At 43.2% G+C, this 230,686-nt stretch carries 146 protein-coding genes, 1 tRNA gene and 1 pseudogene (1 of these 148 running past the window's edge); 71 read left to right on the top strand and 77 right to left on the bottom strand.

All coding sequences use genetic code 11. From position 1 onward, the window contains the following. Positions 1-424 precede the first annotated feature (424 nt). The 5 genes from ACYQ0C_RS21160 to ACYQ0C_RS21180 form a co-directional block, all read right to left on the bottom strand. On the bottom strand, positions 425-1,228 hold the full coding sequence (locus ACYQ0C_RS21160; protein ID WP_016274809.1) for a gluconate 5-dehydrogenase: 804 nt from the start codon (positions 1,226-1,228) through the stop codon (positions 425-427). A gap of 36 nt (positions 1,229-1,264) precedes the next feature. Beyond that, entirely contained in the window at positions 1,265-2,107 is an 843-nt protein-coding gene (gene kduI, locus ACYQ0C_RS21165) for a 5-dehydro-4-deoxy-D-glucuronate isomerase (protein WP_016274810.1), read from the bottom strand. Between the two features lie 170 nt (positions 2,108-2,277). Next, complete coding sequence (gene dacB / locus ACYQ0C_RS21170) at positions 2,278-3,678, bottom strand: D-alanyl-D-alanine carboxypeptidase/D-alanyl-D-alanine endopeptidase (RefSeq protein WP_016274811.1); 1,401 nt, start codon at positions 3,676-3,678, stop codon at positions 2,278-2,280. After that, entirely contained in the window at positions 3,678-5,018 is a 1,341-nt protein-coding gene (gene lpdA / locus ACYQ0C_RS21175; RefSeq protein ID WP_016274812.1) for a dihydrolipoyl dehydrogenase, read from the bottom strand. Before lpdA ends, dacB begins: the two co-directional genes overlap by 1 nt. 23 nt (positions 5,019-5,041) lie before the next feature. Further along, positions 5,042-5,449 (bottom strand): PH domain-containing protein, encoded by a 408-nt coding sequence (locus ACYQ0C_RS21180; RefSeq protein WP_016274813.1) that lies wholly within the window; start codon positions 5,447-5,449, stop codon positions 5,042-5,044. A gap of 848 nt (positions 5,450-6,297) precedes the next feature. On the opposite strand from ACYQ0C_RS21180, the gene ACYQ0C_RS21185 reads away from it, so the two are divergent. Next, complete coding sequence (locus ACYQ0C_RS21185; RefSeq protein ID WP_016274814.1) at positions 6,298-6,849, top strand: RNA polymerase sigma-70 factor; 552 nt, start codon at positions 6,298-6,300, stop codon at positions 6,847-6,849. Between the two features lie 155 nt (positions 6,850-7,004). Here the strand turns inward: ACYQ0C_RS21185 and ACYQ0C_RS21190 are convergent, their stop codons facing one another. From ACYQ0C_RS21190 to ACYQ0C_RS21220, 7 genes are all read right to left on the bottom strand, one after another. Beyond that, entirely contained in the window at positions 7,005-11,027 is a 4,023-nt protein-coding gene (locus tag ACYQ0C_RS21190) for a glycoside hydrolase family 2 TIM barrel-domain containing protein (RefSeq protein ID WP_016274815.1), read from the bottom strand. 176 nt (positions 11,028-11,203) lie between these two features. Then, positions 11,204-12,745: a Gfo/Idh/MocA family protein gene (locus ACYQ0C_RS21195; protein WP_016274816.1), complete on the bottom strand. Its 1,542-nt coding sequence runs from the start codon at positions 12,743-12,745 to the stop codon at positions 11,204-11,206. A 28-nt stretch (positions 12,746-12,773) separates the two neighbouring features. Beyond that, positions 12,774-15,110: a beta-galactosidase gene (locus tag ACYQ0C_RS21200; protein WP_089503688.1), complete on the bottom strand. Its 2,337-nt coding sequence runs from the start codon at positions 15,108-15,110 to the stop codon at positions 12,774-12,776. Positions 15,111-15,131: 21 nt separating this feature from the next. After that, positions 15,132-17,585 (bottom strand): glycoside hydrolase family 2 protein, encoded by a 2,454-nt coding sequence (locus ACYQ0C_RS21205; RefSeq protein ID WP_016274818.1) that lies wholly within the window; start codon positions 17,583-17,585, stop codon positions 15,132-15,134. A 91-nt stretch (positions 17,586-17,676) separates the two neighbouring features. Then, positions 17,677-19,686 (bottom strand): RagB/SusD family nutrient uptake outer membrane protein, encoded by a 2,010-nt coding sequence (locus ACYQ0C_RS21210; RefSeq protein WP_016274819.1) that lies wholly within the window; start codon positions 19,684-19,686, stop codon positions 17,677-17,679. A gap of 10 nt (positions 19,687-19,696) precedes the next feature. After that, positions 19,697-23,260, bottom strand: a complete 3,564-nt coding sequence (locus tag ACYQ0C_RS21215; RefSeq protein WP_025077086.1) for a TonB-dependent receptor — start codon at positions 23,258-23,260, stop codon at positions 19,697-19,699. A gap of 164 nt (positions 23,261-23,424) precedes the next feature. After that, positions 23,425-24,369 (bottom strand): FecR family protein, encoded by a 945-nt coding sequence (locus ACYQ0C_RS21220; protein WP_016274821.1) that lies wholly within the window; start codon positions 24,367-24,369, stop codon positions 23,425-23,427. Positions 24,370-24,529: 160 nt separating this feature from the next. Between ACYQ0C_RS21220 and nadB the strand changes: the two genes are divergently transcribed. Both nadB and ACYQ0C_RS21230 read left to right on the top strand, forming a co-directional pair. Beyond that, positions 24,530-26,113, top strand: a complete 1,584-nt coding sequence (nadB, locus tag ACYQ0C_RS21225; protein ID WP_016274822.1) for an L-aspartate oxidase — start codon at positions 24,530-24,532, stop codon at positions 26,111-26,113. A 227-nt stretch (positions 26,114-26,340) separates the two neighbouring features. Then, positions 26,341-28,068 carry an ATP-binding protein gene (locus tag ACYQ0C_RS21230; RefSeq protein ID WP_016274823.1) on the top strand — a complete coding sequence of 576 codons (1,728 nt, stop codon included), beginning with the start codon at positions 26,341-26,343 and terminating at the stop codon, positions 28,066-28,068. A gap of 71 nt (positions 28,069-28,139) precedes the next feature. Here ACYQ0C_RS21230 and pelA read toward each other — a convergent pair whose 3' ends face one another. The 9 genes from pelA to ACYQ0C_RS21275 all read right to left on the bottom strand — a co-directional run bounded on the left by pelA (position 28,140) and on the right by ACYQ0C_RS21275 (position 48,988). Continuing rightward, the gene (pelA, locus tag ACYQ0C_RS21235; RefSeq protein ID WP_016274824.1) at positions 28,140-30,281 is read right to left on the bottom strand and encodes a pectate lyase; all 2,142 of its coding nucleotides are present in this window, start codon (positions 30,279-30,281) and stop codon (positions 28,140-28,142) included. A 240-nt stretch (positions 30,282-30,521) separates the two neighbouring features. Continuing rightward, complete coding sequence (locus ACYQ0C_RS21240; RefSeq protein WP_016274825.1) at positions 30,522-32,765, bottom strand: S9 family peptidase; 2,244 nt, start codon at positions 32,763-32,765, stop codon at positions 30,522-30,524. Between the two features lie 32 nt (positions 32,766-32,797). Beyond that, positions 32,798-35,203, bottom strand: coding sequence for a glycoside hydrolase family 127 protein (locus ACYQ0C_RS21245; protein WP_016274826.1), 2,406 nt, complete (start codon positions 35,201-35,203; stop codon positions 32,798-32,800). Between the two features lie 70 nt (positions 35,204-35,273). Further along, positions 35,274-37,676 (bottom strand): family 43 glycosylhydrolase, encoded by a 2,403-nt coding sequence (locus ACYQ0C_RS21250; protein WP_016274827.1) that lies wholly within the window; start codon positions 37,674-37,676, stop codon positions 35,274-35,276. A 36-nt stretch (positions 37,677-37,712) separates the two neighbouring features. Further along, positions 37,713-40,436, bottom strand: coding sequence for a retaining alpha-galactosidase (locus ACYQ0C_RS21255; RefSeq protein WP_016274828.1), 2,724 nt, complete (start codon positions 40,434-40,436; stop codon positions 37,713-37,715). Positions 40,437-40,746: 310 nt separating this feature from the next. After that, a complete protein-coding gene (locus ACYQ0C_RS21260; RefSeq protein WP_016274829.1) occupies positions 40,747-41,757 on the bottom strand; it encodes a DUF4859 domain-containing protein in 1,011 nt (336 codons plus the stop codon). A 31-nt stretch (positions 41,758-41,788) separates the two neighbouring features. Continuing rightward, positions 41,789-43,468, bottom strand: coding sequence for a RagB/SusD family nutrient uptake outer membrane protein (locus tag ACYQ0C_RS21265; RefSeq protein WP_016274830.1), 1,680 nt, complete (start codon positions 43,466-43,468; stop codon positions 41,789-41,791). Between the two features lie 20 nt (positions 43,469-43,488). Then, positions 43,489-46,518, bottom strand: coding sequence for a SusC/RagA family TonB-linked outer membrane protein (locus ACYQ0C_RS21270; protein WP_257464401.1), 3,030 nt, complete (start codon positions 46,516-46,518; stop codon positions 43,489-43,491). A 34-nt stretch (positions 46,519-46,552) separates the two neighbouring features. Then, positions 46,553-48,988 carry a glycoside hydrolase family 127 protein gene (locus tag ACYQ0C_RS21275; protein ID WP_459976885.1) on the bottom strand — a complete coding sequence of 812 codons (2,436 nt, stop codon included), beginning with the start codon at positions 48,986-48,988 and terminating at the stop codon, positions 46,553-46,555. A 378-nt stretch (positions 48,989-49,366) separates the two neighbouring features. Here ACYQ0C_RS21275 and ACYQ0C_RS21280 point away from each other — a divergent pair, with 378 nt between their 5' ends. Next, positions 49,367-49,978: a master DNA invertase Mpi family serine-type recombinase gene (locus ACYQ0C_RS21280; RefSeq protein WP_016274834.1), complete on the top strand. Its 612-nt coding sequence runs from the start codon at positions 49,367-49,369 to the stop codon at positions 49,976-49,978. A gap of 527 nt (positions 49,979-50,505) precedes the next feature. On the opposite strand, the gene ACYQ0C_RS21285 is transcribed toward ACYQ0C_RS21280, so the two are convergent. Beyond that, positions 50,506-52,254: an AAA family ATPase gene (locus ACYQ0C_RS21285; protein WP_016274833.1), complete on the bottom strand. Its 1,749-nt coding sequence runs from the start codon at positions 52,252-52,254 to the stop codon at positions 50,506-50,508. Between the two features lie 297 nt (positions 52,255-52,551). On the opposite strand from ACYQ0C_RS21285, the gene ACYQ0C_RS21290 reads away from it, so the two are divergent. From ACYQ0C_RS21290 to ACYQ0C_RS21310, 5 genes are all read left to right on the top strand, one after another. Next, a complete protein-coding gene (locus tag ACYQ0C_RS21290; protein ID WP_135952585.1) occupies positions 52,552-55,731 on the top strand; it encodes a SusC/RagA family TonB-linked outer membrane protein in 3,180 nt (1,059 codons plus the stop codon). A gap of 21 nt (positions 55,732-55,752) precedes the next feature. Further along, positions 55,753-57,432 (top strand): RagB/SusD family nutrient uptake outer membrane protein, encoded by a 1,680-nt coding sequence (locus ACYQ0C_RS21295; protein ID WP_016274837.1) that lies wholly within the window; start codon positions 55,753-55,755, stop codon positions 57,430-57,432. Positions 57,433-57,664: 232 nt separating this feature from the next. Further along, positions 57,665-58,894 (top strand): glycoside hydrolase family 27 protein, encoded by a 1,230-nt coding sequence (locus ACYQ0C_RS21300; protein ID WP_050582530.1) that lies wholly within the window; start codon positions 57,665-57,667, stop codon positions 58,892-58,894. Then, positions 58,894-60,261 (top strand): DUF6055 domain-containing protein, encoded by a 1,368-nt coding sequence (locus ACYQ0C_RS21305; protein WP_016274839.1) that lies wholly within the window; start codon positions 58,894-58,896, stop codon positions 60,259-60,261. The genes ACYQ0C_RS21300 and ACYQ0C_RS21305 overlap by 1 nt, the downstream gene beginning before the upstream one ends. A gap of 185 nt (positions 60,262-60,446) precedes the next feature. Continuing rightward, complete coding sequence (locus ACYQ0C_RS21310) at positions 60,447-64,454, top strand: hybrid sensor histidine kinase/response regulator transcription factor (RefSeq protein ID WP_016274840.1); 4,008 nt, start codon at positions 60,447-60,449, stop codon at positions 64,452-64,454. Between the two features lie 450 nt (positions 64,455-64,904). Here ACYQ0C_RS21310 and ACYQ0C_RS21315 read toward each other — a convergent pair whose 3' ends face one another. The 10 genes from ACYQ0C_RS21315 to ACYQ0C_RS21360 all read right to left on the bottom strand — a co-directional run bounded on the left by ACYQ0C_RS21315 (position 64,905) and on the right by ACYQ0C_RS21360 (position 77,461). Next, the gene (locus ACYQ0C_RS21315) at positions 64,905-65,585 is read right to left on the bottom strand and encodes a hypothetical protein (protein WP_016274841.1); all 681 of its coding nucleotides are present in this window, start codon (positions 65,583-65,585) and stop codon (positions 64,905-64,907) included. A gap of 4 nt (positions 65,586-65,589) precedes the next feature. Then, positions 65,590-65,937: a hypothetical protein gene (locus tag ACYQ0C_RS21320; RefSeq protein WP_016274842.1), complete on the bottom strand. Its 348-nt coding sequence runs from the start codon at positions 65,935-65,937 to the stop codon at positions 65,590-65,592. 293 nt (positions 65,938-66,230) lie between these two features. After that, positions 66,231-66,626 carry a barstar family protein gene (locus ACYQ0C_RS21325; RefSeq protein ID WP_016274843.1) on the bottom strand — a complete coding sequence of 132 codons (396 nt, stop codon included), beginning with the start codon at positions 66,624-66,626 and terminating at the stop codon, positions 66,231-66,233. A gap of 15 nt (positions 66,627-66,641) precedes the next feature. Next, positions 66,642-67,871, bottom strand: a complete 1,230-nt coding sequence (locus tag ACYQ0C_RS21330) for an RHS repeat-associated core domain-containing protein (RefSeq protein ID WP_128812101.1) — start codon at positions 67,869-67,871, stop codon at positions 66,642-66,644. A gap of 163 nt (positions 67,872-68,034) precedes the next feature. Beyond that, the gene (locus ACYQ0C_RS21335) at positions 68,035-68,718 is read right to left on the bottom strand and encodes a hypothetical protein (RefSeq protein ID WP_128812103.1); all 684 of its coding nucleotides are present in this window, start codon (positions 68,716-68,718) and stop codon (positions 68,035-68,037) included. Between the two features lie 116 nt (positions 68,719-68,834). After that, on the bottom strand, positions 68,835-69,539 hold the full coding sequence (locus tag ACYQ0C_RS21340; RefSeq protein WP_016274846.1) for a DUF4304 domain-containing protein: 705 nt from the start codon (positions 69,537-69,539) through the stop codon (positions 68,835-68,837). A gap of 70 nt (positions 69,540-69,609) precedes the next feature. Further along, positions 69,610-70,410, bottom strand: a complete 801-nt coding sequence (locus tag ACYQ0C_RS21345) for a WapI family immunity protein (protein ID WP_159106283.1) — start codon at positions 70,408-70,410, stop codon at positions 69,610-69,612. A gap of 196 nt (positions 70,411-70,606) precedes the next feature. Beyond that, complete coding sequence (locus ACYQ0C_RS21350; protein ID WP_016274848.1) at positions 70,607-76,603, bottom strand: FG-GAP-like repeat-containing protein; 5,997 nt, start codon at positions 76,601-76,603, stop codon at positions 70,607-70,609. Between the two features lie 108 nt (positions 76,604-76,711). Further along, positions 76,712-76,813, bottom strand: a complete 102-nt coding sequence (locus ACYQ0C_RS21355; RefSeq protein ID WP_016274849.1) for a smalltalk protein — start codon at positions 76,811-76,813, stop codon at positions 76,712-76,714. A gap of 300 nt (positions 76,814-77,113) precedes the next feature. Then, positions 77,114-77,461: a hypothetical protein gene (locus ACYQ0C_RS21360; RefSeq protein WP_016274851.1), complete on the bottom strand. Its 348-nt coding sequence runs from the start codon at positions 77,459-77,461 to the stop codon at positions 77,114-77,116. Positions 77,462-77,805: 344 nt separating this feature from the next. On the opposite strand from ACYQ0C_RS21360, the gene ACYQ0C_RS21365 reads away from it, so the two are divergent. Further along, positions 77,806-78,516 carry a LexA family transcriptional regulator gene (locus ACYQ0C_RS21365; protein ID WP_016274852.1) on the top strand — a complete coding sequence of 237 codons (711 nt, stop codon included), beginning with the start codon at positions 77,806-77,808 and terminating at the stop codon, positions 78,514-78,516. Between the two features lie 77 nt (positions 78,517-78,593). Here the strand turns inward: ACYQ0C_RS21365 and rbr are convergent, their stop codons facing one another. Further along, positions 78,594-79,172 (bottom strand): rubrerythrin, encoded by a 579-nt coding sequence (gene rbr, locus ACYQ0C_RS21370; RefSeq protein ID WP_005844074.1) that lies wholly within the window; start codon positions 79,170-79,172, stop codon positions 78,594-78,596. Positions 79,173-79,563: 391 nt separating this feature from the next. Between rbr and ACYQ0C_RS21375 the strand changes: the two genes are divergently transcribed. Further along, positions 79,564-81,246, top strand: a complete 1,683-nt coding sequence (locus ACYQ0C_RS21375; RefSeq protein ID WP_016274853.1) for a SulP family inorganic anion transporter — start codon at positions 79,564-79,566, stop codon at positions 81,244-81,246. Between the two features lie 93 nt (positions 81,247-81,339). On the opposite strand, the gene ACYQ0C_RS21380 is transcribed toward ACYQ0C_RS21375, so the two are convergent. The 10 genes and pseudogenes from ACYQ0C_RS21380 to ACYQ0C_RS21425 form a co-directional block, all read right to left on the bottom strand. Next, positions 81,340-84,150 carry an NPCBM/NEW2 domain-containing protein gene (locus ACYQ0C_RS21380; protein ID WP_025077157.1) on the bottom strand — a complete coding sequence of 937 codons (2,811 nt, stop codon included), beginning with the start codon at positions 84,148-84,150 and terminating at the stop codon, positions 81,340-81,342. Positions 84,151-84,250: 100 nt separating this feature from the next. Beyond that, positions 84,251-86,092, bottom strand: coding sequence for a right-handed parallel beta-helix repeat-containing protein (locus tag ACYQ0C_RS21385; protein ID WP_016274855.1), 1,842 nt, complete (start codon positions 86,090-86,092; stop codon positions 84,251-84,253). A 120-nt stretch (positions 86,093-86,212) separates the two neighbouring features. Beyond that, on the bottom strand, positions 86,213-86,623 hold the full coding sequence (locus tag ACYQ0C_RS21390; RefSeq protein ID WP_025019823.1) for a hypothetical protein: 411 nt from the start codon (positions 86,621-86,623) through the stop codon (positions 86,213-86,215). 133 nt (positions 86,624-86,756) lie between these two features. Continuing rightward, positions 86,757-87,719, bottom strand: coding sequence for a hypothetical protein (locus tag ACYQ0C_RS21395; protein WP_175271066.1), 963 nt, complete (start codon positions 87,717-87,719; stop codon positions 86,757-86,759). 286 nt (positions 87,720-88,005) lie between these two features. Beyond that, a pseudogene (locus ACYQ0C_RS21400) lies at positions 88,006-88,180 on the bottom strand (TolC family protein); the annotation flags it as partial. A 12-nt stretch (positions 88,181-88,192) separates the two neighbouring features. After that, positions 88,193-90,361 (bottom strand): peptidase domain-containing ABC transporter, encoded by a 2,169-nt coding sequence (locus ACYQ0C_RS21405; protein ID WP_016274861.1) that lies wholly within the window; start codon positions 90,359-90,361, stop codon positions 88,193-88,195. Between the two features lie 13 nt (positions 90,362-90,374). Further along, the gene (locus ACYQ0C_RS21410; protein ID WP_016274862.1) at positions 90,375-91,541 is read right to left on the bottom strand and encodes an HlyD family secretion protein; all 1,167 of its coding nucleotides are present in this window, start codon (positions 91,539-91,541) and stop codon (positions 90,375-90,377) included. Between the two features lie 204 nt (positions 91,542-91,745). Continuing rightward, positions 91,746-93,155, bottom strand: coding sequence for a S41 family peptidase (locus ACYQ0C_RS21415; RefSeq protein ID WP_016274863.1), 1,410 nt, complete (start codon positions 93,153-93,155; stop codon positions 91,746-91,748). A 107-nt stretch (positions 93,156-93,262) separates the two neighbouring features. Then, positions 93,263-94,780 carry a MutS-related protein gene (locus tag ACYQ0C_RS21420; RefSeq protein ID WP_025017671.1) on the bottom strand — a complete coding sequence of 506 codons (1,518 nt, stop codon included), beginning with the start codon at positions 94,778-94,780 and terminating at the stop codon, positions 93,263-93,265. A gap of 1,048 nt (positions 94,781-95,828) precedes the next feature. Beyond that, the gene (locus tag ACYQ0C_RS21425; RefSeq protein WP_016274869.1) at positions 95,829-95,954 is read right to left on the bottom strand and encodes a hypothetical protein; all 126 of its coding nucleotides are present in this window, start codon (positions 95,952-95,954) and stop codon (positions 95,829-95,831) included. A 681-nt stretch (positions 95,955-96,635) separates the two neighbouring features. Between ACYQ0C_RS21425 and ACYQ0C_RS21430 the strand changes: the two genes are divergently transcribed. Then, the gene (locus ACYQ0C_RS21430; protein WP_016274873.1) at positions 96,636-97,508 is read left to right on the top strand and encodes a hypothetical protein; all 873 of its coding nucleotides are present in this window, start codon (positions 96,636-96,638) and stop codon (positions 97,506-97,508) included. Between the two features lie 690 nt (positions 97,509-98,198). On the opposite strand, the gene ACYQ0C_RS21435 is transcribed toward ACYQ0C_RS21430, so the two are convergent. The 5 genes from ACYQ0C_RS21435 to ACYQ0C_RS21455 all read right to left on the bottom strand — a co-directional run bounded on the left by ACYQ0C_RS21435 (position 98,199) and on the right by ACYQ0C_RS21455 (position 99,823). Continuing rightward, on the bottom strand, positions 98,199-98,474 hold the full coding sequence (locus tag ACYQ0C_RS21435; RefSeq protein WP_128812077.1) for a hypothetical protein: 276 nt from the start codon (positions 98,472-98,474) through the stop codon (positions 98,199-98,201). A 263-nt stretch (positions 98,475-98,737) separates the two neighbouring features. Continuing rightward, positions 98,738-98,908: a hypothetical protein gene (locus ACYQ0C_RS21440; RefSeq protein ID WP_016274877.1), complete on the bottom strand. Its 171-nt coding sequence runs from the start codon at positions 98,906-98,908 to the stop codon at positions 98,738-98,740. A gap of 18 nt (positions 98,909-98,926) precedes the next feature. Further along, positions 98,927-99,106, bottom strand: a complete 180-nt coding sequence (locus ACYQ0C_RS21445) for a hypothetical protein (protein ID WP_016274878.1) — start codon at positions 99,104-99,106, stop codon at positions 98,927-98,929. 46 nt (positions 99,107-99,152) lie between these two features. Further along, the gene (locus ACYQ0C_RS21450; protein ID WP_016274879.1) at positions 99,153-99,299 is read right to left on the bottom strand and encodes a hypothetical protein; all 147 of its coding nucleotides are present in this window, start codon (positions 99,297-99,299) and stop codon (positions 99,153-99,155) included. A 389-nt stretch (positions 99,300-99,688) separates the two neighbouring features. After that, positions 99,689-99,823, bottom strand: a complete 135-nt coding sequence (locus ACYQ0C_RS21455; protein WP_016274881.1) for a hypothetical protein — start codon at positions 99,821-99,823, stop codon at positions 99,689-99,691. A 125-nt stretch (positions 99,824-99,948) separates the two neighbouring features. On the opposite strand from ACYQ0C_RS21455, the gene ACYQ0C_RS21460 reads away from it, so the two are divergent. Next, the gene (locus ACYQ0C_RS21460; protein ID WP_016274882.1) at positions 99,949-101,256 is read left to right on the top strand and encodes a sensor histidine kinase; all 1,308 of its coding nucleotides are present in this window, start codon (positions 99,949-99,951) and stop codon (positions 101,254-101,256) included. After that, entirely contained in the window at positions 101,249-101,947 is a 699-nt protein-coding gene (locus ACYQ0C_RS21465; protein ID WP_016274883.1) for a response regulator transcription factor, read from the top strand. Before ACYQ0C_RS21460 ends, ACYQ0C_RS21465 begins: the two co-directional genes overlap by 8 nt. 71 nt (positions 101,948-102,018) lie before the next feature. Here ACYQ0C_RS21465 and ACYQ0C_RS21470 read toward each other — a convergent pair whose 3' ends face one another. Together ACYQ0C_RS21470 and ACYQ0C_RS21475 are read right to left on the bottom strand one after the other, a co-directional pair. Beyond that, positions 102,019-102,795 (bottom strand): radical SAM protein, encoded by a 777-nt coding sequence (locus ACYQ0C_RS21470; protein ID WP_016274884.1) that lies wholly within the window; start codon positions 102,793-102,795, stop codon positions 102,019-102,021. Between the two features lie 45 nt (positions 102,796-102,840). Continuing rightward, positions 102,841-104,913, bottom strand: a complete 2,073-nt coding sequence (locus ACYQ0C_RS21475; RefSeq protein ID WP_016274885.1) for a helix-hairpin-helix domain-containing protein — start codon at positions 104,911-104,913, stop codon at positions 102,841-102,843. A gap of 162 nt (positions 104,914-105,075) precedes the next feature. On the opposite strand from ACYQ0C_RS21475, the gene ACYQ0C_RS21480 reads away from it, so the two are divergent. Then, positions 105,076-105,582, top strand: coding sequence for a DUF4294 domain-containing protein (locus ACYQ0C_RS21480; protein ID WP_016274886.1), 507 nt, complete (start codon positions 105,076-105,078; stop codon positions 105,580-105,582). Between the two features lie 27 nt (positions 105,583-105,609). Here the strand turns inward: ACYQ0C_RS21480 and ACYQ0C_RS21485 are convergent, their stop codons facing one another. Continuing rightward, the gene (locus ACYQ0C_RS21485) at positions 105,610-106,149 is read right to left on the bottom strand and encodes an RNA methyltransferase (RefSeq protein WP_016274887.1); all 540 of its coding nucleotides are present in this window, start codon (positions 106,147-106,149) and stop codon (positions 105,610-105,612) included. Between the two features lie 457 nt (positions 106,150-106,606). On the opposite strand from ACYQ0C_RS21485, the gene nadA reads away from it, so the two are divergent. Then, positions 106,607-107,599: a quinolinate synthase NadA gene (nadA, locus tag ACYQ0C_RS21490; RefSeq protein WP_016274888.1), complete on the top strand. Its 993-nt coding sequence runs from the start codon at positions 106,607-106,609 to the stop codon at positions 107,597-107,599. 447 nt (positions 107,600-108,046) lie between these two features. Here nadA and ACYQ0C_RS21495 read toward each other — a convergent pair whose 3' ends face one another. The 3 genes from ACYQ0C_RS21495 to ACYQ0C_RS21505 all read right to left on the bottom strand — a co-directional run bounded on the left by ACYQ0C_RS21495 (position 108,047) and on the right by ACYQ0C_RS21505 (position 117,351). After that, positions 108,047-109,744, bottom strand: a complete 1,698-nt coding sequence (locus tag ACYQ0C_RS21495; protein WP_016274890.1) for a RagB/SusD family nutrient uptake outer membrane protein — start codon at positions 109,742-109,744, stop codon at positions 108,047-108,049. Between the two features lie 11 nt (positions 109,745-109,755). Further along, entirely contained in the window at positions 109,756-112,881 is a 3,126-nt protein-coding gene (locus tag ACYQ0C_RS21500) for a SusC/RagA family TonB-linked outer membrane protein (RefSeq protein WP_016274891.1), read from the bottom strand. A gap of 168 nt (positions 112,882-113,049) precedes the next feature. Next, the gene (locus ACYQ0C_RS21505) at positions 113,050-117,351 is read right to left on the bottom strand and encodes a hybrid sensor histidine kinase/response regulator transcription factor (protein WP_016274892.1); all 4,302 of its coding nucleotides are present in this window, start codon (positions 117,349-117,351) and stop codon (positions 113,050-113,052) included. 323 nt (positions 117,352-117,674) lie between these two features. On the opposite strand from ACYQ0C_RS21505, the gene ACYQ0C_RS21510 reads away from it, so the two are divergent. From ACYQ0C_RS21510 to ACYQ0C_RS21535, 6 genes are read left to right on the top strand one after another with little or no spacing between them, the layout of a single operon-like run. Continuing rightward, entirely contained in the window at positions 117,675-119,024 is a 1,350-nt protein-coding gene (locus tag ACYQ0C_RS21510) for a DUF6055 domain-containing protein (RefSeq protein ID WP_016274893.1), read from the top strand. Positions 119,025-119,046: 22 nt separating this feature from the next. Then, positions 119,047-121,236 (top strand): alpha-galactosidase, encoded by a 2,190-nt coding sequence (locus ACYQ0C_RS21515; protein WP_016274894.1) that lies wholly within the window; start codon positions 119,047-119,049, stop codon positions 121,234-121,236. Positions 121,237-121,253: 17 nt separating this feature from the next. Continuing rightward, complete coding sequence (locus ACYQ0C_RS21520) at positions 121,254-123,281, top strand: MGH1-like glycoside hydrolase domain-containing protein (RefSeq protein WP_016274895.1); 2,028 nt, start codon at positions 121,254-121,256, stop codon at positions 123,279-123,281. Between the two features lie 39 nt (positions 123,282-123,320). After that, entirely contained in the window at positions 123,321-125,312 is a 1,992-nt protein-coding gene (locus tag ACYQ0C_RS21525) for a retaining alpha-galactosidase (RefSeq protein WP_016274896.1), read from the top strand. 14 nt (positions 125,313-125,326) lie between these two features. Continuing rightward, a complete protein-coding gene (locus ACYQ0C_RS21530; protein WP_016274897.1) occupies positions 125,327-127,318 on the top strand; it encodes a glucosidase family protein in 1,992 nt (663 codons plus the stop codon). 7 nt (positions 127,319-127,325) lie between these two features. Then, entirely contained in the window at positions 127,326-129,323 is a 1,998-nt protein-coding gene (locus ACYQ0C_RS21535; protein ID WP_016274898.1) for a retaining alpha-galactosidase, read from the top strand. Between the two features lie 262 nt (positions 129,324-129,585). Here ACYQ0C_RS21535 and ACYQ0C_RS21540 read toward each other — a convergent pair whose 3' ends face one another. Next, positions 129,586-130,167, bottom strand: a complete 582-nt coding sequence (locus ACYQ0C_RS21540; protein WP_016274900.1) for a non-canonical purine NTP diphosphatase — start codon at positions 130,165-130,167, stop codon at positions 129,586-129,588. A 1,347-nt stretch (positions 130,168-131,514) separates the two neighbouring features. Between ACYQ0C_RS21540 and ACYQ0C_RS21545 the strand changes: the two genes are divergently transcribed. Next, complete coding sequence (locus tag ACYQ0C_RS21545; RefSeq protein ID WP_025017678.1) at positions 131,515-134,613, top strand: SusC/RagA family TonB-linked outer membrane protein; 3,099 nt, start codon at positions 131,515-131,517, stop codon at positions 134,611-134,613. A 34-nt stretch (positions 134,614-134,647) separates the two neighbouring features. Next, entirely contained in the window at positions 134,648-136,258 is a 1,611-nt protein-coding gene (locus ACYQ0C_RS21550; RefSeq protein ID WP_025077077.1) for a RagB/SusD family nutrient uptake outer membrane protein, read from the top strand. A 228-nt stretch (positions 136,259-136,486) separates the two neighbouring features. On the opposite strand, the gene ACYQ0C_RS21555 is transcribed toward ACYQ0C_RS21550, so the two are convergent. The 5 genes from ACYQ0C_RS21555 to ACYQ0C_RS21575 form a co-directional block, all read right to left on the bottom strand. Beyond that, the gene (locus ACYQ0C_RS21555; protein ID WP_032941407.1) at positions 136,487-137,362 is read right to left on the bottom strand and encodes an Rpn family recombination-promoting nuclease/putative transposase; all 876 of its coding nucleotides are present in this window, start codon (positions 137,360-137,362) and stop codon (positions 136,487-136,489) included. A gap of 149 nt (positions 137,363-137,511) precedes the next feature. After that, positions 137,512-138,921: an ABC transporter permease gene (locus tag ACYQ0C_RS21560; protein ID WP_016274905.1), complete on the bottom strand. Its 1,410-nt coding sequence runs from the start codon at positions 138,919-138,921 to the stop codon at positions 137,512-137,514. Beyond that, positions 138,908-140,521, bottom strand: a complete 1,614-nt coding sequence (locus tag ACYQ0C_RS21565; RefSeq protein ID WP_016274906.1) for an ABC transporter permease — start codon at positions 140,519-140,521, stop codon at positions 138,908-138,910. The genes ACYQ0C_RS21560 and ACYQ0C_RS21565 overlap by 14 nt, the downstream gene beginning before the upstream one ends. Beyond that, positions 140,518-141,231: an ABC transporter ATP-binding protein gene (locus ACYQ0C_RS21570; RefSeq protein ID WP_016274907.1), complete on the bottom strand. Its 714-nt coding sequence runs from the start codon at positions 141,229-141,231 to the stop codon at positions 140,518-140,520. Before ACYQ0C_RS21570 ends, ACYQ0C_RS21565 begins: the two co-directional genes overlap by 4 nt. Positions 141,232-141,374: 143 nt before the next feature. Next, entirely contained in the window at positions 141,375-143,684 is a 2,310-nt protein-coding gene (locus ACYQ0C_RS21575) for a TonB-dependent receptor family protein (RefSeq protein ID WP_016274908.1), read from the bottom strand. Between the two features lie 263 nt (positions 143,685-143,947). Here ACYQ0C_RS21575 and ACYQ0C_RS21580 point away from each other — a divergent pair, with 263 nt between their 5' ends. Then, entirely contained in the window at positions 143,948-145,186 is a 1,239-nt protein-coding gene (locus tag ACYQ0C_RS21580) for a two-component system sensor histidine kinase NtrB (RefSeq protein WP_016274909.1), read from the top strand. Beyond that, a complete protein-coding gene (locus ACYQ0C_RS21585; RefSeq protein WP_016274910.1) occupies positions 145,183-146,535 on the top strand; it encodes a sigma-54-dependent transcriptional regulator in 1,353 nt (450 codons plus the stop codon). The genes ACYQ0C_RS21580 and ACYQ0C_RS21585 overlap by 4 nt, the downstream gene beginning before the upstream one ends. 111 nt (positions 146,536-146,646) lie before the next feature. On the opposite strand, the gene ACYQ0C_RS21590 is transcribed toward ACYQ0C_RS21585, so the two are convergent. Next, on the bottom strand, positions 146,647-148,368 hold the full coding sequence (locus tag ACYQ0C_RS21590; protein ID WP_016274911.1) for an ATP-binding protein: 1,722 nt from the start codon (positions 148,366-148,368) through the stop codon (positions 146,647-146,649). Positions 148,369-148,621: 253 nt separating this feature from the next. Here ACYQ0C_RS21590 and ACYQ0C_RS21595 point away from each other — a divergent pair, with 253 nt between their 5' ends. Next, positions 148,622-149,506, top strand: coding sequence for a hypothetical protein (locus ACYQ0C_RS21595; protein ID WP_016274912.1), 885 nt, complete (start codon positions 148,622-148,624; stop codon positions 149,504-149,506). 15 nt (positions 149,507-149,521) lie between these two features. Here the strand turns inward: ACYQ0C_RS21595 and ACYQ0C_RS21600 are convergent, their stop codons facing one another. The 3 genes from ACYQ0C_RS21600 to ACYQ0C_RS21610 all read right to left on the bottom strand — a co-directional run bounded on the left by ACYQ0C_RS21600 (position 149,522) and on the right by ACYQ0C_RS21610 (position 156,912). After that, the gene (locus ACYQ0C_RS21600) at positions 149,522-150,418 is read right to left on the bottom strand and encodes a YitT family protein (protein ID WP_016274913.1); all 897 of its coding nucleotides are present in this window, start codon (positions 150,416-150,418) and stop codon (positions 149,522-149,524) included. A gap of 6 nt (positions 150,419-150,424) precedes the next feature. Then, complete coding sequence (leuS, locus tag ACYQ0C_RS21605) at positions 150,425-153,259, bottom strand: leucine--tRNA ligase (RefSeq protein WP_016274914.1); 2,835 nt, start codon at positions 153,257-153,259, stop codon at positions 150,425-150,427. A 428-nt stretch (positions 153,260-153,687) separates the two neighbouring features. Beyond that, positions 153,688-156,912, bottom strand: a complete 3,225-nt coding sequence (locus ACYQ0C_RS21610) for a S41 family peptidase (protein ID WP_016274915.1) — start codon at positions 156,910-156,912, stop codon at positions 153,688-153,690. Positions 156,913-157,088: 176 nt separating this feature from the next. Here ACYQ0C_RS21610 and ACYQ0C_RS21615 point away from each other — a divergent pair, with 176 nt between their 5' ends. From ACYQ0C_RS21615 to ACYQ0C_RS21635, 5 genes are all read left to right on the top strand, one after another. Further along, positions 157,089-157,676, top strand: a complete 588-nt coding sequence (locus ACYQ0C_RS21615) for an RNA polymerase sigma-70 factor (RefSeq protein WP_016274916.1) — start codon at positions 157,089-157,091, stop codon at positions 157,674-157,676. Positions 157,677-157,764: 88 nt separating this feature from the next. Beyond that, positions 157,765-158,775: a FecR family protein gene (locus ACYQ0C_RS21620; RefSeq protein WP_016274917.1), complete on the top strand. Its 1,011-nt coding sequence runs from the start codon at positions 157,765-157,767 to the stop codon at positions 158,773-158,775. A gap of 52 nt (positions 158,776-158,827) precedes the next feature. Beyond that, a complete protein-coding gene (locus ACYQ0C_RS21625; RefSeq protein WP_016274918.1) occupies positions 158,828-162,343 on the top strand; it encodes a TonB-dependent receptor in 3,516 nt (1,171 codons plus the stop codon). 25 nt (positions 162,344-162,368) lie between these two features. Beyond that, positions 162,369-164,288, top strand: a complete 1,920-nt coding sequence (locus tag ACYQ0C_RS21630) for a RagB/SusD family nutrient uptake outer membrane protein (RefSeq protein ID WP_008666480.1) — start codon at positions 162,369-162,371, stop codon at positions 164,286-164,288. Positions 164,289-164,411: 123 nt separating this feature from the next. Beyond that, entirely contained in the window at positions 164,412-165,938 is a 1,527-nt protein-coding gene (locus tag ACYQ0C_RS21635) for an arylsulfatase (protein ID WP_016274919.1), read from the top strand. A 96-nt stretch (positions 165,939-166,034) separates the two neighbouring features. On the opposite strand, the gene xyl3A is transcribed toward ACYQ0C_RS21635, so the two are convergent. The 3 genes from xyl3A to ACYQ0C_RS21650 form a co-directional block, all read right to left on the bottom strand. Continuing rightward, positions 166,035-168,629 carry a xylan 1,4-beta-xylosidase gene (gene xyl3A, locus ACYQ0C_RS21640; protein WP_016274920.1) on the bottom strand — a complete coding sequence of 865 codons (2,595 nt, stop codon included), beginning with the start codon at positions 168,627-168,629 and terminating at the stop codon, positions 166,035-166,037. 184 nt (positions 168,630-168,813) lie between these two features. Beyond that, the gene (locus tag ACYQ0C_RS21645; protein WP_016274921.1) at positions 168,814-170,307 is read right to left on the bottom strand and encodes a butyryl-CoA:acetate CoA transferase; all 1,494 of its coding nucleotides are present in this window, start codon (positions 170,305-170,307) and stop codon (positions 168,814-168,816) included. Between the two features lie 37 nt (positions 170,308-170,344). Then, the gene (locus tag ACYQ0C_RS21650; protein WP_016274922.1) at positions 170,345-170,695 is read right to left on the bottom strand and encodes a hypothetical protein; all 351 of its coding nucleotides are present in this window, start codon (positions 170,693-170,695) and stop codon (positions 170,345-170,347) included. A gap of 339 nt (positions 170,696-171,034) precedes the next feature. Here ACYQ0C_RS21650 and miaB point away from each other — a divergent pair, with 339 nt between their 5' ends. From miaB to ACYQ0C_RS21705, 11 genes are all read left to right on the top strand, one after another. Then, positions 171,035-172,405, top strand: coding sequence for a tRNA (N6-isopentenyl adenosine(37)-C2)-methylthiotransferase MiaB (gene miaB, locus ACYQ0C_RS21655; protein ID WP_016274923.1), 1,371 nt, complete (start codon positions 171,035-171,037; stop codon positions 172,403-172,405). Continuing rightward, entirely contained in the window at positions 172,405-172,806 is a 402-nt protein-coding gene (gene bamJ, locus ACYQ0C_RS21660; RefSeq protein WP_016274924.1) for a BamJ family beta-barrel-assembly machinery protein, read from the top strand. Before miaB ends, bamJ begins: the two co-directional genes overlap by 1 nt. 93 nt (positions 172,807-172,899) lie before the next feature. Continuing rightward, positions 172,900-173,796 carry a class I SAM-dependent methyltransferase gene (locus tag ACYQ0C_RS21665; RefSeq protein ID WP_025017691.1) on the top strand — a complete coding sequence of 299 codons (897 nt, stop codon included), beginning with the start codon at positions 172,900-172,902 and terminating at the stop codon, positions 173,794-173,796. A 2-nt stretch (positions 173,797-173,798) separates the two neighbouring features. Next, complete coding sequence (locus ACYQ0C_RS21670) at positions 173,799-174,668, top strand: cell division protein FtsX (RefSeq protein ID WP_016274926.1); 870 nt, start codon at positions 173,799-173,801, stop codon at positions 174,666-174,668. 12 nt (positions 174,669-174,680) lie between these two features. After that, on the top strand, positions 174,681-174,926 hold the full coding sequence (locus ACYQ0C_RS21675) for a DUF3098 domain-containing protein (RefSeq protein ID WP_016274927.1): 246 nt from the start codon (positions 174,681-174,683) through the stop codon (positions 174,924-174,926). A 43-nt stretch (positions 174,927-174,969) separates the two neighbouring features. Further along, positions 174,970-175,770 carry an undecaprenyl-diphosphate phosphatase gene (locus tag ACYQ0C_RS21680; RefSeq protein ID WP_016274928.1) on the top strand — a complete coding sequence of 267 codons (801 nt, stop codon included), beginning with the start codon at positions 174,970-174,972 and terminating at the stop codon, positions 175,768-175,770. Between the two features lie 4 nt (positions 175,771-175,774). Next, positions 175,775-176,482 (top strand): tRNA pseudouridine(55) synthase TruB, encoded by a 708-nt coding sequence (truB, locus tag ACYQ0C_RS21685; RefSeq protein WP_016274929.1) that lies wholly within the window; start codon positions 175,775-175,777, stop codon positions 176,480-176,482. Between the two features lie 11 nt (positions 176,483-176,493). Continuing rightward, positions 176,494-177,549, top strand: coding sequence for a tRNA preQ1(34) S-adenosylmethionine ribosyltransferase-isomerase QueA (gene queA, locus ACYQ0C_RS21690; protein WP_016274930.1), 1,056 nt, complete (start codon positions 176,494-176,496; stop codon positions 177,547-177,549). Between the two features lie 20 nt (positions 177,550-177,569). Next, complete coding sequence (gene folK / locus ACYQ0C_RS21695) at positions 177,570-178,016, top strand: 2-amino-4-hydroxy-6-hydroxymethyldihydropteridine diphosphokinase (protein ID WP_016274931.1); 447 nt, start codon at positions 177,570-177,572, stop codon at positions 178,014-178,016. Positions 178,017-178,107: 91 nt separating this feature from the next. Further along, positions 178,108-179,412, top strand: a complete 1,305-nt coding sequence (locus tag ACYQ0C_RS21700; protein WP_016274932.1) for an ATP-binding protein — start codon at positions 178,108-178,110, stop codon at positions 179,410-179,412. A 414-nt stretch (positions 179,413-179,826) separates the two neighbouring features. Then, complete coding sequence (locus ACYQ0C_RS21705) at positions 179,827-180,630, top strand: KilA-N domain-containing protein (protein ID WP_016274933.1); 804 nt, start codon at positions 179,827-179,829, stop codon at positions 180,628-180,630. A 412-nt stretch (positions 180,631-181,042) separates the two neighbouring features. Here the strand turns inward: ACYQ0C_RS21705 and ACYQ0C_RS21710 are convergent, their stop codons facing one another. The 5 genes from ACYQ0C_RS21710 to ACYQ0C_RS21730 all read right to left on the bottom strand — a co-directional run bounded on the left by ACYQ0C_RS21710 (position 181,043) and on the right by ACYQ0C_RS21730 (position 188,599). Beyond that, entirely contained in the window at positions 181,043-181,819 is a 777-nt protein-coding gene (locus ACYQ0C_RS21710; protein WP_016274935.1) for a class I SAM-dependent methyltransferase, read from the bottom strand. Positions 181,820-182,081: 262 nt separating this feature from the next. After that, entirely contained in the window at positions 182,082-183,782 is a 1,701-nt protein-coding gene (locus tag ACYQ0C_RS21715; protein WP_016274936.1) for a tetratricopeptide repeat protein, read from the bottom strand. A gap of 608 nt (positions 183,783-184,390) precedes the next feature. After that, positions 184,391-185,950: an ATP-binding protein gene (locus tag ACYQ0C_RS21720; protein WP_016274938.1), complete on the bottom strand. Its 1,560-nt coding sequence runs from the start codon at positions 185,948-185,950 to the stop codon at positions 184,391-184,393. 111 nt (positions 185,951-186,061) lie between these two features. Further along, the gene (locus tag ACYQ0C_RS21725) at positions 186,062-187,204 is read right to left on the bottom strand and encodes an acyltransferase (RefSeq protein WP_016274939.1); all 1,143 of its coding nucleotides are present in this window, start codon (positions 187,202-187,204) and stop codon (positions 186,062-186,064) included. A 24-nt stretch (positions 187,205-187,228) separates the two neighbouring features. Beyond that, positions 187,229-188,599 carry an MFS transporter gene (locus ACYQ0C_RS21730; RefSeq protein WP_016274940.1) on the bottom strand — a complete coding sequence of 457 codons (1,371 nt, stop codon included), beginning with the start codon at positions 188,597-188,599 and terminating at the stop codon, positions 187,229-187,231. A gap of 278 nt (positions 188,600-188,877) precedes the next feature. On the opposite strand from ACYQ0C_RS21730, the gene metK reads away from it, so the two are divergent. From metK to ACYQ0C_RS21780, 10 genes are all read left to right on the top strand, one after another. Continuing rightward, positions 188,878-190,170 carry a methionine adenosyltransferase gene (gene metK, locus ACYQ0C_RS21735; RefSeq protein WP_016274941.1) on the top strand — a complete coding sequence of 431 codons (1,293 nt, stop codon included), beginning with the start codon at positions 188,878-188,880 and terminating at the stop codon, positions 190,168-190,170. A 115-nt stretch (positions 190,171-190,285) separates the two neighbouring features. Continuing rightward, a complete protein-coding gene (locus tag ACYQ0C_RS21740; RefSeq protein ID WP_016274942.1) occupies positions 190,286-190,873 on the top strand; it encodes an LOG family protein in 588 nt (195 codons plus the stop codon). Next, positions 190,870-191,682 carry a DUF4271 domain-containing protein gene (locus tag ACYQ0C_RS21745; RefSeq protein ID WP_016274943.1) on the top strand — a complete coding sequence of 271 codons (813 nt, stop codon included), beginning with the start codon at positions 190,870-190,872 and terminating at the stop codon, positions 191,680-191,682. The genes ACYQ0C_RS21740 and ACYQ0C_RS21745 overlap by 4 nt, the downstream gene beginning before the upstream one ends. Before the next feature lie 4 nt (positions 191,683-191,686). After that, positions 191,687-192,436: a uroporphyrinogen-III synthase gene (locus tag ACYQ0C_RS21750; RefSeq protein WP_016274944.1), complete on the top strand. Its 750-nt coding sequence runs from the start codon at positions 191,687-191,689 to the stop codon at positions 192,434-192,436. 105 nt (positions 192,437-192,541) lie between these two features. Next, entirely contained in the window at positions 192,542-192,934 is a 393-nt protein-coding gene (gene rnpA, locus ACYQ0C_RS21755; protein WP_016274945.1) for a ribonuclease P protein component, read from the top strand. Then, positions 192,931-193,152 (top strand): membrane protein insertion efficiency factor YidD, encoded by a 222-nt coding sequence (yidD, locus tag ACYQ0C_RS21760; RefSeq protein WP_016274946.1) that lies wholly within the window; start codon positions 192,931-192,933, stop codon positions 193,150-193,152. The genes rnpA and yidD overlap by 4 nt, the downstream gene beginning before the upstream one ends. Positions 193,153-193,166: 14 nt before the next feature. Then, positions 193,167-193,796 carry a TatD family hydrolase gene (locus tag ACYQ0C_RS21765; protein ID WP_016274947.1) on the top strand — a complete coding sequence of 210 codons (630 nt, stop codon included), beginning with the start codon at positions 193,167-193,169 and terminating at the stop codon, positions 193,794-193,796. A 79-nt stretch (positions 193,797-193,875) separates the two neighbouring features. Beyond that, positions 193,876-195,168: a tyrosine--tRNA ligase gene (tyrS, locus tag ACYQ0C_RS21770; RefSeq protein ID WP_016274948.1), complete on the top strand. Its 1,293-nt coding sequence runs from the start codon at positions 193,876-193,878 to the stop codon at positions 195,166-195,168. 158 nt (positions 195,169-195,326) lie between these two features. After that, a complete protein-coding gene (locus ACYQ0C_RS21775) occupies positions 195,327-196,277 on the top strand; it encodes a hypothetical protein (protein WP_016274949.1) in 951 nt (316 codons plus the stop codon). After that, positions 196,270-197,499 carry an acyloxyacyl hydrolase gene (locus tag ACYQ0C_RS21780; RefSeq protein WP_016274950.1) on the top strand — a complete coding sequence of 410 codons (1,230 nt, stop codon included), beginning with the start codon at positions 196,270-196,272 and terminating at the stop codon, positions 197,497-197,499. The genes ACYQ0C_RS21775 and ACYQ0C_RS21780 overlap by 8 nt, the downstream gene beginning before the upstream one ends. 109 nt (positions 197,500-197,608) lie before the next feature. On the opposite strand, the gene ACYQ0C_RS21785 is transcribed toward ACYQ0C_RS21780, so the two are convergent. From ACYQ0C_RS21785 to ACYQ0C_RS21800, 4 genes are all read right to left on the bottom strand, one after another. Further along, entirely contained in the window at positions 197,609-200,317 is a 2,709-nt protein-coding gene (locus ACYQ0C_RS21785) for a peptidase associated domain and porin domain-containing protein (protein WP_167330592.1), read from the bottom strand. Positions 200,318-200,422: 105 nt separating this feature from the next. Further along, positions 200,423-202,111 (bottom strand): BT3442 family protein, encoded by a 1,689-nt coding sequence (locus ACYQ0C_RS21790; RefSeq protein WP_016274952.1) that lies wholly within the window; start codon positions 202,109-202,111, stop codon positions 200,423-200,425. 164 nt (positions 202,112-202,275) lie between these two features. Beyond that, on the bottom strand, positions 202,276-202,869 hold the full coding sequence (locus ACYQ0C_RS21795) for a hypothetical protein (RefSeq protein ID WP_016274953.1): 594 nt from the start codon (positions 202,867-202,869) through the stop codon (positions 202,276-202,278). 278 nt (positions 202,870-203,147) lie between these two features. Further along, positions 203,148-206,402, bottom strand: coding sequence for a S41 family peptidase (locus ACYQ0C_RS21800; protein WP_016274954.1), 3,255 nt, complete (start codon positions 206,400-206,402; stop codon positions 203,148-203,150). A 134-nt stretch (positions 206,403-206,536) separates the two neighbouring features. On the opposite strand from ACYQ0C_RS21800, the gene ACYQ0C_RS21805 reads away from it, so the two are divergent. From ACYQ0C_RS21805 to ACYQ0C_RS21840, 8 genes are all read left to right on the top strand, one after another. Then, positions 206,537-206,607: transfer RNA gene (locus ACYQ0C_RS21805), tRNA-Gln, on the top strand. A 174-nt stretch (positions 206,608-206,781) separates the two neighbouring features. Beyond that, positions 206,782-206,934: a hypothetical protein gene (locus ACYQ0C_RS21810; protein WP_159106271.1), complete on the top strand. Its 153-nt coding sequence runs from the start codon at positions 206,782-206,784 to the stop codon at positions 206,932-206,934. A 274-nt stretch (positions 206,935-207,208) separates the two neighbouring features. Next, positions 207,209-207,796, top strand: coding sequence for a DUF3575 domain-containing protein (locus tag ACYQ0C_RS21815; protein WP_016274955.1), 588 nt, complete (start codon positions 207,209-207,211; stop codon positions 207,794-207,796). Between the two features lie 12 nt (positions 207,797-207,808). Beyond that, positions 207,809-209,227: a DUF3868 domain-containing protein gene (locus tag ACYQ0C_RS21820; RefSeq protein WP_016274956.1), complete on the top strand. Its 1,419-nt coding sequence runs from the start codon at positions 207,809-207,811 to the stop codon at positions 209,225-209,227. Between the two features lie 23 nt (positions 209,228-209,250). Further along, entirely contained in the window at positions 209,251-210,867 is a 1,617-nt protein-coding gene (locus ACYQ0C_RS21825) for an Mfa1 family fimbria major subunit (RefSeq protein WP_016274957.1), read from the top strand. Between the two features lie 28 nt (positions 210,868-210,895). Then, positions 210,896-211,912 carry a FimB/Mfa2 family fimbrial subunit gene (locus tag ACYQ0C_RS21830; RefSeq protein WP_016274958.1) on the top strand — a complete coding sequence of 339 codons (1,017 nt, stop codon included), beginning with the start codon at positions 210,896-210,898 and terminating at the stop codon, positions 211,910-211,912. Continuing rightward, positions 211,909-213,171, top strand: coding sequence for a hypothetical protein (locus tag ACYQ0C_RS21835; protein WP_016274959.1), 1,263 nt, complete (start codon positions 211,909-211,911; stop codon positions 213,169-213,171). Before ACYQ0C_RS21830 ends, ACYQ0C_RS21835 begins: the two co-directional genes overlap by 4 nt. 32 nt (positions 213,172-213,203) lie before the next feature. Next, positions 213,204-216,569 (top strand): DUF4906 domain-containing protein, encoded by a 3,366-nt coding sequence (locus ACYQ0C_RS21840; protein ID WP_025017703.1) that lies wholly within the window; start codon positions 213,204-213,206, stop codon positions 216,567-216,569. Positions 216,570-217,429: 860 nt separating this feature from the next. On the opposite strand, the gene ACYQ0C_RS21845 is transcribed toward ACYQ0C_RS21840, so the two are convergent. Then, on the bottom strand, positions 217,430-217,936 hold the full coding sequence (locus ACYQ0C_RS21845; protein WP_016274962.1) for a flavin reductase family protein: 507 nt from the start codon (positions 217,934-217,936) through the stop codon (positions 217,430-217,432). Positions 217,937-218,082: 146 nt separating this feature from the next. Between ACYQ0C_RS21845 and mutS the strand changes: the two genes are divergently transcribed. From mutS to ACYQ0C_RS21895, 10 genes are all read left to right on the top strand, one after another. Continuing rightward, positions 218,083-220,668, top strand: coding sequence for a DNA mismatch repair protein MutS (mutS, locus tag ACYQ0C_RS21850; protein ID WP_032941331.1), 2,586 nt, complete (start codon positions 218,083-218,085; stop codon positions 220,666-220,668). A 49-nt stretch (positions 220,669-220,717) separates the two neighbouring features. After that, a complete protein-coding gene (locus ACYQ0C_RS21855; RefSeq protein ID WP_016274964.1) occupies positions 220,718-222,709 on the top strand; it encodes a beta-N-acetylhexosaminidase in 1,992 nt (663 codons plus the stop codon). A 253-nt stretch (positions 222,710-222,962) separates the two neighbouring features. Beyond that, complete coding sequence (locus ACYQ0C_RS21860; RefSeq protein WP_016274965.1) at positions 222,963-223,550, top strand: outer membrane beta-barrel protein; 588 nt, start codon at positions 222,963-222,965, stop codon at positions 223,548-223,550. 42 nt (positions 223,551-223,592) lie between these two features. After that, complete coding sequence (locus ACYQ0C_RS21865; RefSeq protein ID WP_016274966.1) at positions 223,593-225,260, top strand: tetratricopeptide repeat protein; 1,668 nt, start codon at positions 223,593-223,595, stop codon at positions 225,258-225,260. Between the two features lie 134 nt (positions 225,261-225,394). Next, complete coding sequence (locus ACYQ0C_RS21870; RefSeq protein ID WP_016274967.1) at positions 225,395-226,072, top strand: porin family protein; 678 nt, start codon at positions 225,395-225,397, stop codon at positions 226,070-226,072. Between the two features lie 400 nt (positions 226,073-226,472). After that, entirely contained in the window at positions 226,473-228,131 is a 1,659-nt protein-coding gene (locus tag ACYQ0C_RS21875; protein ID WP_016274968.1) for a hypothetical protein, read from the top strand. A gap of 112 nt (positions 228,132-228,243) precedes the next feature. Next, a complete protein-coding gene (locus ACYQ0C_RS21880) occupies positions 228,244-228,615 on the top strand; it encodes a DUF3244 domain-containing protein (RefSeq protein ID WP_016274969.1) in 372 nt (123 codons plus the stop codon). 29 nt (positions 228,616-228,644) lie between these two features. Further along, complete coding sequence (locus ACYQ0C_RS21885) at positions 228,645-229,673, top strand: DUF4848 domain-containing protein (RefSeq protein ID WP_016274970.1); 1,029 nt, start codon at positions 228,645-228,647, stop codon at positions 229,671-229,673. An 11-nt stretch (positions 229,674-229,684) separates the two neighbouring features. Further along, positions 229,685-230,281 carry a porin family protein gene (locus tag ACYQ0C_RS21890; protein ID WP_016274971.1) on the top strand — a complete coding sequence of 199 codons (597 nt, stop codon included), beginning with the start codon at positions 229,685-229,687 and terminating at the stop codon, positions 230,279-230,281. Between the two features lie 202 nt (positions 230,282-230,483). After that, positions 230,484-230,686, top strand: the start of a protein-coding gene (locus tag ACYQ0C_RS21895; protein WP_016274972.1) for a porin family protein. 433 nt of this gene lie beyond the right edge of the window; 203 of the gene's 636 nt are visible here — the first part of the coding sequence; its start codon is at positions 230,484-230,486; the stop codon falls past the right edge of the window.

The raw sequence follows: 230,686 nt of genomic DNA on the forward strand, positions 1-230,686 counted from the left end.
GATTTTTCCACGAAACCCGAAGGGCCTGACCTTGCACGGCTGATAAGAACACGGACTACCTTTGCCTGTGGTTATGGAAACTCCGCCTCTATATGATGGTATCCTTATTTCGTATTTTTCTTATTGAAGTATAGTCGCTTCCGCGACGCAGAAAAGTCAATATAAAAGAGAATTACGCTCCGAAATGAGGCGTAATCCAAAAATAAATGCTAACTTTGCATCAAAGTAAAAGAGTTATTTGAAAGCGTGAGAAATATAGCGTAACCAAACACACTACCAATTTCTTATCCATTGCCCATCCTCACGCGAATTCTCAAGAATAACCTTGTAGTCAAAATATTAGCCCAAGACTACATCAAATATACAAAGAATCTGCAAGTGACGGCAAAGACACGAGCAGATTCTTCTTATTTATATCCACTAATTATTTAGGCTGTTTACCAATGTAAGCCAAGATACCACCATCTACATAAAGGATATGGCCATTGACTGCATTAGAAGCTTCGGATGCCAGGAATACGGCAGGGCCGGTCAATTCCTGCGGATCCAACCAACGGCCGGCCGGAGTCTTGGCGCAGATGAATGTATCAAACGGATGACGGCTTCCATCGGGCTGGATTTCGCGCAACGGAGCTGTCTGCGGAGTAGCGATATAACCCGGGCCGATACCATTACACTGGATGTTGTATTCTCCGTATTCAGAACAGATGTTGCGAGTCAACATCTTCAAGCCACCTTTAGCGGCAGCGTATGCCGAAACGGTTTCGCGTCCCAACTCGGACATCATAGAGCAGATATTGATGATTTTACCGTGTCCTTTTTCCATCATTGCAGGCAAGACTGCTTTAGAAACAATAAACGGAGCATTCAGGTCAATATCAATCACACGACGGAAATCGGCAGCTTCCATTTCGTGCATCGGAACACGACGAATAATACCGGCATTGTTTACCAGGATATCGATGGTACCTACTTCTTTTGCAATAGTGGCAACCAAAGCCTGTACGGCAGGTTCGTCAGTCACATCGCATACATATCCGTGTGCCTTGATTCCTTTTTCAGCGTAAGAAGCCAGACCTTTGTCCACCAATTCCTGATTGATGTCGTTGAAACAGATGGTTGCGCCCTGTTCTGCAAAAGCAGATGCAATAGCAAAACCGATACCATAAGAAGCGCCTGTTACAAGAGCTACTTTACCTTCCAAAGAAAAATTCAAATACTGATTCATGATAGTTCTATTATTAAATTAATGAAGTTATATGATTTATTTCAAGTCTGTGATTAATGAGAAGTCCTGATCACCGTAGTCCAGATTCTCTCCGCCCATACCCCAGATAAAGGTATAATTGTGTGTCGCCGCCGCACTATGGATAGACCATTCGGGAGACAAGACTGCCTGATCGCCTTTCATCCATATATGACGGGTTTCATCCACTTCTCCCATAAAGTGACAAACGGCATGATCATCAGGCACTTCGAAATAGAAGTAAGCTTCCATACGGCGGCTGTGCACGTGCGCCGGCATGGTGTTCCACACACTTCCCGGTTTCAGTTCGGTCATTCCCATCTGCAACTGACAGGTAGGCAATACCTGACTTACCAGCATCTTGTTGATGCAGCGATGGTTGGAACCTTCCAGTGAACCCATTTCAGCAACGATGGCATCTGCCTGGGTCACTTTTTTATCGGGATAGTTACGATGAGCGGTAACTGAGTTAAAATAGAATTTGGCAGGGTTTGCGGCATCTTTACTTTCAAAAGTCACTTCCCGGTCTCCCGAACCCAGATAAAGCGCTTCTTTATAATCCAGTTGGAACACGGCATCTCCGGCTTTCACCACACCGGGACCGCCCACATTGAAAATCCCCATTTCACGGCGCGTAAGGAAATAAGGCGCTTTCAGCGGATCAATGGCCTCCAGTTTCAAGACCTCCCCTACGGGTCTGGCTCCTCCTACAATCATGCGGTCGTACATGGAATAAACCATGTTCACCTCATTGTCCGAAAATACTTTTTCTATTAAGAAATCCCGTCGTATCCTTTGGGTGTCATAGCTTTTGGCGTCTTCGGGATGCGCGGCATAACGGATTTCATAATTTGTCTTCATAAGCTGCTATTTTATGTTTTTATAGTATTCCTAGTCATTTCGACTTTGGCAAAGTTACGAAACAATCCGGTTACGATGCTGCAAAAATCGTTCAGAATAGGTATAAATTTTGTCCTATTAGATGCAAAATCTGCTATATAATACGTTTTACACCCTATAAAAACTCAAAATCAACGAGATAAAATATCACAAAACTTATCTTGGAATGCACGCGCCCGACTTAATTTCAGTACGTTCTGATTGATGATCACAAAGGCCAGCTGATGTCCGTCGGCAGCTTTTACATAGCCTGCCAGCGAGCTGACTCCGGTTACAGAACCTGTTTTTGCATGCACATTTCCCCGAGCCTTGGTCTGCTTCATCCGGTTTTGTAAAGTACCGTCCACTCCGGCTATGGGCAGGGACTCATAGAAAGGAAGAAAAATTTCCCGATGATAATAGGCATACTTCAAATACTCCAATAACAAACGTGGAGAGATATAATTATAAACGGAAACGCCGCTGCCGTCCGCTATCTTGTAGTTCTCGGGATTCAGTCCTAAAGCTGTTTTCATAAAAGCATGAATGGCATCGGTTCCATCTTCTCCCGTCACCCGTTTATGCATCGAACGTCTGGCAGCCAAATGATAAAACATCGCTTCGGCGCACAGGTTATCACTTTTTTTCAACGCTCTTTCCAATACTTCCTTCAGGGGTCTTCGGACGGTATAAAGCGTAACTATGCTGTCGGCCGTTACAGGACAATCGGCATACGTGCAGGTTCGCACTTCAATTCCTTTGCTGCGCAAACGGCTGACAAAGGTATGAAAGAAGAAATCTTTGGAAGTATATACATTCAAATGCTCGGTATAGGGATACGAAACATTTCCGGAAACGGTAATGATATTGCCATTGCTGAGCCAGTTACGGGTGATTTTCAGCTTTCCGGCTTGCGGATTACGGCTCACCCCTTGATTATGAACTTGATAATAATCGGAAGCCGGCGTACAAACGACTTGGGGCAACGAGTCCTTCTGAGCAGGAGATACCGATACATCCACGCAGCCCCTATTCAGCATGAGGGGGGAAAGATAGGGCTGGAAGGAATAAGGAGTATCGTCCCAACACCAGCCGGAACCCCAATAAACCGAGTCTGTCATGGAAACATCCGCCGCAAGGGTGTCTGTCACATAACGGATGCCCTGACTTGCCAACGCATCTACCAGACGGTCCAGATCCTCGTCCATAAATTCCGGATCAAAACCACCTATCAGATACAGGCTGCCTTTCAACGTGTCATTTTCTATCTTTCCACGATAACGGAGACCGGTATCCATGGTATAATCCGCTCCCAGCTGCGCCAAAGCGGTAACCGAAGTGATTATCTTCTCAACAGAAGCAGGCCGGTATAGTTTCTCGTCCTGATAACGGTAAACGGATTCCCCGGTAGTCAGATCGAATACGGCAATACCCACCTCGGATGTTTTCAGAACTTCTTCATGCAGTAAAGCGTCCAGCCGCTGAGACAGCGGCTGGGCCTTTATGAAGTGAATAGATAAAATCAGTAAAAAGAAAAATAAAACTCGTTTCATTATAATTCCCTGAATATTTCACCCACAGTAGGATGAGGGAATACATATCGTTTCCAATCCTCTATGGTTTTACCATCCTCAATAGCCATACCTGCCAGTACAATCAGCTCGGAAGCAGGGTTACCCAGCATGTGCGCTCCCAATACAGTGCCGTCTTCGGCCGTCAGCACTTTGCAGACACCGTTCACTCCTTCGTTCTCGGCGACAAAACGCCCGGAGTAAGCCATCGGCAACTTAACGGCACGATAAGAAATACCTGCGGCCTGCAAGGCTTCCTCGCTCATACCCACCCCGGCAATCTCGGGATTTGTATAGACCACACCCGGTATGGCACGATAACTCATCGTATCTTCCTTACCTATTATATGATGGACAGCCACTTCCGCCTCACGCACGGCGGTATGTGCCAACAAAGAAACTCCGTTCAAATCACCGCATACATAGACACCGGGGACAGAAGATTGTAAATGTTCATCGACTTTGATGCATCTGCGTTCCGTCCATTCCAGATTCAGGTTTTCCAGCCCGAAGCCTTTGGTCACCGGACGACGGCCCACACTCATCAACAATCTGTCGGCTGTAACTGTTCCTGTTCCATCCGCATTTTCGTATGACACAGTAATGCCGGTCTCCCCTTTGGACACCCCTACCACCTTGGTACTGAGCAGGAACTTAATTCCTTTCTTGGCATATTCAGCCCGAAGCATGGCCGACAACTCTTTATCCATGCCACCCAGGATCTCATCCAACATTTCGACCACCGTCACCTGTACTCCCAAACTGGTGAAGAAAGAAGCAAATTCCATACCGATCACCCCACCACCGACAATAGTCAATGAAGCAGGTACTTCTTTATTATCCAGTGCATCACGGTGCGTCCAGTAATCCACATTTTCCACTCCCGGAATAGGAGGAATAAATGTTTCACTGCCGGTACACAGCAGCAAATTCTCACATTCGTAGGTTTCCTCACCGCATTGGATGGTATTCTTATCTACAATCGTGGCTTCTCCCGTTACTATATGTACCTGATGCGCAGTCAGTTTTGCCTTGATGCCCAACACCAGTTTACGAACCACCTTTGATTTACGCGCCACAATCTTTCCTAAATCAAAAAAAGCTTCAGGCACATTCACGGCATACTTTGAAGCATGTTTTGCATAATCATATACTTTAGCTGAATAAAGCAAGGTCTTGGTAGGAATACATCCTTCATTCAGGCAGACACCTCCCAGACTTCTTTTTTCGAACAATACAACACTCAGTCCTGCCTTTCCGGCAGCTTCGGCAGCAGTATACCCTGCAGGGCCTCCACCGATAATTGCAATTTGATATTTCATGGTATTTATTTGATTTAATAAGGTTATTCTTCTATTCTATGTTCCAGCCGTTTCACCAACGCATGGATAAACTCTTCCGGCTTTACAGGAACCAATGACAATAAATTTTTCTTCTCATAATGTATCAATACATATTTCGAAGGCATAATTCCACCGAATCCGGGACTCCGTTTCAGCTCCACATCCGTAATGTCAGTCAAAGGAATGGTCTTCCCTTTATAGAAACGGCCATAATACACCACCAACTTTCCATCCGCAGTCAGCGTATAAGTGGAATGGATAATACGTTCAATGGTAATGATCAGCCCCAATGCCACTATTAATCCTATCATTGCCTTCATACACCAAAAAGCAAATACCATGACGGCTGTCAGCAGTATCAGAAACAGATAAGTACCTCCCGCTATCTTCACATGAAAAATCCGATTCATCATCTTGTTTTAATTTGTCCGAAAGATAATAAATTTATCGTATATCACCCTCATTACAGTGAGGAATGAGGGAATTTTATTTAAAAATGCAGAAAGTTACACTTTTCATTCCATACTCTCATTACCTATTTCGTTTATTCTTCACTAAAAGCACGGTGCCTCCCGGACAAAGTTTCTCCACCTCCTGCAGCCGATTGCCGACTGTCCCGTTGATCATAAACAGAAAGATCGTCTTGCCTTTGAAAGAAATAGATACCGGGATAGGAAAAGACAAAACGATATTTCATACTTTCGCAAGTGACAGTGGCGTATGGAATAATCACTAGAAAGTTGGACGTGAAAATGCCCTCATGCCCTCACTTTTGTTGTAACTGGCTTATAATAAACTACTTATTAGTGGTGGTAGCATATTCTTCAGTGAAGGCATTGCCCTCACTAATAGATGCTTAAAAATAAATTATTCCAACTTTACCACATAATACAAAATTGCTTATCCACCTTGGTGGTTAAGTCTAACCACAAGGGTGGTTAAAGTTAGCTACCTAGGTGAATAGACTTAACCACATCCGTGGTTAACGGATATTGAACTTTCAAAAAACTTATTATGGTATTTAAGGATAAACCGGGTAACCTTGACGAAAAAATAAAGGTAACATACAGCACCGGCATGGATAGGAGAATTGTACACCCAATTCAAAGAAACGATATAATACCGTGAATTATAAGACATCAGCAACAATACATTTCCCCCTTTCACTTGTACAGTTCACGCAAATGTCTTATTTTTGTTTTTTATAACGACCGGTGTATGAAGGCCAGCCCTTTGTCCGCGACAAAAAAGAGAAATGATGGACCTATGCCAATTCAGCAGATTTTTAAATGAATACCAACAAGGATTCATTCGTTTTGCCTATACGTATGTGCACGACCGGATGGCAGCGGAAGATATTGTCATAGAGGCCTTCACCTACTATTGGGACCATAAGGACAAAATAACGGACGCCTCCAATATTCCGGCTTATGTATTGACCACCGTCAAACACAAGTGCATCGACTACCTGCGCCACGAACAAGTGTGCCGGGATGCTTCCGACGAACTCTATCAGCTGTATTCATGGGAAATCTCGACCCGGATAGCCACACTCGAGAACTTCGAGCCTTCGGAAGTCTTCACGTCCGACATACAAAGGCTGGTAGATGAAGCGCTGGAGAAACTGCCTGAACAGACACGCCGCGCCTTCACGATGAGCCGTTACGAAAACAAGTCGCATCAGGAAATCGCCACCACGCTGGGAATAACAGTCAAAGGTGTGGAGTTCCATATTTCGAAAGCCACCAGGCTGTTCCGCGAAGTGCTGAAAGACTATCTGCCTTCCTTCCTCCTTTACACCCTTTTCTGATTTGCCCGCAGCCGGGAAACGCCATGAACCGACAAGGCGGATTGTCCGCCTCATCCGTTTTTCCAAACGGCTGAAACACGACAATCCGCCTTGTTTATAAAATGGCTCATACCGCGCTGATGCCGGAATCCGGCTTCGCACGGTATGGAACCGGCTTATTCGGCCAGGATGGAAAGCTCAGCTCCCGAAGCGAAATCCTGTCCCGACTGTTCACTCAACGCTGTGAAACGGATATACCGTCCTTTCACAGGCCGGTTGAAAGTCACCTTCTTTGCGTCCCTGTTGTTGGCGAACGAGCCTTTCTGCACAGGTTCTCCCCAGTTTTTACCGTCCATGCTCACGTGGATGGTATAATCCTTGACATTGCCGTTGCCGCCATCCTGACGGGGCAAGTAAGTAAACCCGGTTATATTTTTCACATCTCCGGCATCCAGATCCACCCAATGGGGATGTTTGGCTACCGTGACGGAATACATGCTGTGCCAGATGGTATTGGGATCATTGTCCACCAAATTCTTCGCGCTGCCGTCATACACTTCTTCGCTGCTGGCATAAACCACCTCGGTCTGAATGGTCTCTATTTTGGGGAAAGTGACTGTAGACTTGATTGCCGGATTGTTCTTGAACCAAGCCGTTATCACTCCGCCGCCACGCAGATCGATGGGTTCAGTGTAGGGAATGGCCGCTTTGCTCTTTCCTATGGTGTAGAGTATGACCGCATTCTTGTCAATGGAAGAAAGCTCCACCATACCCGCACGTGTACGGGTTACAGACAAAGGAATATCACCGGCGGGAGCCACCTGTGCGGCAGCCGTCAGATCCTGCGCTGCGGGACGGATGATGAAACCGGTATGGTTCTGTCCGGCGAACACGCGGTCGGGAGTCAGCGGACCGCCCTGGCCACAACTGTTACCGCCCAAGCCTGTCACGGCAAGGTCAAGGTGCAGATAGGTATCGCCTGCCTCAGGCAATTGATAGGGATGACCCGCCAGAATCAGATCGTGTGCGGAGTACTGCAATGCCGAAACAGACAAACGGCTGGTAGCGATGAACTGGGCTCCTTTGCCCGCCTTGTCGGTCAACGCACACCAGCGCACGTCTTCGTGATTGCCCATATCCTGGGGTTTCGGGAAATTCGCGAACTGGGCGGCAACGGTCGATTCATACAGTTCAATGAACTGTCCCGCCTTGCGGTCGGCGTAGTTCTCGACCGGACCACGCCCGTAGTAGGTGAAGCTTCCATAACGTTGGGGCATTTTCATGACATAGCCCAGACGCGGCAGTACCAAACTGGGACGATTGGAGGTTATGCTTGCCTGCAGTTCGATGGAACCATCGCGGTAAACCGTCCATACCTGGTTGGTGGTGAACTTGAAGTCATCCTCTCCAAACTTCCGGTCTGTCAGTTCCTGAATACTGTTCTTACCACTGGAAGTGCCACCCAATATTTTCGCCGCATTCGGAGCCTGTGACTCTACGGTATAGAACAACACCACAGAACCGTCCTTCCGCTCTATCAGTTTGGAGACAGTGGCCCGGTGCTTCAAGTTATGCAATCCTGCTTCAAACCAAGTCTGGTAGAACCAGTTGTCATTGTTGGTGAATGCGCGGAAAGCGTCGAGACGCGGACCGTTTCCGTCGGCGATAATTGTTTCACCGCCATAGTTCAGGCTGTAAATGGTACCTTCCTCATTATCAAACCGGACTGTAAAGTTCCCGCCCTTGAGCGTCGAGAAACGCGGATCCGCTTGTTTTTCCACTGTTATCTCACCGGCTGCCGCTGCTGCTTCGTTCATCGGTTTGAATCCGGTCGCCGCCTTCACAGGCAGCTGTTCTTCTGCCATGACATAGTTCTTTTGCGCCCACGGCTGATCTTCCTTCAGCAGGAATTGAACCTTCACAAAGTATTCGGCATCGGTTTTCAGTTTGGCATAAGTATAGGGGACAGTCACCTGCATACGGGTACGGGGGGCTATCTTTCCCGGATTCAGCAGACCGCTCTCCACTTCTTTCCCGTTCTCGTACAGGGCCCATTTCATGGCGAAGCCGGACAAATCCTTGAAATAATATTTATTGAAGATTTCATAGACTCCCTTTTCCGCGTCTATTGTCTTCACACCGATGTGCTGATACACCTTTTTCACTTCATAATATTGCGGTTTCGGCTCCAAATCGCCGAATACAATGCCGTTCATCACGAATTGCCCGTCATTGGGCGTATCACCGAAATCACCTCCGTAGGCAAAATAGCGTACACCGTCTTGGGTATAGTTGTACATCGACTGGTCCACCCAGTCCCAGATAGCACCCCCGCAGAAAAAGTTGGTCGACTCCATCGCTTCCCAATAATCAATCAAGTTGCCGCAGGCATTACCCATAGAATGGGCATATTCCGAGATATGGAACGGGTACTTGATGTCGTATGTACCTTTCACCGCCCCACGTACCCATGAAATGGAAGGATACTGGTTGGAGCCCATGTCCACAATGTCGTTATTGCGTTCATACTGTACCGGGCGCGAAGTATCCACCTTCTTCAGCGCGTCATACGCCTCCACAAAGTTCTTGCCGGGACCCGCCTCATTACCCAGCGACCAGATAACGATGGAAGGATTATTGATGTTGGCATGTACCATTTCCAGCACACGCGCCACATGGGCGTCCCGCCATTCCACCGGATGAGACAAAGATGCTTGTCCATAGTAATATTCATGAGATTCGATATTGGCCTCATCTTCCAGATAGATGCCGTATTTATTGCACAGGTAGTACCAATACGGATCATCAGGGTAGTGTGAATTGCGCACGTGGTTGATGTTGGCACGTTTCATCAGCATGATTTCATCTTCCATCATCTTACGGGTGATGGCGTGACCTACTCCCGGGTTGCTTTCGTGACGGTTCACACCTTTCAGTTTCACGGTCTTGCCGTTCACGTAGTAATAACGTCCGGCCAGTCCGAACTCGTCCTCCGATGCGGGCGTGTCCTTGATTTCCACTTCACGGAAACCCACGATGGTGGAAACCGTCTCGACAACGCGTCCTTTTTTGTCTTTCAACTCGCCCACCAAGGTATAGCGGTAAGGCAGTTCGGCCGACCATTTATCCGGGTTCTTCACCTTCATCACCACTTCCGTTCCTTGCTCTTCACCGGCTTCGACCACGGCTATCGGAGCAGAAGCTGTAACTCCCGCCACCGGCGTGTTCTCATCCGAATACAGTTGGTTGGCATACAGTGAATAAACCATGGAATAACCTTTGGCGGCTTTCTTTCCAAGGTTGCGGATATCCGCATGGATTCTCAGCTCTCCGTCGGTATAAGTTTCATCCAGATCGGGAGTTGCCACCAGATCGCGTACATGCAGCCGGGGTACGGCTGTCAGGGCTACGGTGCGGTAGATGCCCGGCAGACGGAACATATCCTGCGCTTCCAGGAAAGAACCGTCCGAGCTGCGATAAACTTCGGCAGCCACAGTGTTGGTCCCTTTCACCAGGTAGCCGGTTATATTGAAACTGGCGGTGTTACGCGAGTTTTTCGAGAAACCTACGTACCGGCCATTGATCCAGAGATAGAAGAATGAGTCCACGCCATCAAAATGGATGAATACTTCTTTTCCGTCCCAGTCTTCGGGAACGGTGAATTCACGGCGGTAAGAACCTACCTCGTTACGCGCCTTGAAAGTAGTCCAGTCAGCCGGGGGAGTACGCATGACCCCTCCGCGCCAGTCGTCCACCGCTACTTTGTGCTGGAAAATCACAGGTTGGTTTACATAGATGGGGGTTCCATACTTTTGTGTCCCGTCTTTCTGGATCCCATAGATATTCCAACTGGACGGAACCGGAATGTTGTCCCATCCCGATACGTCAAACTCCGTTTTATAGAAATCCTCAGGTCGTTCCTCCGGATTTGGAACCCAGTTGAATTTCCAGTCTCCGTTCAGGGACTGCCAGTACGCACTGTTTTCAGGCAATACCTTCCGGGCACTTACCTTATCTTGGAAAGAGAAAAAATAAGCGTGAGGTTGTTCCTTGTTCAACGCCAGGTTTCCGGGTGACTCCCATTCATTTCCTTCCGGAGTTTGTACCGAGGCATAGTAAAAGCCTTTCAAAGGTTCAGTCTTTGCATGGCTCTGCATGGTAAAGCAGCATAATAATAAGCCGACTGCTAATTTTCGCATAATAGTTTATTGTTCTTAAGGTTAGAAATATTGTTCAAAAATACGATATTTATTCGGATTGCGGAGTGGTATGAAATGTTTTTTATAGTTTTCGCAGTCAATTGCTCCGTTCGTTACCTATATGAAAGGGCGGACCCGCAGGCCCGCCCTTATCTTCCATTCTTAATGCAATCACCTTATTCGGCCGCCCATTCTTTGGCTCCCCGTTCCTTCAGCGCGGCGGTGAAAGCCTTGGCTTTCTCCATGGCGGCGGCTTCATCGGCAGGAGCGGCATACGCATGGCTGTAGCCTCTTACCTTATTCCATTCGCCCCGGGTGAAATCGGGAAAGGCTACGGCTGCGCAACCATTGTCCATAGAAAGCTCGCCCAGTTCGGCCAGGCAGCACCATTCAGCCAAATCGTACACATCCATATCGAGCGGCAATCCGTTTTGCAGACAATAAACCAAGCGGCTGTCCATTATGAAATCCATACCGCCATGTCCGCCCACTTCCTTGGCCATCTCACCATATTTCGTCAGGATAGGATGCCGGTATTTCTCCACCAAAGCAGCCATCTCGGCATCGGGAAGGAAACCGTGCGAATTGAGATCGTCTATTTTAGGCTGCACGCCCGAAGCCACCAACTGATCGGCATCCAGCGCATAGCCTTCTACCGGATATTTGTTGGCAAATCCCTTGGTACCTGTGAGCTGGTATAAGCGGTTGTAAGGCTGTGGAGTCATTACATTGTGCTGTATCTCAATCACTTTTCCATTGGCAGTGCGGATCATGGTCGTGGTATGGTCACCGTTGCGGAAACTATTGCACGCTGAATCGGTGGCAGCCTCGGCCAACGCCTTGCCTACAACAGACTTGGTGTCCATAGCCGTCAGTGTTTCCATACGGTCTCCGCGGTGGATATCCAGCGCCTGCGCCACAGGACCGAGTCCGTGAGTGGCATACACATCGCCGCGATGGCGCATATTGTACTCCAGACGCCAGCCCAGCTTATCCTCTTCCCCGTTCTTCCAGTAATGTTTCCAGAAAGGGGCAAGGTTATGGATATAAGCGCCTTGCGCACGTATCACTTCGCCGAACACACCTTGTTGAGCCATGTTCAGGGTATTCATCTCGAACCAGTCGTAACAGCAGTTTTCAAGAATCATACAGTGCTTGCGGTTCTTCTCGCTCAAGTCAACCAGCTCCCAGCACTCTTTCAAGTTCATGGCAGAGGGCACTTCGATGGCCACATTCTTGTTGTTCTCCAGCGCGCACTTGGCTATCGGGAAATGATGCAGCCAGTCGGCGGCTATATAAACCAGATCAATATCTTCACGCTTGCACAGCTCTTCATATCCTTTCTCTCCCGAGTAAACAGCCGCTTTGGGCATAGACGCATTTTTCAGATATTGCTGGCATCTTTCGGCACGCTCCGGCTCATAGTCGCACAGCGCCACAATCTGCGTACCGGGAATGTAAGTGAAGCGTTCCACGGCACCCGGGCCGCGCATTCCCAGCCCTACGAATCCCACGCGCACCACTTCCATCTTGGGTAGTGCCAGACCGATGACGCTCTCCTGTCCGGCTGGACGCCCGGGGTTCTTTACCACGACTGTTCCTTTTTCCCATTGCCACTGTGTACCTTTTTCTGTAGTTTGCACACTGCCTGTCCCAGAGCACGAGCACAGCAAGACTGCCGCACACGCGCCTGCCAGCAAGGATTTCATTTTCTTCATCTTGTATAAATCAATATTTTATGATACATTATTTTACAAACGGACGGTCCTTGACATAGACCTTATACGATTTAATGGCTCCCGGAGCATTCTCTTCCGCACGCGGCAAATAGCGGAAACCACTGACGGTATATTCCCCCTTCAGATCTATCACCAGCGAATGCGGATAACCGGCTCCACGAGCCGTGCTCCAGTAAGTGGACTCCTGCAGGTCATACACCTTGTCGGCGGTAAAGTTACCCCAGCTTGTGCTTTCACTGTCCGCATAGTCAATCCGCCAGTTCTGTCGGGAAAGAGTTTTGCCGTTCTCGTCCAGCAGATAAAGTTCGGCGATGGAAGCCGTTTCTTTTCCGTCCTGCGCACTCAATGCTTCCAGACAGAAATAGCTGCCTTTTACCGGACGGCTGAATTTCACTTCCTGCCAGCCGTTGCCTGCCGCCAGTTCTCCGGCGGCAACCGGTCTCTCACCTTTCAGGCTCAAATTTTCTCCCTCCTTGCGATGCGTGAGCGGTTCTTCCGAACGGAGCATATCCAGTATAGGCTGCTTTAGGCCTTTGATTTCCGCTTTGTCCGGTCCCAGAAGGTCGAGTACCACAATCTCGTTCTTTCCTTTCTTCAACCAGCATCCCGGCATGTAGAGTGTCTGCTGGGGACCGATTTCCCAGAAACGTCCGATGGCTTTTCCGTTCACCCAGACCATGCCCTTTCCCCAAGTCTGCATATCGAGGAATACATCTCCCGTTTCTTTCAGTTCAAACGAAGCGCGGTAATAGGCAGGACCTTCCTCCTTGTCACCTTTCCGGAAATCCTTCCGTGCGGCAAACGCGGCATCAGTGGGGAAACTGTACACCTGCCAGCCTTTCAGTTCCCGGCTGCTCTCTTCGGTCAGCAGTTCCACTTTATCGGTGATACCTTTCCGGTCGTGAATGGCATAGTCGAAGTTGACACGTCCCATGGCCTCTACCAGGATATCCAGTTGCGTACCTGCTTTCAGTGCCGGCAATGTCAGGCTGTTTTCACTGCGACGACGGTCCAGACGTCCCAGCAACTTGCCGTCAGCATATACTTGTGCCCAGTCGTGCACCTCGTCCATCAGCAGCACGGTACCTTCTTTGATTTCAGGTAAGGTAGTGCGGTATAAAATGGTTCCCCATCCCTGGTCGAAGTCCTCCATAGGCTTCACCTCTTCCGTTTCTTTGGGTTCCGGCAGATTCTCGAACAAACGGGCCGTCTCTTCAAAACGGATGGCAGGTATCTCTATCAGCGGACAGGCTTGCGGAACATCGGGTATCACTTGTGCCGAATCGGCATATTGCATCAGCATTTCGCGCAACTTGTAATATTTCGGAGTGGCCCATCCGGCCTCGCTGATAGGAGCATCGTAGTCATACGAACTGCACATGGCGGAATACGAAGGACAGTTGGCACCTCCCCAATGACCGAAGGTAGTACCTCCATGAGCCATATAAAGAGAGAAGGAAATGTTGCGGTCCAGCATGTCTTTCAAACCGGACACCATGGTTCCGGCATCACGTGTCTCGTGTTTGCGTCCCCAGTGGTCGAACCATCCGCTCCAAAATTCGCTGCACATCAGAGGGGAATCCGGGCGCGCTTCTTTCAAAGCCTTGAACTGTGCGTCGATATTGGCTCCCGTTCCGAAGTTGATAGTCCAGAGCAAGTCGTCCAGCCCGTTCAGCTGAAAGGTGGAACTCCAGTCGCACTGGAACAGGGGTACGTCCGTGAAGCCTGCGCCACGCACAATGTCACGGATATTGGCTATATATTCTTTATTTACGGCATAACCTCCATATTCGTTTTCCACCTGCACCATGATGATGTTTCCACCACGCGGTGCCTGCAAGTCCGCCAGTTGCTTTCCTATCTCGTTCATGAAAAGCTTGGTGCGTTCCAGAAAATAGGGGTCGTTGGTGCGCAGCTGGATGTCTTTCTTCTTCAGCAGCCACCAAGGCAGCCCTCCCATTTCCCACTCCGAACAGACATAAGGGCCGGGGCGCAGCATGATGTACATACCGTTCTTCTGTGCCAGGCGACAGAATTCGGCGATGTCGTTCTGTCCTTTGAAATCGAATTCACCGGGGCGTTGTTCGTGAATGTTCCAGAAGGCATAGATGCAGATGGTGTTCATGCCCAATGCCTTGCACATTTGTATGCGGTGTTCCCAATACTCGGCGGGAATGCGGGTATAATGCATTTCCGCCGCTTTGATGACGAAAGGTTTGCCATCCAGCAGGAAGGTTTGCTTTCCTACCTCAAAGGTTTGCGGCTTATTTGATGGAGAACATCCCATAAATAACGTCGTTATGAGAAGAGCCGCTCCAAGAATACATGATCTTAATAAATTCATAATGTATAATTAATTGGAAGTTTATTTCAATTTCAATTCGCTTTTCGTTTCAATATTTCCCGATACCGCCTTCATTACAAGCACCGGAGAATCAGTTGTCGCTACTAGAAACGACGCGACACCAGCTTCCGCTTTTACTTCAGCCGGACCGCGCAACTCACCACCTTGCAACACTTCTAGTTTTACTTCCCGTTTATTTTCACCAAAACAATCTGTACCTTGCCTGTCTTTCAGATGAACATAAACAATCAGTAAATCGTCTGCAGAAGCAGGCACTCCACTTTCAAAGTACGTAATATCCATAGCTTCAACACTGCCGGGAGTACGTACCATGCATTCGGCCACAGCCTTTCCGTCCTTATATCCCACAGCCTTCAGCTCTCCTTGCTCCCATTTCATGTTGAAAAAAGTAAAAGGAGGAAAGTTGATATTCGTAGCGTTCCCACCATCCGGACGGGATACATAGTCCTCTGTAGTCGGTTTGTCATCCGGATGCCGGCGTGCCACTACCCGGCCGTTAAGCCAGACTTCCACTTCATCTACATTGCCATATACCTGCAACGTATCCGAAGCGTTTTCCATCCAATGGCTGTTGATAAAGACCTCATACGGCATAGGGCCTGCAGGTGTAAATCCACCCATCGGAACTTGCGTACGGAAGTAGGATAACCCCAATTTAGGCAAACGGAAAATATCGGCCAAACCACTGTAGCAGATATTGTCGCAGCATCCCCGGTTGTAATCGTGCATGCTCCATACCGCACCACCGATAGTCCACGGATAGTAAGCGCGATAGCGGTTGTGACTCCACTGGGCGTTCCACGCATTCTGTACCAAAGCACGGTCACCATCTCCGCGGGTCACACGACTGGTGCTATAGTGGCCGCCAAACTCATAATCGTAATACTCGCGGATAAAGCCGGGCTTCCGGGTCTTATTGGGACGGTTGTATCCTTCTTCCCAGTCATTATAGCAAACATCAAAACCATCATATCCATATGTATCTCCCGATGTATAGCATTGGTCACCCGGAAACTCCTCATGGGCAGTCCGTACGGCCCCGTCTTTCCATTCTTTGGGTGGCCATGATTCATTCAGCGTCGTTTCCCACATAATGATGGAAGGATGATTACGGTCACGGCGTATCAAGTCACGTATATCTTTATATGTGTGATCTACAAAGTTCTGCGCCTTGTTAAAAAATTGCCACCCGGGAATAGGCTCTATAGCCAGCAACCCCAGCTCGTCACAAGCGTCTAACACCGACGGATCTTGCGGATAATGCCCCAGACGTACGGTATTGAAACCATTATTACGGATTTGGTACATATCGCGATATTGCGCCTGGTCGGAAATGGCGTTGCCCACATAAGGATACTCCTGATGGCGGTTGCTCCCTTCCAGTTTCAACGGTTTGCCATTGATGACAAATCCCTTCCCGCGTGTCATTTCAATACGGCGTATTCCGATACGCGTATCTTCGCGGTCAGTCACCTTTTTTCCGTCCAGCACCTCTGTACGTAACACATAGAGGGCGGGGAAATCCGGAAACCACAGTTTAGGAGAAGCCACCTTGAACTGCTGTACACTATATGCGGTGACACCACCTGCCACAACGAGCCTGCCTTCCACTGAAACCACTTTCTTATTGCGTCCCTTTTCCTTGCTCCATTCATAAAGCGTATGGCGTATAGTGATATTTTTCCGTCCGGCAGTCTTATTTGCCACTTGTGTTTTTACATTCACTTCGGCCTCTTGTTCCGACACTTTAGGATAAGTGACAAAAATGCCTCCTCCAGCCACTTCATCTGCCATGATGGGGTGGGTGATATGCACAGGCTCATTGACGATGAGATTAACATCGCGGTACAAACCTCCATAGTAACAGAAATCTAATGTTTCCAGCGGCTTTCCAGGAGGTATGAGAGGATTGTTGCGGTTATCCAAACGAACCAAAATCTCGTTGGCGCGATCAGCATGAAGCATACCAGTGACATCTACTATAAATGGAGTGTATCCACCCGAGTGTTGCATCAGATGCTTGCCATTCACCCACACATCAGCCAAGTGCATGGCTCCCTCAAACTCCAGCCACAGTTGTTTGTCTCTATCTTTTTTGTGAATATTGAGTTGTTTACGGTAATAGCACACGCCCTGCCACTGTTGCAGTACGACAAGCGGCTCGACAAATGGAGTATGCGGCAGGCCGACACGTTCCCAGGCAGCTGAAGAAAGCTGGCCAAACTCCATCCTTAATGTATCGGGATGTATCGCCAAAGCTTTATTTTGTGCTTCCACATGCTGAATATTGAATTGAGAACTCCAATCAGAGCCTTGGTTCTTGATTTCAACTTGTCGTTGTTTTTCGTTCAGCCGTTGGAATTCCCATCCAGCATTTATTCTTGTATTTTGTGCATGAAGTGACAAAGCAATGAACAAACCTGATATAATGGCGGCAATCGGTTTTTTTTTCATGATAATATAGTTAAAGGTTTCCCTTTTCAATTAATAAATTCCCTCCGGAAACACCTTATAGAAGCACCCGGAGGGAAAATAGGAGGAAATGTTATTTTTCAGCCGGCATATCCGCAGTTGTAGGCCAATAAGGATTCTGGTACAAAGGAGACAGCTCAACAGAAGCATGATCCGGTGCGGTCAGCAGGAACTGGCGGATAGGCATCGGTTGTAAGTAATGCGCCATTTTCCAAGTATAACCGTTTCTGTACAAGTTTCCGGAAGTCATGTTTTTCTCATACGGACGGAGATATTCGCTTAATTCCGGGCTGGATACATTGGCCGAAGAGCTGCCGTCGCTGACCAGGCTTTTGGGATCATACCATTCCTGCATCGGGCTGTTCCAAAAGCGGAATCCTTCTACATGGTAAGGTTCGTCCATCATCTGGTCATAGGAACGCCAGCGCGCCAAATCATACGATCTCAATCCTTCACCCAATAATTCACAACAACGTTCACGACGGATGTTGTACATCACAGGGTCGGTCAGCTGCTCGCCGGCCGAATAAGACGCCCAATCGCTTTTTTCTTTGGAAAAGTCCGTTGCGGCAATCGTGGTCATCGGATCTACCGCGTCACCCGAGAAGCCAGCGGCGGTGCGGACTGCTTTCCAGTATTCCAAAATGCGTCCCGAGTTTATATTTCCGGTCAACTGATATTCCGCTTCCATATAAGTCAGCAATGCCTCAGTGGCACGGAAAGAGATGGCCCCGTTATAAGAATAGAGGTTTTCGCACAATGCCTTGTCAAAAGTACCCCCTTTACGGAGTGAGTAGCCGGTGGAATACCCTTTGTCACCATTACCGTTCAGGATGTTCGGATAAGGCTCTACCGGTACGGCGTGGGTCACCGAAGCGTCCATGTTCTTGAAGACGTTCTTCTGTCCGGGTTCTTTCAGGAAGATGGACAGGCGCGGGTCTGTATATTCACGGATACTGCCTATGGTAGAGTCATCGTAAGTATAACCATCATGCTGGGCATACCAAGGTTTTCCATCCTGCATCACGAAACGTTCTACACCGTTGCGGGTTACTCCTACGCCCCAGTTTCCAAACTGTACGCCAACCTCAGAACTATGCACCACTTCCTTGCTCTTGTCGTAGGCTCTCCACATCAGGATGTCGGGATATACAGACATATCCACCGCGCCGAACATATAGAAATAAGGATTCACATCCCCTTCCTCTTGAGGAACGATACCTGTATTCTGAGTCAGGACACCTTTGTATTTCTCTGCGATTTCTTCCGCGCTTTCGGCCGCTATCCGGAAGAAATACTCGCTCTCGCTGTCAACACTTCCCGACGGATATTCGTAACCGGCATTGTAGTCCTTGGCTTTTCCGGGCCATCCTTCGCCATTGGGAACAAACGGAGTGCCTTTGAAGTACTTCAGCCAGGATCCCTCGAACAGAGCGACACGGGATTTGACCAGCGTAGCCACATCTCTCGACACACGATTGCGCATGGGGTCAAAATTGTCTTTCAAATAAGTCCGGGCAGTATCCAGATTGGCAATGATAAACCGGGCGACCTCATTGCGCGGACGACGTTTGCAAGCGGCAACCAACGCCGCTTCATCATCGGGCAGAGCTTCCGTCAGGATAGGAAGGTCTCCCCAATTCCGCAACATGGAATAATAACGATAGGCACGGAAGAAATAGAGTTCTCCTATATATTGCTCTATGTTACGGGCGCTTCCTTTAATTTCTCCTTTGGCATAGCGATCCAAGGTCGTATTCAAGGAGTAGTTAACGCTCCGGATGGTTCCCCAGTCCCAGTTGCTGTTGCCCATACCTACTTTCCATTGCCCCTCGGCATACTTTCCGTCGGCATACATACCAGTCTGGATATCGGTAGCCCCGTCGGAGAAAGCGCCTAAAGTGGAAGGAGCCACACTGGTATAAAAGCCGTTGGCTATAGCTTGTATCTGGTCATCCGACCGGTAATAGTCTTCCGGTATGACGTAAGAAGGGGGTTCTTTGTCTAAAAAGTCCTCACAGGAAACTAATGTTGCCGACAGCAACAGTGCGCTTGATAGTATTTTAAATGTTTTTATTTTCATGACAAATGGTTTATAAGGTTATGTTTAATCCGAATGACAAGGTTCTGGACAATGGATAGCCCATACCCGAATATCCGCCTGTAATGGTTTCCGGGTCGTACTGTTTGTCCACACCGGTTCCGGTCCATAAATTCTCGCCGGAGAAATAAACACGGAGGTTCTTGATTCCCCAACGCGAGCTGATCGCGACAGGAATGGTATAGCCCACCTGCAAGTTCTTCAGACGGATATAAGCGGCATTCTGCAAATAACGGGTCTGTGTATTCAGATTTTTCCCATTATACAACGGACGGGGTAAATAGGCATCGGTATTGGCCTGCGTATAGCCTTCTCTCACCGACCATGTGTTCTCATCGCGGAAATAGTCACTTACGGCCTCCAGACCGGCTGCTTGCCACATGCCGTCACCATTGGCGCCAAAGGTATAGACACTGCCGTTCCATACATCGCGTTTCATGACGCCTTGGAAGAAAGCGCGGAAGTCAAATCCTTTCCAGTTTGCGTTCAGATCCAGACCGAACAGATAGCGCGGGGTGTTATTGCCTATCACGCTCAAGTCGCCCGAGTCTCCCAGCACTTCCGAACCGGAAGAAATTTTTCCGTCACCGTTGATGTCGGCATACATAATGTCACCGGCTTTCCAGTCCGAACCCAATGCATCCTGTCCTCCATTGGGCAGTGTAGCCAAATGCTGCTGCATTTCTTCGTCCGTACGGGCCAGCCCTTTGGTGGTGTATCCCCAAATTTCTCCGATATAGCGTCCGGTGATGTAGCTCCAGATATCGTTCGTCGGATTGTTGGGGTATCTGGTAATTTTAGCGCGAGAGTCGGAAAGGTTGAAATTCACTCCATAGCTCAATCCATTCTGGAGCTGGTCTCTCCAACCGACAGTCAACTCCCATCCCAGGGTACGTAAGTCGGTATTATTCGTGTAAGGCACTCCTGTACCCAGTATGGCGGGAAGCTCGGGAGCATAGCCCACCATGTCTTTCGTATTGCGGATGTAATACTCCACAGAACCGGTCAGACGATTATTGAACATTCCCCAGTCTAACGCCACATTCATGGATTGGATTTTTTCCCATCCCAGATCTTCGGAAACAAGTCCCGGAGCGTATGCGGTATTGGGGCGTTTGCCGTTCATCAGCCAATAACCGTTGGACGCACCTACACTCATGGTCTGATAAGTCTGATACCAGTTGCCGGTATTCTGGTTTCCCAATGAACCGGCGGAAGCACGCAACTTCAGCATCCCTACTACATTGGTCAACGGTTCAAAAAACTCTTCATGGGCGATGTTCCATCCCACAGATACCGAAGGAAACACTCTCCAGCGGTTGTGCGACCGGAAGCGTGAGGTACCGTCGGCTCTGACATTGCCTTCGAACAGGTATTTGTCATTGTAACTATAGTTCACGCGACCGAAGAAGCCGGCAGTAGCCCATTCATTACGTGAGCCATATACAGATGGGGGTATTTCTGTTCCGTCAGGGCCAAGACCGGTAGTCATATCGATTTCGGATTTGTAGCTGAACATGATGCCGTCCCGGGTCAGGCCGTATTGTTTCTCTTTCAGTTCTTCTGCTTGAAAACCAGCCAGTACATGGAAGTTATGGCGTTCATTGAACAAGTGAGTATATTCCGTATATGCTGAGAAATTATAATAATTGTTCTTATACAGACCCTCGTGCACCTCAGACTTGTCGGTAAGGGGAACAGGGTCTCCATTTGCATTGTGGTTGTAAAACTGCTGCAAGTCCCAGTGTTGGTCGTTGGCGTAAGTATGGTAACTGAAATCAATGTGCGTGATCCAGTTTTTTACAGGTTCTATTACAAAGCTTGCCTGATGGTAAACATTGTCGTTCTGCGATTTATCCACTCCTCCTTCTGCCAGTCCGAGTATCGGTGACGGAGAGGAATAATAATATCCGTTACGATCAAGAACCGGCAACACAGGCCATCCCTGGCGTGCTATATCGCGATATAAGCTAGAAGTCAGTGTGGCGGGACGTTTATAGTCTTTGCGTACAAAACGGACTGAGTAATTGAAACGCAACCAATCAGTGAGTTCGGAACTCACCTTGAGCATGGCATTGTAGCGGTCCAGTCCCTCTTCTCCCAAATTCATGAATCCGCCCTGGTTCAAGTAATTCAGAGAAGCATAGTAATTAAGCTTCTTGTTTCCGCCGCTCAGGCTGAAGTTATGTTCTTGTGAAAAAGTCCATTTCTTGAATATGACGTCAAAGTAATCTTCATCATTGATACCGTAGGCATAGCCATCCTGCCACAGTCCGCTTCCATCGCCACGCTCCGAGATGGAATACAGGATGGTACCGTCACTTGTGACACGCTGGCCGGGGCCGCAAGGTGTCGCATTGTGATAGTCTACCAGTTTCTCCATACGGTCCGGCAGGAAATAAGCGCCGCTTCCCCCATTAGTCTTGGTATCGTTCATCCAGCTGGCAAAATCAACGGAATTCATCATGTGGTTCATGTTGATAGGGTTGCCGAAACGGAAACTGTTATTGTAGTTAATGGTTACCTTGCCTTCTTCACCGCCCGACTTGGTGGTGATCAGAATCACTCCGAACGGCGCACGAGAACCATAAATGGAAGAAGCCGCCGCATCCTTCAATACAGAGATACTGGCAATATCCTGAGGTGAAATGGTATTCAAATCGCCTTCCAGCCCGTCAATCAATATCAACGGTGAGCCGCTGGTACCCTGTCCGATGGTGGTTGTACCACGTACATTGATGCTCGGTGTATCTTCCAGACTACCATTGGACTGCGTAATCTGCAATCCCGGAATCATACCTTGTAATGCTTGGGTGACATTGGCTACCGGGCGTTGCTGAATCTCTTCGGCCGAAATTACACTGACAGAACCGGTCAAGTTCACTTTCTTCTGGGTACCGAACCCCACAACCACCACTTCGTCCAGCATCTGGTTGTCCTCTTTCAAGACAATTTGAAGCATCTCACTGCCCTTGGGCTTTATGGTCTGGGGCTTATATCCGATAAAAGAAACCAGCAGTGCGCCGTCATCGGACAGCGGCAACGTAAAATTACCGTCAAAGTCGGTGATGGTTCCATTCGTGGTACCTTCTTCCGTAACCGTAGCGCCGATAACCGGTTCGCCCGTAGCATCCACCACTTTCCCTTTGACATCCTTTGATTGCTTGACAGACTGGTTTGAAGTATTTTTCCCATGTATCAGAAAAATATGGTTTCCTTCCATCTTCCAGGTAACGGAAGAACCGGCGAACAACTGTGCCAATATCTCCGATACCGGGCGTTCCTTTACGGTGAGGGTTTTTACTCCTTTCACGTCCACATCGCGTTTATAGACAAACAGATAATCTGTCTGCGACTCTATATCGTTCAATATAGATTCTATTTGGACATCTTTCCGGTCGATGGTTACTTTGGCGCTTTGTGCGTAGGCACTTTCCGCCATTAATACGAGGCTGCTGAAACACAAGCAGAAAGCAGACTTTCTCGCAAATCTAAAATAACGTTTAAATCTGGAACTTTCAGGCATGTGAAAGTCCGACATAGGAATGTTTTTCATACCTTTGTAAAATAAGTTTTTAATACGGTTTTTTTTAACAAAGAAATTGTGTTAACTGAGAGTCGGCAGATGGCGCAAACATCCGCCGGCTCGTTATTTTCAAGAGGTTTGGTCTTTCATGGAGATTTCATACATTCTGTTTTTAAAGGTTTCGAATTTTATGGTTACTTGATATAAATAATGTTCTGGTCTGTATCCCTCCGGTAAGTAAAGGAAACATCGGTCTGCAAGACGCGCAATATATAATCCAGCCCCTCGGATATGCGGAACTTACCGGTGAGCACCACATCGGCTGTTTCTTTCCTGTGTATCTTGATATCCAAGTCGAAATACTTCTCCAAGTCCTGCATGATTTCACCCAGCGTTTTGTCGTGGAAACAATACAGTCCTTCTTTCCAGCGATAGGAGCCATAATCGTCTATCTTGCTCACCACCAGCTGTCCGTCTGTCAAAGTGGTCTTCTGATTGGGAGCCAGCAGGACGGATTTCGTTTTATCCGCAGGCAAGGTGACTTTCACCTTTCCCTGCATCAGGGAAGTTTCAAAGAAATCCTTTTTAGAATAGGCTTCCACATTGAACTTCGTCCCCAGCACTTCTACATCCATAGCATGAGTATGTACCACAAACGGGCATTCTTCGTCACGCTTCACATCAAAATAAGCCTCACCGTCCAGGGTAATCTCACGTTTGCCTTCCATGAAAGAGACGGGATAACGCATTGTGGTTCCGGCATTCAACCACACGTCCGTACCATCGGGCAAAAGAAGATTGACCCGTTGCCCGGGAGGGACAGTGACAGTCTGCATAGCTACATTTCTATCCTTGTTACCTATTGAAAAAAAAGTTGCCGTCACACAAACCGTCACCGCCACAATCACAGCTATTTTCATGAATTCTCTGAAGAGGGACAGATGAACCGCCTTTCCGGAATCCAGCGGCTTCCCGCCCCGCTGCGAAGCCGCCACGATGTGCATGGCATCGAAGAGCTTCCGCTCTCTATACAGCCGGGAACGGTTCTCACTGGAACGTTCCGTCCATTCCTTTATCTTTTTCATTTCTTCCACAGACGCCTGTCCCTCAAAGAAACGGTATAATAAGTCTTTATTCATCTTCTTTAAGTCTTTTCTGCTATAATAGCGAATAAGACTGCTATACCCCTAGTAGAAAACATCTTTTTTTTCTCAGAAAAAAATAAGAAACAAAAAGCGGCCCGATAAAGTACAATGAACAAAGGTTTTCTTTACCTTTGCAGCTATAAAGTATATGATCATGGTTAAAAAATTCGATTTCCTTGTTATCGGCTCAGGACTTGCCGGAATGAGTTTCGCACTGAAAGTGGCCCATAAAGGTAATGTCGCCCTGATTTGTAAGGCAGGACTGGAAGAAGCCAACACCTATTTCGCCCAGGGAGGTATCTCAGCCGTTACCAACCTGAAAGTGGATAATTTTGAAAAGCACATTGAAGACACAATGATAGCGGGCGACTGGATAAACGATCCCGCAGCCGTGGGAAAAGTGGTGCGTGAAGCTCCCGCGCAAATCCAGGAACTGGTGAAATGGGGAGTGGACTTCGACAAGAATGAGAAGGGAGAATTCGACCTTCACAAGGAGGGGGGACACTCGGAATTCCGTATCCTGCACCACAAAGACAATACCGGCGCTGAAATACAGACCAGCCTGATAGAAGCCGTCAAGGCTCATCCCAATATCACCCTATTTACAGATCACTATGCGGTGGAAATCATTACCCAGCATCATCTGGGAATTATCGTCACCCGCCATACACCGGGCATCAAATGTTTCGGAGCATACGTGCTGAACGAGAAAACCGGAGAAGTAGATACGTTCCTGTCCAAAGTGACGGTAATGGCAACGGGCGGATGCGAGGCGGTTTACCGCAACACCACCAATCCGCTGGTAGCTACAGGTGACGGCATCGCCATGGTGTATCGCGCCAAAGGGGCGGTAAAGGACATGGAATTCATACAATTCCATCCCACCGCACTCTTCCATCCGGGAGACCGTCCCAGTTTCCTTATCACCGAAGCCATGCGTGGTTATGGCGCAGTGTTAAAGAATCAAGACGGTGAAGAGTTCATGCAGAAATATGACCCGCGCCTGTCACTGGCTCCGCGCGACATCGTGGCACGTGCTATTGACAACGAGATGAAGCAGCGTGGTGAGGATCATGTCTATCTGGATGTAACCCACAAGGATCCGGAAGAAACAAAGAAACATTTCCCCAATATTTATAAGAAATGCCTCAGCCTGGGCATTGATATCACCAAAGACTATATTCCTGTGGCTCCGGCGGCTCATTACCTGTGCGGAGGTATCAAAGTGGACTTGGACGGGCAATCCAGCATCAACCGCCTGTATGCCATCGGCGAATGCTCATGCACCGGTCTGCACGGAGGCAACCGTCTGGCATCCAACTCGCTGATAGAAGCAGTGGTTTATGCGGACGCGGCAGCCAAACATGCGCTGAGCGTACTCGACCGGTATGACTTTAACGAAGACATACCCGAATGGAACGATGAAGGAACCATGAACAATGAGGAGCGGGTACTGATTACCCAAAGCATGAAGGAGGTGAACCAGATTATGGAAGCATACGTAGGCATTGTACGAAGCAATACCCGGCTGATCCGTGCATGGAACCGGTTGGATATTCTGTATGAAGAAACCGAACGCCTGTTCAAACGCAGCAAGGCTTCGCGCGAGCTTTGCGAACTGCGTAACATGATCAACATCGGATATTTGATCACCCGCCAGGCCATGGAGCGGAAAGAAAGCCGCGGCCTGCATTATACCATTGATTATCCGCACGCGGCGACAGAAAAGAAATCATAGATCTATTTTTAGAACTCACCAAGAGGGTGTGCCAAAAGGCCTAAACAATGAACATGGCTTTTAGCGCACCCTTTTTTCAGGCCCAGTAACCCTCCTTTTTTTCAAGCGCATAACTCACCTTGAACATCTTCTTTCTATTAAAAACTTTATTTCCTTTGTTCCTTCAGTAAGAATAGACTATCTTTGTTTTATTGATATCCGGATATGAACTAAAGACAACAGAAGCAATGATGGAAAATATAAAAGAAATCCCCTATGGCATTGCCAACTTCGTGGAAGTGGCAGAGCAGAACATGTATTATGTAGACAAAACCATGTTTCTGCCTTTGCTGGAAAAGCAGCCCCGAAACCTGTTCTTTATCCGTCCCCGCCGCTTCGGCAAGAGTATTTTTTTGAGTATGCTGCGTGCTTATTATGACATAGCACAGAAAGAAAAGTTCCAGAAACGCTTCGGCAATCTGTGGATAGGCAGCCGCCCCACGCCCCTGCAAGGTAAATTTCAGGTGGTGTATCTTGATTTCTCGCGCGCCAGTGGCGGAAGCGGTTCACTGGAAGAAAACTTCAATAACTATTGCGGCATGGTGATGGACCTGTTCGGCAAAGTGTATGAACCTTATTATTTTCCCGGATTTGCACAAAAGATGGAAGAACAGCCCGACTTTGTCAGCAAGCTGAACTACCTGAACCTGCATGCGGCTGAATCCGGAATGAAACTTTACCTCATCATCGACGAATACGATAACTTTACTAACATCGTTCTGAACGAGCAGGGAAAAGACGTTTACCATGCCCTGACCCATGCCAGCGGATTCTATCGTGAAATATTTAAGAAATTCAAAGGCATGTTCGAGCGCATCTTCATGACCGGCGTCAGCCCCGTCACCTTGGACGACCTGACCAGCGGATTCAACATCGGCTGGAATATCAGTACCGACTACCAGTTCAACATGATGCTGGGATTCAGCGAGACGGACGTGCGCACCATGTTTCAATATTATAAAGATGCCGGACAGCTCCAGGCCGACGCGGACATTGAAGCAATGATCCGGGAAATGAAACCGTGGTATAATAATTACTGTTTCGCTAAAGAAAGTCTGGAGCGCGACCCGAAAATGTTCAATTGCGACATGGTACTTTACTACCTGCGCAATTACATCACGCTGGGCAAATCTCCCGAAGAGATGATAGATCCCAATACCCGTACGGACTACAACAAAATGAAGAAACTAATCCAGTTGGACAAGCTGGACGGCAACCGCAAGGGCGTATTACGTAAAATCACCGAAGAAGGGCAAATTATCACCAACCTGATCACCACCTTCCCGGCCAAGGAAATCGCCAAACCCGAAATCTTCCCCAGCCTGCTCTTCTATTATGGCATGCTGACCATCACTGCCACACGCGGCAGCCGCCTGGTATTGAGTATCCCCAACTATAATGTGCGCAAACAGTATTACGAATTCATGCTGGAGGAGTACCAGGACAAACGCCATATCAACCTGAACAACTTGATGGACCTGTTCGATGAAATGGCTTACGAAGGTCATTGGCGCGAAACGCTGGAATTTATTGCCCATGCCTACAAGGAAAATTCATCCGTACGTAGTGCCATGGAAGGCGAACGCAATATACAAGGTTTCTTCACCGCCTACCTCAGCGTAAACGCTTATTACTTGATGGCTCCGGAAATGGAACTGAACCACGGTTACTGCGACCTCTTCCTCATGCCGGACCTGATGCGTTACGAGGTGAAGCATAGCTATATTCTTGAACTGAAGTATCTGCCGGTGAAGGACACGGAAGAGAAAGCCCGGACACAATGGCAGGAAGCGGTGGAACAAATTAAGGAATATGCTGCCGCACCCCGGGTGCGGCAATTGGTACAGAACACGAAACTGCACTGTATTATCATGCAGTTCCGGGGATGGGAGCTGGAGCGGATGGAAGAAGTGTAGGCCTGCTCAAAACAATGAAAATTCATACAGGAACTAAAATAGTGGTCATTTTCCTATTACAACCTATTAAATTAGTAAGCCAATACATTCCAAAGATCCCTGATACGTTGTTCGGGGTCCCATTTGCCGTCAAACGTCCATTTGGCGGTAACGCCATAAAACTCCGGAGCATTCTCCGCCTCCTTCAAATTATCGTTTAACCAGCCACTGTGCCCTCCTTCACGGGTACAACCATAATAATAGGTACGCAACCCCCATGGACAGGGATCAAGCACTTTATCCGAATAAGCATAATGAATATTCCCGTCAAGCACATTCTTCGACATGTTACATTTGATGAGATAAAATTGGGAATCATGATGATAGCGTCCTAAAAGTGTCGGGGTCTTAGCATCAAATGAAGAATTGGTAATAACCAGTTTCTTGTTCTTGTTACCTCGTCCGTCATGCCAAATCATGGCACGGCTATCACCATAAAAATGGCAGCGTGTGGCATAGCACCATCCGCGAGGACAAAGGAAATCCACCCCCGGACAACGAAGATAGAGGTCGGCATGATAATACATGCCATTGCTTCCGGGTGCCCACAAGGAAAGGGCATCGTTCCCATCGGCCCACACATTACTGTTGATGATAATGGTGCGGGTGGCACGTCCAAAAATCGCCATCTGATGGGTGGTCGTATTTTCAACGGTAGTTCCGTAATTGTTGTAAACAGTCACTCCGCTAATAACACAATCGTCCGCACCTTCCTGCAACACAATGACACCATTGCCTACCGGACGTCCATGATATTCCGTGAGGGTACGTGTCTTGGCAGTTTCAGCTAATACAATCCGCGTACTGTCACGGTTCTCCCCCACTAAAACAATATTAGGCCTGTCAATAATCACTTTTTGATGATACGTTCCGTTCAGCAATAAGATTTTAAAAGGTACTGTCGGAATTTCCGGAGCCTTTTCAATAGCCGCCTGAATACTCTCTCCCGGCTTTACCACCACATCAAAAGCCGTACGCTCTACCACGGGACGACGATACATTTCAATCAGCCCATTTTCATTCGCTCCTTTGGTTGCCAGACTGATTGCCACTTTATGCTTCGGATCATATTTGTCCGCCCATGCGTTGTATATGGCAAAAAGCTCAGCCGGCCTGCTATTGTACCAACTATATCCGTTACGACGTTCTGTACCTATCTCTTCCAAGTGGCGACGCGGCAGCCCGTCACGGTCACATACATACGGTTCACAATATTTCAAATCATAATAACGCGCCCAAATAGGTCCGGCTTGAGGATCTTCCACAAGACGAGTATCCCGCTCACCATTTGCCAGTACGATACGCTCACATCGCAAACCGGTAAGTTTATACCTGTCAAACCATTTCATGGCTCCGTGAACCGCCCGCTTCACGCGTGCGTCGGGTGCAGGTAATTCCATGAGCAGACGCACAATTCCGGCACTCTCCGCCGAACAATAAGACGGCAACTCATACGCGCGTGCCGGTGCAGGCTTCAATGTTTCCCTATCATTCTGCTGACACCACACTGAAGGTTCTCCATCCTTGATAATTTGTGTAGCCAAAATGCACTCTATTCCTTTATGAAAGACTTTTTCCAAACGTACACACAAAGCCTTGTCTATCAAATCATCCTCATAAGGCGCTTTGTGATTCATCATATCACGTATCATATTCAATGTATTGACAATGGCATCGTCATTGAAAGTAATATGTATCTGATAACCACGCGGACCGGGCCAGAATTGCGGCCATCCTCCGTTTTCGTATTGGCCGCCCAGCAAATATTCCACTCCTTGAAGGAAAGCATCGCGATAACGTATATCCTTAGTCTGTCTATAAAGACGGGCTAGAAAAATCATCTGGGCAGTTGTGGCATTATTATCTATCGTAGAATCATCACAGCGTGATTTATCCTTCATCACCTGAGCCAACTCTTTATCATTCATGCGGCGGGCCATATCTATATTCTTCGGCCAACCGCCCGTACAGCGTTGGAAGGCCAATACATTTTCAGCAATCCGCCGAGCCTCATCCGTCAGAAAGAAAGAATCCTGCTCCATACGTGCTATTTGTTTCCACCCCTTGGGATACGACTCGTTATCCTTTTTATGAACTCCTTGCTGCGCAAAGGAACCGGTTACCATGGCAAAAGCCATAAAGCCAATAAACACCTTTTTGAATGTATTTTTCATTATTCCTATATGTTTTGATAAAAACCAGCATACAAAATTATGCGTTTTCATACTTTAAGACAGAGAATATTTGGTCTTTTTCAGGCAGATTTTGCATAGACACTACTCAAACCGACATCATTTTATCAATAAAAACACGGAATTACATAAAAAAGCAGTGCTATGGACTTACCCTCCATAACACTGCCACCTATATTTATTATAACTAACAAACTCCTACAGCTACAAACCTCACTCCTCCTATTTTATCTCCTCCCACTTCGGTGGATTCACCTGCATCAAATGACGGACAAAGAAATCATACCGCTTGTGTTCGCCAAAATCTTCTCCCATGGTATGATGTGCTCCGGGAATCACGACCAATTCAAAATCTTTATTCGCCTTTATCAATGCATTGATCACCTGCATGGTAGAGGCAGGATCTACATTATCATCCAACTCACCTACCACCAACATCAAAGGACGGCTCAACAGATGGGCATTTTCCACATTCGATCCTTCTTTATATTGATCTCCTACCGGATAGCCCAACCAAAGTTCATTCCACCAAATCTTATCCATACGGTTATCATGACAACCACAAGCCGAATAAGCCGCTTTATAGAAATCAGGATAAAGCAAAACAGCATTCGTAGATTCCTGACCACCGGCAGAACAACCGTAAATACCTACCCTGTCCACATCCATATAAGGATACTTTTGCGCAGCTGCCTTAATCCAGGCAATATGGTCCGGCAAACCGGCATCTTTCAAATTCTTATAACATACATTCTCAAAAGCACGCGAACGGAAAGAAGTGCCCATTCCATCGACCATCACGACGATAAAACCCAATTCGGCCAAGGAAGTCATATTCCAGTCGTATGGACGGAAAGTCTTCGGGACATACTGGTCTCCGGGACCTTGATAAATGTATTCGATAATCGGATATTTCTTGTTCGGGTCAAAGTTGGTGGGACGGGCAATCAGTCCCCACATATCCGTCTTGCCGTCCCGCCCTTTGGCAACAAACACCTCCGGAGCTTTCCAGCCTTCGGCCTCCAGACGGGTAATGTCGGCTGTTTCCAACGGCATCACCACTTTGCCATCCCTGGCACTACGTAACACAGCTACAGGAGCCTTGTCCACCATAGAATAAACATCTACCAAATACTTCATATCTTCCGAAAACCAAGCACGGTGCATCCCTTCTTCGGGAGTAAGACAGGTAAGCCCTTTGCCATCAAAACCGATGCGATAATAACGAATGAGATAAGGGTCCTCACCGGCTTCCATACCATTTGCCGAGAAATAAATCTGACGGTTGTCCTCATCTACCCGAAGCACTTCGCGTACATACCATTCTCCTTTAGTAATCTGATAATCGGGCTGTGCGGTAGTACGGTTGTACATATAGAGATGATTCCAATTGTCACGCTCACTCATCCATATCATCTGCTTGCCGTCTTTTAAGTCATGACGGAAATGACGGGTATAATTCACATATTTATCGCTGGTTTCTTCTACCAACGGGCGCACTTTTCCCGTTTCGGCAGAAAGCTCAAGCACTCTGTACACCTGATGTCCGCGCTGGTTATATTCAAAAGTCACGGCACGGCTGTCGGGGTTCCATTCGGGTCCATATACTTCATATTGCCGGTCGAACAATTCGGTAGAAGGAATAATGCTTCGTCCGCTCTCCACTTCATAGATGCAGGGCACTTTAAAAGGAAGTTCGTCTCCCGGCTTCGCATACTCCTGTTTGTGAAGCTTGGGCTGAAGCTGATCGGCCGGAGAAGATTCCACATAATAAACATAACGCTTTTCCACCGGACGGATCTTGCAGGAAGCCACCTTCTTACTGTCCGGTGACCAGCGGATGTAGGCTGAATAATAATTACCCAGTGTCCCGTCCAAGCTCAGTTGCTTTTCTTTTCCGGTAGCCACCTCCTTTACATAGATGTTCTGATTTTTAATAAATGCTATCCATTTACCATCAGGAGACGGAACCGGCGATGCAGTCTTCTCATCATCCACCTCCATCCAATGCTTTTGCTTGGGAGGGAGAGGAAGCGCCCCTTCATTGACCAGCTGATTTTTCCGGGACGCATACATCCAACGTTGATTATTAAACACAAAGCGCAGCGTATCCAATCCCTTACTGACCGACAGACGCCCCAAAGAAAGTGCTTCCGGCTTGACCTCCTTTCCGGATGCAGCACCCAACGCCTTTGCCAGACGATGAGAATCAAACAATTCTTTTCTAGCTTTCTTATCCGCATCCACAGATACATACAGGCGGCCGTCCGGCGTATTCCGCACATACCAGAATTGATGCGTACCCTCTATCCATTGCGGATTGACATTGGAATAGAAAACTTTGTCCGCACTGAATTTCTCTTTCAATGCATAAGCACGCCGATAATCATCAGCCGTACCTTGAGCGACAGCCATGCCCCCACTAAGGAGCATGGCTGCCAACCAACCTAACTTACCAATTTTCATTTTAAATAATGTGCTAATAATTTGCCCAATTACTATTTTACTTCCCATTCAAACAAACCCGATGAATGATCAGCCGGCTGAACAACCTCCAGTTTCACCGCTTTTGTCTTTACCGGGTCAAAATTGACGGTATTCCCCGTACCTTTTTCCACTCCATACTTATCCGCTCCACTCACCGGCTGCCATTGGCCTTGTGCATCTTTATAGTACACCTTCCAGCTCTGCGGTACGCGACATCCTCCCCAAGGAGCATCATCATACCAATATACGGTAGCACTGGAAACAGTCGATTCGGACGGGAACTCGTAGGATATCCATTCGGTAGTTCCCTGTTTGGGCCACCAATGATAATAGGGTACGGAACGGTCATTCTCATCTTTCGGCACCAGACGGTCATTAATGGCGGAGATGGATTTCACCTTATGCGAAGCATCCACTTTGCTTTCCGATGCCAGCGTAGCAGGCATAGTCGGACGGGAAGCACTTAATTCCTGAGGCAGCCACACTGCCATAGCACCTGCACCGCGGTGTGCCCAAGCATAGTAAGGGATCAACGTCAGCTTTACATCAGTAGCCGTCAGACGACCTCTGTCGTCATAGCCCAGAATCTGCGCATCCGTCTTCAACTGGTTAATGCCATAGAGTAAATCCGGTTTTTCAACTACCTCGAATTGAGGAGTGCGGTTCATAAACACGCTCAGCACATCAAAATCATTATCCGGCCATTCCGCACAATAGACTATCGGTCCACGTTCTACAGCTATACGGCCACGATCTGCCTCCACCTTATTATTGGCTTTCACCGTACGAGGTTCCATATCGAAATGGACAGCTACTTTATCCCCTTTCTTCCAACGGCGGTCTATGCAGAAATAACCGTCCTTCAGTTCACTCTGTACCGGTTCCCCATTTACTTTCACTGTATAGCTCAAACGCTTTCCATCCGAATAAGTGTACAGGTCACTGGGAACTACCTGATTACGCACCCATCCCGGAATACGGATTTTCATTGTAAACTGTCCGGCATTGTTCTTGTTGACGCCGATAGTGACATCGCCGTTCCAAGGATAATGAGTGGTCTGCTCCAAAGAAACAGCCTTACCCTCTACTTTCAAGTTCGAAGTATTGGACATGAACAGATTGACATACACGTCCTTATCTTTCACCGCATACACATATCCCGGCAAAGAAGGGATGAAACGACAGATATTGGACGGACAACAGGCACAGCCAAACCAAGGCTGACGCTGGTGCTGCCCGATGCTTTCCAACGGATTAGGATAGAAGAACCCGCCACCATCCAGAGACACGCCCGAAATAAGGCCATTATATAAGGTACGTTCCAGCACATCATAATATTTTGCCTCACCATGAAGCAGGAACAAACGGTAGTTGACATACACATTACCGATAGCCGCACAAGTCTCACAATAAGCGGACATATTGGGCAATTCATAGTTCTTGCCAAAAGCCTCCCCATTGCTGGTGGCGCCGATACCGCCGGTAATATAATATTTCTTGCCCACAATATTGTCCCAGATACGGTCGATGGCATGGATATAAGCCGTATCCCCTGTCAGTGCGGCCACATCTGCCATACCTGCATACATATAGGCGGCACGGACAGCATGTCCCACGGCCTCATCCTGCTCCACTACCGGCTTGTGTGCCTGACTGTATGCATCTGTGCGGGTGGTATGTCCACGCTGGTCCAGAAAGAATTTTGCTTGATCCAGGTATTTCTGTTGCCCCGTTACCAAATATAGTTTAGCAAGAGCCATTTCGGCAATCTGATGTCCCGGCACACGGATTTGTTGCCCTTCGCCCGTACCTATCTCCCGGCAGACACAGTCAGCATAACGGATGGCGATATCAAGGAAGTTACGTTTTCCGGTGGCCTGATAGTGCGCAATAGCACCTTCTACCATGTGTCCCAAGTTATAGAATTCATGGCTCAGTTCCTCCACCTTCTCCCACCGTTTGCTTCCTGCCCACTCATGCGGATGTTTGGGATTCATGGTACGCGAAGTATAAAGATAACCATCCGGTTCCTGTGCCGCAGCGACAATAACCAGCACACTATCAATATACTTAGCCAGTTTTTTGTCCGGATAGGTCTGTAACAGATAACTGGCACCTTCTATCGTTTTGTACACATCGGTATCGTCAAAAGCCAGTCCGCCTACTTTAATGGTATCACTGGGATGGGCGGCATTGACAAAGTTAGTATAACGTCCTGTTTCCTCGCATTTGCTGAACGCCAGGGGAATCGTTACTTCACGACTGGCATTCAGTCGCTGTCCCCAAAATGAATCGGTTACTTTCACCGAAGTGAAAGGTACGGGGTCGATAGGATAGCCGTGCGACTGATTTTTTACTTGCGCTGTTCCACTTGCTACGGTAGCAGTCAACAGAGCAGTGACTAAAAATTTTTTCATGGTTCTATCATTTAATTGTTTATCATAGTTTTTGCAAAAATACATATTCCGGTCATAGGAAAAGGATGAATCACTCTTTCAACGGCAAATATTCATCCCATAACTTCAATGAGTGCAGATAACCGGTAAAGGGCCAGTCTCCTTCGGCATTACGTCCCAATGTGACAAATTGTGACGGTTTCACCAGCAACTGGATATCTTTCTCACTGATTAATTGACCATTGATATAAACCTGTTCCATCCGCCCATCAAAGCAGATATAGATGTGCTGCCACTTTCCTGCCAATTCCTTCATGTCCTTATATCCTGCATCTTCATACCAGCCATAGTGATTGATTACTCCACAACGAGGCTCCGTGCCGTTGACCAACATGATTTTCTCCAATTCATCATGCGAGGTAGTAAAATCGGCCACACATTCATTTTCACTAATGGAATTATTCAGTACCCATGCCTCCAAGGTATAAGGGGCATTATCCTGCAAAGTGGCAGGAAGCATAAAACTGGAAATATAGACCTGAGTACCCTCAAAATGAAATGCCTTTTTCCCTTTCACTTCTTTCACAACGAGAGGTAATTTCCGGGCTTCAAAATACCCTTTTACTCCTCGGTTTTCCAGATAAGGAACCGTATCGTTCACTACAAAATCATCGGCAGAAAGACTGACCACCAACCCATGCTTCTGCTGATCGGCTACAGGCAGACGCACGATATCCTTTTCCGCATCGTATGCCTTTTCCGCTGCTTCCTGTTTCCAATTATAGTAACGGAAATTGGTAATGACCAAAGGTTCGGTGGAACTATGCAGCGCAATCGCTCCTGACGAAAGGCACGACTCCGCTTCATAACTCTGCCATTTACCTGACCTGTAAACCAACCCACTAACTGTATGCTCTTTGGACGAAGAGAGTAACGGATGACTATACTCCAATGTAGTTTCCGGTTCCAGTACCAACGCATCACGCCCACCGATGCGCTGTATGCGTGCCGAACCTTCCTTCAATGTAAAAGCCCCTCCCAGCATCCCTTCATTGTTCTGCCATTCACGACCATTCCAATCAGCTGCGGTAAATCCCAGCCATTGTTGCGGAGCCGATGCTTCCACACCCTCAAAGATTTTCAAGTTCCAGACCGCCCCGCCAAATCCGTTCTTCTGTCCTCCGGTAAAGGTAAGACGGACATAACGAGCCTTCACTTTGCCAAAATCGACCATCGGGCTGCCTGCCAGACGATTATTCCGTTTATCAGCGAAAACAGACCAATGCTTGCCGTCGGCAGAAGTTTCAATTAAATATTGATAAAATTGTGTACCATACTCAAATTGAGTCCAGATCGTTTGTATTTGCCGGGCAACACCCAAATCCACTTCTATCCACTCCTGTCCCATTCCACGAGGACGCCATAAAGTCCCGTTATTATCATCTACAGCATATTCGGGACGGAAACCGGCATCATAAAAAGAAGAAGCCCTCACCTTAGCACCCAAAACCAGATTTTTTGATTTCACTACAGAAGATGCCAATGCACCTATTCCGTCATGAGTGGGAATAAGGGGTTTAATACTTCCATCTTCGGCAAACTCCATACGGTCCACACAAAGCTGACGATGAAATCCGCGGTTGGAATGCGGATTATCATGACGGTGATAGACCATATAATATTCATTGCCTTCTTTCAAAACGCTATGATGTCCCGGCCCATGAATTGTTCCATCGGTATTAGTTTCAAGAATACATCCCCGATAGGTGTACGGCCCCATAGGCTTGTCCGAAGTGGCATACTGCACCCGGTAGGTGTGGTCGTGACAGGAACCCGAAGAATACATAAAATAATAGATACCGTTCCGTTTCATCACAAAGGGCGCTTCAAAAAAATCCGTGGCTTCCGTATTCGGAATCAGACGCGTTTCAGTAAAACTCTTCATATCGGAAGCCAATTTTCCGGCTCCGCAACCGAAACCTTTATAAATCCCCCAAGTCCCCCAATACAAATATACAGAACCATCATCATCCACAAAGGTCTGCCCGTCCAATGTAATGGCATTCGTCACAAAACGGTCGGGTACAAGAACAGCCTCACTTTCACCCAATATATTTTTCCAAGGACCGCGCGGCGTTTCACTGACCCCGCAATGAATCATACAGGGCTGACAATAAAAATAATAATAATTCCCATCCGTATGTTTCATCACATCGGGAGCCCATATCCAATGACTGTCCGGCCAGTTCATAGGCATCAGCGTCCAGTTCACAAAATCCTTGCTGGTCCACACCTGTGCAGGACCGAAACCGGCCCCACTGCCATCCGTAGTGGCATACATATAATACGTATCGCCAAACTTCTTCACCGTGGGATCGGCAAAATATCCGGGAATAATGGGATTCCCCGTACCCGAAGCATTAAAAGGCTTCTGAGCAAAGCCTGTAGCAGCTCCCAACAATAAGGAAGCAACAACCAATCGTATCTTATTCATCTCTATATAGCAAAATTCTATTTGTCCCTGCGGCGCTTATTCATGCACCACATTATGAATGGGAATTTCTATCTCATAAAAATATTCCTGCAACAACCGGTACATATCCGGATCATACGTCTTCAGTTTCGTGCGGCGGTTCACCCAGTTGTGAACTCCGTTTGCAGGTTCGGCATAGCGGTTACAGTTAAAGAAAGACTGTACGCACTCGGCAAAGTATTCCTCTTTATTGCTCACCGCATACGTCTTTTCCCACAGCCCTTTCCGGATGGCATGCTGACGAAGTGCCTCCAAACGCTCATTAAAGCCCGGCTCCACCCCCACTATACCTACCGTATGAATAAGGTGAGCGAACTCATGAATCAGGATATTCTCACCTGCATATTTATCCTGCGGCAATGCCAGCAGATTCTCTTCTCCGCAACTGGATGAAAATTCATCCTCCGGTGCTCCGCCAAAACCACGGGCACGCCAGTTCCAATATTTAATGCTGTCCTCACAATTGCAGATATGGGCAAACTCCGGCAAATCGCAAGTTTCCTCATCTTTACCGATAACCATGACGTGACAACCTTTCTTCACCATGTGCGCCTTCACATCCGGACGTTTTGCCAACATCAAACTGATGATATCACAGGCTTTCAATAAGGCCTCATCGCTCACCTTTCCGGAAGAGGTGACATACAGACCTTCTGTTTCTATGTATTTCTGATAGAAAGAAGGAATATTTTTCCCTTCAGGAATACCGGTAATCTGTCCATGAACAGGACAAAGCTCCAACTTCATGGCGAATCCGCCTCCCGATGCCAGATGCAAAGTCAACCGGCTGTCTTTATTTATGCGGATGGTTTCCTTGCGATAGTCCTCGGCCTGCTTATTGGCATTCACACCGTCTTTAAACAAAACAGCCGTATAAGACATTCCTTCGGGAAGGAAAGAGAAGTCGAGTTGCACATCACGTTCATCCCAATTGGTCATACCGCCGATATACCAGTTCACATCCTTCTTACGCACTGTTACAATATATTTTCCCAACTCGCCCGAAGCAATAAAAGTAGAATCCACCTCCACAGGCAGAGAAGCCATGAAATCCACACATTCCTGCTCATTCAGATAGTTGGTAGGCGCATCACACAACATAGTAAAAGGAGAATCGTGTACAATATAGGCAGCCAGCTGATGACACCGGGTTCCCATGCTGGCCGGCGTGTAATACATGGCGCGCCAATCCGCCTTCGTGGCATTGCGCATAGCTCCCGGCGTATAATCCACCGGTCCCGCCATCATACGGATATAGGGGAAAGTAACATCATAAAGAGGCATATTATTCTTTATATCCGTCCATTTCACCTCTTCCATGCCGAACACGCTTTCAAAATTGATAATATGGGGGTAGGTACGGTTGATACCTGTCGGTTTGTAAATGCCGTGCAGATCAAGGGTTAATTTATATCGGGCCGTCATCTCAGCGATGCGATACACCATTTCGACGGCAGTCTGATCATCACGATCCAGGAAATCCACCTTAAAACCTTTGATTCCCATATCCGCATATTTCTTACAAGCTGCTTCCAATTGGCTGTCGAGTACATTAAACACCGTCCAAAGCACTATTTCCACCCCTTTGGATTTGCCGTATGCTATCAGCTCCGGCAAATCAAGTTCGGGAATAACGGTCAGCATATCCCCACTTTTCGGGGCATACCATCCTTCATCCAACACAATAAACTCCAATCCGTTCCGGCTGGCGAAATCGATATAATATTTATACGTATCCATGTTGATGCCGGCTTTAAACGGCACTCCTTTCAGATTCCAGTCATTCCACCAGTCCCATGCCACTTTCCCTGTCTTTATCCATGAGGTATCACCGATGCGGTTGGGAGAAGCCAGGGCATAGACCAGGTTGTTGACCGGCATATCCGTATCCTTCTCCGTAATGGCCAACACACGCCACGGATAGGAACGGGAGCCACAACTACGGGATATAAAATCAGTAGTTTCAGTTACATATTCCTGCTTCCGCCACGGATAAAAGTCTGTTTTAGCCGGATAAGGAGCAAACACCCCTTTCAATCCATACTTTCCCTGCTGTGACTGCACAAACATACCCGGATAAGCTTCCAAATCTGACTCCAACAGGGTCAGTTTTACGCTGCCGCAATCCACGGTAACCGGAAGAAAAGCCAGTTTAGGCTGTGCTTTTGACAGAGGAGTGATGTCATAGACATTCTGAAAGGCCATTGCCATCGGTTTTTTATCATTAGTGGTATAAGGAAGATAAGCCATATAATCTTTATTAAAATTGAATTCGGCCTGTTCATCCTTTATTATGATATCCGAAGATTGTGTGGTATAGAATCGATAGGCGACTCCCTCATTGTATGCACGGAAGATGATTCCGAACCCGCCTTTCAGCTTCAAGTCGAGTTCGTTGCCGGTTGCAACGAACTCCTTGAAACGGTAAAAGGGTGATTCTATGTTATCCTTTATCTTTTTCCTTCTTTCCCCTGTGATACGGGGAGTTTTACCTACTATAGTTCCGTCTTCCAGAACCAAAGCTATATTAGAGTGTGAGAGAATTGTGTCATTGCCATGCATCACTTGGTAGGCCAGTTCGTTTCCGGTGCTGATTTCCACTTTCAATGTACCATCGGGTGAAGAGAGTACATATTTCTTTTCCTTGGCTGCAAGTGAAACATTTCCAATCAATAAAAGCAAAGATAAAATTGCAAAACAGAGTTTCTTGTTGTTTTTCATAATCTATCGGTTGTATACGTTGTTCACTTGCAAAGTAAAATAAAAAAATTACAAGAAAGGGAAGATATAATATAATGTAATGGCAGAATCGTCCAATAAATCTCATTTTATGGATTTGACAGTTAGGCGGTTGTACTATTCTTCCATTGGTTTAGACTATTTTTTTATTGGGTGGAAGAGCGAATAGGAATACCTATTTTCAGTGTTTACCCTAAATATCCGGTACCATATTATCCAAAGTCCTCCTGACTTAATACTATTAATGGAACCTGTTCCAATAAAGAACAGATTCCATTGTTTACCAAGTATATTATTCCATTGTTCCCGAAACAATAAATTCAACATATCGGCTGTGATCCTCTATCATCGCATATACAAAATGCGCCTTTATAATTGTTCCTGAGGCAATATTAACATAACGTCCCACAAAAACACTTCCTTCACCAGATTCAATAAAGTAGACACAATTATCTCCATACGATGAAACATTCGATTTTCCGTCAAACCAATAACCAAGACCATTGGCTGTATACTCGCTAGTTTCATCCCAAGTCCCGTCTTCCTTAACGGGGTACATAGCAATTGTAGGAGTTATGGAAGAGTCACCTCTAGCATCTCCGCTGCTCTTTACTTGTTTTGAAAATTCGTCTACGGATAATCCGATACATGGTTCTATAGCATCGGCATAATCTGCAAAGTTGATTGAAAATCCCGCATAATCTCCTGCTGCCAATGTACCACTTATTACAATTTTAGAGGGGTCAGTAACAGTTACATCAAAAGAAAAACGAATATAATCATCAAAGTCGGCACCATTGTTTATAGCAAATCCGACATTAATCGACATAATTGTACCTACAGAAGCGGTTTCGAGCACATTAAGAACCAGCTCCTTCTTTGTTGCATCCAACTCAATACTAGCTATACCAGAAGCTGCATCACAAACACCGCCTGCCGTATTATAGTACCAACCGTTGGTACCCTTGGTAGGAACTGTTCTATTCCAACAGTTTTTCGATATATTGATAGGATAAAACACCACACTCCCATTAGACAATGCAGCCAACGTCTCATCTACCGTCATTCCCAAATACGTATGAAACTTTTCTGCATAATCAGTCAGTTTAACCGTCTTCGCTTCCAAACGGCTGATGGGAAACTCTGCTTTGGTAGAAACCACAGCATCCGCATTCGTCTTCAGATAGGGATTTTCATTCTCCCCGTACACATGCTTGCTGGTAGCATCCTCCGGATCCGTACTGCATGCAGCCAGTGACAGAGTGAAACAAGCAATTAAAGCATATATAAAATTCTTTTTCATCGTACTATTCTTTTTAAATTAATGAATTTCCTTATTCGGCACTGCCATATCCCGGATTCTGTTTCAACTTAATGTTGCCATCCAAGGCAGACTTAGGTAACGGAAAAATATCACAATGCCTGTCTGTCTGATCCGTCTTTGCATCTTTGCAAAACCATGACTTGCCATTATATACATTCTGATTGGTTCCGTTTATACGGAAACGGATCAAGTCCTGACGACGGTGATGCTCTGCCACAAACTCCCAGGCCAGTTCGTCCAACAAACCACCCAGTTCAATATCATCGCCCCCTTCTTCCGTGATAATCCAGTTATCGGCTTCTCCCATGATTCCCTGATTCTCCCGATGTCCGTAGTTATAACGGCTACCACCCTTCAATTGAGCTACAGTAACCGTTGCTTTACCGGGATCGGACTTGAAGGCACGTTGGCGTACAGCTGTTACCAAATCGGCCGCCACTTGCTCGCTTTCTCCCTTATAACCACCCAAACGAAGCAAGCACTCCGCTTTAATAAAATAAGCATCAGCCAAACGGAAGAAAGGCACATCATCATAAGAAGTTCCATAGTCGCCTGAAAGTATTTCATATTTCACCAAGCGTTCACTTTCAAAGGGATAGCAACCGGGGTTGTCTATACTGTGTAATTCCCGAGTATATACCAACGGTTCACTGTCCACATAAATGGGAGCACCGGCATAGTCATATTGCTGTCCTGATATCCAACAGTCTTTATAGCGACTGTCTTTTTCATCGTATGTTTCCAGAAATTGAGGAAGAACAGCCGCTCCACCGGTAGCCCATCCGTTAAACTGCCACGTTGCACGTCCGGCTACATGCATCCACATATTTGCCATATAGTTACCTCCGGCGTATTTAAACTCAAACGGAATACCAAAGATAATTTCAGGCGAACCGGAAATATCTTCTCTAAAATTATCCGAATAATTCGGAGCCAAAGAGAACTTGCCACTGTTAATCACTTCATTTACCTCATCAATAGCCTTTCCGTAATAAGAATTATCAGAGTAATCATTGAACCATGCATTGTGGTTCAAATACATCTTTGCCAGAAGCATATTGATGGCATAGTCGTTCAGCTTACCCATTTCTACTTTTGTTCCACATTTCCCCTTTACATCCGTCAACTCACTGATCAGGAAATCCCACATCTGTTGGGGAGTTGCCTGTTCGGGCAACCATCCGTCTTCATGGTCATATTGCGTATCCAATGGGATGTTGCGGAACAAATCGAATAAAATATAATAATAAAGAGCGCGATAAGCCCTTAATTGCGAAGAAGTGGTTATATCAGCAGCAATGACTTCATCTGCCAACAGTTTGTTACAGGCATTGATACCGGCATAGTTACGGTTCCATGTATCATTGAAATGGGCTATCTGTGAATGGAACTGATGTTTGTGCATAGACACGTACAAATCCCCCCAGCCGATACTGATCCGATAAGGAATACACCATGAATCGGACGACTGGTCCATCATATCGGCATAACTATACCATCCCCAATACACATCACGAAGACTGCTGTATACCGGAGCAAACATGGCCGCCCGGTCTTTTTCTGTAAACTCATACTTCTCGGAAGCAATCGTATCATAAATCGTTTCGCTCAAATCTGTACAACTGCCCAAAGACAAGGTACAAGCTCCTATCGCTGAAGCCCAAAGTGCTTTATTGAATATTGTTTTCATGTTAGTTCTTCATTTAAAAGTTAGAAAGATACATTCAGACCGAAAGTGAATGAACGGGTAGAAGGATATTTATCGCGCCAGTCAATACCCAAAGACCAAATATCACCATTTGACATTTCAGGATCCAATCCATCATATCCGGTAATGCAGAATAAATTATCGGCAGAAACATAAGCCCGGATATTTTTCACAAACTTACTGCTTCTCAATGGAATGTTATAGCCCAACGTAATGTTAGTCATTTTCAAAAAATCACCATCCTCCAAATAATAGCTTACAAAAGTCTGTTTTTGGGCTGTTGATAAGGTATATTGTCCACCATAAGGAGCCTTTTGCACAGATTTCAAGCGATTATAAGCGATCGAGTTGTTCTCATAATAAGCACGAGGCTCGTTCAGAATCTTAAAACCAAACTGGCCTGTCATCTGGAAAGATAAATCAAAATTTTTATATCTGAACGAGTTGTTCCATCCCAAATACAATTTAGGAAGAGCATTCCCTAAATATTGACGGTAGTCATCATTAGACAGCATATTGTCTGTAAACTCTTCAATCTCACCAGTCTTCGTATTCTCAACCATCCAAAGTCCGTTTTCTGAAACACCAACGGATTTCATACCATAAAATTGTCCCATAGATCTTCCCACTTCCATCCGCTGGGTAGAAAGACTGATAGGTTCACCCAAATAAGCATGATCTATCTGATTTGAAGTCTCATACAAGTCATTTGAAAGACTCAATAATTTGTTCGCATTATGAGAGGCGGTAACTGTGGTTTTCCATTCAAAATCCTTTGTCCGTACAGGAATGGCATTGACAGCAATTTCAATACCTTGGTTACGCATCTTGCCGGCATTAGCCAAAGTCTTGTTATACAAATTGGGAGGAGTCGGTACCGTAAAATCATACAGCATATCCGAAGTCTTCTTCTGATATACATCAATAGAACCACTCAGGCGTTCATCCAATACAGCCCAGTCCAGACCAATATTAAATTCCTTGGAGGTTTCCCATTTCAAATCAGGATTAGGATTGGATTTTACGCTTAACCCCTGATGCCAGACGCCATTATCATAGAAATAAGGAGAACCATACTCATACCGGGTTAATGAATTATAAGAGTTACCTACAATGACACCTGTCACACCATAACCGGCACGCAACTTTAAGTTATTCAGCCAAGTAAGGCCTTCCATAAATTTTTCGTTACTGATAGTCCATCCCAAAGAAACAGAAGGGAAAGTAGCCCATTTATTGTTCTCACCAAATTTGGAAGAACCTTCACGGCGTACACTTATCAGAACATTATATTTATTATCGTAACCATAGCTCACACGTCCGAAGAAACCAATCAAGGTATTGTCATTCTTGTAACTGCTCATGCCGGCTTTTCCATCTTTCAAAGCTGTACCTAATCCCAAGTTATTCCAAAGATAAAAATCTGTTGGATAATCATAGTTATTAGCTCCAAAACCTTCATTTACATTATATTGGTAATTATATCCCACCAATGCATCAAAACGATGTTTATTCCAAGTATGATTATATTTAGAAGTAACTTCCAGATTATCTGTGGTATATTCATTCTGAGAATGATAAGCATATCCTGTGTGATTCTCGCTCTTCTGTGAAAAATATTCGGAAGTATAATACCCACGATTATGATCACTAGTAACCCTACGGCTTAACATGAGGTTGGTCTGCCAGTTTTTAATCGGTTCAAAGGTGATATTCCCTGTCATCCGGGTATTCTCACTATTGTATTTACCATCCTGTTCACGGATGATACCTACCGGATTATAATAATAATTTACGGCAAAATTCTCGTAAAAAGTTCCATCCTCATTCCAGATGGGTTCAGTAGGGTTACGCATAATAGCCTGTCGGTAAATACCCAGACCTGCCGCATCAATCGGACCATTCTTATGGAATGTCTTTACCATATTGAAATTCACTTTCAACATATCATTTAACATCCAGTGAGAAACATCAAACCTCATTCTCATCTCTTCATTATAGGTCTCAAGCAACACACCTTCCTCTTTGCGATACGTAAAATCCGCAGAATAAGTGGTATTTTTTGATCCTCCGGAAATATTAAAATTATGGTTATGAGTAAATGCAGTACGGGATACCGCATCCAACCAATCCGTATCATACCCTTTATCAGCATAGTTTGTCAATCCCTGACGGATTTCCTCTGCTCCATAGAAATCAAGTGTCTTGCCAAACTTAGAAAGAGACATATACTCAGAATAATTGGCAGCCGTACGCGACTCACGCTGGCCGTTTTTTGTAGTAATCAAAATAACGCCATTAGCACCTCGTGTACCATAAATAGCTGCCGCAGAAGCATCTTTCAACACATCAATAGAAGCTATGTTTTCGGGGGAAACCGTTCCTAAACCACCTTCTATTCCGTCCACCAATACCAATGGAGTAGAGCCTCCCTGCAATGAAATCACACCACGCAAACGAATCGTAGATTCCGCATTCGGATCACCGGAACCTTTCGCAATGGTCAATCCCGCCACTTTACCTTTAATCAGTTCGGCTGCATCTCCAATCTTACCTGCCGTAAAGTCTTCTGCCTTCACAGAAGCCACCGCACTGGTTACATCTCCCTTGCGCTGCGTACCATAACCGATTACAACCACTTCATCCATCAGTTCGGAATCATCTTGCAGGGTAATATCTTTCTTACCACCATTTCCGACTGGAATTTCCTGGGTCTTATAGCCAATATAAGATATTGTCAAAACGGATTGGGCACTTTTCACCTTCAGCGTATATTTCCCGTCAAAATCGGTAATGGTACCGTTGGTCGTTCCTTTTTCCATGATATTGGCACCAATGATAGGTTCTCCTTTCCTGTCTTTCACCACACCGCTTACTGTTACAGTTTGCTGTGTAATTTCCATTTTCATAGACTCTGCTGTTCCCGGCAGTGCAAATACAGGGCTCATCCCTGCACCCGCAGTAAGGAAAAGACAGGTTGCGGCCCTCAGCAATGCTTTGCTGAACAAGGCCCGGTTGTCTCGTGTTTTCATCATACAGTTTTGTTTAAAAGGTTTATATGTTCATTCAGTTTACTTTCCATTCAATCACCCCTCCCGAAGCTCCTTTCTGCAATTGTGCTGCAATTTTAAGCCCCTTTGTTTTGACAGGTTTGAAATCCAAACTATTATAGCAATCTTTTTTTACAGTATATTCGGTCAACGCCTCTACCTCTTTCCAACTTTCGCCTTCTTTATAATATAGTTTCCAGCTTTCCGGCACACGGAAATCTCCGTCATAATGGTCAAAATCCAACCAGTACACTTGTACGTTCGATACGGTATAAGGCTGGTCGAATTCATAGGCCAGTGTTTCGACAGTACCGTTTTTCAGCCACCAATAGTGGTAAGGTTTCGAGATATCCGATGAGCGTTTGGGTTCCCATTGGTCATTTACTCCCCATGCTCCTGTTTCCACTGAAGCCGATTCGGGAGCATCTTTCTGTATAGGAGCCTGTATCATCAGAGTACGTGCCTTGCTGGCAATAGTAGCTTCCGGAGTGGGACGGGCATACTCGGCCGCTTCGGGAATCCATACGGCCATCTGGTCGGCACCGCGGTTGTTCCATGTAGAATAAGGAATTGCTTTGAAGGGAACCTCTTTCACCTTACCATTCCTGTCAATTTCTTTAGCTGTACCGCTCAGCACCATTACGCCATTCAACAAACCGGCATCGTAAGAAGCCTCCATCGGAGTACCGTCGGGGATGAATTTGTTGAATACCGTACTATCGGCCTGGTCTTTCCCCTCCAGACAGAACATGATTGGGCCCCGTTCTATAGCCAGTTTGCCACGGTCATCCTCTACCTGTTCATTTGCTTTCACACGGCGCACTTCCATGGGAAGATCAATTTCAACCACATCACCTGCTTTCCAGTTGCGTACAAGGGTGGCATAACCGTCATATTGCTTCGCATTGACTTTAGAACCGTTCACAGAAATACTGTAAGCCTGAGCTTTATTTGTAAATGAATAGAGATCTGTGGGCACGGGAGCGTCTTGCGCCCATCCGGGGATACGCACACGCAAAGCAAATTCCTGTTCTTTTTCGGGAGTGACGGCAATGCTTATCTTTCCGTCCCACGGATAGCCTGTAGTTTGTTCCATATTTATTTTATTGCTTTCCGTTTCAATATCCGCCTTGCTTTGGATATAGAGATTGACATACACATCATTGCCTTGAGTGGCGTACATATAATAAGGTACTGAAGCCATGAAACGGGTTATGTTACCCGGACAGCAGGCACATCCGAACCAGTGCTGGCGCTCATGCTGCCCCATAGACTCCAACGGGTTGTCATAGAAGAACTTGTCACCACTGAGTGATACGCCCGAAATGACCCCGTTATACAACGCACGTTCCAGCACATCTGCATATTTGGCATCTCCCGTAGCGAGAAACATACGATGATTCCAATACACGTTAGCTATAGAGGCACAGGTCTCACAATAGGCCGTGTGATTGTTCAGTTCATAGTTGGGACCGAATCCTTCACCTTGTGGGCGGGAACCGATTCCACCTGTGATAAAGAGTTTTTTGCCGGCCATATTTTCCCAAATACGGGTTAAAGCGTTGAAATAGGCGGTATCATGAGTCAAAGCGGCTACATCTGCCACTCCGGAGTAGAGGTACCCGGCACGGACGGCATGACCTACTATCTCGTCTTGTTGCAGAATGGGTTGGTGATCCTGGCTATATTCGCTCAGTTTATGTCCGTCAGAGCCTCTGCCGGTTTCCTCTACAAAATATTTGGCTGTCTGCAAGTATTTCTCATCACCTGTCACCTTATACAGTTTGACAAGAGCCATCTCGGCGATAGGATGACCGCTGGGACGATGGATCTGCCCTTCGCCGGGTCCGAAGACTTGACATACCAAATCGGCATTTTTGATCGCTACATCCAATAATGTACGCTTTCCGGTGGCGCGATAATGAGCGACGGCGGCTTCGTACAAATGACCGCTGTTATAAAGTTCGTGGCTGTTGATTTTTTCCCAACGGTGCGTGCCCCACCAACCGGATAAACGGGTACATTGATTGGTTACACAGGTAGTAAGATAACCATCCGGTTCCTGTGCGGCAGCTATGATATGGATTACGCTGTCCAGATAATGATCCAGTTTCCCGTCATATTTTACGGCCAGCGAGTAGGAAGCTCCTTCTATTATTTTATAGGGGTCGGTATCATCGAAAGAGAAATCACCGCGGTGCTCGCCTTTCATCAGTCCGCCGGCAATGGCGAAATTATCAAACCGGCCATTCTTTTCACACTCTTTGAAAGCGGACGGAATAGAAACGGTGCGGTTGGTTTCAATCCGTGGTGACCAGAAGTTGTCATCCAGATGGACTTGGGTGAAAGGGACTTCTTTGATGGGGGCGTCGGGCTGTGTATAAGGTGTGCTACATGCGCATACACTTATTATAGCAATGCTGCTCCATACTATTTGCAATTTGTTCTTCATACTATATCTGTGTTTTTTATTTCAGTATCAACTATGTCAACAGATGCAAAGTAAGTGAACAAACCATTAAATGAATGGAAAAAAAATCTATTATATTACGAAAATCGTCTCAACTATGAACAATCTGTTTTTTAATATAATGCTGTTGATTATCAAAATGTTGCATTATTGTTGTAGACGATTGTTTTATTCTATTGGACAATTGTTTTATCTTGTAAAGACAAAGATTAAGCAAATTTGTCTGTCTTTGAGTTTGAATCGTTGGAGATACTTAATTCTTCTTAGAAAATCTCAATAAGATCCGGTGAAACTTTCCTTCTCTGATAATATAAGTTAGATTGGCGTTCCTTATTCAATAAAAAACTTAATGATGCAGCTATGATATATGCGTATATTCGGGTTTCAACTGACAAACAGACTGTAGAGAACCAGCGATTCGAGATAAATCGTTTTGCCAGACAGAGGGATTTCCAGATTGATGTGTGGGTGGAAGAAACGGTCTCAGGAACACGGTCAGCCAAAGACAGAAAGCTTGGCGTACTATTGAAAAGAATAAAGAAAGGGGATACATTGATTGTGTCGGAGATCTCTCGTTTGGGAAGGAGATTGATGGAAGTGATGAGTATACTGAATGCATGTATGTTGAAAAATGTCATCCTGCTTACGGTGAAAGAGAAATATGAGCTGGGAAATAATATACAATCCCAAATATTGGCATTCGCTTTTTCCCTCTCCGCACAAATAGAACGTGACTTGATTTCCCAACGTACCCGTGAAGGACTTGCACGCAGAATCGCCTCTGGACAAAAGTTGGGGCGTCCCATGGGAGGACATAACTCGAAATATAAGCTTACGGGAAAAGAAGAAAAAATAAAGGCTATGCTGGAGGCGGGAACCAGTAAGGCGGAGATGGCGAGGAAATTGAAAGTCAGCAGGAATACATTGGCAGCTTTTCTGAGTAGGAATGGGACAGGGATTCATTCCAACTGATAAAGGTGATACGTCTGTCATTCGTAATAAGAAGAAACAAAGCCTCTGATAGATTATTCTTACTCAAATTTCGGTTTTAGCATAAGGATATACATAAAGCACAAAAACGCTCTGTCACAGTAACATGCACATTACTAATCATTTCCTGTGTAAAAGTCTCTCAAATCCCCCTCAATTGGTATGTCGGTGGGGAAACAAATCCGTTTTTGGGAATGCTCGCATTCGGGAATTCCAGCGGACAGGATGTAGAGTCAGCCCCTCACTGCCTCCCGGCTACTCGTGGGCATCATAGTTCATACCTGACAGGACAGGATACTGTTTGTTTCGGCTATTGAACCCTGTTGCGTATGTAATAAGAATCTGTTCCTATCGTATCTTCACTCCGTTCCCTTTGATATTCCACCTAAGTGAAGCAACTATTCCACCCTAGTGAAAATGGCTGTTCACTAAAGTGAAATCGCCTCTTCACCTAGACGAAGCAACGAACTGATGTGAGATATATAATCGTTCACTCTGCCTCTTATCGGTTACAATTCTTCGCAAACAACCATTTCCATGCCTCGGTATACAACAATGATTTTATGTAGCATGGTAGAACCTATCGCTTTCTGCACAGACTCGCTCGAAGCGTAGCGTTCAGCTTGTTCAACAGCTTGCCGCCTCAACTGTTCTATCCGTTCGTTACTGTCTTTTCCTTTGGCATATTTCAGTTCAATGATGTAGGAGTGGCGCATGTCTTTGTAAATATCCAATAACGGATGCAGAAACAGGTCGACGTATCCTTCCTGACTGTCTTTTTCGGATACGGGACGGTAGAAAGGATTTTGTGCGGTCATGGCAAGAGTGAAACCATGAACAAAATATTCACCTTTCTGCTTGTCCCGCTGTGAGGCATAACGGTGCAGGCATCCGGCAATGTATTCAAAGTAAGGTTTCCATTTGCCATCATAAGCCAGCCCTGAGGCAAGCTTCCTCTTTTCATAACTGTCGAAAGTCAAGTCGTTTTCATGATAAGTATCCAGAATGTAGGCAAAGAGCTGTTCACGTACCACCTGGTTGGGGATGGTGAATTTGGTCTCTCCTTTATGCATTCCGCTGATGGTCAGCATTCCGAAGTAGAAAAGCAGACTCACAAAATTATTGGGATCGGATATGCTTTCTGCCGGGAATCCGGTTTTCAGTTCTCCGGTGACATATCCTTGCTGTAATAAAGTCTGGATGACGGAAGCGTCGTGGGCAAATTCCTTATCCTTGCGGATGAGCATACGCAGTTTGTTATAGTCTACGCGGATGTTCTCTTCAATCATATACCTTGGCAAATTGCCGCCACTATGTACATAATTATCTATAAAATAGAGTACCATGTTAGAGTTGTACATGGAGGAGCGACCGTAACATTCTTCTGCAAAACAATAGTTGTCATACCATGGTTTCATCAGTTCTATCAACTCGTCTACCGAATGATTGAATGGGCACGTTGTGGAGTAGTATTCCAGCATATCCCGTACATCCTTTTCTGTGAATCCTGTCATTTCATTGAATTGTGGATTCAGCGTGTAATTGGTGCCGATGTTGAATCCGCTGGTCAGGTCATCCATGGTTACCGGACTCACTCCCGTCACAAAACAACGCTTGATAGCAGAGTACGTTCCGGCCTTTACGGTATCGAAAAAACTGCGCAGGTAACCGGTACCGTGTGTCTCGCTTCTATAATCGTCCAGGCAGGAGGGTTCGGATAAAATCTTATTAGTAAAATGGTCGTATTCATCAATAAAAAGATAAATGCTTTGTCCGGCTTTATAACATTCTTTGTACAAGTAATCCAATTGTTCCACAGCACCCCGTTTGGCGTTAAGCCCTTCCTTTATCCCTTGGGGGAGGTATTGGGCATAGATATCACAAAAGAAGTTGAATTCGGTATTGCAATGTGCGTCCAGCGACTGGCGGTACGAGTGTAATTCGGCATTTACCACTGCGAAGTTCAGATAGATAATAAGATAAGAATTGCGTTCGGGAGTGGGGTGTTGTCCGACGTAAAGGTCTCCATACCATTTCTCGAAGTTATCGGCATCCAGTATGTTATAATAATGATGAAGCATGGATACCGTCAGACTCTTTCCAAATCGCCGGGGACGGATATAGAAAAAGTATTTGTTGGCATCTTCAATCATAGGAATGAAGCGCGTTTTATCTACGTAGTAGCAATTATCTTCACGGACATCTATAAAGTTCATCATTCCGTATGGAATGCGTTTACGGCGGGTTGTCTTTTCCATCTTTCATACTTTTGAGTGTATACAAAAGTACGAATTATTACTTGGAATCAAAAGAATTGAAGGGTAGTTTTATCCGTTTACGATAAAACAATACCGGGTGACTCATATTAACATCTTCACATGCCAAGCTTAAAATAAAACATGCAGTAATATATGTGTATAATTACTTTCTTCTTCCACCCTGTCAAAACAAAGGGGCTTAAAATTGCAGCACAATTGCAGAAAGGAGTCTCCGGAGGGGTGATTGAATGGAAAGTAAACTGAAAGAACATATAAACCTTATAAATAAGAAAGTATATGAAAACACATGAGAACCGGGCCTTGTTCAGCAAATCATTGCTAAAGGCCGCAACCTGTCTTTTCCTTACTGCGGGTGTTGGGATAACCCCTGTATTTGCACTTCCGGAAGCCAGCACATCAGTCATGGAAACAGTTCAACAAAATCAAACCATCAGCGGTCGGATTACCGATACCAGCGGGGAACCTGTCATTGGAGCCAGCGTTGTGATAAAAGGAACGACCAACGGAACCATTACCGACTTTGACGGTAAGTTCAGCCTCAATGCACCGACCCAAGGCACATTGACAATATCCTATATAGGATATAAAACAATGGAAATATCCATCAACGGGCAACGAACCGTAAATGTTACGCTAAAAGAAGATACGGAGATACTGGATGAAGTGGTGGTGGTAGGTTATGGCACACAAAAAAAAGCAACCCTGACAGGCTCAGTATCATCTGTAAGCGGTGAAGATATTAAAAAAGTCTCAGCAGCCAATTTAAGTAATACCTTAGCCGGTAAGACAGCCGGTATCATAGCCAATACCCGTTCAGGTGAACCCGGCGAGGATGGCGCCGACATTCTTATCCGCGGAAAAGGGACTTTAGGAAATACTTCTCCACTGATCGTAGTGGATGGTATAGCCGACCGTTCATTCAGCCGCCTCAACCCTGAGGACATCGAATCTATTTCTGTACTGAAGGACGCTTCTGCCGCCATATATGGTGCACGCGCTGCAAATGGTGTTATCCTGGTAACCACCAAACGCGGTAAGGAAGGTAAAATGCAAGTAAACTACAACGGCAGCTACACACTTTCTCAACCGACACGTATCCCCAAAATGCTGAACTCCTACCAGTATGCGACTTATGTAAATGAATATGACGCCGACCCACGCCACGATCAGGGCGGTATCACTTATTCCGATGAAGTGCTGCAACATTACATAAATCATGATGATGATCTAAATTATCCCGACACAGACTGGTGGGATGCAGTAGCCAAAGATTGGGCAGGAAAAACCCAGCATAGCTTGTCCGTAAGTGGTGGCAATGATAAATTATCCTTCTACTCTTCCGCTCAATATATGTGGCAGGATGCCATTTACAAACAGAGCACACAGGACTACAAGCAATATCAATTCATCACCAACATTGATGCCAAAATCAACAAATCCGTACGTTTTAGTTTTGATATCCTGGGACGTCAAGAACAACGCAACCGTGGAATTTATTCGACTCCCTACCTGTTTACTTATTTCCTGACCACTTTTCCCGGCAGCGCTCCCTATTTCCCGAACGGACTCCCACGAGTAGGTTACGATGGTATCACCCGCAATGCCGCCATTATGGTGACAGACCAGCCCGGATACAATAAATACACCTATAATATATTAAACCTGAAGCCCTTGCTGCATATTGACCTGGATATGATTACCAAAGGTTTGTACGTGGAAGGGTATGCCGCACTGGATTTCCATTTTGATAACGGCAAATCATTAAATCAGCCGTACGACTTATATTATTATGACAAAGCCACCAATGAATACCAGAACAAAAGAGCAGATACCGGTAAAATCAGTGTAAACTCCTGGTCTAGCAACTACAAAACAATCACCCTGAATGCCCGTATCGGTTATAGCCATACATTTGCCGAAGCTCACAAAGTAGATGCATTCGTGGCTTACGAACAAAGCAAATATGATTATAACACTCTTTCCGCCTATCGTACCAACTATTTGTCTACAGCCATTCCTGAAATATTTGCAGGCAGCAGTGTACCCGAAGACAAGGACAATGGAGGTTATTCGGACGCTACAGCACGTTGCAATTTCTTCGGACGTATCAACTATGGATATAAAGACAAATATTTAGCAGAGGTAACATTGCGCTACGATGGCTCCATGAATTTTGCTCCCGGTCATCGCTGGGGATTGTTCCCGGCTTTCTCACTGGGTTGGGTGATGAGTGAGGAAAAATTCTTCGAACCGATAAAGGATGTGGTCAGCTTCTTCAAACTGAAAGGTTCCTGGGGCATGATGGGTAATGACAATATCGCCGCCTATCAGTTCATGTCCCAATACAAATTCTTAGCAGATAATAAAGGGCCGTACTTTGGAGCAGGAGAGGACGGACACATCAACCAAGGCTTTTACCAAGCACGAGTAGCCAATCCAGTAGTAACTTGGGAAAAAGCAAAGACTTTAAACTTAGGTTTATCCACACAATTCTTAAACGGAAAATTTGGTCTGGATTTTGATTGGTTCCATTCCAACCGTAATGATATTCTTTGTTACCGTAACGCATCCATTCCTTATTACGCCGGAATGACTCTGCCACAAGAGAACATAGGTGAGGTTACTAACTCCGGTATAGAAATCATAGCTACGTATCGAGATCGTGCAGGTGATTTTGAATGGGGAATCACAGGTAACTTAACTTACGCAAAAAATAAGGTGAACTATATGGATGAGGCAGCCAGCACTCCTGCATGGCAAAAGACAGAAGGCCATCCCATTGACGGACAAGTACTCTATAAAGCATTAGGCATCTATCAAACTCAAGAGCAGGTAGATAATACGCCACATATTGACGGAGCCAAACCAGGAGACTTGATTTATCAAGATACGAATGGCGACGGTAACATAACATGGGATGATGCAATCCGTATTGATGAAACAGCTACTCCAAAAATCATTTACGGATTTACATTAAATGGGGGCTGGAAAGGTATCGATTTAAATATGTTTTTCCAAGGGCAGGCCAAAGCCAGCCAATTAGTCCAGCCAACCATGAACATGGCGACAGATTTTTATGAAGGACGCTGGAAAGAAGGAAACACCTCGGAAGAAAATGCCAACGCACGTTGGCCTAAAGCCTTCATAAAACAAACTTATGGTGATACCTGGAATGGGCAAGCTTCGACATGGTGGTTACGTAGTGCATCCTTCTTACGTTTAAAATCAGTAGAATTAGGTTATACATTGCCTAAGGATCTAACAGCTAAAGTAGGAATACAAAAAGCACGAATTTATGTCAACGGAGCAAACTTATTTACGATTGACAACTATAAGATTGCTGATCCGGAAGCAGGCGTGACACGTAATGAAAACAACGAAGTGATCAACTCTAACGGTGTGCTAAGCTATCCGTTGCAGCGAACGATTACTTTCGGTGCCAATATTACATTTTAAGAAACCCAAAAACGACAAACAATGAAAAAGATATATTTATATGTAGCCTTTGCATTGGCTAGCATAGGCATGATTTCTTGTACAGATATACTTGATCAAGACCCGCTGGACTCTTTCACAGATGAAGCAGTATGGAATGATCTTGCCCTTTCCGAAACTTATCTGAATGCGCAATATATGAATCTGATGGCCGAAAACATGAAGGGCACACGCTTTGCACACTATACAGACGAAGTTTTTCAAAAACATACTTATGGTTCAGAAAATGTGACCCAAGGATTATTAAGCTGTGATAATGCCGGAATCGGTTGGGATGATACGATGTGGGATCCCTGGTATAGTTATTATCAATATATAAGCAAGTTGAATCTTTTTTTGGAAAAGATAGATAATGTACCCGGAGATGAGACTTCTAGAAACGAACAAAAAGGGCAAGCCCTGTTTCTACGTGCATGGAATTATCACATGCTATACAGCTTATTCGGACGTGTGCCTATCGTAGATCATACTTTTGACCTGGATTCTTCATTCGAACTGCAACGGGAGGATATGGATAAAGTAGCCGATTTCATTCTAAAGGATTTAGATGAAGCCGCTGCATTGCTCCCTATAGAGTATAGTGATCCCAATGATTTCGGACGAGTTACCAAAGGAGCCGCTCTAGCTCTGAAATCCAGAGTATTGTTATATAAGGCAAGTCCATTATTCGGAACACCCAGCACTGAAAAGTGGCAAGCGGCGGCAAATGCTGCAAAAGCAGTATTCGACTTAAACAAATACTATTTAAAAACGGTAAATAACAGTGAAGAATATGGAGCATTGTTTTATGATGTGAAAAATCCAGAAGTTATCTTCGAAAAATTATTTGACCCTAAATACGGATCAGGTGATAATAACTCATTTTTATATCAGGCTCCATGCGGCATTGGTAACGGCTTCCAAGGATGGGGGAATTTCAATCCGACACAAAATCTAGTAGATAAGTTCCAAATGGCAGACGGTACCGCTTCTGAAAAGAAAACACACTATGACTATTATCCCTGGAACGGGCGTGAAATTCGTTTTTATGCCGCTTTCTTATTAGATGGGGACGAATGGGGATATGGAAAAGACAAACGCGAAGTAGAAGTATATTATGGAGGAGACGAAACGATTCCTGCCGGAAAAGACAGCAGTTGGGGTGAATATTGGTGGAATGCCAGCAATACGGGATACTCCATGCGGAAGTTTCTCGACCCGTCTTATGATGCTACAGGAACAACCATGCACACTACCCCTTGGTTCTTCATCCGTCTTTCAGAAATTTATCTCAACTATGCCGAATGCCAGATTGAGCTAGGCAACAACTCAGAAGCTTTGGAGTATATCAATAAAGTACGTACCCGCGCGCTTTTACCACCCGCTACAGGAGAAGATATCAGAGCCGAATATGAATATGAAAGACAAATAGAGCTGGTATTTGAAGGACAACGTTGGTTTGATCTACGCCGTTGGAAAAAAATGTATGAAGAATACAGCAAGCCCATTTATGGCGTAACTATCGGCAAATTTAAAAATGAAGACGGCACCTACCGCAAAGAATACTGGACAGATAACATTGTTTCCACACGTGTATTCAATAATGACAAACTGTATTGGGTGCCTGTTCCACGTTGGGAGCTGAATAAGTCCAAACTGATTGATGCCGCTCCTTACGAATAATACTATTGGGAAGCAACAGATTATTCATATTAAAAAAGGAGTGTCCAACAAAGATACTCCTTTTTTAATCACCTTCATGCATCAAGGAGTTTCAAGTAAAATTTTCCTATATAGCTCACTATCCAGACTATTTTGCTATATTTTTGCATGATTGTATCATATCAATACCTTCCTAAAAACTACTTTTACCCCCACAAAATATGAAAACTATATGAAAAGAACCTTGTGTACCATGAAAACAAAACTCATAATCCTGCTGCTGCTGACAAGCACACTTACAGCCGGAGCACAAATGTATTTCGGCACTAAAAAAGAAGTACCCGACTCTGTATTTAACGCATTGGCACAAACTCCACCTATGGGATGGAACAGCTGGAACAAATTCGGATGCAATGTGAGCGAACAGCTCATCAAAGAAATGGCGGACGCCATGATTGCCACCGGCATGAAGGATGCAGGCTATGAATACCTGGTCATCGACGACTGCTGGCAGGTAGGACGAGACGAAGAAGGAAATATACAGATCGATCCCAAACGTTTTCCCAATGGAATGAAAGCACTGGCAGACTATGTGCATGCCAAAGGACTGAAAATGGGAATATACTCGTGTGCAGGCTCCGAAACATGCCAGGGAAGACCCGGAAGCCGCGGATATCAGTTTCAAGATGCACGTACATACGCCACATGGGGGATCGATTACCTGAAATACGACTGGTGCTCCAATGAAGGGCAAAAGGCGGAAGCTGCTTACCGTACCATGAGCGACGCGCTGAAAGCATGCGGACGTCCTATTGTATTCAGCATTTGCGAATGGGGGGAGAATGAACCATGGAAATGGGGAAAAGGTATCGGACATTTATGGCGCATCACCCCCGACATACGCGATTGCTACCAGTGTGTATTCGACTGGGGAGGTGTGGGAGTACTCGACATTATAGACAAGATGGCCGATCTCTATCCTTATGCCGGACCGGGACATTGGAACGATGCCGAGATGTTGGAAGTAGGTAATGGTGGAATGACACGCGACGAATATATCACCCATTTCTCCATGTGGTGCATGTTAGCAGCACCACTCATGAGCGGCAACGACCTGCGCAACATGGATAAAGAAACCATAGAAATATTAACCAATAAAGAGGTAATAGCCATCAACCAAGATAAAAAAGGAGAACAAGCCCGCCGGTTTATGGATATGGGCGAAAAAGAAATATGGGCAAAGCCGCTGGATGATGGTGAACTGGCTGTATGTTTCATGAACCGTACGGAAAACAGCTGGAAACTGGATTATGACTGGAAAAAACAAACCATCTATTTTGCCGATGAAGTGAACATACATCGGAAGGAATATAAAATAAGAGACCTATGGCAGCACAAAGACATAGGAACCACAGAAAGAAATACCCGGCACGAAATTCCCGCACATGGAGTATTGATGGTCAGACTGACACCCATTAAATAATGAAACAACTCATTTATAATAATATGAAAACATATATCCTACCCCTGCTCATGATGATGCTCATCTCTTATTCCAACTCCAAAACACAGGACAATGAAAGCACAACTGTATCTCTGCCCGAAGGCAAAGAAATCTATATCCCCAAAGACCTGCGAAGCATGGACTTGCAAGACCCCGAAAGCAAATGGAGCTACCACCGCATGGCATGTACCGAAAACTTCGTCATCTTTTGGGAAAAAGGATTTGGTGACAACCTGTCGGACCCTCCTCAGCTGGAAGGACATTCCATGAAAGTAAACCTGAAAAATCTGGAAGAAAAACTAGAGCATTTTTACCATTATTTCTATCACACATTACAATTCGCCAAAACCGGATCAAAATGCGACAAATACCGCATGATGGTTATGATCAATTATTCACTGGAAGGAACCGCTTATGGTGGAGACTATGACGGTGAAATCGGCGCCCTCTGGATTGCCCCCAACCGGGTACAGGACGAAAAGCTGAATTGTATAGCGCATGAACTGGGACATAGTTTCCAGTCACAAATCACCTGTGACGGCCAAGGAGAAGCCTGGGGTGGTTGCGGCTTCTTCGAAATGACCTCACAATGGATGCTCTGGCAAGTGAATCCAGACTGGATGACCGATGAAAAATATCATTGGGATGCATTCAAGACCCTTACCCACAAGGCTTATCTGCATTTGGAAAACATTTATCATTCACCATACGTCATAGAATATTGGAGCATGAAACGGGGACTGCCGTTCATCGCCGAACTTTATCGTCAGGGAAAGAGAGGGGAAGACCCTGTAATGACTTATAAACGCATGACCGGACTGACTCAGGAACAATTCTGTGATGAAATATTCGACGCCTGCCGTCATTTCATCAATTGGGATTTCCCACGAGTATGGAAAGAGACACGCCCTTATGCCAATCAATATACCTGCAAACTGAACAGCACGGATGACAACTGGTATCAGATCACACCCGAAAATTGTCCGGAAAACTACGGCTTTAACGCCGTTCCTCTCTCAATCCCCCCAATCGGACAAACTGTAACGATAGAATTTTGTGGAGAAGCCGGTAAAAATGGATTCCATACCATCAATGCAGACAAAGCCGGATGGCGCTATGGAATAGTAACCATCACCAAAGAAGGCAAAGCTGTCTATGGAGAAATGAAAGCAGACCCTGCAGGAAAAATCAGTTATGCTGTGCCAGAGAATTCATCTCCGGAACGTCTCTGGTTCATCGTTATGGGAGCACCGGCCGAACATTGGATAAATCCGAATCCGGAAGAAAAGGATGCACAATGGCCCTACCGGATAAGAATAACCGGAAGCCATCCCATTATTCAATAAGACCATACCGCATTTTCGCTAAAAGGGTGTAACAAAACAATAGTGCCATCAGACTATTGGCACCCTTTTAAAGAAAATGTTTCCACACCTTCATATTCCCATCTCTACCTCAATAAATATATTTCATTTTATAAGGCTATTATTTCAAACCTTGTTATCTTTGCATAAAGATGAAAATAGTAACTATGAGAAAACCCATCCTTTCAATACTCTTTCTACTCATATCAGTAATACTACTTGCTGTGCCGAATGATTTCCGTTTCCGGCATTTCTCCGTAGAAGACGGATTGTCATCCAACTCTGTACGTGCCATCATGCAAGACAAATATGGTTTTCTATGGATAGGAACAGAAGAAGGTCTGAACCGATATGACGGAACCATGATCAAATCATATCCAATTTGTCCTAAAACAGCCGGCAAATATATATCATCTCTCTATGAGACGAAAAACAATATATGGATAGGTACAGACGAGGGAATCTATATATATTCTTATGCAACGGAAACTTTTGTCCATTTCAATCTTACAACTCCCAATAATATTCGCATAACCAATACAGTCAACCATATCCTGGAAGATAAAGACGGAAATTTATGGTTCTCAACCAATGGACAAGGTTTGTTCCGATATAATCCCCCGAAAAACTATCTGGAACAATACGAATTTAAAAGTGCATCCGAAATAATAGCAAGCACAATGATAGACAGTGACAACCAAATATGGGCTCTCACAAATCAAGGAGAATCAGGAGTTTACAAATTGAACAAAGCAGAAAATAAATTCGAACCTTTTGAACTTCTTTACAATACCGGAGAACACCGCTCACAAGCACTGGCCATGCTGGAAGATTCAGAACAGACCCTCTGGCTGGGAACATGGGAGTGCGGATTACAAAAAATAGATAAATATACGCGCAAGACCACTACCTATTTACATCCTACGGACAGAAAAGGCGTAACACACATTCATTCGTTAATGGAATATGCTCCTCACCAACTATTAATAGGGTCAGATGACGGATTATTATTATTCAATACCCTTACAGAAGAATATAAACTGTTTACTGAAAATGAAACAACTCCCAACTCTTTATCAAACCGCTTTGTATATCCTATCATAAAAGATCGTGAAGGAGGCATCTGGATTGGAACCTATTATGGAGGAATCAACTACATATCGCCTAATGCCGAACAGTTTGAAAGCTTTTCTCACTCACGGCTTCACAATTCTGTAAATGGAAATGTCATCGGACGATTCTGTGAAGATGCTCATGGACAAATATGGATAGCTTCGGACGACGGCGGGCTGAACCGCTACTCGCCTGAAGACCGGAAATTTGTCCATTATCTACCGGCTGATAATAAAAACAGCCTTTCCTATCATAATGTCCATGCATTATGTATGGATGAAGACAACCTATGGATTGGAACTTATACCGGCGGAGTGAATGTACTGAACCTACAAACAGGGATCTTTAAAGTCTATCATTCTTATACAGATGTCCCGACCTCTCTTGACGGAACCAGTTCCTATGCTATCTTTAAAGACAGATCGGATAGAATATGGGTAGCCTCCATGAATGGCATCAATCTGTATAACCGGGAAGAAGATAATTTTATCCGCATCAAAAACCTGGATGCGCTTACCATAGACATAGATCAGGATACCAAAGGAAATCTCTGGTTCTCCACCCAAGGCAAGGGACTATTTAAATACCATCCCGAAAAACAGATATGGAAGAACTATATACATGACCATAAAAATCCGAACTCACTGGCAAACAACCAGGTGAACTGCGTACTGATTGATACGAACGGAGAGATGTGGGTGGGAACCATGAACGGTCTCTGCAAATACAATGCGGAAGAAGACGCATTCGAAACTTTAACGCTTGAAATCCCCAGTCACAATATATGCAGCATCATCGAAGATCAACGCATATTGTGGCTCACCACCACCAAAGGACTAGTGCGCTACTCCCCTGGAGAAGGTTGCCGAGTATTTACGAAAAGCGACGGACTGCAAAGTGAACAATTCCTGCCCAATGCAGCCTTCAAAGCATCGGATGGAAAAATTTATATCGGCTCGGTAAACGGATTCAATGCTTTCTACCCCTATCAGATCAAGACAAACGTAGTGCTTCCTCCGGTAGTAATTACGGAATTGGAAATAGGCAATAAACAAATTCCGGTAGGAGACAAACTGCTTCCGAAATCTCTCAACCAGTTGAAGGAACTGGAACTGTCCTATAAAGAAAATGCATTCAGCCTGCTTTATGCCTCATTAAGCTATTGCACCCCCAATAAAAACAAATACGCCTATAAACTGGAAGGATTTGACAAAGACTGGAACTATGTAGGCTCCCAAAACAAGGCCACTTACACCAATCTGCCCGCAGGTACCTATCTTTTCAAAGTAAAGGCGACCAATAATGACGGAATATGGAATGAGAAAGGAACCAGTCTGAAAATCACCATCCACCCTCCCTTCTATTGGTGCACCGCTTCCAAACTGCTCTATTTTGTATTGGTTTGCATAGCCTTCGGTTTCGTCATCCGCTTCATCATCAAACGGACGGAGAAGAAACATACGGCTGAAATAAACAAACTGAACGCCAACAAGGAAAAAGAGGTGCACGAAGCCAAAATCAAGTTCTTCACCATGATAGCCCATGAAATACGCACACCGGTATCCCTCATCATAGGCCCGCTGGAGAAAATAATGAAATCACCCCTGCCCCTGCCGGCTACGGTACGCGACGATCTGAACATTATCGACCGTAACAGCCAGCGCCTGCTGTTCCTGGTAAACCAATTGCTGGATTTCCGGAAGGTGGAGCAGGAAGAAATGAAAATGAAGTTCGCTTCCCAAAATATCCACCAACTGCTCAAAGCGGTTTGTGAACGTTTCGAACCTTTCATCGCCCAACACGGAGCGCGGCTTACTGTGGAATATCCTGATGCCGGCTTCACGGCTATAGTAGACAGTGAGGCGGTGACCAAACTAGTCAGCAACCTGTTGACCAATGCCAGCAAATACACCAAAGATGAGGTTATCCTCGCCTGCATCACTCAGCCGGAACAGCATACCTTCACAATCCGGGTGACCGACAACGGCATAGGAATCAGCAAGGAAGAACAAAAGAAGATATTCCATCCGTTCTATCAGGCCATGGACAACAAGCCGGGAACAGGTATCGGCCTCAGCATTGTCAAAAGCATTGTAGAATCACACAACGGCTGCATTGAAGTGGAATCCGAAGTGAACAAAGGGTCATCTTTTATCGTAACGCTGCCTGTAGAACAAGCACAAGTCCTGCCACAGGATACAGGCACGTCCCTGTTGGACAACCCTGCCATTCCCGAAGACATCTTGCAGGAAAGCCTTCCCGGTTCTCCTGTCAAGCATAAGCCGGCCATGCTGATAGTGGATGATAATGAGGAAATGCTGAATTTCCTTTCGGGCAGTCTGGCCGATAGATACAGCATCCTCACCGCAGAAGACGGTGTGGAAGCATTGGAAAAGCTCAAAGAAAACGAAGTGACACTCATCGTAAGCGACTGGATGATGCCACGCATGGATGGAGTGGAATTCTGCAAAGCGGTAAGGGCCAGCCAGACTACCAGCCACATACCTTTCATTCTGCTGACGGCCAAGACAGATACCAACTCCAAGATAGAAGGTATGGATTGTGGTGCGGACGCCTACATAGAGAAACCTTTCTCCATGCAATACCTGGAAGCATGTATCAAGAATCTGGTGGACTTGCGTAATCTGCTGCGTCAGAAATTCTCGAAGATGCCGCTGGTTCCGCTGAACAGCATTGCCAACAATTCGATGGACGACAAGTTCCTTACCCGCATGAATGAAATCATAGAAGAGAATTTCTCCAATCCGGAATTATCCGTAGATTTCCTGGCCGAACAGTTGTGCATCAGCCGTTCGGGCCTGTTTGGCAAGATAAAGACATTGGCCAATATCACCCCAAACGAACTGATTCAGGTGGTACGCTTGAAAAAAGCGGCGGCCCTGCTGGCGGAAAACAAATACCGCATCAATGAAATCTGCTATATGGTAGGATTCAATAACCCTTCTTATTTCTCCAAATGCTTCCAGAAGCAGTTCGGCATGAAACCGGGAGAGTTCGTTAACGGGAAAAGGAACAGTCCGCCTGTGGCGGAAATGAATTAAAGCCGGTATAAAAAGTTATTTCCAACGAGTGCCGGATATGTGTCCGCCACTTGTCGGATATACGTCCGGTGCTTGTTGAATATGCGTCCAACAGGTGCTGGACGTTGGAAGGAAAAGGCTTTGTGAGGTATCTTTTCAAGTCATATCACCGATAAGTATACTATGTTCAGACTATTCAAACGGCAGATGATTCCGGCAAGGATGATTCAGACAAGTTTCTACCTCCTGCCGCCGGCTATGTGGCATCGCTAAACAATTCCATAATGCTCTTATCCGGAAAGTATAAAGAAGAGGGTGAATCCTAAATCCTCTCGTTATGAACGGGCAGTTCTATTCCAATCAATCAGATAAAGCTTTTCTTTTGAAGAACCAACTCCTTCATTATAAATAAAAGGTGGTAGCCGCCTTTTATAACAACTACCACCTTATAACACTATACCTGATTAGAGGTTAATCCTTTTCATTTACCAGCTTACGGAATCTCTCGACAAAAGGCATGTAAGCTTCCAACTCCCGGCTATCAACAGTCACTTCCGGCTCTATGCCGTACAGTTCCATGATTGCTCTATAATCTTCATCCATAGCAGGGCGCGAAGAAAGTTCTTTTATCACATTGTCTATATATTCAAGGGCCTGTTCCTTCCTGCCATATAAATAATAAAAAATAGGAATTAGAGTTCTGTATTTGTACATTTTTTCAATTAAGAAATCAACATCCAAAAGTTTCTGAAGATAAGGAAACCCGTATTGCACTACTAAATTCACCATTTCGTCAACATTCTGTTGAATCACGTCATCGTTATCACCCAAAGCAAACCGCCAAGACTTATATTCCTTTTGAGGCAATAGTTCTCCCAAAGTCTTACCTACCATAGCAGCATGAAGTTTCACATAATCATAATCATTGCATATTATTGTATACTTATTTACATTTTTATATGTCACACCAACCGACATACTTATATAAATAACATGTTTCTCTCCCCGAGAAGCAGTACCATAGTCGATAATTTGAAACACATTGTCATCAACTAATCGGGTATTGAACCAATCTTGTTTCGGTTGAAATCCGTACTCGGACAGTCTGTCGTTTAGCAGACCTTTAATTTTCTTCTTAAACTCTTTCATCATTAAATTAAAAATAATGTTTAAAAACAACTATATATGGCTCTGAATATGGTTGACCTACTGTAAAGTTTGGAAGTTTTATCTTCATCGCATTTTTACCTACTGGAATAAACGCTGGTTTATTCTGCATCAATTGAGGCAAATTGATTTTTTGATTAGGAGTCAGCCCAACATTAGGTCCGTTTTTTATCTCAAATAGATATGGAATATCATTCTTAACTCCAACAAAATCAAATCTGTTGCGCACTCCATTTAATTCAATTGTAACTTCTTCATGCAGAACAGTACCTCCTTCCTTTACAAAATCATCCATAGCTTGTTTAACACCGACTTGCCCTTTTGCATAAGGAGCCATAGCATTACCGGGTGTAGCTATGGAGCACTAGGGGTTGCAGATGCCATCTGCTTGGAAGGCTGGCTGGCATTCGGCATCACATCCGGCTCTGCCGCCACCTTAGGAGCTTTCACTCCACCTTCCACCGGCGTATTCTTGAAAGAAAACGGACTTCTGCCTACAACAACATCCGCTACAATCCAAATATTCTACTCCTTGAAACAAGGAACTGCTCTAACATGAAAGTATCCATGCTAGAGCAGTAAATAATTTGTTTATCTATAAAAAATGAGACCGGTTTTCGTCACTAAACATCATACATTCCTCATCTCATTCATTTTATCTGATAGAATATGGAAAATTCTCCTTTCATCTTGATGGGAAAAGACGAATGAAATACAATGTTCCAAGCCATCACTCCATGTATCAAGACAAATCAAAACACATCCCAAATATTTCTCCAGTTCTAAATCCGATAATCCAGATAAATTTTCATGGAAAATAACAATAGCTTTTTGTTCTATCCAAGTAAAATCTCGATAAAAATCTATTAATGCATCCCAGTTTTCCCCAAAGTAATTGGGAAAGTCTAAAGTTTCAGCAAGTTTCACATATAAATCCTGAACATCATCAACAGGAGAAACATAGGCTAGATATGTGTCTGGTGCTCTATATTCATTACTATTTTCTACAAAAAATATTCCCTTCATTTTTTTTCTATTTATTTAAAATTCGATCCTTATAATTGTCAAATAATGGTCAGGGGTAAACCATTTGCCATCATTCCCCACAATGACCCTCATGGGTCCCGGCCTAGTTGCCGACTGTGGATTAATAAGATGCACATATTCTTTATATACATTATCACCTGATAAAGATGGCAAAGAAGCGTCTTTATTATAATAAACAGCACCATCATTTCTAAAACTATATAATTCCCCAGTATTGATTCTATCTATTGTTGGTTTCATGTCATGTATAACCCCGTTAGGCTCTACAATAAAGCGCGTATAGTTAGACCCTGTTTGTTCTGTTACCGTTTTTAAGCTCATGCTCATCTCGGAAGCCTGTTCTACCGATGCCATCGGCTTGGAAGGCTGGCTAGCTTTCGGCATCACATCCGGCTCTACCGCCACCTTAGGAGCTTTCACTCCACCTGCCACCGGCGTATTCTTGAAAGAAAACTGACTCCTGCCTGCTGCAATATCCGCACCGGTCCAAACATTCTGACCTTTGAAATAAGAGACAGCACCACCGAAAGCACCACCCGTAACAGCACCGGAAAGAGCGCCGGAAGCTGCACCGGACAGGCCGCCACTCAATATATCACCAAAGTTTCCTCCAGCCATGGCAGCATTGCCTGCACCAAACACAGCGCCACTAGCAGCCCCACTACCCGCTCCGATGATAGCACCGCCAGTCACTCCGGAAAGTCCACCAACAGCACCGGCTATCGCGCCACCGGTTACTGCTCCCAAAGCGCCGGCAGCAGCACCTACGCCGAAATAACCGAAGAAAGAACCCACACTGTTTATCTGGTCGGAATGAATTGCAGCATTCACAACTCCACCAATTACGGCAGCCGCAACAATCCACCAAAACTCACCATTCTCATCCACATAGCAAAGCGGATTGCACATGCCATAACCGTAACGGTTCAACGAACGTAAGTTGTCAGGCAACTGCACAAAAGGATCAGGAGAAAGAAAACGACCAAGCACCGGATCGTACAGCCGCGCATTCATGTTAATCAAACCAAAGACCGACAAATGTTCATGTCCTGTATAGCCACGGCCCAACAAAAGATCAGGCTCGCTGCCGGGAAGGTAAACATTCTGATTGACCGGATTACGTATCCGCCCCCATGCATCATAACTATATTCGGCAAGCAACTTACCGGAATTATCAGTTATATGCGTAATGTTGCCAAGATAGTCGCGACAGATATAATTCAACCGCCAAACCCCGTTCTCCTTCACATATACCGCAGGAGAATGGTAATAACCGCCGCCAAGATAAAGCTTTTCTTTTGAAGAACCAACTCCTTCAATATAAATAAAAGGTGGTAGCCGTCTTTTATAACAACTACCACCTTATAACACTATACCTGATTGGGGGTTAACCCTTTTCATTTACCAACTTACGGAATCTTTCGACAAAAGGCATGTAAGCTTCCAATTCCCGATTGTCAACAGTCACTTCCGGCTCTATGCCGTGCAGTTCCATGATTGCTCTATAATCTTCATCCATAGCAGGGCGCGAAGAAAGTTCTTTTATCACATTGTCTATATATTCAAGGGCCTGTTCCTTTCTGCCATATAAATAATAAAGGATAGGCAAATAAAACCGACGATTTACTTTGAACATATTCTCAATAAAAAAATCTATTTCGGAAATCTTTTGAAGATAAGGGAGACCATATTGTACAATAATATCAACCATTTCTTCAATATTTCTCTCAATCTGTTCATCACTGTCGTTTAGAGTAAAACGCCATTCCATATACTCTATTTCAAGGAAGAGGTTACCTATAGGTGTAGCAACCATGGGAGAATAATATTTCAAACGACTCTGTTCACCAAGTTTTACAGCTATTTCATCTATATTTTTGTAAATGACACCCACTATTATTCCAATATAGATTGTATGTTTCTCATTATGGGAAGAAAGGCTAGGAGCTATAATTTGGACAATATTATTGTCTATAATTCGAATTATATCCCAATCTTTTTTACGCCGAAATCCGTATTTAGATAACTTCTCACTTAGAAGATCCCTAATTTTTCTTTTCAATTCTTTCATTGTCATTCATCTAATTAAAAAATAATGAGTATATAGCCGAGACCCTACTGATGCAAAAGACGGCAGGTATGTTTTAATACGTCTGCCGTCTTTTCACAATTAGAGAGTTCAGTAGGTTAATGACCTGCTTCTATAAACTTCTTAAAGTTTCTGGCAAAGGCGAGATAGTCATTCATACTGACCGATTGATTACCGATGATTACAATATCACCCATGGACAGCAATTTCTCCATCTCCTCCTTCGAAGGCCATTCACCCTCCTTCTGAATAGTTTTTTTTATGTAATCCATTGCTAAAGCATCTTCTCCGCGCAGATGATAAAGTACAGGAATAAGTTTGTCCACTCCAAAACAAAGATATCTATTTTGACTCGGATCCGACAGTAGTTTATCCAGCAGTACCTCTCCATCTAACAACTCATCGAAATAAGGAAATCCATATTGAACGATATCGGATATCATTTCATCTATAGTAGCATCCAATGAATCCGGCATATCTTCTTTTCTAAAATGCCATTCCTTATAACCTCTTGGCACTTCAGTTTCAGGCATAAGCATTCCCATAGTTCCGGTAACCATACCCTGATATGCTTTCATCAGGTCGTATTCTCCCAGTTTAACCATTATCTCATTTATATTTGGATATAAGACATTCATATCTGCCGTAACATTTCTACTTCCATTTGAAAATCCTAATCCTATAATTTGCACTGTATTGGCTTTGGTACGTACAAATCGAGCATACTTTCCTTTCGGAACAAATCCAAAAGGCAAAAGCCGTTTTGCCAAACAGTTCTTTATTTCTCGTCTCAAATTTTTCATCTTATAGATTTGTTAAAAATAATGTTTATAGACTACTATATATGGGCCTGTACAGGGTTTACCGAAAACTTCAAGCCTTCCCAATCTGCTTTTGTAACTCTGATAACCAATCCTGATTCACAATCCAACGAAAGATTAGATTATTTTGAGGAAATTGCTTGTCATAAACATCACCTTTCACTATTATTTTATCTCTCAACCTAATAAACCTTATAGACCAAAACTCACCTAAGGGAGATAAACTAATTTCCTTTGTTTTACCTTTAATTATCAAAGTGAGTTCTTCCTTAAAACAAAGCAACTCACTCATATCCATTTCGCAGTCTGTCAATAGATGAAAGAATGAATCTTTCAGTTCTACCTTAAAGCGAATATATTCTGAATATTCTATAACTTCAAAATTAAATAAACAGATTGAACAAAACTGATTGTGGTTATTCATAATAATTTCACTGGTAAGCTGAACAGAGTCCACTGTTTTTCCTATACTATCGGACAGCTCCGGCAAAAAGGTTTGATCAAAATGAGTTTCCAAAGTTAAGCCATTATGCATCGTTTGATCTTTCCAGATAGAAAAATGCTGTTTAATACGTCCTGTTCTTTCCAATTCTAATTCTATATGCAGAAGTTTATCCATCGAAATGAATGCCACTTTTTGAAGATGCCCAACATATAAAGAATCTAGTTGCTCTTTAAACTTCTGTAACTCAACAATACTTGCTTTATAAGGTCCTGACACATTAAATATCGAGGTTTGCGCCTGCAAATCAAATTGCAAGATATTATCTTCCATACGTCTTTCACAACGGAAATTATAACATTGTACTATTGATTCCCGTTCTGAATTATAAAATACAATTTGTTCCATCATTTTTTAATCTTAATAATATAACCAATTCGTTTTAAGATTCCGACATGAGATTATGTCAAAAGTTCAATAGCATTATCATATAGTTTGCCTCAAGAAGATTAAAACATGAAGTTATATTCAGATTCTACACAAATGTTCAGAAAGGCAAAATAATAACTTATTTTAGTTTTGACATACTCTCATGACTAAAATTTATTTAAGGTATAAAGGGAAATTTAAAGGTTTTCATAAAAGAATCCCAATCATAAAATGCCCTATGATATACAATTCCCGTATTCGAATTTATTCCTAATGTATAAACTCCTTCAACCCCATTAATAGTACCTGGAGCAACCATCATTTGACTATTTCCTCTAATACCAAAAATGTCACCATGTTCTAAAATCTGTTTATCAAAAGAACGTGGATAGGTATGATAAAGATCACCTTGCAAATCAAGTCTAGAATTATATCCCTCTATTTTCAACGGTCTAAGAGATAAACTTTTTTCACCCTCCATCACAGGAGTCGAAATTTTATCATTAGTAGTTATAGAGTATTCATTTGTTGCATTTCCAACAGGTTTAGACGGTTCCGTAGCTTTCGGCATCACATCCGGTTCTACCGCCACCTTAGGAGCTTTCACTCCACCTGCCACCGGCGTATTCTTGAAAGAAAACTGGCTTCTGCCTGCCGCAACATCCGCACCGGTCCAAACATTCTGACCTTTGAAGTAAGAAACAGCACCACCGAAAGCACCACCCGTAACAGCACCCGAAAGAGCGCCGGAAGCTGCACCGGACAAGCCGCCACTCATTATATCACCAAAGTTTCCTCCAGCCATGGCAGCATTGCCTGCACCAAACACAGCACCACTGACAGCACCACTACCCGCTCCGATGATAGCACCGCCAGCCACTCCGGAAAGTCCACCGACAGCACCGGCTATCGCGCCACCGGTTACTGCTCCCAAAGCACCGGCAGCAGCACCTACGCCGAAATAACCGAAGAAAGCACCAACGCTGTTTATCTGATCGGAATGGATTGCAACATTCACAGCACCACCAATTACGGCAGCGGCAACTATCCACCAGAACTCACCATTCTCATCCACATAGCAAAGCGGATTACACATGCCATAACCGTAACGGTTCAACGAACGTAAGTTGTCAGGCAACTGCACAAAAGGATCAGGAGAAAGAAAACGACCAAGCACCGGATCATACAGCCGCGCATTCATGTTAATCAAACCAAAGACCGACAAATGTTCATGTCCTGTATAGCCACGGCCCAACAAAAGGTCAGGCTCGCTGCCCGGAAGGTAAACATTCTGATTGACCGGGTTACGCATCCGCCCCCATGCATCATAACTATATTCGGCAAGCAGCTTACCGGAATTATCAGTTATATGCGTAATATTACCGAGATAGTCGCGACAGATATAATTCAACCGCCAAACCCCGTTCTCCTTCACATATACCGCGGGAGAATGGTAATAACCGCCGCCAAGATAAAGCTTTTCTTTTGAAGAACCAACTTTTTCGTCTATTTCATACACATTGCCCAAATAATGACGCGTCAAATAATTACTACCATTTTTAGTAATCTGCATTTTTACACGGTCATAATCTGCATTATACGAGAATGTAGCCTGATAACCATTTTCTGAAATTGTACCGGGACGCATGAATGAAGTGTAAGTCACACTCTGTGGTTTCGCCTGTGCCGTTGAAACCGAAGAGACAGGAGCGATGTTACTTATGCGATATTTATCATATTGCATGATCCCTGCATCAGTCTTATTAGTTATATTACTGATAGCATCATAACTGACCGTAGCGCCTTTATAGCCCGTCAACCGATTCACTGCATCATACGTAAAATTTTCTGTCAGATTACGTGTATTGTCCTTACGAGAACTCAAGTTGCCTTTGCCCAAATCAAAAGCATAAGTGCTGTTTTGAATCGTTCCTCCGGAAGAAGAAAGCGAACTTCGCCCTGTAGGCACGCCATATTGATTATAGGTATAATTCCGGGTAACAGTTCCTGTAACAATTTTGGTCGGATTCCCGAAATTATCAGCAGATTGCAAATCCCAAATAGTATTAGTACCCAGTTTTATCGTTTTCAGATGCCCATTAGCATAAGTATAATTCTCAGTTCCTATTACTTCGGCCTGCGATTGATAACCGGTCGCTGTCAAGATTCCGTTAACATAAGAGTAAGTCTTCTGCAACCATTTACCATCCATTCCTACTTGTTTATCAGTCAATACATTGCCATATTTATCGTAGGTATAGGTAGCAGAAGTTCCATTCGTATTAGAAACAGCAGTAATAACTGGATAATGTGGATCATAGCTATAGGTAACGCTAAACTCCGGTGTTGTTTCTGACAACAATTTACCATATTTGTCATAAACATAGCTCACCGTTTTATTATTTGCATCCGTCATTCTATTCACATTTCCATATTGATCATAACCGAATGTCTTAATACCAGCTGCCGGATCATTTATAGAAGTTTTACGTCCCCAATCATCATACGTAAAAGATGTAGATATATCATTGGAAACTTTAACAGACTCGACATTGCCATTTGCCAAATATGAATAAGTAATTGTACCGTTAGAGTCTGTAACAGTCAAAAGATTACCTTGCGGATCATAGTCACGAGTTGTTGATATTCCATCTTTGGTCTCCGTTACTGAAGTTCCGGAATATGAATAGGTCTGTTGGTTTCCTGAAGCAAACATTATTTGTGTGGGTCTGTCGAAGGAATCATAAGAATATGTATTCCACAAAGAAGCCGAACTGCCTGTAAATGGCATAGATTTCTTTTGCAACATATCTTTTGAGTCATAAACATGATCTTCATAAATCATTGTCCCGTTAAATTGTGTTTCTCCTTTTCTAACCACCTCACCAAAAGCATTATAATAGGATACTACAGTCGGAGCATTCGTTTGCGTGACCTGCACATAATACAGTGATTGAGGAACAGACTGATTCCAGCCCAAAGTAATGTTTCTAACAATATTATCCGGATAAATCACTTTAACTAGATTCCCCATATCATCATACTCATAAGTTGTGTTGTTATTTCTGATATCTGTTGATGAAGTCAATAAGCCACGAGTATATGAAAATCCTGACTTAAGACCGAATGGAGAAATTTCTTCTACCAAATGCTGACCATTGGATGAATAATTATAAGTTGTAGTAACAGCGTCTGATGAACTGTAAGATTTAACAGACTTACTTACCATGTGCCCAAAACTATCATAACCATAAATTTCCTCAGAAACTTTCTTCATACCGTCTTTGGTATATGATACCTTATTTGTCAAACGGTTATTATTATCGTATGTATTGACAACCTTTTCTATCCAATCAGATTCACCTGTTCTTTGCTTCTTAATCGTAACATTCAACGGGAGTCCTAACATACGTTGATTACCAAATACATTTTTATATTCAATCGTTTTTTCTTCTATGATATCATTTCCCCACATTATACCAATAAATTTGGGAGAACCATATTCATAATCCTTATAAACAGTATTTATAAATGTATTTTTAAGATGATCTTGCTCTATCTTCACAAATGGTTGTAGTTCATAACGTTTCCCAGTACCTGGCAGAATTTTATTTGCAAAAAACATAAGCGAAACTTCAGTTCTATCTGTTTTCTGTTTAATTTGTTGATACATATACGAAAAATAATAGTCTTCGTCTATGTTATAATCACTTATAACTTCAATATTTCTTGAATTATTGGTTACACTTATATTCTTAAAACATAAAATACCCTTACCTTGTCTATGCACACATAAGTCTTTATACTTATATGAAAAATTCTGATAATATCCATCAGCATTCAAGTTTTGGGAATAGACCACATACAGTGGAGCTTTCATCTTTACTACCGGGAAAGTGACAGCATCTGCCGTTTCCGTATAAGCTCCTTGCGTTATCGGCATATAGTCAAAAGAAACGCGGCTATTATAGCCATCCACTATCGACTTGACATGCAGATTCATCTTGTCATTGAACTGATACAACAGATTCATATCTGCGTATGCGCCCATAATGAATTCCGAACGACCGTCACCATCAAAATCGGCTACCGCTAGATTTGACTGTCCAGTCTGAGTATCGTCATTGATCAATCCATTTGTCATCAAAGACGTAGTATAATATTCATTATCAAAATTAGTTCCATTAAAAGTGCCAATCTTTATTTTAAGCTTATTGCCGGTAATTGGCTCTAGATGAAGAATATCATGCCTGCCATCCCGATTAAAATCACCTACAAGCACTTTTGCTTTGATGTCATGGTTTACTATCTGCTTTTTTATAAATGTTTTGCCCGTAGAAAGAAACAAAGTAACAGTGGAAAAATTACTAGAACTTTGGCATAACACATCAGTCTTTCCGTCACCGTTAAAATCACCGAAATAATTGAAATTCCAATTACGAAGTTCTGAATTGCTGAATGAAGTAAGTTTGGTAAATGTTCCTCCATTCAAAGTATAAACCCAGCAGGCACTACCACTCATTGTCAAGACATCTGTCTTTCCGTCACCATTAAAGTCTACCAGATAATTATTATTCGGATAACTAGAAACATAGTCTGTCCCCCAATTATCAATTCCTCCGGATGCAATCTCCGTTGCACTTTGGTTATAAACTTTAGCGTTCCTAGTCAGCACTTCCGTCTTTCCATCAGCGTTAAAATCACCTGTCAATATACGTGAATCACTATTATTAAAACCGCCTGATTCAACAAAAGAAGACCCATTGAATAAATAAAAATCAAAACGATAATTATTTTTACCAACCTTCTGAATACGTATGACATCCATCTTACCGTCACCGTTCAAATCAGCATAACGTAAAGCTTGAAAATCGCTACATAAGGGTAAAGTGCACTTTTTAGAGAAAGAAACATCTCCATACGGTGAATAGGCCTGATATAATACAGCATTGTCGGATGAGGAATAGGAACTTTTCGTCGGATAAGTCATCATATCCGCTTTGCCATCTCCGTCAAAATCAAGAAAATCTGGATAAATTCCTTCACGTGACACATCTACACCGGAAAAGTATTCTTGGGCATACTTGGAATTATTTCCATCATAATCACCCCAGTCAACAATAGTTGAATTATATCTAGCCCCATTTCGCCCATACTCTTCAACCTCACTTAATTTAGAGTAATATTGATCAAACAGGTATTTAAACTTATACTCCTTGATCACTACCCCATCAGACAGACATTTAATAGAAACAAGTAATTTCTTCTGAGTAATAACATTCCCAGCAACATAAGATTCCATGGTATCATTACGATCATCATAAGAAAACTCTACCTTATTATATGGGGATACATTTTCATTGGTGTTGCCTGTATATTCTATGCTGGAAAGATAAAACTCTCCTGTTGTAGCATTTACATTATAATGATACAACATATAATTACCATATCGATCTGTTACCTTTGACAAAAGCCAATACAAAGCACAGGAAGCATTTTGGGCGCGTATATTGGAATCCGTATTTATCCCATACTCATAAACCATTCCATCTTTTGTACGTACTCGAAAAGCATCTTTGGAATTGATCGTAACATACTCAACGATACTATAATCCTCTTTTTCACAAGCATAAACAGAGCCTACAACCATATTGGTGCCGGAAGTGCGTATCAACCGCTGTCCATCAAGCATCAAATTATCAGCGGTAGTCAGTTTTATCTCGTCAGCTGCTCCGTCATAATAATAATTCTTGCCTACACGCATTATATATGAGGAAGCGGACAACCCCCATCCATATCCCATAATACCATTACCGGACTGGCTATTATAACCGACTGATAATTGTGGCTGCATCCCGTTAGTACCATCCACAACTTTAATCGGAATCTGATAAATAGCAGCTCCTAAATCTGAAACACTAGCATTTCCCTCTGTTCTACCTACCTGTAAAGTGGTATTTAATGAACGGTAAGGATCAGGAGCGTCAGATTGGTAAGTAATGGGTAAAACACTTCTTGAAACTAAAGGACTGATGTCAGCTCTGCTCCAATCAAAAGTCAACGCTCCTCCTCTTTTAATACGGTTTCCAGCCGAATCATGGGTATAAGGAACATTCTGTCCATATATGAATATTATATACAGAAATGTTATAAGAAACAATAAAGCTCTTTTCATAAATTTCTTTTTTAATAATTAGTCGTTAAATCATATAAGAATAATATTATCCGGCAGATCCATAATCATTTTAATGAATCTGCCGAAAGGAAGATTAAATTCAATCTTCTACAAATTCATAGCATTCGCCCCCAGCGCCCCCGCAATGGCCGAAGCAACTGCAATGATCACTTTCAAAATAATGTCCCAAGTAGTTTTTTTAGTTGTCATAGTTTTATCCTCCTCTAGTTTAGTTAGAAATAAATAGTTTATAAATAATTGATAATCAAGTTATGAGAAACGGAGGACCGCGAGAATCCCCATTCATAAAATGTAAGGACAGCACTCTACTATACAATATAGTAAGCGGCAACAAATACGTTCCAATATTCCGGAAGTGAACGTACAATCCTCCCTCCGCAGCGAAACCATCCGCCACGAACCAATCAGTAGTTTGCATAAAAATAGATAGTTTAGTAAGTCCTTGTTTTAGATTTGTATAATCATTGTATCAAATAGTCTGAATTGCCTTTATTCAAACTCCTTAAATTCCCTTTCATGCTGTTTTTTCAATTTACGCGCCATACTTTCACGTACTTTTTGCAAAGCTTGAAGGATAAGCAGCATACGTAACTGCCCGTCATCTGTCCGAGTAATGACAGGATAATGACACGTATAGTTCACAATAGGTAAACACAACTTGTTTTCACGCTGCTTACGGCTGCTCAGTTTACGGCATTCCTTGCAATAATTGTCATAACACTGTTTTTTACTATTGAAATAAAAATCCGACACCGGAAGTTCCCGTTTACAATGGCTACAAATATGATTAGAGCCTACTGAAGCTTGTTTCATGGTTGTTTGAGTGTGTGTATTCATGACCGTTTGAATTATTAGTTATCTGTTATTTGAGTGATTCTTTTCTTTATCTTAACCACAATGCAAAGGTACAAGTATTTTTCATATTGAATACATATTTATCAAACATTGCGTTAATTTTTAGACAGATTGTTTTATTAACGAAAATCAATTTTCAGTCTAAAGATCTATTTCCACCTATTTTATCTATAAAATTAACTAATCATTCCTTATTCATTTCATTTAAAAAGAAAATTATTGCTCTATTGTTTTGAAATCTAAAACTTATCTTCTATATTTGCTACGGAAATACAAGTTTGTTTTTATAGAGGAAACATAATGATCATAAAATCCCCAATTAAAATATGGATAAGCTACTGAATGTATCTGACATAGTGAAACGTGCCAAAATAGCGATGGGATTCAAGACAGATACGGAACTGGCCGCATTTCTAGGCATATCACGCTCTACACTTTGTAATTGGAGTGTACGTAACAGCATTGACTTCCCGCTATTGTTGGAAAAATTAAAAGAGGTGGACTACAACTGGTTGTTAACGGGAAAAGGAACTCCGATGCGCCACGAAAAATACTGTGAGAACGACCCTGTAAAAGGAGAAGTGGAAATTCTTCACAATTCTAAAACAGTAGAAGCAACTGACGACCGCAGTGTGGACCTCTATGATATAGCGGCGGCAGCTAATTTAAAGACATTGCTCACCAACAAACAACAATATATAGTGGGAAAGATCATCATCCCCAGTATTCCCAGATGTGACGGCGCCGTATATGTCAGTGGTGACAGTATGTATCCTATCCTGAAATCGGGAGATATCATCGGGTTCAAGGAAATCAGCAGCATGGACTATCTTATCTATGGTGAGATGTACCTGGTTTCATTCCATATAGACGGAGACGACTATCTGGCAGTGAAATACATCAATAAATCGGAAAAGCCCGGTTTTATCAAACTGGTAAGCTATAATCCGCATCACGAACCGATGGACTTGCCTGTCACCAATATCCAGGCAATGGCAATCGTAAAATTCTCGGTTAGAAAAAATATGATACTCTGACCCTACAAGCATAAAAAAATCCGGTTTCTCCTTTTCTGAGAAACCGGATTCGTAATGAACGGACAGTTCTATTCCGATCAATAATTATTCTTCTTCACCTCGAAATAAGCTTGCGGATGCAGACATGCGGGACATACTTCGGGAGCTTCCGTACCTACATAAATGTAGCCGCAGTTACGGCACTGCCATACCGTTTCTTCCGCTTTCTTGAATACGGTGCCTTCTTCCACATTCTTCAATAAAGCCAAGTATCTCTCTTCATGACCTTTTTCAGCTTCAGCGATTCTGCGGTACATCGTAGCGATAGCAGGGAAACCTTCCTGATCGGCTACATCGGCGAAATGAGGATAATCAGTAGTCCATTCTTCATTTTCACCGGCAGCGGCAGCTTTCAGATTTTCCATAGTGGTGCCAATGATACCGGCAGGATAGCTGGCAGTAATTTCTACCATACCACCTTCCAACCATTTGAACATACGTTTGGCATGTTCCTTTTCCTGATCGGCTGTTTCTGTAAAAATAGCAGCTATTTGTTCATAACCTTCCTTCTTTGCTGTACTTGCAAAGTAAGTATAACGCATTCTAGCCTGTGATTCACCTGCAAATGAAGTCAGCAGATTTTTCTCTGTCTGTGTACCTTTTACGCTCTTAGCCATAATTGTTAGTTTTATTAGTTAGTATTATTTTGATCATCTGTTGATGATGCAAAGATATATATTTTATTTCAAAATTGTATTCGTTACAATTATATTTTTATATTTAATTAAACGTTCTCTTTATATAAAAGAAACAAGAACACCTACATTTGTGTTCATAACAACATTCACATTTTCCATTATGAAAATCATCATCAAACTATTCGCGCATTACAAAAGGAGACACCGTCAGTATCACAAATGATTCCACCGCCCAACGCACCATTACTATTAACAAAACACTCTATAAACAGCAAAAATAAGAATTTAAATACAACAATACCTTAATTTATACATTTATTTTATCTACTTTTGCAACTCGTTTAAAATCATAGCATAAAGTTGTTAATAAATGAAAGCATTTGAATTCAAACCGAAGCTCTTCACTACCTTACAGAATTATTCGAAAGAGAGCTTTATGGCCGACCTCATGGCCGGTATTATCGTAGGTATAGTCGCACTTCCACTAGCTATCGCATTCGGTATCGCTTCGGGAGTTTCTCCGGAAAAAGGTATCATCACCGCCATCGTGGCAGGATTTATCATCTCTTTATTAGGAGGTAGCAAGGTACAGATAGGCGGACCTACCGGAGCATTTATCGTGATTATTTATGGTATCATCCAGGAATACGGCATCAGCGGACTGACAGTGGCCACCCTGATGGCGGGTGTACTCCTTATTCTATTAGGAGTGTTTAAACTGGGAGCTGTCATCAAGTTCATTCCTTATCCCATCATTGTCGGCTTTACCAGTGGTATCGCCGTCACCATCTTTACGACACAGATTGCCGATATTTTCGGTCTGGACTTCGGAGGAGAAAAAGTGCCGGGAGACTTCATCGGCAAATGGATGATTTATTTCCGTCACTTTGATACGGTGAACTGGTGGAACGCCATTGTCAGCATAGTCAGTGTCCTGATCATCGCGCTGACTCCCCGATTCTCGAAAAAGATTCCCGGATCGCTCATTGCCATCATTGTAGTGACTATTGCCGTATACTTGATGAAGACATACGGCGGAATCACTTGTATCGACACCATCGGCGACCGTTTTACCATCCAGGCGCAACTGCCGGATGCAACAGTACCCGAGTTAAACTGGGAAGCTATCAAGAACCTGTTTCCGGTGGCTATCACTATTGCCGTATTGGGAGCGATAGAATCATTACTGTCTGCTGCCGTAGCCGATGGTGTGATTGGCGACCGACACGATTCCAATACCGAACTGATAGCACAGGGTGCGGCCAATATCCTGGCGCCCATCTTCGGAGGTATTCCCGCTACCGGAGCCATCGCACGTACCATGACTAATATCAACAATGGGGGAAAGACGCCTGTTGCGGGTATCATCCATGCCATTGTCCTATTACTGATTCTTTTGTTCCTGATGCCTCTGGCACAATACATCCCGATGGCCTGTCTGGCAGGTGTACTGGTCATTGTATCTTATAATATGAGCGGCTGGCGTACCTTCAAGGCACTGCTGAAGAATCCGAAATCGGATGTCACCGTGCTGCTGATCACTTTCTTCCTGACCGTTATCTTTGATTTGACGATAGCCATTGAGGTGGGTCTGGTCATTGCCTGCGTATTGTTTATGAAACGCGTTATGGAAACCACGGAAATATCGGTTATCAAGAATGAAATCGACCCCAATAATGAGTCCGACCTGGAAGTGCATGAAGAACATCTTACGGTTCCCGAAGGTGTGGAAGTCTATGAAATCAACGGACCTTACTTCTTTGGTATCGCCACCAAGTTTGAGGAAATCATGTCCGAACTGGGCGACCGCCCCAAAGTGCGGATCGTACGTATGCGTAAAGTGCCGTTCATTGACTCTACAGGTATCCACAACCTAACCAATCTCTGTGAAATGTCGAAGAAGGAGAATATCCGGATCGTGCTTTCGGGAGTGAATGAAAAGGTGCATCAAATCCTTGAAAAAGCAGGGTTTAATGAATTGCTGGGAAAAGAAAATATCTGTCCTAATATCAATGTGGCTTTGGAGAAAGCAAAGGCTATTATAGAAAAATAGAGCAGGGCACTTCTGTTCCGATATAGCATCTTCCCCCAAGTGTACGGCTGTTTTGAAGCGTAGGCTTGGGGGAAGTTTGTATCTGTACGGGAGTTATTCTATGACATACCAGGTATATCCTCTTGCCGGAATTCTGACGGTAAGGTTCACCGTATAGTCCCTGTTCAAGGTATAAGTTGCCGGCTTGCCTTCCTGTTCGCGGATGCGGGCTGTCTTTGCCAGTCCGGTATAGTAAAGCGGAAGTTGGATGTCACGTGTCATTTCCTTGTCGGTAGGGTTATAGAACATGGCCAGCCCTTTTTCTTTTCCGGCAGGAGCGACGTGCATGATACCATCCCAGTCGCGGGCATCCGGTTTGCGTAAGTGGATGATGTCACTGTTCAATATGTTCCGGTATTTCTTATACCAGCTGATGATTTCCACTACTGCTTTTTTTGTTTCGGGAGTATCATACAGACGCGGGCCGCGGTAGCAGGCTTGTACTCCTGCACCATAATTTTGGAACATCAGTGTTTTGTATTCGTATAAATGTTCACTCAGCGGTTCCAGTGTGGCCGCTGCTCCACCTCCCTGGTATTCCACCAATGGAACAAAGCTCCACAATGAGGAAGGAATACGTTCGAATGTACAGTCATAGTTCAGTTGCCGGGTATGGATAAGCTGGCGGTCGCGCGGCAATGACCAGTTGACTTCACGGTAGCCGATTCCTACTTTGGTAGAGCCGTTCAGGAAATAAAAGTCGGGGACATTGAGGTAGATTCCGTTTTCGCACATCCAATGATAAAGTTCCGTTACCTTATAGAATTGGTTCCATTGTGAGTCTTTCAGTCCTTTATGGTGGGGATGGACGGTTGAGGCACAGAAATCTCCCGGATAAGAGCCGTCATGTTCAAAGCAGCGCATTCCGGTCTTCTCGAAGAATGTCTTTATTTTATGGAAGTATTCATAACCCCAGTCACTGCACAGACAGGGAGAGCTGCCGAATGTCATGCCGCCACGTTTCCCGGTTTTCGGATTGATGACATCCACTTCGTCACTGATCCAGCGGCTGGCAAGCAGGGAGTAACATCCCATTTCGATGCCTTTGTTGCGGGCATAGTCCACGAATGCTTTGTATTTGGCGATGTTGGCATCCGAGATGTCCTCGGCATTCAGACCCGAACCGAAACTCAGGATAATCATCTCATAACCGGTTTCGGCACATTGGTCGATGGCACGGTACACTGTTTCCGGATTGATTGAGGTGAGATGCATGAAGATGGGATTTTCCGTAGTCCAAGGTGCAATGGTGCGGTACATTTTGCGGGTAAACAGTCCTTTACGTTCACGGTCGTAGCTGTCGAACGGCATTTCGTACACACTGAAAGAACGGAAAGTGCCTTGGGACGGTACGGCTTGATCGGGCCCCATTTTTGGGGAAACTTCCAGTATGCAAGGGGTTTGCATCAAATAGTTCCGTTGCGAGGTATAATCAGGATCGGTTACCCATTTTTCGGTAATGTCTGTTTCTTTTTCCGTGAAACTTCCGGCACAAGCATAATCGCTTTCTATATGGATGTTGGGCAAGAGGAACTTGGACGGGTCACCTCCTCCGGGAGATTCAGGTTCGGCAAAAGCAAGGTATTCCAATTGGAATGTGTCGATGTTGACAGGCAGACCGGATTGGTTTATCACTTCGAACCGTTTGCGGATGACGGGAATTTTATCGTATACCGATACATGGAGTTTCACAATGACATCTTTCAGTTCCTTGTCACCCCGCAAAGTAAAGGTGATTTCACTGCCCGTTGCAGCTTCCTTATTGAGTGCCCAACGGCTGCGTGCCCATTTTATATCTTCCTTGATAGGACTTATTTCAAAGTCCTCTACCAAAAAAGATTCGGGAATGGTAGTCATGTTTTCTATCCATTTGTCCTCAATGTAAGCCCGTTCCGGCTGTCCGGCCAATCCCCCGATCAAGTGCTTCTTGCCATCAATTTGTATGCTTCCTTCACTGCTGACAGCACGGAGCATACTTTCTCCAGTCATGCGGTTGATGATATTGGTTGTGGCCAGGTTCGGGAAAATCCGGAAGGTGCGGGATACCATCGGGTTGGCCACAATAATGCTTTTACCGTCTGCCGAAGCATAGATGCCTGCTTTGGCTTTTTCGGGTGTAATCAACCAATCAAAGTCGGTTTTCGTAGAAACGGGGACGGATAAGACAGGAAGTTTGCTGATTTTATCCGCCAGCTTGCAGGAAATGGCGGCCGCCATTTCCGGGCCTTTTCCTGCGTATCCCACATGGATGGTTTCGGGCTGAGCCGATTTATATTCAATGGTTGGGGTAATCCACAGTGCATTGTCACCACTGGCACCGTCATCGGTAGGTTCTACCGATAATTCCAGTATACGGATGCCTTTCAAGTCTATATCTATGGATAGAGGCGATTCATTGCTGCGCAAGATGCCGCTGTTGTATAGTTCTTTGCCGTCTCCTTTCACGATAAAGCAAACAGAACCTTTGTCTATTTTGCCACTGGTGCCGGCCAGTCCCAGGAATTGCTTGCCATTGCCTTCCTTGCGGAAATAAAGTTTTGTTCCGTTTACTAATGGAAGGACGGCCAGGCTCTTGTCCGAAATATCGACTTTACTGTCTGCAACGCCTATCTGGGAGCGCAAACGCGTAGCATCCCCATGAAGGTCTATTTTCAGTATACTTTTAGCATGGGTACCTATCACTTCATTGTACGTCTTTCCATTAATGGTTGCTTGTTCTCCGGTGACGGATTTTCCGTCCTGTACTTTTCCATACTCTTGCCATATATGAGATAAGTCTAGTTCTGATAGTTTTATCGTATGTTGGGCTTGCCCGCTTAAGCAGATGAAAAGGGCAGTGGTCAGTAATAAATTCTTTTTATTCATATAAATATATCTAAAGGTGTTTTTGTCCACTCTATTTCTGTTTATAGCAATAAACCTTTATTCATCTTCGTGCTTTTCCTTTCTTCAGACGGTTTCTGATTTAATTGTTTTTGCTATGGATGGTCAATTCGGAAGAGTACTTCAACTGTTTTCTTTTCATGTTTTTTAGTTGGATATTTTTATTTAGAATATCTCCTTTATAGATTATATTTTGAATTTTAACGTTATTGCAACCATTAAAATAGAATAAGTTCTTATTGCTTGTTGAAGGCTTTAATTGCGTTGTCCGTTCAATTGTATTATTAATAAAAGAAAGCCCTTCCGTACTTTTTGCATATAATACCGGATAATCAAAAATCTTAAAGGTATTATTTTCAATGCGAATATTTTTGTGTACCGGATTATTTGCATTAATGACTGAATTAGACGGATTGATTCCGATAACAGCGTTTCCGGGACCTCCGTTATAAGCACAGTCTATAAAGGTATTTGACCTGATTTGTACATCACAAACAGGACCGGACTCAAACCATCCTTCGGCATCACCCTCTATTAATATGGCGCTCATACCGGTTTTATAATAGATATTGTTCTCAATAACCACTTTCCTTGGTGTTGTAACTAATGTACCTCGTGTGCTGGTACGAGTAAAATAGTTGTTTCGAATTACTACACTAGGTGTACAAGTTAAATTCTCTACACAATCATGATTCAATTCCAGCCATTCAGGTGTCTTTTGGTCAAATTCGACCTGCCAGATGTAATTGGATATCGGCTTAACAGACCGGACGCAAGCAGTAGAGCCACGTTGCATGGTGGCAGATTTTATAAAAGCGACAGTATCACCGGGGAAATATGCTTGAAAGCCATAGCTTTGCCCGTGTGAAAATCGTAGATTTAATGTATTTGAATTGATTTTTTCTACTACCTTCAAATTGGTTCCATGTATGTTGATTCCATCATCTTGTGCACCGGAAAAATAACAGCCGTCAATTAATATTTTTCCTTTACATCCTGAAAAGTGCATCATATCAGCCGAAGCAGCCAACAATCTTCCCGATTCCGATCTGGGCATACATTTTACCTGATTCATCGTGATATTTTCAGAATATTGGCTGATAATTCCTAAGCCGTGCATATAATGCATTTGCATCCCATTTAAAGTCACATTTTTACTTTGATGAATAAACATTCCCACTTGATCGCGAACAACATCACGAATAGTCAATGTATTACCTTTCTTAGGGTGAAAATCAGCAGGAATAGTAAATCGAATTAAATTCGGAGATATTTCTTGTACCGGCGAATTGGATAAGATATCCCAGTCTTGGCTATAATAAAAGCTCTCTGTTTCCTGATTATATTCGATGCAATGATTTTTATTGGAACGCCATCCTTCACCGTAAAGATTTATCTTTCCATCGACAATTTCATAGTTGGTATCACGGTGTACGGCCACATCAACATAATTCTTGTTCACTGCTATGTATCGTAATTCAGAACCGGCTGGTCGTTCAAAATCGACATGCAGTTCTTCCAATTTGATATCCTGACAATGATCTAGTGCAATGGTGGTCATTTTTCCATGAAACATTAATAAAGCACCATTACCTTCCACTTTCAAGTTCTGTATATTCTCGAATAGTAGCCCCACCGTTTTAATCTTTGAAGGGCATTCACTTTCTGTAGATGTGTTTGAAATATAATATTCTTTTCGCATGGCGCTTTCCGGCCATATATCGTACCTTCCTTTTTCGAAAGACAACACTTTTGCACCTTTCTGTTTACATGCTTCAATAGCAGCTTGAATTTGAGTAACACTATTTTCATACGAATAGGGTTTCACTCCGAAATCTGTTATGAAGATGGTATCTGAGGATTGAGCTTTAGAGATTTGAACTAATAAAATAGCTAAAATATAGAGTAGTGTTTTTTTGTTCATATTTAATTTTAATCAGTGTCGGGTTTGTAATTACGAGCGTAAAGATAATAGTTTTTTTGTTGGGCATTATAAGAATGCCCAACAAAAAAAGAAGAGATTGTATTATTTTAAAAAAAAGGATTATTGTAAATTCACTTCGAATCTATATTCTTGCTTTATTTGAATATCAGATAGGGTAGAGACTACACATTCAGCTGGATTTACATTCTTTTCGAAATAGATAGGTGCATCTGCCGATTTTAATCCATCGATACGAATGATTAATGGATTGGTATCAGTTGTTTCTTTTAAACGGTTCAGACTGAGAATCCAATCTGTTCCGTCATAAAAAGATTTTGCAGGTGAGCCATTAAAACAGATTATAGATGTAAAGACAGGCATAGTAAAGAGAAAGTATTCTTTGCTTGATTCTTTGAGAATCCGCTTTATTACTGCAAGACAGAAAAGAGGTGTAAACTCTATCAAATCGTCAACTGTAGGGGCAGGATTTGCCTGCCCGAACCAATGGTCACGACCTTGGGAGTAATACACAAAGCAAACTATTTTCGGGCGAGTAAACCTCGCCCGAAAAATAGGAAAATAGCAGCATTGTCAACATTTAGACACAACTTCGAAAGAAGTCAATCTATCATGTCCGTATCTTTTCCGGGACACCACAATCGTATTATGAATCGATATATTGTTTGATTTGTTCCATAGGTATTCCTAATTGTTCGGATATCTCATTAATTGATGCTCCATTGTTACAGAGCATCTTAACCATGGAGCGAATCATCTGCTCTTTCTGCTCAATCATCTGCTCTTTCTGCTCAATCATCTGCTCTTTCTGCTCAATCACCTGTTCTTTTTCCTCTATCACCTTATTCTTGAGCATTATTGTCGTATCCCTGTCCTCTATTTCCGAAAGAATCTCGTCCTCTATCTCCATGGCACGGCGAACAGCGGGTGCGGCAGCGGCCTTCAGCAGGCGGTGCACCACATACTTCACTTCCTCGTCCATGTGCTCATCGTTTATTTCCAGATAATGCTCGCTGTCGGGCTGCCGGTATTCCTGGTCGAACACGCTCAGCAGACGTTCCAGGCGGTTGCGGGTACGTCCGGTGAGGAACGGGATCTGTACGATGATGCTGTCATGCGTCAGACTCTCGATGAAAGGGTCAGGAGCAGGGAGCGGATGGTCATCATAGTCCAGATAGCTGCGGCGCACATAAACCACCGGCTCGGTGAGGTCGCCCAGGGGATGCCCCAGGATGTAGATGGAGATGATGGGCAGCCCGTACGTACGTCTTTGTCCGTGCTCGTTCTTCTCTTCGACCATGTTCTCCTTGTTGAGGTACTGCGTACCCAGATACTGACGGAAACGCAAGGTCTCCGTAATCAGCCAGGTCTTTTGCAGTTCGATAAGGACAAGGTGTTCCGAACCGTCGCTCTCGCGAATCTTTGCAGAGAAGTCGATGCGGAAGAGCGAGATGCGTGTCTGCTCCATGGATGTATACTCGTGGCGGCGCATCTCCAGGTCTATGATCTCCTTTTTCAGCAGTGCGGAGAGCAGTATCTTGGCGACTTTCTTGTCTTCCATCAGGAATTTGAAAACGGCATCGTAAATAGGGTTGGCTATGATGGTCATAATGCTTATGGTTTGATGATGAAGCAAATGTACCTCTTTTTTTTGAATAGCAAGCGGATAAAAAGGTTAAATTCTTCTATCGGAAAGGAATTACGGAATTGATCCGAAAACTCTGTGGGCATGTTTATACTCTTCTTTTTTAAGGCTGTTCCGGATTAATATAAAGTAGGGCGTTTTTATCGCAAAAAAGAAGCATAAAGATTTTATGCTTCTACGGAGTATAACGGCTCACAAAGTTTCAGTAGCGGTAAAAAGAGGCTTTCCAGAGCTGGCAGAGAATGAAGAATAGCGTATTTCTCTCTACTTTCAAACTTTTAATCCGGTTTTGACTCTGCCTTCAGCTCTATATTGTGCAGTATGGCATAATCTATACATTCTTTGAGACTCCACTTTTTATTTTGTGCTTGCATATTTGCTATACATGCGATGGCTACAACAGCTACAACTATTAACTTTTTCATACTGTTCATGCTTTAACCTATTTCATCAAACTGTTCCTTCCACAAACGATGATACATTCCATCTGAATGGAACAATTCTTCATGAGTACCCGCCTCAACTACTTGTCCCTTATCGATCACCACAATTTTATCTGCATTCTTCACTGTACTCAACCGATGGGCAATCACGATAATCGTCTTCCCCTTCCGTGCCAATACATCAAGCATCTGCTTTACATAGTGTTCGGAAATAGAATCAAGCGAAGATGTCGCTTCATCAAAAATAAGTATCTCCGGTTCTTTATACAAGGCACGTGCTATGGCAAGCCGCTGCCGCTCGCCACCCGACAAGGATGCACCATGTTCACCGATATAAGTCCGGTACTCCTTAGGCAAATTATCTATAAAATCCTTTAAACCAAGCTGTTCCGTCAAATCTACAATTTTCTTCATGTCCGGATGCAAGTCGCCTACCGCTATATTCTCTGCAATGCTTCCGGCAAACAATTCAATCTGTTGAGGTACTGTTCCCACCCGGCGACGAAGGCTGCGGTTGTCTATTTGCGCAATATCATAATCGCCTATGCGAATGCGGCCCTCCTGTATAGGATAAATATGCTGTAACAACGAAATCAAAGTCGTCTTGCCCGACCCGCTTTCTCCCACTATGGCAGTGGTCTTCCCCTTTTCTATCTTCAAGCTCAATTCCTTGAACACATCCTTGCGCGAACCATAGCGGAAGGAAACATTCTCGAACGTAATATCGCCCACCATATCCGGTTCCAATATTATCTTTTGACTATTATCCTGTTCTCGTTCCAAATCCATAATCTGGAATAAGCGGTCGGCAGCAATCAGTGCATCCTGGATAGTCTGATTGGAAGAAATCAGCGAACCGATAGGAGATATTACATAACCCACCAAGGAATAAAACACCATCAGAGTGCCGGGTGTCAACTCCTGATCGACTACCAAAACACTTCCTAACCAAAGAATAGCAATCGTAATGCCTGTAGATACAAACTGAATGCCGCCTTGTGCCATAATGGAACCATAGATGCTGCGATACGTATTCTTTAATAAATGTACGAAACGAGTTTCCGTCTTCAAATTAGCATATTCTTCTATACCGAAACGCTTGATCGTAGAAATGGAATGAAGAGATTCCACCAACTGCGATTCCAATTCGGCACTGCTTTCCATGATACCGCGCTGATATTTCCGGTTCAATTTGTTGAAGCCCCAGAAAATAAGCAGGAATAAGGGAGCAGACACTAAAGTAATCAATGCCAGTTTCCAGGAATAAACAAACATAAGGCACACAGAGAAGACAAGAATCATGATGTTAACCACCAGATCCAACGAAACATTATTGATAAAATTACGGATTTTCACTGCATCATTGACGCGTGAAATAATCTCACCTACGCGCATCGTATCAAAGAACTGCTGGGGCAGAGTCAACAAATGTTTATAGTAGCCCAGAATCAATGCAGCATCAATCCGCTGCCCTGTTTTCAGTGCCAGAATACTTTTCATCGCTCCTATGAAAGTCCGCAATAGCAGGATGACCAGCATAATCACTCCCATCAGGTTGAGCAAGTTCACATTCTTATCTACCAGCACATAGTCTGTTATTTTACCTACATAAATGGAAGTGGACAATCCCAATATACTATAAATAAGCGCGCCAAACACAGCTTGCAGCATCACGCTTTTATGAGGAGCCAACAGGGAGAAGAATTTCTTCGTCATACTGGTCTTCATATTTCCGGTTTTGAAGCTCTCCTCAGGTTCCATCAATATCAGTATACCGGTCCATATTTTCTCAAATTCCTGATTGGTGACGCGATGCATCCGCCCGTCACCCGGATCCATATATTCTATGTATTCTTTCTTTTTCTCCACCTTATATATCACTACAAAATGCTGAAGTTGCTCGTGTACTATGACATGGGCAATAACAGGTTTTGGAACAATATATAATGCCTCAAACTTAGCCCGTACTCCTTTTGCTGACAAGCCCAACTTATTAGCAGCCTCTATCAATCCCAAAATATTCGTTCCTTTCTGGTCGGTAAATGCATACTGGCGGATACGTGCAATGGGAAATTGCAAACCATAATAGGCACATACGGAAGCCAAGCAGGCCGCACCGCAATCCGTAATATCAAACTGTTTTATTTTAACTCCTTTTTTCATCTTGTATTCGTGTTTAAAATTTAGCCATCATTGTTTTATTCTCATATTGTTTGGGATTCGCCCAATCGTCTATCTTCTGATAAAGTAAATCAAAAAGTGACCGCCGGGTTATCATAAAATGGGCATTGACCGTCATTCCTTTTTTCAATACACCTTTCTGTCCGCTTTTCAGCATCAGATAATTCCGTTCCGTCCGGCATTTCACTTTATAGAATGAATTCCCTTGGCTGTCCGTCAGGAAGTCCGATGAAATTTCATTTACTTCGCCGGGCAGTGTCCCCCATTCATTATAATTAAACGATTCCACCTGTACATGGACCGGCATCCCGATATTCATAAATCCTATATTCCGGGGCGTGACATATATCTCCATACACAGGGTAGAATCGGGACTGACCACTGCCAATGACTGCCCTGCCTGTATGCTGCTTCCCCTGTATATGCCCGAAAACTGGTCAATGGTTCCGCTCACCGGACTACGGACTATATAGAGTTCTTTATCTTTCAACTCCTGCTGCAAGGTGGTATTCATTTCACTACGAGAATTACGATAGGTATTCATATCTGCCTGCCATGTGCTTAATTGGCTTTGTATCAATGAGGCCAGTTCATTTTGCTGGCTCTGATACTGGAAATAAGATTTATCATATTCTTCTTCTGAGATTACTTTCTTATCAAAAAGGTTTTTATTTCGTTTATACTCTTTTTCCGCCTGCACCAAAGAGGTTTCGAGTTCCTTTTTCTTTTTAGTGAAATAGGTATATTCCTGTTGACGAACCGGAGAATGGAACGCAGCAGGGCATTCTCCTTTTGCCAGATAAGCCAAATCTGCCAAATGGGCTTCGTAGTCATTCAGACGATTGGTCTGATAATTGATTTTATAATCGGAGCTATTGGTACGGAAACGGAGAAGAATATCTCCTTTGTTTATTTGGTCGCCTTCGCGCACATAGACAGAATCTACCAGTTCTGTAATTGCTGATTTAATTTCTGTTTTTTCAGCCACCGGTCTCACTACTCCACTGCCTTGCACCGAAATATCTACATAGATAAAAGGCAATGCAATAATAGCGGCAGTAACGGCAGCCAATACTACCCAATAGATAATCTGGGACTTTGTGGTGTGTTGATAGATGTATGTTTCAATACTGTTCTCTATCCATTCGTTTGGTAATAACATAACATTTCTACTTTTACGGATTTATACAGCAAAAGTAGAAGGAAAGAAAAAGGGATTATGTTATCAGATTGTTATCTTTAGGTTAATGTCTATAAGTTTATACAGAAAAGATAATTATAAATGCTTGCACACTAGTTATCTCAAATACAAACTGTTTCGTTTTAAAATAAATTTTTATCATCCTTTTTTTATAGCTTGAAAGCATCATAATAAATAATTCAACCTTTTAATCCAGTCCCAACAATTATCTACTCCTTTCAAATAATCAGCGACAGAGGTGTTTATTAGTGTATCAGGCATTAAAGTTGTTTCTTCGTCCAACAATGAATCCGGTCTTCTGAAAAAGGAATGACTGACATAACCCTTTGTACCTGTAAAAGGTAGACTGATGGGGATAATATCACCATAACAGGTTGGTTTCTGAGAAGTGGGCATACCTATAATGGGAAAAAGGTGATTGTCTTTTACAGTAGTCAGCAAATAATTAGCACTACTGAATGTATTTTGTCCTTGAATGAAAACCACCTTTCCGATATATTTATGTTTTGACAAAGGAACTTCCGTATCCATCCTCCTGTCTTGATTTTGCTCTGCCAATGTCTTATCATTCATCTCTGCTGACTTATCCAACAGGAACGGATAAAATTCTTTTAAAAATGAAGAAGGCCGGATATATGTGCGATAACTTTCAATATCTGACAAATGGATATTCAATGCCTCCAACAACATATTTCCTAAAAGGCTGTTTCCTCCCCCGTTATACCGCATATCAACAACCAGCAAAGAAACTCCCTTTTGATTCATATCCTGAATCATGTGTTCCAAAAATTCCGTGAAGAACGGAAGACTATGGATTATATTCTCATCCGGTGTTTCACCGGATAACTGACAGCCCAATTGATAAGTATAACTATCAAACATTTCATTGAATTGAAAATAGCAGATGGAATCAATGATGCGATAATGATACGGCATCGGTTGTCTGGCGGTAACGGCATTCGGTTTAATAACTGTCATCTGATCAGGCTGATTATTTGTTCCGTTTTCCTTGTCTATATTTATTCTGTCTCCATCCGAAAAAACGATCTCAAGCACATCGCCATCTATCCCCAACCGCTTTATCAAACTAGGGTTATTCAGAAAATGACTCCCTGTAATACCGGCTTTTATCTTATTTTCAGCAGGCAACATCCCGGCCAATTTCTTATGAATATCAATTATATCCATTCCTCCCATGCTTGTAATGACTTTTCCTGTCACATTTTTGTAGCGAGAAGAAATGGAGTATAAATAGAAACTCCCGTTAAAATAGCGGACAGAAAATGGATATAGCGACAACGGCTCTATATTCACAAAAGTATGGGCATCCTGCAAAAAGACCAATAGTTCATTGATTCTCAGCTGGAAATCGGCTAAAGTGATGTTATTCATATCACAAAGTTCATCGCAAGCGGACAGGACGAACTGACGACATTGGGCTTTCAATGACTTGTCAAGAATAAAAGCCGGATGTACCTTGGTCAGAAAGATGAAAAAATTCATCAGTTCATTCTGATAAACATTATATCTTTTGTCATTATAATATATAGGGATAGAAGTATATTCCATTATCATTCAAATCTATTCAATTACAAGTATGTGAAACAACGTATCTTCAGTCTTTGTATATGACAAAGATACATTAACTCTTTGTCAGCTGCTTCTTATTTTTTTAGTTCATATCATCGTATCATGGGAAGTATATCCTTGGCCGACTGAACCAATTCAGGAGGATAACCGCACAATTCCAATATTTTGATAGCATTTCCTTCTTTGGCTATCCCCTTCTTCAGTTTATAATCAAACAAGAGTCTATCATCTGTTACTTTCTCACTGAAATGATACAATTCATACTGATCATTAAGCAATGTCGTTAATTCTAAATCATGTGTAGAAGCAAAAATCAAGTTATTCGCTTTAGCCAAATCTGAAAATACGGCAGAATTAATGGCTATCCTTTCCATCGTATTAGTTCCTTTAAACAACTCGTCAAAAATCAACAAATAATTTCCCTCTTTTCCTTTTTCAAGAGCAACCTTCACATTCTCTGCTTCTTTAAAAAAATAGCTTTTTCCTTCCACTAAATCATCTTCGGTATGGATAACCGAATAAAGACGCCTGTGAATATCAATACAAAATTCCTTTGCAAAACAAGTATTCAAAGCCTTTGCTGTCAACAAATTAATGGCAACAGTACGAATAAAACTGGTTTTCCCTGACATATTAGAACCTGTTATGAGCATGGACTTATAAGATAAAGAAACATCATTCGAAACACAGTCCTTTATCAACGGATGATAAATGCTATCTGCTTTTAATCGTTCTCCTTCCTTATCACTGGAAGGCTTACAATAATAGGGAAGTTTTTCACGTAAGAACGATATAGAACAAAGCATATCCAAGAAACCGACATAACAGAAAGCTTGTTCTATTTCTCCTTTTCTCTTTTGAATGGACTGGAATGATGTTACAATATTGATAGTCGAATATAACGTGAAAATGTTTATCAGTTCAGTCAAAAGATAAACAATCATGGCCGATTCACTCTCTAAAGCTATTCCATAACGAAATGAACCTAATTTCCTGCAAAGTTCTTTTAAGTGACGGGTAGTGCTTTCCATTTTATCATTTATAGACAAAAAAGAAGGAATGGTAGTTAGATAATTGACTGTTTTCAGTAGTTTATATAGCTGGGGCATAGAGAAAAAATAACATGAAAGAATATTCTTTTGCTTAAAATGTAAATATCCATTAAATATATAAGATACTAATAAGAGTATAAAAGGAATAGGTGAAGAAGAAAACCGGAACATCAAGATAAGGAAAAAGGCAGGCAGCCATCTACATACCTGAATTACCAATAAATAACCGCGGGAATAAGTATGTTCTTTTTCCGCCAAAATATCTACTATGGAATAAGCATCCGGTTTATTCAGTTTTTGAAGAGCATTCACTAATTGATTTCGAAGCGGATGATCTGTTTGCAGTTTCTCTATAAATTGTTCATGTTTGGCAACATCAGAAACTTTATCCATGCACAAAATATGATAAAGATATTGCCTCCCTATACAAGAAGAGGTATAATCTACTTGTTCACATAGATCATCCATATTCAAGTCTTCACGCACGGTCTCTGGTAGTACTTCTTCTGTATTACATAAGTTCAGATATAAATGGTATGCTTTTATTCCTTTTTCCATATGGTCGCAATTGAGATATTCCATAGATTACAATTAGAAACCACAAATAAAAATCTGTTCTAACTAAAAGAGTTAACTAAAAAAAGAAAAATCGTTTTCTATGATTTTAGTTCTTATTAGAAAATAACTTTTATCACACTAATATATTATATAATTGAATACCAATTGATACAACTACATAAATAATTAGGATAAAATTAATTCGTTTCAATTTTTTGTTTTCTTTTTGTAAATCTGTTTGTTCCATATCTCTTTTGTTTGTTTCAATGCGACAAAGATAAACTAACTTTTTCAAACTCTTTGTTATCGGATTGTTATCTTTAGGTTAATGCCTATAAGTTTAAAGATTCAGTGTTGACATGTTTTCAACACTGAATCTTTATTTAGAATGCAGTATAGATAATTATAAATGCTTGCACACTAGTTATCTCAAATACAAACTGTTTCGTTTTAAAATAAAACATTAGTTTCACAATTGCAACACCAAATTACTCTATTATAAGAAAAAGAGTGCATACATTCCATCATTGCACAGGCCAAAAAAAAGAAGTTATATTACTCCAATTTTGTTTTGCCGTACTTGAGTCCATATAATACTCCACCTAGAATTTCTTTCAATTCAGATGATGTCAATTTTGATGTCATTATATCATTTCCCATTTTTTCTTCGTATTATAAAATTAACTGCGACTATTAGTAAAGTAAGTTTACTCACTATATTTATAGAGTTAAATATACTTTCTTCTATATTCAAATTAGAATTTTGAAGGAGTAATACAAACAATACAAATACTACCAAAAATCCAAAAAGAAAAATAGTTTTTATCATTTTAACTATTCCACTATTGTCTCTACAGAATTTCTCTATTATTGATTTGTACCTCATCATTTATATTTTTTTATTCATTTCATAAATATACTGAGTAGTTTTAATAGATTTTCTCATAAACTATTTTGATTACTATTTTTTTACAAATTCAATATCATATAAAAAATATAGTAATATTGCAATTTCTAAACTATAGTCAAAATTATGTTTACATAAAAGCTACCAGCAGATAATATCTGACAACAATCCATATTTCTCACGGAGTTGTTCCATCTGTTCCGCAGTAGGAGGCGCATATCCTTCCGATAACTGTACATGTTCCTCACCACTGAGTGACTTCACCATGCAATAACCATTCCTTTTTCATACTTCATTTTGTGTGTTGTTGTTATATACTAAGAAAATAATTCTCTAAAACGGCTGGGTACTACAAATACACTAGTCAGACTAGTGCTGCCACTGTAAATGTAGCATCCACCATAAATATTCATACATTCTGCCAACGTCAGCGTTTCCATTTTATTAAATTCTTATCGTGTTTTATGTTTGTGTTACTTCCCTTATTCCAAGATCCGGACAATCTCTGATTCTTCGTTTGAACAAGCGGACAGTCGATCATGTTATTTACTTCTCTACCTTGTTCGTTTATACTCGTTTTTTCCATATCTCTCTTTTTGTTTGTTGTGATGTAACAAAGGTAAATTGCTTTTTTTTAATTATTTGTTATTGAATTGTTATCTTTATGTTAATTGTTCTTCCAATTAAAATTATATTTCTTCTTTATTTATCCACCTATAATTTTTCTTCTCTCCTCCATAAATGGAAATTTGTTCTTTACTACTTAACTCTAATACTAGTTTATACATAACAATATTACATTTTAAATTACAATAGTTCGTTAAGTTTTGAATTAACAGATAAAAAGTAAGTCAAGTCCTACCGATTCATTATATTAAGGGTTACGAGATCCTGAAAAAATGAATCTGAACGAACTTGACCAATATTTAGAGTAATAATAGTGTGCTGATGAAATCGGCGGTAAAGATAAACAAATGGCGTGAAAAGTTTATGCTTGAAGTACTACTTTTATATTTGATTATCCCGGGTCGGATTAATTTCCTTCAACTGGGTCGTTATGGTCACTTTGGTGAACAACGCTATCGTCAGCAGTTTGGTCGCAGGTTCGACTGGTTATCCTTTAATGCCAGCTTAGCGGCATCTCGGACAGGTAATCGTGTTGCGATTGCTTTCGATCCGAGCTATATCATCAAATCGGGCAAACGCACTCCGTACATGGGTCGTTTTTGGTCGGGTTGCGCCAAGATGGCTAAACGTGGTTTGGAAATCTCCGGCATCGGTCTCATTGATATGGACCTTCATACCTGCTTCCATTTGGAAACTGTTCAAACACCACCGACAAAAACACTGGAGCAAGTTAAATACACATTAATAGACTGGTATTTACATGTGCTACGTACACGCAAAGAAATACTCCAGCGATTGACAAACTATGTGATTGCGGATGCCTACTTCTCCAAATCCACATTTGTGGAGGGCGCGCTTGAAATGGGATTTCATGTAATCAGCCGATTTAGAGATGATGCCTATTTCCGGTATCTCACCACAGAACAGCCTACAGGTAAAAGGGAGAGACCCCAATTATATGATGGCAAAATCGAGATAGAACACCTGGAAGAGGACAGATTTGAAATAATCAATTTGGAGAATGGGAAAGGGCGTATTCTTTCAGCAGTAGCGCATTCACGTTCATTGAGCAGAGATATACTGTTGTGTATTTGGGAAAGTGAAGATAAGAAAGTACGGAAACTATATTTCTCAACTGATATGCAAATGAAGGCGAAAGATGTTTTGGATTTTTATAGGACACGCTTCCCATAAATTTTTTAGAGACAGTAAACAATTCACAGGACTGACAAATTGCCAAAGCCGGGATATTGATAAACTTCATTTTCATTTCAACGCTTCACTGACCACCGTAAATCTGGCTAAAGTCAAAGCACTGGAGAAAGGAACAGTCTCATTAATGGCTTCGGTGAAAGTGCTATGCCACAATATTTTCCTCATGCAACAATTTATTTCTGTGTTAGGTATTGAACCGAATCCCGATATAAATCGAAAGCTATGGGAAGAAGGTATTAAATTTGCGGCAATCGCTGCATAAGTGTTAAAGAAATGTTTAACGAACTATTGTTTCATTATTCAATAACTAATACTGAATAATTATTCTATTTATTACATAAGACAATAAAGCGCCGACAAAAGTAGCAATTATATCTTTATAATCACATAATCCTCCTTCCACTATCAATCCCAATAATTCATATATTATCAATCCACATGAAGAATATAAAAGCAACTTAATCGGCTTATACATTTCATTAGGAGAAAAAAGAGAAACAAGAATAAAAAAAACAACACATTCACCAAACAGATTAGTGTATATATCGGCAAGATAAAAATCAAATAAATGATTTGTATATATCCAAGGACGATAATATGTCCGGAATAACAACATTATTATAATAAAGAGACAACCTACTATCAAGTGAAGCAATCTATGTTTTTTTCTCATTTATTCAGTTTTTGAAGAGCATTCACTAATTGATTTCGAAGCGGATGATCTGTTTGCAGTTTCTCTATAAACTGTTCATGTTTGGCAACATCAGAAACTTTATCCATGCACAAAATATGATAAAGATATTGCCTCCCTATACAAGAAGAGGTATAATCTACTTGTTCACATAGATCATCCATATTTAAGTCTTCACGCACGGTCTCTGGTAGTACTTCTTCTATATTATATAAGTTCAGATATAAATGGTATGCTTTTATTCCTTTTTCCATATTGTCGCAATTGAGATATTCCATGGCTTACAATTAGAAACCACAAATAAAAATCTGTTCTAACTAAAAGAGTTAACTAAAAAAAGAAAAAATCGTTTTCTATGATTTTAGTTAACTCTTATTAGAAAATAACTTTTATCACACTAATATATTATATAATTGAATACCAATTGATACAACTACATAAATAATTAAGATAAAATTAATTCGCTTCAATTTTTTGTTTTCTTTTTGTAAATCTGTTTGTTCCATATATATTTTTTTTATCCATAAGTTGTTGGACTGTTTTGTGCAATTTGGCCAAAATATTCTAGAAAATTACAGATATTCCCTCCTATAGAACCTATACTATCTCCTAAACTTTTCATGGCTTTATCTCCACCACAAAAACATTTATATTCTTGTTCAGATAATTCTTCATAAATATATTTCATAATATAATATTTTAATTACTAATTTCGTGTTCTGTCCCATCCATCATTAACTCCTTCACAAAAATCATCCCAATTATTGTATACATAAATTGCAGCACCAGCCACAGCGAGAGTTAAGGCAACCCACCCTCCATTCACATTTTGCATTTCACCTACATTCATTTCCTGCATCAAAGCGTTTTCATTTAAATGTTTCATAATCGTAATTTTTTAATTAGTTAATAAATTGTGTTTGTATAAAAGTCTACCAGCAGATAATATCTGCTAATGGTCCATATTTCTCACGGAGTTGTTCCATCTGTTCCGCAGTAGGAGGCACATATCCTCCCGATACCTGTACATGTTCCTCACCACTGAGTGGCTTCACCATGCAATAATCATTCTTTTTCATACTTCATTTTGTGTGTTGTTGTTATATACTAAGAAAATAATTCTCTAAAACGGCTGGGTACTACAAATACACTAGTCAGACTAGTACTGCTACTGTAAATGTAGCATCCGCCATAAATATTCATACATTCTGCCAACGTCAGCGTTTCCATTTTATTAAATTCTTATCGTGTTTTGTGTTTGTGTTACTTCCCTTATTCCAAGATCCGGACAATCTCTGATTCTTCGTTTAAACAAGCGGACAGTAAAAAGTGGTATACCGATCATGTTATTTATTTCTCTACCTTATTCGTTTATACTCGTTTTTTCCATATCTCTTTTGTTTGTTTTGATGTGACAAAAATAAACCGACTTTTTCAAACTCTTTGTTATCGGATTGTTATCTTTATGTTAATTGTTTGTCCATTGAGTTTCCGGTTTTGGATTTTTATCTTCTCTTGGTTTCCAATCATAGGTTCTTTTTATTTCTCCTCCATAAATAGAAGTTTGTTCTTCATTACCCAATAGTGTTACTATTTTCTCCATAATATTACATTTTAAATTATATATAAGTGTTTTATTTTGATATTGCAAAAATAACAGGAGATATTTTAATAATATGTTATCTGAATGTTATCCACTATTAAAAATAAGTTATTATATTTGCCACCATGATAAAAACAAAATATATAAAGATAATCACTATCATTAGTTTGATTTCCATATTTACAATGCAATTAATGTGGTTGTGCAATACTTATATACTTATTAAAGACAATATATACGAAGAAACCAATCAAATTTTATATAAGTCAATAGAAGAAGAAGCTATTATAAGACTTAATAAAACGCCAAAGGGAACAAGCATAAAAGGAGAATCAGCAACCGACAGTATTCCCGAAATCACTTACTTGGAAGAAGGACTCTATAACCTAGGTTATTATATCTCTATAGAAGACGTGGATTCCATCGCTTCCACTCTCCTCTTAGAACACAAAATAAGCAGTGACTTCACATTGAATCTTATAAATCCCAAAAACAAGGAGGTGCTTCAACAAAGCAAAAAAGAAAGTTTCCTGTCGTGGAGTGCCATCCATTCCAAAGAAATTCCTATCCGCACAGACCGGTCACAAGCTGTACAAATGATATTGATGAATCCGCATTGGAGCATATTTGCACGCATGGGAATCTTATTGCTGACTACAGCAGTTATGGTGGTATTCGCTTTCATCGGATTGTTTTACCAAATAAAAATCATCATCACAGAAAGGAAAATAGCCCAGCTAAAAGAAGATTTCTCCTACGCCATGATTCATGATATGAAAACGCCCATCAGCTCTGCCATCATGTGCGCCAGCAGGCTGCATAGCGGAAAACTGGATGATAAACCGGAGATAAAGAACCATTATTTCACCATTGTAGAAAGTGAACTGGAACATTTGTCGGCTCTTTCCAACAAAGTACTGACACTGGCCAAACTGGAGCAGCACAAACTGGAGATGAATAAAAAAGATATTTCATTATCTCCCATGATAGAAGACTTGATTGAGAAATTTACTATAAAAACAGAAAAAACAATTCATTTTACTACACACTTAAAAACAGAAAAAGTATATGCCGATGAAGAGTTTCTGAAGGAAGCAATCAGTAATTTGATAGACAATGCCATAAAATATTCTAAAGAATCGGTAAAGATAAACATCAGTTCATCGAGCGATGCCAAACATGACATTATCAACATACACGACAATGGTATTGGAATTCCGCAAAAAGACCAAAAGAAGATTCTCGAGAAGTTCGAGCGTGCATCGGCCATCAAACGAACCCGGAAGGGAGGCCCCTCAGGATTCGGACTAGGACTTAACTATGTTTATCAAGTAATGGAAGCCCACGAGGGAAGAATATATATCAACAGTATAGAAGGAGAATTCAGTGAATTCAGCCTGTTAATACCTAAAATAATAGAAAACTATGATTAAATTATTATTAGTAGAGGATGATTCCACTTTCAGCTATATCATAAAAAATGAATTACAGGAAATTATTGGTGGCTATGAAGTGATAACCGCTGGTAACGGAGCGGAAGGATTGAAGGCTTGGGAAGAATATCATCCGGATATTATTATCTCGGATATTGACATGCCTGTAATGAACGGTTATCAAATGGTGGAACGCATCCGTGAAATGGACGGAGATATCCCTATCTTGTTTACTTCCACATTGACTTCTCCCAAAGATGTGAAAGAAGGATATAAACTAGGTGTTAATAATTATGTGAAAAAGCCCTTCGTGCCCGATGAACTCGATGCACATATACACGCCATTCTGAAAATGAAAGCAGGAATCAAATCACGAAATGAAAATGAGCATTATAAACTGGGACGTTTCACACTAGATGCCAAACATGCCGCACTGCACAATGAAGACACCGGAGAAAAAAAAGTATTGACTGTACGTGAAGCAAAGATACTTCAGTTGTTTTGTGAAAATATAAATGAAACAGTGGAAAGAAAAGCCATTCTAAGCCGTTTCTGGGATACGGAAGATGATTATTTTGCTTCACGCAGCCTGGATGTTTTTATCACGAAATTGCGGAAACTGTTGAAAGACGATCCGCTTATTGAATTAAAGAATATCCGGAGTATAGGTTATGTCCTGATAGTGACCTGAAAAAGTAAGATATGTTCATGGGCAAAGTAAGTTAACTTCGTTGGCAAAGTAAGTTAACTTACTTTTTTCACTTAATACGAGACCGATACCGGAATGCCGGAATCCTTTATCAATTTCCCTATTCTGTCCAATTCCTCATGAGTAGCCTTTTCCAAATCATGATCGGGTGTTTCGCGGTCGATGGTGTAAATCATCACCTGGCGGGGGGCGATCTCTTTCACCGTCTCCAGCCAGGGCAGCACATACCGGTCTGAAGTATTATCCACATCCTGCCCTTGATACTTGCCTTTCATGAACATGGTCTGAATAATCAGATTACCTTTGAAAGCTTTCATTCCTTCTATAATCTCCCGCACATCGTAGTGCCCGGTCGGGCGGTCTGTCAACCGGATATAATCCGTATCAATGGTATCCAGTTTCAATATATTATTATCTATCTTATTCAATGCATCGAATACCTCCGGTTTGTGAATAAAAGTAGAGTTGCTCAACACACTCACTTTCGCCTGAGGAAAATATGTATCACGCAGTGCCAAAGTATCTTCTATAATTCCTGCAAATTGAGGATGAGCCGTCGGTTCGCCATTACCGGCAAAAGTCAGCACATCCGGTTTGGGACCATTCTGCCGCATATCAATCAAACGGGCTTCCAAAGCTTCACGAACCTGCTCGCGGGAAAGCAGTTTCTTCTTCGGACGATGATCTTCATTGAAACCACATTCGCAATAGATGCAATCGAAGGTACAAAACTTGCCGTCTTCGGGAAGAAGATTGATTCCTAAAGACACTCCCAAACGACGGCTATGCACCGGACCGAAGATGGGAGAAGGATAAATGACTGTTGACATAGTTCTTTTTTCTGTTGATAACAGTGCAAAAATACGGAATGTTTTTCAGAATTTCAGCCTCAACTGCAAATAAAGGTCACTCTTTGTACTGCCGTCAATTTCCTCCAAGGCAGAACCTATCTTATCTCTGTTGAAATAATGGGTCGATCCATATTTTGCCTGCAAAATAATATGTTTATTCAGTTCATAACGCATATTCACTGCCAACCGCATACCTTTATCATAAAATGAAGGCATGGAAAAAGCATAGAGCACACTCTTTTCATAGATAGTAAGACGGGAGTTATAATCATCCGTATGGAACCATGTGCCACTCAAATCAAGCCGAAGAGGAAGCAAACGAAATGTATAAGCCGCACTTTGAGAAACCAGAAAACCATTGGAGGCAGATTGCCCCCGGAAGTTGACGCGTACATAATCCGCTATGGTTTTCAACGCCAGTTTATCTTTCAAGGTATAATTCAACTGGTACCGGCATTTCTGCTGAATAAATGGAATGGTCTGCTTGGTTTTATCCTCCGCAGTAAAGTCCTTTTCCTTCTTTTTATAACGATATCTTATAAACATTCCCAGTTCATAAGTAGGTGAATAACTTAATTGGAGTAATCCGTCCCATCCTTTGGTTCCTGCCTTACTTACCAAATACTTCTTCCAGGGAAAATAGAAAAAATCACCATAGCAAGTCATTTTGATATACTTTAAAATGTTGGTTTCCAATCCTATATAAAAGCCACTTTCATTTTGTACCATGCTTCCTTCTCCTATGGAACGAGCATAAATCGCTTGGTATTTCGCATTATAATACCTGTTCATAACTATCAGCTGTGTTCCTCCTTTCGGTGAATAACGCAACATATTCATGGTTGCCCAAGCTCCGCATTTGTCTATGGCCGTTTCACCCAATAAAGAGAAACGTTTCCAAAAGAATTTATAATCCCCTCCCACGTTATAAAAGTCCTTTCCACGCGGATAATAAATGTTATAATACTTCTTCTCAGGATTCAACGGCTTGTTGAAAACATTATAAACTGCTGTTAATCCCAGTTCACAATATTTCCCGTTATAATTTAAATTACTACCAATCAGCTGATTAGTTAATGTATTTTTCTTTTCAAACTCACGATACAGCCGATGGTATCCATCTTTTTTCAACGACCTTATAAACCGGTTATCAACCATGCCATCCATCTTCCGATACGAATAAAAACCATCTATAGTCCACCTTTTAGCTAGTTTATAGCTGGCTGCCACTCCTTGGAAATAGTTATATTCATCGGTAGAAGAATGCTTGCGTATTCCCCGAGTCTTGTTTCCCAAGGTAGAGAGTGTCGCTGTTTTCCCCATCCCGAAATCAGTGTTGATAACTAGTCCATAACCATAGCTGACACGATAGTTTCCCAAAGCTAAAGACTTGATACGCCCTATATTACGAATGAACAGGTACAGTGAATAAAAATCATAGCCTTTTTTGTTCTGTCCGGTAAAGAAAGGCTCTCCCGCATCCTTTTCGGCAGTAATGCCTGCATAAATCTGATTCCGATAATGAAAACTGTACCGCAGATTATGATAATATCCATATCCCAGATATTGCTTGTTCGGATTTTTTTTTAAAGTTTCAGCCGGGTACTGTTGATACCCGGCTTTTGTATAAAAAGGAATATCGACACGTGTTGATAACTCTTGTTTACCGTATTTCAATATCCGCTTTATATTCAGCTTATATTGCTCTTTTTCAGGAGTTTCAAAGTAAATAAAGGGTAGTAAATACTGAATGGTCTGCCTGTCAATATCTTCAATCATCCCCAACTCATTCCGGGTAAGCATAGGACCGTATTTATATAGATAATAAAGAATATTCTCCACCAGCTGGTCAGAGAGAAACGGAAAGCGTTCCAGTTGCTCTTTAGTAGCTGTATTGATATTGATGGGATGTTCACGCAATTCGGAAAGTTCTTCAAACTGGGTATCCCATTGAAACGAATTGTTTTCATCTTCATCCATCAATTGCTCTGCCAGTTCTTCCCACACTTCCTGCGCACACAGGTTATTCACCGATGAAAGTATTGTAATACAGATAATTAACATGACTTTCAACAACCTGTTCATTTTATAATCCATTGGCGTGTTTTAAGTTAAATAGTTTTATCCGCTATACAGAGTAATCATATTTCTTGCTACTTTTGCACCAAGATGAAAAGGAAACTCTTTATAGCATTGTTTTTTTCCTTTATAGCCGCTGCTGCCTATTCTCAGCAGCCAACGACTACTATAAACGGATATATGGTACCTGCATGTGTATATAAAGGAGATACCATTCCAGCTGTACGGTTGCCTAATGTGTATGTTTTCAGACCATTAAAATTCAAAAATGAAAAAGAGAGACGGGAATACTACCGCTTGGTAAGGAATGTAAAGAAAACCTTGCCACTAGCCCGTGAAATTAACCGTGCTGTGATAGAAACTTACGAATACATAGAAACATTGCCTGACAAGAAAGCCAGGGAAAAGCACTTGAAACTCGTAGAGAAGGGACTGAAAGAGCAATATACACCGATTATGAAGAAATTAACTTTCTCACAGGGAAAACTGTTGATAAAGTTAGTAAACCGCCAGACGGATTCTTCCTCTTATGAATTGGTAAAAGCTTTTATGGGTCCCTTTAAAGCCGGATTCTATCAAACTTTTGCGGCACTTTTCGGTGCCAGCCTGAAGAAAGAATATCATCCGGAGGGAGAGGATCAACTGACCGAACGGGTGGTATTGTTAGTTGAAAACGGACAGATCTAACTGATTCCTGTTGTTTGAATTTTACGCTTATTGTCTGAATCTCATTAACTTATTGGCAAACTCCCATAGAATGATTCCTGTGGTAACCGATACATTCAACGAATGTTTTGTGCCGTATTGAGGTATCTCAACACAGCCGTCGCAAGCATTGACCACTTCCTGCTGCACACCTTTCACTTCATTTCCCATGACGATGGCGTACTTTTTGTCTGCATCCAGTTCCAGCTGGTCCAACAAAGTGCTGCCTTCCACTTGTTCAATGGCTAACACGGTAAATCCTTGATCATGAAGTTCCTGAACAGCATCAAGCGTATTCTTTTTATATTTCCATTCCACTGTGTCTTCGGCTCCCAAGGCTGTCTTATGCATTTCGGGATGGGGAGGAGTGGCTGTAATACCACATAAATAAATGCAATCTACCAAAAAGGCATCCGATGTGCGGAATACCGAACCGATGTTATGCAAACTGCGTACTTCATCCAGCACCACTGCCAAGGGCAACTTATCGGCTTTCTTGAATTCATCCACTGTAAGCCGGTTCAGTTCTGTTATTTTGAGCTTCCTCATACTCTATATTCTACTTTATTATTAACGGTTGCAAAGATAATAACTAATTCACATACCCCTGTTGATAACGGTTGAAAACATGTAAAAAGGATGGGCATATTATTTCAAAAGTATTTCTTGCATATTTCAAATAATGGTATATGGTACACTCAAAATCAACAATCCAAAAATTAATCACAGAACTTAAACAACTAATATCAACACAATTTAATCACTATTTTAGGCGTTCATAAGCATAAAGTTTTTAACTTTGCATATTATCAACAGTTTGTTAATAGAACAAGTAAAGACAGTATAATCAGTACTTAAGCCGGTTGATTACTTATTCATATCTGACCATTACAAATGAATAACTTATCAGGCAAGGAAAAGGATACTCTTTTTACTAACAATATGAACAGACTATTATTAATACCATATTTCTTTTTTTGAAAGAAGGAGAAAAAATATAGATATAATGAATAAAGAAGAATGGTTGAAAACAGGGTATGTTGCTGAGCCGGTAGACAAGACTCTGGATTTGAAAGCGGAGATCAACAAGCTGCGTAAGGAAAAGAATGCGCTTATCTTGGGACATTACTACCAGTCGGGTGAAATACAAGATATCGCCGATTTTGTAGGCGATAGTCTGGCACTGGCACAATGGGCGGCGAAGACGGATGCTGATATCATTGTGATGTGCGGTGTTCATTTTATGGGTGAGACGGCAAAGATTCTTTGTCCGGACAAGAAAGTGCTGGTACCGGATTTGAATGCGGGCTGTTCGTTGGCCGACAGTTGTCCTGCCGATGAATTTGGCAAGTTTGTCAAAGAGCATCCGGGCCATACGGTGATTTCGTATGTCAACACTACGGCGGCAGTCAAAGCGGTGACTGATGTGGTGGTCACTTCTACCAATGCCAAGCAGATAGTGGAAAGTTTTCCGGCAGATGAGAAAATCATATTTGGTCCGGACCGTAACTTGGGGAACTATATAAATTCAATTACAGGGCGTAATATGCTGTTATGGGACGGTGCCTGCCATGTGCATGAACAGTTCTCTGTGGAAAAGATATTGGAACTGAAAAAACAGTATCCCGATGCGGCTATTCTGGTTCATCCCGAATGTAAAGGGGCTGTTTCCAAACTGGCTGACAAGGTTGCCTCTACAGCAGGACTGTTGAAATATGCCATTGCCAGCGACAAGAAAGACTTTATTGTGGCTACGGAAAGCGGCATTCTGCACGAGATGCGTAAGAAATGTCCTGAGAAGAACTTTATTCCTGCTCCTCCCGAAGACAGTACCTGTGCTTGCAATGAATGTAATTTCATGCGATTGAATACAATAGAGAAGCTGTATAATACACTGAAGTATGAATGGCCGGAAGTGACGGTGGATGAAACAATTGCAAAAGAAGCGGTAAAGCCAATTAAGAAGATGTTGGAAATCTCGGAAAAGCTGGGATTGTAACTTTCATAAAAGATCGGAAGATGTGGTTGGTAAAAGACTTTTTTGTTGTTCCTAAAAGTAAAGGGGACTTCTTCTGGAAAGGATTCATGATAGGATGTATCATCGGAATGGGAGTGACATTACTGGTTCTGCCTTATTAAAGATTTGTTTTGACGGGATAATGGTTTTCATGGAAATCATTATCCCGTCAAAATCATTTTTAAAGGAAAACAAAATACTTATTTTTATTTGGGTATAGAGCAGTAGACGAATGATATAACTGTAATTCGATGAGTTAACTTAAGGATATATGGAAAAATTATAAGTAAGTTTATTGTCCGGTATTCTATTAGTTCCTGTTTAAATTTTCTTCAAAAAGAATTCTTAAAAGAATACTGAAGAAAATTTAAAACAGGAACTTAGAATAATGTATATCTGAAATAACTTATTGAAAACTTGATTTATCTTTTATTTATAAGGTGCAGGATCCAATAAAGGAGCTTTCTGGAGTTCACTTCGAGGAATAGGACACCAATAATTTTGCGGAGCAATGAATTTGCGTTCCTGTACCGCTTTTTCACGATAGATATACTCTTTTTTGCCATCCTTATATTTCAGGATATCCATGCCGTATAAATTCTCATTCATTACCTTTTCGGATTGCAGCCAACGGCGCAGGTCAAACCATCGTTGCCCTTCAAAAACTAACTCGACCATACGTTCGTGCTCATACTTTTCCCGGATATTGTCAGCTGAGATTCTAGGCAGATTGACACGATTCCGGATTAAGTTTATGTATGTTATAGCTTCCGGTATATTTCCTAATTCTATCTGACATTCGGCGTAGTTTAGATAAAATTCGGCTAAACGCATAAAAAACCAAGGAGTTGTATCACCTTCTGTTCCGTAAGTATCATAATTGCGGTTCAAGAATTTACGCATATAATATCCGGTTTGGGTAGCGTTACGATAGTTAGGTCCTTCGCGTCCGTCTAGTCCGCCTACAACTCCCTCTTCTCCTGCGGTGTATATCTCTACCTCTCTTTCATATTCTCCATATCCCCAGGTGCATCCATCATAAATAAGTGAGGAGTAGAAACGCCATTCACGGTTTGAATAAGGATTGACAGACTTGTCTTTGCGTACATACGGAGTACCATCTTCCATTTCGAAAGCATCTGCTATTTTTTGTGAAGGCTGAATAGTTCCCCAACCTTGATAGCCGGAACCGGGCCCTGCCGGAGCCATGTATGTGAATGACCAATTGCGAGGACCGTCTTTTTTGGAATAAAGTTTCATGAAAATGGCTTCAGGATTATTGTAATCGGTAAACATTTGGGCATAATCATCAGCGTTGTTTACCGGAGTTAATAAATAAGCCGGTTCACCGGATTCTTTCTTTAGATCGATCACTGCTTTATTTGCCTCTGCCGCCGCAAGCCATTTCTCATTGGATGGAGTTCCGAATAGAGGGCTTGCTTTAAACAGAAGTGTACGTGCTTTTAATGCTAATGCTGCTCCTTTTGTGGCACGTCCTAAATCGCTGTTATCCTTATAAACCACAGGAAGAAGGGCAGCAGCACTATCACATTGTTCAACTATGTATGTTGCCACATCGTCTATGGGGGCTCTTTTTACATTCAAGAAGTCTTCTTCCAGTTCATAAGTCTTCTTAATCAAAGGTACGGATCCGTAATGTTTGTAAAGTTCGGAGTAGAACCAGGCCCGCAGAAAGAAACCTTGTCCTTTCAATTCATTTTTCCAAGTGGCATCTGCTTCGGAATTTGTTGAAACTTTCCCTATGTTTTCCATAAATCGGTTGACTCCATTGATGGCTTGGTAGTTTTTGTACCAAGTGTCTATTGTCCATCCCAAAGATGGTTTGTCCGGTGAAAGTTCTCCTCTGACGGTTGTTTCTGTACCGTAGCCATGCATGTGATAAGCTTCATCGGTAAAGTTGCAATACATGATGTAGGTACTTCTGCCGTTATCGGCTTCTATTTGCAAATATTGTTGGTTAAGATTTGCTTCTGCCAGAGCCAGGTCGTTCCAAACAGCACTATCTGTAAAAGAGTCTAGCGGATCTATGTCCAACAAATCGGAACAAGAAACCAATGTACCTGCCAAAAGGAATAAAGGGAGTATTTTTTTATAACTTGTATTCATAATCATAACTATTAAAATGAAAGATTAACACCGAATGAGAAGGTTCTTGAAAGTGGATAGAATTGGGTACCTCCAGTGTCATTGGGGCTTTCGGGATCACAGATCTTAATATCGTCTATTGTAAACAGGTTACTGCCGCTGACATATAATCTGCATGATTCCAACCCTACCGGATTCATCCATCTTTTAGGTAGAGTATATCCTAATTCTACATTTTTTAATCTTAAGAATGCCGCACTTCTTAGCCACCAGGTAGAATAGCTGCCGTTAAAACCATCGTCGTAGGCATTCTTGATCATGGCACGCGGCCATCTGGCTTTTAAGTTCTCTTCGGGGGTATTGGATTCGCTCCAGCGTCCTTCGTAGAATTCAGCGGCAAAGTTTGTTTTCTTTGGTTTGAGGATATATTTAGCTTTGGCTTGTCCTTGGAAGAATACACTGAGGTCGAATCCTTTCCATTCACCGCCTAAAGTAAATCCATAGAGAATTTGAGGTGTTTCGGTTTCATCGGTTCTGAATTGGTCGGCAGTAGTAATAGCACCGTCTCCATTTATATCACGGTAAATCAAGTCTCCGGGTTTGGCGCCTTTTAGATGCGGGGTACTTTCTACTTCTTCCGGTGTCTGATAAATTCCTATCGCATCATACAGTACGAACCCGTCGATAGGCATGCCTTCTCTTTTCTGCCATTCGGGTACGGAAGCCGCTTCGTCCATATAGTCCACTTTATTGCGTGCGTATGTAAAGTTAGCTGTAACATTCCACTTGAAATCACCTTTTTGATCGTGATAATTTGCAATCATTTCTACTCCTGAATTGTTTACTCTACCTAAATTTTCGGCAGGTAAGCTTAAACCGGTGTACCAAGGAACTGATGCAGAGCGTTGTATCAAGATGTCTGTTCTTTTAGAATGGAAATAATCAAAGTCGAATCCGAACTTTCCATTCAGGAATTGAGATGAGAAACCTAAGTTAAAGGTTTTGGCTGTTTCCCAGGTTACATTGGGATTGGCGGTACGGGTCATGTTCAGAGTTTTGTTCACATCCAAGTCGTTACCGAAAATCATTCCATCTGTAAACTTATATTGTGTGAGATATTGATAGGCGCTGATGTTATCATTACCCATGATACCGAATGATCCTTTCAGTTTTAAAAAGTTTATGATAGGAGTCAGATTTTTAAAGAAATTTTCTTCGGATACTACCCATCCTAATGAGGCACTTGGAAAGAATCCCCAGCGTTTACCTCCTGCAAAATTTACTGAACCGTCGTATCGGGCAGCTATTTCGGCCAAATAACGTTGTTGGTAATTATAGGTGATACGTCCGAAGTAGTTCTGACGTGCTGTTTTAGTAGATGAACCACCATTACTTGAATCTTCGGGATTGCTGCTTCCTGCAAATAGTTCGGGGATGGCAGTTGACAAGAAGTTCTGTCGGTAGGCATCCATTGAACTGTAGTTATAGACACTTTGTTCATAAGCCAGAAAAGCGTCAAAGTTGTGTTCGCCGAAAGACTTCTGATATCCGATACGTCCGTTTAGTGTGATGCGGTCGGAATGGTTGGAATTTTGGTTCAAGCTGATAACTCCGGTTGCCGCTTTCTGATTTTCATAGTTTCCATTTTGAGGATTGTACATATAGATATCATAAGGGTGCTTGAAGGTTTTGGTATGAGTGAATACATAATCCAATGCGGCATATCCGTCCAGATAGAGTCCCGGCAATACTTTAGCTAAATCTATTTTTAGATAAGGTTTGATGGTAATGAGGTTATATACATACTTTTTAGTACCGTTGTGTCCTTGTGTCTTTACTATGGGGTTGTCATCGGGGGCATTGTCACCTGCTTGTAGCATACCATTAGGATAAAACGGAGCGGCCATAGGGCTGGCAGCAAGGAAAGTGGCAAAAATGCTGTTGGTATCGTAAGCTGTTCTATTCCTTACTTCCTGACGGCCCAATATATCAAATGAAAATTTGATACTTTTGCTTATTTGAGCATCAATATTGCTTTTGAACTGATATTGATAGAAATTCTGCGGACTGTCTTTATAGATAGCATCCTGATAGAGGAATTGTGCGGATGTATAGAAGGACAATTTATCATTTCCACCGCTCACCGATAATGAATGTTGGGTTTGAGGCGCCCATTTGTTAGTAGCCGCATCCCACCAGTCGGTGTCCGCATAGCGTATCGGATCATCGCCTTTTTTGATATGGTCTATTACTTCCTGTGAGAAGGAAGGAGCGTTACCTTTACGGTCGTCAAATTCATTGATGTAAGTTGCATATTGTAAGGAGTTAGCCATTTCCGGAACTCGTGTGGGTTGTGAGATAGAGTAATCACCGGCATAATTTACTTTGATTTTTCCTTCTTTTCCTCGTTTGGTGGTGACTAAAATAACACCGTTGGCCGCACGTGCGCCATAGATAGCGGCAGAGGCATCTTTCAGAACTGATATGCTTTCAATATCTTCTGAATTTAAACGGCCAAAGCCACGGTCGGCTACTCCATCTACTACAATCAGCGGACTGTTGTTGCCCATTGTACCTTTACCGCGGATTAAGATGCTGGCACCATCTTCTCCAGGTTCTCCCGAACGGGTGTTGGCTATGACGCCTGCCGTCTTTCCGGCCAGAGAACTGGTTAGATTTACTTTATTGGCTTTTTTCATTTCTTCTCCGTCAATTTGGGAGACAGAGCCGGTAACTGTAGCCTTTTTTTGTGACCCGTATCCTACGACAATTACTTCATCAAGCAGTTCGGTGTCACTGGTTAGTTTGATGTTTAAAGAACTCATGTTTCTTACCTGTACCTCTTGTGTTTTGTAGCCGATATAAGATATCACCAGTACTTCTTTATTTCCATCTACTTGGATAGAGAAATTACCGTCAATATCAGATATGATACCGACAGTGCTTCCTTTTACCATGATGTTGGCGCCGATGATGCTGCTTCCGTCGGTTGCATCGGTAATTGTACCTGTTACTATACGCCCCTTTTTCTGTTGTTGGGTCATTGTCATTTCTCTGCCTTCGTTGTCGGCCGGACTGGCAAATGCAGGATTGATACTTCCTGATAATACCATGGTGGCTAAACAAAGCGAGAATAGTTTTTTAGAATGCTTTTTCATTCTGATTAAGTTTTTAATTAGATTTTACCGTTAACTATCTCTTGTTATTTCTGCTGGCAAATATCAAGGAAAGCATGTGATCTTGCTTTGCTCAACATGCCTAATTATGTTCAATTTGTCCCTTAGGAACAAATTGAACATATATATATCAGAAAAGAGGATGTCGGACTATTCTCGGCAGATATTTTTTTTGTATTCTGTAGGAGACATTTCGTATTTTAGCTTGAATGTTTTAGTGAAATGCGAGCTGTTGATAAAGCCTACTTCAAGCATGATCTCTTGAATATTCAGGTTAGAATTAGTAAGTAAATAAGCCGCTTTTTCCAGCCGGACGTTTCGTACATAGTCTGCTAATGACTGGCCGTCAATCCGCTTCAAGTCTCTGTATAATTTCGTCCGGCTCACTCCCATTGCACTGGCCAATTGATCGGGAGATAAGTTGGGGTCACTGAGGTTGTCGTTGATTACCTTTTTGAATTGTTCTGTCATTGCTTGGAGCTCTTCGGCGCTTAGAGCGGATTTCTGTGGCTCTTTTTTGGTCGTCTTTTTCTCTGTTACGGTTTCTATGATTGCTGTGTTCCGGATGTAATCGGGAGATGCCTGCATGGCGTTGTCCGGCCTGTTTCCTTTCAGCCATTGTTCTCTTTGTGTGAGTAACCTATGCAGATTTACTTCCAACAGTTTCATGGAGAAAGGTTTGGGAATATATAAGTCAGCTCCTGATTCATATCCTTCTATCTGGCTTTCCACATTGTCTTTGGCTGTCAGCAAGACCAAGGGGATATAGGCTACGGAGAGGTTGTTCTTAATTTGTCTGCACATTTCTATTCCATCCATTTCAGGCATCATGACATCACTCACGATGATGTCGGGAAAGATAGACATGCACATATCCAGTCCCATACGGCCGTTGTCGGCTGTGTGGATATTGTATGAGGAGGACAGTTGTTCTCTTAAGGCGGTCTGAAGCTCCTTGTTGTCTTCTACAATAAGTAGAGTGGGCAACTTGGGGTTGTCGTTCCGGGGACTTCCGGGTTCTTTGATATTGTTTGTCCCATCCGTGTCTAATTCGCAGTATTGATTATTCATGAATCCTTTGAAATCGAAATCGGTATTTTCGGTTTTTCTGGTGATGGGGCTGCTGCCCGATATGGGCAGTGCTACGATAAATTCTGTTCCCACCATGCGCTGGCTGCTTACGATGATCATTCCGTTGTGCTGCAATACAATACTTTTCACTATGGCTAAGCCGATTCCCGAACCTAAATGTGACTGTGAGGAGCCTTGCACTTGGAAGAAACGTTCGTAGATGAGGCGGATGGATTCTGTGGAAATGCCGACTCCTGTATCTCTGATGGTAAGTATGCAGACGGGTTGTTCGGGAGAAATGTTTCCTTCGGTGTGTAAGTTGCCGTAACAGGGGGCGACATCTTTCATTGTACCTTTTTTGAAATGGACATCCACTTTGCCGTTTTCATTGGTATATTTGATGGCATTGGAAAGCAGGTTGATGATCATTTTTCCCATTTTATCTTTGTCGGCGTCCAACTCGATATCTTCTGCATCTGCAGTGAAGGTGGCAGAAATATGTTTGTTGTTTGCCCAGGAACTGATTTCATCAAAAATCCCGCGCACTAACTGGGACATATTTAGATGTTCAATGTTTAATGTCCCTATTCCCAAATCCGCTTTCCTGATATCTACAAGTTCGGTGATCAGTGCCAGCATCTTTTTGGCATTGGTAAGGATTGTCTTGCACTCTTTCACAGGTTTGTTGTCATTGAACAATTTTTCGGCTGCCAGTAATATTAAAGTCAATGGGGTTTTTAATTCGTGTGAAGCGTTCATGAAGAATTGCATTTTGGCTTGATATTTTTCTTCATCTTGTACCATCAGAATTTTCTGTATCTCGTTTTCTTTCTTAAGATTCTGTTCTTTGCTATATTGTCTGAAGGCAATGTACAGTACCAGCAATACGATCAGTACATAGCTTACTTTTGCTTGGAAAGACAGCCACCAAGGTGGCTGTATATTGATTTCCAGTTTTTTCCCCGGTTCTTGCCAGGTATATCCTTTGTCGGCAGAGAACTGTACTTCCAGTTCATAGGAATCGTAAGGCAAGTTTGAGAAGTAAACTTCATTGTTGGTATATCGTAATGTATGCCATTCCTGTTGGAAACCTTTCAGACGATAGCGATACATTATCTGTTCGGACAGTTCGTAACCCAATGCGGCAAAAGAGATGGTGAAATTGTTCTGCAGATAATTGAGGGTAAGCTTGGACGTTTTGTCTAGGACCTTGTCTAATAGAATACGTCCGTTGTAGGCCGCTTTCGGGACGATTTTCTGATTGTTGACTGTCAGTTCGCAAAACATTAGCTCATTATTGCCGGTATTACAGCTCAAGTGGTCGGGGTGGAAATAGCTTAGGCCATACAACCCACCCATATAGAGGTAACCGTCGTTTCCTTTGTAAGAAGCGTTTATCTTGAAAGCATTGTTTTGCAATCCATCGCCAAGTCCGTAGGTATGGATGGTGTTTTTCTGAGGATTCAATTGGGTGATTCCCTTGCCGCCTGTCCAGACATTGCCTTTATGGTCAAGGAGCACTATCTCACAGTCGTTGTTGGGCAGCCCGTCTTGTATGGTATAGCAAGTAGCGGTATAGTCATTATTGCGTTCGGAATGCAATACTATTTTATTCAGACCGCCTCCTATAGTTCCTACCCAGCAAATGGAGTCGTTGCTGCAATCGATATCCGCCAGATAATTGGTGGACATCGGATATTTCATTGAAGAATCCGCCTGATAGGAAGATAGATTTTTTATTCTTCCATCATCGGTCAGCTGTAGGCGGTTCAGACCGTTGGTAGTACATAGAAAGGTTGAATGTCCTTTGACGAGAATGTGTGATATATGATTGGAAAGAAGGCATGGGTCTGTTTGGGTATTGAGATGCATCGTTATCTTCGGATCACTCAGCGGACTGCTTATGCGGAATATGCCGTTTCCCCAGGTACCTATCCATAAGTGTCCGGATGAGTCTTCTTTTAAGTGTGCGATGCTGGTATTGATTAGATTTGCGTCATCGGAGTTCTTGGGATCCAGCTTGCGGGATTTTTGTGTGTACGTGTCGTAGAGGAAGATTCCGTGACTTGTACCGATGTAGAGATGCCTTTGGTCGCGGCTCATTTCCAGTGTTTGATAGTATATGGTTTCGGCGTTTTTTGTCTTTTGTAACGGCATCAATGTAAGTTCACCCGTTTGTGGCGAATGACGGAACAGGCTGGCGTATTCTACAAGGATCCAATTGGTGCCGTTGTCCTGTCCGGTGATTGATACGACTTCGTTCTGTGAAAATCCCATTTCCCGAAAATCCGGTGCGGAAAGATTGCTGAAGATCGATTGGGAGAGGCTTCGGTAAAATATCCCCCAACTGTTGGATGCCACCCACAGATTATTGTATTTGTCTATGATCAAATCCTCTATTTTCAGTGACGAGTGTTCTTCGTCCGGTGTGTTCCGTAAATATTCCCGTATCACGGCTTGGGATGAGAATGGTTGTTTCATCTCGAATATGCCTGCGGAGTAGGTACACCATAGATCTCCCTCTTTGCTGACAATTAGTTTGCCGTTGGTTGTTGCTGGTATTTTCGGATTGACTTGGTGGAAACCGGTATAGACGGATGTAGAACAGTCCGGTTGTCCTCCGACAATGTTGAAACGATGGCATCCTTCTCCCGAACGCACGTATAAGTAATTCCCCATGAGGTGGATATTTCGTATTATATCATTCTTTTTCAACAGTTTGTCTGTTGCATAGCTGTTGAGTAGCACAATTTGCCCGTTGCGGATACCGAGTTTGACGAGATGGAATCCGGTGGAAGCCCATACAGTTTCTCCTTGGAATTGCAGGTCTGTGATACCTTTGCAAAAGATACGGTCGGCATCATTGTTCCATTCTACGGATTTGAGTGTGTCTTTATGAACTTGTGCAACGATTGTTTCTTTGGAGGTCTTTATCCATAAATGACAGTTGTCTGGATGGATGAATATTTTGTGGATAGTGGTTTGGAGATGTTGTGAAAGCTTATCTCCTTCTATATAATAAGGTGTATAATGATGGGTATTTAAATCAAAACAGGTTAGTCCGCTTTCTGTTCCCAACCATATCTTATCTGTGTTGCAAGCCATTGCTCTGATTCGATTGTGCGACTCGTAGATTTTGTGGCTTCTCGGATAATAGTCAAATGTCTGTAGACTGTAGCCGTCATAATTTTGCAGACCGGCAAGCGTACCTATCCAAATAAGGCCTGTACTGTCTTGTAAAATGCAACAGGCATCGGTGTGGGCCAAACCGTTGTTGATGCTTAGACGTTTGAATATTTCATTGGCATGTAGCAAGGTTGGTAAGAGTGATAAAATCAAACCAATTGCTGCCGATGTTAATAGCTTGTGTATGTTTTTCATGGTAAAATGATCATAAATGTATTGCAAAGATACGAAAAGTGAGCCAAATAGAACATTTTTTTGGCGGTAATTGGGGTAGAAAACAAAGTATGGTATCTTTGAAAAGTGTACATTTGGGTCAATGAATCCGGAAATGTACCAAGAAGAGGAGTTATTCCCAAGTTCTCAGACCTTGAAATATTTTCAGTTGCTTATAAATGTTAAATGCACGGTGAGCACAATTTGAGAAACAAAAAGCACAGAATTAGGAACGGATAGCAAAGTCCGGAAGCCTGTAGTGACGTAGTTTTGTGCAGAAATCGTACAAAAATAAAAAGATAAGCATGAGACAAAAAAATTATTTATGGCTGCTCGTTGTCCTGTTGTTTGCGGGAAATGCAGTACATGCCAAATCGGGCGGAAAGGAAATACACATCCCCGCTAAGCAAGTGAAGGAAAATGATTTTAGAAAAGGCGGGCGGTTCAGCCATGACTACAAGATGGAATCAGAAAATTTGGTGCTGTTCTGGGAAAGTTCCTTCGGCAAAGACCCGGCTGGTTATGTTGACAAGTCCCGCCGATTTTATCCGGAAGAATTGTTGCGTGAGGGTGAACGGTTCTTTACCTATTATGTGGATAAGCTGAAATTTGCAGACCCGGAGACGTCGCAATCCGCCCGGAAAAAGATGATTATATGGATGTTCAACGATGCCGAAACAACCGCTTACGGATGGGGCGACGAAGGAGTGGGGATGATGTGGATGCGTCCGTGCCGCGCCCAATCCTATCCTTACTGTCCGTTGGCCCATGAGATGGGACATTCTTTTCAATACATGGTAGAGGCAGACGGTTCGCGCGGATTCGGTGGACATCCATTGGTGGAATATACTTCGCAATGGATGTTGTGGCAGGTTTATTCGGACTGGACTACCATTGAAAAATATCACTTGGATGCCTACATGGAGCAGACTCATTACTCGCTGCTGAATGGAATTAACCAGTATCATGCACCGCAGTTCATGGAGTATTGGTCTAACAAGCACGGATTGAATATTATTGCGCGTATCTGGAAAGAAGCAGAGGGCAACGAAGATCCGGTTGCAGCCTACAAACGGTTGACGGGTATCAGTCAGGAAGAGTTTAATGACGAGATATATGAGGCGGCTGCCCGTTTCGCCACTTGGGATATGCCGCGTGTGAAGAATGTATGTAGTAGTTACGCCAACCAACACCGTTGCAAACTGGATAAGGTAGCTGACAACTGGTACCAGATAGCCGAAACCCGTTGTCCGCAGAACTACGGTTATAATATTATCCGTTTGAATGTACCCGAAGGAGGCGAGGAAATCACATTGGAATTTAAAGGTGTGGCCGGCAGTGAAGGTTTCCGCAGTGGCAATCTGAATGATGCCGGATGGAGATACGGTTTTGTAGCTGTGAATAAAGAGGGTCAATGTTACTACGGAAAGACTTATAAGGCCGGTAACGGAAACAATCGGCCTGTGAAATTCATGATACCCGAAGAAACTCAATTCCTTTGGCTCGTAGTGACTGCTGCTCCTGCGCAACATCGTGATTATCTGAAGAAATGGAATGAGATGGCAAAGGAAAAGGGAAAAGAAGCCCAATGGCCTTACCGGATACGTTTGGAGAATGTGGATCTTCATCCATCCGTATTGAAAGCGAAGAATTAACTCTTGATATAAGAACTGAATCATGAAAGCAAAACACTATTTACTGTTGGCGATAAGTATATTGTCTTCAGGAAGCCTTTGGGCGAAGGACTACTTGATTTCCACTCCCAACACCTCATTGCTCCTTACGGCTACTCCCGGTGAAAAATCAAAGTTTCAATATTATGGCAGCCGTATTACAGAAAAAGAAATCCAAGGTATTTATGATAGCGGGCTGGCGTTCGGTACGGAGAGCTATCCGGTATTCGGGTTGAACACTGCCGGTGAACGGGCCATGGCAGTCACTCATGCTGATGGCAACATGTCGCTCGATCTGGTTGTGGAAGAGGTAAATCAGTATCAGACCGATGAAGCCGAAACTACGGAGATACGCATGAAAGATCTGGTTTATCCGTTTGTACTGAAGCAATATTTCAAGGCCTATAAGGGAACCGACATCATTTCCACCTGGGTGGAAGTGAAGAATAACCATAGAAAGCCTATTACGCTTTATCGTTTTGCATCGGCCTTTTTGCCTGTACATCGGGGAGATAACTGGATGACGCATTTTCACGGATTCTGGGGAGCCGAGTGCACGATGGAGGAAGAGAAACTGACCAACGGCCAGAAAGTGATCAGTAACAAGGACGGATTGGTAAATACGGAATCCGACCATCCGTCGTTCATGCTTTCCATGGACGGTAAGCCACAGGAGGCTCATGGGCATGTGTTGGCAGGTACGTTGGCATGGACCAGCAATTATCTTATCAAAATGGATGTCCATAATACGCGGTTCAACTTTTCGGCAGGGATCAACGAAGAAAACTCTCATTATACATTGGAGCACAAGGAGGTGTTTACTACTCCTGAGTTTGCCATGACCTACAGCACTACAGGAAAAGGCGGTGTTAGCCGTGCTTTCCATCGCTGGGCGCGCTGGTATAAGTTGCATCAGGGCAATGTTCCCCACGATATATTGTTGAACAGTTGGGAAGGTGTCTATTTCAAGGTAAATCAGGAAGGTATGGACCGGATGATGGAAGCCTTTTCTGATATGGGAGGAGAGTTGTTTGTGATGGACGACGGATGGTTCGGCAACAAATATCCCCGCAACGGAGGCAACAGCAGCTTGGGCGACTGGGAAGTGTGCAAGGAGAAGTTGCCCCAAGGAATAGAAGGTCTGTTACAGTCGGCCAAGAAGCACAACATCAAATTCGGTATCTGGATAGAGCCGGAAATGTCGAATACAAAGAGCGAACTGTTTGAAAATCATCCCGATTGGATTATGCGTGTCAAAAACCGTCCTTTATCTACGGGTCGGGGAGGCACACAGGTAGTACTCGATCTTACTAACCCCGAAGTGCAGGATTTTGTATTCGGTGTAGTGGATAACCTGATGACTAAGCACCCGGAGATTGCCTATATGAAGTGGGATGACAACAGTTGCTTGATGGATTACGGCTCGCAATATCTTCCTAAAGAGAAGCAATCCCACCTTTATATAGATTATCAAAAGGGATTGATAAAGGTACTGAAACGCATTCGTGCCAAATATCCCAAGCTGGTACTGCAAGCTTGTGCCGGTGGCGGTGGTCGGGTGAACTACGGTCTTCTGCCTTATTTCAACGAATTCTGGACCAGCGATGATACGGATGCGCTGCAACGCATTTACATGCAGTGGGGGGTGTCTTCTTTCTATCCTGCCGTGGCAATGGCTGCTCACGTCAGTGCCGACCGGAACCATCAGACTGGACGTACCATCCCCTTGAAGTTCCGTTTTGATGTGGCAATGTCGGGGCGTTTGGGCATGGAAATTCAGCCCAAGGATATGAGCGATGCAGACAAGGCGTATGCCAAGCGTGCGATTGCAGCTTATAAGGACATCCGGAATGTGGTTCAGTTTGGCGATCTCTATCGTCTTGCCTCTCCCTATGACAACACAGGGGTGGCTTCGTTGATGTATGTTACCCCCGAGAAAGAACGGGCGGTGTTTTATGTCTATAAAACATCCCATTTCATCAATATGATTCTTCCCAAGGTGTGTATGGACGGGCTTGACCCTCAGAAAATGTACCGGTTGAAGGACCTTACTCCTTTGAAAGAAGATAAGCCTTGCGGGCTGCACGGTAAGGTAATCAGCGGAAAAATATTGATGGAGGAAGGTATTGTTTTGCAAAAACTTTTAAAGAATGAATATTCCAGCTTAGCTTTGGAACTGGAAGAAGTGAAATAGAAAATAATGATTATACCATGAAAAAAAGAACAATGATTGTTGCTGCCTCTTTGGCTTTGACTCTTCTTCAGTCTTGCGCTAAAGACACGTATAAACAGGATCAATTTGTAAACCTGCTGAATATTGAAACGGGCACCACGCATAGTCCCGAAGGATATTTCTTTGCCGACTTGGGATGTTGGCACGGGTATGGATTCAATAACTCTTCCGATATGTCTGAGGCCGGTGGCTTTCGCGGTCCTGCATTTGCGGGTGAACGCAGTTTGGGCTTGCAATGGCTTTCACCCTGTTTGGAAAAGCTGACGTTGATGGAAGAAGGGAACGTAGTGCCCTATACAAAGATAGTCTCTTATGAATATCTGCCCGGTATGTTGAGGCAGTATTTGCAGGCAGGTTCATTAAGTGTGGAAATGAAACAGATTGCGGTAACCGACCGTAGTACGATGATTCAGTACACGATTACCAATCAAGGGGCGGAGAACCGTAGCATTGCATCTGTATTGCAGGGCAGGGCAACTTATAAAGATGCCGGTTTTTCATTGGAATCCGGCAATGCAGTTACTGTGAATGTTGCAGGGGGCAAGCATTATTTCGTGCTATCTTTGCCCGATACCTGGACAGTGAAGGATGGCCCGGAAAAGAATATGTATGTGGCAGCCGGAAAAAGCACGGATTTGCGCCCCGGAAAATCATATACTTTCCAGACTTTTACTTCGTATTGTCCTGCCACCGGCAAGCAGGACGCATTGGCCGAACACGCTTCCTTGAAGGTGAAAGACGCTGAAAAATATTTGAGCCGGAATGCTGAGCGTTGGGAGGGGTACTTAAGCAGTATCCTTGATCGTGATACTGAATACCTGGAGAACGACCGTAACCGTAAGTGGGCGGTAAAAGCACTCATGACTTTACACACCAACTGGCGTAGTGCCGCAGGCGACTTGAAGCACGGCGGTGTACAGCCCAGCACCGGTCATTTCAACGCATTTTGGGCGTGGGATAGTTGGGAACATGCGGTAGGCCTGTCTATCTTTAATCCTGAATTGGCAAAGGAACAGATGCTTACCATGTTCGACTTTCAAACTCCTGAAGGTATGATTATCGACCTTATCGGGCTGGATGCAAAAGAGAACAATAAGGTTTGCTCCAAACCGCCCATTGCAGGATGGGCAACTTATATGGTGTACCAACGCTCCAAGGATAAAGCATTTGTCAAGGAGATGCTTCCAAAGCTGCTTAAATACCACGAATGGCGATACAAATACCGTGACCATGACCAAAACGGTTTGTGTGAATATGGTGGCATCGCTCCCCAGGTTTATCAGGGACAATGGGAGAGCGGTATGGACGTGGCAGTAAAGTTCGACGGTGTGAAGATGCTGAAGAATGCCGAAGGTGCCTATTCTTTCGACCAGGAATCCATTGAACTGAACAGTTACCTCTGTGCAGAGAAGTTCTATCTGGCTTATCTGTTGGAAGAGGTCGGGGATAAAGCACAGGCAGCTCGTTTTCGTGAAGAAGGGAAGAAACTGAAGAATATGATTCAGGAGAAGTTCTTCGATAAAGAAACCGGTTTCTTCTATGATCGTAAGATGGGTACGGGCGAGCTGGTGAAGGTAATCGACATCTCGGGTTGGATTCCTCTTTTTACCAGAGTGGCTACTCCCGAACAGGCTGCCGCAGTGAAGAAGAATATGCTTGATCCCGAACTTTTCGGTACTTACTTCCCTTTTTCCTCGCTCAACCACAAGCATCCGCTTTATCAGCCCGACAAGGGATATTTCCGTGGACAGACTTGGATGAATTACACTTATTTCGGTATTCGTGGCTGGAAAAACTACGGTTTCATGGAAGATGCCGCGAAATATACAAATCTTTTGCCCGATCGCCTGAAAGGACTGACCGAACCCGGTTATCCCATCCGTGAGAACTGGAATTCGGCTACGGGCGAAGCGATGACAGCCAAACACTTCGGATGGTCAAGCGCATTCTCTATTCTGCTGTTGGCTGAGGATACTGATACTTTCCCTTATGTACCGGGAATGTAGAAATGTCAAATTGTGTAGTTACAAATAAATAATAAGTATATGACAAATATTAAATCACTCTGTTTATGTTTACTGGTTGCTTTGGTGTGCCTGCCCTTAGGGGCGGCAGACCATTTGCTGAAATCTCCTGACGGGAAATTAGTTGTAGAAATAGATACGGAGGGGCAATTGAAATATGCCCTGAAACGTGAAGGGCAACTTCTGTTGGATAAAAGCTTGATCGGTCTGGTACTGGAGGATCGGGTTTTAGGAGAGAATGTGAAAGTGCGTCGGGTAAACCGGCGTTCCATGGTAGAGGAGACAATTGTGTCGCCGCACTATCGTTTTTCTTCTTTCAATGTGGTTTATAATGAGTTGGACATTCAATTGAAGGGGAACTTCGGAGTAATATTCAGAGCCTATAATGAAGGGATTGCCTATCGTTTATATACCACGGCAAAGGAAGGCTTGACGATAAGGGATGAGGTAGTACAGATGAATTTCCCCAAAGATTATACAACCTATATGGCGTACTCTACGGTAAAACCGGGAAAGGATCAATATGCAATGGCATTTCAGAACCTGTACACCAAGAGTAGCGTGACGGGAGTAAAGACGGACAATATTGCTTTCCTCCCTATAACGGTAGATTGTGGCAATGAAGTGAAATTGACGTTAATGGAGTCTGATTTGGAAGATTATCCGGGTATGTTTGTCAAAGGTGACGGGAAAAGTACCTCCTTGCAGGGTACGTTCGCCCGGTATCCTACGGAATTAAAGAGCTTCGCTCCCCGAGCCATGAAACGTGTCGTGGAGCGAGCCGATTACATAGCAAAGACGGAAGGCAAGCGTACTTATCCGTGGCGTATCTGGGCTGTGTCCGAAAGGGATACGGAAATGCCGGTTAATAAATTGGTGTATGCCCTGGCCTCGCCTAACCGTATCGGAGATTGCTCATGGATAAAGACTGGAAAAGTAGCTTGGGATTGGTGGAATGATTGGGGAATCTCTGGCGTAGATTTCAAGGCAGGCATCAATATGGAAACCTATAAATGCTATATTGATTTTGCCGCCGACAATCATATTGAGTTTGTGGTATTGGATGAGGGTTGGTATGATCCGGGGAAAGGTGACATGTTGACGGTCATTCCGGAACTTGATTTGCCGGAACTGGTACGGTATGGCAAAAGCAAGGGTGTTGATCTGATATTGTGGGCTGTCTTCAATGTACTCGATGATCAGCTGGAAGCCGCTTGCAAGAAATATTCCGAGATGGGAATCAGTGGTTTCAAAATAGATTTCTTGGATCGTGACGACCAGACTGCTGTAGAGATGACCTACCGTATTGCCGAGATGGCTGCCAAGTATAAACTGACTCTGGATTTGCACGGCTTTTATAAGCCAACGGGATTGAATCGTACTTATCCTAATATTATTAATTTTGAATCGGTATTCGGCATGGAGGAAATGAAATGGAGTTCTGTTCAGAAAGATATGATGGAGTATGATGTGACAATGCCTTATATCCGCATGATGGCGGGGCCGGTGGACTATACGCCCGGAGCTATGCGTAATGCTTCCAAGAAAGATTTCAAGGATATATACTATAATCCGATGAGTCAAGGCACGCGCTGCCACCAGTTGGCTGCATACGTGGTACATGATTCCCCTTTGACGATGCTCGCCGATAATCCTACGGCCTACAAGCACGAACAAGAATGTACCGATTTTATTGTCAGCATTCCCAATAAAAATATCGAGGAGACCCGTGTATTGCAAGGCAAGTTGGGAGAGTCGGTAGTTATAGCCCGCAAAATTGGCTCTTCTTGGTATGTGGGAGGAATGACCGATTGGACAGCACGGGAAATAACTCTTGACTTTGGTTTCTTGGGTGATGGTACTTATGAAGTGGTGCTGTTTAGGGATGGTGTCAATGCGGATAAGCAGGCGGAAGACTATAAGAAAGAGATTTTCACTGTCACCCCGGATTCAGAGAAGAAGATACGTATGGCTTCGGGAGGCGGTTTTGCAATGACGGTCGTTAAAAAATAAGTGAACATAGGTATATGAGAAAGTTAATATTGTCCTTGGTTGCCGTTATTTGCTTGCATACAGTCTATGCACAGCAGTATTGGCAGATAGATAAAGGTAATAATAGCATTACGTGGCGGGTGAAAAAAGGCGAAGCGCACCATGACCATATAGAGATGAGTGGAAAACAGGTGTCGGTGGTACTCAGATATGGCGTCAAGGAAGACGGAACTTTTGAGTTGAAAAAAAGTATGGTGTGGCCGATGTTGCGCACGATACCTAATAACACACATGGCAGTCTGATGCGCCGCCTTGACTGGAATCCATTGGAGGATGTCATGGTAGAGGGACGGGCTATGCGGGAACAGGTGAAATCCGTTACCTTGAATGGGACATTGGAAGTGGTAAGCGATATTCAGGCGGGGAAGAATCGTTCTTTATCTTTGAAGCGTACTTATTTGCCGTCGGTTGATTTGCCTTCCTTGGTGGAAATCTATGAGTTCACAAATACAGGTAGCGTGGCAGTAGATATTGAAATACCAAAAATAGACATCGTTTCCCCCACGAATCCGGAGAAGGGAGTAGAAGGCAGTTACTCCGTTCTATGTGTATCGGAGGATGGAGTTTCACAAACCATACTGCCAGGCAAAACTGTTACTTTCTCTGCTTCCGTTTCTGCCCATAAGGTTCTTCCGGAAAAAAGGATAGATGCCGCAAGGGAATTGGAGAAGCGCAGAGCTGTGGTTGCCGAATGGATGAATAACCTTGTCTTGGATACCCCCGATCCCGTAATCAATGAAATGTTCGCCTTTTCCAAGATACGTGCGCTCGAAAGCATTTATGATACGAAAGGCGGACCTATGCACGGACCGGGCGGCGAGTCTTATTATGCCGCTATCTGGGCGAATGACCAGGCTGAATATATCAATCCCTACTTTCCGTATGTGGGCTATCAGTATGGAAATGCCTCTGCTGTGAACTCGTTCAAACACTTCGCCCGCTATATGAATGATGAGTGGAAGCCTATCCCCAGTTCGATAGTTGCCGAAGGAGACAGTTATTGGAACGGGGCGGGTGACCGCGGAGATGCGGCAATGATTGCTTATGGTGCTGCGCGTTACGCACTGGCAAGTGGCAATAAAGAAGAAGCACTGGAGCTATGGACATTGATTGAGTGGTGCTTGGAATTCAGTCGTCGGAAAATTAATGAAGGGGGTGTAGTCGCTTCGGATTCGGATGAACTGGAAGGACGTTTCCCGGCAGGAAAAGCGAATCTGTGTACTTCTTCTTTGTACTATGATGCATTGCTTTCAGCCGCTTATCTGGCAGAAGACTTGGGAAAGGGAAATGCTGTTGCCGGCAAGTATCGCCGGCAGGCGGCTCAATTGGAGAAGGCTATAGACCGTTATTTTGCGGCTGATGTAGAAGGTTTTGATACCTATGCTTATTATAAAGGGAATGATGTGCTTCGTGCCTGGATTTGTATTCCTTTGACGGTAGGCATTAACAAGCGTGCTGCAGGAACTATTGACGCTCTTTTCTCGCCTCGTTTGTGGACAGAGAACGGGTTATTGACAGCCTCCGGTGACAAGACTTTTTGGGATCGTTCTACCTTGTACGCTTTACGTGGTGTCTTTATGGCAGGTGAAGTAGAGAAGGCGATGGAATATATGAAGCGTTATTCAGCCACTCGGTTGCTGGGAGCGCATGTTCCTTATGCCGTAGAGGCATGGCCGGAGGGCGGGCAACGTCATCTATCCGCTGAAAGCGCATTGTATGGACGTATTGTTACAGAAGGAATGTTCGGCATTCGTCCCACGGGGTTGAGCTCTTTTTCTATGAAACCGCAACTTCCTCAGGAATGGGATCACATGTCACTCCGTAAGGTTAGGGCATTCGGTACGGAATTTGATATCCAAGTAGTGCGCAAAAAGGGAGAAAGATTACAAGTAACCGTTATAAAAGAGGGCAAACCGATATTGAAACGGAATGTAAAGAACGGTACATCGTTAAATTGTAAATTTTGAATAGTATATGAATATAGTAAATAAAAAATGGGTGGCTATCTTATTGATAGCTGCTCCTTTGTGGGGGTACGCACAAAAAGTGGTGGAACTGAAAGACCCGTCAGGCAAAGTTTCAGTGAATGTAACGATAAGCAATGAAATTATTTATTCAGTGTCTCATGAAGGAGATATCATGGTAGGGGCTTCTCCCATATCCATGACTTTAGCTGATGGGACGGTATTCGGTAAAGAACCTCGTTTACGTAAGAAAAGAATCAAGACAATCAACCAAACGATCTATCCTCCTATCTATAAAAAGAAAAGTATCAAAGATCATTATAATGAACTGACCTTGGACTTTAAAGGTGGGTATAGTCTGATATTCAGAGCTTATGAAGACGGTGCCGCCTATCGTTTTGTCTCTAACTTGAAGAAACCGTTTTTGGTAGAGAGTGAGCAGGCGGTATTTAACTTACCGGATAATCCGAAGATATTTGCCGCTACACCTAAAGGACGTCAAGTTGACGGGAAAGAGAATCAGTATCATAGTTCATTCCAAAATACTTATCAACATGTGTCACTGGCCGAATGGGATAAAAGCCGTCTGGCATTCTTACCTGTATTGACCGAAGGAAAAGGAGGTAAGAAACTATGTATTACCGAGGCTGATTTGTTGAATTATCCGGGTATGTTTTTGAAAGTTTCTTCGGATGATAAAGGCTTATATGGTGATTTTGCCGCTTACCCGAAAGATGTTTCCGTAGAGGTGAGAGGACTGAAAGGAGTTGTTAAAACCCGTGAGCCGTACATTGCCAAGGTGGAGGGGAAGACTGCTTTCCCATGGCGTGTCATGGTAATAACTGAAGAAGATGCGGACTTGCTTTGCAATGACATGGTATATAAACTTGCCACTCCTGTGATAGAGGGTGATTTTTCATGGGTAAAACCCGGCAAGGTAGCCTGGGACTGGTGGAACGACTGGAACATCTACAATGTGGACTTTCGTGCCGGAGTCAATACGGAAACGTATAAGTATTATATTGATTTCGCTTCAAAATATGGCATTGAGTATGTGATATTGGATGAAGGGTGGGCTGTTGCCGGACCTGCCGATTTAATGCAGGTAGTTCCTGAGATAGATTTGAAAGAGTTGATACGCTATGCTGCCGACAAGAAAGTTGATTTGATATTATGGGCCGGTTACCGTGCTTTCGACCTGGATATGGATCGCGTTTGCAAGCATTATGCTGCAATGGGAATCAAAGGTTTTAAAATCGACTTCATGGATAGGGATGACCAATATATGATCGACTTCAACCGTCGTTGTGCGGAAACAGGCGCTAAATATAAATTACTCATTGACCTGCACGGAACTTCCAAGCCGACAGGGTTGCAGCGTACCTATCCGAATACAATTAACTTTGAAGGTGTTCATGGTTTGGAAGAACTGAAATGGGCGCAGCCGGGCACGGACCAGGTAACCTATGACGTGACGATGCCGTTTATCCGTATGGTTGCCGGTTCGGTGGATTACACACAAGGTGCTATGAACAATGTTAATAAAGAAAACTTTAAGGCCATTTACTCCGAACCGATGAGCCAGGGTACACGTTGTAGACAACTGGCCCACTACGTGGTTTTTGACTCTCCGCTGAATATGCTGTGCGATGCACCAACCAACTATATGAAAGAGGAAGAGTGTACAAAATTCATTGCAGCTATTCCTACTGTTTGGGATGAAACTAAAGTATTGAATGGAAAGATTGGAGAATATTTGGCTGTAGCCCGTCAGAAAGACGGTATCTGGTACATAGGGGCATTGACCAACTGGGATGCACGTGATATGGAGCTTGACCTGTCTTTCTTGGGACAGGATGTTAAGCGCATTGAAATCTTTGAAGATGGTATCAATGCCGATAGGGTAGGGAAAGATTATAAACGTAAAATTATGAGTTTGCCTGTTGATAAGAGATTAAAGATACACATGGCTCCGGGGGGAGGATTTGTTATAAAAACATTGAAATAGAAAAGATGGCTGAAAGTAAAGATTGGACAATGGTTTCAGATGGGAACTATGATATCTATTCCCAATGGGGAGGAAGTCTTTCTGCCTATCTGCAAAAGTAGTATGGGGAATGTACGGGCAAGTATTTTGCCTGTGTCAGAAAGTACCCATTCATACGTAAGAGTGTGTCAAAACTCTCTCTTTGAAGAAATCACCCCTGCTACAGCAATTGTCGCAGGGGTGAAACTTTCTGTTTGGGCATTATGACACACTCTTTACTTTTTCATGCTTTCAGAAACCGGCAAAGCTTTTCTACCGCCAGCGCGCGGTGACTGATTTTATTCTTCGTCTCATTTCCCAGTTCGGCAAACGTCTGGGTATATCCATCGGGTACGAATATAGGGTCATATCCGAAGCCTGTTCCGCCACGTTTCTCTTTGATAATCTCTCCTTTTACGATTCCTTCGAACAAATGCTTCTTTCCATCTATTATTAAACAAATGGCTGTGCGGAATTGTGCTTTTCTATTTTGTACACCTTGCATGTTCTGCAATAACTTCTGCATATTGGCTTCCGCATTATGCCCTTCACCTCTGGCATAGCGGGCGGAATAGATACCTGGTGCGCCATTCAGCGCCTCTACCTCCAGTCCGGTGTCATCGGCAAAGCAGTCCAAACCGTAGTTCTCATAAATATACGCTGCTTTCAGCATCGCGTTGCCCTCCAAGGTATCGGCTGTTTCAGGAATATCAACGGTGCAGTGGATATCTTTTAAGTTCAATAATTCAACTTTTTCTCCTAAAATAGAGGATATTTCCTCCAGTTTATGAGCATTGTTTGTAGCAAATACTAATTTTCGTTTCATCTTACAGTGTATTTATTGGTGGCAAAGATACTGAGAATGCACCAAACTAAAGTAATTCCTGAGCGAATAAATACAAATGAAAAGAACAATGAACTCAATATCAATATCAACATCATATCTAAATGAAAAGGCCATGATTACTGATAAAGTGATTATAGCCGCAGGCTTTCTTTCCTTGTATAAGTGGCGTAAATAGCGGTCACCGTAGCTTGTTTTATACTGTTCTTTTTTGATGATTGAAAGTTCAATATTCGTTAGCCACGGATGTGGTTAAGTCTATTCACCTAGGTGGTTAAGTCTAACCACGATAGTGATTAAAGTTAATCACCTAGGTGGCTAAGTAAAAATGAACATATAAAAAGTAAGAAAAGAAAGGGAGAAAACAACTAAGAGACAGGGAAAATATGCGCATATAGACTATTTTATATCCTGTGGTAAAGTTGGAATAATTTATTTTTAAGCATCCATTAGTGAGGGCAATGCCCTCACTAATAAAAATGTTACCACCACTAATAAGCAGTTCATTATAAATAAGTTAGAGCAAAAGTGAGGGCATGAGGGCATTTTCGCGTCCAACTTTCTATTGGTCAATTACATCCATACGCTACTGTCACTTGCGGAAGTATGAAATATCGTTTTGTCTTTTCTACAAAGGAATCATCTGGACTACACGTATGTACGCGAAGATATACACGTACATATCAATGTTGATGAAACGCTGACACCTGTATATTCCTCATACTTTTGCAGGGAATCCGGTAACAATTTTTTTGTGATAATTTTAATAGAATATATAATTAAAAAGGGGGTAAGTTCTGGTAGAACTGTATTTTCATTTTTGATTTAGATCAACATTGCAAATATATAATAATTCTAGATTAATTCGAAGCTTTTACAGAAAAAACAATCTGGTTCTTATTCTTTTTTTAATATTATGGTTTATATAATGTTGAAAACCTATTTTACGGGAAATACATAATAAAATTTTTGCTTAGTTCTTCTCTATAGGATTATTTGAATTTTGTTTTATACTTAATACCATTTCAAGCATAGTAGTAGAAAAGAGGTAGCATGGGTTGTTAGGAATAATAAAAAGCCATTCCAATGATTATTTTAATTTATTATGTTCTGTAAAAGTCTAACAGCCTGCAATAGAAATATAAGTAGAGATTAAGTAGAGATTGAGTAGAAACAATGAACCGAAACTTCGCTCATATTGAAATATAGAAATATATTATTGAATTTAATTATTTGATAAAAAGTTAATACTCAATGATTTGAATTTTTATACAGTTCTACCAGAACTTGATAAATCTGTATTTTTAATAAATTTTAAAAACCAATATTATGTTAAAACGATTCAAATCAGTTGGCATGCTGTTGTTCTTAGGAGCTTTTTCTACAGGAACCATTTCTGCTGTTACGGCTTTGGAAGTCAATTCCTCTGCTATCGTACAACAAAATGAGACATGCAAAGGTATTGTGAAAGATGCTATGGGGGAATCTATCATTGGCGCTTCTGTAGTAGTAAAAGGTACAACTAACGGTACAATTACCGATTTTGACGGTAACTTTAGCCTTGCAGGCGTAAAAAAAGGAGAGATTATCGTTGTTTCTTATGTAGGTTACCAAAAACAGGAAGTAAAATGGAACGGAGGTCCGCTCAATGTTATCTTAAAAGAAGATACTGAAGTCTTGAGCGAAGTGGTAGTGGTAGGTTATGGTGTGCAGAAGAAAGCCAACCTTTCCGGTTCCGTTGCTCAAGTCAATAGTGAGGAATTGACAAACCGACCCATTTCCAATGTATCAAGTGGTTTGCAGGGGTTAATGCCTGGTGTAACGGTTACAGCCGGCCAGGGGCGTCCGGGTGAAGATGGAAGCAACATCAGAATCCGAGGTGTTGGAACTTTGAACAATGCCTCTCCTTATATATTGATTGATGGCGTGGAAAGTGGCTCTATGAATGACTTGGATCCTAACGATATTGAAAGTATCTCTGTTTTGAAGGATGCATCTTCGGCTGCTATCTATGGTTCTAAAGCATCTAATGGTGTGATTTTGATTACTACCAAACGCGGTAAGGTCGGTGCTCCTCGCATTTCATACAATGGATATGTGGGTATTCAAAATGCTACGGCGACCATAGACCGTGTGAGTTCAGCTGATTATGCCAGATTGTACAACCGTATTGATGATGATAATAATCAGCCGCATCGTTATTCGGACGAAGATATCCGCTTGTTCGAAGACGGTTCGGATCCTTATGGTCACCCTAACACCAACTGGAATGATGCCGCGTTCAAGACAGGTGTTTTACACAAGCATAATGTCAGCATAAACGGTGGTACAGACAATGCAAAATACATGGCTTCAGTAGGTTACTTGGGTCAAACCGGTATTCTGCCTAACTCGGAACGCAGTCAGTTTAACGGTCGTATGAATTTGGATATAAATATCAGCAAGCAATGGCACGTTCGTATGAACTTGGCATATATTAAGAATGATTACAAAGATCCCAATTCCAATTACGGCGGAGGATCCTCAGACCAGATTATTCGTCAGCTCAATATCTTAAGTCCGATGATTCCTATTAAAAACGAGGATGGGACGTATGGTTCGACCAATGATGGTAATCCTATTGCATGGTTGGACTCTGGATCTACGGTAGATAAATACAATCAAAATTTCACCGGTATGCTTGCCGTAGATTATAAAATATTCGATTTTCTGACAGCGACAGTATCAGGAGCTTATGTTAATGACGATCAGCACTATAAAGCTTTCGTAAAGAAAATAAAGGAAGATCCGGTGCAGGCTGCACGCCCTAACAGTTTATCAGAGTCATTCAGAAACTGGGATCGTTATAACTTTGATGCATTGTTGAATTTCGACAAACAATTTGGTAATCACAGCGTCAAAGTAATGTTGGGATATCATGCGGAAGCGTATGATGTGCGTTACAATAGTATGTATCGTGAGAATTTTCCAAATAACGAGTTAACCGATATGAATGCCGGTGCCGCTGCTACCCAAACCAATAGCGGATTTACACGCGAACTGAATATGTTATCTTATTTTGGGCGTTTAAATTATGACTATAAAGGTAAATATTTGTTTGAAGCCAATTTCCGCTCCGATGCTTCTTCCCGTTTCGCTCCGGGCAATCGTTGGGGATATTTTCCTTCCTTCTCGGGTGCATGGCGCATCAGTGAAGAGTCGTTCATGGAAGGGGTACGAAATAGTTGGCTGTCGAATATGAAAATCCGTGCTTCTTGGGGACAATTGGGTAATCAAGATGCTTTGGGCGACGGAAGCCCGACAGGAGGGGATTTTTATCCTTGGATGAATACTTATAACCTAGGTGCAAACTACCCATTCGGTGGTTCATTGGTTACCGGTTACTATCAAGGTTCATACAAGATGGCTTCTCTCTCATGGGAAAAAGCAACTACCTGGGGGGTAGGTGTTGACTTTACTTTGTTCAATAAGTTCACCGGATCCGTGGACTATTATAACAGAAAAACGACAGACATTATTATGGATGTGGCAGTGCCTAAAGAATTTGCATTGGGCGCCTATAAAGACAATGTAGGCGCGATGAAAAATAGTGGTGTTGAAATTCAATTGGCATACAATGACAAATGGAATGACTGGACATTCGGTGCATCCGGAAATTTCTCTTATAATAAGAATGTCATTGAGAACTTGGGCGGAGTGAACCGTATGGCCGATGGCAGCTTTATGCGTGAGGTAGGCTCCCCTATTAATTCATGGTTTGTATACCGCACGGACGGATTTTTCCAGTCGGACGAGGAAGCTTCCGCATGGCAGGAAAAATACTCGAAAATGGATGGATATCCTTTTGGACAAGACTTTAAAGGGGGTGACTTGCGTTATGTCGATGCAAACGGTGACGGTAAGATTTCAGCCGATGACCGTGAATTGTACAGAACCAAAGACCCCAAATTCACCTTTGGTTTTAATCTGAACGTAGGTTATAAAAATATAGATTTATCAATGAACTTTACCGGAGCAGCGGGTGTTGGATATGCATTTACCAAAGAAGCGTTTGGTGAATTTTCCGGTAGTGCCGGCCACCCGTCAACCGCTTGGTTGGATAGCTGGACACCCGAAAATAAAAATGCAAGTATGCCACGTATTGCAGAATCCCGCAAATCTCCGAGTGAAGCCTCCAATGTACTTTCCGACTTTTGGATTATAGACACAAGCTATCTCCGCATGAAAACCATACAGTTAGGATACACTTTTCCGAAAACCTGGTTGGAAAAATGGGGCGTACAGAATGTACGTATATATTATTCGGCTGAAAACTTGTTGACATTTGATAATATGCCGATTAATGTAGATCCGGAAACGGTGAGTGAACGTTTGTCCAGTTATCCTTTGAATAAGACTCATTCATTTGGCGTGAACATTACATTCTAAACCTTTTATAATCATTAAATTAATACAGAATAATATGAAACGTTTATCAACATATTTACTGGCAGGTGTAGCAGTGTTTTCTGCTTCATGCGCAGACTTTTTGGATACGGCTCCGAAAGACGCTCTGTCTCCTGCAACCACATGGAAAACAGAAACAGATGCCGAAAGTTTTGTAGTGGGCTGCTACAATGGATTATTGAATCCTAGCTCCATCCTTTACTTGGATTGCGGATCTGATATCGGTTACAATAACTTCCCGTGGGAGGGATGGCGTGCTTGGGGAGACGGGTCTCTGGCAAGTGGAAATACGGGTAATTCTTTCTATGATTTTGCTATCATCCGACGTTGTAATACTGTATTGGATAACATTGACAATGTGGAATTTACTACTTCAGGAAAGAAAGAACAACTGATAGCGGAAGCCAAAGCGATCCGTGCTTATAAATACTTTCTGATGAACTGGTGGTATGGCGGTGTGCCCATTATCGGATCTTATACCACGGCAGAAGAAGCACAGGTTCCGCGTAACACGGAAGCAGAAGTGCGAGAGCAGATTGCAAAGGACTTGGATGACGCCCTTGTTTCCATCAATACAATTCCGGCTACACGGGGGCGTATCACCAAAGGTGCGGTGTTGGCTATGAAGATGCGCGAAGCACTTTATTATGGAGACTGGCAGAAGGCAAAAGATGCGGCTCAGGCCATCATCTCTTTGAATCAGTATGAGTTGGATCCCGATTATGAAAATTTATTCAGACTTTCGGGAGTAGATTCGAAAGAAATTATTTTGGCAGACCAGCGCATTGAAAATATTTTCGGATTCGGTGTCATCGGACAGATGTATAACAATAAGGATGCAGGATGGTCTTCTATTGTTCCTACTCAGAATTTGGTGGATATGTACGAAATGGATAATGGTTTGACAAAAGAAGAGGCAGGAGATTATTATGACCCGAAGCATCCTTTTGCCAACCGCGATCCACGTATGGATATGACTGTTCTTTTCCCGGGACAGGAATGGAGAGGGGAGATATTGAATACGCTGGATGAAATGATTGAAGGTAAGAAGAACTTGAATTATCCTACCTATACAGATAATGCTTCAAAATCAGCTTTAACCTGGGCTAAATATCTTGATCCGTACGATCAGTACGCAAATATTTGGAATACGGCTGCTTGTGTTATCATTTTCCGCTATGCGGAAGTGTTGCTAAGTTGGGCAGAAGCTGAAAATGAATTGAATGGTCCGTCGGCTCAGGTGTACGACTATATTGACCAGATTCGCCAGCGGGTAGGTATGGTGAAAGTAGATAGAGTCAAATATGCTACTAAAGACGCTTTGCGTGAGCTTATTCATCGCGAACGTTGTGTGGAATTTGCCGGTGAGGGGTTGCGTAGAGCGGATATTCTGCGCTGGAAAGACGGTAATGGAAAGATGTTGGCGGAAACGGTTTTAAATGGTGAGTTGCGTCGTATAACAGGTACTGTGAACTACAATGAGCCGGATAAGTACAAACGTGCGGAAATTACCGGAACAGCTCTGATTGAAACACGAAAATTCACTCCAAAGAATCGTTATTTACCTATATCTCAAACAGATGTTCTTGATAAGAATCCGAATATCACACAGAACCCCGGATATTAATAAAATAAGGTATTAGATGAGTATAAAAAAAGAGGTGGTGTCAAAACCTTGATAATGTTATCAAGGTCTGACACCGCTTTTTCTATTTACACAAAATGATGGACAGTGCCCCTCTTTTAGCGTTCTGTGCGACAATATTTATTTTTTTGTATTTAATTGCCATAAACTCCCACTACGTAATTTCGGGATATAAGCGCATTAGAATCAATATCTTTCTATTGGGTTCTATTACAGTCTGTCTATCTCTTCTAGCGGCAAGCCTGTCACCTGATGAATGATGTCGGCAGAAATATTTAGGGATTTCATTGTTCTGGCATTTTCTATTTTCTCTTCTTGCCTTCCTTCTTGCCTTCCTTCCTCTCTTCCTTCCATTGCTGCCGTGCTTAGTACATCATTTTGAATCATCAAGGCATTTACATGTTCGTCGTATGCCAGTTGTTCTGCTTTGTCCATATTATAATAGACAAGTTTCCGGCGCGCTTCTTCCAGTCCGGGTGCTTTGGTGTCGGGGCGGATAATACCCGATTTGAAATACTCTATCCATTCTTCGAGCGGGGTAACCGCCACCTTGTTGAATTCGTTCACCCGGATTAAGAAGTATTCGGGGAAAATTTCGGAAGGGAGTTTGTGTACGATGGCATCTTTCTCTTTGGTGGTGACTTCCAGAAAATCTCCTGTATGGACACCCACAAAAGTATTTTGACCGTGGTAAAGATAGTCGTTCCCTTTGCCGAGATCAAAATAGAGGATGCTGATGGAATAGATTTTCTTTACTTCGGAATAGAGATTGCCCAGTTCGATATGTTCCGTGATGGCTTTCGCCACACCGAAGAGTATACGTTCTAGGTAATAGATTTCCCTTGTGTTTTGTACTTCTACGATGATGATTTCGTCTTGGCTGTTTTTGGCCTTGATGTCCACACGGTTGAACTTTTCGTTTTCTCGTTGCTGGTTACCCTCGCTTTCCAGTATCTCGACAATATGGATTGGTTCGTTTAATAGTACGGTAAGAAGCCCTTCGAGTACGCCGAAGTTGGCCTTGTTGCGCAGAAGGCGTTTGATTGCCCAGTCGAATCGGATGTATTTGTCTTTCTGTTCCATGATTCCTCCTCCTTTTAAAGGGTTATGATAAGACAAAGATAATGATAATTCCCTCTTAGTGAGTAGCAATATGAAGAAATATATCGGAAAATCCTTTTTCAGCGGACTGACCTGTACCTTGCAGTCGCCTCAGAAACTGGTAGATTTCCGCTTCATCTTACATCGTATTTATGGGTGGAAAAGATACTGAGAATGAACCAGAATAAAGCGATTCCTGATAAAATAAAGATAGCCGGCAAGGCAGATAACAGTCTGTTTGTTAGGTTTACTTCGGGTTCTTTATAAACAGGATAGTCCGTTTCTGTCAGTGTGCGTTGGGTACTGCTGTAGCGTTCCTGGGGATTAAGCCAATGCGGGCTTTGGGGGTCTTTGGCATCTTCTTCTTTGAACCATTCCATGAAATGAGTGCAAAAATCATTTAAAGCTTTTTGGTTTTTGCGGAAGCGGACATAGCCGCTGTCCAGCCAATATTCATTCAGCCGGTTGAAAACGATGACGGGCGAACACATGGATAATTGATTCGTTCGCTCATATTGTTGCTGTCCCGCTTGATAATATTCATTGAGCTTATCCAGTTTGACCTTCAACATACGTCGCATTATATCGGCACGCATTTCGTGTGGCGGATAGAATGGCTCATCTTCCCGGTTTCCTAGCGCGGAAGCCGGAGCATGGTCTATAATCTGACGTTGCTGCTGTTGATAATCTTGTTGCACTTCCTCCATTGTAGTGGAAAGAGGGAATAGATAACGTGCCATAGACAATTGGCTGCTGGGTATGACAATAACACACAACAGCCAAAAAATAACACAGAGTAATAAACTGTTTCGAGGATGATTGCTGATGGTGGAAGCAAATAATCCGAAAGCGGCGAACAACGAAAGTAATAATAAGGAAGACAGGAAAAATCCACCGCATAGAATCATGAACTGTATGTTCATTTCAATACCTGACAGGAGCAGAATCAATATTCCTGTCCCGATGCCCGATAGCAATATAATGCCGCTCTGCATTACTATACATATATATTTTGATAGCAATAGCAGAAATCGTGGAACGGGATAGGTGAGCAGAAATCCCAGGGTATGAGTCTCTTTCTCTCCCGAAAACGCATTGAAAGAAAATAATAAAGTGATGAAAGTGAGTAGCGTGGTGACAACAAACGACCAACTGAAAGAAACATTGTGTTGCATCAATGGATTCTTTACAGAAAATGCGGTGCGGAAATTATGTATCCCAAATGCGTTATAAGTGAAGATAGAAGGTAACTGTTGTTCAGAACAAGGATCTATCAGTGAGGACAGTCTTGGCTGTAATAAATATTCTTGTGTGATAATGGCATAGGCGGTGACTGTCCATCCATGATATTCATCATCATTTTCTTTCCGATATTCTTCATATTCGGTTTCTGTATTGTGCCATTGGTGGACAAAGGCGATGGTTCCACAGATAAATACGCATAGCATCAACAGCCAGGATAAGCGGAATCGCAGGCTTCGCCGGTTCTTTTTCCATTCTTGCTTTAGCAAGATGTTCAGTATCATCAATTTATCGGATATCATAACGGATAGCCATTTTTATTGTTATATAAATGAATATTAAACTTGTCACAGTGAAAAACAAGAAGGTGCCCACACCGTTTTTTACCTGTTCTTGTATGCTTGCCGGTTGTTGTGCGAATCGTGGTAATTCGCGTGTGTCCAGTTTAGGGCGGTTCTCTATCTTTTGAAGGATACTTGTTTTCTCTTCTTCACTCAATGTTTCATATTTTCGGGAAACTTCATCCATTTTTTGTTCAGTCATAAAGTCTTCTTCATGTTGTGTGGTAAAATAGGAATAAGAATTGAACAGTTGATGGTCTATGAAATAATTCCATACTTCTTGTCTGTAACTTCGCACTTCATGCATGTAGGACAAATAGTTTTCGGGTGAGGTACGGCATATATGTTGTGCCGTTTCTTGAAAAACCTGTAAGGGGGAAAAGCAGGAAAACCAGTAACGTAGGCGGATTTGTCGTTTCAGTTTGTTCAGATAGCCTTTTTGTAATATCCATTTCCGGTCGGAATAGACTAGTCTTGTCAGTTCGCTTTCTGCATGGGTGCGGCGTATGGCACGGGCAAATGACATAGTGAGTCCCCATTTGTCCATAAAACCGTCTTCACCCATGTTGTTGAAAAGGGCCATCATGGTCTTCACTTTTTCTTCTTTTTCAAATTTTTCTCTTATTTCTTTTAATTCGTAATAGCGTTCGTCATCCAGCGACTTCATTTTTGCTTCTATATTCCGGTACAAAGGAATGGGGGCAATAGTTTCCGCCAAATAACCCGATACCGGTGGAAGAATAAATACCATACCAATCCAGAGCAGGAAACTGACGGTTAATGCTTGTTCGGAAGTAGAGGCGAGCAAAGAGATAAGTATTCCTATAAGTATGCATACAAAGATAAAGCTTAATGTCAGCATTGAAAGTAGTACAATTCCGCTCCAAACGGCTTCCGATAAAGGGATTCCGGCATAAATCAGATAAGCGGCACTTATCGTATAACATATTATGACCGGCGGAACCAAAACAAGGCATATTCCTCCTATTTTTCCAAAAAGAAAAGTCAACCGGTTTACAGGATGGCTGAATATCATCCGTAACATGCCTGTTTCTTTTTCATGTGAGAAAGCATCGTAAGAAAAAATGAGTGCCAGCAGGGAGAATACAAGTCCTATCATGCCGGTGAAGTCAGTGCACGGGAAGGTGTTTAGAAAAATATTCTCATTGTTTCCTGTATCTCCTTGCACTTCTGTTTGTTTATACCCTATTATGGAGCAGTCTTTATCACTGTAGGCATAGGGAAGCAATGGATAAGTGTTTAGTAAGATCTGATTATAGGTTCCCATATTGGAAGTTACTCCCTGGCAAAAGATGCTAAGGGGTTCGGTTTGTTTGATGACAAGCGGACGTACTTGCGACCATACATAAGTGTTATTTAAGGCACTGTCGGCCATGGCTTGTCTTTGCTCGCAAACTGTTTGGCGGGCACAATAGTCGTCTGTTCCTGTCAGTAGGGTAAAAGGTAGGAAAAGCAGGCAGAGCAGCAGAGTCAGAAAGAAACGCGACGAACGTAGATGCTGCTTGAAATCTTTCAGAGCGATGGAGCAAATCATGTTCATTGCGGAACCTCCTGCATATAATCCAGATAAATACGTTCAATATCCTCGTTCATGAATTCTTCACGGCGGCGCAACATTACCATACGTCCTTCTTTCATGATGCCGATACGGTCGGCTATCATGCGGGCACGGAACAGGTCGTGTGTGCATAGCAGAATGGATTTTCCTTTTTGTTTCAGTTGGAGCAATGTGTCCATCAGTTCGGCGGCGCTTTTAGGGTCGAGTCCGGTAGTGGGTTCATCCATCAGGATATTTGGTGTATCTTTTTGAAGCACACAAGCCAGTCCTACTTTTTGCCGCATTCCTTTTGAGAAGTATTTCACATGCTTTTCAAAGTCTGTTTCTTTCAGACCTACGGTTCTCATCAAGTTGTAATAGGTTTCCTTTGGGGGATTCTTTCTGTTGAGGCGGGCAAAGAATTCCAAATTTTCCCGTGCCGATAAATCTTCATAAAGCATTACGTTTTCGGAAATATAGGAGAGAAGCCGTTTCGCTTCTAATGATTGCTTTACACTGTCTCTTCCGTCTATCAAGGCTTGGCCCGAGGTGGGACGGATAAAGTTGAGAAACAGATTGAGTGTAGTTGTTTTTCCGGCACCGTTTGCTCCCAGCAGGAAGAAGATTTCTCCTTCTTCTATATGGAGGTTCAATGCATCGAGTGCCAGACTTCCGTCCTCATATCTTTTGGTTAAATCAATGGCTTGTAACATATTGTGTCTATTTTGAAAGACTCAAAGATAAGGAGGAATTGCTTGTTCTCCTACTTTTTCTCTTTTTTTGTTATCGTTTCGTTGTAGTAACTTGCCTTAGAATGCTTGTTGTGCTTTCTTTTATAGTTGTAGCAAGAGTGTTTTTACAGACGATTCAATTCCTCGTTGGCTGCTCCCGTTCCACGGTATTTACTGCGGGTGGAATTAAATTTGTAGCTCACCGTGAGCCGTACATTCCGTGTATCGCTGTAATTCCATTTGTCGAATTGCATACAGTCGCCATAGATGATGTAAGAACTGCGTTGCGAAGCGAAGATATCGTTTACACGCAGGTTTACGTTCATACGGTCGTTCATAAAGGTTTTATTCAAACTGATGTTTACTCCTTGGTTGGGTTTCATCAGCATGATGCTTCTATTGCCTTTACTTCTATAGAACAGGGTCAGGTTTCCTGTGCATGTTTTGCTGAATCGGAAATAGTTATCCAATCGGCCGTTGAAAATAGGACGGTTGAAATGTTTCAAGCTTCCCATGGTCATGTTCTTGAAAAACTGCTGCTGCATTTGCAGGCTGAGGGAAGGTTCCCACATACCGAATTGGGGAGAAAGCACCAATCCTGTGTTCAATGCTTCTATCTTGTCGAAATTCTTACGGGTAAATAGGGTGATGGCAGGGTTCTTGTCATAGGATTCGGCCACAAATTCTATGGCATCACGGCGTTGCTGGTAGCTGACAAAAAGCTGTATCCACTGGTAATTGCCCATGAATGTAAGGTCGTGGATGGTTTCGGGTTTTAAATTAGGATTACCCCCTTCGTAGGTAAAGCGGTCATCGTATTGCAGATTACTGCTTAATTCGTTATAAGACGGACGACGTGTTTTGGCTGTATAACTGAATGAGAGTTGGGTTTTTCCTACAGGCAGGGCAAAAGAAACATTGGGAAACAAGTTGTCATAGTCCCGGCTTTGTTCCTCTATTCGTTTCCCTTTGTCCAGATATTCGGAAGTGACATGTTCAAAGCGGAATCCTGCTGACGCTTGCAATTTGCCCAGGGCAATGGCAAATTCGGCGAAGCCCGCCAGCTTGTCTTCTTTAATTTCGTTGTCTGTCTCGGGCAGGTAATTCTGCGGGTTCTCATAGCGGTTCAGCCGACGTGTATGACTGTATTCAGCTCCGGCTTTCACTTCTCCTTTGCCGATGGGGTGTGTAAGGACAAGCTTGGCGGCATACAGACGGTTGTCATTCAGGTTACTGGCGGTGACGTGGCGGTCTTCATATTCTTCACTGCTTTCCAGTACATTCTGATATTGGCGTGTTTCTCCGCTGTAGTAATCGGCATTGAAGTCGATGCCCAGTTTTCCCAGGCTGCCTAGATAATAAGCATTGATGCGGTGAGAAAAATCATTGTTATTCCAGTCGTAATCATAATGTTGTTTATCATAGAATGAGCCGTCGGCTATGATTTCATAATCGGAAGTCATTTTCAGCTTGCTTTTAGGCGAACGGTTGAAAGTATATCTTGCTCCCAAGGAATGATCACTGTTTATCATATAGTTGAATCCGCCTTCTGTGTTGATATAGTGGCTCTTGGCATTCATGTCCATTTCCGAGCGATGCTGCCAAAGGGTGTCTACCTCTATATAATGTTTGTCTTTTTGTTCCTGATAATTACCCATGTGTGAGTAGTAGATGTTGGCAAACAAATCCAGTCCTCCGTGACGGTAATTCATGTTCAGTTGTTCAAAGTGGTTGAAGTTGTGGTCTTGGATGATACCGGCATGGATGTTCGTACTGAAGCCTTCGCCTTTGGGTTTCACTGTTTTAATTTTAATGACGGACTTTACAGTGACATCATATTCGGCTCCCGGGTTGGTGATAACTTCTACACTTTGTACATCTTTAGAACTCAAACGTTCCAGTTCGCTGAGGTCACGGAGTTGACGTCCGTTTAGATAAATCAACGGAGTACCTTTTCCAAAGACGGTGAATTGGCCATTGTCACCTTGCACGAAGGGAATGTGGGCCAGTACGTCATTCGCTGTTCCGGCGGTACTGAGCAGAGAATTGGAAACATGAGTGACCAGTGCGTTCCCTTTCATTTTATAGGTAGGACGGCGGGCGGTAACTACAGCTTCTTGCAACAGGATTGCATCGGATTTCAGAGTTAAGGTACCGATATTTCCCGATTGACAGTTCTTATAGATTGTTTTATACCCTACGGAGGAAGCTTTTAGAATATAAGCTTTTCCATTCACCTTGTCTAATATGAAATCTCCGTCAGTATTAGTGATAGTTCCCTGTACAAAGCTGGAATCAGTCGGGCTTAACAAGATAATGTTGGCATATTCCAACGGCACATGGTTTTCGTCTATTAATTTCCCGATAATGGTTTGTGCTTGCGCGGTGGTTATTCCTGTCAGCAGCAGAGCTAGAAGTAATTTTATCGTTTTCATATTTTATTGATATTGTTGGTTATTCATGTTGGGTGGGTAACAGATTACCCGATAATCCTTTCTTTCTTTTCTATTTGCTATATAAAATACAATTTCCATGCCAAAACAGAAAATGTACTGATAATCAAATGGTTACTATGGAAAGATAATGGAGGGTAGATTGAGTTTGAGAAAATGATTACCCAATTGTGAGTAAATAGTTACTCATTTATATCATTTTTTATTTTAAAACAATATCTTTGTGAGTATAAATAGAACCTATTATGTTTCATCTTTTTCCTACTACTCATTCTGTTGAACTAAAACAACTTTTGTCGGAGTTCAACCGTTCGCTCATGTTGATTGCTGATAAACAGTTATTAATCAGTAACTTTTTGTCGAAGGTTAATCAAATAACTCCTGTGCAGGGTATTTTTCTTTTTCTTCCTGATGAGAATACGGAGAAATATAAAATGCAGGGATTGGAAGACAAGAATGTATCCTATTTTATGGGGAGAGGAAAATTGGTGAATTGGTTGGCTGTGAATGAACGTCCATTGGTTGTTTCGGAAAGTTCTTCTCTCCTCTCCTATTTTTCTGAAGAGGAACGGAAATTGCTGTCCCGGCTGAATGCGGAATTAGTCTATCCATTGAATGTGATGAACCGAATTAGTGGTATTCTGGTAATGGGGAAAAAGGTGAATGGAAAAGAATTTGATAAGAAAGAGCTGGAATTACTTTCTTTATTATTGGGACAGGCTGCTTTTGCCATTGAACATGCCTCACTTTATGAAATTCAACGGGATCGTTTGAAACGGATGTACCGCACAGACCGTTTGGCTGTCTTGGGAGAACTGGCAGCCGGCGCAGCACACGAAATAAAAAATCCGCTTACTTCTATCCGCAGCACTATTCAATATTTGAGTAATGATTTTGATGTTGAGAGTGAAAAGGGGCAGATGATGCATGAGTTATTGAATGAAACGGAACGTATTAACAAGATTGTGCAAGGTTTGCTTTCTTTTGCCCGTCCGTCTGAGTTAAATTCGATGGAAGTCAATCTGGAACAGCTTATTAACCAGACTTTGTTACTTGTTAACAACACGTTGAAAAAGCAACGGATAGAAGTGGAATTTGAATATTTCACCGAACAGACTACCATTATGGGAGATGCGGAGCAACTGAAACAGGTCTGTCTGAATATTATTCTGAATGCGGTGGAAGCAATGAAGGAGAATGATGAGTCTCATCCCCGCACTTTATATATAAGTATGGAAGAAGGTACCCTGATTGATGTCCGCAGCCGTTATTTGTTGATTTCATTTGAGGATACGGGAAAAGGAATTGATGAGGAAGACATTGAGAATGTATTCAATCCTTTCTTCACTACCAAAGAAGAAGGAACAGGACTGGGGCTTGCTATCTGTTTCGGTATTATCAACCGTCATAAGGGAGAGCTGGAAGTCCGTAGTACTCTTGGAAAAGGAACTTGTTTTACGATTAAACTCCCCCAACATATATGAAAGGAAAGATATTGATAGCGGATGATGAACCGCGTATACGGAAGATAATGACTCTCTTATTATCGCAGGAAGGATATGAAGTCAAGTCGGTAGAGAACGGTAAAGCGGCTGTTGCCGAAGCTACTTTGTTTAATCCTGATGTAATTCTTCTGGACCAGCAAATGCCGATAATGAACGGAACGGAGGCCTTGGATAAAATACGCCTCATGCGTCCTAATCAGGTTATGATGTTGGTAACAGCTTTCGGCACTATTTCGTTGGCGGTGGATGCTGTAAAAAAAGGAGCGTATGATTTTATAGAAAAGCCTTTTGATAATGATGATTTGCTGTTGAAAGTGAAACGTGCCATGGAACACAGTCATCTGAAAGGAGAGCTTCATCAATTAAAGAAGCGTTTAGGAGAAGGAGAACGTCCGATTATCGGTAGCGAAGGCGGACTCCGAATGGTAATGGAACAAATGAACCGCGTGGCAAGGACTGAAGCTACCGTGTTTATTCATGGAGAAAGCGGAACCGGAAAAGAATTGATTGCCCGTGCGGTGCATGTACGCAGCAAACGGAGTGAAAAGCCTTTTATAGCAATCAACTGTGGCGCTATTCCTCTTTCTTTGATAGAGAATGAATTGTTCGGACACGAAAAAGGAGCTTTTACCGATGCTAAAGAAGCCCAGCCGGGTATCTTTGAACAAGCAGAAGAAGGAACACTTTTTCTAGATGAGATTGGTGAATTACCGATGGATGCGCAGGTGAAACTTCTTCGTGTGCTGGAAGAGAGGAAAGTGACTCGTATCGGAGGGACAAAACAGATTCCGGTTAATGTACGTATTGTAGCCGCTACCAATCGTAATTTGGAAGAAGAAGTGAAACAAGGTAATTTCCGTCTGGATTTATTGTATCGGCTGAATGTATTTACATTAGAACTTCCACCTCTGAGGGAACGTAAAGAAGATATTCCCTTGTTGACTGATTTTTTTATCCGCAAACACAATGAGGCATTAAATCTGTCAGTGAAAAGTATTACTCCGGCAGCGATGGATAAACTTTGTATTTATGACTGGCCGGGAAATATCCGTGATTTGGAAAATGCCATTCAGAGTGCCATGATTCTTAGTCTGGAGGGAACGATTGATGTGCAGCAGCTTCCTGTGCGTGTCAAAGGGTATGAGCAAAACGATATTCCTTTATCTTTAGGTGATAATAATGATATCCGTGAAGTGAATGCCCAGGTAGAAAAGGAGTTGATACAAGAGACATTAAGAAAGTTTGCCGGAAACCGTACACTTACGGCTGAGGCTCTGAATATCAGCCGGAAGACTTTGTTCAACAAAATGAAAAAATACGGATTATAATAGAAGTGATAATAAAACTCACTGCATATATCTTCATGATGGCCAGACCTGATCCGGTAGAGTTTTTCAAATAAGCTACCGGAAGCAACCGGCCATTAAAGGTATAAATATTTATACCTCTTCCATCCTTGCCAGCTCCCATCCGCAGAACTGCATCACAATACAATGCAGGCGGGTTTCCCTGCAAAGCTGCCGAACCTTCTCTCCTTCGGCATAACCGTGAATCTGCTGTACGGCGGCATCCCATTGTTCCTCGGCCTGTGCCTCGAATTTCTCTTTCGGAAGGTATTTTAATTCCAGGATGTAGCTGTGCTCCACTTCAGGATAGCGCTGCAGGTCCGGCATGAGGAACATGTCGCAGAAACCGTGGTTCAGCTCCACCTCGGGCATGGTCAGGTAGTAGGCATTGATGCTTAAGTAGGCTGTGAAGAAACCTTGAATGTTCCTTTCGCCCTCTATGCTGCTGCGCACCGAGGAATTGTCCTTATAGGCGCGGGCTATAAAATCCAGGGCCGGACGCCAGTCCCCATCAAAGGCCATGTCATTAAAAAGGATTTCCACATCTACCAGATTAATATGTTCATGCTTTTGATAATCCTCCAACAGGTATTCATAATACTGCTTGCGGACATTATTGTTGGGAATCCCCAAAACAATCAGGTTGCCTCGAGTTCCTATGATAGTCAGCATGCCGTAATAGAAGAGCAGGCTTGGGAAAATCTCAGGCTTGGTGAGTTCGTCGGCAGAGAACGAGGGGAACAGGTTTGTCAGTATCTTCCCCTCCTCGGTAATCTTCCGGAGCACCCCTTTTCGGTTTCCGTCCAGACGGTCCAGCTGAATCAGTTTCTTCATCTTGCTGTAGTCCGTCTTGGTATTGGGGTCAATCATTTGCTTGGGAGACTTCCCCAACTGGATGCGGTTACGAAGGTAGTAAAGCACCATATCGCAATTGAACATTTTCGGTTCACGGTCCAGGCTTTCTTCAGCAAAGCAATAATTGTCATACCATGGCTTCATCTCCTGAATCATCTCCTCCACATCGCCTTGCAGCTTTCCCTTTTCCTGATAATAGCGGAGCATGGCACGTACATCCTCTTCTGAAAATCCCAGCATTCCGTTGAAAAACGGACTGGTACTGATATTCCATCCGATATTGAATCCGCTGGTCAGGTCGTCCAGGGTGACGGGGCTGACTCCCGTCATGAAAATGCGGTCGAACATGCCTTTGTAGTTCTTGAAGGCATCCCGATAGAAACCGCTGGCGTGGGTGATGGCATGGTAAATCTCATTTCCCTGCTCATTGAGTACCACATTTGTAAAGTTGTCATATTCATCTATTATAAGGTAAAGGGGATAGCCCAGACGGCGGGCTCTGGCATCCAGCATGTGCAGTTTGTCCAGTCCTTTTTCAGCAGACAGGAAACGTGCAATAAACTCATCATCATAATATTCCCGATAACGATTTAAAAACTCATCCAGCTGGACGGCACTGTAAGCGTCAAATCTTTTGGAAAGCTCGTCTATGCTTCCCCCTATCTTTGAGAAGTCCAGATAAAGTATCTGGTATTTTCCCTGCAGGGGAGTGGGATGCTTCCCTATCCATAAATCACCGAACAGTTTTTGAAAGTCATCTTTTCGGGAAAGGTCATAATAGCTACGGAGCATATCCAGAAAAAGGCTCTTTCCGAAACGTCGGGGGCGGATAAAGATGAGATAGTTGGCTTGGTCTTCCAATAAGGGCAGATACATCGTCTTGTCCACATAATAGCGGTTTTGTTCTATCACATCCGTGAAATTTGACATTCCGTAAGGTATTTCTTTTATCGCTTCCATAATCTATTCTCCTTTTGAGTTTAAAACAACCGATAGACAAAGATAGTTTTTTCAACCGGATATTGCGCAGGAAAAAGCAAATATTCTTATGATTTACAGGCATGGAGGTATCTCACACTTCCATTTTTTTGATAATTTGTTGGTATGTGCTTATTTATGTAGATTATTTTAGGAAAATAATAGTCCGAAATGATTGCCAAGCAATAGATTTCACTAAATTTGCAATTGTGGCATATTTAAAACTGAAGGGCTTATGAAGTGGAAATCGGATTTATTTAACAACATAGTCCGCATAGGAATATATTTGTTGCTTTGGGGCATTTCATCAGACATGGCTGCTCAAGAGGATGTGAAACGCACGGTTCGTGACAGTGTGCGGACATCGTCCGAAATGCAGGAAGGGAACTCTTTGTCTGTTTCTTTTTTGCATGAAGACTTTGTTGCACCGGATGAAAAGACTTTGAGTTTTCCTCTGCCCCAACCTGCCCCAACCGATTCTTTACTTCGTCTTTCTTTAAAGAAGCCGCTTGTTCTTCCTTATCATACAAACCCTTCACCGATGTTCAGGGGAGATTACAACACCGGCGGGATAATAAAAGGATTTGAAAATGGTGTGTTTTATGGTTCGGGAGAGCAGACCACTTTGCCTGGTATCGGACTGATGAATAAAGCTTCGTTGGGATACATGTACAGATTCAATCCCCGATGGAGCGTACAGGTGGGTATCAATGCCATGAAAATGAATATGCCTTTCGCTGTTGGACAGTCTTTCGGCACTTCGGGCGCAGTGATGTATCGGGCTTCAGACCGTGTTGCCTTTAAAGTATTCGGTTCTTATTATAGAGGTCAGACGTATGGTATGGAATCGCACAGTTATGGTGCCAGCATGACGGTGGATATGAGCGAGCGGTTCAGTGTGGAAATGGGAGTGCAGCGTTATTACAATCCTTTGCGTGGAGGTTGGGAAACGGTTCCGGTAGTAGTTCCCTGTTATAAGTTCAATAAGTTTAATTTAGGGATAGATGTAGGCGGTTTGATTTACGAGATTCTTCACAAGGTGGTGATTGATAAGGACAGGGGCAAGATGGGTAATCCTACCCTTGGACCACCGTCCCGCTTTCAGATGCAGGGGCGGTGAAATAAGGGATAGAATTTATTTTATTTTCAATTTATCGAACCCTTCGCCATACACTCCCACTACATTGCTTTGTGAGATGAATGCATTGGGGTCAATATCTTTCACCAAACGGAATATATCCAGTGACTGGCTTTTTTTTGCCAATACCACAACGACCTTTATGTTTTGCTTGCTGTACCAACCGGTGCCGTCCAGCAATGTTACTCCGCGGTCGATTTGCTTGGTGATACCTTCGGCTATTTCATCATGCTTACGCGAAAAGATGAGGAATTGAACAGACTGACGTGTACTGTTGATTACATAATCAATCACGATACTCATGATGAACAAGACACAAAATCCGAATAATACTCGCTTCCAATCGTGAAAGATGAAATAGCAGGAAGAAATAATGACGATATCACAGTACATCATCATTCGGCCCAAGGTCACATCCTTATATTTATTGATAATCCAGGCTATGATATCTGTCCCTCCGGTACTTCCGTTGTTGCAGAATACAATGCCAATGCCGAAACCTAACAATCCTGCACCCACTACACAAGCCATGAACTCTTGTCCGGGGCCTAATAATTGGGGTAAGTTACCATCCGGTCCTTTTAATATTGCCTGAAAAAGCCAAAGCAGAAATGTCAGCATGAAGATGGCATAAACTGTTTTCAAACTAAACTTGGGGCCGAGTATCTTCAATGCGAATCCTAAAAAAAGTGCATTGATTATGAAGTAGGAAACTTGAATTTCCACACCTGTCACATAATAGATGATGGCCGAAATACCGGTTACTCCACCTGTAGTTATTTGATAGGGCAGCAAAAATGCTGCCCATCCCAATGCATAACATATCAGTCCGAAAGTAATGGACAAATAGTCCTTTACATCTCTACCAAGTCTGATTTTTAGAATTTTATCCATAGATGATTATAGTACGATATTTACAATCTTCTTCGGAACGATAATTACCTTCTTCGGAGTCTTACCTTCAATCCATTTCTGTGCCTGCTCGTCTGCCATAACGGTTGCCTGAATGGTATCATTGTCGGCATCAGCAGGGAATTCCAGGGTGAAACGTGCTTTACCGTTGAAAGAGATGGTGTACTTCACGCTATCTTCTTTCAGGTAGTCTTCATTGAATACAGGCCATTGTGCATCGCATACGCTGGTGGTGTTGCCCAGTGCTTCCCAAAGTTCTTCGGCGAAGTGAGGGGCGAAGGGGGCCAGTAGGATGATGAGATTGCTTAATACCTCTTTATTGCGGCATTTCAATGAAGTCAGTTCGTTCACGCATATCATGAAAGCACTGATAGAGGTGTTGTAAGAGAAGGTTTCAATGTCTCCGGTTACTTTCTTAATCAGTTTATGAATGGCTTTCAATTCTTCTTTGGTCGGTTCTCCTTCTACCGGCAGGAATTCATCTGTACGGCTATAGAAGAGGTTCCAGAGTTTTTTCAGGAAACGGTGTACACCGTCAATACCGTTAGTATCCCAAGGTTTGGACTGCTCTACCGGGCCGAGGAACATTTCATACATGCGCAGCGTGTCGGCGCCGTATCTTTCGACAATCATGTCCGGATTGACCACATTGTACATGGATTTACTCATCTTCTCTACTGCCCAGCCACAGATGTATTTTCCATCCTCGAGGATGAATTCGGCATTGTTGTATTCGGGGCGCCATGCCTTGAAAGCTTCTACATCCAAGATATCATTGGATACGATGTTCACATCCACGTGCAGCGGAGTAGTTTCGTACTGGTCTTTCAGGTTCAGTGACACAAAGGTGTTGGTGTCTTTGATGCGATAGACAAAGTTGCTCCGTCCCTGAATCATTCCTTGGTTCACCAACTTTTGGAACGGTTCTTCCTTGATGCTTACACCCATATCGTGCAGGAACTTGTTCCAGAAGCGGGAGTAAATCAAGTGACCCGTAGCATGTTCCGTACCACCTACATAGAGGTCTACATTCTGCCAGTAATGGTCTGCCTTTTCCGATACCAACGCTTGGTCGTTGTGTGGGTCCATATAACGCAGGTAATAGGCGGATGAACCGGCAAAGCCCGGCATGGTGTTCAGTTCCAGCGGGAATACATGGACGTTGTCAATCAAAGTGTTTTCTACCACTTCACCTTTTTCCACATCCCAAGCCCATTGGGTGGCATGTCCCAATGGAGGCTCGCCTGTTTCGGTCGGCAGGAACTTGGCCACTTCGGGAAGTTCCAGCGGTAATTTGGACGAGTCAATCATATAAGGCATACCGTCTTTGTAATATACCGGGAACGGTTCGCCCCAATAACGTTGGCGTGAGAAGATGGCGTCGCGAAGACGGTAGTTCACTTTCACACGTCCCAGGTTGTGGGCTTTTACATATTCTTTGGTAGCGGCGATAGCCTCTTTGATGGTCAAGCCGTTTAAAGAAAGGTCACAGTAAGGAGTAACGTCTTTGCGAGGGGAGTTGCATACGATTCCTTCCTTGGCATCGAAGCTTTCTTCGCTGACGTCGCAACCTTCTACCAACGGAACGATAGGCAGGTTGAAGTGTTTTGCAAAAGCATAGTCACGGCTGTCGTGGGCAGGAACCGCCATGATGGCACCTGTACCATAGCCTGCTAATACGTAGTCGCTGATCCATACGGGAACAGCGTCACCGGTAAACGGGTTGATGGCGTATGAACCGCTGAATACACCGGTCACGCGGCGGTCGGCGATACGTTCGCGTTCGGTACGTTTCTTGGTGCGGTCCAGATAGGCTTCCACTTCGGCTTTCTGTGCTTCGGTGGTCAGTTGGGCAACCAGCTCGCTCTCCGGAGCCAGCACCATGAAGGTTACACCGAACATGGTGTCTGCACGGGTGGTAAAGATAGTGAATTCGATATCGCTGTCTTTTACTTTGAATTGTACTTCCGTACCTTCCGAACGGCCGATCCAGTTGCGCTGTGTTTCTTTCAGTGAGTCTGTCCAGTCCACCGTGTCCAGTCCGTCCAGCAGTCGTTGTGCGTAAGCCGAAACGCGCAGGCACCATTGGCGCATTTTCTTCTGAACCACGGGGAAACCGCCACGTTCACTTACACCGTCCACTACTTCATCGTTGGCCAGTACGGTTCCCAGTTGCGGACACCAGTTCACCATCGTTTCGCCCAGGTAGGCAATGCGGTAGTTCATCAGGATTTCCTGCTGTTCCTTTTCGCTCTTGGCGTTCCATTCTTCGGCGGTAAAACTGAGTTCCTCGCTGCAAGCCGCATTCAGTCCTTCGTTGCCGTACTGGGCAAATGCTTCTGTCAGTTCGCTGATGGGGCGTGCTTGCTGTGTATCGTTACAATAATAGCTGTCGAACATTTGTTGGAAAGCCCATTGGGTCCAATGGTAGTAACCGGGTTCACAAGTACGCACCTCACGGTTCCAATCAAAAGAGAAACCGATTTTATCCAACTGTTCACGATAGCGGTTGATATTGTTCACAGTGGTGATGGCAGGGTGTTGTCCGGTTTGGATGGCGTATTGTTCGGCAGGAAGTCCGTAAGCGTCATACCCCATGGGGTTCAGCACGTTGAAGCCTTGCAAACGTTTGTAACGGGCATAAATATCACTGGCAATGTATCCCAGCGGGTGTCCTACATGCAGTCCGGCTCCCGATGGATAGGGGAACATGTTCAGTACGTAGAATTTCTTTTTGTTTTCGTTTTCGGTCACTTGATAGGTCTTATTTTCCACCCATCTTTGCTGCCATTTCTTCTCAATCTCTCTGAAATTGTATTCCATGATCTATTTTTGTTATTTAATATCTTTGTTATTAAGTGGTTGCAAAGATAATGAAAGTCGGGGAGATATACGGAAAGAACAGGAAATAAAAAAGCATCTTATTAGGTATATTGCTTTCTCTTTATTTACATTTTGGGGAAGAGTCATGTATATCACTCCCGGATTTATTGTATTTATTTATACAAATGAAAGCGCACATTTATACGTACGTACGCATGGGCCTTTACGTACGTATGTGTGGCTCTACACAGGCGTATGCGCAGGCTTACACGTACGTATGTGAATTCCAGCGTGACCTGATAGCCGTTTTTCAAGGCATGTCATCTATATATTCAGGCTTATATTGGGAACCTATAAATTATTAAGCCCGTAGCCATTTTTACAGATTTCAGCATGGCTACGGGCTTTCTTTTATCAGGTATGATTTTTTATTCTACTCCCAAATCCTTGTAAGTTCTCGGAGTCGGAACGGGAGGCAATGGTTTGCGGTCTTTCAATTCCTGTAGAATCACTTCAATGGCTTTGTTCAACTGCTGATCCTCTCCCATCTGCTCTTTTACCGGGTCATTGTCTATCAGAATATCAGGATCTACTCCGTGGTTTTCCACTATCCACTGACCGGTCTTGGCATCGTAGTTGGTAAAGAACGGAACGCGTACATCGGTGCCGTCCATGTAAGGTAATGAGCCGCTGATGCCGATAATTCCGCCCCAGGTACGGGTACCGATCACCTTACCGATCTTGTTGGCCTTGAAGCTCCATGGGAACAGGTCACCGTCCGAAGCCGAGTATTTATTGATGAGCAATACTTTCGGGCCCACCAGTGTCGCATCGGGAATGGTACCGATTTTGGTGGATGTGCGGCTCATGGTCAGGCGATAAGGCTGGCGAAGCAGGCGCTCGATAATCATCGGTGAGACATTGCCGCCCCCGTTGGCGCGGTCGTCAATGATCAGGGCTTCTTTGTCAAGCTGGGGATAGAAGTAACGGGCGAATTCGTTCAGTCCGTCGGGTCCCATATCAGGGATGTAGACGTAGCCTACACGCCCATTGGTCGCTTCTTCCACTTTCTTGATATTATTCTGTACCCAGTTATAGTGATACAACGGGTATTCATTGTCCAATGGTTTAATGACCACTTTACGTGCTCCGTTCCCTGAAGCGGTATGGTTGATGCTTAGTTCAGTCAATACGTTGGCTTTGCCTGCCAGCAGGCTGTAAATGTTGTCAACCGTGGCTGTTGAAATGCCGTCAATGGCTGTGATGTACTCTCCTTCTTTGACTCCGATGCCCGGTTCTGTAAGGGGGGAGCGTAGTTTCTGACTATAAACCGCACCCGGCAGAATTTTGTCAATACGGTAGAACCCACTTTTGTCACGGCTCAGTTCGGCGCCCAGCAATCCCATCGGGATACGTTCAGGACCTTTTATTTCACCCGGATTCACGTATGCGTGTCCGCAAGCCAGTTCGGCAATCATCTCACCGATGATATAGTTCAAATCCAGACGGGTCTTTGCATGGGGAACCAATACGGCATATTTCTCTTTGATTCCCTTCCAGTCTGCTCCATGCATGTTTTCCAGGTAGAATCCGTCACGGAAAGCCCGCCATGTCTCATCGAATATCTGAGCCCATTCCTGAGTGTAATCAATGGGGGCGATCATATCGTTCAGGTTAACACGCTTTTCCAATGAAGCTTTTGTGCATGGAAAATCACAGATATACAGATTATTTCCTTTAAAGAACAAGGCTTTCTTTTGGTTGGCAGCCACATCCATGTATGCTCCTTCGGCCACGGTTTCCTCTTTTTGCCCGGTCAAGTCAAATACTTTGGTGCTTCTGCCACTGGCGTACCATACTTTTTCCCCGTCTGAATGGAAATTACCGTAGTTGCCTGCCGGCAGGGGTAGTTTGATCAGTCTTCCGGGCAAGCCTTCCGGATCAATCTTAACTGCATTGCTTGTGGCTTCCGCTTTCTTGTTGGCTGCATTGGTTGCCTTTTGCTCTATGCTGACCATTTCGTCCGAAGGCAATAAAGGTGACGCGGTGTCATTGGCGAGCATGGCCATGTAGACTCCTCCCATTCGGTTATAGGCATGATTCCATTCCGTCTGGCTGTAGATGGGGTTGAAATCTCTTTCAGAACTGAATATGAGGTACTTCCCATCTGTACTGAAGACAGGTGAAGAAGAGCTGTACCATTTTTCGGTTACCGGATATTCCTTGCCCGAAGTCAGTTGGTATACATAAATGACACTCATGTTATTAGCTCCGGATTTAGTATAAGTGATCCACTGGCTGTCCGGTGAATAACTTACTTCATAGAACTCTCCTTCCGGATTCTGCATGACAGTCCGTTTTGTTTTAGAGGTGATATCCACTTCTACGATGCGGTTTTTACGGTCGGTATAAAGTATCTTCTTGCTGTCCGGACTCCACATCAGCTGGCGGATATACGTATCATTGTTTTGGGTCAGTTGGATAGGGTCTCCTCCTTCGGCAGGTTGCAGCCATACTTCGGTCTCGCCGGTGCGGTCACTGATGTAAGCGATATATTTCCCGTTCGGACTCCAAATTCCATCCCGTTCATTGGCTCCCGGTGTGCGGGTGATGTCACGGGTCACTCCTTTGTCGGCAGGAACATCGAATACTTCTCCACGGGCAGTTACTGCCAGGCGGTGTCCATCCGGTGAAAGGCTGGCGGCAGTCAGGTTGTCTGCTACCCGTTTCATTTCTTTGCGGGCATAGATATTGTCCGAGGTCAGCGTGATGGAGATCTTTTCCGATTTACGTGTTTGGGGATCTAGTTTGTAAAGGTATCCTGCGTGTTCGTAGACAATGATTTGTCCGTTGCTGCTGGGAAATTTCACATCATAATCCGTGTAGTCGGTTACCTTTTCGGTCTGTTTGGTCCGGGTGTTATAGACAAAGATATTCATGGTTCGGTCCCGGTCGGAAATGAAGTACACCTCCTCTCCTATCCACATAGGGATAATATCTTGTGCCACGTTATGGGTGATATTTTCTACTTTCTTAGCGGCCGGATCATAAATCCAGATATCATCCGCCATGCCGCCGCGATAATATTTCCAGTTACGGAACTCTCGCATAACCCGGTTGTAAGCCAGTTTTTTCCCATCGGGTGAATAGCTGCAAAAGCCTCCTTCGGGCAATGGAATCACTTCGGACATTCCTCCGTTTTTCGAGATGCTCCATAGCTTGCCATCGAAACCATCGCTGATGCGGTTCCGGTAGATGATGTTTTTCCCGTCCGGTGTCCAGGTCATTACGATGTTGTTAGGCCCCATCCGGTCTCCCAGGTCGTCCCGGCTGTTCGTTGCCGTGTAGGTAAGCCGTTGCGGCTCTCCCCCGTCGGTCGGAATCAAGTATACTTCTGTGTTCCCGTCATATTGACCGGTGAAAGCGATTGATTTTCCATCCGGAGAGAAACGTGCGAACATTTCGTAACCGATATGGGAAGTCAGTTTCTGTGCTTCTCCTCCGTTCAAGGGTGCTTTGTACAGGTCTCCGGCGTAGGAAAAGACAATGTCGGAGCCGTTGGTAGCGGGGAAACGGAGTAACCTAGCCTCATCGGCATGTCCGGTGAAAGCTGTCCCTGCCAGTAACAGGGAGAATAATAGCTTTTTGTTCATTTTATTTATAGTTTGATTTTCGTCGAAAACAAAGTTAAAGATTATTCTTCAGATTATGAGCTGGAACTTATTTCTTTTTTTATTGATTATTGCTAGAATTTTTTAATAAGAAATAGTTTTATTGGCATAGTTATTTTAAGAAACGCTATATTTGCAATATTATAGTCCTGCTGAAAATGAACACTAATATAATAGATAAAGATCTGATTGAAAGAATAAACAAAGGGGATGAGAAAGCTTTTGAAACTTTGTACAATAGCTATTTTGTCTATCTCTGTGCTTGCGCTAATTCTTATATCTTTAACCCTGTTGAAGCACAGGATATAGTAAATGAGGCTTTTGCTAAAATATGGTATAAACGTGCTGAATTATCTTTTCCTATTCATGCTTATTTGATACGCGTTGTTCAGAACGGGTGTTTGAACTACCTTCGTTCACTTTACAGTCGTGAGAGGATTATAGATGAATACCGTAAAGCATTGCTTGAGTATCAGGAAGAATATTGTGCTTCCGGATGTTCTCCTTTGCAAGAAATGGAATTGGCCGATTTAGAAAAACAAGTCCAAGATATAGTGTCTTCCTTACCGGATAAATGCAGGTTCATTTTTGAACAATATCTTTATTCCGATCTGACTCCTCAAGAGATTGCAGATAAAAATAATATTTCGGTCAATACAGTCAGGGTGCATGTAAAAAACGCCATGGATAAAATAAAAGAAAAAGTGGGATCTAGGATAGGGATTCTATTATTTTTTCTTTTCTAAAAAAAAGATGAAAAAAAACATGTTTTGGCTTAAATGTTTTGTCTGTTGCTTGTGTATTATTTATAGTAAGTAACTTTAAAGATATAAAATGAATAGCCAAATAGATGAATTTGAACGAATAATGCTGGATTATCTGAAAGGCGGGATCTCGTCTGAGGATATGCAGAAGTTAATTATATTGTTAAAAAAAGACAATGCTTGTCGCGAAAAATATCGTGAGATATCCCGTACCTATGCATTGGCTTCCTCTTCTTGGTTTGCACGCAGGAAAGAGCGGAATTTAGAACAATTGCGTGATACTTTAAATTTTCATTCTTCCCGTAAACATTCATTTTTCCGCAAAATAAGCGTTTGGGGAAGTGTGGCTGTATGGGCTTTGCTGATTGGTTGCAGCATAACGTGCTTTTATTTATATCATTCGTCTGGTCAAGAGGTTCTTGCTCCCTCCTATTGTCAGATTGAAATTCCCCAGGGAGCCAGTTCAAAATTACTATTACCCGATAGTACCATTGTTTTTCTGAATGGGGGAACGGTTTTAAAATATGATGCTTTGTTGCGGCATCAGGCTGACCGGGAAGTTTTTCTTTCGGGCGAGGCTTATTTCAAAGTTGCCAGGAATGTGCGCAAACCTTTTATCGTCCATACGGGGGAACTGAATATACAAGTGCTGGGTACGACATTTAATGTAGCTTCTTATCCTGATGATGCAGAAATAAAAGTGAGTCTTGTAGAGGGTAGTGTGAATGTTTATACTACTTCAGATGCTAAAAAGAATATACTGCTTTCCCCTGATGAACAGGCTGTTTTTAATAAGGATGATAAGGTTTTGTTTATGAGGAAGATAGATGCTTCTTCTCAAGCAGCTTGGACTACAGGAAGATTGGTATTTGTCAATGAAAAGTTATTTGATATTTTGAAATCAATCGAAAAAAAATATGACGTACAGATACTTGTGCAGTCCCGGAAAGTCTATACTGAATATTTTTCAGGAAGTATAGATGCGAATCTGACCTTGGATGAAATCCTTTCTTATCTGGATGTGGATAATAAGTTTATGTGGAGAAAGAAAGGAAAAACAATAGTCGTTACAGACCGTTGACGGATAAATAAGAAGTACATGCCTAAATAATTGTTAACTAAAAATTCTAAGTATGAAAAAAAACTTTTGTAAAGTTCGTAGGGAACATAGGTTCTCTCTTGTATGGGTCGTTTCATTTCTACTATGGGGGAACGTCGCTATGGCCGCATTGCCTATTCAGGAGGCAAGGTTTTCTATGCAACAGCATTCAGTAGCTTTGAGCCGGGTTTTTCATGAGATTGAAAAGCAGACCGGTTACTCTTTCCTTGTTCGCAATAATGATATCAATATGAATGAGAAAGTGTCTATTGATGTCAGAAATAAAAGTGTGGAAGAAGTGCTTGAGATGTTGTTTGCAGGGAGAAATATCTGCTATAAAGTGGAAGGGGAACATATTTCTGTTTATAAGCCTCAGCAAGCAAGACAGAATACAATTACCGGATTAGTAATGGATGTGGCAAAGGAACCGATTATCGGTGCTTCTGTTGTGGTAATGGGGACTACTAACGGGTGTATCACGGATTTTGATGGAAAATTTTCTTTAGAAGTTCCTGAATTTCCTGTGAAGTTACAAATAAGTTATATTGGTTATAAGTCTCAAGAAATAGCCGTGCATGATACAAAAACCATTCAGGTGGTATTGCGTGAGGATACTGAAACTTTAGACGAAGTGGTGGTAGTGGGCTACGGCTCACAGAAAAAGGCAAACCTGACAGGAGCTGTTGCCTCGGTCAAAATGGATGAAGTGATTGGTGACCGTCCGCTGGTTAATGCCGCTGAGGCGTTGCAAGGAACCGTGCCGGGATTACTTGTTTCAAGTAATGGTAATGATCCAGGACAAGGGAAGAAATTTCAGGTTCGCGGAGCTTATTCTGTCGGTATAAAGAACGATGATGGTTCGTATGGTAATACCATTGAACCGTTGGTACTGATTGATAATGTGGAAGGTGATATTGATATGATTAATCCTGAAGATATTGAGACGGTAACTGTTTTGAAAGATGCTGCTTCGGCAGCTATTTATGGTGCGCGTGCAGCAGGTGGTGTTATTCTGATTACTACCAAACGTCCTAAAGGTGGTACTAGCTTTCAATTGAATTATAATAATAATTTTGCCTTTTCGAATGCTATAAACCTTCCCAAACAAGCTCCGCTAATGGATTATCTGCAAGCTTACTCGGATGCTGCCGGTGATCAGTTTTGGACTCCCGGGGCTCCTAGTGTAAGTAGATGGATGGAGTTGTTGAAGCAATATCAACAAGATCCTTCTTCATTGCAGACTATGGGGGATGGTATTTATAAGGATACGGATGGGTCACTTTATTATATGAATGAAAAGGACTTGGTGAAGAATATGCTCGAAACCAGTTTTCAGATGACTCATAATATTTCTGCTACCGGCGGTACGGATAAATTGAGATATAGATTATCCGCTGGTTATTTATCGAATGATGGTATTCTAGTGACTAATAAAGATAAATATGACAGAATGAATGTAAGCAGTTTTGTTTCCGCAGATATTACATCTTGGTTCACACAAGAAGCTACACTAAGCTATGCACATAGTAAAAAGACTTTGCCGGCATCAGCTTTGGGTGGTATTTATTCCACTCGTCTGGCATCTTTCTATCCCGAAGGAGTGTGTCCGGAGGGAGCGGATGATTTAGGTGGAGAAGGACTACCCTATTTTACTCCGAGGAATCAGGTAGAATGGTCAAATCCTTCAAAAACGATTAATGACAATCCGCGTATTTTTTTAAAATCTATTTTGAAGCCTCTGAAAGGGTTGGAGATTGCATTTGAATATACATTTGATAAGAATATATATGATTATCATTGGTATACCGGAAGTGTGCCCTATACTACTATACAAGGAGGTAAAGATGTAACTCCGACCAATGATTATCTGCGTAAGTACAAGCAATATACAGACTATAATGCTTTCAACCTGTATGGGACGTATGATTTTTCTTTAGGCGATCATCGTTTTAAGGTTATGGCTGGTTTCAATCAGGAATCGAAATATAAAGAAACTTTAGATGCCTACTCTTATGGACAGGCTATTACAGATATTCCTGCTATGGGATCAGGAACTTCTACCATCAAGGTCAATGACTCTTATGATGAATTTGCCGTGCGTGGTGGTTTCTTTCGTGTGAATTATAATTATAGAGACAAATATCTTTTAGAAGTGAATGGACGTTATGACGGTTCTTCTAAATTTCCCAAAGAAAACCGGTTTGGTTTCTTCCCTTCTGTTTCTGTGGGCTGGCAGATTGCACAGGAAAAATTCATGGAAGCTACACGCGATTGGCTGGGAGGATTGAAAATACGTGCATCTTATGGTGAGATTGGTAATCAGAATGTTCCCTCTTATTCCTATACTCCGACTATGGAATTGAATAATAAGTATAACGGATGGTTATCAGGTAGTGATTTTGTAACCGCCATTAGTTCATTACCAGCGTTGGTCAGCAACAGCTTTACATGGGAAAAAGTGGGAACACTGGATTTCGGATTGGATATATCTTTGCTGAACAATCGTTTGAATGGTACATTTGATTGGTATCAACGGGATACTAAAGGTATGCTTGCTCCAGGTATGCAGTTACCGGGGGTGGTAGGTGCGAGCGCCCCATATCAGAATACGGCCGACATGCGTACTACTGGCTGGGAACTAAATTTGAACTGGAGAGATCAGATTGGTAAAGTAAGTTATCGTGTTGGTTTCAACTTGTCAGACAGTAAATCTAAAATAATGAAATATAATTCCAATGAGTCAAAAATACTAACGAGCACATTGAGCAACGGAAATACTTTTTGGAATTATTATGAAGGAAAGGAAATTGGAGAAATCTGGGGTTATGAAGCTAATGGATTTTATACAGTTGATGATTTTGAAAGCACCTCGTCTTGGATATTAAAGGATGGAATTACCGCTTTGGAGGGATATTCACCGCGGCCGGGTGATTTGAAGTTTAAAAACTTGAGAGATGAAGAAGGGAAAGAAAATATCATTACTTCCGGTAATAACACAGTGGACAATCCGGGAGACCGTAAAGTTATCGGGAACAATATGCCTCGTTATCTATATGGTATCAATTTGGGGGCTAGTTATGGAGGTTTTGATTTGAATATCTTCTTGCAGGGAACAGGTAAACGTGACGCTTGGATTGCCAATACATTGAATATGCCTTTATACGCGGATTTTAAATTTGTACCTTTGTATGATGATTTGAGCAATTATTGGAAACCGGCCGATTTAGCAGCAGGTGATTATACTTGCAGCAATCCGAATGCTGAATTTCCACGTGTTTATGGAAATTATGGAAACCAAGGCTCTAACTATCGTCAATCGGACAAATTTCTGTCAGATGCTTCTTATTTACGTATTAAAAATGTAACTCTGTCCTATACAGTTCCTAAGGCATGGGTGTCGAAGCTGACATTGAAGCAGTTGAAAGCATTTGTCAGCATTGAAAATTTGGCTACGTTTTCATCATTACCGAAGGGAATTGATCCGGAGACTTTGAATTGGAACTATCCTGCATCGCGCACAGTTTCATTTGGTATAAACCTTACATTATAAATCACCTTTTAATCGAGTAAGCAATATGAAAAAGATATTTATAAGTTTTGCCATCTTGGCAGGCGTTACGCTCTCGGGATGTAACGATAGTTTTTTGGATAAACTTCCGGTAACTGATCCGACGGAAGAAACCGTTTTTAAGTCATACGATAATTTTTTGGCATTTATGTGGCCTTGTTATGAGATGTTTTCAAACACGGATATCGCTACCTCTGTAAATGGCATAGGGCAAAATTCTCACTATCAAGGAGATATAAATGCAGGTTTTATGGATTCTAAGTATGAGTCCAGCTCTAATAATTATGCTTACCAGAAGATAACAAGCACAGCTACGGGAAATGGCTGGAGCTTTGGATACTTGCGTCGTATCAATATGATGCTGACGCACATTGATGGTTCCAATCTGACGGATGTTGAGAAAAACCATTGGAAGGCAGTAGGTTATTTTTTCCATTCTTACTGGTATATGGAACTGATAAATCGTTTTGGTGATATTCCTTGGATAGAAACCGTTCTGAATGATGAATCTCCCGAGGCGTATGGTCCTCGGGTGGCTCGTAAAGAAGTGGCGGATAAAGTTCTGGACCGTTTGAAATGGGCGGAAGAAAATATAGGCGATTTCCAAAGCAGGGATGGTGATAACACCATTAATCGTGACTGTATTCGTGCGGCTATTTCACGTTTTACATTACGTGAGGGAACGTGGCGCAAATATCATGAACTTGGAGATTATGATAAGTATTTCACGGAATGTATTCGTGTGTCCAAGTTATTGATGGATGATTATCCTACTTTATATTATGGCACGGACGGACAGCCTGCTGCGGGTTATGGCGAGATGTGGACAACGGAAAGTTTAAAGGGGATTCCGGGAGTGATTCTATATAAGGAATATGTCGATGATATCAATAACTGTAACTATAGTTATATGGAGCATACCTCTTCGCATTATGTGGAGATGAATCAAAAGACCGTTGATCTATATTTGATGAAAAACGGTAAACCTATTTTAAATCATGCTTCCAGTTATCATGGTGACAAGGATATGTATGCCACATTCCGTGATAGAGACCCCCGCTTGTATCATACCGTAATCCCTCCTTACAAAGTAAAAGCGGGTAAAGGAGACTATCCTACTTGGTCATATACAGATGATCCTGCCGATCGTGAATATATTGATATTATGAAACCTAATGAATCATGTTCTAATCCGGGTACAGGTATGAAACGTTTGCCCGGTCAGAACTGGAGTGCTTCGTTGGTTCCTGAAATTCCTCGATTGGGAACAGGGGCGTTTGTTACATGCCGATCGGGCTATTATGTCTGGAAGAATTGGAGCCAGTGGGAAAAGAGTTTTAATAACGGTGCACAAAACACAGCCGACAAGCCTATTTTTAAGATAGAAGAGGTTTTATTGAATTATGCCGAAGCCATGTTTGAAGCAGGACAATTCAATCAACCGGTTGCTGATATTACTATTAATAAATTGCGTGACCGTGCTGGAGTTGCTCAAATGGTTGTTGCTGATATTAATGATAGTTTTGATCCTAATCGTGGCAAATACTACCCTAAAGGCAATGATAATGGCATTTTGGTGGATCCTGTATTATGGGAGATACGTCGTGAAAGAATTATTGAGCTGATGGGAGAAGGTTTTGGTTTCTATGATATCAGACGTTGGAGAATGGCACCTTGGTTCTTGAATAAGACTGCAACAGGATTATGGCTTTCAAAAGAAAAGGCGGCAGCGGCGGGATATACTTTGTATAACACGGAGACAGGCTATTCGGATGGAGCAACAGGGACAATGAAAGAGGGATATCTGTATTTGTTCAATGACCCATTGAAAGAGGGCAAAGGATGGTTGGAGAAATATTATTTATATCAGGTTCCGACAACTGAAATATTGTTGAATCCTGCTTTGGAACAGAATCCAGGTTGGTAAATAGGTAAATGTTAATATAAAGTCGTCTTTATATAATTTTTATTTGAGGCGACTTTATTATTTCATCAATTGGAATATTTTCCATATCTTGCTCAAAGAAAAACTAATTCAATAAACTGTATAATGAAAAATCGAAACCTCTTTCTTTTAACCAGTGGGCTGGCATTTCCTTTATTAGGTGCTTATGCCCAGAAAACCCCTAAACCGAATATCATTTATATAATGTGTGATGATATGGGGTATGGTGATTTAGGGTGTTATGGTCAGCCCTACATCAGTACGCCGAATATTGATAATATGGCTAAGGAAGGTATGCGTTTTACACAGGCGTATGCCGGTAGTCCGGTAAGTGCTCCATCTCGTGCTTCATTTATGACCGGGCAACACTCCGGACACTGTGAAGTACGTGGAAATAAAGAATACTGGCGTGATGTCCCCATGGTGAAATATGGCGTAAATGAGGATTACTCCGTGGTGGGGCAGCATCCATACGATCCCGGCCATGTGATTATACCTGAAATAATGAAAGATAACGGTTATACCACCGGTATGTTTGGCAAATGGGCAGGGGGCTATGAAGGTTCTGTTTCTACTCCGGACAAGCGGGGGATTGATGAATATTATGGTTATATCTGTCAGTTTCAGGCTCATTTATATTATCCTAACTTCTTGAACCGATATAGCAAGTCGGCAGGCGATACGGCAGTGGTCCGTGTGGTGATGGATGAGAACATCAACTATCCCATGTTTGGCAAGGATTATTTCAAGCGTTCCCAGTATTCGGCGGATATGATTCATGAAGAGGCGATGAAGTGGCTGGACAAACAAGACGGCAGGCAGCCGTTCTTCGGTATCTTTACCTATACCCTGCCCCATGCCGAGCTGGCACAACCCGAGGATTCCATTCTGGAAAGATATCAGAAGAAGTTTTTCAATGACAAGACATGGGGTGGCTCGGAAGGTTCGCGATATAATCCATCGGTACATACTCATGCACAGTTTGCCGGTATGATTACCCGTCTGGACTATTATGTGGGGGAAGTCTTGAAAAAGTTGAAGGAAAAAGGACTGGATGATAATACGATTGTGATTTTCACCAGTGACAATGGCCCTCATGAAGAAGGAGGAGCTGATCCTACCTTTTTTGGTCGTGACGGCAAACTTCGTGGATTGAAACGTCAATGTTATGAGGGAGGTATCCGTATTCCGTTCATTGTACGTTGGCCGGGCAAAGTACCCGAAGGAACGGTCAATGATCATCAGTTGGCTTTCTATGATTTGATGCCTACTTTCTGTGATTTGGCAGGTGTGAAGAATTATGTGAAAAAGTATACCAATAAGAAAAAGAAAGTGGATTATTTTGATGGTATTTCCTTTGCTCCGACTTTGCTAGGACAGGAAGGACAGAAAGAGCATGATTTCTTGTATTGGGAATTTGACGAAACCGATCAGATTGGTGTACGTATGGGAGACTGGAAGATGGTTGTGAAAAAAGGAAAGCCGTTTCTTTACAATCTTGCCACAGATATTCATGAAGACCATGATATCGCTGCCGGACATCCGGATATTGTAAAGCAAATGAAAGAGATTATCAAGTCACAGCATACGCCGAATTCTAATTTCTTCGTTACTTTGCCTTCATTTGAATAAATAGATTTTTTATTCTGATATTTTATTAAGTGCGGCATTTTTGTTTTAAACTCTATATTTGAAACAAAAATGCCGCAGATTATTTATTCGGAGTAATTATTGTAGTGTCAGCGTCTTTACTTGTAATTCAGCATCTTTAGAATTACCCCCTACCATTATATCAAAGTTTCCGGCCAAGGTGCGCATCGTATTGGTCTGCGTGTCCCACCATTCCAGTTGTTTGGGGGTTAGTTCCAGTTCTACATTGACTGTTTTTCCGGCAGGGATTTGTACACGTTTGAAGGCGCGCAATGTTTTAGCCGGTCCTTCCGTATCTCCTTGTTTTTTCAGATATACTTGTACTGTTTCTTCTCCGTCACGTTCGCCGGTATTGGTTACAGGAACAACAATTCTGGCGGTTTCCCCTACTTTAACAGTTTGATCCAGTTTGATGTCACCATAGTTAAAAGTGGTATAACTCAAACCATAACCGAACGGGAAAAGAGGATCACCTTTAAAATAACGGTAAGTACGTCCTGTCATATTGTAATCTTCAAAATCGGGTAATTGTGCCGTATTCCGGTAGAAAGTTACCGGCAGACGTCCGGCAGGATTGTAATCGCCGAACAAGACTTCGGCAGCAGCCTTACCTCCGGATTGTCCCGGATACCATGCCTGTAAAATGGCCTGGCAATAGTGGGTTTCGGGTTCCATGGCAATGGGCGATCCGGAGAAATTGACAAAAACCACTTTCTTTCCGGCATCACATAGTGCCTTTATCAATTCGCGTTGAACAGCCGGTAGCTCGATGTCAGTGCGGTCTCCTCTGCGGAATCCCGGTAAATTAACCCCCATCTCCTCTCCTTCCAGGCTTGGAGAAATACCACCTGCAAATACTACGATATCCGCGTCTTTCACTTTTGCCACAGTGTTCTTTATGTTCACTTCCTCTTTAAATCCAAGATCGAAATTCAGTTGTGCGTCTCCACTGAAATATTGGAACCGGATTTCTATATCGTATGGTTTGCCTGCTTCTGCGTGCATGATATGGGTCTGTCCCCTACCCCCGTGTTTGTTAGTGAATTTCTTGACCTCTTCACCGTTTACCAGCAGTTGTGTGGCACCGCAGCTATAAAAGTTGAAAATAACCTCACCTGTTTCTTGGGGAGTAAATACACTTTGATAGATGGCCGAGAAATCAGTCAGGTTCACACCGGGAGCAAATACAGTGGCTCCGGACGTGCAGAGACGGAACGGTGTGGTGAGTTGTGCGGTGGCCGCCGCATTTCCTTCATATTCCTTGTTGTTCCAATAGCGGGCGGAGAATCCGGGACCTTCTTTAGAACTGCACTGGTTGAAAACGCTTCTGATTAGTGAGCGCTCTACCCAGCTGCAACCTTGTTCATAGATCAGCTTGTCATTCTCTCCCATGACCGAGCGGATACCTTCCAATAAGGTGATCGTATGTTTGGGAGTACCGTTATAATTACCCCATTGCATTACAGAGTCATTTGCGTTAGGTCCCATGACAGCGATGGTTTGTCCACCGCGTTTCAGTGGCAGGATATTATTTTTGTTCAGTAACAGCGTCATTGATTTGCGTGCTATATCTAGTGCCAGAGAGTCGTGTTCTGCCGAGCAAACCACCGAATAAGGGATTTTGGTCCATTCCACTTTGTCAGGATCATCCATTTCCCCCAATTCAAAGCGTGCCTTTAGCAGTCGTTTTACAGATACATCAATATCTTTTTCGCTGATCAAGCCTTTTTTAGCGCTTTCTACCAAGGCTTTATAACTGGAGCCACATTCCAGATCCGTACCGCTCAATACAGCAGCGGCAGAAGCCGATTCAGCGTCCGGATGTGTCTTGTGTCCTTTTTCCCGATAGAAATCGTCAATGGCGCCACAGTCTGAAAGTACAATGCCGTCATATCCCCAGTCCTGACGGAGGATTTGTATCAGCAGCCGGTCGCTTCCGCAACAAGGATCGCCTTCCAGCCGGTTGTAGGCGCACATTACCTCTTTTACTTTCGCTTCTTTCACCAATGCTTCAAAAGGCACAAGGTAAGTTTCATGCAAGTCACGCGGTTTGATATTTTCCGCATTGAACTCATGACGGTTCCATTCCGGTCCTGAATGGACGGCAAAGTGTTTGGCGCAGGCGTGTATTTTATCGTATTTTTGATCAGCATCCGTGCCTTGCAATCCTTTCACCACGTTCACCCCCATGACACTTGTCAGGTAAGGGTCTTCTCCATACGTTTCAATACCTCTCCCCCATCTGGGATCACGATAAATATTGACGGTGGGTGTCCACATGGTCAGGCCTTGATACCGTTCGTAGCTTCCCGCTGCCGAGTATGCGGCGTTTTTGGCACGGGCTTCGTCCGATACTGCGGTATAGATGGTATGTATGGCGTCGGGATCAAAAGAAGCAGCCATGCCTATAGGCTGCGGAAAAACAGTAGCCAGTCCGCTTCGTGCCACTCCGTGCAAGGCTTCGTTCCACCAGTTATAAGGTTTGATGCCCAATCTTTCGACAGGTTTGGAGTTGTCCATCATTAAGGCCACTTTTTCTTCTAAGGTAAGTTGCTGCAATAAATCTTCTGCCCGTTCTTCAGGAGATAAATTGCTGTTTTTATAAGCCGGCTGACTGTTGCAACCACTCAGCATCACAAGGGAGGCGAATAAATATAGAATCTTGTTTCTCATAGTAAAATATAAAAATGATTAGTTATACGGCAAAAATAGAATAATTATGAAAATAGTCCGTGTATTTTTTGATTAAAAAGGTGGAAGATATTGTTTTTTATACAAAAAGGTAGAGCCTATATAAAAAGTTTCCGGCCGGATACATCGTATCGACCGGAAACGTATGAGATACAGTAAGTAATGACTATTTATATTCTGCCCAGTCTATCAGGCGCATATCCCCTTTCTTGGCCAGCGTATCGTGCATGGCCAGTGCAGCCGGAATACAATGAGGAGTCTGTCCTTTGGAAGACATTTTCACATAATCCCAAAGGATGTTCTTATAATCCGGATGTGCGCAATTTTCGATGATAGCCTTGGCTCGTTCTACCGGACTCTTGCCGCGTAAGTCAGCAACACCTTGTTCGGTGATAATGATGTTGACATCGTGTTCGCTGTGGTCTTCATGGGAAACCATGGGAACAATGGCACTGATTCTTCCTTCTTTTGCCACGGACGGACAAGTAAAGATGGAAATATAGGCATTGCGGGTGAAGTCACCGGAACCACCGATGCCGTTCATCATTTTGGTGCCGCTGATGTGGGTAGAGTTCACATTGCCGTAAATATCTGCCTCGATGGCTGTATTGATGGATATAACACCGAGACGGCGGATAATCTCCGGACTGTTTGAGATTTCAGACGGACGCATGACCAGTTTGTCGCGGAAGAAGTCGATATCATCATAAATACTTTGCAGACATTCGTTTGTGACAGTCAATGAGCAGGTACTTCCAAATTTTACACGTCCCTGGCGGATCAGGTCCACCACTGCATCCTGCAATACTTCCGTGTACATCTCAAAAGCGGGGATTGTCTTGTCCCGTCCCAGGGCACCCAATACGGCATTGGCAATGTTGCCCACTCCGCTTTGCAACGGCAGGAAGCCGGCAGGGATAATACCTCGTTTCATATCGGCTGCCAGGAAATCGGCTACATTCTGTCCAATCTGGTCGGTGATAGGATCCGGTGCGGTAAACGAGCGGGCTTGGTCGGGGGTGTTCACTTCCACTACACCGATTATTTTCTTCGGATCTACCTGCACGTAGGGCAAGCCGATGCGGTCACTGGGTTTGAAGATGGGAATTTCACGGCGGTAAGGCGGGTCAAGCGGTTCATAAACATCATGCAGGCCCATACCGTTTTTACTGTGGGCGGCATTCAGTTCGATAATTATTTTGTCTGCCAGACGGGCAATGGTAGGAGCGATACCTCCGGCGGCTGTCAGATATACTTTGCCGTCGGGTGTGATTTCGCATGCTTCCAGAATAGCGACATTTACTTTACCCATGAAGCCATAACGTACTTCCTGTGCCATTTGTGACAAGTGGATGTCATTGTATGCTATTTCACCGTTGTTTACAGCTTTGCGGAAATCAGGGTTGGTTGTGTAAGGGGCACGGTAACGGATTGCTTTTACCCTGGCCAAGATGCCATCTGTAGCATCTCCTGTAGAGGCGCCGGTGAGAATACCAATTTGGAACGGATTACCTTTGGCATGTTCTTCTTCTGCTATTTTTGCAATTTCGGGTGTTACGGCTTTCGGTGTTCCTGCCGGAGTGAAGCCACTAAGTCCGATGTTGTAGCCATGCTTGATACAGCTGGCTGCTTCGGCTGCGGAAATAATATTAAATCCCATGATATTCAATGTGTTATTCTTATTAGTATAGTTGTTATTAATATTTGCGATTAAAAATCTCTGAATAAATGAAAGCGCGCCGCGCCTCTTCTTTGGTGCTCAGTTTGATGGGAGTCCGTTTTTCCTTTTTGGCTTCTTCCCGGGGGGAGGCTGGCGTTTGCTTTACCACCGGCTGATGCTGCATACGGTGAGTCTGAGGTTTGCGGACTTTCCGGGTGGGAGAAACAGGAAGCTCCTCTCTTATGTTCTCCTCTCCTATTTCAGGAAACATATCTGTAAGCACTTCCTTGGGGGAAGGTGTTTTCTTCTCTTTGCCGGCTTTTGAGATTTGTTGCACGATGGCCACAACAATGATTACTATAAATATGATAACCTGAATGATATCCATACTTTCCTTTTTTTATATAATGAATGCTCAAAGTTAGGAAATAATTTCTTAACTAGCTCTATAAAAGGACATAAAAAAAGGAAGAGAACTTCACAGTTGTCTTCCCCTATTTTTTTAACCTAAACCTTAACTATGAAAAAATCTAATGTTTTTCGAAAGCAAATATGCGAATTATAATCATACGTTGGTAACGTTAACGGTCTTTTTTGTTCACCGGTTATGATTATTTAACGGTTTAATGCATAAATCTCTTATAATATTCAATTTCCAGCCCTTTTATTCGTTTAATTTGTCGGTAACTCTGTATCTTTGCCTGCGAAACCATAAAACAGAGAAAATATGAAAGAAACAACAGGAGCAGACTTTAAATCTGCAACTGATTCCGAAAACAAAAAATTGTTTATCGAGACGTACGGATGCCAGATGAATGTAGCTGATAGCGAAGTGATTGCTTCTATCATGCAGATGGCAGGATACCATGTGTGCGAGACGCTGGATGAGGCGGACGCTGTGTTCATGAACACTTGTTCCATCCGCGACAATGCGGAGCAAAAGATTCTGAACCGTCTGGAGTTTTTCCACTCCATGAGGAAGAATAAACGTAGGAATCTGATTGTCGGCGTGTTGGGCTGTATGGCAGAGCGTGTGAAAGATGATTTAATTGAGAACCATCATGTAGATCTTGTTGTGGGACCGGATGCCTATCTCACCTTGCCCGACTTGATCGCTTCGGTGGAAGCAGGGGAGAAAGCTATCAATGTGGAGCTTTCTACTACAGAAACCTATCGGGAGGTGATTCCGTCGCGTATTTGCGGCAATCATATTTCCGGCTTTGTATCCATTATGCGTGGTTGCAATAATTTCTGTCATTATTGCATTGTGCCTTATACCCGCGGACGCGAGCGTAGCCGTGATGTGGAGAGTATTCTGAATGAAGTGCGCGACTTGGCGGCCAAAGGCTATAAAGAAGTGACGTTGCTGGGACAGAATGTCAATTCCTATCGTTTTGAGAAAGAGGGTGAGGTGATTACTTTCCCGATGCTGCTCCGCACGGTGGCCGGGGCGGTTCCGGACATGCGTGTCCGTTTTACCACTTCGCATCCCAAGGATATGAGTGACGAAACCCTGCAGGTCATTGCGGAAGTGCCCAATGTGTGCAAGCATATTCATTTACCGGTGCAAAGCGGCAGCTCGCGCATCTTGAAGCTGATGAACCGCAAATATACCCGTGAGTGGTATTTGGAAAGGGTAGCGGCTATCCGCCGTATCATTCCCGATTGTGGTCTGAGTACTGATATTTTCTCGGGCTATCATTCGGAAACGGAAGAAGACCATCAGGAATCCTTATCCTTGATGCGTGAATGTGCGTATGATTCCGCCTTTATGTTTAAATACTCCGAACGCCCCGGAACGTATGCTTCCAAGCATCTGCCGGATGACGTGCCCGAAGAGATCAAGATACGCCGGCTGAATGAAATCATTGAATTGCAGAACCGTCTTTCTGCCGAGAGCAACGCCCGTGATGTGGGCAAGACCTTCGAAGTGATGGTGGAAGGTGTTTCCAAGCGTTCCAGAGAACAACTTTTTGGCCGTACACAGCAAAATAAGGTGGTGGTCTTTGATCGTGGCAATCATCGTATCGGTGATTTTGTCCATGTACGCATCACCGAGGCCAGCTCGGCTACATTGAAGGGAGAAGAGGTGTTCTGATGGGGAAGAAAGAAGAATATAAGGAAAAGAACTTGCAGTATTTGCAAGTTCTTTCTACACAGGAAGGCATTTGCCCTTTGCCTTGTAATATGTTTTACAAAGTATTGCAGACAGGTACGGGTACAGTTTCACCTACGATCCGCAGTATTGTCACCGTTCATTATCGGGGGAGTCTGATAAACGGGAAAGAGTTTGATAATTCATATAACCGTAACTGTCCCGAAGCTTTCCGGCTGTGTGATGTCATAGAGGGATGGCAGCTGGCGCTTCAACGTATGCATGTAGGAGATAAATGGGTGGTTTATATTCCTTATACCATGGGATACGGCAGCCGTACAAGCGGGCCGATTCCCGCTTTCTCTACATTAATATTCGAAGTGGAACTGCTGGGCATTGCCTGAAAACGAATTCTTAACTTATACTCTTAAAAGTACTTAAAGGATAGCCCTTCTCATTCAATTTATTTGTTATTTTGCAGCAAATTAGGGCGAAAAGTGGATATACTCAAAATAAATACTTGTCCGTTGTGCGGCGGAAAACATTTGGGACATGCAATCACTTGTACGGATCACTATGCTTCGGGCGAACAATTCAGTTTGGTTCGCTGCGATGACTGTGGCTTTATCTTTACACAAGGCGTACCCGTGGAAGCCGAGATAGGTCGGTATTATGAGACTCCCGATTACATTTCACACACCGATACCCGCAAGGGGCTGATGAACCGTGTATATCACGAGGTGCGCAAGTATATGTTGTCGCGCAAAGCCAAGCTGATAAAACGCACCTCCGGCCTGAGCAAGGGTACGTTGCTGGACATCGGTACAGGTACCGGATATTTCAGCAATGCCATGAAAGAACGTGGCTGGCGGGTGAAAGCCATTGAGAAAAGCCCGCAGGCGCGTGCGTTTGCCAAAGAACATTTTGAACTGGATGTAGATGCCGAGGACGCGTTGGCTGGGTATGCCGATGAGTCTTTTGACGCCATTACTCTATGGCATGTGATGGAGCATCTGGAACATCTGAATGAAACGTGGGAGAGACTGGCCGGACTGTTAAAGGAGAGGGGAGTGCTGGTAGTGGCTGTGCCCAATGCCAGTTCGTATGACGCGGAAAAGTATAAGGAATGGTGGGCGGCATACGATGTGCCCCGTCATTTATGGCATTTTACCCCTTCCGTCATGCAACAATTCGGGGTCAAGCATGGTTTTAAATTAGCGGAACAGCATCCGATGCCTTTTGATGCTTTTTATGTATCCATGCTGACGGAAAAATATAAAGGCAGCCGTTTGTCCTTTTTGAAGGGAATGTGGACAGGTATGTTGGCCTGGTTCAGTTCACTGGCGAAAAAAGAACGCAGTAGTTCAATGATTTATGTATTCAGAAAGAAGTGATTATGGGAAAAAAGTCAGGGTCCTTTTTCGATATGCAGTTCATTACTTCCAGCATCAGTACGATGCTGGTGTTGCTCTTGTTGGGGATGGTGGTATTCTTCGTGCTGTCTGCCAACAACTTGTCCAGGTATGTACGCGAGAACATCAGTTTTTCCGTACTCATCAGTGATGACATGAAAGAGACGGATGCTTTGAAATTCCAGAAAAAATTGAATGAAGAGCCTTTTGTGAAAGAAACTTCCTATATATCGAAAGATCAGGCCTTGAAAGAACAGACCGAAGCGATGGGCACAGACCCGGCTGAATTTCTGGGATATAACCCTTTCACAGCCTCTATTGAAATAAAACTGAATGCCGACTATGCCCATTCGGACAGCATCTCCTGGATAGAGCAAAAAATAATGCAGAACAAGAAGGTGATGGAGATCAATTATCCTCAGGATCTATTGGATGCGGTGAACAGCAACATTCGGAAAATCAGCTTTTTGCTGCTGGGACTGGCTGCGCTGCTTACCCTTATCTCTTTTGCGCTGATCAATAACACCATCCGTCTGGCCATTTACTCCAAGCGTTTTCTGATTCATACCATGAAACTGGTAGGGGCAAGCTGGGGATTTATCCGCCGTCCTTTTCTGGTGCGGAATATATGGATCGGTGTATTGGCTGCCGCCATGGCGGATGCGGCATTGATAGGAATGGCGTACGGGCTGGTAAGATATGAACCCGAATTGATTGAGATTATTACTCCTATGACCATGCTTATGGTAATGGGTTCTGTTTTTGTGTTTGGTGTGGTTATTACCTTTATGTGTGCATATATATCGATCAACAAATACTTGCGCATGAAAGCTAGTGCGTTGTATTACATTTAATAATAAAAGAATATGGACAGACAGAAATTCGCCTTTGATAAAATTAATTTTATATTGCTAGCCATAGGCATGGCAGTGATTATTGTCGGTTTCCTGCTGATGACAGGACCCAGTTCGACAGAAGGATATTTTGAGCCGGACATCTTTAGTGTACGCCGCATCAAGGTGGCTCCTGCCGTATGCTTCTTTGGTTTTATATTTATGATTTACGGCATTGTCCGCAAACCGAAGGACAAGGAAGAAGTGATTAATTCTTAATTTTTTAATTCTTAATTTTTTAATTCTTAATTTTATTTAAAGGATGGAATGGTTTGAGGCATTGATCCTTGGTTTGCTCCAGGGATTGACAGAATATCTGCCGGTCAGCAGTAGTGGTCATCTGGCCATCGGTTCGGCATTGTTTGGCATACAAGGGGAAGACAATCTGACTTTTACCATAGCAGTGCATGTGGCTACGGTACTCAGTACGTTGGTTGTCTTGTGGAAAGAAATAGACTGGATATTCCGCGGCTTGTTCAAGTTCGAAATGAATGCGGAGACAAAATATGTGATCAATATTTTGATATCCATGATTCCTATCGGCATTGTGGGCGTGTTTTTTAAAGATTATGTGGAAGAGATTTTCGGTTCCGGCTTGCTCATTGTGGGTTGCATGCTGTTGCTGACAGCTCTGCTGCTTACTTTCTCTTATTATGCAAAACCTCGTGTAAAAGAGAACATTAGCATGAAGGATGCGTTTATTATAGGTCTGGCACAAGCTTGTGCCGTGATACCAGGATTATCCCGTTCGGGCACTACCATTGCTACGGGGCTGCTGTTGGGAGACAACAAGGCGAAACTGGCCCAGTTCTCTTTCCTGATGGTGATTCCTCCCATATTAGGTGAGGCGTTGCTGGATGGCATGAAGATTGTGAAAGGGGCTGCGTCCGGAACGTCGGATATATCTGTATTGTCACTGGTTGTAGGTTTTTTGGCAGCTTTCATATCAGGCTGTGTAGCTTGCAAGTGGATGATTAATATTGTGAAGAAGGGCAAGTTGATTTATTTTGCTATCTATTGTGCCATTGCCGGTGCTGTTACGATAGCGTGTACATTGATATAATTGAATGAATTTTAAAGAAGGAGAAGTTTTATACTTTGACAAGCCGCTGAAATGGACTTCGTTTGCAGTGGTGAACAAGATCAGATACCATATTTGCCGCAAACTGGGGGTGAAGAAGATAAAGGTGGGACATGCCGGGACATTGGATCCGCTGGCCACCGGAGTGATGATTATTTGTACGGGTAAGGCGACGAAACGCATTGAGGAGTTCCAGTACCACACCAAGGAGTACGTTGCCACCTTGCAGCTGGGGGCTACCACTCCCTCGTTCGATCTGGAGAAGGAGATAGACGCCACCTATCCTACGGAGCATATCACCCGCGAGCTGGTAGAGGAGACTTTGCAGCGCTTCATCGGCAGAATAGAACAGGTACCGCCTGTTTTTTCGGCTTGCAAGGTAGACGGCAAGCGCGCTTACGATCTGGCCCGCAAGGGTGAGGAAGTGGAGTTGAAAGCCAAAACGCTGATTATAGACGAGATAGAGTTGCTGGAATGTAATCTGCCCGAGATTAAAATCAGGGTCGTGTGCAGCAAAGGCACTTATATCCGTGCATTGGCCCGTGATATTGGCGAAGCTCTGAATAGTGGCGCCCATCTGACGGGGCTGGTACGTACCCGGGTGGGAGAGGTGAAACTGGAGCACTGCCTGTCGGTGGAAAGTTTCCCGGAATGGCTTGACCAACAAGAGATTGAAGAAGTTATAAACGAATAAGGAGAGATAAGATGAAACTGTCGCAATTTAAATTTAAACTGCCGGAAGATAAAATAGCTTTGTATCCGGCGAAGTACAGAGACGAGTCGCGTCTGATGGTTGTTCACAAATCAACAGGCAAGATTGAACACAAGGTCTTCAAGGATATCCTGGACTATTTTGATGATAAAGATGTGTTTATCTTTAATGATACGAAAGTTTTCCCTGCACGTTTGTATGGAAATAAGGAAAAGACCGGAGCCCGTATCGAGGTATTCCTGCTGCGCGAGCTGAACGAGGAGTTTCACTTGTGGGATGTGCTGGTCGATCCTGCCCGTAAGATCCGCATCGGTAACAAGCTTTATTTTGGTGAGGACGATTCCATGGTGGCCGAGGTGATTGATAACACCACTTCCCGTGGACGTACGCTGCGTTTCCTCTATGAAGGTTCTCACGACGAGTTCAAGAAGGCACTGTATGCGTTGGGAGAGGCTCCGCTGCCCAGTTTCATCCGTCGTCCGGTAGAAGAGGAAGATGCCGAGCGTTTCCAGACTATCTTTGCCAAGAACGAAGGGGCTGTGACAGCTCCCACTGCCGGACTTCATTTCAGCCGCGAGCTGATGAAGCGTATGGAAATCAAAGGTATAGACTTTGCCTTTGTGACGATGCATGCCGGGCTGGGTAACTTCCGCGAGATAGATGTGGAGGATCTTACCAAGCATAAGATGGACTCGGAGCAGATGTATGTCAATGCGGATGCGTGCCGTATTGTGAATAATGCCAAGGACGAAGGAAAGAACATTTGTGCGGTAGGAACGACAGTGATGCGCACGATAGAGACTGCGGTAGGTACGGACGGTCATCTGAAGGAGTTTGACGGCTGGACCAATAAGTTCATTTTCCCTCCCTACGATTTCTCGGTAGCCAACAGTATGGTTACCAACTTCCACCTGCCTCTTTCCACTTTGCTGATGCTGGTGGCTGCCTACGGTGGTTATGATCTGGTGATGGAGGCTTATCACACAGCGTTGAAGGAAGATTACCGTTTCGGTACATACGGCGACGCCATGTTGATTTTGGATAAGTAATACCGGTTGGGGAGCGGCGTATGAAGGTTTATTTAGGACTTGGAACCAATCTGGGTGATAAAGAGTCGAATCTGCATGTTGCTGTCCGGAAGATAAATGAGCGGATAGGGGAGGTTACTGCCCTTTCCGCTTTTTATGTAACCGCCCCTTGGGGGTTTTCTTCTGAAAATTCATTTCTGAATGCCGCCTGCTGTGTGGAGAGTGAGCTTCCTCCTTTGGATCTATTGCGGGAAACACAGGCGATAGAGCGTGAATTGGGCCGGATGAAGAAGTCGGTGGGGGGTAATTATAGTGACCGCCTGATTGATATAGATATTCTGTTGTACGGCGATTTAATACTGCATACGCCGGAGTTGGAAATCCCTCACCCCCTGATGACGGAACGGAGGTTTGTCATGGATCCGCTGGCGGAGATTGCACCGGGTGTGGTGCATCCGGTGCTGGGGAAAAGGCTGGGGGAGCTTTAATTCATTTTACTTCTTTGTTTTCTTTCCTAAAAAGAAACTTTTGCTTATATTTGTCTTTCACTGAAAGAAAGATTAGATAAATATTGTCTTTATGAAAAGGAAAGAATTACTAAAAGAGTTGATAGTGACATTTCAGGAATCATTGCCTGTGCCGGTATATTCCCGTGAGTTGAAACTCCCGGTGGACAGCCGGAAGATAATAACTGTTCCGGGTGTAAGGCGGTGTGGAAAATCATCTCTTTTCTTGCTGGTTATTAATGACTTGTTATCCTCCGGCATCAAGAAAGAACAGATTCTTTTTTTGAATTTTGATGATGAGCGTTTGCAGTTCAATGTAGAGAATCTGGACGAGATCCTTCAGGCTTATCAGGAATTATATCCTGATATATCTTTGAAGAATGCTTATTTGTTCTTTGATGAGATACAGGTTGCAGATGGCTGGCAACCTTTTGTACGTCGTATTTATGAACATACCTGCAAAAATATTTTTATAACGGGAAGTAATTCAAAGATGTTATCTTCCGAACTCTCTACTTCGCTCAGAGGGAGGACTTTGCAATATGAAGAATTTCCATTGTCTTTCAAGGAGTATTGCAGTTTCTTAAATATAAATACAAATTACTATACTCTTCCTAACAGGGCGAAATTACTTGCGGCTTTTCGGGATTATCTGGCGATGGGTGGGTTTCCGGAAGTGGTGCTGGCCGGAACAATTTATAAGGAAAGAATTTTGCAGGAGTATTTTTTTGTCATGCTTTATAAAGATTTGGTGGAAAGATACGAGATCAAGAATCCGGAACCTGTACGTTACTTCATTAAACGGGTGATGGCCAATTTGACGAAGCCTACCTCTATCAATCGTATTTATAATGAAATGAAATCGCAAGGTGTCAGTATAGGTAAAAATACGCTTTATGATCTTATCGTGCAAACCGAGTCTGTTTATCTTTTCTTTCCGCTTACCAAGTATGATCCGTCTTTGGTGAAAGAAAGCAGTGGTGATAAAAAGTATTATTGCATAGACAATGGATTGCGCTCTATATTGCTGAACCCGATGAGTGATGATCATGGAAAGCTGTTGGAAAATATCGTCTATCTTCATTTGCGGCGTCATTTATCTTTATCGGATAGCCTGCATTATTATAAAAACAAGAAGGAATGTGATTTTTTGGTGATAGAACAACAACAGATTTCCCAATTGATACAAGTATCGTATGACATTCATGATCTGGAAACTCGCCGGCGGGAAATAGAAGGGTTATTGGAAGCTGCTTTGGCAACGGGATGCCGTAAGCTTCTTATTTTGACGATGGAGGAGGAGGAGGAATTTGTGGAACAGGGGCATACTATTCAGGTTCTTCCGGTTTGGAAATGGATGTTGCAAGTACCAGAGTAGGGGGAATCTGCGTCAGGCAGATATAGGCTTGTCATGATGCCGTTAGTGGAAAATAGCACCGGGTGTGGTGCATCCGTGTTGGGGAAAAGGCTGGGGGAGCTTAGCCTGTAAGACCGGAATTAAAAAGGGACGGAAAATCCTTCAAATCCGTCATGGGGGTGTAAATGGCTGATTGGTAGAGCGTTGTTATGAAGGATTCCATTACGAATCCTTCATATATGTTTCAGAAGCATCTTATATGTAACCGGGCTGAAAGATGCTTACAGTAAAATTCTTATTCTAAGATTTCCTCCGGTATAGTTTCATGTTTTGACAAGGTGGTTTCTATCTCATAATTGGAATCTACCCCTATCCAGTAACGACCGATAGACAGGGGCGGGAAGGAGATGCACGAAAGGCAAATGTGGGACAATCTTGTTTTCAGTTCAAAATACCAATATAACAATTATCGCCGTCAATGGGGATGATTATATTTCGTTGACCGATTTGGCACGACATAAAAGTGATGAACCTAACGCCGTGATTGCAAATTGGTTGCGCAATCGCAACACAATAGAGTATTTAGGCATTTGGGAACAGCTTTACAATCCGAATTTTAAACCCACCGAATTCGAGGGGTTTAGACGGCAGGCCGGGCTGAATGCATTTACGCTCTCGCCAAAGAAATGGTTGGAAGCGACAAATGCTGTTGGTATAATCGCTAAATCAGGACGTTATGGTGGAACGTATGCGCATAAAGATATTGCGTTGAAGTTCGCAAGCTGGATTTCTGTTGAGTTTGAACTCTACATCGTCAAGGAATTTCAGCGACTCAAGACGGAGGAACAGCAGTTGTTGGGTTGGTCGGCGAAACGTGAGCTGTCGAAAATCAACTACCGCATACATACCGATGCCATAAAGCAGAATCTTATCCCTGCGGAAGTAACTCCAGCACAGGCGGGCATCATCTACGCTAATGAAGCCGATGTGCTGAATGTGGCGATGTTCGGTGTAACGGCAAAGCAATGGCACGAAGCCAATCCCGACCTCAAAGGGAACATACGCGACTACGCTACAATCAACGAACTTATCTGCCTGTCAAATATGGAAAATCTCAATGCGGTTTTCATCGAGCAGGGCATTACGCAGGGTGAACGGCTTGTGAAGCTGAACCAGATAGCCATTCATCAGATGGGCGTATTGGAAAGCAGTAACAATGATAGAAAATTGCTGAAATAAAATGAAGCAGTGGCAGAAAATAATAGGTATAGCTGGAATAGTCTTGTTGGCTTACGCGTATATCGAGGTTTTGTGAAACTATTTGCAGGTAATGAATTTTTCCGGAGCCTGGCACACGAATATAGAGCAGAAGTGGTTTGTTTATTATATCGACAAGAATATAAAATTATTTTAGGCTTACCATATACTATCATTTATTGATTTGATGATAATCACATGCTTGTTCGTTTGCCTTTGGCGGAAAGGGGGTAAAAAATGGAGCTGAACGATAAGAGATTTTGGGTGATGTTAGAGAATACATGGCTCTCCCTCCCTTCTTTCGTAATTGTGCAACATTTTAATAATACCGCCGGGAGTGGCACGTTTGACCGAAATGGTGGTACTGCTATTGAAGGTGATAATGAGAAGTTCTTCATGAGGTTATTCTAGTCAGGTAAAAGCAAGCCGTTGAGAAAAAGTTGCGGATATATCGCAAATGCGCCAGCCACAAGGGAAGCACCTGTGGTTGTAATCCAAACTTCTGCTTGTAATGTGGATTGATGAGCCATAATTTCCGATTGACAATCTGGTGCTGATTCGCTTTCATCATTTTTTCAAAAGATTCTATGGTAACTTTGCATTGTTTAATCTCAAGTAATTCCCGGCTTGGTATGCCACAAACATCCAGTAACGACCGATAGACAGGGGCGGGAAGGAGATGCACGAAAGGCAAATGTGAGACAATCTTGTTTTTACAAATTTGCTGGTGTCCTCCAAATGGCATTTGCCAAGCGGGAAATCCCCAAAAGATGAGTGTGTCTTTGTCGGCAAACGCTTTGATATGTTTTATGAACTGTTCTTTAGGCTCGATATGCTCTATTACATCATGAATCAAGATCAGCCGGAATGTGCCATAATCCTCTGCCCGGGCCTTTAGAAAGTCTGTGGCAATGAAAGTTCCTTCATAGTTTGCCGCTTTGAAAAACTGTTTGGCTTGTTCTATCCGGCTTGGAGTGATGTCTATTCCGGTTATTTTACATCCTAGTTGGGCGAAAGGGAGAAGGTTTCCGCCTTCTCCGCATCCTATTTCCAATACTTTGATTCCTTTCTGTAAAAGAACATACTTCTTTATATAGTCCATGTAGAATTCCTGTGCGGTATTTACTTGTTCCTTGAAGTAGGTTTCTCTGTTCAAATGTCTTTGTTGCATATTCTTATTCTGATATGATGGTTTGTTTGCACATAGTAGTAACGAAGCCATTAGAGCTATCAAAATTCAAACTCGTTTAATCATATTACGTTTTTGGTTTTGTGCAAATGTACTTCGTATAGGACTAAGAACAATAGAAAATGCTGATTCTAGCATATACGCCTTGCATTGATTTTCAGAGAGTTACAAATAAGATTATATACAGTATTATGTACGGGTAGATGTGTAATATATTGATTATTAACGGTATATATGCCTGATGTTACTTTAGGAGATTCTTAATAAGAAAATCCCGTAGAGAAGTTTCTTTTCTTGATGCTTCGGGACGTTTTTGATTGATTCGGCTACGTTTCATCCGGACTGTATCCGGATTAACGCCTAATAGTTTGGCTTCATCATTGCCGTCAAATCCGAAAACATGAAGGTAACAGTACAGGAATTCCTGTTCTGTAAGGGTTGGATGGAATGTGTCTTTTAACAGGGAATAGAATCTGGGGTATATTTTATCAATTTCCGAGGTGATGGGATGCCATGCCTTGTCATTGGAAATGGTTTGATGGTCCTCCAGTTTGTTCTTTTTAGCAAGGGTGGCAATTCTTTTACCTATGATCGATGATTCCAATCTTTGTTGTTGTAATTGTTGGTATCTAGTAGAAATGATGTCTATTTCCGCTTGCAGTTCTTCGGCTTTGTGGTTTTGTTCTGCCATGGCAGTCTGCAATACTTGTTTTTTTTCTTCCAGTTCCATAGACAAGTGGAGATGCTCTATTCTCATCTTGTCTATTTCTGCTTGTTTCCGGTAGAGGGTTGTTTTGTTTCTTTGCCAGTAAATGATATATCCTGCCGCACACAGTAAAAGTAGGGAGATGGTAATAATGATTATAATCATATCCCTTTGCTGTGCAATCTTTAACAGTTCGTTCTCTTCCCGTATCTTGGCATTGTTGTACTTTTTTTCTATTTCCAATACTTTGGTTTCGTTTTGAGCTAATGTCAGTGAATCGAGTATGTCGGAGCAGATTTCTTTGTAATGCAGTGCTTCTTTGTATTTTCCCTCTGCCTTGTAGAGTAGATAGTAGGCTTCGTTAATGTTATAGCAAATGTCTTTCTTTTTTGTTGTTGATTCTATAATTTCATGTGCCTTTGCTAATTGGTCGTCTTGTATGTATATATATAATAAAGCCATAGAATCCTTATAACTTTCTTCGCTGCCTGTTTCAATAGCTTTTAAATGATATTTTTCAGCATCCTTATATTTCTCTTGCATTTCATAAACAAGGCCGAATGCATTGGCTATGGCAGCTGCCAAATCCTTATTTAATATCAGTTGGGAAATAGAGTCGGCTTTTTGCAACAAAGGCATAGTGCAAGCAAAAGAGTCGAGCAATGCCCATTGACATGCCAGACCTTTTAAAGCGTATGCATAGCTTTTGTAGTTCTCTGCTTTTTTGAAGAACTCACAGGCTTCTTCCCTTTTCTCCAGACGTTCACTGATTATATCTCTAAAGCCATACAAATCTGCCATATAAGCACAAATATACCCTGCCACATTGTATGCTTGATGCTCTTTTGCCAGTTGCAACGCTTCTGCATAGATTTTCATTGCTTTGTCATATTCTCCATCTTCCACGTATGCCCGTCCCAGATACAAAGCGATTTGTGCCTGTTCTTCGGCTGTGCCGTGTTTCATAAACCATTTTTGTGCCCGTTGCCATTGGTAGATGGGGAGTAATCCGGTGGCTGTTTCGTCCGTCGCTTTACCACGCAGCATACACCAGTGGGCAAAGTCCTTGTTTCCCAGTTCATCGGGGGCTTTTATGCTGTCCAGTAGCGTAGAAGCGCTGTCGGCATACATGGGAATCAGTTCCTCTACAGATTGCAGTAGTGGAAGTGTTGCGCTCTCTTTTTTGCATCCGGAGAGGATGAGAATGAATAGTAGTCCTGTCAATAATAAAGCTTTCATAAGGGTGTGTTCAGATTTTGCAAAGATAGTGAAAGTGTTGCAGTATCAGAGCCTTTTTTACCAGAAAATTTTCATCGGCAGGTCAGCTTTTTTCTTTTCATCGGTGAAGGTTGGATAGAGTGCATCGGTGTCCCAATCCGCATTCCATTCGGATAACGAAAACAGAGTAATTTCATGAAAACTCTTTGTTCTGTCAGTGAAATCTGCCTGTTGTGTTCTGTTGTTCTGCCTTTTCCATAAGCTTCATCACTAAAGTGATGAATTCATATCACCTATGTGATGAAACTTGATTATTCTAGTGATGAAACTTCATCACTAAGGTGAAACGATTGAATGAAAAGGCAGGGAATAAGAGAATGTATCAATGGAATCACTCAAATTACAGGAGCGGAATTCATTTTGTTTGTACCATTTATAATAGCGGTAATGCATCGTTTGTTAAAAATATTAAAATGAAGGAATTATGAAGGTTTTACTCCTAAATCATTCATAATAAAACATTGATTATCAACGTTTAATAGGCTGATGAAGGATTTGAAGGAAAATAATAGAATATATACATCTTCTCTGTAGTCTGACGACGGTAGGCTCTTTTGATTGAATTGTCTCTATCTTTCTCTCCATTCGGAAACAGTCCGTGTCTGCGAAGAGAACACCACGCCTATGCGGACTATTTTTCGTTTGTCCGTCAGGTAAGGTTTGTCGTACCCTTTTTCTTCTATCTGCTGCAAGGCCTCATCGGCGCTTCCGTCTAGTTTGAATTCAAAGATATAGACGTATTGAGGAGTTTCGAGGATGCAGTCCACCCGTCCGTGGCTTTGTGTCTGCTCGATGCGGAGGCAGTACACTCCAATGAGGCGCAGGATGAGATAGAAGGTGTACTGGAAGTGCTTCTCGGTCAGTTCCGGGCTCTTGGTGCTGTCGTGCGAGTCGTAGGGGATGCTGGAGAGGAAGGCGGTGAAAGAGTCACGTAGCTCTGTGGTATTTCCATCTTCCAGCATAATGGCGGCATCGGCAACCCAGGAGGTAATTTCATGATGTCTGGGTTTCAGATAGTTGGAGGCTATGACAGACAAGAATCCTTTCCGTACTTCATTATTGGGGAAATCCAGCAAGTAGCGGTTACGGCGTTTGTCATAACCTTTGATGGTGAGGTAGCCGCTTTGGTAAATCATAGGCAACGGCTGTTCCACATCGGCTTTGTAATCGGCAAAGAGGGAAGCATCATAGTATTTCCCCGCAAGTTCATTAATCTGTTCGTTGCTATGTTGCAACAGCCGCACCAGATAGGTAGGCGTGCCCGAAGCAAACCAGTAGTCACGGATTTGTAGTTTGTTGAAAGCGTTCAGAATACTGAAAGGGTTATAAATGTCGAGCATATTCTCGCTGAAATGATACCCGTCATATTGTGCCCTCAGACGTTCCTTCATTTCTTGATAAGTATTCTCCTCTTTTTCGGCCAGTTCGGAAATGGGTTCATGGAAATAGTGTTCCACTTCCTCTTTGGTGATTCCGCAAAGGGCTTCATAACGTGGGTCCATACTGATATCATCGGGCTGGTTGAAACCGCTGAACACACTGACTTGCGAGAATTTGGTAACTCCCGTCAGCATTACAAACTGTAAGTATTTATCTGCTCCTTTGAAGGTGGAGTAGAAAGCTTTCAGCGTATCCCGGTTTTTCTCTTCCATAGGGGTGTCCAGCACATCGAGGATGGGCTTGTCGTATTCGTCCACCAGCACCACAGCACGCCGTCCTGTTTTTTCACTGGCATGTTTCAATACCGCTTCAAAGCGGTCTCCCATGGTGAGCAAATCCGGATCTTTGCCGTAGCGTCTTTCCCCCTGGGCGATGAATCCTTCTATTTTGTCTTCCAGCACTCCTTCTTTAGCAAAGTTGTCACCGTTAAAATCGATATGGAATACCGGGTATTGCAACCAGTCTTTTTCCAGTCCGGCTATGGCAAGTCCCTCAAACAGCTCTTTCCGCCCTTCGTAATAGGCTTCCAGTGTGCTGAGCATCAGACTTTTGCCAAACCGTCTCGGGCGGCTGAAAAAGTAGATTTTTCCTCTGCTCACTAACTGATGGATAAGGTCGGTTTTATCTACATAAACATAACCGTCTTCACGGATTTGACTGAAAGTCTGTATGCCGATAGGGTATTTCATATTTTATATGTCTTTGGTACACAATATCACAAAGATAAATCTTTCTCCTGAGATGAACAAACGGTGACAGGCAAAAGTTTCCTGCTCCGGAGAAGCCACTATCCATCGTTTTTACGCCACAAATCTCCTGGTCCATTTACATGCATACATGCCTCGGACTACCAGATAACTGATGAGAAAGGTTGTTACGGCCATGCAAATAACGTGTATTACGGCAGGAGTCCCTTGGGGCAACAGCGAGGCGAACAAGTCATACCCCATTTGCACGAAGACGAAATGACACAGATAAATGCCAAAGGTCATGGATGCCACTTTTGAAAGAGCTGGCGAGGAAGGGACGTTGAGCTTCTGTATGCAGACAAAAACAGGAAATGTCATCATAAATACATTGATGCCGCCGAAAAGCCATACTATTTCCAGATAGGCGTAGTTTCCCGGAAAATATTCCTGCATAAGGAGGTAGCCGCCGAAAGTGATGGCATATCCCGTCACAAACATAGGGATGCCGATAGCCAGGGTTTTTCTCCAACTCCATTGCAGCGGGTATTTTACCAGGTAATAGGCCAGTATCAGATAGCCGATGAATCCGGAAACATAATAAAATGAACCGAATGCATTCCAGTCACATACTCCCAGAATATCCATATTGCCCCAGTTGCCGATATACCCCAGTGCGGGAGCGGCCATCTTTATATAGGGAAGAAACAGGGAGATGCCCCAGATGGAAAGAAATAGCTTGATATCTTTCCGATCGGCACGCTCCAGCCATGCGTGGAAGATGGGGATGATGAAGTAGAGCCCCACCAGCATATACAGGTACCACAGGGGGGTGGTGTCATAGTTGAAATTGAAGATGAACGTCCAGATCTTCGTGACAGTCTTTTCTAAAGTGAAAGTGGACATGTCGATGGTAGGATTATCTGTCGTGGCGATGTAATTCAGGTAGATGAAATACAGTACAGGCAGCATGACCGACCAGAAGATGAGCGGAACGACAATGCGGCCGATCCGTTTTTTATAAAACTCCCTCATGCCGCTGCGTACGGGAAACAGCAGCACCCCTGTCATCATCACAAACAAGGGCACGCAACAGCGTACGGCGCTTCCCAGGGCGCACCCTTGCAAAAAGGTAGGACGGTCTGTGTCAAAACGTGCTACAAAGGGGTCGCAACAATGGGCGAATACCACTAAAAAACAGGCGGTGACACGTAGCAAGTCTATCCATCCCAGGTTTTCTCTTTTCTTTAATTCCATTTCTAATGTGTTTTTATTCAAGTATTATTTTGTCGGAGAAGCGTGTGCCATGCGGATGCTGCTTACCACCCCTGCTGCAATGGCGAAGAACAGGGCCAGCAACAAACAGGCCTGTGCCCGGTGTCCTTCGGCGAACAGGCGGAACAGTAAAGCGACCAGCGTGGTTCCCAACGTCTGGCCTAACAGACGTGCCGTGCCCAGCATGCCGCTTGCCCCGCCGCTTCTGTGGGCGGGCGCGGAAGAAACAATGGTCACATTGTTGGGAGTCTGGAACAGCCCGAAGCCCATGCCGCAGAGTGCCATCCGCCAGATGATATTCCATTCTGCCGGATGGGCGGGAAGCAGATAAAGTGTGAACAAGCCCGTGGCAAAGACAGCCATGCCGATGCCTCCCAGCAATCCGGGATGTACTTTCTCTACCAGTCTGCCTGCCAGCGGCGCGGTCAGGATGGTGGCCAACGGCCAGGGAGTAAGTAACAGACCTATCTGTACTGCATTATACTCCAGCACGTTCTGCATGAAAAACGGCAGGGAGACCATGGCCAGCATCTGGGCGGTGAACGAAGTGATGGAGGTACCGATGGAAAGAGCGAAAATAGGAATCTTCAGCAAGTCCACAGGCAGGATAGGGGTTGTTTCTTTCAGTTGGCGGCGGATGAAATAAGTGCCGATAATAACGAGCAATATCGCCTGGACGGCTATGAATTTCCGGCTCTCGGCATGGGCAAAGCCATCTAACGTGTAAATCAGCAGTCCGAAAGTCAATGCGTTGGCGATAGCACTGATCTTGTCAAACTTATGTCTCACGGCTGAAACCGGATTGTGCGGCAATAACCGGTGCCCGATGGCCAGCGCCGCCAGTCCCAGCGGTATATTGATGGCAAAAAGCCAGTGCCAGCTGCCCAATGCCAGAATACTGCCTGCAATGGACGGCCCTGCGGCGGCCGAGACAGCCACCACCATGGCATTCACACCCATTCCGCGTCCTAGTATCTGCGGCGGGTAGATTAAACGGATAAGGGCGGTGTTGACACTCATGATGCAAGCGGCTCCGAAACCTTGAATGATACGGGAAACGGTCAGAGTCCAGAAAGAATTGGATAGGATGCAGGCCACGGATGCGCCGACAAAGACGGAAATGCCGATGAGGAATATTCGCCTGTAGCCATAGATATCTCCTAAAGAAGCAAAGGAGAGCAGCGTCATGGTGATGACAATCTGATAGGCGTTCACAATCCAGATGGCTGTGGCGGGGGTGACATCGAAGTCGTGGGCCAGCGTGGGCAATGCGATATTCATAATGGTTCCGTCCAGCACGGACATCATGATAGCCAGCAATACGGCTACCGCAGCAAAATATTGCTTGGGTATAAATGCGATCTTCTCTTTTTTCATGGCGCAAAAATACGGTAAATAGATCAAGGCTAAGTTTAATTTCTTCTAAATAATGAGGTTCCCAATGTTAAAGAACGGGTAATCTGTAGAATGGTTGGGGAATAATGCTTATCTTTGCAACCGTTAAAAACAGTGGAGAGATTTGAGTAGCTTGCAACCACAGAAAAAAATGCTAAAAAATACATTGACTTTCTTATTTACATCTATCTACTCTGATAACTTCCCAAGGTGGTTAACGAATTAACTTTTAATTTTTAATTCTTAATTTTCAATTTAGAATGGGATATTTATTCACATCCGAATCGGTGTCTGAAGGACACCCCGACAAAGTGGCCGATCAGATATCGGACGCTGTGCTTGACAAACTGTTGGCGTTTGACCCCAGTTCGAAAGTAGCTTGCGAAACCCTGGTGACTACCGGGCAGGTGGTGCTGGCTGGAGAAGTGAAAACCAAGGCGTATGTAGACTTGCAGCGCATTGCACGTGAAGTGATCAACCGTATCGGCTATACCAAAAGCGAATATATGTTTGAAGGAAACTCGTGCGGCGTGTTCTCGGCCATTCACGAACAAAGTGCGGACATCAACCGTGGCGTGGAACGCGAGGACCCGATGAACCAGGGAGCGGGCGACCAGGGAATGATGTTTGGTTATGCTACCAATGAAACAGAAAACTATATGCCCCTGTCACTGGACCTGGCACATAAGCTGTTGATGGTACTGGCCGAAATCCGCCGTGAAGGAAAGGTGATGACCTACCTCCGTCCCGATGCCAAGAGCCAGGTCACTATTGAATACGATGACAACGGCAAGCCGGTACGTATTGATACCATTGTGGTTTCTACCCAGCATGACGAGTTCATTGCTCCGGCCGACGACTCCAAAGAGGCGCAGCTGAAGGCCGACGAAGAGATGCTGGCCAAGATCCGTCAGGATGTGATTGAAATCCTGATGCCGCGCGTCATTGCCGAAATTCACAATGAAGAGGTGCTGGCCCTGTTCAATGACCGGATTGTCTATCATGTGAACCCTACCGGCAAGTTCGTTATCGGTGGTCCTCACGGTGATACCGGTTTGACCGGTCGTAAGATCATTGTGGACACATACGGCGGAAAAGGTGCTCATGGCGGTGGTGCTTTCTCGGGAAAAGACCCCAGCAAGGTAGACCGTAGCGCTGCATACGCGGCCCGTCATATTGCCAAGAACCTGGTTGCCGCCGGTGTGGCCGATGAAATGCTGGTGCAGGTATCCTACGCTATCGGGGTGGCCCGTCCCATCAATATCTATGTAAATACGTACGGCCGCAGCAAGGTGAAAATGAGCGATGGTGAGATTGCTAAGAAAATAGACGAACTGTTCGACCTTCGCCCGAAAGCCATTGAAGAGCGCCTGAAACTGCGTAATCCTATTTATGAGGAAACGGCTTCTTACGGCCACATGGGACGTGAGCCGAAGATGGTGACCAAGACATACGAGTCCATGTATCATGAAACGAAGACAGTGGAAGTGGAACTGTTCACTTGGGAGAAACTGGATTATGTGGATAAGATAAAGGAAGCGTTCGGTTTGTAAAAACCGGTTGGGATCATAAGTGTATACGGGCGAATTTCATTCGCCTCTGCCGTAATGGGTATCATTGACCGGTAGGGGCGGGCGGAATCCGCCCGAAAACATAAAGGTTTATAGGATGAACGATATAAAAAACGTATGTGTATATAGTGCGTCCAGCACAAAGATTGCGAAAGCCTATTTTGATGTGGCGGGAGAATTAGGGCGTCTTCTGGCCGAAAAGAAAATCAATTTGATCAATGGAGCAGGCTGCATCGGTCTGATGGCTGCCACTTCGGATGCCGCACTGGCTGCAGGTGGCACGGTGACAGGCGTAATCCCTCATTTTATGGTGGAGCAGGGCTGGCACCATACAGGGCTGACCCGACTGGTTGAAACGGAAACCATGCACGAGCGCAAGCGCTTGATGGCCGATTTGTCCGATGGCGTGATTGCATTGCCCGGAGGATGCGGCACGTTGGAGGAATTGCTTGAAATCATTACCTGGAAGCAGCTGGGGCTCTATCTTAATCCCGTCATCATACTGAATACCAACGGGTTTTATGATTCTTTACTCGACATGCTGCAAAGGGCGGTAGACGAAAACTTTATGCGTAAAGAGCATGGTGCTATCTGGAAAGTAGCCTCTACTGCCGAAGAAGCGATAAATTTACTCTATACAACGCCTGTTTGGAACAAAGAAATCCGTAAATTTGCAGCGATATGAGTGAAACCTGCCATCCCGGAATAGCGTATGTTCTCCAGCTTTATGCGGAGGAGCAGAGTCGTGTTGATGCGGCTTTGACACACAGCGTGTGCCATACATCCAAGGAAGACGGGATGAGAGGAATGACCCTGCCCTATCAGCTGCGTTCGGACTGGATGGTGACCAGTGTGCTGTTTCTTTGCTTTATTCTGGTGTCATACGTGCTGGCACATGGCAAGAAACACCTTGAACAGCAATTTAAGAATTTTGCTTTGTCTAAAGAGCGTGCCAGTTTGTTTGATGATACTACCGCATCCGATGTGCGTTATACATTGGTCTTGATCTTGCAAACCTGTATATTATCCGGTTTTTGTGTGTACGATTATTTCTCAGATCATGACCTGATTCTTTTCCGCACGGTGCCTCATTATTTGCTGTTGAGCATTTACATTGCTTATGTGGTCTTTTTCTTTGTCATCAAGTGGCTTCTTTACAGCTTTATAAATTGGATTTTCTTTAACAAGACGCGCAATATTATCTGGCTGGAATCTTACTTTAATGTTGTAATCGGGGCCGGTTTTTTACTTTTTCCGATTGTACTTTTGATTGTGTATTTTGATCTGTCACCGCAAATTGCTCCTTATTCTATCGGTTTTGTTATAATAATTGCTAAAATTCTGCTATTTTATAAGTGCTTTAGTAACTTTTTCAACAAACTTTATGGTGCTTTCCATTTAATTCTGTACTTTTGTGCCCTTGAAATACTCCCTGATATTGTTCTGTGGAAAGGGATTATCTTAGCGAACAACATTTTGGTTTTAAATTTTTAGTACATTGAAAATAAAAAAAGTCCTCGTATCTCAGCCTAAGCCGACTTCTGAAAAGTCGCCATATTATGATATTGCTGAGAAGTACGGTGTGAAAATTGATTTTCGCCCGTTCATCAAAGTTGAGAGCTTGTCGGCCAAAGAGTTCAGACAGCAAAAAGTCTCTATTCTTGATCATACAGCTGTGATTTTCACATCGCGCCACGCTATCGACCATTTCTTCAGTCTGTGTGCTGAATTGCGTGTTACTGTACCCGAAACAATGAAATATTTCTGTACATCCGAGACCATTGCTTTGTACATTCAGAAATATGTCCAGTATCGTAAGCGTAAAGTGTTCTTCGGTGCGACCGGTAAATTTGCAGATCTGGTGCCTTCTATCGTAAAGCATAATGCTGAGAAGTATCTGGTGCCGATGTCGGATGTGCACAATGATGAGATCAAGACTTTATTGGATAAAAATAAAATTCAGCATACGGAGGTGGTGATGTATCGTACGGTAAGCAATGACTTCACTCCCGAAGAAGAGTTCGATTACGATATGCTGTTGTTCTTCAGCCCTGCAGGAATCAATTCTTTGATGAAGAACTTCCCGGAGTTTGATCAAAAGGAAATTGCGATAGGATGTTTCGGGCCTGCTACCGCTAAAGCGGTGAAGGATGCCGGATTGCGTTTGGATCTGGAAGCTCCTACTATGGAGGCTCCGTCCATGACTGCGGCGTTGGATATGTTTATCCGTGAGCGCAATAAGGATTAATTTTTTTTAGTTTATATCCCAAAACCGGGGGTTTTGTATCAATAAAGTTGTAACTTTGTGATTCGAAACCCTCGGTTTCTTTATTTTAATAAAAGGAAGAAGATTATGGCAGAATATACACTCGGTAAAAAAGAGCGTCTGAACAGTAAGACATTGATTGAGCGCCTCTTTTCAGGTGGAAGCAAGTCTTTCCCGGCTTTTCCGCTGCGTGTGGTGTATATGCCGGTTGAACCTGCGGAAGAAGATGCGGCGGCGGTCTCTATGCTGATCAGTGTGCCCAAGAAACGGTTCAAGCGTGCCGTGAAGCGTAATTTGGTGAAACGACAGGTACGCGAGGCTTATCGGAAGAACAAGCATCTGTTGCTGGATGCGCTGGCCTCCCGGAACAAAAGACTGGTGATCGCCTTTATTTGGCTGGACAACCAGGTCCACTCTTCTGCCGAGGTGGAGGAGAAGGTGAAGAAGTTACTGTTTCATATAACGGAAAGACTGGAATGAAAAAGCTACTCTCCTGTTTGTTGCTGCTGCCCGTTTATTTTTATCGGGGATATATCTCTCCGATGACTCCTCCTTCCTGCCGCTTTGTACCTACTTGTTCGGAATATGCCATCGAGGCTATCAAAAAACACGGCCCTTTCAAGGGATTGTATCTGGCTGTCCGCCGGATATTGCGCTGCCATCCGTGGGGCGGGTCGGGTTATGATCCGGTTCCGTAAAATCCGTTGTCCTTATGTTGCTGGATATCCATACACATCGCCGGACTGCTGTGCCGGGAGAGTACATTCTCAATATAGAGCCTGCACGGTTTGATCCTGCGGAAGGGGGCTATTATTCTGTGGGCATTCACCCGTGGAAAGTTCCGGAAGCCGCTCCGGAAGATTGGGAAAAGTTGGAAAGGGCGGCTGGCCATCCCTCTGTTTTGGCAATAGGGGAGGCGGGGCTGGACAAATTGGCTTCGGCTGATATCCTGTTGCAGAAAGAGGTGTTTGTCCGGCAGGTTTTATTGAGCGAGTCGGTAGGAAAACCGTTGGTGATTCATTGTGTGAAGGCGTTTAATGAATTGATAGAACTGAAAAAGAAGTATCGTCCGCGGATGCCCTGGGTGGTACACGGTTTCCGTAATAATCTGCATATTGCCTGCCGGCTGATGCAGGAAGATATTTATTTTTCGTTGGGAGGAAAGTATCAGCCTGATGTGTTGCGGTACGTGCCTTTAGAGCGTTTGCTGGCTGAAACGGATGAGAGCGCGCAGGATATCCGTACGATAATCGGAGGAATGGCGGAGACGAAAGGTGTGGAAGTTTCCTTTCTGTGCGATAGGATAGATGAAAATGCACGGAAAATCTTTTTTCAGCGATAAGAGTTGTTTCTTCAGATAAAGAGTCGTACTTTTGTGGCATTCAAAGTATAAATCAAACATTTAAATAGATAATCATTCGATGAATTTTGTAGAAGAATTAACATGGCGTGGAATGGTGCATACAATGATGCCGGGCACCGAGGAGTTATTGGCGAAAGAACAAGTGACAGCTTATCTGGGTATTGACCCTACGGCTGATTCTCTGCATATCGGCCACTTGTGTGGTGTGATGATGTTGCGTCATTTCCAGCGTTGCGGCCACAAGCCATTGGCATTGGTGGGTGGCGCGACCGGTATGATCGGTGACCCCTCCGGCAAATCGCAGGAACGTAACCTGTTGACAGAGGAGACATTGCGTCACAATGTGGCTTGCATCAAGAAGCAACTGGCTAAATTTCTTGACTTTGAGAGCGATGCTCCCAACAAAGCCGAACTGGTGAACAATTATGACTGGATGAAGGAATTTACTTTCCTTGATTTCGCCCGTGAGATAGGCAAGCACATCACTGTGAACTATATGATGGCTAAGGATTCTGTACAGAAACGTCTGAACGGTGAGGCACGTGACGGTTTGTCATTCACAGAATTTACTTACCAGTTGTTGCAGGGATACGATTTCTTGCACCTTTATGAAACGAAGGGCTGCAAACTTCAGATGGGAGGTTCAGACCAATGGGGTAATATTACCACCGGTGCCGAGTTGATCCGCCGTACCAATGGCGGTGAAGTGTTTGCACTGACTTGTCCGTTGATCACAAAGGCCGATGGTGGTAAGTTCGGCAAGACTGAATCAGGCAATATCTGGTTGGATCCCCGTTATACTTCTCCTTACAAGTTCTATCAGTTCTGGCTGAATGTAAGCGACGAGGATGCCGCACGCTATATCAAGATTTTCACTTCACTGAGTCAGGAAGAAGTGGAAGCGTTGACCGCAGAACATGCCGAGGCTCCGCACTTGCGTGTATTGCAGAAGCGTCTGGCTAAGGAAGTGACCGTTATGGTTCATTCGGAAGAAGATTACAATGCTGCTGTAGAGGCATCGGGCATCCTGTTTGGTAACGCCACTTCCGAAGCGTTGAAAAAGCTGGACGAAGATACGTTGCTGGCAGTGTTCGAAGGTGTTCCTCAGTTTGAGGTGTCACGCGATGCATTGGCCGAAGGTGTGAAGGCTGTAGATCTGTTTGTTGATAACGCCGCAGTTTTCGCTTCTAAAGGCGAAATGCGCAAGCTGGTACAGGGTGGTGGCGTTTCGTTGAACAAGGAGAAATTAAGTGCCTTTGACCAGGTGATTACCACTGCCGACCTGCTGGACGAGAAATACCTGCTGGTTCAGCGCGGAAAGAAGAATTATTATCTGGTGATTGCCAAATAAGCGGATAATCATCACGAAATAAAAGAGGGAAAAAGCCCGGAGAGGAGTGGAGATGCTCTTTTCCGGGCTTTTTCTGTTGAAATATAGCGGGATTTGGAAGAATATTTCGGAAAATATAATTATCTTTGCTCTTATAACGGACACAAGAAACAAACAACATGAAAACATTTGTTCATATCGTGGTCTACACCCTTCTCTTATCGGGGTTTTATAGTTGTAACGGGGATGTATTTGTCGATGACATCCGTCCGTCGGTCTCTGAGCTGGCTTTGGATGGAAACGGAGATTCTGCAGTTGTTCATTTCGCATCTTCCAGTTGGGACAGGCTGACATTGAGGACAGGCTTGGATTTGCCATACACCTATAAAGTGTATGATGCGGATGGAAATCTGATGCAGGAAGTGCAATATCCGGAACTGGTGGGAATGGGCAGGATTGAGTGCGAGGATTGGGTTGACTTTACCGTGGAACGCATCACCCCGCAGGATGTGAAAATAACAGCGAGAGAGAATGTGCTGGACTTTCCGCTCCATCTTGTGGTGGAAGCAAGCAATGAATACGAATACCAGACTGTGAATGTTGATATCCACCCATCCGAAAGGTATGTGCTGGAGCGGATCACTTATTCGCTGGATGTCTTTTCTTATGAAGAGCAGATGAGGGAAAAAAGTCGTTCTGTGACCTATAATGCAGGAAGCGGTGTATTGTCCTATACGATTTTTCCTTATTTGAATGAATATTATAAGGTGGAGTTTGTCAGTGACAATCCGTTAGCTTTCAAATTATTAGGGCAGGAGAATTTACTTGTGGAGGTGCCGGTGATAAAGGACGGTTGTCTGGTGATGGATGGTTTACAGGCAGTGTATGCCACCAGCCAGCAGGATTTGCCGTTGCCTTCTTCGCTTTCCGATACGATTTCTGTCAAGGTGGTTGTCCCGCCTTATACATCCATGCGGAATACTTTGCTGCTGGAGTATGATTGGTTTGAGACGGAATATACCCTTCATGTTGTCCAGCCCCGGAATGGGAAACGGCGGTCTGTCAATGGACTGCTGCAAGGCAGGATGCCCAAAGGGTATTTTATAAAACGTGAAATAATCCATGAATAAGAGTCTGGAAATGAATGGAGTTGTGCGCATTATCTGTCTGCTGGTATTTTTGACGGTATCCGGCGGAGCGGCAGCCCAGACCGTTTTCCGGTCTGCCGGACAGGAGAATGACAGTATCCGTCATGGACTGGTTCATAAAATAGGTTTCGAGATCCGTCCGGGTTGTGTCGCTCCCACAAACAGCTTTCTTGAAGGCGATAATGAAAGGCGGAAGAGGATAGACAGATCGCTTTCCGTGCATCTGAAATATGCGTTCCAGTTTGGTGAGGATTCTTATCTGAGGCGTCTGTATCCGCATGCTTATCAGGGTATCGGCGTTTCGTACAGTACTTTCTTCGCTTCCTCTGAACTGGGGGATCCGGTGACGGTCTATGCTTTCCAGGGTTCACGCCTGGCGGCGCTTTCCTCTCGTTTGTCGTTGGACTATGAATGGAACTTCGGCGCTTCTTTCGGCTGGCAGAAATACAATTCGTACTCCAATCCTCAGAATGAGGTGATAGGGTCTGAAATCAATGCTTACATCAACTTGGGTTTCATGCTTAACTGGCAGTTCCACCCGCAATGGAACTTGACGGGCGGGGTGGATTTCACTCATTATTCTAACGGTAACACGCATTATCCGAATGGGGGGCTCAATCCCGTAGGAGCAAGAGTCGGCGTGGTGCATACTTTCGGAACGGAGCCGGCCGTGGCTGCATCTATCCGGCCGCTTGCCATCAAGCCCCATGTCAGTTATGATCTGGTGATATATGGAGCTACGCGAAAGAAAGGCTTTGCTACGGAGTATGAAACCTGTCTGGTGCCCGGTTCCTTCGGAGTGCTTGGTCTGAACTTTGCTCCGATGTATAATTTCAACAAGTATTTCAGGGCAGGTGTCTCTGTGGATGCACAGTATGACGAGAGTGCGAACATCAAGGAGTATAAAGTCTATGAAAGTAACGGTGGGGATATGAAATTCCATCGTCCTCCTTTCAGTGAACAGTTTGCCGTGGGGATGTCTGCACGTGCAGAACTGGTTCTTCCCATTTTTTCCATCAATGTGGGCATTGGCCGGAATGTCATCTGTAAGGGCGATGATACGACGGGGTTTTATCAGGTGCTGGCACTCAAGACTTCTGTTACGCGTAATTTGTTCCTGCATGTAGGTTATCAGTTGAGCAAATTTAAAGACCCCAACAATTTGATGCTGGGCTTTGGTTACAGGTTTCACAATAAACGCTAGGGGGATTTCTATTGTTTCTACAAGGTGCGTTTTAAGCGATACTTACAGTCAAGCCACTTGGCTCGGAGACTGGTTGCTTTTTGGAGGTTCATCAGCCTGTATCGTATGCTTATGGTTGGATATTGAAATTGTATTTCAATGAGAATAGCATATATCCGGGTATTTGCTGAATGTGATATTCATAAAAACTGTCTGTGGTCACATTTCGCATATAATCTTTTCTTTGTTTTAGTATGTCCGCCCAATAAAAAGACAATTCGGCAGACTTGTTCTTGAATAATAGAAGTGTAACTCCAAAATTCCATAATATTTCGGAATTGTAGTTTTGGTCAATAACTGTACCATTACGGTATGTATAGCTGAAGTCGCTGTTTATCTGGAAATTCTTGAATAAATCGGCATGACCGGTTATTCCTACTTTATAATCGCGTGAGAAAACATTTGTTTGTTGCAATGAATTTTGTGATTGCTTGAAGAAATATTCTCCTGTCAGTTCAATGCTTCCCCAATCGGGGCGGTAAGCGGTCTGGAATTTGTTCACTATGCCAAATTCCCGCGTTTTGCTGCGGTCTGCTCCCGTCTTATCCTTGCTTCCGATAAGTGATATCCGATTATTGTAGCTGATATTTTCATTTATATTGAAACTGAAATCACCGGTTGTCTTATTCCATTGTAGGGTAGAGGTCAAGCTGTTGTTTCCGTTTATGTTAATGGGATATGTTTCTCGATATCCAGTTTGAGGATTGTATGTAATTTTTTGTGTTATATCATTTGAGATGAATTTATAATCAGTATAAAGGGACAGGCCGGTTATTCTCATACTAATTGCTATGGAATGTATGAATTTTCTTTTCAGATTCGGATTCCCTTGTATTACATAAAGCGGATTGTTTGTATTTCTAACTGGTAATAGAATGGATAAAGGGGGTTGGGCTGTATTTCCGTCATAAAAAACGGTGAAGGCAAAATCCTTTTTTGAACGCCATCCGACAGATAAGGATGATTTTATATCTGATGAATAGATGGTGGTGTCTGTTCTCGTCTCACCTGTTTTTTGCTTTATATTGCGTTGTAGGGGTGAGTAAGTTAATTGGGCATACATTCTCCATCGTTGGGTCTGATATGACAAATTGAATTCTATCTTGTGCGTATTGGTTTTGCTATGACTGTTATTGCTTAAACTGTCCACATATCCTTTTTGATAATCGGCGGGCAGCTTGTTTATATCGAATGATGGATCATCAAAATACATCAAGTCATATATATTTCGCATTGTTTGTTCTTTCTTGAAATGGTAGTCATAAGCGTACTTTAAGATAAAGTCCTTCTTGACGGTTTGGATAAGGTTGATGCTTGCGTTCATTTCGGTATTGTCACCGGGTGATAAAGTATATTGATTGCTATCAGACAGAGAGTCGTTGGCGTTCTGATAATAATGGATGGCAGATTGTGACAGATTCTTGTTTTTGTTTTGTCTTTGAATATACTGGATAGAAGCATTTGCTTTCCATCTTTTATCTATATCTTGTTTCCATATACCTAACCATTGGTATTCTTTATTCCAACTTTTATTTCTGGATTCGTAGCGGTTAGAATTTACTTTGTATCTGTCAGGAATAGTATTCCAATCCGTTTGGATGGAGTCTGTAAAGTGGTTCAGTATTAAGTTCTCATCTTCACTGTTGTTGTCTGTCCGATTATTGGTATATCCAAAATCTATAACTAAAGATGTTTTTGTATTAGGTTTCCATCCTACATAGAAGCTGGAATTTAAGGCTTGGTTGTTGTTCTCGTTGAAAGTGGTGGAGAAGGAATATAAATTTCCTTTCGGTAAATATTCTTCTCTGTATATGTTTGATAAAGAGTTGTTTGTATTCTTTGTGTAGTGTATGTTTCCTGACATATCAAACTTTCCGCCCATGTTCTTGTAGAAATTTAAACCTAAAGAGTTTGCCATATTCTTGCCGTACAAGGTATTCAGTTCCTTGTTCGATCTGTTTAGGATGAGAGATATATTGTCTCCGTCTTTTTCAAAATAGTTGCTTTGTCCCTCCAGACTTTGTTTTTTCCGTGTTCCGTAGCCTGCCATGACAGAATTTAGGAATGAACCGTTAAATTCTTCTTTTGTCTGTAAATCCAAAATGTAATATGGGGTGTTTTGATTCAGTTTCTTGCTATCTTCTTTATTGTATATTCTTATTTTACTTATAAATTTTGCTGGTAAGTTGTCTAGGGCCACTTTTGTGTCTCTGTTAAAAAAAGGTTTTCCGTTCAGTTCTATTGCTTGGATTGCTTTACCATTGTATGATAATTTTCCACTTCTCTCATCATAGTTTATGCCGGGAATTCTTTTTATCAGTTCATGTAAGTAAGCGTTTTGTGGTGTTTTAAAGGCTGTTGCATTGATAATTGTGGTATCTTGTTTTTCTTGAATATCAGGTTGTTTTGCGGTGATTACGATTTCATTTAATATGATTCCATTATTATCAAGAAAAATGGTGTCTATTGCACTGCTTTTTATTTGTTCTGTGGTATGATATTGAGAGGGCATGCCTGTATAGGATGCCTTTAAGAGGTATAAAGAGTTTTTTAATCGGGTATATGTTATTTTGAAAGCTCCTTGTTCATTGGTTGCCGTTCCTGCTATGAAGAGTGAGTCCGGCAGTTGTAATATGGATATGGTGGAATAGGGTAAAGGTAATTTCCCGCCATCCTTTTCGATGGTGAAAATATGTCCTGAAATGGTGCTTCTGCTATTTTGGGCATATATGGGGACATTGGCTAAATAGATGATGAGTATTACTATTAGGATACGCATGTTTTGACCCTTGTATAAATATAAGTTACGAAGAAGAATCATTTAACAGGAGACTAATGGTATTTTATGTCTTTTTTATATACTGATTGAAATATATACTTGCTGCTATATCAATTGCTCAGCTATATATTCTTGAAAGGATATTCTAGTAGGGATTATTATACCAAGTTTCTGTCTAAGCCTATGACGTTTAGTTCTAACTGAAGCTAGATTGATGTTTAGTAGCTTGGCTTCTGCATTTGTATCAAAACCAAACATACAAAAGCAACAATACTGCCATTCTTGTTCAGATAGCGTATCACATAAATCTAATATATACGAATGTAAGTTCGGATATATGCCAGTTATTTCTTTTATAATTTGTCCCCACTGTTTTTCTGTGATAAGAGTTTTATTAACTCTTGGTATATGTTGGTTGGCTAGGTGTACTAGCTCTTTATATAAAGCTGAATCTGCAATCATCTTATTTTGCAGATTTTTGTAATTGGATATAATATGGGTGATTTCATTCTTCATTTGGTTATAGTTCTCATTTTTTTCTTTTAAGCTAGATAGTTTTATCTTTTTTTTCTCTAAATCAAGGGACAGATGTAATAATTGATTCCTGACTTCACTTAGTTCATCTTGTTGCTTTTGTATTTTATCTTTAACTTGTTTTCGATATAGCATGTTTGCTATTACTATGGATAAAATGCCTGCAATGCAAATTGATAGTATTATAATGTACTTCTGTTGATTAATTGTTAACTCATTAATCTTTTCTCGTTTTTTAAGATCGTTATATTTTTCTTCAATATTAAGTATTCGGGATTGATTTTTTGCATTTACTATAGAATCGATAAGGAAAACGTATTCTTCAAGGTTGTCAAGTGCTTTCTCATACTGTTTTTCTTTTCTGTAGATAAAGCTATGGAATCGTTTGATGCCGTAAATATATTTAGGGTTATTTTCTGGTATATTTTTTAATAACTCTTTTGCTTTGTCTAAAGAATCAGTTTCTATATATATGTTAATTAATCCCATGTAGTTAGGTATCTTGTTGGTTCCTAGGGCTATAGCTTTATAGTAATAACTTTTAGCTTTTTCATATTCTTGTTGTAATCTATAGATGCCACCTATGGTATTGATAATAGATGCTTGAGCATTTTTATGATTTACATTAATGGCTATGGAATCGGCAGTATGTAAAATGGCTAATGCTTGGGTTAGTGAATCAGTTCGGGCATATTCACGTCCAATATCTCTTAGTGCACATGCATAACTTTTATTGTTATTTGCAGTCTTGAAATATATTGCGGCGATTTTAAATTTCTTAATAGCTTGTTCCCGCATCCCTTTTTCTTCATATAATGTACCCATATAGCTACTGATATATCCAGCAGCATTATCTAAATGATTGTTTGATGCTATTTCCAAAGCTTCGGTATAGGTTGACATGGCACTATCGTAATCGCCATCTTCTGCATAAGCTCTTCCAAGATAAAGTTGCATTTGGACTTGATCTTCTATTGTACCATGTGATGAATACCATTTGTATGCATGTTCGAATAGGTAGGTAGGCGGCAACGAAGTGTATATTTTGTCTGTGACTTTTCCAGATAGCATACACCAATGGGCAAGATCTTTTGTACTCAGTTCGTCTGGTGATGAAATTTTAGTTAAAATGGCTAATGCACTGTCAGCGTTAATATTGACCATTTTTTCAGCTTTATGTAGAAGTTTATGGTTGATTGGTTGTCGTTTACTACATCCTATTAATAAGAATATTATAATAAGAACGATAATATTTTTCATGAAAGTTATTTTAAATTCCGACTATTTGTTAAGCGATACAAAAGTACAACAGTTAGAGATGATATGCGAGTCTATACAATAAATAGTTTCTTTTAATTCTCTAATTTTTTAGATTGTCTAATGTTACAATGGAAAGACCTCACATACTATATTCATTCGTTTTTTTATAAAATGAGAGAATTGAAAAGAATGCTTATTTTCACATTGCAGGAATTTTTATATTGATAACCTATTTGATAACCGGTATAGTGCATCCCGACAGTTAGCCATTCATTCAGTTGGTAGTCGTATCCGATTGTAGCTGATATAGCATAGCTGGTAGATGTTTTTTTTGTCATTTCTGTTGTGTCTGAATCTATGTTGGCAAGGTGGGTCTTTTTCTCTTCCGAATTGCCTAGTCCTATTGTACTTTGTATATATGCTTTATGCTTCTCTTTTTGTATAAGGTCGCCTCCTAAGCCAAATCCTATCATATAATCTTTTGCTGTATTTTTTAGATTATGGTTATATAGTCTGTCATTTTTCATGTATCGTAAAAGTTTCTTTCCATTGTTTATACCTGCATGGAAATTGGCAATGATAAATATTCGTTTGTGTGTGTAATACTTAAATTCTGTTCCTATATTATAACCGCTTTCTTTTATTAAATTGGGGAAATTTTCGTATCCACCCAATATTGCAAATTGACTGTTCCCTTTTTGTGCGAATATTAGTGAGGTGTATAAAAGCGTAAATACTATTAGAATTAATTTTTTCATGTCTCTTGCTAGTTTATATGTTGTGTTATAATAAATATTTTCTTTTTGACTTTGCAAAGTTACGACTATAATTGTATAGTATCTTTTGAAATCCTTCTTTTGGTGTATACAAAGGGTAATTGATAATCAGCGTGTTATGCCTTTAGATATATACACTAGGAAATATTTGCCTTGATTATGACCTATTGGGGGGGAGGGATTAAAATAAAAATGTTTCTGTAATGCCCGGCATTTACCTGCATTACAGAAACATGATATATTATTTAATGGTTTAAAATTTATTTTCCGTCTATCTCTCTCAGCAATTCATCCACTGCCGCTTTCAGCTGTGTGTCTTCCCCTTTCACCACTGTTTCCGGTGCATTGGCAACCTTGATATCCGGTTCCAATTGTGAGTTTTCCAAGTAACTTCCATCCGGCAGGCGATAGCCGATAACGGGGATACCGAATACCAGTGTCGGATCCTGCAATGTTTCCCAAGATACGCTGGTCATGGTTCCCGGTACAGGCATACCTACCAGTTTGCCCAGTTTCTGATGGCTATACACCCACGGAGTGCCGTGTGCATTGCTATAGTTGGCCTCGCATTGTACCATGATACTCGGTTTGTTCCAACGGCGGCTGGGCATATCGCAAGCCTCGCGTCCGCGAACTACCTGTGTGAAGTATTTCTTTCCGCTGAACAGGATTTCGATATCTTCGTGCAGGCGTCCGCCGCCATTAAAGCGGGTGTCGATGACAATACCTTCACGGTTGTTGTACTTACCCAGAATATCCGAATAAACGGAACGGAAGCTGTCATCTCCCATGGATTCAATGTGCACATATCCCAAACGGCCGTTCGACCATTTATCCACATCGGCAGCCCGTTGCTTTACCCAGCGTGCATAGAGCAGACCGCTCATCACACCATTGCTGACAGGAACAACCACTTCCTCCCAACGTTCTTTGGTTTGCGGGTTATAAAGTGAAACCAATGTTTTCTTTCCGGCTTTGCCGTTCAGCAGAACAGAGTAGTCATTTTCGGAAGTGATTTCCTGACCGTCGATTTTTTCAATGATGTCTCCGGCTTTTACTTTGGAGCGGGCATGGCCGAAGGGGCCTTTTTCCACTACTTCAGAAACCAGCAGACCTTTGCCGGTATAGTTCCAGTCGTACAACAAGCCTAAGGTGGCGGTGGCGTCTCCTTTCAGGCGCGGACGGAAACGTCCTCCCGTATGCGACACATTCAGTTCGCCCAGATATTCGCTCAGTAATTCCGCAAAGTCATAGTTGTTGTCTATGTGCGGCAGGAATTTGCGGTAAGCTGCGGTCATGGCATCCCAGTCCACTCCGTGCATGTTCAGATTATAGAAGCGTTTCTGCTCTTGTTTATAGACGTGGTTGAACATATAGTCGCGTTCGGCTGCTAGGTCCATCTTTACGTTGGCTTGATAGCTGACGGGCTTTAAACTTTCAGAGTCGGTACTCATTTTCTGCATGCTGCTGCCACCTAACAGGAACAGGTTCTTTCCGTCCTTGTCCATCTCCATGTTGGCCCATCCGGCATCCATCTTATGGAGTAGCTTCGTGTCTTTCTTGCGCAGGTTCATTTTCCACAAGTCATATCCGCCTTCGAAGGCAGAGAGATAATATAAGGTCTCGCCGTTCTTTGTGATAATGGCGCTTCCCAAATCGGAAGAGTTAGGGGTGAGGCGGACGATGCGGTCTTCTATGTTGTCCAACTCCACTACGATATCCTTTGTTTTTTCCTCTTTCTTCTCTTCGGACTTGTCTTTGTTATCCCCTTTCTTTTTATCGTTTTTCTTGGTTTCGGTGATACTCTTTTGTTCCTTTTCCAGTTCCTTCTGCAATTCGTAATCTTCTTTGCTCAGGCGGAATTTATCATACGCGTCCTGATTCATAAATACCAGCATCACATCGTTCAGTGAGCCCCATGAGGCGTGGGCGCGCATACCATAACGCTCGGTGATGAACAAAATGGCATTACCGTCTAGTACCCAGCGGGGAGAGCCGCTGGTATAGCCGCTGTTGGTCAGATTAATCACCTTTCCTCCCTGTGCGCTTACCATACCTATATCGGAATAAGGATCATGCCGGTTCCCGATAAACTCCAAGGTAAACCACTTCCCGTCGGGCGACCATGAATAGTCAAATCCGCCGCCAGTGCTGAACCAGGTGGAACCGTCAGTGACCTGACGCACTTTTTGGGTTTCCAGGTTGAGAACCATTAACCGGTTGCGGTCTTCTATAAAGGCAAGTTCCTTGCCATCCGGTGAGAATTGCGGATAGGTACGTTCTATTTTGTCCGAAGGCAGGAGCACTTCTTCTTCAATCGTGGTGGCATTGGGAAAGTTGGCCTCTTCCTTGCGCGCTATCTTGGCCATGCAGAGTTCCCAGTTTCCATTGCGCTCACTGGCGTATGCCAAGGTGCGGTTGTCTGGTGAGAAGGTAACTCCCGCTTCACGGGCAGGGGTATGGGTGATTTGTTTGGTGGTGCTATAGTCGGTGGAAGTGACGAATACCTCACCTCGTACAATGAAAGCGACTTGTTTGCCGTCCGGTGATACGGTGGCCGAGGTCGCTCCGCTGCTGAAGCTCAGATCCGCTATGGTATGCTGGTCGTCACGGGTGATATCAATTTTGACTTTCTGTGGTTTGCTTCCTTGTTTTTGGGTGTATATTTCTCCATCATACGTATAGCAAAGGGTGCCGTTGCTGCCCATTGACAGGAAGCGGACCGGATGGGTCTTGAAACCGGTGACTGCTTTTAATGATTGGGGAGCGTCTAGCGGGAAGGAATAGACGTTGAATGTACTGCCATTCCGTTCGCTCAGAAAGTAAACGGTTTGTCCGTCGGGGGCAAATACAGGGTTACGGTCTTCTCCCGCATGGTTGGTCAGGTTGGTATGTTTGCCATTCTCTGAATTGTATAACCATACGTCACGGGTGATGGACGAGGTGTGATGCTTGCGCCATTCGTCTTCAAAACCTTTGCGGTCTTGGTATAAGAATGTTTTTCCGGACGGGTCGAAGCAGACCATTTCTGCGGGAGTGCCTAGTACCTGTTCGGTGCGTCCTCCGTTTACAGGGACTTTGTATAGTTCTGTCATGGCCGAGGTTGGGAACAAGGCGCTTCCGGCAGGGTCTTGGATGGAAGCGGAGAACAGGATGTAGTTGCCGTCGGTAGTGAAAGCTGAGGGTATCTCGGATGCCGAATGGGTGGTGAGACGCCGGGCTGCTCCACCGCCGGCAGGCATGACGAACAAGTCGAAATTGCCGTTGCGGTCACTGGCAAAGGCAATTTGTTTGCTGTCCGGTGACCAGACGGGGCTGCATTCGTATGAGGTTTGTGTGGTGAGCTGGGTGGCAGTTCCTCCGTTGGCGGGTACTTTATAGATATCTCCTTTATAACAAAATGCGATTTCTGTTCCGTCGGGAGAGATTTGCACATCACGCAACCATAAAGGGGTGGCTGCATAACTACTTGCTGTAACAAAGCTTAAAGCAAGGCAAGTTAGAAGTTTTTTCATGTCTTTATGTCTTTTAGTTTGTACGCAAAGTTAAGCATTTGCACTTTATTGCAAAAAAAAGTGCGAAAATATTTGGACTATATTGCTGGAAAAACGTATCTTTGCACCGCTTTCCAAGGAAAGCATGTAATGATTGGACTATGGTGTAATGGTAGCACAACAGGTTTTGGTTCTGTTTGTCCAAGTTCGAATCTTGGTAGTCCAACAATTTCCAATCTGAATGAAACAAAAGCCCGTCAAACATGCAGTTGACGGGCTTTTTACTATTCTGGAAAAGACCTCCACGAAAAGAACCGGCATTAATTCGGGGGGTAATCGGAGAACTAGTCCTGTATAAGAGTACTTTAACAAAAGTATAAGTGCTCAAAAGATCGTTTTCATGAAGATTAGAACCCGCTTTTCTTATATCTCCTGTCTCTATCGTTTGATTCATATTCGTTTATTTCTTCCCTATTTAAAGAATGCGGTGTCTGTTTATATTGAAGTGAAAATAAGCATGAACAAGGTGCTGGATACCGGGGGAAGAGAATAGGTAAAAATGGTTACAAAATTTGTATATCTCTTACCAAGAGATCTACAAAAGGTGTTGCAAAAATACGTAAATTGCTGGTAATAAGCAATAAAAAACAACAGTAATTCCATATTAAAGAAATAAAAAATTGTGATAATCAAAGTTTATATATGTAGCTGGTGAGGGGAATGAGTTTTCTAATTATCTATCTTTCAATATGTTATTTATATTAAGTATATCTCTTGGTAAGAGATCTATCGCAACATAGCATGAATTGATATAAACTATAGATAGCATGAAGTTGAAAAATTATGCAATTTTGCTTTCCTTCCTCCTTTGTGGAAGTGCATTTGTGAAGGCGCAGAATATGGCGTTAAAAAGCAATATTCTTTATGACGCCTCCGGCACTGTCAATCTGGGTATTGAGGCTGGTTTTGCCCCCAGATGGACGCTTGATGTGTCTGGCAACTATAATGGGTGGGTTCGTTCGCATGGTCGTACGTGGAAACACTGGATGTTGCAACCTGAGGCACGCTACTGGTTCTGTGATCGTTTTGCCGGTCACTTTGTTGGCATTCATGCCCACGGTGGACAATACAATGTGGGTAATCTGAAGAATGATATTTCGTTTTTGGGCAGTGATTTGTCCAAACTTTCCGACCGTCGTTATCAAGGATGGTTTGTAGGCGCCGGTGTGGCCTACGGTTATTCGTGGATTCTTTCCCGCCACTGGAACGTGGAGGCCGAGATTGGCTTGGGGTATGCCTATACCCGTTTCGACGCCTATCCTTGTGCCGATTGCGGCACCAAGCTGATAGATGGCAAATCCCATCACTATGTAGGCCCTACAAAGGCTGCGCTGAACCTGATATACGTATTTTAAAAGATACCGCTCATGAAGAAATTACTATGTGTACTTCTCCTGCTATTTTGTATGGCAGGTGTAAACAGCCAGACTATTCTGACGCTGGGCCGTGTGAAAGTGGACGGTCTGAATGTTGCTCGCAGCGGTGAGAACCTGCTTGTGTCTATGGATATTGACGTGGCGGGTATTGATATGCCGTCATCCCGTGAAGTGTCTTTTGCACCTGTACTTCGTGCGGAGAACAATGAGTTGTCTCTTTCTCCTGTAGTGCTGGCAGGCCGCAACCGTTATTATCTCCATTTACGCAATGATGCTGTTCCCGGTGTGGGTACTTCGTTGTTTCGTGCCGGTCATGACCGTGTGATTCATTATACTGCCACGGTGCCATACGCTGAATGGATGGCCGATGCCACCCTTGAGCTCGGCGATGAGGTGTGTGGCTGTTTGTGCGAGGTGCTTTTGTCCGACCGTTCGCCGTTGACTACGCTGGATTTCAGTCCGAAGGTTTTCTCTCCGGTCTTTGTCTATCGCGCTCCGAAAGCCGAGGAGGTGAAGACGCGTGAATTGAAAGGTTCCGCTTATATTGATTTTCCGGTGAACCGCACGGAGATTTATGAGGATTACCGCCGTAATCCGGTGGAACTGGCCAAGATACGTGCCACGATAGATACAGTGCGTAATGATGCTGATACCCGCATCACTTCTATCCGTATCAAGGGGTATGCTTCTCCCGAGGGAAGTTATGCTAACAACACCCGCCTTGCCCAAGGACGTACGGAGACCCTGAAGAACTATGTACAGCGTCTGTATAATTTTCCGTTTGGCATCATGGCCACGGACTACGAACCCGAAGACTGGGCAGGACTGGAACGTTATCTGGAAACCTGTACGCTTCCGGGCCGTTATGGCATGCTGGAACTGGCGCGCAGCGGTGGCGATCCGGACGCACGCGAACAGAAAATCAAGGCGCGTTATCCTCAGGACTACCAGTTCCTGCTTCGTGAGGTCTATCCCGGCCTTCGTCACTCGGATTATACGGTGGAATATGTAGTCCGTGCTTATACCGATGTGGAGGAGGCACGCCGCATCTGGCGTACGGCTCCGGGTAAGTTGAGTCTGAACGAATTCTACCGTGTGGCGGAGAGCTATCCGGCAGGCAGTGACGAGTATAATGAGGTGTTCGAAACCATGGTCCGTCTCTATCCTGACGATGCTACGGCCAATTTGAACGCTTCCAATGTGGCAATGTCACGCGGTGATCTTGTTTCGGCACGCAAGTATGTGGCGAAATCGGGAAATACAGCTGAAGCGGTATATGCACGTGGTGTGCTTGCTGGGCTGGAAAAGGACTATGCACAGGCTCGCAGATTGCTGGCACAGGCACAGGATATGGGCGTAAAGGAAGCTGCCGGTGCATTGGAGCAGATTAACAGAATAGATAAGAAGTAATAATAAAGAAATAAGGAATCAATATGAAAAAGTTTAGTAAGATTTTGATGTCCGGGCTTGCAGCATTGTGTTTGTGGGCATGCTCAGATGAGGCAAATGTGTCTCGGCCGACTGATACTGAGAATGATGTATATGTGGAATTCGGAGTGCAGCTGATGCAAGGAAGCGGTTCAAGAAGCACGACAACAGATGGCGAGAATGGAGGAAGCAATTCTACTGGCGGTGCTGAAGTGGGCAAGAACTATGAGAACAGTGTCAAGGAGATATTGTTGGTGCTGACAAAGGCTGATGGTTCTCCCATTGTCAGTCAGCATCTGGATGTGGAACCTAAGGAAGATGGAAAATATCCCAAACTTGTGACAACCTTGGACAGAAGTGCGTTGGAGGCATACAAAAAAGGAGAAATTTATGTCTATGCTTTCTGCAATCCCACTTCTACTATCGATATCAATGATCTGACTCATAGTGTTCATGAACTGTCGGGTGAACCTAAATTATTAACAGACAACGATGAAATCTGGAAAAAAGACGCTTTTCTGATGTCTAACCACAATTTGGTGAAAGTGGCAAATTCCACCCCGAATACGGTTTGGAACTGGGAACAATATACTGAGACCAATCGTCTTTCTCTGGGTATTATCTCGGTGGAACGTGCTTGTGCACGTTTTGACTTCAAGGAAAACTGTTATCCTGCTGGAGAAGCTTCCAATACCTATGTGCTGGAGAGTGACAAGGGCGTCAAAGTGCAGTTGACTGATATGGTGATGGTCAATATCAGCAAGAGCTTCTACTACCTGCGCCGGGTATCTAAAAACGGACTTGCGGATAATATAGAATTGTGCGGACAGGAAACTCCCAACAACTATGTGGTGGACACGGATGCGGATAAAAAGAACGGCAATGTCGGAGAAACTTATAAAAAGGACTATTTCTTCAATAACTTCCTTTCTAATTCGACAGACGAGTGGAAAGGAAAATTCACATCCATTTCTTCTCTGACTGAAGAGGATAATGACGATTCCTGGAATGCGGGACATAATCGCAACGGATACAAGATCTGGCGTTATGCAACTGAGAATACCATTCCTGCTCCTAACAGCAATCAGAAAAACGGCATCTCTACCGGTGTGATTTTCAAGGGAAAACTACAATTTGACAAGTCAACTTATGGCGTAACCAACAATCAGCCCATTTATGTATATAACAATGTGTTGTATGGCACTTGGGAGAAAGTGGAAGATGCGGCTAATGCTCCCAATGCAGACGAAAGCCTGAAAGCCGCTTTTGACCAAATAGGGGCTACACCCGCTAATGGAGCTGATTTCGGCAGGGCTGGATTCACGGTCTTGAGCTCGAACGGAAGCGGTGATTATGAAATGTATTACTGCTACTGGAACCGTCATAATGACAATAGTGATCCTAACCTGATGGGACCGATGGAGTTTGCTGTGGTGCGCAACAATGTGTACAAGCTGACGGTGAACAAAATCAACGGCTATGGTCATCCTACATCATCGGATCCTAAAGACGATCCCGATCCGCTGGATCCGAACAATCCGGATGAGCGAAACGATCTCTACATCGAAGTAACCGTTGAGGTACGTCCTTGGGTGGTCCGCATAAATGACATCGAGTTCTAAACAAGTGCTTATTATACCCTATTAAACAATGAATAAGACAACAAGATTCATACATACATTGAGACTGCCGGGCATGGTGCTTTGCGCCATGCTGGCGGTAGCCGCATTGTTGTCCTCCTGCCATAGCATATATAATGATCTGGAACCTTGCGCGCGGGGTGTCCGTCTGCGTTTTGTCTATGATTATAATATGGAGTATGCCAATGCATTCCATTCGCAGGTGGACTGTCTGGCTCTGTTGGTCTATGACGAACAGGGCAATTACCTGGCTACCTATACCGGTACAGGTGATGAGCTGAAGGATGAGAATTACCGCATGACTCTCGATTTGGAGAAAGGTAGTTATCATTTTATAGCATACGGAGGGCTGACTTGTCCGAAAACCTCTTTTTCATTCAAGGTGATTCCTGGTACCGGTTCAGTCATGCAGGATCTGCGTGTGGAGATGCACAATGCCGGACGTGTTTCGGAAACCGATCTGCATCCCCTGTTCCACGGCTCGCTGGACATGAGTGTGGACAATGACACCTACGAGGAAGCGACCGTGTATCTGATGAAGAACACCAACAATATCCGTGTGGTACTCCAGCAGATGAACGGCGGCGAGGTGGACGACAAGGATTTTACTTTCCGCATTACGGACGACAACACCTTGTTTGCCCCCGACAACAGCCTGATAAGCAATGGCGGGCAAGTCTATGCTCCTTGGGCACAAGGACAACGCACGGTGGGAGTGACAGAGGAAGGTGACGAGAAAGTGACAGTGGCATACGCCGAGTTTTCTACCTCACGGCTGGTTGCCGGCAATCATCCGCGCCTGACCATTACTCGCAACAGTGACGGTGCACAGGTGTTAAGTATTCCGCTGAATGAATATCTGCTGTTGCTGAAGAGTGACCATTTCGACGAGATGGGTGACCAAGAGTTTCTAGACCGTGAAAGTAACTGGTCATTGATATTCTTCTTGGATAATAACCATAATTGGATACGCACCCATATTGTGGTCAATGACTGGATAGTAAGAATTAATGATGCAGAATTATGAGAATTAAGGATTGGGGACATATCGTGTCCGTGCTGGGCGTCTGCCTCCTCCTGATATGCGGATGTGACGGCAGAAGTGACGAGGGGCTGTCATCGGACGGGCCCGATGCGGTCTATCTGGATATCAATGTCGCCCTGAGAGATGCTCCCGTGTCCGGACGTTCTGTCTCCGGACGCGCGGATGAGGATCCTTCGTATGATCAAGTGACGGACGCTGAGAAGATGCACACGCTGCGTGTTATTCTAGTCCGTCCGGATGGCAGGGTGGAACATAATGTCTATCTTGATTTGAAGAATGCTCCTGTGAGCGACCGGTATGGAAAAATTCGCCTGAAGGTGCAGGGCAATGAGGAAAAGACCATTTACCTGCTGGGCAACGAGACGAGTGTTTCGGTGGAACTTCCTGCTGTGGAGGGGGAGACGTCTCGGGTATTCCAATCTTGGGGCGACTTTAAGCCCGGAGACAAATTCCTGACCAGGGAGCAGATGGCAGGGCTTGTGTTGTCGTTTGACAATGTGGGGACTTTCAATGATACTCACCCGCTGCCAATGAGCGAATGTCATACGGTGATGCTGACAGATGAAGGTCTGGAGCCTGACGATGAGGGTCAGGGACAGGCTGGCGAAGAGGGTGAGAAAGTGGTACCGAAAAAGAAGGAGATCACATTGAAAATCACTCGTGCTGCCGCAAAGTTCACGTATGAGATAACGAATAAGAGCAGCCGGGATTACTGGTTGAGTGGAATCAGGATAGAGAAGTCGGCTTCCCATGAATACCTTCTGCCGAATGGCATGAAGTATGATGATGCGGAAAATGAAGTGACGGATTTCCAAGTACCGGCATCGGCCGGATATGCTTCATTCAATCAGTCATACGGGGTGAAGAATGTGAAGCTGGAAGCAAAATCAACGGCGCCGGTCGAACTGTCTTCGTTCTACTTGCTGGAAGGAAAGTATGAGAATGCCGATGATGTGTATTCAGCCAACATGGACGGTAAAAACTATAAGACTTCCTACAAGACCGCTATTACGCTGGATACGAAGGACAATAGTGGTATAGACTTGGGCGGCAATACCGGAAGCATTCCATCCGGATCGTTCACTTTGGAGGACTTCTTCCCGAACTTGTCCACTTTGCCCCGTAACACCCATGTGGTGGTGAAAATTACAATCGGGGATGCGGATGACATATCATGGCAGGTGGATCTGCGTCCATACAGTGAAGTGATACTTGAACCCGGATTCGGACTGGATATTTAAAAGATGATACGAAAAAGAAGGAGAAGAAAACAATGAAGAAAACGATAAGTTATTTCTTATTTATATGCGGTTTGCTGATGGCTGCCGTCACTTCGTGCAAGGACGATCTGCTTTATACGGACGGGGGGCTTATTCCCGAAGGTGAGAGCATAGTGACGGCACAGGTGGACTTCAAACCGTTGGTAGAAAGTCTTACGGATAAGTCGCGTACGGCAGGCGATGCTATCAAGTCCATTAATGACTTGTGTGTGTTGTTGTACAACGTAGATGGGATTTTGGTAGAAGCACGTTCTTTGACTTGTGTACAAGGCAGTCCGGCAGATGGAGAGTATTCTATAGATGAGATTACACGTAAAAAAGAAGATGCGGCTGATCCGAATGAAAATATCGCTGAAAATAAAACACCTCGTGCTAATTTAAGCTTGAAAATTCCATATGGACGTTATTATATCTATGCAGTGGCCAATATGGGGAAGGATTTTAATGAGGCAGTTGAGAAGTATGGGAAGGAAGATGATACCGATAATACGTCAGAGGAGGTTGAAAAGTATAAGACGGCTATTGGTACAGTGAAAAAGTTAAAAAACATTTCTTTTACTTGGCAGACTAATGATGTGACAAAGAATAGTCAGATGTTCGGGCATTTTACTGTTATTGATCAAGAGGATAAAGGTGAATTATTGACTGTCAATAAAAAAGCTATGAAATTGCACGCCTGGATACGTCGTGCAGCTTCCAAAGTGACGATTGCATACGATGGTAGTGGATTGAAAGAAGGCGTTTTTATCTATTTAAAATCAGTGACTATAAAGGACATTCCGAAGAGTTGTTATTTGGGACAGGATAATCCTGCAGCTCCGGAAAATTATCAACCGACAGATGGGGATGGAGGGGTAAAGCTTGATTTGATACCGGAAGGTGAAACTATAAAATATTATGAAGGTGACACCGAGCCGGATCTTGTTGATTTTAAAGATACATACGAAGCTCGTGTTACTAAGGGAATGCCTTTTTTGGGGAGTGGATATAACACTCTTACCTCTCCTTCCGAGACTAAAACATATTATCATCCTGAAAAATTGGAGGATGTGCATACCGAATTTACCAATGCTCTTTATTTTTATGAAAATATGCAGGGTAAGGGTGAAGAAGGTACTCCTAGTGATAAACGTCAAGTTGTAGCGGGCGCTAATGATAAAACCAAGCCGACTTATCCTGAAGGGGGTATGAAAGATGATAAAGCATGGAAAGATGCCAAGCCATACGGAACTTATATAGAAGTGGACGCTTTTTATGTTTCTATCAACAAAGAGAAAGTAGGTAGAGGCCCTATCAAGTATCGGTTTATGTTAGGGAAAGATGTTGTAACTGATTACAATGCGGAACGTAACCATCATTACAAACTGACTTTGAAGTTCAAAGGATATGCCAATGATGCCGACTGGCATATAGAGTATGAAGAACCTGAGCCGGGTATCGAGATTCCGAATCCTTATTATATCTCTTATCTTTATAACCGTACTATGAATCTTCCGGTAAAAATTAATACGGGAGGAGGTACACTTGAATCTTTGAGTGCCAGGATTATTTATAATAACTGGGCTCCGTATGGAACTCTTCCGGTGAATGCTGGTGGTTTAGCTTATGCTAGAGAATATGATTATGCTGAAACTCCTGATAAGAGCAATGATCAACCATGGCATGGATTTCTTTCACTTCGTAAGACTAGTAAACGTATTTTACTGGGAGAGCATGATGACGTACTGGGGGAGAAGGATATGACAGATAATAAAGATTATTATGAAAGTACTCAAAGGGGAGAACGAGTGTATATACCTGCAGAATCTGGGGTTACTCAATCAGACGGAACTTATGAAAGTCAGAAAGATGGACATTATGAAATAAGCAAAATTAATGATAATCAATTGCTTGCTTCTATCCCTCTTTATACTCGCGCTAAGCAGATGTATATAAAATCAGGATATACAGGAAATAATCCTTATGTAGCTTACCAACGGCATGCGCGAGTAGAGATTATGGCTAAGATAAACCTTGGTGCGGGAAACATTTTTTCAAAAAAAGACACTGTTGACATTTTTCAGGTACGAAGGATTGTAAATCCTAAAGGAATTTATAGGAGTAATGGTAATAATAAAACCTTTCATGTCACTTTATTGCGTTTACCTAGAGAAAATGCGGAGACATTTGAATCTTTTTCTTCCGAAGGCCCTTGGAAAGCGTATGTGGTAAATGAGAAAACAGAACTTAGGGAAGGTGATCCTGTGTTCACGGATCCTAATCCCGGTTTTATTACGCTTGGAATTGCTAGTAAGAATACAAAACTGGATGCTGATGGTGTGATATATGGAGAGACCGGTTCGGATATTAAATTTGATATTCTGTTTCATGGATCGGGTGACTCAAATAAAAATGCTGTAATCCGTGTGGAATATCACAATTATACTTGTGAGCATCTTATTTTTGTGCATCAGGGAGATAAACCGCAGGAGCTTTTATCCGGACAACCGAAATGGCATATATCTAATCTCATTAGTAAAGGTCAAGAAGCTTCCAATCCATTGGATGAAGGTTCTTTGTTTAAATTTGGCAATCTTGACCAAGTTATTGCGGCAAAGAACCAGTACAATGCGAAGCGTCCTATGATAAATGTGGAACCAGGGGATTTTCCTGATCCTATAACAAGAGAGGGTTTAGGTTTTGAGTTGGTTGGTTCTACTGACAAGGCTGTATGGAGGGATATAAAGAATAAACCTGCAAATACAGTGGAACCATGGAATGGCTTTGAAGTTCTCAATGCCCGTATTGCTACACTGGATGATTATCAGGCTTTATTTGATAGTCCTGATATCGCACAAGGCTATGGGGTACTTTATGGAGATGAAGCGGATAAACCTGCGATAAACTTGCTGCAAGCGTATGGATACCAGGAAAACAATAAGTATGGAAAACCTGCGGATCCGAAAGATAAGCTAGGTTGTGGCATGCGTGGATGTTTTGTTTATAACCGGACAAATGGAAGATCCGTATTTTTTCCGATAGGTGCTTCAGGATATGGTCATAGAAAAGAAAAAGAACAGGGATGTTTACGTTATTCAAGTGGACAGAAAGAGATTTTTGGAGTTTCCATTTCCTCAAGTGATAAGTTTTATGGAAGCAATCCAATATCAAAAGCCCCGTTATTTTATGATCTTTATATGCGTCCGGGGGCTGTTTATTGGATAAAGGAAGCTGTCGGTTCAGGAGGAGTTTGGGGAACGAATGTAGGCTGGGATATCAATTATTTTACTTTTGATTTTAATAAAATAACTCAGGCTAATGTGTTTAATGGAAATAACAGTGACGCCTGCTTCATCCGTTGCGTAGAAGATCCAAATTAGTTCCTTTTATCCTATCAGGCAAGTATAAACAGGGCAATCGCATCCAAAGTTGCTGGGACTTGGGTTCGGTTGCCCTGTATATTGTCCATGTACGAGCGTGAATGTTTGCAAATATTTCTGGTGACCTCCACTCACCATCTACAACAAAGTTTTGCAAAACTGCTGCCACTACTACCACCCTTCCCACTGAAACCACGATGGACAGGGCGTCTTGGTGGGTGGTGGTAGCACATCTTTTTATGTGGTAAAAAGGGCTGCTGCCACCACTTTTAACTCTTTTTTTGCCCCAAAACAACCGGAGGAAGGAGAAGATACAAGAGGCGGAGGATGACCACACGCCGGGAAAGGGAGGAGGATACGGACACGCATAACCCGGGAATTGGACCGATAGGACCGAGCCCACTGAAGGGCAAAACACCAGCTGCAACCTGACAGGACTCCGGTTGCGGCCCGTCAAGACCAGAGTTACAAACAGGTAGAACTTCAGTTTCAGCCCGACGGAACCAAAGTTACAACTCTGACGAAACTGTAGTTTCAACCCGACAGAACTGTAGTTCCAACCTGACGAAACCGATTGAAACTCCTTGTTCGTGTGCGCGTTCATGCGGACGAATAAGGCAGATCGTACGCATCAGCAGATGGCATCATCAGCTTTGACAGGACTGCACAGAAGCTTTGCGCTGTTGGAAAGAACAGACAAAAGTGGTGGCAGCACACCTTTTTACCACATGAAAAAAGGTGCTGCCACCACCCGTCAAAACGCCCTGTCCATCGTGGTCTCAGTGGAAAGGGTGGTAGCAGTGGCAGCAGTTTTGCAAAACTCTGTTGTAGAAAAAGAACAGACCCGAAAGCTGACCGGATTAACCACGCAGCACATTCACAATCTCCACCACATACATTTTATGAAAATCACCGTGCGATTCCCCGTACCATCTGTCTGTAATGCTCTTGTCGATAAAGTTTTCGGGCTTGATCAGATCGGCATACAGTTTCTTGCATTCAAAAGTCAGCCGCGCCTGCTCAAAAGTGATGCTTCCGTTCTCGGTGAACAAGGGCGATAATCCTGTCGCTTTTACTTTGTCCATGTCACGCCCCGACTTAGAACCGCATATTTTATGCACTTCTTTATGCTCCTCGCCTAGAAAAGAGAGGGTGAGATAATCGTTCTGCTCTATAAAGTCGAAGGTATAACGTTCGGGGCGGATAAAGATAAAAGCTACCGGACGGTTCCACAGAAACCCTGTGCCTCCCCAGTTTGCCGTCATGGTGTTGAACTTCTCTTTGGTGCCGGCTGTTACCAACATCCATTCCTTGCTGATGGCTTCAAACAGATTGTCTGTCAGTTCGTTTACTCTTATTTCTTTCATTGTTTCCGTATTTTTAGCTAGTACAAATATATAATTTTTTTCTTTTACTGTTTCGTATTAAACCTGCTAATTATTATCTTTGCGAGAAATATTAATTAAAAAAGAAAGGACGAAACACAGTGGCAAATGAGGTAGTTTTAACCCCGATGATGAAGCAGTTTTTTGAGTTGAAGGCGAAGCATCCCGATGCGATTATGCTATTCCGGTGCGGGGATTTTTATGAAACTTATTCAGAAGACGCTATTGTCGCCTCGGAAATTCTGGGCATTACGCTGACCAAGCGTGCCAACGGGCAGGCAAAGAGCGTGGAGATGGCTGGCTTTCCTTTCCATGCGCTGGATACGTATCTGCCCAAATTGGTACGGGCAGGCAAGCGGGTGGCCATTTGTGACCAATTGGAAGATCCCAAGATGACCAAGAAACTGGTAAAGCGTGGCATCACCGAACTGGTGACTCCGGGGGTAGCCATCAATGACAATGTCCTTTCCTATAAAGAAAACAACTTTCTGGCTGCCGTCCATTTCGGGAAAGCCAGTTGCGGTGTGGCCTTCCTCGATATCTCCACCGGTGAGTTCCTTACCGCCGAGGGACCTTTCGACTATATAGACAAGTTATTGAATAATTTCGCCCCCAAAGAGGTGCTTTTCGAGCGTGGCAAACGGGGGATGTTCGAAGGGAACTTCGGAAGCAAGTTCTTTACTTTCGAACTGGACGACTGGGTGTTTAATGAGAGTACCTCACGCGAGAAGCTGTTGAAGCACTTTGAGACCAAGAACTTGAAAGGCTTCGGGGTGGAGCATCTTAAGAACGGCATTGTAGCTTCGGGCGCCATTCTGCAATACCTTAATATGACGCAACATTATCAGATCGGTCATATCACTTCCCTTTCCCGTATAGAGGAAGACCGCTATGTGCGGCTGGATAAGTTTACGGTGCGCAGTCTGGAACTGACGGGCAGCATGAATGAGGGCGGAACTAGTCTGCTGGACGTGATTGACCGTACCATCAGCCCTATGGGGGCCCGTCTGCTGAAACGCTGGCTGCTCTTTCCGCTGAAAGACGAGAAGCCTGTCAATGAGCGGCTGGATGTGGTGGAATACTTCTTCCGCGAGCCGGACTTCAAAGACTTCGTAGAAGAGAAACTGCACCTGATAGGAGATTTGGAGCGTATTGTCTCGAAAGCTGCCGTAGGAAGAATCTCTCCACGCGAGGTGGTGCAGCTTAAAGTAGCTTTGCAGGCTGTCGAGCCGATTAAGAATGCCTGTCTGAATGCGGATAACGAGAGCCTCCGCCGCATTGGGGAGCAGCTGAACCTATGCCTGTCTATCCGTGAAAAGATAGCGAAAGAGGTAAAGAACGACCCTCCTTTGCTGGTGAACAAGGGCGGTGTGATAGCCGACGGGGTGAGCGCGGAACTGGATGAACTACGCCAGATCGCTTTCTCCGGCAAGGATTATCTGCTCAAAGTGCAGCAGCGTGAAAGTGAGTTGACCGGCATTCCCAGCCTGAAGATTGCCTATAACAATGTGTTCGGCTACTACATTGAGGTGCGCAACACGCATAAGGATAAGGTGCCTGCCGACTGGATCCGTAAACAGACACTGGTCAATGCGGAACGCTATATCACTCAGGAACTGAAAGAATATGAAGAAAAGATCTTGGGTGCCGAAGATAAGATCCTGGTACTTGAGACAAAACTCTATAATGATCTGGTGATCGCTTTAGCGGAGTTTATCCCCGCCATCCAGATCAATGCCAATCAGATTGCCCGTCTGGACTGTCTGCTGGCTTTTGCCAATGTGGCGGGAGAGAACAACTATATCCGCCCTGTTGTGGAGGACAGTGACGTGATTGACATCCGGCAGGGTCGCCATCCCGTTATCGAGAAGCAGCTTCCGGTGGGGGAGAAGTACATTGCCAATGATGTATTCCTGGATTCGGAGAAACAGCAGATCATTATCATTACCGGTCCCAACATGGCGGGTAAGTCGGCTTTGCTGCGCCAGACCGCACTGATCACCCTGTTGGCACAGATCGGCAGTTTTGTGCCTGCCGAAAGTGCTCGGATCGGTATGGTGGACAAGATATTCACCCGTGTGGGGGCCAGCGATAACATTTCTGTGGGCGAATCTACCTTTATGGTCGAGATGAACGAGGCGGCGAATATTCTGAACAACCTGTCTGCCCGTAGCCTGGTGTTGTTTGATGAGTTGGGACGTGGAACATCCACTTACGACGGTATTTCCATCGCCTGGGCCATCGTGGAGCATATTCACGAGCATCCCAAAGCCAAGGCGCGTACGCTGTTCGCCACTCATTATCATGAATTGAACGAGATGGAGAAATCTTTCAAGCGCATCAAGAATTACAATGTATCTGTGAAGGAGATAGATAATAAAGTGATTTTCCTGCGCAAGCTGGAGCGTGGCGGCAGCGAGCATTCTTTCGGTATTCATGTGGCGAAGATGGCGGGTATGCCGAAAAGCATTGTGAAGCGTGCCAATGATATTCTGCATCAGCTGGAGGCGGACAACCGCCAGCAGGGCATTGCCAAACCTACGGCTGAGATAGCATCCGGCCGCAGCGGGATGCAGCTCAGCTTCTTCCAGTTGGATGACCCGGTACTGAGCCAGATACGGGACGAGATTCTGAATCTGGATGTCAATAACCTGACTCCTCTTGAGGCGTTGAACAAACTGAATGATATCAAGAAGATAGTAAAAGGCAAGTAAATGCCTTTATTTTTCATTAATTACTAATTACTAACCATTAACCATTATCATGAAACACCTACTAACCTTGTGCATGTTAGCCTTGTGCCTGTGCGCCTCGGCCAAGGAAACGTGTCCGAAAGTAATCCCCGCCCTGCAAGAATGGAAAGGGGGAAGTGGAAAACTTGCCCTGCCTGCTGAAGGCAGCATTGTCATTGCTTCTGCTGACGAAGCGGCGCTGAAAAGTGTGGCGGACGTGCTGGCACAGGATTTGAAAGACCTGCTGGGCTGGAACTATACTGTTAAGACCGGAAAACCGGAGAAGAATGCGATTTATCTTTCATTGACGAAGCCCGACAAACAATTGGGAGAGGAAGGATATGTGCTGGCTGCGGGACGCTATGCGGGTATCACAGCACCGGCCCGTCAGGGAGTGTTCTGGGGCACCCGAAGCCTGTTGCAGATACTTTATAACGAAAAGGGGCAGTTGCCCAAGGGCGTTGCCCGTGACTGGCCGCAGTATCCCAACCGCGGTTTTATGCTGGATGTGGGCCGCAAGTTTTTCACGATGGACTTCCTGCGCCAATATGTCAAGATCCTCTCGTTCTACAAACTGAATGAGTTCCAGATCCACCTCAATGACAATGGTTTCGTACAGTTCTTTGATAACGACTGGAACAAGACCTACGCCGCTTTCCGTCTGGAGAGTGAGCGTTTTCCCGGATTGACTGCCAAGGACGGCTCTTACACCAAGAAGGAATTTACCGACCTGCAACGTCTGGGTATGGAATATGGTGTGAATGTGATTCCGGAGATTGATATTCCGGCTCATTCATTGGCCTTTACACACTATAAGCCCGAAATAGGCAGTGATAAATATGGTATGGATCACTTGGATTTATACAAGGAGGAAACTTATCGTTTTGTAGATTCTTTGCTGGATGAATATCTTTCGGGAGAGGAGCCTGTCTTTATGGGTCCTGACGTGCATATCGGTACGGATGAATACAATGCGAAGGAAGCCGAGAAATTCCGTTATTTTACAGACCGGTATCTGAAGTATGTGGAGAAATACGGGAAGAATGTCCGTATGTGGGGAGCGTTGCGCTGGCTGAAAGGAAAAACACCGGTGAAAGCAGACAATGTGACTATCAATGCCTGGTCATACGACTGGATTGACCCTAATGCTTCTCTGAAAGATGGATATAAGATTATCAATACGTGTGATACTTATCTTTATATTGTTCCGGCTGCCGGTTATTATCGTGATTTTCTGGATATCCGATGGCTTTATGAAACTTGGCGCGTAGGTAAAGTGAACAGCAGGGAGGAATTGCCCGAAGGTACTCCGGGTCTGTTGGGAGGTATGTTTGCCGTATGGAACGACCATTGTGGGAATGGGATATCCCAACAGGATGTGCATTTCCGTACTTTCCCTGCTGCACAGGTACTTGCCGAGAAAATGTGGAGAGGAAAGAACGAAGCTGTTTCGTTTGAAGAGTTTGAGGCATTGTGCAAACAGATGCCCGAAGCTCCCGGCATCAATCTGCTGGGACGTGTGCAGGGGGAAGTTGTCCTTCCGGGACAAAAGGAAGAGCTGTCTTTGAACGGTACGGACAGCGTGGCTACCTCTCTGCCTGAAATAGGCTATCCTTACGCTGTAGAGTTTGAGGTGAATCCGGATCAGGAACAAAATATCAGCGGTATCCTGTTCAAAGGCCCTCATTCCACCGTGTATGCCAATTGGGAAAATAAAGGAAATCTGGCGTTCAGCCGTGACGGATATACATTTGTGTTTCATGCTGCCATCTTGCCTGCCGGTGAGTGGACAAAGGTGCGTATAGAAGGGGATTATAAAGGAACTACCCTTTACATAAACGGGGAAAAGGTGGAACGCTTGGAAGGACGTATCAAGCAGTTCTACAACTATACCCATCACCGCAAGGACAGGATGTATGTGCAGGAAACTTTGGTTTTCCCCATGCAGCAGATAGGCGATGTACGGAATGGATTCAAAGGAAAGCTTCGGAATATAAATTGCGTGCGGCATCCTTCTTTCTAAATGTGATTCCCTCTTGAGACTACTCTTTCTACCCATCGCGTTACCATTTGCCGTAGGGGCAGGGTTATTGGAAATGTTAACGAAGATGTGTAGAATGAGAAGTTTTCTAAGGGAAAACCCTGCACATGTTATCTTTAATTGTGTTACATTTCTAATTGTCAGTGATTTATATCAGGCAGGTGTTATCTGTTTTATTTTCATAAGAAGGTCTTTATACCTTACTTTGCACCATTAAACTTAAGCAACAAACCCAATGAAAATAAAACAAATCCTGCTTTGCATGCTTTTAGCCTGCTTTGTTGTTCCCGCTTCTGCACAGAACCGTTGGGGCATTGTGGGAGGAGGACTTTTTTCCAAGTCCATGTCCAAAGATGCCCGTTTCAGTTTGGGCGGCTATGCCGGAGGAACCTATGACATTCACATTGAAAATTCGTGGTATGTACAGCCACAACTGCTCTTTGCTTATGAAGAATTCAGAACCAAGTCAGAGCTCGGTACTGATTTCTTCTTTAGCAAATTCAATTTGGAACTTCCCGTACTCGCTTCCTACCAGATTGCCATAAACAACAAGTGGAACCTGCGCATCAATGCAGGCCCCTATCTGTCCTATGCTATGTTTGGCAGAGATAAATCCATTGATTATGCCTATGGCGGCGAGATGCATTCCAGTTTGGGATGGTGGCATCAGGACTTCCCGGATCATTTTACTTACGGTGGAAAGGCCGGTATTTCATTAGAATCCGATCATTTCATTTACACCATCGGCGGCAAGTGTTCCCTCCGCAAGAAGCCTTTCGGACGAAGTGTCAGTTTATCAGCCGGCGTAGGATATAAGTTCTGAGTTTTCTTTATCTTTGCCACCTGAGAATTAAAATTGAGTTACATGCATGTTTATATAAAACAGACGGTCACTGTCTGCCTTTTCATCTGTCTATGTCTTTCCTGCACTTCACGGCGCATGGAACATGTTGCTTTGCAGCAAGCCGGATACCTGATGGAAGAACATCCCGACAGTGCCTTTTCATTGTTGAAATCCCTTTCTTCCCTGGTCGGAATGACATCGGAAGACAAAGCGGAATATGCTTTGTTGCTGGCCGAGGCTGCCGATAAAAACGGCTATTCCCTGCTTCCTTGTGACTCCTTGTTGAACTTTGCCCTCCATCTATACGATGAAAACGCCAAAGAACATGCCATAGCCCTTCTGTACAAGGGAAAAGTACAGCAGGAAATGGAGAACTATGCCGATGCTTTGAAAAGCTACCGTATGGCGCTGGAAATACTTTCCTATTATCCCCGTGAGTTTTATTGGAAAGGATTCGTCTATAATATGCTGGGAGGGCTGTATGGTAAACAGAACTTGTATGTACAGGCAAAAGATATGTATGTCAAAGCCTGTTATAATGACTCGCTGGCGCGGCATAACCATCATCTCATCAGTTCGCTCAGTAATCTGGGGGTGGCTTTCATCGGTTATGGGAACATAGACTCCGCTTTTATTTGTCAGCAACGCGCATTGCAACTTTCTCTCTCCACCGATAGCTTTCTGCTGCATTCCCTTTATGGAAATATAGGGGATCTGTGCGGACGTACCGGACAGAACAGCATAGCCGTCACTTGTCTGAAAAGAGCATACGATGCCTGTCGCCGGAAGGAAGACAGTTTGCAATGTCTCTGGAATCTGGGAGAATTCTATTATAACAACCGGCAGCCCGATTCGGCCCTTTATTACCTGAACCGGAGCAAGGAATCTGCCAATATTCATATCCGGTATCTTTCTTTCTTCGACCTGTATGCCATAGCCAAGCAGCAGGGGGATGTGGCAAAAGCCTTGGAATATCTGGAAATCAGCACCCAACTGGAAGATTCCATCTATTCTACCAACGTGGCCACGGAACTGGAGAAGAAGACTTACCGCTGGAATGCCGATGCGCAAGTAAGGAAAGAGCATTTCAAGGCAAAACGAAGGATTTATATCATTGCGATGGTGGCTCTGGTGTTATTGCTGGTCATTGTGATTGTCTATCAGCAGATATTGAAAAACAAGAAAATACAGCAATCCAACTACGAATACCTGTTGCAGAAACTGAAACAGAACCTGAGGGATATGCAGCAAAACATTGTCCGGCATGAAGAGGTCATAGCCGAACTGAAACAGAAACAGGAAAGTCGTGCCGGAGAAATAGAGGAGAAGGAGCGGGCTATACAGGCTATGAAAATGGAGAAAGAGAAACTGCGCAATTGGCTGTTCAGGCAAAGTGCTCTTTATGCAAAGATAGACAAACTGGCAAACCAGCAAAAGCATCATAAAGAACGCATTGATGTGCTTACCAATGCCGAGCAGCGCCAACTCAGGGTGATTATAGGGCAGATTTATGCCGACTACATAGAGCAACTGCATGTCCAATACCCCAAATTGAATGAAGACGATGTTCTTTTACTATGCCTGCAACTGGCGGATTTGTCTCCTTTTGCCATTGCTTTATGCTTTGGTAATAATGATGCACAGATTGTGGCGCAGCGCAAATATCGTATGAAAAGCAAGATAGAATGACGGGGTGTTATCTTTAATAGTGTTACATCTTTGTTTATCAGCATGTTATAGCAGTAGACTGTTATTGGTTTTAGTCGTTTCGGAGGTGTTTGCTCCCTATCTTTGCGGAGTAAAATCATAAAAATAGAAACGATATGAAAACTAACAAACTAATTCTGGCGTGCCTGGTCATTCTGTGCTCATTGCCCGCTATGGCACAAGTAAAACTGGGCGTAGAAGCAGGAGCCAATCTTTCTCATTATCTTACCAACAGTCATTCGAACCCTTCGGGCAGTAAAGACATGAAGGTAGGTTTCCAGGCAGGTGTGACAGCCGATTATGAGTTTCAGAATCATCTGATGCTGATGTCCGGACTTTATTTTATCCGTAAGGGTGGAAACTTGAAGCTGGGAGAGAACTATGGAAAAAATTCCTATTACCGCTATCCCAATGTGGAGGTAAAGATGAACTATCTGCAAATACCGGTAAAACTAGGTTATAACTTTCATATAAATGATAAGCTAAGTCTTATTCCTTATATTGGACTTTATGCTGCATATGGTTTTAATGCCGGTAAAAGCGATTTGCAGATGGTGGATAACGGCAAGCTGCTGGATACAAACTGGAAGCCGACAGAGGGTTATGGTTATAGTGCCGGTCAGTCCATCCGGGGATTCAAGCATTGGGATGTCGGCGCCATAGCCGGTGTCAAGGCAGTGATAGGCAAGCATTACACCATTTCCTTTGATTATAACATCGGTCTGAACAAAGCACAAAGTACATACGGATTACGAAACTCAACATTCCAACTTTCAGTTGGTTACCGTTTTTAAATTTTCATCACTACTTGGAGAAAACTAAAGGCTAAACTTTATTTTTTAAGAGAAGAAATGCCCTTGCATGTGAGTGTAGGGGCATTTTATTTGATATTACTGATCTAAATACAGAGTGATGGGTGATTGTTACAATGAATTTTCTTCATCAGTTCTCTTACTATACCGGTATTTGTCTGTGCCAACAGCCTTTCATGCTTGATAAATAAATTGTCCATACTTAGCTCTATTTTTCTACAAATATATTAATTTGTTTAGAACAGAAAGCAAATACAAGTATTTTTAAGTCTTCAGACTGCAACATCCTCTCCTCACTAAAGTGAAAAGATAACTGCATTTATTTTTTTCACACCCGCATCTTTGCTATCTTTGTCCGTGGAAAACTAAAGACAAAATTGCTATGCGCTCATTTATTTGGAACTTAAATATCATAGGTTTACTGGCTGTTTGCTTGTTTGGCTGTAACCGTCATTCTTCCAATCCACTGTTGCATCAGGTGCATTCATTGTTAGAAGTGAGGCCGGATAGTGCATTGACTGTTTTAAAGAATCTATCTGCTGTAGAGGAAATGCCGGAAGTAGACAGGGCGTATTATGCCTTGCTGCTGGCTGAGTCTACGGATAAAAATGAATTACCCTTACTGCCTTGTGATTCATTATTGGATTTTGCGTTAGATTATTATGAAGATGGTGATAAAGAAATGGCCGCGGCTTTGCTTTATAAAGGGCGGTTACTGGCGCAGATGAACGATAAAAAGGCGGCGATAGAGAATAGTTTGAAGGCGTTGGAAGTGTTACAAAATTATCCCGAAGATACAAAAAGCAGAAGGTTGATCTATAGCTCGTTGGGACTATGGTATGGGGATTGTGGATTATATGACAAAGCGTTGGAAATGCAGAATCAGGCTCTCCACTATTCATGTAGTGCTAAAGATACTGCTATTGCTTATCATAACATCGGATATGTATATTCCATGAGAGACTTGCAGGATTCTTCCATTACTTATCAGCGTAAGGCTGTGGAGTATGCCGTGCGTTCTAAAGATACGAATATGATGGTTGCTTCCTGGCACAGCTTAAGTCTATTTTATGGACGATTTGATAAAACAGATTCTGCTGTAGTTTATGCACGTAAAGTTTTTCAATATGTATCTGATGAGCATAAGATGGTTAATGCTTATTATAATATGGGTGATTTGTATATTGATTTGGAACAATATGATTCAGCCAGATATTATTTAGAGAAGAGTCTGCTTCTTTCTTCCTCTTGGTCTATGCCCTATTGGTCGCTTGCTGTTATGGAATCGGAACTGGGAAATTTTCAGTCTGCCTATCATTATCTGGATACTTTTGTGATGGTTCAGGACTCATTGGATGTCAGTGAAAAATTGTCTGAAGTGCAGCATCTGGTTTATAAGCATCAAACTGAATTGGAGGTAAAGGATGAGCAGATTAAATCGAGAAGAATAATAGGATGGATTGTTTGTATGGCTATAATAGTTTGCTTTGTACTCATCTTGATTTACCAACATCGGATTGATCGAAAAAATAGTCAGCAGGCACTCTATGAGCAGTCGCTGCAACATGCCAATGAAAAACTAAGTATCATGCAGCAGCGTATAAAAGAAAATGAATCCAGCCTTGTATTATTACAAGATAGGGAGAATCAAAATCTCGATGAAATCGCTAAAAAAGAGCAATTAATAGCTCAATTGAGGCAAGAAAAGTTGACACTCCGCGCATGGCTGTTCCAGCAGACTTCCATATATAAAAAGGTTTATTCATTGTACGAACAGCAGGAAGTGGATAAAAAGGCGCGGAAAGTAATGACAAACTCTGACTGTGAAAAACTAAAGAAAACGGTGTTTGAGATATATGCTGACTATATTTCCCCTTTGCAAATACAATATTCGCAATTGACGGAGGATGACTTATTATGTCTTTGCTTGCTAGAAGCCGGTATCCCTCCGCTGGTTATTGCTTTATGCCTCGGACATACTGATACTGTGGCATTCAACAAACGAAAATCGCGCTTAAAAGTGAAGATGTCAGAGTCGTGATTTGCAATTGTTTGTTTATCAGCTGTTTGTGAAATTTGAATGTCCCAGCAAATAGTTGTGTGCCCTGTCTTTTCCCTATAACTTTGCGGCATCATTTAAAAACAAAAAAGTTATGAAAGCAAAGTTATTATTGATGCTATTTTTAGTTTTCTTGAGTTTGGGAGTCTTTGCTTCGGAGCGTCATAGGAAGAAACCTCACGCACAATGTAAAGCTTATAAAATGGCTGTTGAAACTAGAAGTCCTTTTGATCCTTCTATACAAGCTGAAGATATAAACGATTGTTTGTATCTCACATTTCAATTCTCATTGGATGATGCTGACATTACTATATTAGATAAGGATGGTAATGAAGTGATAAAAGAGCAACAAACTATTATTTATGAAGGGCGCACTATTTCTATTCCAATGGCAGATGCGTATCCTTATTCCGTTGAAATAAAATCTTCATCTGTAGAAATACAAGGTGGGATTATCTTAGAATAATAATTATAATCTTTAAATTTTGAGTAACAATGAAAGTAAAACATTTATTGGTAGCACTTATTGTGCCTTTAGCTTGCGCATGCAGCAATGACAGTTTGGATGAGGTAGCTGATCAGTCTAATAAGCCTCAGGTAGTATCCCGTTCAGAAGAAAATATGCTTAGTTTTGATTCTGAAGCATCGTTCCAACAGGCTGTTGGTTTGTTATCTGATATGGATGAAAATGAACAGAAATCATGGATTTCATCTCATTTGGGAACAATCACATCATTGAAAGATGTATATGATGAGGCAATGGAAGATGCAGCCGATTTGGATGAATCTCGTGAAGCTTATTTGGCTTACAAAGACAAGTATGAAAATACATTATATTTTTCATCTTATAAAGATGATTGTGGTGCTTATTTGCCTGTTAGTAATCAAACTGTAGCCATGATGATAAATACTGATGGCAATATAAAAATAGGCAATGAAGTTCGTAATTTGAAAGATATATCAAACTATACTCAATTACAAGAGGCGGGTGTAGCAATGTATGATGCTGAGAAAGACCGGAATTATGTTGAAAGTAGAGCTGTTGTTGAACATCCAATTATAGCTGTTCAAAAGGTTGGTGAACCTATAGGTAATAATGATGAATATGAATTTGATTCAGGTTGGCGACATGAAAACAAAAGAAAGATAAGATTGAAATGTGGACGACAAGTAGGTAGTATTGATAAAAATAAAAGAGTCATTACTCCTAGATTACATATTGAAGTTTCTTTCAGAAAGAAAACTTGGTTGGGATGGAGTAATTATTCTAGTAAGACGACAACTACGGGGAAATTTACAGGTGGTTATGTAGGTACTATTAATTTTCATAAAAGCGCTAATTCTTCTCATGATTGGTATCAGGGTTTTAATGGAACTTTTGTGGAAAATATTGGTAGTAAAAATGAAAAGATCCATTATTGTTCATATCCTATTGTTGCGGATTTATCTGTGGAATTTCGTGGGATGGGAACAGTCCAAAAATATAATTTTACATTAAAGGAAGTACATTACGCTGGTGCTTAAACGTTTTAATTATGAAAATATATATATCTGTATTTTTTTTCTTTCTGATATCAGTGTTCCATATTTCGGCTCAGAACCGTTGGGGGATCATAGGTGGTGCTAATTTATCTACCTCTTCTGCAAAGGATTTTGGTTGGAGAACTGGTGGTTATATTGGTGGTTTGTATGATATCAGGTTGAGTGAATCTTGGTATATTCAACCTCAATTATTATACTCTTACGAGGAGAATTCAACAAAAGATAATTCACATATTGATATTTTTTATAGCCAGCATGCGCTGACATTACCTGTATTGGCTTCCTTTAAAGTACCTTTAAGTGATGCTTTCTCTTTAAGAATAAATGTAGGACCTTATATTCAATATGCTTTGTTCGGGCGTAATGGCAGATCTTCTATTGATATGAACGGAGAAGTAATTCCTAAAAAACTAGGTTGGTGGCATGCTGATTTTGGTGACCATTTTACTTATGGACTGAAAGGTGGATTAGCGTTGGAACATCGGCATTTATTCCTTTCTATGGATTGCAAATATTCATTAAAGAAAAGCTTCTTAAATTACGATGGACATGGAACAACCCTCTCTGTTGGTATAGGATATAAATTCTAATAATAGATTTCCATTCTTAGAGAAGAGATACTAAGGTATTTATTATATTATAGTGTCTCTTTTCATTTACAGCATTGATGGTAGTTGAATGATAAAATAAGTTATACGGCTGATTTTTAGGCGGTTTATTTACCTGTGTGTTATTGCAGATATGATTTCATTTTATTTTTCGAATTTTGTTCTGTTAAAACTAAAAACATTTATGAGAACTAAATTAATATTGATGTCATTCTTGGCATTCTGTTTAATGACAACGGTTGCCGTTGCCCAGAACTGTTGGGGCATCATGGCCGGTGTCAATCTATCAACTTCTACGGCACATTCTTCAAGTTTATGGTCTGTTGATTCTAAATGGAAAGTGGGCGGCTATATGGGCGGCTTATACGATATCCAACTCAATAGTTC

Source organism: Phocaeicola sartorii JCM 17136 = DSM 21941, assembly GCF_054653615.1.

Bases quoted from the DNA above. Each gene is read 5' to 3' on its own strand.
- ACYQ0C_RS21240 (WP_016274825.1), bottom strand. From the start codon at position 32,765: ATGAAAATTGGTAAGTTAGGTTGGTTGGCAGCCATGCTCCTTAGTGGG.
- ACYQ0C_RS21190 (WP_016274815.1), bottom strand. From the start codon at position 11,027: ATGCGAAAATTAGCAGTCGGCTTATTATTATGCTGCTTTACCATGCAG.
- ACYQ0C_RS21415 (WP_016274863.1), bottom strand. From the start codon at position 93,155: ATGATAATGGAATATACTTCTATCCCTATATATTATAATGACAAAAGA.
- ACYQ0C_RS21360 (WP_016274851.1), bottom strand. From the start codon at position 77,461: ATGAATACACACACTCAAACAACCATGAAACAAGCTTCAGTAGGCTCT.
- ACYQ0C_RS21865 (WP_016274966.1), top strand. From the start codon at position 223,593: ATGCATGTTTATATAAAACAGACGGTCACTGTCTGCCTTTTCATCTGT.
- ACYQ0C_RS21260 (WP_016274829.1), bottom strand. From the start codon at position 41,757: ATGAAAAAGAATTTTATATATGCTTTAATTGCTTGTTTCACTCTGTCA.
- ACYQ0C_RS21875 (WP_016274968.1), top strand. From the start codon at position 226,473: ATGCGCTCATTTATTTGGAACTTAAATATCATAGGTTTACTGGCTGTT.
- ACYQ0C_RS21575 (WP_016274908.1), bottom strand. From the start codon at position 143,684: ATGAAAACGATAAAATTACTTCTAGCTCTGCTGCTGACAGGAATAACC.
- ACYQ0C_RS21595 (WP_016274912.1), top strand. From the start codon at position 148,622: ATGAAGTGGAAATCGGATTTATTTAACAACATAGTCCGCATAGGAATA.
- ACYQ0C_RS21355 (WP_016274849.1), bottom strand. From the start codon at position 76,813: ATGACAACTAAAAAAACTACTTGGGACATTATTTTGAAAGTGATCATT.
- mutS (WP_032941331.1), top strand. From the start codon at position 218,083: ATGATGAAGCAGTTTTTTGAGTTGAAGGCGAAGCATCCCGATGCGATT.
- ACYQ0C_RS21720 (WP_016274938.1), bottom strand. From the start codon at position 185,950: ATGAAATACCCTATCGGCATACAGACTTTCAGTCAAATCCGTGAAGAC.
- ACYQ0C_RS21830 (WP_016274958.1), top strand. From the start codon at position 210,896: ATGAATAAGACAACAAGATTCATACATACATTGAGACTGCCGGGCATG.
- ACYQ0C_RS21585 (WP_016274910.1), top strand. From the start codon at position 145,183: ATGAAAGGAAAGATATTGATAGCGGATGATGAACCGCGTATACGGAAG.
- truB (WP_016274929.1), top strand. From the start codon at position 175,775: ATGAATTTTAAAGAAGGAGAAGTTTTATACTTTGACAAGCCGCTGAAA.
- ACYQ0C_RS21320 (WP_016274842.1), bottom strand. From the start codon at position 65,937: ATGGCTCCTTATGCAAAAGGGCAAGTCGGTGTTAAACAAGCTATGGAT.
- dacB (WP_016274811.1), bottom strand. From the start codon at position 3,678: ATGAAACGAGTTTTATTTTTCTTTTTACTGATTTTATCTATTCACTTC.
- ACYQ0C_RS21590 (WP_016274911.1), bottom strand. From the start codon at position 148,368: ATGGAAGCGATAAAAGAAATACCTTACGGAATGTCAAATTTCACGGAT.
- nadA (WP_016274888.1), top strand. From the start codon at position 106,607: ATGAATAAAGAAGAATGGTTGAAAACAGGGTATGTTGCTGAGCCGGTA.
- ACYQ0C_RS21880 (WP_016274969.1), top strand. From the start codon at position 228,244: ATGAAAGCAAAGTTATTATTGATGCTATTTTTAGTTTTCTTGAGTTTG.
- ACYQ0C_RS21520 (WP_016274895.1), top strand. From the start codon at position 121,254: ATGAAAAAAAGAACAATGATTGTTGCTGCCTCTTTGGCTTTGACTCTT.
- ACYQ0C_RS21840 (WP_025017703.1), top strand. From the start codon at position 213,204: ATGAAGAAAACGATAAGTTATTTCTTATTTATATGCGGTTTGCTGATG.
- ACYQ0C_RS21435 (WP_128812077.1), bottom strand. From the start codon at position 98,474: ATGGAAAAAGGAATAAAAGCATACCATTTATATCTGAACTTATATAAT.
- tyrS (WP_016274948.1), top strand. From the start codon at position 193,876: ATGAATTTTGTAGAAGAATTAACATGGCGTGGAATGGTGCATACAATG.
- ACYQ0C_RS21410 (WP_016274862.1), bottom strand. From the start codon at position 91,541: ATGTTATTACCAAACGAATGGATAGAGAACAGTATTGAAACATACATC.
- ACYQ0C_RS21180 (WP_016274813.1), bottom strand. From the start codon at position 5,449: ATGAATCGGATTTTTCATGTGAAGATAGCGGGAGGTACTTATCTGTTT.
- ACYQ0C_RS21835 (WP_016274959.1), top strand. From the start codon at position 211,909: ATGAGAATTAAGGATTGGGGACATATCGTGTCCGTGCTGGGCGTCTGC.
- ACYQ0C_RS21570 (WP_016274907.1), bottom strand. From the start codon at position 141,231: ATGTTACAAGCCATTGATTTAACCAAAAGATATGAGGACGGAAGTCTG.
- ACYQ0C_RS21380 (WP_025077157.1), bottom strand. From the start codon at position 84,150: ATGAATAAAAAGAATTTATTACTGACCACTGCCCTTTTCATCTGCTTA.
- ACYQ0C_RS21745 (WP_016274943.1), top strand. From the start codon at position 190,870: ATGAGTGAAACCTGCCATCCCGGAATAGCGTATGTTCTCCAGCTTTAT.
- ACYQ0C_RS21795 (WP_016274953.1), bottom strand. From the start codon at position 202,869: ATGAAAAAATTAATTCTAATAGTATTTACGCTTTTATACACCTCACTA.
- ACYQ0C_RS21510 (WP_016274893.1), top strand. From the start codon at position 117,675: ATGAGACAAAAAAATTATTTATGGCTGCTCGTTGTCCTGTTGTTTGCG.
- ACYQ0C_RS21485 (WP_016274887.1), bottom strand. From the start codon at position 106,149: ATGAGGAAGCTCAAAATAACAGAACTGAACCGGCTTACAGTGGATGAA.
- ACYQ0C_RS21625 (WP_016274918.1), top strand. From the start codon at position 158,828: ATGAAAAAAAACTTTTGTAAAGTTCGTAGGGAACATAGGTTCTCTCTT.
- ACYQ0C_RS21540 (WP_016274900.1), bottom strand. From the start codon at position 130,167: ATGAAACGAAAATTAGTATTTGCTACAAACAATGCTCATAAACTGGAG.
- ACYQ0C_RS21425 (WP_016274869.1), bottom strand. From the start codon at position 95,954: ATGGTGAAGTCACTCAGTGGTGAGGAACATGTACAGTTATCGGAAGGA.
- ACYQ0C_RS21730 (WP_016274940.1), bottom strand. From the start codon at position 188,599: ATGAAAAAAGAGAAGATCGCATTTATACCCAAGCAATATTTTGCTGCG.
- ACYQ0C_RS21335 (WP_128812103.1), bottom strand. From the start codon at position 68,718: ATGAAAGAATTGAAAAGAAAAATTAGGGATCTTCTAAGTGAGAAGTTA.
- ACYQ0C_RS21265 (WP_016274830.1), bottom strand. From the start codon at position 43,468: ATGAAAACAATATTCAATAAAGCACTTTGGGCTTCAGCGATAGGAGCT.
- ACYQ0C_RS21800 (WP_016274954.1), bottom strand. From the start codon at position 206,402: ATGAAAAAACTTCTAACTTGCCTTGCTTTAAGCTTTGTTACAGCAAGT.
- rnpA (WP_016274945.1), top strand. From the start codon at position 192,542: ATGGCAGAATATACACTCGGTAAAAAAGAGCGTCTGAACAGTAAGACA.
- ACYQ0C_RS21670 (WP_016274926.1), top strand. From the start codon at position 173,799: ATGGGAAAAAAGTCAGGGTCCTTTTTCGATATGCAGTTCATTACTTCC.
- ACYQ0C_RS21270 (WP_257464401.1), bottom strand. From the start codon at position 46,518: ATGAAAACACGAGACAACCGGGCCTTGTTCAGCAAAGCATTGCTGAGG.
- ACYQ0C_RS21275 (WP_459976885.1), bottom strand. From the start codon at position 48,988: ATGAAGAACAAATTGCAAATAGTATGGAGCAGCATTGCTATAATAAGT.
- ACYQ0C_RS21725 (WP_016274939.1), bottom strand. From the start codon at position 187,204: ATGGAATTAAAGAAAAGAGAAAACCTGGGATGGATAGACTTGCTACGT.
- ACYQ0C_RS21495 (WP_016274890.1), bottom strand. From the start codon at position 109,744: ATGAATACAAGTTATAAAAAAATACTCCCTTTATTCCTTTTGGCAGGT.
- ACYQ0C_RS21810 (WP_159106271.1), top strand. From the start codon at position 206,782: ATGAAGATTAGAACCCGCTTTTCTTATATCTCCTGTCTCTATCGTTTG.
- ACYQ0C_RS21845 (WP_016274962.1), bottom strand. From the start codon at position 217,936: ATGAAAGAAATAAGAGTAAACGAACTGACAGACAATCTGTTTGAAGCC.
- ACYQ0C_RS21220 (WP_016274821.1), bottom strand. From the start codon at position 24,369: ATGAATAAAGACTTATTATACCGTTTCTTTGAGGGACAGGCGTCTGTG.
- ACYQ0C_RS21365 (WP_016274852.1), top strand. From the start codon at position 77,806: ATGGATAAGCTACTGAATGTATCTGACATAGTGAAACGTGCCAAAATA.
- ACYQ0C_RS21420 (WP_025017671.1), bottom strand. From the start codon at position 94,780: ATGGAAAAAGGAATAAAAGCATACCATTTATATCTGAACTTATGTAAT.
- metK (WP_016274941.1), top strand. From the start codon at position 188,878: ATGGGATATTTATTCACATCCGAATCGGTGTCTGAAGGACACCCCGAC.
- ACYQ0C_RS21285 (WP_016274833.1), bottom strand. From the start codon at position 52,254: ATGGAAAAGACAACCCGCCGTAAACGCATTCCATACGGAATGATGAAC.
- ACYQ0C_RS21475 (WP_016274885.1), bottom strand. From the start codon at position 104,913: ATGGATTATAAAATGAACAGGTTGTTGAAAGTCATGTTAATTATCTGT.
- miaB (WP_016274923.1), top strand. From the start codon at position 171,035: ATGAAAGAAACAACAGGAGCAGACTTTAAATCTGCAACTGATTCCGAA.
- yidD (WP_016274946.1), top strand. From the start codon at position 192,931: ATGAAAAAGCTACTCTCCTGTTTGTTGCTGCTGCCCGTTTATTTTTAT.
- ACYQ0C_RS21455 (WP_016274881.1), bottom strand. From the start codon at position 99,823: ATGGAGAAAATAGTAACACTATTGGGTAATGAAGAACAAACTTCTATT.
- queA (WP_016274930.1), top strand. From the start codon at position 176,494: ATGAAACTGTCGCAATTTAAATTTAAACTGCCGGAAGATAAAATAGCT.
- ACYQ0C_RS21310 (WP_016274840.1), top strand. From the start codon at position 60,447: ATGAGAAAACCCATCCTTTCAATACTCTTTCTACTCATATCAGTAATA.
- ACYQ0C_RS21460 (WP_016274882.1), top strand. From the start codon at position 99,949: ATGATAAAAACAAAATATATAAAGATAATCACTATCATTAGTTTGATT.
- ACYQ0C_RS21515 (WP_016274894.1), top strand. From the start codon at position 119,047: ATGAAAGCAAAACACTATTTACTGTTGGCGATAAGTATATTGTCTTCA.
- ACYQ0C_RS21230 (WP_016274823.1), top strand. From the start codon at position 26,341: ATGATGGAAAATATAAAAGAAATCCCCTATGGCATTGCCAACTTCGTG.
- ACYQ0C_RS21395 (WP_175271066.1), bottom strand. From the start codon at position 87,719: ATGACCATCATAGCCAACCCTATTTACGATGCCGTTTTCAAATTCCTG.
- ACYQ0C_RS21210 (WP_016274819.1), bottom strand. From the start codon at position 19,686: ATGAAAATAAAAACATTTAAAATACTATCAAGCGCACTGTTGCTGTCG.
- ACYQ0C_RS21825 (WP_016274957.1), top strand. From the start codon at position 209,251: ATGAAAAAGTTTAGTAAGATTTTGATGTCCGGGCTTGCAGCATTGTGT.
- ACYQ0C_RS21815 (WP_016274955.1), top strand. From the start codon at position 207,209: ATGAAGTTGAAAAATTATGCAATTTTGCTTTCCTTCCTCCTTTGTGGA.
- ACYQ0C_RS21820 (WP_016274956.1), top strand. From the start codon at position 207,809: ATGAAGAAATTACTATGTGTACTTCTCCTGCTATTTTGTATGGCAGGT.
- ACYQ0C_RS21305 (WP_016274839.1), top strand. From the start codon at position 58,894: ATGAAACAACTCATTTATAATAATATGAAAACATATATCCTACCCCTG.
- rbr (WP_005844074.1), bottom strand. From the start codon at position 79,172: ATGGCTAAGAGCGTAAAAGGTACACAGACAGAGAAAAATCTGCTGACT.
- ACYQ0C_RS21345 (WP_159106283.1), bottom strand. From the start codon at position 70,410: ATGATGGAACAAATTGTATTTTATAATTCAGAACGGGAATCAATAGTA.
- ACYQ0C_RS21445 (WP_016274878.1), bottom strand. From the start codon at position 99,106: ATGAAACATTTAAATGAAAACGCTTTGATGCAGGAAATGAATGTAGGT.
- ACYQ0C_RS21205 (WP_016274818.1), bottom strand. From the start codon at position 17,585: ATGAAAAAAAAACCGATTGCCGCCATTATATCAGGTTTGTTCATTGCT.
- ACYQ0C_RS21290 (WP_135952585.1), top strand. From the start codon at position 52,552: ATGAAAACACATGAGAACCGGGCCTTGTTCAGCAAATCATTGCTAAAG.
- ACYQ0C_RS21620 (WP_016274917.1), top strand. From the start codon at position 157,765: ATGAATAGCCAAATAGATGAATTTGAACGAATAATGCTGGATTATCTG.
- ACYQ0C_RS21300 (WP_050582530.1), top strand. From the start codon at position 57,665: ATGAAAACAAAACTCATAATCCTGCTGCTGCTGACAAGCACACTTACA.
- ACYQ0C_RS21440 (WP_016274877.1), bottom strand. From the start codon at position 98,908: ATGAAATATATTTATGAAGAATTATCTGAACAAGAATATAAATGTTTT.
- ACYQ0C_RS21635 (WP_016274919.1), top strand. From the start codon at position 164,412: ATGAAAAATCGAAACCTCTTTCTTTTAACCAGTGGGCTGGCATTTCCT.
- xyl3A (WP_016274920.1), bottom strand. From the start codon at position 168,629: ATGAGAAACAAGATTCTATATTTATTCGCCTCCCTTGTGATGCTGAGT.
- ACYQ0C_RS21255 (WP_016274828.1), bottom strand. From the start codon at position 40,436: ATGAAAAACAACAAGAAACTCTGTTTTGCAATTTTATCTTTGCTTTTA.
- ACYQ0C_RS21790 (WP_016274952.1), bottom strand. From the start codon at position 202,111: ATGAAAAATATTATCGTTCTTATTATAATATTCTTATTAATAGGATGT.
- ACYQ0C_RS21860 (WP_016274965.1), top strand. From the start codon at position 222,963: ATGAAAATAAAACAAATCCTGCTTTGCATGCTTTTAGCCTGCTTTGTT.
- ACYQ0C_RS21615 (WP_016274916.1), top strand. From the start codon at position 157,089: ATGAACACTAATATAATAGATAAAGATCTGATTGAAAGAATAAACAAA.
- ACYQ0C_RS21715 (WP_016274936.1), bottom strand. From the start codon at position 183,782: ATGAAAGCTTTATTATTGACAGGACTACTATTCATTCTCATCCTCTCC.
- ACYQ0C_RS21740 (WP_016274942.1), top strand. From the start codon at position 190,286: ATGAACGATATAAAAAACGTATGTGTATATAGTGCGTCCAGCACAAAG.
- ACYQ0C_RS21885 (WP_016274970.1), top strand. From the start codon at position 228,645: ATGAAAGTAAAACATTTATTGGTAGCACTTATTGTGCCTTTAGCTTGC.
- ACYQ0C_RS21350 (WP_016274848.1), bottom strand. From the start codon at position 76,603: ATGAAAAGAGCTTTATTGTTTCTTATAACATTTCTGTATATAATATTC.
- ACYQ0C_RS21560 (WP_016274905.1), bottom strand. From the start codon at position 138,921: ATGATATCCGATAAATTGATGATACTGAACATCTTGCTAAAGCAAGAA.
- ACYQ0C_RS21195 (WP_016274816.1), bottom strand. From the start codon at position 12,745: ATGAAGAAAATGAAATCCTTGCTGGCAGGCGCGTGTGCGGCAGTCTTG.
- ACYQ0C_RS21465 (WP_016274883.1), top strand. From the start codon at position 101,249: ATGATTAAATTATTATTAGTAGAGGATGATTCCACTTTCAGCTATATC.
- ACYQ0C_RS21325 (WP_016274843.1), bottom strand. From the start codon at position 66,626: ATGAAGGGAATATTTTTTGTAGAAAATAGTAATGAATATAGAGCACCA.
- ACYQ0C_RS21375 (WP_016274853.1), top strand. From the start codon at position 79,564: ATGAAAGCATTTGAATTCAAACCGAAGCTCTTCACTACCTTACAGAAT.
- ACYQ0C_RS21650 (WP_016274922.1), bottom strand. From the start codon at position 170,695: ATGGATATCATTCAGGTTATCATATTTATAGTAATCATTGTTGTGGCC.
- ACYQ0C_RS21545 (WP_025017678.1), top strand. From the start codon at position 131,515: ATGTTAAAACGATTCAAATCAGTTGGCATGCTGTTGTTCTTAGGAGCT.
- ACYQ0C_RS21250 (WP_016274827.1), bottom strand. From the start codon at position 37,676: ATGAATAAGATACGATTGGTTGTTGCTTCCTTATTGTTGGGAGCTGCT.
- ACYQ0C_RS21580 (WP_016274909.1), top strand. From the start codon at position 143,948: ATGTTTCATCTTTTTCCTACTACTCATTCTGTTGAACTAAAACAACTT.
- ACYQ0C_RS21500 (WP_016274891.1), bottom strand. From the start codon at position 112,881: ATGAAAAAGCATTCTAAAAAACTATTCTCGCTTTGTTTAGCCACCATG.
- ACYQ0C_RS21565 (WP_016274906.1), bottom strand. From the start codon at position 140,521: ATGAACATGATTTGCTCCATCGCTCTGAAAGATTTCAAGCAGCATCTA.
- ACYQ0C_RS21680 (WP_016274928.1), top strand. From the start codon at position 174,970: ATGGAATGGTTTGAGGCATTGATCCTTGGTTTGCTCCAGGGATTGACA.
- ACYQ0C_RS21340 (WP_016274846.1), bottom strand. From the start codon at position 69,539: ATGAAAAATTTGAGACGAGAAATAAAGAACTGTTTGGCAAAACGGCTT.
- ACYQ0C_RS21405 (WP_016274861.1), bottom strand. From the start codon at position 90,361: ATGAAAAAAGGAGTTAAAATAAAACAGTTTGATATTACGGATTGCGGT.
- ACYQ0C_RS21525 (WP_016274896.1), top strand. From the start codon at position 123,321: ATGACAAATATTAAATCACTCTGTTTATGTTTACTGGTTGCTTTGGTG.
- ACYQ0C_RS21185 (WP_016274814.1), top strand. From the start codon at position 6,298: ATGGACCTATGCCAATTCAGCAGATTTTTAAATGAATACCAACAAGGA.
- ACYQ0C_RS21785 (WP_167330592.1), bottom strand. From the start codon at position 200,317: ATGCGTATCCTAATAGTAATACTCATCATCTATTTAGCCAATGTCCCC.
- bamJ (WP_016274924.1), top strand. From the start codon at position 172,405: ATGGGGAAGAAAGAAGAATATAAGGAAAAGAACTTGCAGTATTTGCAA.
- ACYQ0C_RS21315 (WP_016274841.1), bottom strand. From the start codon at position 65,585: ATGATGAAAGAGTTTAAGAAGAAAATTAAAGGTCTGCTAAACGACAGA.
- ACYQ0C_RS21245 (WP_016274826.1), bottom strand. From the start codon at position 35,203: ATGAAAAAATTTTTAGTCACTGCTCTGTTGACTGCTACCGTAGCAAGT.
- ACYQ0C_RS21480 (WP_016274886.1), top strand. From the start codon at position 105,076: ATGGTACCTGCATGTGTATATAAAGGAGATACCATTCCAGCTGTACGG.
- ACYQ0C_RS21535 (WP_016274898.1), top strand. From the start codon at position 127,326: ATGAATATAGTAAATAAAAAATGGGTGGCTATCTTATTGATAGCTGCT.
- ACYQ0C_RS21645 (WP_016274921.1), bottom strand. From the start codon at position 170,307: ATGGGATTTAATATTATTTCCGCAGCCGAAGCAGCCAGCTGTATCAAG.
- ACYQ0C_RS21675 (WP_016274927.1), top strand. From the start codon at position 174,681: ATGGACAGACAGAAATTCGCCTTTGATAAAATTAATTTTATATTGCTA.
- lpdA (WP_016274812.1), bottom strand. From the start codon at position 5,018: ATGAAATATCAAATTGCAATTATCGGTGGAGGCCCTGCAGGGTATACT.
- ACYQ0C_RS21295 (WP_016274837.1), top strand. From the start codon at position 55,753: ATGAAAAAGATATATTTATATGTAGCCTTTGCATTGGCTAGCATAGGC.
- ACYQ0C_RS21610 (WP_016274915.1), bottom strand. From the start codon at position 156,912: ATGAACAAAAAGCTATTATTCTCCCTGTTACTGGCAGGGACAGCTTTC.
- ACYQ0C_RS21530 (WP_016274897.1), top strand. From the start codon at position 125,327: ATGAGAAAGTTAATATTGTCCTTGGTTGCCGTTATTTGCTTGCATACA.
- ACYQ0C_RS21700 (WP_016274932.1), top strand. From the start codon at position 178,108: ATGAAAAGGAAAGAATTACTAAAAGAGTTGATAGTGACATTTCAGGAA.
- ACYQ0C_RS21470 (WP_016274884.1), bottom strand. From the start codon at position 102,795: ATGTCAACAGTCATTTATCCTTCTCCCATCTTCGGTCCGGTGCATAGC.
- ACYQ0C_RS21600 (WP_016274913.1), bottom strand. From the start codon at position 150,418: ATGGATAAAATTCTAAAAATCAGACTTGGTAGAGATGTAAAGGACTAT.
- folK (WP_016274931.1), top strand. From the start codon at position 177,570: ATGAAGGTTTATTTAGGACTTGGAACCAATCTGGGTGATAAAGAGTCG.
- ACYQ0C_RS21430 (WP_016274873.1), top strand. From the start codon at position 96,636: ATGAAATCGGCGGTAAAGATAAACAAATGGCGTGAAAAGTTTATGCTT.
- ACYQ0C_RS21215 (WP_025077086.1), bottom strand. From the start codon at position 23,260: ATGAAAAACATTCCTATGTCGGACTTTCACATGCCTGAAAGTTCCAGA.
- ACYQ0C_RS21450 (WP_016274879.1), bottom strand. From the start codon at position 99,299: ATGAAAAAGAATGATTATTGCATGGTGAAGCCACTCAGTGGTGAGGAA.
- ACYQ0C_RS21505 (WP_016274892.1), bottom strand. From the start codon at position 117,351: ATGAAAAACATACACAAGCTATTAACATCGGCAGCAATTGGTTTGATT.
- ACYQ0C_RS21630 (WP_008666480.1), top strand. From the start codon at position 162,369: ATGAAAAAGATATTTATAAGTTTTGCCATCTTGGCAGGCGTTACGCTC.
- ACYQ0C_RS21280 (WP_016274834.1), top strand. From the start codon at position 49,367: ATGATATATGCGTATATTCGGGTTTCAACTGACAAACAGACTGTAGAG.
- leuS (WP_016274914.1), bottom strand. From the start codon at position 153,259: ATGGAATACAATTTCAGAGAGATTGAGAAGAAATGGCAGCAAAGATGG.
- kduI (WP_016274810.1), bottom strand. From the start codon at position 2,107: ATGAAGACAAATTATGAAATCCGTTATGCCGCGCATCCCGAAGACGCC.
- ACYQ0C_RS21855 (WP_016274964.1), top strand. From the start codon at position 220,718: ATGAAACACCTACTAACCTTGTGCATGTTAGCCTTGTGCCTGTGCGCC.
- pelA (WP_016274824.1), bottom strand. From the start codon at position 30,281: ATGAAAAATACATTCAAAAAGGTGTTTATTGGCTTTATGGCTTTTGCC.
- ACYQ0C_RS21870 (WP_016274967.1), top strand. From the start codon at position 225,395: ATGAAAACTAACAAACTAATTCTGGCGTGCCTGGTCATTCTGTGCTCA.
- ACYQ0C_RS21775 (WP_016274949.1), top strand. From the start codon at position 195,327: ATGAAAACATTTGTTCATATCGTGGTCTACACCCTTCTCTTATCGGGG.
- ACYQ0C_RS21385 (WP_016274855.1), bottom strand. From the start codon at position 86,092: ATGAACAAAAAAACACTACTCTATATTTTAGCTATTTTATTAGTTCAA.
- ACYQ0C_RS21200 (WP_089503688.1), bottom strand. From the start codon at position 15,110: ATGAATTTATTAAGATCATGTATTCTTGGAGCGGCTCTTCTCATAACG.
- nadB (WP_016274822.1), top strand. From the start codon at position 24,530: ATGGTTAAAAAATTCGATTTCCTTGTTATCGGCTCAGGACTTGCCGGA.
- ACYQ0C_RS21780 (WP_016274950.1), top strand. From the start codon at position 196,270: ATGAATAAGAGTCTGGAAATGAATGGAGTTGTGCGCATTATCTGTCTG.
- ACYQ0C_RS21890 (WP_016274971.1), top strand. From the start codon at position 229,685: ATGAAAATATATATATCTGTATTTTTTTTCTTTCTGATATCAGTGTTC.
- ACYQ0C_RS21710 (WP_016274935.1), bottom strand. From the start codon at position 181,819: ATGCAACAAAGACATTTGAACAGAGAAACCTACTTCAAGGAACAAGTA.
- ACYQ0C_RS21550 (WP_025077077.1), top strand. From the start codon at position 134,648: ATGAAACGTTTATCAACATATTTACTGGCAGGTGTAGCAGTGTTTTCT.
- ACYQ0C_RS21160 (WP_016274809.1), bottom strand. From the start codon at position 1,228: ATGAATCAGTATTTGAATTTTTCTTTGGAAGGTAAAGTAGCTCTTGTA.
- ACYQ0C_RS21765 (WP_016274947.1), top strand. From the start codon at position 193,167: ATGTTGCTGGATATCCATACACATCGCCGGACTGCTGTGCCGGGAGAG.